210 protein-coding genes, 1 pseudogene and 2 riboswitches are annotated in these 186575 nt (G+C 67.9%); of the genes and pseudogenes, 128 read left to right on the forward strand and 83 right to left on the reverse strand.

Annotated features, from left to right (window positions below):
• The 29 genes from GVY41_RS13985 to rplQ form a co-directional block, all read left to right on the forward strand.
• Nucleotides 1-350: EF-Tu C-terminal domain-related protein (locus tag GVY41_RS13985; protein ID WP_487246634.1), on the forward strand; the 350-nt coding region annotated here is incomplete at its 5' end.
• A gap of 166 nt (nt 351-516) precedes the next feature.
• A complete protein-coding gene (gene rpsJ, locus GVY41_RS13990) occupies nt 517-825 on the forward strand; it encodes a 30S ribosomal protein S10 (RefSeq protein ID WP_066809219.1) in 309 nt (102 codons plus the stop codon).
• A gap of 13 nt (nt 826-838) precedes the next feature.
• Nucleotides 839-1726 carry a 50S ribosomal protein L3 gene (gene rplC / locus GVY41_RS13995; protein ID WP_161347771.1) on the forward strand — a complete coding sequence of 296 codons (888 nt, stop codon included), beginning with the start codon at nt 839-841 and terminating at the stop codon, nt 1724-1726.
• The gene (rplD, locus tag GVY41_RS14000; RefSeq protein WP_161347770.1) at nt 1723-2343 is read left to right on the forward strand and encodes a 50S ribosomal protein L4; all 621 of its coding nucleotides are present in this window, start codon (nt 1723-1725) and stop codon (nt 2341-2343) included. The genes rplC and rplD overlap by 4 nt, the downstream gene beginning before the upstream one ends.
• Complete coding sequence (locus tag GVY41_RS14005; protein WP_161347769.1) at nt 2340-2636, forward strand: 50S ribosomal protein L23; 297 nt, start codon at nt 2340-2342, stop codon at nt 2634-2636. The genes rplD and GVY41_RS14005 overlap by 4 nt, the downstream gene beginning before the upstream one ends.
• A 113-nt stretch (nt 2637-2749) precedes the next feature.
• The gene (gene rplB / locus GVY41_RS14010; RefSeq protein WP_161347768.1) at nt 2750-3586 is read left to right on the forward strand and encodes a 50S ribosomal protein L2; all 837 of its coding nucleotides are present in this window, start codon (nt 2750-2752) and stop codon (nt 3584-3586) included.
• Nucleotides 3587-3589: 3 nt separating this feature from the next.
• The gene (gene rpsS / locus GVY41_RS14015; protein ID WP_089386322.1) at nt 3590-3868 is read left to right on the forward strand and encodes a 30S ribosomal protein S19; all 279 of its coding nucleotides are present in this window, start codon (nt 3590-3592) and stop codon (nt 3866-3868) included.
• Nucleotides 3869-3873: 5 nt separating this feature from the next.
• On the forward strand, nt 3874-4254 hold the full coding sequence (gene rplV / locus GVY41_RS14020; RefSeq protein ID WP_161347767.1) for a 50S ribosomal protein L22: 381 nt from the start codon (nt 3874-3876) through the stop codon (nt 4252-4254).
• A complete protein-coding gene (gene rpsC / locus GVY41_RS14025) occupies nt 4254-4964 on the forward strand; it encodes a 30S ribosomal protein S3 (RefSeq protein WP_161347766.1) in 711 nt (236 codons plus the stop codon). Before rplV ends, rpsC begins: the two co-directional genes overlap by 1 nt.
• 13 nt (nt 4965-4977) lie before the next feature.
• Nucleotides 4978-5391, forward strand: a complete 414-nt coding sequence (gene rplP / locus GVY41_RS14030) for a 50S ribosomal protein L16 (protein ID WP_161347765.1) — start codon at nt 4978-4980, stop codon at nt 5389-5391.
• 110 nt (nt 5392-5501) lie between these two features.
• Nucleotides 5502-5705 carry a 50S ribosomal protein L29 gene (rpmC, locus tag GVY41_RS14035; protein ID WP_161347764.1) on the forward strand — a complete coding sequence of 68 codons (204 nt, stop codon included), beginning with the start codon at nt 5502-5504 and terminating at the stop codon, nt 5703-5705.
• 11 nt (nt 5706-5716) lie between these two features.
• Nucleotides 5717-5956 carry a 30S ribosomal protein S17 gene (gene rpsQ / locus GVY41_RS14040; RefSeq protein WP_161347763.1) on the forward strand — a complete coding sequence of 80 codons (240 nt, stop codon included), beginning with the start codon at nt 5717-5719 and terminating at the stop codon, nt 5954-5956.
• An 80-nt stretch (nt 5957-6036) separates the two neighbouring features.
• The gene (gene rplN / locus GVY41_RS14045) at nt 6037-6405 is read left to right on the forward strand and encodes a 50S ribosomal protein L14 (RefSeq protein ID WP_022705624.1); all 369 of its coding nucleotides are present in this window, start codon (nt 6037-6039) and stop codon (nt 6403-6405) included.
• A complete protein-coding gene (gene rplX, locus GVY41_RS14050) occupies nt 6405-6710 on the forward strand; it encodes a 50S ribosomal protein L24 (RefSeq protein WP_161347762.1) in 306 nt (101 codons plus the stop codon). The genes rplN and rplX overlap by 1 nt, the downstream gene beginning before the upstream one ends.
• Nucleotides 6710-7270, forward strand: a complete 561-nt coding sequence (gene rplE / locus GVY41_RS14055) for a 50S ribosomal protein L5 (protein ID WP_161347761.1) — start codon at nt 6710-6712, stop codon at nt 7268-7270. Before rplX ends, rplE begins: the two co-directional genes overlap by 1 nt.
• 20 nt (nt 7271-7290) lie before the next feature.
• On the forward strand, nt 7291-7596 hold the full coding sequence (rpsN, locus tag GVY41_RS14060; RefSeq protein WP_161347760.1) for a 30S ribosomal protein S14: 306 nt from the start codon (nt 7291-7293) through the stop codon (nt 7594-7596).
• Between the two features lie 12 nt (nt 7597-7608).
• On the forward strand, nt 7609-8007 hold the full coding sequence (gene rpsH / locus GVY41_RS14065) for a 30S ribosomal protein S8 (RefSeq protein WP_188816049.1): 399 nt from the start codon (nt 7609-7611) through the stop codon (nt 8005-8007).
• A gap of 10 nt (nt 8008-8017) precedes the next feature.
• The gene (rplF, locus tag GVY41_RS14070; protein WP_161347759.1) at nt 8018-8551 is read left to right on the forward strand and encodes a 50S ribosomal protein L6; all 534 of its coding nucleotides are present in this window, start codon (nt 8018-8020) and stop codon (nt 8549-8551) included.
• A 12-nt stretch (nt 8552-8563) separates the two neighbouring features.
• Nucleotides 8564-8923, forward strand: a complete 360-nt coding sequence (rplR, locus tag GVY41_RS14075; RefSeq protein ID WP_161347758.1) for a 50S ribosomal protein L18 — start codon at nt 8564-8566, stop codon at nt 8921-8923.
• Between the two features lie 9 nt (nt 8924-8932).
• Nucleotides 8933-9499, forward strand: coding sequence for a 30S ribosomal protein S5 (rpsE, locus tag GVY41_RS14080; RefSeq protein ID WP_161347757.1), 567 nt, complete (start codon nt 8933-8935; stop codon nt 9497-9499).
• A 12-nt stretch (nt 9500-9511) separates the two neighbouring features.
• The gene (gene rpmD, locus GVY41_RS14085) at nt 9512-9700 is read left to right on the forward strand and encodes a 50S ribosomal protein L30 (RefSeq protein ID WP_161347756.1); all 189 of its coding nucleotides are present in this window, start codon (nt 9512-9514) and stop codon (nt 9698-9700) included.
• A 132-nt stretch (nt 9701-9832) separates the two neighbouring features.
• The gene (locus GVY41_RS14090) at nt 9833-10021 is read left to right on the forward strand and encodes a hypothetical protein (protein ID WP_161347755.1); all 189 of its coding nucleotides are present in this window, start codon (nt 9833-9835) and stop codon (nt 10019-10021) included.
• A gap of 125 nt (nt 10022-10146) precedes the next feature.
• Nucleotides 10147-10626, forward strand: a complete 480-nt coding sequence (rplO, locus tag GVY41_RS14095; RefSeq protein ID WP_161347754.1) for a 50S ribosomal protein L15 — start codon at nt 10147-10149, stop codon at nt 10624-10626.
• Nucleotides 10627-10731: 105 nt separating this feature from the next.
• Nucleotides 10732-12093 carry a preprotein translocase subunit SecY gene (gene secY, locus GVY41_RS14100; protein ID WP_161347753.1) on the forward strand — a complete coding sequence of 454 codons (1362 nt, stop codon included), beginning with the start codon at nt 10732-10734 and terminating at the stop codon, nt 12091-12093.
• A 39-nt stretch (nt 12094-12132) separates the two neighbouring features.
• Nucleotides 12133-12801, forward strand: a complete 669-nt coding sequence (locus tag GVY41_RS14105) for an adenylate kinase (RefSeq protein WP_161347752.1) — start codon at nt 12133-12135, stop codon at nt 12799-12801.
• A gap of 216 nt (nt 12802-13017) precedes the next feature.
• Nucleotides 13018-13386, forward strand: a complete 369-nt coding sequence (gene rpsM / locus GVY41_RS14110; protein ID WP_161347751.1) for a 30S ribosomal protein S13 — start codon at nt 13018-13020, stop codon at nt 13384-13386.
• Between the two features lie 15 nt (nt 13387-13401).
• Nucleotides 13402-13791 (forward strand): 30S ribosomal protein S11, encoded by a 390-nt coding sequence (gene rpsK, locus GVY41_RS14115; protein ID WP_066809277.1) that lies wholly within the window; start codon nt 13402-13404, stop codon nt 13789-13791.
• Nucleotides 13792-13908: 117 nt separating this feature from the next.
• Nucleotides 13909-14925, forward strand: a complete 1017-nt coding sequence (locus GVY41_RS14120; protein WP_066818089.1) for a DNA-directed RNA polymerase subunit alpha — start codon at nt 13909-13911, stop codon at nt 14923-14925.
• Nucleotides 14926-15075: 150 nt separating this feature from the next.
• A complete protein-coding gene (gene rplQ / locus GVY41_RS14125; RefSeq protein WP_161347750.1) occupies nt 15076-15495 on the forward strand; it encodes a 50S ribosomal protein L17 in 420 nt (139 codons plus the stop codon).
• 102 nt (nt 15496-15597) lie between these two features.
• Here the strand turns inward: rplQ and GVY41_RS14130 are convergent, their stop codons facing one another.
• A complete protein-coding gene (locus GVY41_RS14130) occupies nt 15598-15780 on the reverse strand; it encodes a hypothetical protein (protein WP_161347749.1) in 183 nt (60 codons plus the stop codon).
• Between the two features lie 80 nt (nt 15781-15860).
• Here GVY41_RS14130 and GVY41_RS14135 point away from each other — a divergent pair, with 80 nt between their 5' ends.
• The 11 genes from GVY41_RS14135 (at nt 15861) to GVY41_RS14185 (ending at nt 26390) form a co-directional block, all read left to right on the forward strand.
• Nucleotides 15861-16472 (forward strand): autoinducer binding domain-containing protein, encoded by a 612-nt coding sequence (locus tag GVY41_RS14135; protein ID WP_161347748.1) that lies wholly within the window; start codon nt 15861-15863, stop codon nt 16470-16472.
• Between the two features lie 49 nt (nt 16473-16521).
• On the forward strand, nt 16522-17112 hold the full coding sequence (locus GVY41_RS14140) for an acyl-homoserine-lactone synthase (RefSeq protein WP_161347747.1): 591 nt from the start codon (nt 16522-16524) through the stop codon (nt 17110-17112).
• A gap of 125 nt (nt 17113-17237) precedes the next feature.
• Nucleotides 17238-18551: a replication-associated recombination protein A gene (locus GVY41_RS14145; protein WP_161347746.1), complete on the forward strand. Its 1314-nt coding sequence runs from the start codon at nt 17238-17240 to the stop codon at nt 18549-18551.
• 275 nt (nt 18552-18826) lie between these two features.
• Entirely contained in the window at nt 18827-19204 is a 378-nt protein-coding gene (gene crcB, locus GVY41_RS14150; RefSeq protein ID WP_161347745.1) for a fluoride efflux transporter CrcB, read from the forward strand.
• Entirely contained in the window at nt 19201-20262 is a 1062-nt protein-coding gene (locus tag GVY41_RS14155; RefSeq protein ID WP_161347744.1) for an RluA family pseudouridine synthase, read from the forward strand. The genes crcB and GVY41_RS14155 overlap by 4 nt, the downstream gene beginning before the upstream one ends.
• On the forward strand, nt 20259-20930 hold the full coding sequence (locus GVY41_RS14160; RefSeq protein WP_161347743.1) for an HAD-IA family hydrolase: 672 nt from the start codon (nt 20259-20261) through the stop codon (nt 20928-20930). The genes GVY41_RS14155 and GVY41_RS14160 overlap by 4 nt, the downstream gene beginning before the upstream one ends.
• Entirely contained in the window at nt 20930-21649 is a 720-nt protein-coding gene (locus GVY41_RS14165; RefSeq protein WP_161347742.1) for an ATP12 family chaperone protein, read from the forward strand. Before GVY41_RS14160 ends, GVY41_RS14165 begins: the two co-directional genes overlap by 1 nt.
• Before the next feature lie 210 nt (nt 21650-21859).
• A complete protein-coding gene (locus GVY41_RS14170; protein ID WP_161347741.1) occupies nt 21860-22882 on the forward strand; it encodes an amino acid ABC transporter substrate-binding protein in 1023 nt (340 codons plus the stop codon).
• Nucleotides 22883-23012: 130 nt separating this feature from the next.
• Nucleotides 23013-24266, forward strand: coding sequence for an amino acid ABC transporter permease (locus GVY41_RS14175; RefSeq protein ID WP_161347740.1), 1254 nt, complete (start codon nt 23013-23015; stop codon nt 24264-24266).
• A gap of 1 nt (nt 24267) precedes the next feature.
• Nucleotides 24268-25587 (forward strand): amino acid ABC transporter permease, encoded by a 1320-nt coding sequence (locus GVY41_RS14180; RefSeq protein ID WP_161347739.1) that lies wholly within the window; start codon nt 24268-24270, stop codon nt 25585-25587.
• 11 nt (nt 25588-25598) lie between these two features.
• Nucleotides 25599-26390, forward strand: coding sequence for an amino acid ABC transporter ATP-binding protein (locus GVY41_RS14185; protein ID WP_161347738.1), 792 nt, complete (start codon nt 25599-25601; stop codon nt 26388-26390).
• A gap of 122 nt (nt 26391-26512) precedes the next feature.
• Here the strand turns inward: GVY41_RS14185 and GVY41_RS14190 are convergent, their stop codons facing one another.
• The 3 genes from GVY41_RS14190 to argB are packed head-to-tail and all read right to left on the reverse strand — an operon-like array spanning nt 26513 to nt 28556.
• A complete protein-coding gene (locus GVY41_RS14190) occupies nt 26513-27022 on the reverse strand; it encodes a SixA phosphatase family protein (protein ID WP_161347737.1) in 510 nt (169 codons plus the stop codon).
• Nucleotides 27019-27681, reverse strand: coding sequence for a ferredoxin (locus tag GVY41_RS14195; protein ID WP_161347736.1), 663 nt, complete (start codon nt 27679-27681; stop codon nt 27019-27021). Before GVY41_RS14195 ends, GVY41_RS14190 begins: the two co-directional genes overlap by 4 nt.
• The gene (argB, locus tag GVY41_RS14200) at nt 27678-28556 is read right to left on the reverse strand and encodes an acetylglutamate kinase (protein ID WP_161347787.1); all 879 of its coding nucleotides are present in this window, start codon (nt 28554-28556) and stop codon (nt 27678-27680) included. The genes GVY41_RS14195 and argB overlap by 4 nt, the downstream gene beginning before the upstream one ends.
• 66 nt (nt 28557-28622) lie before the next feature.
• Between argB and GVY41_RS14205 the strand changes: the two genes are divergently transcribed.
• The 3 genes from GVY41_RS14205 (at nt 28623) to GVY41_RS14215 (ending at nt 30077) form a co-directional block, all read left to right on the forward strand.
• Nucleotides 28623-28886, forward strand: a complete 264-nt coding sequence (locus tag GVY41_RS14205; RefSeq protein WP_161347786.1) for a hypothetical protein — start codon at nt 28623-28625, stop codon at nt 28884-28886.
• 235 nt (nt 28887-29121) lie between these two features.
• Nucleotides 29122-29307 (forward strand): hypothetical protein, encoded by a 186-nt coding sequence (locus tag GVY41_RS14210; RefSeq protein WP_161347735.1) that lies wholly within the window; start codon nt 29122-29124, stop codon nt 29305-29307.
• A 278-nt stretch (nt 29308-29585) separates the two neighbouring features.
• The gene (locus GVY41_RS14215; RefSeq protein ID WP_161347734.1) at nt 29586-30077 is read left to right on the forward strand and encodes a cytochrome b; all 492 of its coding nucleotides are present in this window, start codon (nt 29586-29588) and stop codon (nt 30075-30077) included.
• Between the two features lie 3 nt (nt 30078-30080).
• On the opposite strand, the gene GVY41_RS14220 is transcribed toward GVY41_RS14215, so the two are convergent.
• Complete coding sequence (locus tag GVY41_RS14220; protein WP_161347733.1) at nt 30081-31817, reverse strand: ABC transporter ATP-binding protein; 1737 nt, start codon at nt 31815-31817, stop codon at nt 30081-30083.
• On the reverse strand, nt 31814-32653 hold the full coding sequence (locus GVY41_RS14225; RefSeq protein ID WP_161347732.1) for a fused DSP-PTPase phosphatase/NAD kinase-like protein: 840 nt from the start codon (nt 32651-32653) through the stop codon (nt 31814-31816). The genes GVY41_RS14220 and GVY41_RS14225 overlap by 4 nt, the downstream gene beginning before the upstream one ends.
• Before the next feature lie 355 nt (nt 32654-33008).
• Between GVY41_RS14225 and GVY41_RS14230 the strand changes: the two genes are divergently transcribed.
• Nucleotides 33009-34208: a pyridoxal-phosphate-dependent aminotransferase family protein gene (locus tag GVY41_RS14230; protein WP_161347731.1), complete on the forward strand. Its 1200-nt coding sequence runs from the start codon at nt 33009-33011 to the stop codon at nt 34206-34208.
• A gap of 4 nt (nt 34209-34212) precedes the next feature.
• On the opposite strand, the gene hrpB is transcribed toward GVY41_RS14230, so the two are convergent.
• Both hrpB and GVY41_RS14240 read right to left on the reverse strand, forming a co-directional pair.
• On the reverse strand, nt 34213-36675 hold the full coding sequence (gene hrpB, locus GVY41_RS14235) for an ATP-dependent helicase HrpB (RefSeq protein ID WP_161347785.1): 2463 nt from the start codon (nt 36673-36675) through the stop codon (nt 34213-34215).
• Between the two features lie 22 nt (nt 36676-36697).
• The gene (locus GVY41_RS14240; RefSeq protein ID WP_161347730.1) at nt 36698-37456 is read right to left on the reverse strand and encodes a DUF3108 domain-containing protein; all 759 of its coding nucleotides are present in this window, start codon (nt 37454-37456) and stop codon (nt 36698-36700) included.
• A gap of 162 nt (nt 37457-37618) precedes the next feature.
• Between GVY41_RS14240 and meaB the strand changes: the two genes are divergently transcribed.
• Nucleotides 37619-38614 carry a methylmalonyl Co-A mutase-associated GTPase MeaB gene (meaB, locus tag GVY41_RS14245; protein WP_161347729.1) on the forward strand — a complete coding sequence of 332 codons (996 nt, stop codon included), beginning with the start codon at nt 37619-37621 and terminating at the stop codon, nt 38612-38614.
• Here the strand turns inward: meaB and GVY41_RS14250 are convergent.
• Together GVY41_RS14250 and GVY41_RS14255 are read right to left on the reverse strand one after the other, a co-directional pair.
• Entirely contained in the window at nt 38605-38949 is a 345-nt protein-coding gene (locus GVY41_RS14250) for an antibiotic biosynthesis monooxygenase family protein (protein WP_161347728.1), read from the reverse strand. The two genes, meaB and GVY41_RS14250, sit on opposite strands and share 10 nt — an antisense overlap.
• A complete protein-coding gene (locus tag GVY41_RS14255) occupies nt 38946-39272 on the reverse strand; it encodes an NIPSNAP family protein (protein ID WP_161347727.1) in 327 nt (108 codons plus the stop codon). The genes GVY41_RS14250 and GVY41_RS14255 overlap by 4 nt, the downstream gene beginning before the upstream one ends.
• A 71-nt stretch (nt 39273-39343) precedes the next feature.
• Between GVY41_RS14255 and GVY41_RS14260 the strand changes: the two genes are divergently transcribed.
• From GVY41_RS14260 to GVY41_RS14275, 4 genes are all read left to right on the forward strand, one after another.
• Nucleotides 39344-40057: an ArsR/SmtB family transcription factor gene (locus GVY41_RS14260; RefSeq protein ID WP_161347726.1), complete on the forward strand. Its 714-nt coding sequence runs from the start codon at nt 39344-39346 to the stop codon at nt 40055-40057.
• Between the two features lie 136 nt (nt 40058-40193).
• On the forward strand, nt 40194-40487 hold the full coding sequence (gene rpmB / locus GVY41_RS14265; protein ID WP_161347725.1) for a 50S ribosomal protein L28: 294 nt from the start codon (nt 40194-40196) through the stop codon (nt 40485-40487).
• A gap of 114 nt (nt 40488-40601) precedes the next feature.
• A complete protein-coding gene (locus GVY41_RS14270; RefSeq protein ID WP_161347724.1) occupies nt 40602-40955 on the forward strand; it encodes a hypothetical protein in 354 nt (117 codons plus the stop codon).
• 43 nt (nt 40956-40998) lie between these two features.
• Nucleotides 40999-41508: a copper chaperone PCu(A)C gene (locus tag GVY41_RS14275; RefSeq protein ID WP_229726075.1), complete on the forward strand. Its 510-nt coding sequence runs from the start codon at nt 40999-41001 to the stop codon at nt 41506-41508.
• 118 nt (nt 41509-41626) lie between these two features.
• On the opposite strand, the gene GVY41_RS14280 is transcribed toward GVY41_RS14275, so the two are convergent.
• The 3 genes from GVY41_RS14280 to GVY41_RS14290 form a co-directional block, all read right to left on the reverse strand.
• The gene (locus GVY41_RS14280; protein WP_229726074.1) at nt 41627-42325 is read right to left on the reverse strand and encodes an NAD-dependent deacylase; all 699 of its coding nucleotides are present in this window, start codon (nt 42323-42325) and stop codon (nt 41627-41629) included.
• A 4-nt stretch (nt 42326-42329) separates the two neighbouring features.
• A complete protein-coding gene (locus GVY41_RS14285) occupies nt 42330-42632 on the reverse strand; it encodes a hypothetical protein (protein ID WP_161347722.1) in 303 nt (100 codons plus the stop codon).
• A 189-nt stretch (nt 42633-42821) separates the two neighbouring features.
• Nucleotides 42822-43019 carry a cation transporter gene (locus GVY41_RS14290; protein ID WP_161347721.1) on the reverse strand — a complete coding sequence of 66 codons (198 nt, stop codon included), beginning with the start codon at nt 43017-43019 and terminating at the stop codon, nt 42822-42824.
• 117 nt (nt 43020-43136) lie between these two features.
• Here GVY41_RS14290 and lepA point away from each other — a divergent pair, with 117 nt between their 5' ends.
• From lepA to GVY41_RS14325, 7 genes are all read left to right on the forward strand, one after another.
• Nucleotides 43137-44936: a translation elongation factor 4 gene (lepA, locus tag GVY41_RS14295; protein WP_161347720.1), complete on the forward strand. Its 1800-nt coding sequence runs from the start codon at nt 43137-43139 to the stop codon at nt 44934-44936.
• 253 nt (nt 44937-45189) lie between these two features.
• Entirely contained in the window at nt 45190-45450 is a 261-nt protein-coding gene (locus GVY41_RS14300) for a hypothetical protein (protein ID WP_161347719.1), read from the forward strand.
• Nucleotides 45451-45576: 126 nt separating this feature from the next.
• Nucleotides 45577-45762, forward strand: a riboswitch (cobalamin riboswitch).
• A gap of 90 nt (nt 45763-45852) precedes the next feature.
• Complete coding sequence (gene nrdH / locus GVY41_RS14305; RefSeq protein ID WP_161347718.1) at nt 45853-46074, forward strand: glutaredoxin-like protein NrdH; 222 nt, start codon at nt 45853-45855, stop codon at nt 46072-46074.
• Nucleotides 46075-46084: 10 nt separating this feature from the next.
• Nucleotides 46085-46501, forward strand: a complete 417-nt coding sequence (gene nrdI / locus GVY41_RS14310) for a class Ib ribonucleoside-diphosphate reductase assembly flavoprotein NrdI (protein WP_161347717.1) — start codon at nt 46085-46087, stop codon at nt 46499-46501.
• On the forward strand, nt 46483-48633 hold the full coding sequence (gene nrdE, locus GVY41_RS14315; RefSeq protein WP_161347716.1) for a class 1b ribonucleoside-diphosphate reductase subunit alpha: 2151 nt from the start codon (nt 46483-46485) through the stop codon (nt 48631-48633). The genes nrdI and nrdE overlap by 19 nt, the downstream gene beginning before the upstream one ends.
• Before the next feature lie 8 nt (nt 48634-48641).
• A complete protein-coding gene (gene nrdF, locus GVY41_RS14320) occupies nt 48642-49619 on the forward strand; it encodes a class 1b ribonucleoside-diphosphate reductase subunit beta (protein ID WP_161347715.1) in 978 nt (325 codons plus the stop codon).
• Between the two features lie 281 nt (nt 49620-49900).
• The gene (locus GVY41_RS14325) at nt 49901-50911 is read left to right on the forward strand and encodes a YeiH family protein (RefSeq protein ID WP_161347714.1); all 1011 of its coding nucleotides are present in this window, start codon (nt 49901-49903) and stop codon (nt 50909-50911) included.
• A 330-nt stretch (nt 50912-51241) separates the two neighbouring features.
• On the opposite strand, the gene GVY41_RS14330 is transcribed toward GVY41_RS14325, so the two are convergent.
• The 6 genes from GVY41_RS14330 to fliF form a co-directional block, all read right to left on the reverse strand.
• Entirely contained in the window at nt 51242-53665 is a 2424-nt protein-coding gene (locus GVY41_RS14330; protein WP_161347713.1) for a methyl-accepting chemotaxis protein, read from the reverse strand.
• 61 nt (nt 53666-53726) lie between these two features.
• Nucleotides 53727-54893, reverse strand: a complete 1167-nt coding sequence (locus tag GVY41_RS14335; protein ID WP_229726073.1) for an ABC transporter substrate-binding protein — start codon at nt 54891-54893, stop codon at nt 53727-53729.
• Between the two features lie 134 nt (nt 54894-55027).
• Nucleotides 55028-55774 (reverse strand): flagellar type III secretion system pore protein FliP, encoded by a 747-nt coding sequence (gene fliP / locus GVY41_RS14340; RefSeq protein WP_373283310.1) that lies wholly within the window; start codon nt 55772-55774, stop codon nt 55028-55030.
• Nucleotides 55775-55776: 2 nt separating this feature from the next.
• Nucleotides 55777-56055 (reverse strand): FliM/FliN family flagellar motor switch protein, encoded by a 279-nt coding sequence (locus GVY41_RS14345; RefSeq protein WP_161347712.1) that lies wholly within the window; start codon nt 56053-56055, stop codon nt 55777-55779.
• Complete coding sequence (locus tag GVY41_RS14350; protein ID WP_161347711.1) at nt 56048-56662, reverse strand: FliH/SctL family protein; 615 nt, start codon at nt 56660-56662, stop codon at nt 56048-56050. Before GVY41_RS14350 ends, GVY41_RS14345 begins: the two co-directional genes overlap by 8 nt.
• Nucleotides 56662-58284, reverse strand: a complete 1623-nt coding sequence (gene fliF, locus GVY41_RS14355; protein ID WP_161347710.1) for a flagellar basal-body MS-ring/collar protein FliF — start codon at nt 58282-58284, stop codon at nt 56662-56664. Before fliF ends, GVY41_RS14350 begins: the two co-directional genes overlap by 1 nt.
• 122 nt (nt 58285-58406) lie before the next feature.
• Here fliF and GVY41_RS14360 point away from each other — a divergent pair, with 122 nt between their 5' ends.
• The 10 genes from GVY41_RS14360 to GVY41_RS14405 all read left to right on the forward strand — a co-directional run bounded on the left by GVY41_RS14360 (nt 58407) and on the right by GVY41_RS14405 (nt 68463).
• Nucleotides 58407-58886, forward strand: coding sequence for a flagellar basal body-associated FliL family protein (locus GVY41_RS14360; protein WP_161347709.1), 480 nt, complete (start codon nt 58407-58409; stop codon nt 58884-58886).
• Nucleotides 58887-58897: 11 nt separating this feature from the next.
• Nucleotides 58898-59266 carry a DUF6468 domain-containing protein gene (locus tag GVY41_RS14365; protein ID WP_161347708.1) on the forward strand — a complete coding sequence of 123 codons (369 nt, stop codon included), beginning with the start codon at nt 58898-58900 and terminating at the stop codon, nt 59264-59266.
• On the forward strand, nt 59263-59847 hold the full coding sequence (locus GVY41_RS14370; protein WP_161347707.1) for a MotE family protein: 585 nt from the start codon (nt 59263-59265) through the stop codon (nt 59845-59847). The genes GVY41_RS14365 and GVY41_RS14370 overlap by 4 nt, the downstream gene beginning before the upstream one ends.
• Before the next feature lie 95 nt (nt 59848-59942).
• Nucleotides 59943-60812: a flagellar motor stator protein MotA gene (motA, locus tag GVY41_RS14375; protein ID WP_161347706.1), complete on the forward strand. Its 870-nt coding sequence runs from the start codon at nt 59943-59945 to the stop codon at nt 60810-60812.
• Nucleotides 60809-63250: a hypothetical protein gene (locus GVY41_RS14380; protein WP_161347705.1), complete on the forward strand. Its 2442-nt coding sequence runs from the start codon at nt 60809-60811 to the stop codon at nt 63248-63250. The genes motA and GVY41_RS14380 overlap by 4 nt, the downstream gene beginning before the upstream one ends.
• Nucleotides 63251-63394: 144 nt before the next feature.
• A complete protein-coding gene (locus GVY41_RS14385; protein WP_308421089.1) occupies nt 63395-64117 on the forward strand; it encodes a transglycosylase SLT domain-containing protein in 723 nt (240 codons plus the stop codon).
• Complete coding sequence (gene flhA, locus GVY41_RS14390) at nt 64117-66204, forward strand: flagellar biosynthesis protein FlhA (RefSeq protein WP_161347704.1); 2088 nt, start codon at nt 64117-64119, stop codon at nt 66202-66204. The genes GVY41_RS14385 and flhA overlap by 1 nt, the downstream gene beginning before the upstream one ends.
• The gene (locus GVY41_RS14395; protein ID WP_161347703.1) at nt 66201-66980 is read left to right on the forward strand and encodes a flagellar biosynthetic protein FliR; all 780 of its coding nucleotides are present in this window, start codon (nt 66201-66203) and stop codon (nt 66978-66980) included. Before flhA ends, GVY41_RS14395 begins: the two co-directional genes overlap by 4 nt.
• Nucleotides 66977-68080 carry an EscU/YscU/HrcU family type III secretion system export apparatus switch protein gene (locus GVY41_RS14400; RefSeq protein ID WP_161347702.1) on the forward strand — a complete coding sequence of 368 codons (1104 nt, stop codon included), beginning with the start codon at nt 66977-66979 and terminating at the stop codon, nt 68078-68080. Before GVY41_RS14395 ends, GVY41_RS14400 begins: the two co-directional genes overlap by 4 nt.
• Entirely contained in the window at nt 68077-68463 is a 387-nt protein-coding gene (locus GVY41_RS14405) for a hypothetical protein (protein WP_161347701.1), read from the forward strand. The genes GVY41_RS14400 and GVY41_RS14405 overlap by 4 nt, the downstream gene beginning before the upstream one ends.
• A 199-nt stretch (nt 68464-68662) precedes the next feature.
• On the opposite strand, the gene GVY41_RS14410 is transcribed toward GVY41_RS14405, so the two are convergent.
• The 9 genes from GVY41_RS14410 to GVY41_RS14450 are packed head-to-tail and all read right to left on the reverse strand — an operon-like array spanning nt 68663 to nt 73219.
• A complete protein-coding gene (locus tag GVY41_RS14410; RefSeq protein WP_161347700.1) occupies nt 68663-69157 on the reverse strand; it encodes a flagellar basal body-associated FliL family protein in 495 nt (164 codons plus the stop codon).
• A 3-nt stretch (nt 69158-69160) separates the two neighbouring features.
• Nucleotides 69161-69886, reverse strand: coding sequence for a flagellar basal body L-ring protein FlgH (gene flgH / locus GVY41_RS14415; RefSeq protein WP_161656911.1), 726 nt, complete (start codon nt 69884-69886; stop codon nt 69161-69163).
• A 15-nt stretch (nt 69887-69901) separates the two neighbouring features.
• Complete coding sequence (gene flgA / locus GVY41_RS14420) at nt 69902-70333, reverse strand: flagellar basal body P-ring formation chaperone FlgA (RefSeq protein WP_161347698.1); 432 nt, start codon at nt 70331-70333, stop codon at nt 69902-69904.
• Nucleotides 70333-71118, reverse strand: coding sequence for a flagellar basal-body rod protein FlgG (gene flgG, locus GVY41_RS14425; RefSeq protein WP_161347697.1), 786 nt, complete (start codon nt 71116-71118; stop codon nt 70333-70335). The genes flgA and flgG overlap by 1 nt, the downstream gene beginning before the upstream one ends.
• A 9-nt stretch (nt 71119-71127) precedes the next feature.
• Entirely contained in the window at nt 71128-71844 is a 717-nt protein-coding gene (locus GVY41_RS14430) for a flagellar hook-basal body complex protein (protein ID WP_161347696.1), read from the reverse strand.
• A gap of 3 nt (nt 71845-71847) precedes the next feature.
• Nucleotides 71848-72114, reverse strand: a complete 267-nt coding sequence (locus GVY41_RS14435; RefSeq protein ID WP_161347780.1) for a flagellar biosynthetic protein FliQ — start codon at nt 72112-72114, stop codon at nt 71848-71850.
• 2 nt (nt 72115-72116) lie between these two features.
• Entirely contained in the window at nt 72117-72413 is a 297-nt protein-coding gene (gene fliE / locus GVY41_RS14440; protein WP_161347695.1) for a flagellar hook-basal body complex protein FliE, read from the reverse strand.
• 18 nt (nt 72414-72431) lie between these two features.
• Nucleotides 72432-72824, reverse strand: a complete 393-nt coding sequence (flgC, locus tag GVY41_RS14445; RefSeq protein ID WP_161347694.1) for a flagellar basal body rod protein FlgC — start codon at nt 72822-72824, stop codon at nt 72432-72434.
• A gap of 11 nt (nt 72825-72835) precedes the next feature.
• Nucleotides 72836-73219, reverse strand: coding sequence for a FlgB family protein (locus GVY41_RS14450; protein ID WP_161347693.1), 384 nt, complete (start codon nt 73217-73219; stop codon nt 72836-72838).
• Nucleotides 73220-73300: 81 nt separating this feature from the next.
• Between GVY41_RS14450 and GVY41_RS14455 the strand changes: the two genes are divergently transcribed.
• A complete protein-coding gene (locus GVY41_RS14455; protein ID WP_161347692.1) occupies nt 73301-74674 on the forward strand; it encodes a FliI/YscN family ATPase in 1374 nt (457 codons plus the stop codon).
• 451 nt (nt 74675-75125) lie between these two features.
• Here the strand turns inward: GVY41_RS14455 and GVY41_RS14460 are convergent, their stop codons facing one another.
• The 6 genes from GVY41_RS14460 to GVY41_RS14485 all read right to left on the reverse strand — a co-directional run bounded on the left by GVY41_RS14460 (nt 75126) and on the right by GVY41_RS14485 (nt 78963).
• On the reverse strand, nt 75126-75944 hold the full coding sequence (locus tag GVY41_RS14460; protein ID WP_161347691.1) for a DUF1217 domain-containing protein: 819 nt from the start codon (nt 75942-75944) through the stop codon (nt 75126-75128).
• A complete protein-coding gene (gene flbT / locus GVY41_RS14465; protein WP_161347690.1) occupies nt 75941-76345 on the reverse strand; it encodes a flagellar biosynthesis repressor FlbT in 405 nt (134 codons plus the stop codon). Before flbT ends, GVY41_RS14460 begins: the two co-directional genes overlap by 4 nt.
• On the reverse strand, nt 76342-76719 hold the full coding sequence (gene flaF, locus GVY41_RS14470) for a flagellar biosynthesis regulator FlaF (protein WP_161347689.1): 378 nt from the start codon (nt 76717-76719) through the stop codon (nt 76342-76344). The genes flbT and flaF overlap by 4 nt, the downstream gene beginning before the upstream one ends.
• Before the next feature lie 86 nt (nt 76720-76805).
• Nucleotides 76806-78050: a flagellin N-terminal helical domain-containing protein gene (locus GVY41_RS14475; protein WP_161347688.1), complete on the reverse strand. Its 1245-nt coding sequence runs from the start codon at nt 78048-78050 to the stop codon at nt 76806-76808.
• A gap of 261 nt (nt 78051-78311) precedes the next feature.
• On the reverse strand, nt 78312-78683 hold the full coding sequence (locus GVY41_RS14480) for a hypothetical protein (protein WP_161347687.1): 372 nt from the start codon (nt 78681-78683) through the stop codon (nt 78312-78314).
• A complete protein-coding gene (locus GVY41_RS14485) occupies nt 78676-78963 on the reverse strand; it encodes a rod-binding protein (protein WP_161347686.1) in 288 nt (95 codons plus the stop codon). Before GVY41_RS14485 ends, GVY41_RS14480 begins: the two co-directional genes overlap by 8 nt.
• A 1900-nt stretch (nt 78964-80863) precedes the next feature.
• Here GVY41_RS14485 and fliK point away from each other — a divergent pair.
• From fliK to GVY41_RS14500, 3 genes are all read left to right on the forward strand, one after another.
• Complete coding sequence (gene fliK / locus GVY41_RS14490; RefSeq protein ID WP_161347685.1) at nt 80864-81367, forward strand: flagellar hook-length control protein FliK; 504 nt, start codon at nt 80864-80866, stop codon at nt 81365-81367.
• 15 nt (nt 81368-81382) lie between these two features.
• Nucleotides 81383-82045 carry a flagellar hook capping FlgD N-terminal domain-containing protein gene (locus tag GVY41_RS14495; protein WP_161347684.1) on the forward strand — a complete coding sequence of 221 codons (663 nt, stop codon included), beginning with the start codon at nt 81383-81385 and terminating at the stop codon, nt 82043-82045.
• An 83-nt stretch (nt 82046-82128) separates the two neighbouring features.
• Entirely contained in the window at nt 82129-82743 is a 615-nt protein-coding gene (locus GVY41_RS14500) for a LysE family translocator (RefSeq protein ID WP_161347683.1), read from the forward strand.
• A 25-nt stretch (nt 82744-82768) separates the two neighbouring features.
• On the opposite strand, the gene ubiB is transcribed toward GVY41_RS14500, so the two are convergent.
• Together ubiB and ubiE are read right to left on the reverse strand one after the other, a co-directional pair.
• Nucleotides 82769-84298: a 2-polyprenylphenol 6-hydroxylase gene (ubiB, locus tag GVY41_RS14505; protein WP_161347682.1), complete on the reverse strand. Its 1530-nt coding sequence runs from the start codon at nt 84296-84298 to the stop codon at nt 82769-82771.
• Nucleotides 84298-85050 (reverse strand): bifunctional demethylmenaquinone methyltransferase/2-methoxy-6-polyprenyl-1,4-benzoquinol methylase UbiE, encoded by a 753-nt coding sequence (gene ubiE, locus GVY41_RS14510; protein WP_161347681.1) that lies wholly within the window; start codon nt 85048-85050, stop codon nt 84298-84300. Before ubiE ends, ubiB begins: the two co-directional genes overlap by 1 nt.
• Nucleotides 85051-85179: 129 nt before the next feature.
• On the opposite strand from ubiE, the gene mutM reads away from it, so the two are divergent.
• From mutM to gyrB, 9 genes are all read left to right on the forward strand, one after another.
• Nucleotides 85180-86025: a bifunctional DNA-formamidopyrimidine glycosylase/DNA-(apurinic or apyrimidinic site) lyase gene (gene mutM, locus GVY41_RS14515; RefSeq protein WP_161347680.1), complete on the forward strand. Its 846-nt coding sequence runs from the start codon at nt 85180-85182 to the stop codon at nt 86023-86025.
• A 70-nt stretch (nt 86026-86095) separates the two neighbouring features.
• A complete protein-coding gene (locus tag GVY41_RS14520; protein ID WP_161347679.1) occupies nt 86096-86872 on the forward strand; it encodes an enoyl-CoA hydratase in 777 nt (258 codons plus the stop codon).
• Nucleotides 86873-86981: 109 nt separating this feature from the next.
• Nucleotides 86982-87251, forward strand: a complete 270-nt coding sequence (gene rpsT, locus GVY41_RS14525; RefSeq protein WP_161347678.1) for a 30S ribosomal protein S20 — start codon at nt 86982-86984, stop codon at nt 87249-87251.
• 515 nt (nt 87252-87766) lie between these two features.
• Nucleotides 87767-89152, forward strand: a complete 1386-nt coding sequence (dnaA, locus tag GVY41_RS14530) for a chromosomal replication initiator protein DnaA (RefSeq protein ID WP_161347677.1) — start codon at nt 87767-87769, stop codon at nt 89150-89152.
• A gap of 241 nt (nt 89153-89393) precedes the next feature.
• Nucleotides 89394-90512, forward strand: coding sequence for a DNA polymerase III subunit beta (gene dnaN / locus GVY41_RS14535; protein WP_161347676.1), 1119 nt, complete (start codon nt 89394-89396; stop codon nt 90510-90512).
• Nucleotides 90513-90584: 72 nt separating this feature from the next.
• On the forward strand, nt 90585-91700 hold the full coding sequence (gene recF, locus GVY41_RS14540; protein ID WP_161347675.1) for a DNA replication/repair protein RecF: 1116 nt from the start codon (nt 90585-90587) through the stop codon (nt 91698-91700).
• Nucleotides 91697-92131 carry a VOC family protein gene (locus tag GVY41_RS14545; RefSeq protein WP_161347674.1) on the forward strand — a complete coding sequence of 145 codons (435 nt, stop codon included), beginning with the start codon at nt 91697-91699 and terminating at the stop codon, nt 92129-92131. The genes recF and GVY41_RS14545 overlap by 4 nt, the downstream gene beginning before the upstream one ends.
• A gap of 76 nt (nt 92132-92207) precedes the next feature.
• The gene (locus tag GVY41_RS14550) at nt 92208-92828 is read left to right on the forward strand and encodes a LysE family translocator (RefSeq protein ID WP_161347673.1); all 621 of its coding nucleotides are present in this window, start codon (nt 92208-92210) and stop codon (nt 92826-92828) included.
• Nucleotides 92829-92908: 80 nt separating this feature from the next.
• Nucleotides 92909-95329, forward strand: a complete 2421-nt coding sequence (gene gyrB / locus GVY41_RS14555; protein WP_161347672.1) for a DNA topoisomerase (ATP-hydrolyzing) subunit B — start codon at nt 92909-92911, stop codon at nt 95327-95329.
• A gap of 31 nt (nt 95330-95360) precedes the next feature.
• Here the strand turns inward: gyrB and GVY41_RS14560 are convergent, their stop codons facing one another.
• The 7 genes from GVY41_RS14560 to GVY41_RS14585 form a co-directional block, all read right to left on the reverse strand.
• Nucleotides 95361-95801: a molybdenum cofactor biosynthesis protein MoaE gene (locus GVY41_RS14560; RefSeq protein ID WP_161347671.1), complete on the reverse strand. Its 441-nt coding sequence runs from the start codon at nt 95799-95801 to the stop codon at nt 95361-95363.
• Nucleotide 95802: 1 nt separating this feature from the next.
• Complete coding sequence (moaD, locus tag GVY41_RS14565) at nt 95803-96048, reverse strand: molybdopterin converting factor subunit 1 (RefSeq protein WP_161347779.1); 246 nt, start codon at nt 96046-96048, stop codon at nt 95803-95805.
• Nucleotides 96049-96050: 2 nt separating this feature from the next.
• Complete coding sequence (gene pgsA, locus GVY41_RS14570; RefSeq protein ID WP_161347670.1) at nt 96051-96674, reverse strand: CDP-diacylglycerol--glycerol-3-phosphate 3-phosphatidyltransferase; 624 nt, start codon at nt 96672-96674, stop codon at nt 96051-96053.
• Nucleotides 96675-96692: 18 nt separating this feature from the next.
• Entirely contained in the window at nt 96693-98636 is a 1944-nt protein-coding gene (uvrC, locus tag GVY41_RS14575) for an excinuclease ABC subunit UvrC (RefSeq protein ID WP_161347669.1), read from the reverse strand.
• A 367-nt stretch (nt 98637-99003) separates the two neighbouring features.
• Nucleotides 99004-99795, reverse strand: coding sequence for an SDR family oxidoreductase (locus GVY41_RS14580; protein WP_161347668.1), 792 nt, complete (start codon nt 99793-99795; stop codon nt 99004-99006).
• A 2-nt stretch (nt 99796-99797) separates the two neighbouring features.
• On the reverse strand, nt 99798-99950 hold the full coding sequence (locus GVY41_RS20120) for a hypothetical protein (RefSeq protein ID WP_163535498.1): 153 nt from the start codon (nt 99948-99950) through the stop codon (nt 99798-99800).
• A gap of 4 nt (nt 99951-99954) precedes the next feature.
• The gene (locus tag GVY41_RS14585; RefSeq protein WP_161347667.1) at nt 99955-100758 is read right to left on the reverse strand and encodes a S49 family peptidase; all 804 of its coding nucleotides are present in this window, start codon (nt 100756-100758) and stop codon (nt 99955-99957) included.
• An 85-nt stretch (nt 100759-100843) separates the two neighbouring features.
• On the opposite strand from GVY41_RS14585, the gene GVY41_RS14590 reads away from it, so the two are divergent.
• The 6 genes from GVY41_RS14590 (at nt 100844) to GVY41_RS14615 (ending at nt 107763) form a co-directional block, all read left to right on the forward strand.
• On the forward strand, nt 100844-101725 hold the full coding sequence (locus tag GVY41_RS14590; RefSeq protein WP_161347666.1) for a LysR family transcriptional regulator: 882 nt from the start codon (nt 100844-100846) through the stop codon (nt 101723-101725).
• Between the two features lie 91 nt (nt 101726-101816).
• Nucleotides 101817-102290 (forward strand): formate dehydrogenase subunit gamma, encoded by a 474-nt coding sequence (locus tag GVY41_RS14595; protein WP_229726076.1) that lies wholly within the window; start codon nt 101817-101819, stop codon nt 102288-102290.
• Complete coding sequence (locus tag GVY41_RS14600) at nt 102287-103816, forward strand: formate dehydrogenase beta subunit (protein ID WP_161347664.1); 1530 nt, start codon at nt 102287-102289, stop codon at nt 103814-103816. The genes GVY41_RS14595 and GVY41_RS14600 overlap by 4 nt, the downstream gene beginning before the upstream one ends.
• A complete protein-coding gene (gene fdhF / locus GVY41_RS14605) occupies nt 103813-106707 on the forward strand; it encodes a formate dehydrogenase subunit alpha (RefSeq protein WP_161347663.1) in 2895 nt (964 codons plus the stop codon). The genes GVY41_RS14600 and fdhF overlap by 4 nt, the downstream gene beginning before the upstream one ends.
• On the forward strand, nt 106704-107549 hold the full coding sequence (gene fdhD / locus GVY41_RS14610) for a formate dehydrogenase accessory sulfurtransferase FdhD (protein WP_161656912.1): 846 nt from the start codon (nt 106704-106706) through the stop codon (nt 107547-107549). The genes fdhF and fdhD overlap by 4 nt, the downstream gene beginning before the upstream one ends.
• Entirely contained in the window at nt 107539-107763 is a 225-nt protein-coding gene (locus GVY41_RS14615) for a formate dehydrogenase subunit delta (protein ID WP_161347662.1), read from the forward strand. The genes fdhD and GVY41_RS14615 overlap by 11 nt, the downstream gene beginning before the upstream one ends.
• Here the strand turns inward: GVY41_RS14615 and GVY41_RS14620 are convergent, their stop codons facing one another.
• The 3 genes from GVY41_RS14620 to GVY41_RS14630 are packed head-to-tail and all read right to left on the reverse strand — an operon-like array spanning nt 107764 to nt 112070.
• Nucleotides 107764-110121: an aldehyde dehydrogenase family protein gene (locus GVY41_RS14620; RefSeq protein ID WP_161347661.1), complete on the reverse strand. Its 2358-nt coding sequence runs from the start codon at nt 110119-110121 to the stop codon at nt 107764-107766.
• Between the two features lie 10 nt (nt 110122-110131).
• Nucleotides 110132-111082 carry a deoxyribose-phosphate aldolase gene (gene deoC, locus GVY41_RS14625; protein ID WP_161347660.1) on the reverse strand — a complete coding sequence of 317 codons (951 nt, stop codon included), beginning with the start codon at nt 111080-111082 and terminating at the stop codon, nt 110132-110134.
• Nucleotides 111075-112070 (reverse strand): sugar-binding transcriptional regulator, encoded by a 996-nt coding sequence (locus GVY41_RS14630; RefSeq protein ID WP_161347659.1) that lies wholly within the window; start codon nt 112068-112070, stop codon nt 111075-111077. Before GVY41_RS14630 ends, deoC begins: the two co-directional genes overlap by 8 nt.
• A 358-nt stretch (nt 112071-112428) precedes the next feature.
• Between GVY41_RS14630 and GVY41_RS14635 the strand changes: the two genes are divergently transcribed.
• The 6 genes from GVY41_RS14635 to GVY41_RS14660 all read left to right on the forward strand — a co-directional run bounded on the left by GVY41_RS14635 (nt 112429) and on the right by GVY41_RS14660 (nt 115956).
• Nucleotides 112429-113136: a MotA/TolQ/ExbB proton channel family protein gene (locus GVY41_RS14635; protein ID WP_161347658.1), complete on the forward strand. Its 708-nt coding sequence runs from the start codon at nt 112429-112431 to the stop codon at nt 113134-113136.
• A complete protein-coding gene (locus GVY41_RS14640) occupies nt 113136-113513 on the forward strand; it encodes an ExbD/TolR family protein (RefSeq protein WP_161347657.1) in 378 nt (125 codons plus the stop codon). Before GVY41_RS14635 ends, GVY41_RS14640 begins: the two co-directional genes overlap by 1 nt.
• Nucleotides 113514-113516: 3 nt before the next feature.
• Nucleotides 113517-113933, forward strand: a complete 417-nt coding sequence (locus tag GVY41_RS14645; RefSeq protein ID WP_161347656.1) for an ExbD/TolR family protein — start codon at nt 113517-113519, stop codon at nt 113931-113933.
• The gene (gene tolA, locus GVY41_RS14650; RefSeq protein WP_161347655.1) at nt 113930-114844 is read left to right on the forward strand and encodes a cell envelope integrity protein TolA; all 915 of its coding nucleotides are present in this window, start codon (nt 113930-113932) and stop codon (nt 114842-114844) included. The genes GVY41_RS14645 and tolA overlap by 4 nt, the downstream gene beginning before the upstream one ends.
• Nucleotides 114845-115014: 170 nt before the next feature.
• On the forward strand, nt 115015-115383 hold the full coding sequence (locus GVY41_RS14655; RefSeq protein WP_161347654.1) for a polyketide synthase: 369 nt from the start codon (nt 115015-115017) through the stop codon (nt 115381-115383).
• A gap of 84 nt (nt 115384-115467) precedes the next feature.
• The gene (locus GVY41_RS14660) at nt 115468-115956 is read left to right on the forward strand and encodes a copper chaperone PCu(A)C (protein ID WP_161347653.1); all 489 of its coding nucleotides are present in this window, start codon (nt 115468-115470) and stop codon (nt 115954-115956) included.
• Nucleotides 115957-115983: 27 nt separating this feature from the next.
• Here GVY41_RS14660 and GVY41_RS14665 read toward each other — a convergent pair whose 3' ends face one another.
• Entirely contained in the window at nt 115984-117012 is a 1029-nt protein-coding gene (locus tag GVY41_RS14665; RefSeq protein ID WP_161347652.1) for a histidine kinase dimerization/phosphoacceptor domain -containing protein, read from the reverse strand.
• Nucleotides 117013-117180: 168 nt separating this feature from the next.
• On the opposite strand from GVY41_RS14665, the gene GVY41_RS14670 reads away from it, so the two are divergent.
• Entirely contained in the window at nt 117181-118593 is a 1413-nt protein-coding gene (locus GVY41_RS14670; protein ID WP_161347651.1) for an amidohydrolase, read from the forward strand.
• Here the strand turns inward: GVY41_RS14670 and trhO are convergent.
• Nucleotides 118590-119495 carry an oxygen-dependent tRNA uridine(34) hydroxylase TrhO gene (gene trhO, locus GVY41_RS14675; protein ID WP_161347650.1) on the reverse strand — a complete coding sequence of 302 codons (906 nt, stop codon included), beginning with the start codon at nt 119493-119495 and terminating at the stop codon, nt 118590-118592. The genes GVY41_RS14670 and trhO overlap by 4 nt on opposite strands.
• Nucleotides 119496-119933: 438 nt before the next feature.
• Between trhO and pncA the strand changes: the two genes are divergently transcribed.
• Both pncA and pncB read left to right on the forward strand, forming a co-directional pair.
• A complete protein-coding gene (gene pncA, locus GVY41_RS14680) occupies nt 119934-120542 on the forward strand; it encodes a bifunctional nicotinamidase/pyrazinamidase (protein ID WP_161347649.1) in 609 nt (202 codons plus the stop codon).
• A 3-nt stretch (nt 120543-120545) separates the two neighbouring features.
• On the forward strand, nt 120546-121835 hold the full coding sequence (gene pncB, locus GVY41_RS14685) for a nicotinate phosphoribosyltransferase (protein ID WP_161347648.1): 1290 nt from the start codon (nt 120546-120548) through the stop codon (nt 121833-121835).
• Nucleotides 121836-121838: 3 nt separating this feature from the next.
• Here the strand turns inward: pncB and GVY41_RS14690 are convergent, their stop codons facing one another.
• The 5 genes from GVY41_RS14690 to arfB all read right to left on the reverse strand — a co-directional run bounded on the left by GVY41_RS14690 (nt 121839) and on the right by arfB (nt 126526).
• Nucleotides 121839-123290, reverse strand: coding sequence for an inorganic phosphate transporter (locus tag GVY41_RS14690; protein ID WP_161347647.1), 1452 nt, complete (start codon nt 123288-123290; stop codon nt 121839-121841).
• Between the two features lie 63 nt (nt 123291-123353).
• Complete coding sequence (locus GVY41_RS14695; protein ID WP_229726070.1) at nt 123354-123845, reverse strand: NUDIX hydrolase; 492 nt, start codon at nt 123843-123845, stop codon at nt 123354-123356.
• On the reverse strand, nt 123842-124819 hold the full coding sequence (locus GVY41_RS14700) for a phosphotransferase enzyme family protein (protein ID WP_161347646.1): 978 nt from the start codon (nt 124817-124819) through the stop codon (nt 123842-123844). The genes GVY41_RS14695 and GVY41_RS14700 overlap by 4 nt, the downstream gene beginning before the upstream one ends.
• Nucleotides 124816-126072, reverse strand: a complete 1257-nt coding sequence (locus GVY41_RS14705) for an aspartate aminotransferase family protein (RefSeq protein WP_229726069.1) — start codon at nt 126070-126072, stop codon at nt 124816-124818. The genes GVY41_RS14700 and GVY41_RS14705 overlap by 4 nt, the downstream gene beginning before the upstream one ends.
• Before the next feature lie 31 nt (nt 126073-126103).
• Nucleotides 126104-126526 carry an alternative ribosome rescue aminoacyl-tRNA hydrolase ArfB gene (gene arfB / locus GVY41_RS14710; RefSeq protein ID WP_161347644.1) on the reverse strand — a complete coding sequence of 141 codons (423 nt, stop codon included), beginning with the start codon at nt 126524-126526 and terminating at the stop codon, nt 126104-126106.
• A 129-nt stretch (nt 126527-126655) separates the two neighbouring features.
• On the opposite strand from arfB, the gene GVY41_RS14715 reads away from it, so the two are divergent.
• Nucleotides 126656-126901 carry a hypothetical protein gene (locus GVY41_RS14715; protein ID WP_161347643.1) on the forward strand — a complete coding sequence of 82 codons (246 nt, stop codon included), beginning with the start codon at nt 126656-126658 and terminating at the stop codon, nt 126899-126901.
• Nucleotides 126902-127043: 142 nt separating this feature from the next.
• Nucleotides 127044-127256, forward strand: a complete 213-nt coding sequence (locus tag GVY41_RS14720; protein ID WP_161347642.1) for a hypothetical protein — start codon at nt 127044-127046, stop codon at nt 127254-127256.
• Nucleotides 127257-127337: 81 nt separating this feature from the next.
• On the opposite strand, the gene GVY41_RS14725 is transcribed toward GVY41_RS14720, so the two are convergent.
• Entirely contained in the window at nt 127338-127475 is a 138-nt protein-coding gene (locus tag GVY41_RS14725) for an entericidin A/B family lipoprotein (RefSeq protein WP_161347641.1), read from the reverse strand.
• Nucleotides 127476-127626: 151 nt separating this feature from the next.
• Here GVY41_RS14725 and GVY41_RS14730 point away from each other — a divergent pair, with 151 nt between their 5' ends.
• Nucleotides 127627-127926, forward strand: a complete 300-nt coding sequence (locus GVY41_RS14730; RefSeq protein WP_161347640.1) for a hypothetical protein — start codon at nt 127627-127629, stop codon at nt 127924-127926.
• 266 nt (nt 127927-128192) lie between these two features.
• Here the strand turns inward: GVY41_RS14730 and GVY41_RS14735 are convergent, their stop codons facing one another.
• The 9 genes from GVY41_RS14735 to GVY41_RS14775 all read right to left on the reverse strand — a co-directional run bounded on the left by GVY41_RS14735 (nt 128193) and on the right by GVY41_RS14775 (nt 136875).
• Complete coding sequence (locus GVY41_RS14735; protein WP_161347639.1) at nt 128193-128897, reverse strand: outer membrane protein; 705 nt, start codon at nt 128895-128897, stop codon at nt 128193-128195.
• A 229-nt stretch (nt 128898-129126) separates the two neighbouring features.
• Nucleotides 129127-130032: an aminotransferase class IV gene (locus GVY41_RS14740; RefSeq protein WP_161347638.1), complete on the reverse strand. Its 906-nt coding sequence runs from the start codon at nt 130030-130032 to the stop codon at nt 129127-129129.
• Nucleotides 130029-131273 (reverse strand): mandelate racemase/muconate lactonizing enzyme family protein, encoded by a 1245-nt coding sequence (locus GVY41_RS14745; protein ID WP_161347637.1) that lies wholly within the window; start codon nt 131271-131273, stop codon nt 130029-130031. The genes GVY41_RS14740 and GVY41_RS14745 overlap by 4 nt, the downstream gene beginning before the upstream one ends.
• 108 nt (nt 131274-131381) lie before the next feature.
• Nucleotides 131382-132677 (reverse strand): TCR/Tet family MFS transporter, encoded by a 1296-nt coding sequence (locus GVY41_RS14750; protein WP_346266161.1) that lies wholly within the window; start codon nt 132675-132677, stop codon nt 131382-131384.
• Nucleotides 132678-132722: 45 nt separating this feature from the next.
• Nucleotides 132723-133460 (reverse strand): alpha/beta fold hydrolase, encoded by a 738-nt coding sequence (locus GVY41_RS14755; RefSeq protein ID WP_161347635.1) that lies wholly within the window; start codon nt 133458-133460, stop codon nt 132723-132725.
• Complete coding sequence (pcaD, locus tag GVY41_RS14760; RefSeq protein ID WP_161347634.1) at nt 133453-134241, reverse strand: 3-oxoadipate enol-lactonase; 789 nt, start codon at nt 134239-134241, stop codon at nt 133453-133455. Before pcaD ends, GVY41_RS14755 begins: the two co-directional genes overlap by 8 nt.
• A 116-nt stretch (nt 134242-134357) precedes the next feature.
• The gene (locus tag GVY41_RS14765; RefSeq protein WP_161347633.1) at nt 134358-135341 is read right to left on the reverse strand and encodes a threonine ammonia-lyase; all 984 of its coding nucleotides are present in this window, start codon (nt 135339-135341) and stop codon (nt 134358-134360) included.
• Entirely contained in the window at nt 135338-136195 is an 858-nt protein-coding gene (locus tag GVY41_RS14770) for an alpha/beta fold hydrolase (protein ID WP_161347632.1), read from the reverse strand. The genes GVY41_RS14765 and GVY41_RS14770 overlap by 4 nt, the downstream gene beginning before the upstream one ends.
• A complete protein-coding gene (locus GVY41_RS14775; RefSeq protein WP_161347631.1) occupies nt 136192-136875 on the reverse strand; it encodes a haloacid dehalogenase type II in 684 nt (227 codons plus the stop codon). The genes GVY41_RS14770 and GVY41_RS14775 overlap by 4 nt, the downstream gene beginning before the upstream one ends.
• 132 nt (nt 136876-137007) lie before the next feature.
• On the opposite strand from GVY41_RS14775, the gene GVY41_RS14780 reads away from it, so the two are divergent.
• Nucleotides 137008-137589, forward strand: a complete 582-nt coding sequence (locus GVY41_RS14780; RefSeq protein ID WP_161347630.1) for a hypothetical protein — start codon at nt 137008-137010, stop codon at nt 137587-137589.
• On the opposite strand, the gene GVY41_RS14785 is transcribed toward GVY41_RS14780, so the two are convergent.
• The 4 genes from GVY41_RS14785 to fabA form a co-directional block, all read right to left on the reverse strand.
• Nucleotides 137586-138599, reverse strand: coding sequence for a serine hydrolase domain-containing protein (locus GVY41_RS14785; protein WP_161347629.1), 1014 nt, complete (start codon nt 138597-138599; stop codon nt 137586-137588). The two genes, GVY41_RS14780 and GVY41_RS14785, sit on opposite strands and share 4 nt — an antisense overlap.
• Nucleotides 138600-138667: 68 nt before the next feature.
• Complete coding sequence (locus GVY41_RS14790; protein WP_161347628.1) at nt 138668-139456, reverse strand: enoyl-ACP reductase FabI; 789 nt, start codon at nt 139454-139456, stop codon at nt 138668-138670.
• Between the two features lie 6 nt (nt 139457-139462).
• Nucleotides 139463-140692 carry a beta-ketoacyl-ACP synthase I gene (fabB, locus tag GVY41_RS14795; RefSeq protein ID WP_161347627.1) on the reverse strand — a complete coding sequence of 410 codons (1230 nt, stop codon included), beginning with the start codon at nt 140690-140692 and terminating at the stop codon, nt 139463-139465.
• A 25-nt stretch (nt 140693-140717) separates the two neighbouring features.
• Complete coding sequence (gene fabA, locus GVY41_RS14800; protein ID WP_161347776.1) at nt 140718-141230, reverse strand: bifunctional 3-hydroxydecanoyl-ACP dehydratase/trans-2-decenoyl-ACP isomerase; 513 nt, start codon at nt 141228-141230, stop codon at nt 140718-140720.
• A 190-nt stretch (nt 141231-141420) separates the two neighbouring features.
• Between fabA and irrA the strand changes: the two genes are divergently transcribed.
• Nucleotides 141421-141837: an iron response transcriptional regulator IrrA gene (gene irrA / locus GVY41_RS14805; protein ID WP_161347626.1), complete on the forward strand. Its 417-nt coding sequence runs from the start codon at nt 141421-141423 to the stop codon at nt 141835-141837.
• A gap of 7 nt (nt 141838-141844) precedes the next feature.
• Here irrA and GVY41_RS14810 read toward each other — a convergent pair whose 3' ends face one another.
• Nucleotides 141845-142711, reverse strand: a complete 867-nt coding sequence (locus GVY41_RS14810; RefSeq protein WP_161347625.1) for a hypothetical protein — start codon at nt 142709-142711, stop codon at nt 141845-141847.
• Nucleotides 142712-142878: 167 nt separating this feature from the next.
• Here GVY41_RS14810 and miaB point away from each other — a divergent pair, with 167 nt between their 5' ends.
• The 10 genes from miaB (at nt 142879) to trmB (ending at nt 152815) form a co-directional block, all read left to right on the forward strand.
• Nucleotides 142879-144255: a tRNA (N6-isopentenyl adenosine(37)-C2)-methylthiotransferase MiaB gene (gene miaB, locus GVY41_RS14815; RefSeq protein ID WP_161347624.1), complete on the forward strand. Its 1377-nt coding sequence runs from the start codon at nt 142879-142881 to the stop codon at nt 144253-144255.
• A 204-nt stretch (nt 144256-144459) separates the two neighbouring features.
• Nucleotides 144460-144996, forward strand: coding sequence for an OmpA family protein (locus GVY41_RS14820; protein ID WP_161347623.1), 537 nt, complete (start codon nt 144460-144462; stop codon nt 144994-144996).
• Nucleotides 144997-145006: 10 nt separating this feature from the next.
• Nucleotides 145007-145309, forward strand: coding sequence for a hypothetical protein (locus GVY41_RS14825; protein ID WP_161347622.1), 303 nt, complete (start codon nt 145007-145009; stop codon nt 145307-145309).
• A 203-nt stretch (nt 145310-145512) separates the two neighbouring features.
• On the forward strand, nt 145513-146529 hold the full coding sequence (locus GVY41_RS14830; RefSeq protein WP_161347621.1) for a PhoH family protein: 1017 nt from the start codon (nt 145513-145515) through the stop codon (nt 146527-146529).
• Entirely contained in the window at nt 146513-147016 is a 504-nt protein-coding gene (ybeY, locus tag GVY41_RS14835) for an rRNA maturation RNase YbeY (protein WP_161347620.1), read from the forward strand. Before GVY41_RS14830 ends, ybeY begins: the two co-directional genes overlap by 17 nt.
• A gap of 61 nt (nt 147017-147077) precedes the next feature.
• Nucleotides 147078-147962: a hemolysin family protein gene (locus tag GVY41_RS14840; RefSeq protein WP_161347619.1), complete on the forward strand. Its 885-nt coding sequence runs from the start codon at nt 147078-147080 to the stop codon at nt 147960-147962.
• Between the two features lie 95 nt (nt 147963-148057).
• Nucleotides 148058-149512, forward strand: a complete 1455-nt coding sequence (gene lnt, locus GVY41_RS14845; RefSeq protein WP_161347775.1) for an apolipoprotein N-acyltransferase — start codon at nt 148058-148060, stop codon at nt 149510-149512.
• 41 nt (nt 149513-149553) lie between these two features.
• Nucleotides 149554-149602, forward strand: a riboswitch (SAM-SAH riboswitch).
• Between the two features lie 6 nt (nt 149603-149608).
• Complete coding sequence (gene metK, locus GVY41_RS14850; RefSeq protein ID WP_161347618.1) at nt 149609-150775, forward strand: methionine adenosyltransferase; 1167 nt, start codon at nt 149609-149611, stop codon at nt 150773-150775.
• A gap of 811 nt (nt 150776-151586) precedes the next feature.
• Nucleotides 151587-152033, forward strand: coding sequence for a DMT family transporter (locus GVY41_RS14855; protein WP_161347617.1), 447 nt, complete (start codon nt 151587-151589; stop codon nt 152031-152033).
• 44 nt (nt 152034-152077) lie between these two features.
• The gene (gene trmB / locus GVY41_RS14860; protein ID WP_161347616.1) at nt 152078-152815 is read left to right on the forward strand and encodes a tRNA (guanine(46)-N(7))-methyltransferase TrmB; all 738 of its coding nucleotides are present in this window, start codon (nt 152078-152080) and stop codon (nt 152813-152815) included.
• A gap of 94 nt (nt 152816-152909) precedes the next feature.
• On the opposite strand, the gene ychF is transcribed toward trmB, so the two are convergent.
• Complete coding sequence (gene ychF, locus GVY41_RS14865; protein WP_161347615.1) at nt 152910-154007, reverse strand: redox-regulated ATPase YchF; 1098 nt, start codon at nt 154005-154007, stop codon at nt 152910-152912.
• A 132-nt stretch (nt 154008-154139) separates the two neighbouring features.
• Here ychF and GVY41_RS14870 point away from each other — a divergent pair, with 132 nt between their 5' ends.
• Nucleotides 154140-154568: a VOC family protein gene (locus GVY41_RS14870; protein WP_161347614.1), complete on the forward strand. Its 429-nt coding sequence runs from the start codon at nt 154140-154142 to the stop codon at nt 154566-154568.
• Between the two features lie 77 nt (nt 154569-154645).
• On the forward strand, nt 154646-155437 hold the full coding sequence (trpA, locus tag GVY41_RS14875; RefSeq protein ID WP_161347613.1) for a tryptophan synthase subunit alpha: 792 nt from the start codon (nt 154646-154648) through the stop codon (nt 155435-155437).
• 2 nt (nt 155438-155439) lie between these two features.
• Here the strand turns inward: trpA and GVY41_RS14880 are convergent, their stop codons facing one another.
• Nucleotides 155440-156213 (reverse strand): ZIP family metal transporter, encoded by a 774-nt coding sequence (locus GVY41_RS14880; RefSeq protein WP_229726068.1) that lies wholly within the window; start codon nt 156211-156213, stop codon nt 155440-155442.
• 144 nt (nt 156214-156357) lie between these two features.
• Here GVY41_RS14880 and GVY41_RS14885 point away from each other — a divergent pair, with 144 nt between their 5' ends.
• On the forward strand, nt 156358-157521 hold the full coding sequence (locus GVY41_RS14885) for an alpha-hydroxy acid oxidase (protein ID WP_161347612.1): 1164 nt from the start codon (nt 156358-156360) through the stop codon (nt 157519-157521).
• 6 nt (nt 157522-157527) lie between these two features.
• On the opposite strand, the gene GVY41_RS14890 is transcribed toward GVY41_RS14885, so the two are convergent.
• On the reverse strand, nt 157528-158097 hold the full coding sequence (locus GVY41_RS14890) for a TetR/AcrR family transcriptional regulator (RefSeq protein WP_161347611.1): 570 nt from the start codon (nt 158095-158097) through the stop codon (nt 157528-157530).
• Between the two features lie 71 nt (nt 158098-158168).
• On the opposite strand from GVY41_RS14890, the gene GVY41_RS14895 reads away from it, so the two are divergent.
• Together GVY41_RS14895 and GVY41_RS14900 are read left to right on the forward strand one after the other, a co-directional pair.
• Nucleotides 158169-158570, forward strand: coding sequence for a RidA family protein (locus GVY41_RS14895; protein ID WP_161347610.1), 402 nt, complete (start codon nt 158169-158171; stop codon nt 158568-158570).
• A gap of 173 nt (nt 158571-158743) precedes the next feature.
• On the forward strand, nt 158744-159355 hold the full coding sequence (locus tag GVY41_RS14900; protein WP_161347609.1) for a 50S ribosomal protein L25/general stress protein Ctc: 612 nt from the start codon (nt 158744-158746) through the stop codon (nt 159353-159355).
• A 75-nt stretch (nt 159356-159430) separates the two neighbouring features.
• On the opposite strand, the gene hmuQ is transcribed toward GVY41_RS14900, so the two are convergent.
• Complete coding sequence (hmuQ, locus tag GVY41_RS14905; RefSeq protein ID WP_161347608.1) at nt 159431-159745, reverse strand: heme-degrading protein HmuQ; 315 nt, start codon at nt 159743-159745, stop codon at nt 159431-159433.
• Nucleotides 159746-159883: 138 nt separating this feature from the next.
• Between hmuQ and pth the strand changes: the two genes are divergently transcribed.
• The 4 genes from pth to GVY41_RS14925 all read left to right on the forward strand — a co-directional run bounded on the left by pth (nt 159884) and on the right by GVY41_RS14925 (nt 161999).
• Entirely contained in the window at nt 159884-160606 is a 723-nt protein-coding gene (gene pth, locus GVY41_RS14910) for an aminoacyl-tRNA hydrolase (protein WP_161347607.1), read from the forward strand.
• Nucleotides 160603-160962 (forward strand): DUF2332 family protein, encoded by a 360-nt coding sequence (locus tag GVY41_RS14915; RefSeq protein ID WP_161347606.1) that lies wholly within the window; start codon nt 160603-160605, stop codon nt 160960-160962. Before pth ends, GVY41_RS14915 begins: the two co-directional genes overlap by 4 nt.
• Nucleotides 160959-161330, forward strand: a complete 372-nt coding sequence (locus GVY41_RS14920) for a DUF2237 family protein (RefSeq protein ID WP_161347605.1) — start codon at nt 160959-160961, stop codon at nt 161328-161330. The genes GVY41_RS14915 and GVY41_RS14920 overlap by 4 nt, the downstream gene beginning before the upstream one ends.
• A gap of 321 nt (nt 161331-161651) precedes the next feature.
• The gene (locus tag GVY41_RS14925; RefSeq protein ID WP_161347604.1) at nt 161652-161999 is read left to right on the forward strand and encodes a hypothetical protein; all 348 of its coding nucleotides are present in this window, start codon (nt 161652-161654) and stop codon (nt 161997-161999) included.
• Between the two features lie 203 nt (nt 162000-162202).
• On the opposite strand, the gene GVY41_RS14930 is transcribed toward GVY41_RS14925, so the two are convergent.
• The 7 genes from GVY41_RS14930 to bcoG form a co-directional block, all read right to left on the reverse strand.
• Nucleotides 162203-163834 carry an ABC transporter ATP-binding protein gene (locus GVY41_RS14930; RefSeq protein WP_161347603.1) on the reverse strand — a complete coding sequence of 544 codons (1632 nt, stop codon included), beginning with the start codon at nt 163832-163834 and terminating at the stop codon, nt 162203-162205.
• A complete protein-coding gene (locus GVY41_RS14935) occupies nt 163831-164646 on the reverse strand; it encodes an ABC transporter permease (protein ID WP_161347602.1) in 816 nt (271 codons plus the stop codon). The genes GVY41_RS14930 and GVY41_RS14935 overlap by 4 nt, the downstream gene beginning before the upstream one ends.
• Nucleotides 164643-165605 (reverse strand): ABC transporter permease, encoded by a 963-nt coding sequence (locus GVY41_RS14940; RefSeq protein WP_229726067.1) that lies wholly within the window; start codon nt 165603-165605, stop codon nt 164643-164645. Before GVY41_RS14940 ends, GVY41_RS14935 begins: the two co-directional genes overlap by 4 nt.
• 10 nt (nt 165606-165615) lie before the next feature.
• On the reverse strand, nt 165616-167205 hold the full coding sequence (locus tag GVY41_RS14945; RefSeq protein ID WP_161347600.1) for an ABC transporter substrate-binding protein: 1590 nt from the start codon (nt 167203-167205) through the stop codon (nt 165616-165618).
• Between the two features lie 135 nt (nt 167206-167340).
• Nucleotides 167341-169350 carry a CocE/NonD family hydrolase gene (locus GVY41_RS14950; protein ID WP_161347599.1) on the reverse strand — a complete coding sequence of 670 codons (2010 nt, stop codon included), beginning with the start codon at nt 169348-169350 and terminating at the stop codon, nt 167341-167343.
• The gene (locus GVY41_RS14955) at nt 169347-170804 is read right to left on the reverse strand and encodes a carnitine 3-dehydrogenase (protein ID WP_161347598.1); all 1458 of its coding nucleotides are present in this window, start codon (nt 170802-170804) and stop codon (nt 169347-169349) included. The genes GVY41_RS14950 and GVY41_RS14955 overlap by 4 nt, the downstream gene beginning before the upstream one ends.
• Nucleotides 170801-171724, reverse strand: a complete 924-nt coding sequence (bcoG, locus tag GVY41_RS14960) for a 3-dehydrocarnitine:acetyl-CoA trimethylamine transferase BcoG (protein WP_161347597.1) — start codon at nt 171722-171724, stop codon at nt 170801-170803. Before bcoG ends, GVY41_RS14955 begins: the two co-directional genes overlap by 4 nt.
• A gap of 73 nt (nt 171725-171797) precedes the next feature.
• On the opposite strand from bcoG, the gene GVY41_RS14965 reads away from it, so the two are divergent.
• Nucleotides 171798-172802, forward strand: coding sequence for a GlxA family transcriptional regulator (locus GVY41_RS14965; RefSeq protein WP_161347595.1), 1005 nt, complete (start codon nt 171798-171800; stop codon nt 172800-172802).
• Here the strand turns inward: GVY41_RS14965 and GVY41_RS14970 are convergent.
• From GVY41_RS14970 to GVY41_RS14985, 4 genes are all read right to left on the reverse strand, one after another.
• Nucleotides 172742-173710 carry an alpha/beta hydrolase gene (locus tag GVY41_RS14970; RefSeq protein WP_211374369.1) on the reverse strand — a complete coding sequence of 323 codons (969 nt, stop codon included), beginning with the start codon at nt 173708-173710 and terminating at the stop codon, nt 172742-172744. The two genes, GVY41_RS14965 and GVY41_RS14970, sit on opposite strands and share 61 nt — an antisense overlap.
• A gap of 101 nt (nt 173711-173811) precedes the next feature.
• Nucleotides 173812-174252 carry a cupin domain-containing protein gene (locus GVY41_RS14975; RefSeq protein ID WP_161347593.1) on the reverse strand — a complete coding sequence of 147 codons (441 nt, stop codon included), beginning with the start codon at nt 174250-174252 and terminating at the stop codon, nt 173812-173814.
• A gap of 140 nt (nt 174253-174392) precedes the next feature.
• Entirely contained in the window at nt 174393-175715 is a 1323-nt protein-coding gene (locus GVY41_RS14980; RefSeq protein ID WP_161347591.1) for an aspartate aminotransferase family protein, read from the reverse strand.
• Nucleotides 175712-176713, reverse strand: a complete 1002-nt coding sequence (locus GVY41_RS14985) for a phosphotransferase enzyme family protein (RefSeq protein WP_161347589.1) — start codon at nt 176711-176713, stop codon at nt 175712-175714. Before GVY41_RS14985 ends, GVY41_RS14980 begins: the two co-directional genes overlap by 4 nt.
• A 149-nt stretch (nt 176714-176862) precedes the next feature.
• On the opposite strand from GVY41_RS14985, the gene fabG reads away from it, so the two are divergent.
• The 9 genes and pseudogenes from fabG to GVY41_RS15030 all read left to right on the forward strand — a co-directional run.
• Complete coding sequence (fabG, locus tag GVY41_RS14990; RefSeq protein WP_161347587.1) at nt 176863-177642, forward strand: 3-oxoacyl-ACP reductase FabG; 780 nt, start codon at nt 176863-176865, stop codon at nt 177640-177642.
• Nucleotides 177643-177674: 32 nt separating this feature from the next.
• Nucleotides 177675-178442 (forward strand): SDR family NAD(P)-dependent oxidoreductase, encoded by a 768-nt coding sequence (locus GVY41_RS14995; RefSeq protein WP_161347584.1) that lies wholly within the window; start codon nt 177675-177677, stop codon nt 178440-178442.
• 18 nt (nt 178443-178460) lie between these two features.
• Nucleotides 178461-179732, forward strand: a complete 1272-nt coding sequence (locus GVY41_RS15000; protein WP_161347582.1) for a D-arabinono-1,4-lactone oxidase — start codon at nt 178461-178463, stop codon at nt 179730-179732.
• Between the two features lie 411 nt (nt 179733-180143).
• Nucleotides 180144-181034 (forward strand): DMT family transporter, encoded by an 891-nt coding sequence (locus tag GVY41_RS15005; protein ID WP_229726066.1) that lies wholly within the window; start codon nt 180144-180146, stop codon nt 181032-181034.
• Nucleotides 181035-181196: 162 nt separating this feature from the next.
• Nucleotides 181197-182705: an ABC transporter substrate-binding protein gene (locus GVY41_RS15010; protein ID WP_161347578.1), complete on the forward strand. Its 1509-nt coding sequence runs from the start codon at nt 181197-181199 to the stop codon at nt 182703-182705.
• A 56-nt stretch (nt 182706-182761) separates the two neighbouring features.
• The gene (locus GVY41_RS15015) at nt 182762-183676 is read left to right on the forward strand and encodes an ABC transporter permease (protein ID WP_161347576.1); all 915 of its coding nucleotides are present in this window, start codon (nt 182762-182764) and stop codon (nt 183674-183676) included.
• A 9-nt stretch (nt 183677-183685) separates the two neighbouring features.
• Entirely contained in the window at nt 183686-184606 is a 921-nt protein-coding gene (locus tag GVY41_RS15020) for an ABC transporter permease (protein ID WP_202456109.1), read from the forward strand.
• Nucleotides 184599-186230 (forward strand): ABC transporter ATP-binding protein, encoded by a 1632-nt coding sequence (locus GVY41_RS15025; RefSeq protein WP_161347572.1) that lies wholly within the window; start codon nt 184599-184601, stop codon nt 186228-186230. Before GVY41_RS15020 ends, GVY41_RS15025 begins: the two co-directional genes overlap by 8 nt.
• Nucleotides 186227-186575: pseudogene (locus GVY41_RS15030) on the forward strand (Rossmann-fold NAD(P)-binding domain-containing protein); the annotation flags it as partial. The gene GVY41_RS15025 and the pseudogene GVY41_RS15030, both read left to right, overlap by 4 nt.

Below are 186575 nucleotides of genomic sequence, written 5' to 3' on the forward strand. Positions count from 1 at the left end.
TGCGCGGCATCGACCGTGAGGGCGTGGAACGTGGCCAGGTGCTGTGCAAGCCGAAATCGGTGAACCCGCACACCCACTTCGAAGCCGAAGCCTATATCCTGACCAAGGAAGAGGGCGGCCGCCACACGCCGTTCTTCGCCAACTACCGTCCGCAGTTCTACTTCCGCACGACCGACGTGACCGGGACCGTGAAGCTGCCGGAAGGCACCGAGATGGTGATGCCGGGCGACAACCTGAAGTTCGAGGTCGAGCTGATCGCCCCGATCGCCATGGAAGAGAAACTGCGCTTCGCCATCCGCGAAGGCGGCCGCACCGTCGGCGCCGGCGTCGTGTCGAAAATCCTGAAGTAAGGATTTCGGCAGGAATTTCGGGGGTCCGGCAGGTCCGGGCCCCCAATGCTCTTGTACTACGGATCTGCGCGGTGTAATGCCGCGCCTTCCGCTGACGACGGTTCGATGCAGGCCCGGCATGAGGCTCGGCCTGCCTCTCAACCAAGCCCCTCTGAGAGGCATACCCATGCAAGGTACCAACATCCGCATCCGGCTGAAGGCCTTCGACTTCCGCGTTCTGGACGCCAGCACGCAGGAAATCGTCAATACGGCCAAACGGACCGGCGCGCAGGTTCGCGGCCCGATTCCGCTGCCGAACAAGATCGAGAAATTCACGGTTCTCCGTGGTCCGCACATCGACAAGAAGTCGCGCGACCAGTGGGAAATCCGCACGCACAAGCGCCTGCTCGATATCGTCAACCCGACGCCGCAAACCGTGGACGCGCTGATGAAGCTCGACCTGGCTGCCGGCGTCGATGTCGAGATCAAGGTCTGAGGAGGATCCACGGATGTTGCGCTCTGGTATTATCGCCAAGAAGCTGGGCATGACCCGGCTTTTCCTCGAGGATGGCAAGCAGGTCCCGGTGACCGTGCTGCAACTCGACAATCTGCAAGTCGTGGCACAGCGCACGGCCGAGAAGGATGGCTACACCGCCGTTCAGCTGGGCGCGGGCACCGCCAAGGCAAAGCGGACCACCGCCGCCATGCGCGGCCATTTCGCCAAGGCGAACGTGGCCCCCAAGCGCAAGATCGCCGAGTTCCGCGTGTCGCCTGACGCGCTGATCGGTGTGGGCGAGGAAATCACTGCTGACCACTATTTCGCGGGTCAGTTCGTGGACGTCGCCGGCGTGTCGATCGGTAAGGGTTTTGCCGGTGCGATGAAGCGGCACAACTTCGGCGGTCTTCGCGCATCGCACGGCGTGTCGGTCAGCCACCGTTCGCACGGGTCCACGGGCCAGTGTCAGGATCCGGGCAAGGTGTTCAAGGGCAAGAAGATGGCCGGTCACCTCGGTGCCGTCCGTGTCACGACCCAGAACATCCAGGTTGTCCGCACCGACAGCGACCGTGGCCTGATCATGGTCAAGGGTTCGGTTCCCGGTTCGAAAGGTGGTTGGGTGACGGTCAAGGACGCGGTGAAGAAGCCGCTGCCGGAAAACGTGATCCTGCCGGCCGCGCTGCGCAGCCACGCCGAAGAAGCCAAGCGTCTGGCCGAAGAAGCCGCTGCCGCTGCCGCTGCCGAGGCTGAAGCCGCCGCCGCCGCCGCCGCCGAAGCCCAGGCTGCTGCCGAAGCTGCGGCCATGGCCGAAGCGGAAGCTTCGATCCAGGCTGACAAGGATGGCACTGCGGAGCAGGCTGACGAAGCCGCACCCGACGCGCCGGAAGGGGACAAGCAATGAAACTCGACGTGATCAAGCTCGACGCCGGCAAAGCTGGCCAGATCGACCTGTCCGACGACATCTTCGGTCTGGACCCGCGCGCGGACATCCTGCACCGCGTCGTGCGCTGGCAGCGCGCCAAGGCACAGCAGGGTACCCACTCGACCCTGGGCAAGTCCGACGTGTCCTACTCGACCAAGAAGATCTACCGCCAAAAGGGCACCGGCGGCGCACGCCACGGCTCCCGCAAGGCGCCGATCTTCCGGAAGGGTGGCGTCTACAAGGGTCCGACCCCGCGCAGCCATGCGCATGATCTGCCCAAGAAGTTCCGTGCCCTCGGGCTCAAGCACGCGCTGTCGGCCAAGGCCATCGCGGGTCATCTGATGATCCTCGATGACGCGGTGATGGCCGAGGCCAAGACGGGCATGCTTGCGAAGATGGCCAAGGAACTTGGCTGGAAGCGCGTGCTGATCATCGACGGCGCCGCCGTGGATGAGAACTTCGCCCGTGCCGCGCGCAACATCGAAGGCATCGATGTGCTGCCGTCGATGGGCGCCAACGTCTATGACATCCTCAAGCGTGACACCCTGGTGATCACGAAGGCGGGCGTCGAAGCACTGGAGGCTCGGCTGAAATGAGCACGAAACCCGAACATTACGACGTGATCGTCAAGCCGATCATCACCGAGAAAGCCACGATGGCCTCTGAGGCCAATGCCGTGGTGTTCCAGGTGCGGCGCGACGCGACCAAGCCGCTGATCAAGGAGGCCATCGAGGCCCTGTTCGGCGTCAAGGTGAAGGCGGTCAACACCACCATCACCAAGGGCAAGGTCAAGAAGTTCCGCGGCAAGCTTGGCCAGCGGAGCGACGTGAAGAAGGCCTATGTCACGCTCGAGGCTGGAAACACCATCGACGTGGCCACCGGCCTCTGATAGACAGCGCCGAATCTCGCGGCCCCGGTTTTCCGGGGCCGCGGATCATTTACGAAACCGGGTCAGGGCGTTTTCGGACGCCGGGGCCCAGAAGCTGACGGAAGACAGAAAGCATGGCACTCAAGTCGTACAAACCGACGACGCCTGGCCAGCGAGGGCTGGTTCTGATCGACCGTTCGGAGCTTTGGAAAGGTCGTCCGGTCAAGTCCCTTACGCAGGGTTTGACCAAGAATGGCGGCCGGAACAACACCGGACGGATCACCGCGTTCCGCATTGGCGGCGGCGCGAAGCGTCTTTATCGCATCGTCGATTTCCGTCGCCGGAAACACGACATCCCGGCGACCGTGGAACGGATCGAATATGACCCGAACCGCACCGCGTTCATCGCGCTGATCCGCTACAATGACGGCGAGCAGGCCTATATCCTCGCTCCGCAGCGTCTGGCCGTGGGTGACAGCGTCATCTCGGGCGCCAAGACCGACGTGAAGCCGGGCAACGCGATGCCGTTTTCCGGGATGCCGATCGGCACGATCGTCCACAATGTCGAGCTGAAGTCCGGCAAGGGTGGCCAGCTGGCCCGCGCCGCCGGCACCTATGCCCAGTTCGTCGGCCGTGACGGTGGCTATGCCCAGATCCGCCTGTCCTCGGGCGAGCTGCGGATGGTGCGCCAGGAATGCATGGCGACGGTGGGGGCTGTTTCCAACGCCGACCACTCGAACCAGAACCTCGGCAAGGCCGGCCGCACCCGCCACCTTGGAAAGCGTCCTGCGGTTCGCGGTGTTGCCATGAACCCGATCGACCACCCGCATGGTGGTGGTGAAGGCCGGACCTCGGGTGGTCGCCACCCGGTTACCCCCTGGGGTAAAGGGACCAAGGGCAACAAGACCCGCAAGAACAAGGCAACGGACAAGTATATCGTCCGTTCGCGCAACGCGAAGAAGGGGCGCTGATCCATGGCACGTTCTATCTGGAAGGGCCCCTTTGTCGACGCTTACGTCCTGAAGAAGGCCGAAAAGTCGCGCGACTCGGGCAAGTCGGAAGTGATCAAGATCTGGTCGCGCCGTTCGACGATCCTGCCGCAATTCGTCGGCCTCACCTTCGGCGTCTACAACGGGCAGAAGCACATCCCCGTTGCCGTCACCGAAGAGATGATCGGCCAGAAGTTCGGTGAATACTCGCCGACCCGTACCTATTACGGCCATGCCGCCGACAAGAAAGCCAAGAGGAAGTAATCGCCATGGGTAAGGAAAAGAATCCGCGCCGCGTGGCGGACAACGAAGCACAGGCGATCTCGCGCATGCTTCGCACCTCGCCGCAGAAACTGAACCTCGTCGCCTCGATGATCCGCGGCAAGAAGGTCGAGAAGGCGCTTGCCGATCTCACCTTCTCCAAGCGCCGCATCGCCGGTGACGTGAAGAAGTGCCTGCAGTCGGCCATCGCCAACGCCGAGAACAACCACAACCTCGACGTTGACACGCTTGTCGTCGCCGAGGCCTGGGTCGGCAAGAACCTGGTCATGAAGCGCGGTCGCCCGCGTGCCCGTGGCCGGTTCGGCAAGATCATGAAGCCGTTTTCCGAGCTGACCATCAAGGTCCGGCAGATCGAGGAGCAAGCATAATGGGTCAGAAGGTCAATCCGATCGGTATGCGCCTCCAGGTCAACCGCACCTGGGACAGCCGCTGGTTCGCGGAATCGAAGGACTACGGGAACCTGCTTCTCGAAGACCTGAAGATGCGCGACTTCATCCATGACTATGCCAAGCAGGCCGGTGTCTCGAAGGTCATCATCGAGCGTCCCCACAAGAAGTGCCGTGTGACCATTCACACTGCGCGTCCGGGCGTGATCATCGGCAAGAAAGGCGCGGACATTGAAACGCTGCGCAAGAAGCTGGCCGCGTTCACCAAGTCCGAGCTGCACCTGAACATCGTCGAGGTCCGCAAGCCGGAGCTTGACGCGCAGCTGGTGGCCGAATCGATCGCTCAGCAGCTGGAGCGCCGCGTGTCCTTCCGCCGTGCCATGAAGCGCGCCGTGCAGAACGCGATGCGCATCGGGGCCCTCGGGATCCGTGTCAACGTCGGTGGCCGTCTTGGCGGCGCCGAGATTGCCCGGACCGAATGGTACCGTGAAGGCCGCGTGCCGCTGCACACGCTTCGTGCCGACATCGACTACGCGCTGTCGGAAGCCACGACCCCCTATGGGATCATCGGCGTCAAGGTCTGGATCTTCAAAGGCGAGATCATGGAACACGACCCGCAGGCCCATGACCGCCGTCATGCGGAAGCGCAGGAAGGGGCAGCCCCCCGTCCTCCGCGCCGCAACGATCGCTGAGGAGTAACCAGCTATGATGCAACCGAAACGGACCAAGTTCCGCAAGCTGCACAAGGGCCGTATCCACGGCGAGGCGAAGGGCGGGTTCCTCCTGAACTTCGGCTCCTTCGCGCTGAAAGCCACGGAACCCGAGCGCGTCACGGCGCGGCAGATCGAAGCGGCTCGCCGCGCGATCACCCGCCACATGAAGCGTCAGGGCCGGGTCTGGATCCGGATCTTCCCGGACACCCCGGTCACCTCGAAGCCCACCGAAGTTCGGATGGGTAAGGGTAAAGGCTCCGTCGACTTCTGGGCCGCCAAGGTAAAACCGGGCCGGATCATGTTCGAGATTGACGGCGTGGCCGAATCTGTGGCAAGGGAAGCACTCCGCCTCGGCGCGAACAAGCTTCCGGTCATGACCCGGATCGTCGCCAAAGAGGACTGGTAACAAATTTAGCCTGGACCCCCGGTTCCGCCGGGGGTTCTGGTTTTTGTTGGAAAAGCGTCGGCCCGGGGCCACCTGGTAGTCCGGCGACTTCTGATGAGAGGATGAGGCGCATGAACGCCCAAGAACTGAAGACCAAGACGCCCGATCAGCTCCGCGAGGATCTGGTTGCGCTGAAGAAAGAAGCCTTCAACCTGCGTTTCCAGCAGGCCACCGGCCAGCTTGAGAATACCGCCCGCATGCGTGTCGTCCGTCGTGACGTCGCCCGTGTGAAGACGGTGCTGAACCACAAGGCCGCGGAAGCGGCGGCGAAGTAAGGAGCGCGCACATGCCCAAACGTATCTTGCAAGGCGTTGTGACGAGCGACAAGAACGAGCAGACCATCACGGTTCTGGTCGAGCGCCGCTTCAAGCATCCGCTGCTGAAAAAGACCGTTCGTTCGTCCAAGAAATACCGGGCGCATGACGAAGCCAACCAGTTCAAGACCGGGGATGCCGTTCGTATCATCGAATGCGCGCCGGTCTCGAAATCCAAACGCTGGACCGTGGTGACCGAAGCCTCTGCCTGAGGCTCGCCACGATCCAGTTCTGATCGAAACCCTGGGGCAGCCGCCATGCGGTGAAGTCCCCAAAGGTCGGGAGAAACCAAATGATCCAGATGCAGACCAACCTGGATGTTGCTGACAACTCCGGCGCTCGCCGAGTTCAGTGCATCAAGGTTCTGGGTGGTTCCCACCGCCGCTACGCCAGCGTCGGCGACATCATCGTGGTGTCGGTGAAGGAAGCCATCCCGCGCGGTCGCGTGAAGAAAGGTGACGTCCGCAAGGCCGTCGTCGTGCGCACCGCCAAAGAAGTCCGCCGTGAAGACGGCACCGCGATCCGTTTTGACCGCAACGCCGCCGTCATCCTGAACAACCAGGGTGAACCGGTCGGCACGCGTATCTTCGGGCCGGTGGTGCGCGAGCTGCGCGCCAAGAACTTCATGAAGATCATCTCGCTTGCGCCGGAGGTGCTGTAATGGCTGCCAAACTTCGCAAGGGTGACAAGGTCGTCGTTCTGACCGGCAAGGACAAGGGCAAGCAGGGCGAGATCGCCAGCGTGAACCCGAAGGCCAACAAAGCCGTCGTCGAAGGCGTCAACGTCGCCATCCGTCACGTCAAGCAATCGCAGACCGCCCAGGGCGGCCGCCAGCCGAAGGCCATGCCGATCGAGCTGTCGAACCTCGCGCTGCTCGATGCCAACGGCAAGGCAACCCGCGTCGGCTTCCGTATGGAAGAGGGCACGAAGGTGCGCTTCGCCAAGACAACCGGGGAGGCGATCTGATGCTCGACGCAACCACCTATACCCCCCGCCTGAAGGCGATGTACAAGGGCCCGATCCGCGACGCCTTGAAGGAGGAATTCTCCTACAAGAACGGCATGCAGATCCCGCGCCTTGACAAGATCGTCCTGAACATGGGCGTTGGTGAAGCCGTCAAGGACACCAAGAAGGTCAAGCAGGCCGCCGAAGAGCTGACGCTCATCGCCGGTCAGAAGGCTGTCATCACCAAGGCCAAGAAGTCGATCGCCGGCTTCCGCGTCCGTGAAGAGATGCCGCTTGGCTGCAAGGTGACCCTGCGCGGCGACCGGATGTATGAATTCCTGGACCGTCTGATCACCATCGCACTGCCCCGCGTCCGCGACTTCCGCGGCGTGAAAGGCACGGCGTTTGACGGCCGCGGCAACTATGCCATGGGCCTGAAGGAACAGATCGTCTTCCCGGAAATCGACTTTGACAAGGTCGACGAAGTTCTGGGCATGGACATCATCATCTGCACCACCGCGAAAACCGACGCGGAAGCGAAAGCGCTGTTGAAGCAATTCAACATGCCTTTCAACAGCTGATCGCGGGAGGAGAGAAACACATGGCTAAAGTTTCCATGGTCGAACGCGAAAAGAAGCGCGCCAAGCTGGTCAAGCAATATGCCGGCAAGCGCGTCGCGTTGAAAGCGATCATCGAAGATCAGTCCCGCCCGATGGAAGAGCGCTTCAAGGCGACTCTGAAACTGGCGCAACTGCCCCGCAATTCGTCGGCAACCCGGCTGCACAATCGGTGCCAGCTGACCGGCCGTCCGCATGCGTATTATCGCAAGCTCAAACTCTCGCGGATCATGCTTCGTGAACTGGCCTCGTTCGGCCAGATCCCGGGCATGGTCAAGTCGAGCTGGTAAGGAGGCCCGGACATGTCGATGAACGATCCTCTCGGCGATATGCTGACCCGCATCCGCAACGCGCAAATGCGCGGCAAGTCCACCGTCAAGACGCCGGCTTCCAAGCTGCGCGCCTGGGTGCTGGATGTGCTCAAGGATGAAGGCTACATTCGCGGCTATGAAAAGCAGACGGCAGCCACTGGCCTGCCCGAGCTGGAAATCAGCCTGAAATACTACGAAGGCACCCCGGTGATCCGCGAGCTGAAGCGTATCTCGAAGCCTGGCCGCCGTGTTTACATGTCGGTCAAGGATATCCCGAGCCCGCGTAACGGCCTTGGTGTCTCGATCGTCTCCACGCCGAAAGGCGTCATGTCGGACGCAAATGCACGCACTGCCAATGTTGGCGGCGAAGTGCTTTGCACCGTGTTCTGAGGAGGGCAAGATGTCTCGTATTGGCAAAAAACCGGTCGAGCTGCCCCAGGGGGTTACTGCCTCCATCTCGGGACAGACCGTCGAAGTGAAGGGGCCGAAAGGCACCCGCAGCTTCAAGGCGACCGACGACGTGACGCTGGCCCTCGACGAGGGCAAGCTGACGGTGACTCCGCGCGGCACGTCCAAACGTGCCCGCCAGCAATGGGGCATGTCCCGGTCGATGGTGTCGAACCTCGTGACCGGCGTCTCCACCGGGTTCCGCAAGGAACTGGAAATCCAGGGTGTCGGTTACCGCGCTGCGGCCAACGGCAAGATCCTGAAGTTGTCGCTCGGTTATTCGCATGAGGTGAATTTCGAGGTTCCGGACGGTGTGACCGTCTCGACGCCGAAGCAGACCGAAATTGTGGTGGAAGGGATCGACCAGCAACTGGTCGGCCAGGTCGCCGCGAACATCCGCGAGTGGCGCGCTCCCGAGCCCTACAAGGGCAAAGGGATCCGCTACAAGGGCGAATTCATCTTCCGCAAGGAAGGCAAGAAGAAGTAAGGGGCGCAAGAAATGGCGAACAACAAGAGAGAGCTGTTCCTCAAGCGCCGCCTGCGCGTCCGGAACAAACTTCGCAAGCTTGCGAATGGCCGTGCCCGCCTGTCGGTGCATCGGTCCAGCAAGAACATCAGCGTGCAGCTGATCGACGACGTCAAAGGTGTGACGCTTGCCGCAGCCTCGACCCTGGAAAAAGACCTGGGTCTGGTTGGCAAGAACAACATCGATGCGGCGGCCAAGATCGGCGCGGCAATTGCCGAGCGCGCGAAAAAGGCCGGGGTCGAGGAATGCTATTTCGATCGTGGTGGTTTCCTCTTTCACGGGAAGATCAAGGCTTTGGCCGACGCTGCCCGTGAAGGTGGCCTGAAGTTCTAGGAGACGGATATGGCAGAACGTGACAACCGCCGGGACAATCGCCGCGACGACCGTCGTGATGAGAACCCGGAATTCGCCGAACGTCTCGTGGCAATCAACCGCGTGTCGAAAACGGTAAAGGGCGGCAAGCGCTTTGGCTTCGCGGCGCTCGTGGTGGTCGGTGACCAGCGCGGACGCGTGGGCTTTGGCAAAGGCAAGGCCAAGGAAGTGCCGGAGGCAATCCGCAAGGCAACCGAACAGGCGAAACGCTCGCTGGTTCGCGTGCCGCTGCGCGACGGCCGCACCCTGCACCACGACATGGAAGGTCGCCACGGCGCCGGCAAGGTCGTGATGCGGACGGCAACCGCCGGTACCGGCATCATCGCGGGCGGCCCGATGCGGGCCGTGTTCGAGATGCTGGGCATTCAGGACGTGGTCGCCAAGTCGATGGGGTCGCAAAACCCCTACAACATGATCCGCGCCACCATTGATGGCCTGAAGCATGAAGCCAGCCCCCGTCAGGTCGCGCAGCGTCGCGGCAAGAAGGTGGCCGACATCCTGCGCAAGCCCGAGGCCGCGGAAGCGGTCGAAGCGTAAGGAGCGCAGATCATGGCAAAAACCATCGTCGTCAAACAGATCGGCTCGCCGATCCGTCGCCCGGCCAGCCAGCGTGCAACGCTGGTCGGTCTCGGCCTCAACAAGATGAACCGCACCCGCGAGCTGGAAGATACCCCTTCCGTCCGCGGCATGGTCAACGCGATCCCGCACCTGGTGCAGATCATCGAAGAACGCGGCTGAGGCTGCGGGGGTCTCCCTGCAACCCGTCCGGAATTGAAGCGCCCCGGTTTTCCGGGGCGTTTCGCGTTTGGAGCAAGCCTTGGCGGGGGGAAGCTGTTAACACTCGTTAACGCCAATCCCATGGAGGTCCAGATGACCCACTCGACGCGCGTCCTGCTTGCCGGCCTGTGGATCGCCGTTGGAGCCACTCCAGCCTTCGCCGTGCCGATGACGTCCCTCGGCGCGCCCACCGTCGAGCATGGCGGCGGCTGCCGCAAAAGCTCGCCCCCCGGCCAGTGCTGCCATATGCAGAACTCGACCGGCACGGTTCACTGCCACTAGGCTTGATTGCAGGGGCCACTGCGTCTATACGCGCCCGGTGCGGCTTGGCCGCACAGAATCAACAAGAAACGCCGTGTGCCCCCATCCGTCGCTGGCGGGGGTCTTCCGGCATAGGAGATAGCGACATGAAACTGAATGAACTCCGCGACAATCCCGGCGCAGCCAAGAAGCAAAAGCGCGTGGCGCGCGGCCCGGGTTCGGGCAAGGGCAAAACCGCTGGCCGCGGTATCAAGGGCCAGAAATCGCGTTCGGGCGTGGCGATCGGCGGCTATGAAGGCGGCCAGATGCCGCTGTACCGGCGTCTGCCGAAGCGCGGCTTCACCAAGCCGAATGCCAAGCATTACGCGGTCATCAACCTGGGCCTGATCCAGAAATTCGTCGAAGCCGGCCGTCTCGACGCCTCGGCCGAGATCACCGAGGACCTGCTGGTGTCCTCGGGCGTCGTGCGGCGCAAGCTGGACGGCATCCGCGTCCTGGCCAAGGGCGAGGCGACCACCGTGCTGAACCTGTCGGTCACCGGCGCCTCCAAGGCGGCCATCGACGCGGTCGAGAAGGCCGGCGGTTCGCTGAAAGTGTCGGCACCCGTGGCGGCAACGGCAGAATAAGGTGTTGTGGGCGGCCGGAGTGCCGCTTACATAGACCTGAAGTTTTTCCAGGCGCCGCCGACCGGAAGACCGGTTCGGCGGCGCTGTCCATGAAAGAGACCGGACATGGCATCTGCTGCAGAGCAAATGGCGGCGAACCTATCCTGGGGCGCGCTCGGGAAGGCGACCGATCTTCGCCAACGCATCTTGTTCACCATCGGCCTGCTGATCGTCTATCGCCTTGGCACCTATATTCCGGTGCCCGGGATCGACGGTCTGGCGCTGCGTCAGTTCATGGACGACGCAGCCGCGGGCCTTGGCGGGATCCTGACGATGTTCACCGGCGGCGCGCTTGGCCGCATGGGGATCTTCGCGCTGGGGATCATGCCGTATATCTCGGCCTCGATCATCGTTCAGCTGCTGACCTCGATGCTGCCCGCACTGGAGCAGCTGAAGAAGGAAGGCGAGCAGGGCCGCAAGAAGATCAACCAGTATACCCGCTACGCCACGGTCGGCCTTGCGCTGTTCCAGGCCTGGGGGCTGGCCGTCAGCCTCGAGGCGGGTGGGCTTGCACATGACCCGGGCATGTTCTTCCGCCTGTCGGTCGTGATCACCCTCGTCGGCGGCACCATGTTCCTGATGTGGCTGGGCGAGCAGATCACCGCCCGCGGCATCGGCAACGGCATCAGCCTCATCATCTTCGTCGGCATCGTCGCCGAGATCCCGGCCGCGATGGCGCAGTTCTTCAGCCAGGGCCGCGCCGGAACCATCTCTCCGATCGTCATCATCGGCGTGATCGTCATGGTCGTCGTCACCGTCGGCTTCGTGGTGTTCATGGAACGCGCGCTGCGCAAGATCCATATCCAGTATCCGCGGCGCCAGGTGGGGATGAAGGTCTATGATGGCGGCTCGAGCCATCTGCCGATCAAGGTGAACCCGGCGGGCGTGATCCCGGCGATCTTCGCCTCGTCGCTGCTGCTGCTGCCGACCACCGTTGCCACCTTCTCGGGCGGGCAGACCGGCCCGGTGATGTCCACGATCCTGGCCTATTTCGGGCCGGGGCAGCCGCTGTACCTGTTGTTCTTCACGGCGATGATCGTGTTCTTCGCCTATTTCTACACCGCCAACGTCGCCTTCAAGACCGAGGACGTGGCCGACAACCTGAAGAACCAGGGCGGCTTCGTGCCCGGCATCCGGCCCGGCAAGCGCACCGAGGAATATCTCGACTACGTGGTGAACCGCGTTCTGGTTCTGGGCTCGGGGTACCTCGCCCTTGTCTGCCTGATGCCGGAAATCCTGCGCTCGCAACTGGCGATCCCGTTCTACTTCGGCGGCACCTCGGTGCTGATCGTGGTCTCGGTGACGATGGACACGATCAACCAGGTGCAATCGCACCTGCTGGCCCACCAGTATGAAGGTCTGATCGAGAAATCGCAGCTGCGCGGCAAGAAGCGCCCCGCTGCGAAGAAGCCGCCTGCGCGGCGCTGACACGACAAGCACCACACGATACGGGCGGGGGGACAAGCCATGGTCAACATCATTCTTCTGGGGCCCCCGGGCGCCGGCAAGGGAACGCAGGCCCGCCGTCTGGTCGAAGAGCGCAGCATGGTGCAGCTGTCCACCGGTGACATGCTGCGCGAGGCCCGCACCAGCGGCACCGACATGGGCAAGCGCGTCGCCGAGGTCATGGACCGCGGCGAGCTGGTCACTGACGAGATCGTGATCGGCCTGATCGAAGAAAAGATCGCCGCCGATACCGCAGGGCAGGGCGGGGGGTTCATCTTCGATGGCTTCCCCCGGACGCTGCCGCAGGCCGACGCGCTTGGTGCAATGCTGACCCGCATGGGGCAGCGGCTGGATGCGGTCATCGAGATGCGGGTGGAGGACGAGGCACTTGTCAGCCGCGTGTCCGGCCGCTTCACCTGCGGCAATTGCGGCGAGGTCTATCACGACGAAACCCGCCCGACCAAGGTTGCCGGGGTCTGCGACGTCTGCGGATCGACCGACCTGCGGCGCCGCGCCGATGACAATGCCGAAAGCCTCAAGCAGCGGCTGATGGAATATTACAAGAAAACCTCACCGCTGATCGGCTATTACTATGCCACCGGCGATCTCTTCACTGTCGATGGGCTGGCCGAGATCGATGAGGTTGCCGGCAAGATCGCCGGCGTGCTGGCGCAATCTGCCCGCAGCTGACCCGGGGCCGGCATTGCCGATCCCGGGCGACCCGCCTTGACGGGGATGAAAAATACCTCTAGGTCACGGCGTCTCGTAAGAGAATCGTCTTGATCCGGCAGAATTTTATTCGTCCGAATCAGACAGACCAGATGCGGCCCGCAGGCACGATGCCTTCGGGCCTGCGTTGTGAAAAAAGGTTCCGGCGCTACGGAACCGCAACGAAAGGACAAACGCGTGGCACGTATTGCTGGCGTAAACATTCCCACCTCCAAGCGCGTCCCGATTGCGCTCACCTACATCACCGGTATCGGCAACAATGTTGCCGAGACGATCTGCGAAGCCGTCGGCATCGACCGCGCCCGCCGCGTGAACGAGCTGTCGGACGCAGAAGTGCTGGCGATCCGTGAGTATATCGACGCGAACGTCACCGTGGAAGGCGACCTGCGTCGCGCGACCACGATGAACATCAAGCGTCTCATGGACCTTGGCTGCTACCGCGGCCTGCGTCACCGCAAGAACCTGCCGGTTCGCGGCCAGCGCACCCACACCAATGCCCGCACCCGCAAAGGCCCCGCAAAGGCCATCGCCGGCAAGAAGAAGTAAGGGGAGGGTTCAGATATGGCTCGTGACAAGACCCGCATGAAGCGGAAAGAGCGCAAGAACATCGCCGCCGGCGTTGCGCATGTGAACTCGTCCTTCAACAACACCAAGATCCTGATCTCGGACGTGCAGGGCAACGCGATCGCGTGGTCCTCCGCCGGCACGATGGGCTTCAAGGGGTCGCGTAAATCGACCCCCTATGCCGCCCAGATGGCTGCCGAGGATGCCGGCCGCAAGGCGCAGGAACATGGCGTGAAGACGATCGAAGTGGAAGTCCAGGGCCCGGGTTCGGGCCGCGAGTCGGCGCTGCGTGCGCTGGCCGCCGTGGGCTTCAACATCACCTCGATCCGCGACGTGACCCCGATTGCCCACAATGGCTGCCGCCCGCCGAAACGCCGTCGGGTCTGACAACCAGTTGCAAGCCCGGGCCGCGCGAACCAGCGCGGCCCGGGTTGCTTTCGTTTTTATCCTCGGGCGTTCCGGGCAAGCGGACATGGGTCCGGAACAAGTATGGAGGCAGAACGCATGATCCACAAGAATTGGGCCGAGCTCATCAAGCCAGCACAGCTGGACGTGAAGGCTGGCAACGATCCGGCCCGCAAGGCCACCGTCATCGCCGAACCGCTGGAGCGGGGCTTCGGCCTGACGCTTGGCAACGCGCTGCGCCGGGTGCTGCTGTCCTCGCTGCAAGGCGCGGCGATCACCAGCGTGCAGATCGACAACGTGCTGCACGAGTTCTCCTCGGTCGCCGGCGTGCGTGAAGACGTCACCGACATCGTGCTGAACCTCAAGGGCGTCGCCCTGCGCATGGACGTCGAGGGGCCGAAGCGCCTGTCGATCTCGGCCAAGGGCCCGGGCATCGTCACCGCCGGCGACATCTCGGAATCGAATGGCATCGAGGTCCTGAACAAGGATCACGTCATCTGCCACCTCGACGACGGCGCCGACCTGTTCATGGAACTGACGGTCAACACCGGCAAGGGCTATGTCGCGGCCGACAAGAACCGTCCGGAAGATGCGCCCATCGGCCTGATCCCCATCGACGCCATCTATTCACCGGTCAAGAAGGTCAGCTACGAAGTGCAGCCCACCCGCGAGGGCCAGGTGCTGGACTATGACAAGCTGACCATCAAGCTGGAAACCGACGGCTCGCTGACCCCCGAAGATGCGGTGGCCTATGCCGCCCGCATCCTGCAGGACCAGCTGGCGGTGTTCGTCAACTTCGACGAGCCGGAATCGGCCACCCGCCATGACGTGGAAGACGGGCTGGAGTTCAACCCGCTGCTGCTGAAGAAGGTGGACGAGCTGGAGCTTTCGGTGCGTTCGGCCAACTGCCTGAAGAACGACAACATCGTCTATATCGGCGATCTGATCCAGAAGACCGAAGCCGAGATGCTGCGCACCCCGAACTTCGGCCGCAAGTCGCTGAACGAGATCAAGGAAGTCCTGTCCTCGATGGGTCTGCACCTTGGCATGGAAGTCGAAGACTGGCCGCCGGAGAACATCGAAGACCTGGCCAAGCGCTTCGAAGACCAGTTCTGATCTGGACAATTCCGGGGGCCGTCGCTAGATGGCCCCCACAAAAGACAAATGCCCGGAATACCGGGGAATGACTGGGCGATAAGCCCCAAGGTGAGCCGCCCGAACGCAGGGTGTGCCGGACAAAGCAAAACAGAAGATAGGAGACACATCATGCGTCACGCCAGTGGCTACCGCAAACTGAACCGCACCCACGAACACCGCAAGGCGATGTTCTCGAACATGTGCGGCTCGCTGATCGAGCACGAGCAGATCAAGACGACCCTGCCCAAGGCCAAGGAACTGCGCCCGATCATCGAGAAGATGATCACGCTTGCGAAGCGCGGCGACCTGCATGCCCGTCGCCAGGCCGCGTCCATGCTCAAGCAGGACAAGGACGTCATCAAGCTGTTCGACATTCTGGCTGCCCGCTACAAGGACCGCGCCGGTGGGTACACCCGCGTCCTCAAGGCGGGCTTCCGCTATGGCGACATGGCCCCGATGGCGATCATCGAATTCGTGGAACGCGACACCTCGGCCAAGGGCGCCGCTGACCGCGCCCGCGTCGAAGCCGAAGAAGCCGCCAACGCCTGAGCGTCTGAGCGCTGACCGAGTAGCAAAGACCCCGCCGGTTGGCGGGGTCTTTTGCTTTCGGGGGATATTGATGACGCTACGACATCCTCGCGCGGCGCTGCCTCAGTTCGGCTCGGCCCGCATCGGCCGCAGATCGCCCTCGACCCGCGTGGCAACACGCTCGATCATTTCGGCAAGCTGGGCGTCGGCAACGGGGGTTGCCCCCAGAAACTCCAGCAAATCGCCGCGGGCGGCGTCGGGGAGGCGCATCAGCCTCGTGAACAGGTTCGGGTCAATCATACGCACGGGTGATTCCATAACTTCTGGGCAACTTGTGCTCCACAATTTACGGTTGACGGGGTTCCGGGCAACTTGTCTAAAAAGACATGTCCATTCAGGCAAGAATCGAACGAGAACTCAAGTATTTGGGGACGGTAGTCCCCAACGGCTTTTCCATTGGCCTGCACATCCGGTTCACCTCACCGTTGATGATGTTCCAGACCTACGACCAGGCCTGGCTCGATCACTACACCGAAAACGGCTATGTTCTGCGCGACCCCTGTGTCGCCTGGGGATTCAGCACGACCGGCACCGTCCGTTGGAGTGATCTGGCCTTGCCGGATCCGTTCGGCCTGTTCAAGGAGGCGGCAGAATACGGGCTCCTCTATGGCATGACCTCGGCCCATGGGCCGATCCGGTCGCGCACCATTGCCAGCTTTGCACGCGGCGACCGCGAGTTCACGGATGAAGAGATCGAGATGATTCATGCTGTCGTCGGCGGGCTTCACGATCTTACCGAGCCGCCGGACGAGTTGACGAAGGCCCAGATAGAGGCCCTCAGATGTATTGCGGGGGGCGACCGTCATGCCGCGGCCGCTGCCAAGCTCGGGATTTCCGAGAGCGCCCTGAAGGCCCGGATCACATCGGCCCGCACACGGCTGATGGCGCGAACGACGGCCGAGGCGATCCAGCGCGCCAAGGACTATCGCCTGATCTGAGGATCTGCCCTCCGCAAGGTTTTTACTACCAACCCTGCAGGAGGCTACAATGCAGACCACGACCCTCTCGTTCGAGAACCTTCACAACCACGGCGAGCTGTTCGCCAACATGCTTCGCGCCCGGCGCGAGCTGTTCATCGTCCACAACAAGTGGGACCTGCCCGAGGCACTGGGCATGGAATATGACCAGTATGACACCCCGGCAAGCCGCTGGGTCGTCGTGCATGACGAACTTGGCCGGGTGCTGGCGGGCAACCGCCTGACCCCCACCACCACGCGCTGCGGCATCTACACCTACATGATCCGCGACGCGCAGCGCGGCCTTTTGGAAACCATCCCCGCCGACCTCCTCTACGAAGAGGCGCCGGTCTGCGAGACGATCTGGGAAAGCTCGCGCCTGTTCGTGTCGCACAGCGTCCCGGCGCCGCTGCGCCGCCGGGTCCATGCCAAGCTGGTGTCGGAACTGGGTTCTGCCGCGCGGAAGCTTGGGGCCACGCATTGCCTGACGCTGCTGAACGCGAACTGGCCGCGTTGGGCAGGCCGCGTCGGCGTCAGCATGACGGCGATGGGCCCGGTGATGAACATCGACAATATCGACAATCAGGTCGTGTCGATGGACTTCACGGCAACGCTGCACTAAGCGCCCGGCGCGCCCCTGCGGGGGCACGCCCATAGATCCGGTCCGGCTGCGCAGATCGCGCGCAGCCGGCCGCCCCGCCACCCCGACTGCTTCCCCTCGCGCCACCGCAGGCGTAGGGTGCGGGCATGGCCGATCTCTTCGACACCCCGGGCACAGCCCCCTCCGGCAAGCCCACCCCGCGGCCGCTGGCCGACCGTATCCGCCCGGCGACGATTGCCGAGGTGATCGGGCAGGCGCATGTGCTTGGCCCCGATGGCCCGTTGGGGTCGATGCTGGCGGCGGGGTCGCTGTCATCCCTGATCCTCTGGGGCCCGCCTGGCGTCGGCAAGACCACCATCGCCCGGCTGCTGGCCGACCGCACCGACCTGCATTTCATCCAGATCAGCGCCATCTTCACCGGCGTGCCCGACCTGAAGAAGGTGTTCGAGGCCGCCCGCCTGCGCCGCTCCCAAGGCCGCGGCACCCTGCTGTTCGTGGATGAGATCCACCGCTTCAACAAGGCGCAGCAGGACGGCTTCCTGCCCTACATGGAAGACGGCACGATCCTTCTGGTCGGCGCCACCACCGAGAATCCCAGCTTCGAGCTGAACGCCGCGCTTCTCAGCCGCGCGCAGGTGATCGTGCTGGAACGGCTGTCGCTGGCCGATCTGGAACGCCTTGCGCAGCGCGCCGAACAGGTGCTGGCCCGCCCGCTGCCGCTGACCGCCCATGCCCGCGAGGCGCTGCTGGAGATGGCAGACGGCGATGGCCGGGCGCTGCTGAACCTTGTCGAGCAGGTGATGGCGTGGAAGCTGCCCGCACCGCTGGACACTGAGGCGCTGGCGGCACGGCTGATGCGGCGCGCGGCGAAATACGACAAGTCGGGGGATGAGCATTACAACCTCATCTCCGCCCTGCACAAATCGGTGCGGGGGTCGGATCCCGATGCCGCGCTCTACTGGTTCGCCCGGATGCTGGAGGGGGGCGAGGATCCGCGCTTCCTTGCCCGCCGGCTGGTGCGGATGTCGGTCGAGGATATCGGCCTCGCCGATCCGCAATGCCAGACCGTCTGCCTGCACGCCTGGGAGACCTTCGAGCGCCTCGGCAGCCCCGAGGGCGAGCTGGCGCTGGCGCAGGCGGTGATCTATCTGGCGCTGGCGCCGAAATCGAACGCCGGCTACGTCGCCTACAAGGCGGCAAGGGCCGAGGCGCGGCGCACCGGGTCGGAGCCGCCGCCCAAGCATATCCTGAACGCACCGACCAAGCTGATGAAGGGGCAGGGCTATGGCGAGGGGTATGCCTATGACCATGACGCCGAGGATGGGTTCTCAGGGCAGAACTACTTTCCCGACACCATGCGCCGCCCGGTGCTGTACCAGCCGGTGGAGCGCGGGTTCGAGCGTGACCTGAAGAAGCGGCTGGAGTGGTTCACGAAGTTGCGGGAGAAGCGGGGGAGCTGACCTCCCTTTTGCCCGGAATCAAGGCGCCTTGGCGCCGCCGGGCAGCGCCCGTCCGCCCCCTCGGGCGGGCGCTCCTCACCCTCACCGCATAGAACCGCGGTGGGGAGATGCCGCACCATAAAGCGCCTAGAACCAACGTGGCTCGCCCACCCGGCGGACGGGCGCTGCCCTCTGACGGTGCCAGCGGAGGGCACATGACATTCCGTTCACGCCCGGCGCCCCCTCCCCGCCCTTGCCCGGTTGACTTTCCCACCGTTCCACATGACAGAGACGCCATGATCCAGACCCTTTTCCAGGTGGCGCTTGGCGGCGCCCTCGGTGCTTCGGCCCGCTATCTGACCAATGTCGGCGTCCTCCGGCTGGCCGGCCCCGGTTTCCCCTGGGCCACCCTCACCGTCAACGTCCTCGGCTCGTTCCTGATGGGCGTGCTGGTGATCGCGCTGGCCGAGGCCCTTGGCAACCGCTACGCGCCCTTCCTGATGACCGGCCTCCTTGGCGGCTTCACCACCTTCTCGGCCTTCTCGCTCGATGCCGTCACCCTCTGGGAAGGCGGGCGGCCCGAACTCGCCGCCGCCTATGTCGGCGGTTCGGTCCTTCTGTCCATCGCGGCGCTGGTCGCCGGTCTCTTCATCGCACGCGGGGTATTGGCATGAGCGGCGTCCAGACGATTGCCGTCGGCGCGGACGAAGGCGAGACCCGCCTCGACCGCTGGCTGAAGAAGAAATTCCCGCAGGTCACCCAGGGCGCCGTCGAGAAGATGTGCCGCACCGGCCAGCTTCGCGTCGATGGCGGCCGCGTCAAGGCCTCCACCCGGCTGGAGGCCGGCATGGAAGTGCGCATCCCGCCGCTGCCCGATGCCCCGGCCGAACCTGCGCCGCGCCCCCCGCGCCCGCGCGGCCCCGGGCTGATCGAGGCGGATGCCGAGATGATCCAGTCCTGCGTGCTGTGGAAGGACGAGCATATCATCGCCCTCAACAAGCCCGCCGGCCTGCCCAGCCAGGGCGGCTCCGGCCAGGGCGACCGTCATGTGGACGGGCTGACCGAGGCGCTGATGTTCGGCTACAAGGACCGGCCCAAGCTGGTCCACCGGCTCGACAAGGACACCTCGGGCGTGCTGCTGCTCGCCCGCACCGACCGCATCGCCCGGGCGCTGTCCGAGGCGTTCCGCCTGCGCTCCACCCGCAAGATCTATTGGGCCGTCGTCGCCGGCGTTCCCAGCCCGCGCAAGGGCACCATCCGCTTCGGCCTCGTCAAGGCCGGCGGGCGCGGCCATATGGGCGAGGGCGAGAAGATGATCGCCGTCCACCCCTCGAAGGTCGATCAGACAGAAGGCGCCAAGCGCGCCACCACCGACTTTGCCGTGCTCTCGGCGCTGGCGACCCGCGCCGCCTGGGTCGGGCTGGTGCCGATCACCGGGCGCACCCATCAGCTGCGCGCGCATATGGCCGAGATCGGCCACCCGATCATCGGCGATGGCAAATATGGCGGTTCGGGCCAGGAGAACCTTGGCGATGGCTGGGGCGCGCAGCTGGGCGGCGACATCAGCCGCAAGCTGCACCTGCATGCCCGCCAGATCAGCTTTGACCATCCGATCACCAAGAAGCGCATCACCATCGTGGCCCCGCTGCCGCCGCATATGGACAAGACCTGGAAGACCCTTGGCTGGCACGAAAACGATGTGCCCGCCGATCCCTTCGAGGATGAGGCATGATCCCCCGCCTCGTCATCTTTGACGTGGATGGCACGCTGGTCGACAGCCAGCGCCAGATCCACGCCTCAATGACCGAGGCGTTCCTGCTGCAGGGCCATGTCGCGCCGGAGCTGGCCGCCGTCCTGTCCATCGTCGGCCTGTCGCTGCCCGAGGCGGTGGCGCGCCTTGCCCCCGACCTACCCGAAGCCGAGCGCGGCGACATTGTCGCGGGCTACAAGGCCACCTTCAACGGGCTGCGCGCCGCGGGCATCGCCCCGCTCTATCCCGGCATTGCCGAGGCGCTGAAGGCGCTTGCCGCGCGCGACGATCTGCTGCTGGGGGTCGCCACCGGCAAGTCGCGCCGCGGCCTCGTGCATCTGCTGCAGGCCTACGGGATCGAGGATCTGTTCGTCACAAGGCAGGTCGCCGATGACCATCCCTCCAAGCCGCACCCTTCGATGCTGCTGGCCGCTTTGGCGGAAACCGGCATCGCGCCGCAGGATGCGGTGATGATCGGCGACACCACCTTCGACATGGACATGGCCCGCGCCGCCGGCATCGCCGCGCTTGGTGTCGCCTGGGGCTATCACCCGGCCCAAGCGCTGCTGGCCGCCGGGGCGGGGGACGTGATCGCCTCCTCGGCCGATCTGATGCCGGCGCTGGATGCGCTGTGGGACAGGGTGGCGTAATGGCGGACTGGGCCCCCAAGCGCTTCTGGACCGCCGCTGGCGTGACCGCCGTCCCCGGCGGCTTTGCGGTCCAGCTTGACGGCCGCCCGGTCAAGACCCCGGCCAAGGCACCGCTGGTGGTGCCGACGCCCGCGCTGGCCGCCGCCATCGCCGCCGAATGGGACGCGCAGGCCAAGCTGGTCGATCCGCGCACCATGCCCGTCACCCGTGCCGCGAATTCCGCCATCGACACCGTCACCCCCAACCGCAGCACCGTGCTGGGGATGATCGCGGCCTATGGCGGGTCTGACCTGCTGTGCTACCGGGCCGAATCTCCCCCGCCGCTGATCGCGCGCCAGGCCGCGGCCTGGGACCCGCTGCTGGACTGGGCGGCCCAGGCGCTGAATGCCCCGCTGCGCGTCACCGCGGGCATCGTCCATGTCGCGCAGCCGCCCGCAAGCCTCGCCCGGCTTGAGGCGCAGCTGGACAGCTTTTCCGATTTCGAACTCGTCGCCCTGCATGATCTGGTGGCCCTTTCCGGCTCTCTGGTGATCGGCCTCGCTGCTGCCGCAGACCTCGCCCCGGCCGATGATCTGTGGCGAACCTCGCGAATCGATGAGGAGTTTCAGGCAGAGCTGTGGGGCCAGGACGAAGAGGCCGCCGAGGTTGTGGCCTTGAAGCGAAATGATTTTCTGCAGGCCCGCGCCTTCCTCGATCTGGCCCGCGCGCCCGGTTCCTAGGCCGCCACCTTTCGCCCCCATCCTTGCAGGGCCTGCCCAATTCGCAGGCGGATGCCGCGTCCCTGTGCAGCAGCCCCGATGCGCCCTTGACGGGTTAATTCGATTTGCCCCACACTCCGCACATTGGGGACCACTCCCCAAACAAACGCACCCGGCTACAGGGCGCGCAATTTCCCCCCGAATGGGGTGGCAACTCAGGAAGAGGTAAGCATGAAGAATACCGTATTTCTCGGCACGCTGGCAGCGGCCGGTCTGGCCGCAGGCTTAGTTTCCGCAGCCACGCTGGACGACGTCAAGGCCCGCGGCGAGCTGAACTGCGGCGTGAACACCGGCCTCGTCGGCTTCGCGGCCCCGGATGCCAATGGCAACTGGTCGGGCTTCGACGTCGCGATCTGCAAGGCTGTTGCGGCTGCCGTTCTGGGCGACGCCAGCAAGGTCAAATACGTGCCGACCACCGGCCAGACCCGCTTTACCGCGCTGGCCTCGGGCGAAGTCGATATCCTGTCGCGCAACACGACCTGGACCTTCTCGCGCGATGCCGACCTGAAGTTCACCTTCATCGGCGTGAACTACTATGACGGCCAGGGCTTCATGGTGAACAAGGCTCTGGGTGTCAGCTCGGCCAAGGAACTTGATGGCGCCACCGTCTGCATCCAGACCGGCACCACGACCGAGCTCAACCTCGCCGACTTCTTCAAGACCAACAACATGACCTACACGCCGGTCACGATCGAGACCAACGCGGAAGGCGAACAGCAATTCCTCGCCGGCGCCTGCGATGCCTACACCACCGACGCGTCGGGCCTTGCGGCCACCCGCGCCGCCTTCGCCAACCCGGATGACTATGTGATCCTGCCGGAAATCGTCTCGAAAGAGCCGCTGGGTCCGCTGGTCCGTCACGGCGATGACCAATGGGCCGACATCACCCGCTGGGCGATGAACGCGCTGATCGCCGCCGAAGAATACGGCGTGACCTCGGCGAACATCGAAGAGCTGTCGAAAGGCACCGAGAACCCCGAGATCAACCGTCTGCTGGGTTCGGGCGAAGACAACCTCGGTGCGATGATCGGTCTGGAAAAAGACTGGGCCAAGAAGGCCATCATCGGCGCTGGCGGCAACTACGGCGAGATCTTCGCGGCCACCATCGGCGAATCCACCCCGATCGGCCTGGCCCGGGGCCTCAACGCACAATGGACCCAAGGCGGCCTGCTCTACTCGCCGCCGTTCCGTTGATCTGAAAGCTTCCGGGGGGCGCCATCTGGCGCCCCCCTTCCAACATCGGGGTGGAAACCGGACCGCTGGGGCGACAGCCCCGACAAAAAGGCCAAAGGCCGCGCGGGACCGGGATCAGGGGAATATACATATGGCAACCGTCTCGGATGCGCCGAAAGCTAGCTTTCGGCTCAGTATGCTCATCTACGATACGCGCTATCGGTCGATAACCATTCAGATCGTCGTGCTGATGCTGTTCATGGCCGGCGCAGCCTGGCTGGTGGACAACACCGTGCGCAACCTCGCGGCCCTGGGCAAGGATTTCAGCTTCGCCTTCCTGTGGAACCGCGCCGGCTACGACATCAACCAGATGCTCGTCGAATACTCCAATGACAGCACGCATGGCCGCGCCATGTTCATCGGGCTGCTGAACACCCTGCTTGTGGCGTTCATGTCCTGCGTGGCGGCCACCGTGCTGGGTGTCATCATCGGCGTGCTGCGGTTGTCGCCGAACTGGATCATCGGCCGGCTGACCACGGTCTATGTCGAGATGTTCCGGAACATCCCGATCCTGCTGTGGATCCTGGTCGCCTACGCGATCTTCACCGAGGTGTTGCCCGCCCCGAACGCCTTCCGCGGCGACAACCCCACCGCCTCGATGATCCTGTTCGACAGCGTCGCGCTGACCAACCGCTACACCGCCATTCCCGACCCGCTGTTCTACCGCTCGCTCGGCAATATCGATGTCGGGCTGTTCCTGATCAGCCTCGACCTTCTGGCGATCATCGCGGTCATCACCGGCAGCGTGCTGGTGAACCGCAAGCTGCTCGCCCACGCCACCGCCGTGCAGAACGCCACGGGCGTGCGGCCGGTGACCTGGTGGAAGAGCATCCTCATCCTGATCGTGCCGCTTGTCGTGCTGCTGGTCGCGCTTGGCTTCCACGCCGAACGCCCGGTTCTGCGCGGCTTCAACTTCACCGGCGGGCTCGACGTGTCAAACTCGCTGATGGCGCTGTGGCTGGGGCTGACGCTCTACACCGCGGCCTTCATCGCGGAAATCGTTCGCGCCGGCATCAGTGCCGTGTCGCATGGCCAGACCGAGGCAGCCTTCGCGCTTGGCCTGCGCCCGAACCGCACCATGAGCCTCGTGATCCTGCCGCAGGCGCTGCGGGTGATCGTGCCGCCGCTGATCTCGCAATATCTCAACATCACCAAGAACTCCTCGCTCGCCATTGCGGTCGGCTACATGGACCTGCGCGGCACGCTGGGGGGCATCACCCTTAACCAGACCGGGCGCGAGTTGGAAGCCGTTCTGCTGATGATGCTCATCTATCTCGCGATCAGCCTGCTGATCTCGGCGGCGATGAACGTCTACAACAACTCCGTCAAGCTGAAGGAGCGTTGAGATGAGCGACACCCATTCCGAAACCGTCGCCTATGTCCGCGAGACGATGCTGCCGCAAGGGGCGCCCCCTGCCTCCGAGGTCGGCGTCATCAAATGGCTGCGCGAGAACCTGTTCTCGGGCGTGCTCAACACCATCCTGACGGTTCTCGGCATCGCCGCGGTGGTCTGGCTGGTGCAGGCTGCGCTGCCCTGGTTCCTGCATGGCGTCTGGAACGCCAACTCCCTCACCGAATGCCGGCAGATCATCGCCGAAACCTGGGGCGAGGGCGCGCATGGCGCCTGCTGGGCCGTGATCCGCGAACGCTGGAACCAGTTCCTGTTCGGCTTCTACCCGTCGGACCTCTACTGGCGCCCGGTGCTGGCGCTGGCGCTGTTCTTCGCTGCCGTGGCCCCGGTCCTGTTCACCGAGATGCCGCGCAAGCTTCTCTGGGGCAGCGCGTTCTATCCCGCCATTGCCTATATCCTGCTCTGGGGCGGCTCGCTCTGGGTGCCGATCTCGGTCATGGCCGGTTTCGGCGTTGGCTGGCTCGGCCTTGTCGCGGCGCGGCGGACCGGCCTGCCGCTGCTGGGGCCGGTCGCGGTGCTGCTGCTGCCGCTGCTGTGGTGGCTGTTCCTTGCGGGCCCTGCCGCCGAGATGCTGGACCGGGCGATCCCGCTCTGGGTCGAAGAGGTCCGGTCGGACAAGTTCGGCGGCTTCGTCCTGTCGCTCACCATCGGCATCGCGGCCATCGTGCTGTCCTTGCCGCTGGGGATCGTGCTGGCGCTTGGCCGGCGGTCCGACATGCTGCTGGTCAAGGCGCTGTCGGTCGGCTTCATCGAGTTCATCCGCGGCGTGCCGCTGATCACCCTGCTGTTCACTGCCTCGCTTCTGCTGAACTACTTCCTGCCGCCGGGCACCAACTTCGACATCATCCTGCGCGTCATCATCATGGTCACCCTCTTCGCCGCGGCCTATATCGCCGAGGTGATCCGCGGGGGCCTTGCCGCCCTGCCGCGCGGGCAGTACGAGGCTGCCGACAGCCTGGGCCTCGACTACTGGAAGGCCATGCAGCTGATCGTGCTGCCGCAGGCGCTGAAAATCTCGATCCCGGGCATCGTGTCCACCTTCATCGGCCTGTTCAAGGACACCACGCTGGTGATCTTCGTCGGCCTTCTGGACCCGCTGAAAGGCATCACCGACGCCGTCCGCGCCGCCATCGAGTGGAAGGGCGTCTACTGGGAGCCGTTCATCTTTGTCGGCGCCATCTTCTTCATCTTCAACTTCGGCATGTCGCGCTACTCGATGTATCTCGAGCGCAAACTGCAACGCGACCATCGCTAAGGAGCCGCCCCATGTCGGACACTCAAATCGCGCGTGAAATTGACCGCAGCCATATGCAGGTTTCGGACGAGATCGCCATCCAGATCACCAGCATGAACAAATGGTTCGGCAGCTTCCACGTGCTGCGGGACATCAACCTGACCGTGATGCGCGGCGAGCGTATCGTGGTCTGCGGCCCCTCGGGCTCGGGCAAATCCACGCTGATCCGCTGCATCAACCGGCTGGAGGAACACCAGTCGGGGCGGATCATCGTCGATGGCACCGAACTGACCAGCGACCTCAAGAACATCGACAAGGTGCGCTCCGAGGTTGGGATGGTGTTCCAGCACTTCAACCTGTTCCCGCACCTGACCATCCTCGAGAACCTCACCCTCGCGCCGATCTGGGTCCGCAAGGTCCCGAAGAAGGAAGCCGAGGAAACGGCGATGTATTTCCTGGAAAAGGTGAAGATCCCGGAACAGGCGCTGAAATATCCGGGGCAACTGTCGGGCGGCCAGCAACAGCGCGTCGCCATCGCCCGCAGCCTGTGCATGAAGCCGCGGATCATGCTGTTCGACGAGCCGACCTCGGCGCTCGACCCCGAGATGATCAAGGAAGTGCTCGACACCATGATCGGCCTTGCCGAAGAAGGCATGACGATGATCTGCGTGACCCATGAGATGGGCTTCGCCCAGGCAGTGGCGAACCGGGTGATCTTCATGGACCAGGGCCAGATCGTGGAGCAGAACGAGCCCTACGAGTTCTTCAACAACCCCAAGAGCGAGCGCACCAAGCTGTTCCTCAGCCAGATCCTCGGGCACTGATCGGGGGAAGCGGGGGGGCCAGCCCCCCGGACCGAGCCAAAGCCGGGGGGCCAGCCCCCCGGACCCCCCGGGATATTTTACCAGCAAGAAGGGGCGGGCCGGCAGGCGCGCCCCTTTTCCGTTCAGTCGCGCCCGGAGGGGACGAAGAAGTCCAGCGCCGAGCCGCGGTGCGGTTCGATCTCGGCCCAGCTGTCGATCTCGAAATCCACCACCAGCGTGGCGGCGGTCGGGTAGCGGGCGAAATCGGCATGGTGCGGCGGCTCGGCCGGCAGCAGCGCGGCAAAACCGGCGATGCCGGGATTGTGGCCCAGCATCATCACCACCTGTCCGCTGGCCGCCTTCAGCGCCGCCAGCATGGTCCCCGGCTCTGCATGATACAGCGCCTTGACCATCTCCGGCTCTGGCGCGCCCTCCAGCCCCAGCGCGTCAAAGGTCTCGCGCGTGCGGGCCGCGGTCGAGCACAGCACCTGATCCGGCAGGTAGTCGCGGGAAGAGAGCCATTGGCCCAGTTCCGCCGAGGCGCGCTTGCCGCGCGGGTTCAGCGGGCGGTCATGGTCCGGCATCTCGGCATCGTCCCAGGAGGACTTGGCATGGCGGATCAGGATCAGGCGGCGGTGTCCAGCAGGTGTCATCGGTGAAAAAGCCTCATGTGATAGGCCGATTGGACCTGCAGCCTTGCATGAGCGGCACTCACGGGGCAAGCCCGGCGCACCGCGCAGCCGCAATCGAGGCAATCTGCCCCATGCGGCCCCGACAGGAAGGCATGGCAGGCGGGCACGTCATAGCCCGCGCCGGTCAGATTATCTGGCAGCGCCCCGGCAGGGCAGGCGCCAAGGCAGGGGCGGGCGCAGTGCGCGCAGGGGGCCTTGGCCGGGGGGGCAGACAGCGCCAGCCGCTCGCGCAGCGCCAGCGCGCCGCGGTAGGAGGCGAAGAGCCCCATCTCCTCATGCACCAGAAATTGCACGGGCGAGGCCCAGGCCCGTCCCGACCGCAGCGCCCAGGACTGGAACGGCCGCCAGGGCGGCCCACCGAAGGGGAAATAGGCCTTGCCGCCAAGGGCGCAGGCGATCTTGCCGATCACCCGCCGCGACCAGCGGTCGATGGGGTCGGCCCGCCCGTCCCGCCATTCCGGCTGTGCCGTCAGATGCGCCCAGAAGCCCGGCTCGGCGGGGGACAGCAGCAGCAAGGTGCCGGTTCCCTCGGGCAGCCCATCCCCGGGCCCGGGGTGAAACGCCCCCGACACCGCCAGCGCATGGCCCGCCGCCTGCGCCTCTATCGAGGCAAGGGTCACTTCACCCGCGGCTTCACCCGCGGCTCGGTCGAGCGGATCAGGCTGCCCGCGCCATGTTCGGTGAACAGCTCCAGCAGACAGGCATTGGGCACCCGGCCATCGAGGATGACCACCGCCCGCACGCCTTCCTCCAGCGCCTTCAGCGCGGTTTCGGCCTTGGGAATCATGCCGCCCGCGATCACGCCGCTCTCGATCATCTCTTCCACCTCGCCCGGCGTCATCGCCGTGACGATCTCGCCCGCGGCATTCTTCACCCCCGAGACATCGGTCAGCAGCAGCAGCCGGTCGGCCTGCAGCGCGCCGGCAATCGCCCCCGCCGCGGTATCGCCATTGACGTTGAAGGTCTCGTTCGGGCCCATCCCCGTCGCCACCGGCGCCACCACCGGGATGATGCCGGCGGCAAACAGATCGCGCAGCACCTGCACGTTCATCTCCACCGGCTTGCCGACGAAGCCCAGGTCCGGGTCATCGGCGACGCAGACCATCATGTCATCGTCCTTGCCCGACAGGCCCACCGCGCGGCCGCCCTCATCCATGATCGCCTGCACGATGCGCTTGTTCACAAGGCCGGTCAGCACCATCTCGACCACCTCGACCGTGGCCTTGTCGGTCACCCGCTTGCCGCGCAGGAACTTCGATTCGATCCCCAGCTTGCCCAGCAGGTCATTGATCATCGGCCCGCCGCCATGCACCACGACCGGGTTCACCCCCACCTGCCGCATCAGCACCACGTCGCGGGCGAAATCGGCCATCGCCTCCTCGTCGCCCATCGCATTGCCGCCGAACTTCACGACGACAATCGAACCCGCATAGCGCTGCAGATAGGGAAGCGCCTCGGACAGGGTCCGGGCGGTGGCGATCCAGTCACGGTTCATGGTCTGCTTTCTCATCTGGCAAGGCTCCGGGGATTGCTGGCGAAGTGTTAGACGCATCGCGCCCTCCTGCCAAGGCCGGGGTGCCGCGGGCGGCTGGGGCGTGCCTATGGCCTGCCGCGGCTGCAGGCGCAGGCGATGCGGATTTCCGTTGTGGTGGCGGGGTTTGCGCCGTCCGAGGCAGGCCGGCTGCGGCGGAGCCTCGCCACCTTGAAGCGCATGGGCACCCTCGGCGGCTTCCGCGACCGCTTTGTCGGCTGCGTGCCGGAGGGCGGTTGGGACGCTGATTTCGCCGCCGAAAGCCATGCCACCGGCTTTGCCTGGCCAATCTGAATTTCGGCCCGGTTGAAATGCCACCGTTCGGTGTTTTCACCTTTGCGCTGCTGGCGACGCTGGGGCGGCCGGTGATCATCGACAGTCCGGCACCGGCGCGCGCGGACGAGGACGCTGTTCCCAGCCGGGATTTTCAGTGAGGCCACGGGCAGCGGCGTGATCCAGATCAAGGCAAAGGCTGCGCCGCGCCCCTACCAATCATCACGGAAACGCGAGACATTGCGGGAGCAAACCCATGGTCCGTCTCTTTCTTATCATCTACACGCTGGCCGCGACCACGCTGTCCGGCACGGCCATCGTTGCCGCGCTGACCGTGGGCCGGGTCGATGCCATCTCGATCATCGTGGCCGCGGTCGCGGGTGCCGTCGTGGCGCTGCCGGTGTCGTGGTTCGTGGCCAAGCAGCTGCTTCAGGACGCCTGAGCAAGCCGTCCGCGGCGATATGGAATGCATGTGGAACCCGTATGGATTCCATATGCATAGCGAATGCCTCAGGTATTGCCGGGCCAAGCCGGGCCCGGCTGCCCCGTGCCGCGCGGGGGCTGGTCCGCCAGAAGTCCCTGTCCAGAAGTCCCTGTGCCGCGACATTCTGTCCGCGACGGAGCGGGCGGCGGCCCGCGATCAACGCTTGGGACGCGCAGCCCCCGAGCTTGGCCCGGGCCCGGAGGGGGCACGGCCGGCACCCCAGGATGGAGAGAGCCATGACGGACCCGACAGGATATTCGAAACCCCAGATCCGCCTGCACTGGATCGTTGCACTGCTGATCGTCCCGCAATTCGTGCTGCATGACGGAATCTCGGCCGCCTGGCGCGCGCTGCGGCAGGGGCAGGAGTTTGCCTTCGACCCGCTTGTGCCGCTGCATGTCGCCGGTGGGTTGCTGATCGCGGCGCTGGCGGTGTGGCGGATCGCGCTGCGCAGCCGCCGTCCCGCACCGCCCTTGCCCGAGGGCGAGCATCCCGCCCTGAAATTTGCCGCCAAGGTGACGCATGGCGGGCTCTATGCGCTGCTGCTGGGGTTGCCGCTGTCGGGGGCGGCAGCGTGGTTCGGCGGCGTGGAGGCCGCCGGAGACGCGCATGAGGTGATGAAGACGCTGCTGCTGGTGCTGGTGGCGCTGCATGTGGCCGGGGCGCTGTTCCACCAGTTCGTGCTGAAGGACGGGCTGATGCTGCGGATGAAGCGGCCGGCGCCCTGACCGTTACGCGCCGAACTGCAACCGGCTGAGGCTGGCATAGACGCCGTTCTGCGCCACCAGCTCGTCATGCCGGCCCTGTTCCACGACATGGCCGGCCTGCATCACCACGATCTTGTCGGCATTGCGCACCGTTGCCAGACGGTGCGCGATGACCAGCGTGGTGCGGCCCTGGGCGAGCCGTTCCAGCGCATCCTGCACCATGCGTTCCGATTTGGCATCGAGCGCGCTTGTCGCCTCGTCCAGCAGCAGGATCGGCGCATCGCGCAGCAGGGCGCGGGCGATGGCGACGCGCTGGCGCTGGCCGCCCGACAGGGCCGAGCCGCGGGGACCGGCGGGCGTATCGAGCCCGGCGGGAAGCCCGGCCACGAATTCGGTCAGATGGGCGGAGTCGAGCGCGGCGGCCAGCTGCGCCTCGGTCACGTCTTTGCGGCCCAGCAGGATGTTGTCGCGGATGGTCTCATCGAACAGGGCAGTGTCCTGCGCCACGACGGAATAGAGCCCGCGCAATTGGGCCAGATCAAGATCGCGCAGGTCCTGCCCCGCCACGGTGACGCGGCCGGTATCGGGGTCGATCATCCGGGTCAGCAGCTTGAAGAGCGTGGTCTTGCCCGCGCCCGAGGGGCCGACGATGGCGGTGGTCTGCCCGGGCTCGGCGGTGAAGCCAAGGTTGGCCAGCACCGGCGAGGTGCCATAGCCGAAGCTGACGCTTTCGAATTCCAGCCGCATCGCCCCGCGCTCGGTCGGCGTGGGCAGGGGTTTGGCGGGTGAGGTGACGCGGGGGGCGATCTGCAGCAGCTGCACCACCCGGTCGAGCGAGGCGCGCGTGCTTTGCCAGGCGCCCGAGATGGCGCCGAGGCGGCGCAGCGGGTCGAAGACCGCGGCCATGGCGATGAAGAAGGTCATGAACTCGCCCACGGTCTTTTCGCCGCCGATGATCTCATAGCCGCCATAGGTGAGCACGCCCGCCAGCCCGATCGCCGCCACAAGGTCGATCAGCGCCGGGATCGCGGCAGATCCGGTTTCGGCCCGCACCTGCTGCTTGATGTAGCGCCGCTGGGCTGCCGTGTAGCGGTCCGCTTCGCGCGCCTCGATGCCGTTGATCTGGATGGTGGCGACGCCGTGATAGATCTCGTCGAGCCGGGTGGCGTTGTCGGCCGCGGCGGCGCGGGCCTTGCGGCTGGTGCGGCGCACCAGCTTTTGCAGCGCGATGATCGGCAGCAGCAGCAAAGGCACCCCGGCCACGGCCACCAGCGTCCACATCGGGTCGATCCACAGCACCACCGCCAGCACCGAGATCAGCGCCGACAGGTCGCGCCCCAGCGCCGCGATGACCTGGCTGGCAAGGTTGCGGATGGCGCCGCTGTCGCCGCGGGTGCGCTCGATCAGGCTGCCGGGCGGGTGGATGGTGTAGAAGGACTGGTCGAGCGTCAGCAGGTGCCGCAGCACATCGCCCTGCATCGCCTGCACCATGCGCTCGCCCAGCCGGGCCATGATGACCTTGTGCGCGAAGCCGGTCAGCGCCCGCAGCACGAAGACGCCTCCGACCGCCAGCGCGACCCAGACCACCGCCTCGGACGAGCCGCCGACGAAGACCTGGTCGAACATCGGCTTCACCAGGAAGGACAGCGCCCCCACGGTCGCGCCCTCGACCGACATCAGCAGCATGGCCAGCGCGAACCACCAGCGCCACGGGCGCAGGTAATCGCGCCAGAGCCAGCGGATCAGTTGCAGGCTGGTCATGGACGGTCCTCGGGCCTGTCCTCGGCCTCGGGGTCCGCCTCGACCTTCACGTCGGGGCCGGCAAGGTCGGGGCGGGTGTTGGCCGGGGCATCGGGGGCGCTGGCCAGCACCGCCTCGGCCGCCGCGGCCACGCCGGGGGCAGGGATGCCCTTGCGCGCGGCGAGCCAGGCCTTGAAGGAGCGGGTGACGGCCTTGGGGTCATATTCCGTGCGCACCCAGTCCATCAGGCTGATGCCGGTCTGTTTGTGCGCCGCGTCATAGACGCGGAAGAAATGGTCCAGCACCCCGGTGGGCGTGGTCTTGAGGTGCAGGAACCGCCAGTCGAGCTGCCGGGCCGCCTCGGCCACCGGGCGGTTCTCGATCATCATCAGGTAGAGCGCCGAGGCGAAACCGGCGCGGTCGGAGCCGGATTTGCAGTGCAGCAGGAAGGGCTTGCCCAAGGTGCGGAACAGCCGCTCCAGCTCGATCAGCGTTTCGGCGCTGGGCAGGCGCTTGGCATAGAGGCGGATGCTGACGAGGGTGATGCCCTCGCGGGTTGCCGCCTCGCGTTCCAAGAGGTTGAAGCTGAGCGGGTTGTCGCCGCGCAGGCTCAGCACAGTGTGGATGCCGCGGGCCTTGAGGCGCTTCATCCGCGCAGGCGAGGGCTGGTTGGAGCGGTAGACGCCGTCGGCGACCTTGGCGGCATTGGTCCACAGCACGCGCAGGAAGGCATGGTCGAACAGCTGGAAATGCAAGAGGTGCCGGCGGCGGCCCTCTGGCGCGTCAAGGCCGGGGCCGGCCGGATCGCTCAGCCGGGCCTCGAGGCGCTTGTGCAGGGTCTTCAGCCGCCTGAACATCAGGTCTCCGGATCGGGCAGGTGGGCCGGCAGGCCCGGTCCTTTGGTCCGCGCGGGTCTAGCCCGAAAGCCGCGGCGAGGCAAGCGAGGGGGGCGAGGCTTGCTGATGGGCGCGCCCCCCGGCAGGGCGGCCACCGTTGTGAATACCGACAGAGGGCAGCGCCTGTCCGCCGGGTGGGCGCTGCCCGGCGGCGGCAAGGCGCCTTGTTCCGGGCAAGAAGGTGTGGCTCTCAAGGTCCCCACTGGGTTTGAAAGTTACCCCGCACAATGCCCCGATTGCACACCACCCCCCGATTGACGCCGCCCGCACGCCGCCCTACCCATGGCGGGTCTTCCATTCCCCGGAGCCTGTTCCCATGAGCCTCGCGCAGGGTCGCCCCTATCTTGCCATTCCCGGCCCTTCCACGATGCCTGACCGGGTGCTGAACGCCATGCACCGCGCCGCGCCCAATATCTACGAGGGCGCGCTGGTCGAGATGACGCGGGGCATCTACCCCGACCTGAGGCGTGTCGCGGATACCGCGGCCCATGTGGCGATCTACATCGCCAATGGCCATGGCGCCTGGGAGGCGGCGAATGCCAACATGTTCTCGCGCGGGGACAAGGCGCTGGTCGCCGCCACCGGGCGTTTCGGCATCGGCTGGGCCGACTCCGCGCGCCGCGTGGGCGTCGATGTCGAGGTGATCGACTTCGGCCGCGCCTCGCCCGCCGATCCGGCCCGCATCGCCGAGGCGCTGGCGGCGGACACTGGCCATGCCATCCGCGCGGTGCTGGTCACCCATGTCGATACCGCCACCAGCGTGTGCAATGACATTCCGGCGATCCGCGCCGCGATGGACAGCGTGGGCCATCCGGCGCTGCTGGCGGTGGATTGCATCGCCTCCTTGGGTTGCGACGAGTTCCACATGGATGCCTGGGGCGTCGATGTGATGGTCGCGGCCAGCCAGAAGGGGCTGATGGTGCCGCCCGGCCTTGGCTTCGTGTGGTTCTCGGACAAGGCGCTGGCGGCGTCGGAGCGCTCGGATCTGGTGACCCCCTATTGGGACTGGAAACCGCGCGCGGTGGGCGCCGAATACTACCAGTTCTTCTGCGGCACCGCGCCGACGCATCACCTGTTCGGGCTGCGGGAATCGCTGACGATGATCCTTGACGAGGAAGGCCTGCCCCATGTCTGGGCCCGGCACGAGGTGCTGGCCCGCGCGGTCTGGGCGGCGTTCGACGCCTGGGGCAAGGGCGGCGACATCGCGCTGAACATCGCCGACCCGGCGCGGCGCGGCCATTCTGTCACCGCGGCCCGCATCGGCGGCGGCGGGGCCGGGCGCTTGCGCAAATGGTTGGAGACGGAGGCGGGCGTCACCCTTGGGATCGGCCTAGGCATGGCGCTGCCCACCGACCCGGCCTATCAGGATTACCTGCGGGTGGCGCATATGGGCCATGTCAACGCCCACATGACCCTTGGCGTGCTGGCCACGATGGAGGCCGGGATGCGCGCACTTGGCATCCCGCATGGCCCCGGCGGGGTCGAGGCGGCGGCGGCGGTGGTCGCGGGCGCCTGACGCCCTAAGTGCCGCGCGGCTTGGCGCGCAGGGTGGGTTCGGCCACGGTCGGATCCTCGGGCCAGGGGTGGCGCGGGTGGCGGCCGCGCATGTCCTTGCGGACCTCGGCATAGGTATTGGCCCAGAAGCCCGGCAGGTCCATTGTCACCTGCACCGGCTTGGCGCCCGGGGACAGCAGGGTGATGCGCAGCGGGCGGCGTTTGGGCCCGACGACGGGATGCACGGTGACGCCGAACATTTCCTGTAGGCGGATCTCGATCCCCGGCGCGTCCCCGGCATAGTCGATGGGCACCCGGCGGCCGAGCGGGGTTTCGAAATGTTCGGGCGCGAGGCGGTCCACCAGTTGCTGGCCGTCCCAGCCGAGCAGGGTCTTGAGGGCTTCGGTCAGGTCGAGGTTTCGCAACTCACCCTCGCTGCGCTTGCCGCTGAGGTAGGGCAGCAGCCAGTCCTCGGCGTTATCCAGCAGGGCGGCGTCGGTCATCTCGGGCAGGTCCGCGCCCTCCTCGCGCAGCAGGTCGATGCGCGCGCGAAGGCGGGCGGCGCGGGGATGCCAAGGCAGGCCGATCTGGCGGAGCCCGTCCAGGGCAGCGCGGGCGAGGGCCTCGGGCGGCGCATCCGGCCAGGGGCGGTCGTCCAGCACCAGCGGGCCGAGGCGTTCCTGCCGCCGGGCCAGCACCCGGCCCTCGCGCCGGGACCATTCGCAATGGTCGTGCCAGGCGATCTGGTCCGCGAAGAGGCGGCGCAGAGCGGGTTCGCGGATCTCCACCGCCTGCCGCACCCCGGCCTCGCGCGCATCACCGTCCATATCCGTCGCCACGATCAGCCGCGATTGCGCCAGCGGGTCGGTCTCCTTCAGCACCGCGCCCTTGCCGCCCGACAGCAGGTAGCGCGGCGCCTCGCCCTTGCGGCGCAGGCCAATGCGGTCGGGATAGGCGAGCGCGGCCATCTCGGCGGGGGTGAAGCTGCCGTCGTTCGCAGGCGCCATCCGCGCCAGCCGCTTCGCCTCGGCCCGGATCCGCTCCACCGTGCCGCGGTTCACCGGCCAGACGTGATCGGCCTCGAAGGCCTTGGGATCGCGCAGCGCCGCCAGCCGCAGGGTCAGGTCCACCGGCGCGCCCTTCAGCGGGTCGCGCTCGGCCAGAAGGGCGGCAAGCGTCGCGGCCGAGGGCCCGGCGACGGCCAGCATATGCGCCAGCCGGGGATGGGTTGGCAGCGCCGCCAGGGTGCGGCCATGCAGGGTGATGCGCCAGCCCTGCGCGGTGTGCTCCAGCGCCCCGAGACCCGCCAGCAGCGCCTGCGCCTCGGCCAGCGCCGGGCCGGGGGGCGGGGTCAGGAAGGCCAGTGCCTCGGGCGCGGCGCCCCACAGCGCCAGTTCCAGTGCGAGGCCGGCAAGGTCCGCCGTCTCGATCTCGGGCGGGGGGAAGGCGGCGAGGCTGCCTTCCTCGCCGCGCGACCACATGCGGTAGCAGACGCCCGGCGCAACCCGCCCCGCGCGGCCGCGGCGCTGTTCGGCCTCGGCCCGCGTCACCCGTTCGGTCACCAGCCGCGACATGCCGCTGCCGGGATCGAACCGCGCCCGCCGTGCCCGGCCGCCATCGACCACCACCCGCACATCCTCGATGGTCAGCGAGGTTTCGGCGATGGCGGTGGCCAGCACGACCTTGCGGCCCGAGGCGGCGGGCGCAATCGCCGCGCGCTGCGCCGCGAACTCCATCGCGCCGAAGAGGGGATGCACGGTGCAGGCGGCGGGCAGGCGGCCGCGCAGCAGCCCCTCCACCCGCCGGATCTCGCCCTCGCCGGGCAGGAACACCAGCATGCCGCCCTCGGTCTCGGCTGCCGCCTCGGCCACCAGCGCCGCCACGGCGGGCTCGAAGCGCATCGTGCGGTCGAGCGGGCGCGGCAGCCAGCGGGTTTCGACCGGGAAGGCCCGCCCGTCGGAGCGGACCATCGGCGCGCCGTCCAGCAGCGCGGCCACGGGGCCTGCATCCAGCGTCGCCGACATCACCACCAGCAGCAGATCCTCGCGCAGCGCGCCCCGGACCTCCCACGCCAGCGCCAGCCCCAGATCGGCATTCAGGCTGCGCTCGTGAAATTCGTCGAAGATCAGCGCGCCGATGCCCGGCAGATCGGCATCGGACTGGATCATCCGGGTCAGGATGCCTTCGGTGACCACCTCGATGCGGGTCGCCTTGGACACCTTCGCCTCGCCGCGGATGCGGTAGCCGACGGTCTGGCCCACCGGCTCGCCGAGCGTCGCCGCCATCCGTTCGGCGGCGGCGCGGGCGGCAAGCCGGCGCGGCTCCAGCATCACGATCCGGCCCGCGGTCAGCCCCGCCTCCAGCATCGCCAGCGGCACGCGGGTGGTCTTGCCGGCGCCGGGCGGGGCCACAAGAACGCAGCGGCCCTCCGTCTGGAGGGCCGCGATCAGCGCGGGAAGCGCTTCGTCTATCGGCAGCCGGTCAATCACAAGCCTTTCGATCATTGGGGCCTTATCGCCGTTTCAGCACGCCTTTGCCATAGAGCGTATCCATCTGGACCTCGCCCACCCGCAGCACGCCGTTCTGTGCGGGGTTGTAGATCAGCCGGAAGGGAAAGCGGGTCTTCTCGGCCATGTCCTTGGCCGAGAATCCCTCGAGCCGCCGGTATTCGCCGGCGCAGGTGATGCGGCCCCCCTGCATCTCCGGGTTCGAAAGCTGCACCTGGCTGCGGCGCTTGCCGTCGAAGAGGGTGAGGGACAGCTGGCAGGCCTCGGCCTCGGGCACGTCGCGCAGGGTGGCATAGGCGGCGGTCATCGGATCGACGGTGCCGCCTTGCGTGGCCGGGTCGATATCCTGATCCTCAGGCTTGCGCGGGGGATTGTAGACCTTCAGCTGCGGCACGCCGGCGTTGTAATCCATCACCGATTCCGACTGCCGGCTGCCGGTGTCGGCCTTCTCCTGATAGGTGCGGGGGGTATAGCGGGCGCCGCTGACATTGCCCGACACCTTGGCGTCATAGCTGATCTTCTTGATCGCGGCGAGGATGCCGCTGCTTTGCAGCTTGCCCGAGGCGGCATAGGTCGACCCGTTGATCGCGCCCGAGACAGAGAGCGTTCCCGCCTTGAGCCCGCGCAGATGCAGATCGAAGATGGCGCTGTCGGTCTGGTTGGCGGCTGCGGGCAGCGGCCCAAGCGGCAAGGCCGCCAGCGCCAGCGCGAAGGCGGCGAGAGCGGGCCGCGAGGGCAGAAAGCGGTGGAGCAAAGGGGCCATGAGGATTCTCGCTGTTGCGGGGCCGATACTCTGGACATATCCCGGGCTGGGGCGGCAAGACACCCCGAGGCCCGTCAACTTAAGTGACAAGTCCGCTAGCAGCCTCGTGGTTGCATGAGGGCATGACATTTGCATGATGGGCGGCAACAGAAGGGGCGCCGGATGACAGGTCTTGACGTGGCAGAGCTGGCGCGCGGCGTGAGGGGCGGCGAGCGCCGGGCTCTGGCGCGGGCGATCACGCTGGTGGAGAGCCGCCGCGCCGACCACCGGGCCGAGGCGGGCGATCTGCTGGATGCGCTGGCCGGGACCGGGCGGCAGGCGCTGCGCATCGGGCTGTCGGGCACGCCGGGGGTGGGGAAATCCACCTTCATCGAGGCCTTCGGGATGATGCTGACGGGGCAGGGGCTGCGCGTGGCGGTGCTGGCGGTCGATCCGTCTTCGGCCCGCTCGGGCGGGTCGATCCTTGGTGACAAGACCCGGATGGACCGGCTTGCCCGCGACCCGCGCGCCTTCATCCGGCCCTCGCCCAGCCAGGCGCAGCTGGGGGGCGTCGCGCGGCGCTCGCGCGAGGCGGTGACGCTGTGCGAGGCGGCGGGCTACGACGTGGTGCTGATCGAGACGGTGGGGGTGGGCCAGTCGGAAACGCTGGTCGCCGGGATGGCGGACCTCTTCGTGCTGCTGCTGGCCCCGGGCGGCGGGGACGAGCTGCAGGGCGTCAAGCGTGGCATCATGGAGATTGCCGACCTGATCCTGGTGAACAAGGCCGATGGCGACCTGAAACCCGCCGCCCTGCGCACCGTGGCCGATTATGCCGGGGCGCTGCGGTTGCTGCGCAAGCGGGTGCAGGACCCGGACGGCTTTCCCAAGGCGCTGCCGGTGTCCGCACTGGAGGAGGCGGGGCTGGCCGCGGCATGGTCCGAGATGAAGGCGCTGGCCGACTGGCGCCGCGCCAATGGCCATTTCGCCCGGGTGCGCGCCGAGCAGGCCCGCGCCTGGTTTGAGGATGAGGTGCGCCAGGGCCTGCTGGCGCGCCTGGAGCGGGACGCGGGCCTGCGCGCCCGGATGGCCGCCCTCGGTGACGCGGTCGAGGCGGGCCGCGCCGCGCCCTCCCGCGCCGCGGCCGAGGTGCTGGCGGCGTTGGAGGCGGCTCAGGGGTGAGCGGCGCGCGAGTCGGGCGGGGCCTGCTCGCGCTCCGCCAGCCCATAGTCGCGCAGAACCTCGGCCACCCGCAGCCGGTAGCCGGCGAAGAGCCCGGCGCGCCCTGCCGCCTGCGCAAGTCGGTGTGCGGGGCGGTTTCGCCACGCGGCCACCGCTGCCGCATCGGTGAAGAACGACAGCGACAGCAGCTTGCCGGGGGCGCTGAGGCTCTCGAACCGCTCGACCGAAACGAACCCGGGCAGCGCCTCCAGCTCTGCCCGCAACGCTGCGGCATGGTGCAGGTAGGCCTCGCGTTGCCCCGGGGCCGGCTCCAGCTCGAAGATCACCGCGATCATGGCGCGGGGTCCGCGTGCGGGGCAGAGACGAGGCGGAGGAAGGTGCGGTCCTCGCGCAGCAGGAATCTCTCGCGCTGGGCGAAGGCGTAGTTCTGCTTCCCCAACGGATCGGCGGCAAGCCGGGTGCGGTAGGCCTCGTAGGCGGCAAGGCTGGGGATGGTATAGATGCCATAGGCCAAGGTGCTGGAACCCTCGGCCGGGGCGAAATAGCCGATCAGCCCGGCCCCGCAGCGCGGGATGGCCTGGCCCCAGGCGCGGGCATAGGCGGCAAACTCGGCCTGTTTGGTCGGGTCGATATGATAGCTGATCACGCAGGTGAGCATGGGGAAGTCCTTTTGTTGCGGCTTCAGACTAGCTGCTTGCGCAGCCGCCATGCTTCGCCCATGATCGAACCATGACCGAAGGCCCCGACATTTCCCGCACCGCCGCGCTGATCGGCGATCCCGCCCGCGCCGGGATGCTGGCAGCGCTGATGCGCGGGCAGGCGTTGACCGTTTCCGAACTGGCGGCAGAGGCCGGGATCGGCCTGCCCACTGCCAGCGCGCATCTGGCACGGCTGGAGGGCGGCGGGCTGATTGCCCCGCGCAGACAGGGGCGGCACAAGTATTTCGCGCTTGCCTCGGATGAGGTTGCGGCGCTGCTTGAGGCACTGATGCGCTTCTCGGCGGGCTCTGCCCCCGCGCGCCTGCCGGGGCCGCGCGATCCGGCGCTGCGGCAGGCCCGGGTCTGCTACAACCATCTGGCCGGAGAGCGCGGGGTGCAGATGTATGACAGCCTTGTGGCGCGCGGCTTCCTTCTGGCCGCCGGTGAGGGGCTGCGCCTGACGGAGGAGGGCGTGGGCTTTGTCACCGGTTTCGGCATCGACCTTGCGGCGCTGCAGGCCGCGCGCCCGCCGCTGTGCCGCGAGTGCCTTGACTGGAGCGCGCGGCGCAGCCATCTGGGGGGCAGGCTCGGCCGCGCCTTCCTGCTGGCGATCGAGGCGAAGGACTGGGCGCGGCGCAGCCCCGGCAGCCGGGTGATCGCCTTCACCCCCGAAGGCGCCCGCCGCTTTGCGCTGGCCTTTCCGGCAGCACGGGCGGATGACCTTTCCCGCATCGCGGGCGGATGAATCGCTTGACGCCCGCCATCTTTGCCCGTAGTTGGCGCGAACGGAATTCGGGGCACCCGCGTGAGGCGCCCCTTTATGGTATGATGCGGGCCGCTCTGCCCTTGTGGCAACGACCCGGGAAACGAAGGATGAAACGATGTCGCGCGTTTGCGAACTGACCGGGAAAGGCCCGATGACGGGCAACAACGTGAGCCACGCGAACAACAGAACGCGTCGCCGCTTCCTGCCCAACCTCAACGAACTCACGCTGATCTCGGACGTGCTGGGCCAGTCGTTCCGGCTGCGCATTTCGGCGGCCGGGCTGCGGTCTGTCGATCACCGTGGCGGGCTGGATGCGTTCCTGGCCAAGGCCAAGGACGAGGACCTGTCCACCAAGGCCCTGAAGATCAAGAAAGACATCGCGAAGGCCCAGGCCTCGGCCGCGGCCTGATCCTGGCGATCGTCTGATGTTACGCGGCCCTGCCTTTCGGCGGGGCCGTTTGCATTTGCGGCTGCTGCATTATGCCGCTTTCCCGGCCGCCGCGCCGCCCGCTAGGATGCGAGCATGATCAGGCGTCCCGCCCACACCGTCCTTATGCTGCTGCTGGCGCTGCTGCTGGGGCTGACGAGCCAGTCGCTCGCCACCGCCCGCGGCCAGACGCGGGCCGGCGAGGCGGTGGTGATCTGTTCGGGCGACGGCTTCGTCACCATCGAACTGGATGCGCAGGGCAACCCGGTCGGCCCCGCGCATCTGTGCCCCGACATGGTGCTGGCCTTCTTCGCGGCGATGGACCTGCCGCCGGTGGTGCTGCCGCAGCGCGAGGGCCGGACCGAGCGGGCGGCGCTGCCGCCGGGCCAGGCCGCCGCCTCGCAAAGCGCCCCTGCCGCCAACGCCCGCGCGCCTCCGGCCACGGTCTGACGCTTCACCGCTTTCAGACCCATGCTTTTCAAGGAGTCACGCCATGCGCGTTCCCATGTTCAAATCCGCTGCGGCGGTTGCTGCCCTTCTGTCCTCGCTGATGCTGCCGGGCCTTGCCCTGGCCGAGGGCGCGATCACCGTGATCGACCCCTATGCGCGGTCGTCCACCATGATGTCGGCCTCTGGCGCGGCCTTCATGGTGATCGAGAACCACTCCACCGCCGATGACCGGCTGGTTTCGGCCAGCGCCGATATCGCTGAGCGGGTGGAGCTGCACACCCACATCGCCGATACCAATGGCGTGATGCAGATGATCGAGGTGCCGGAGGGCTTCGTGATCCCGGCGGGCGGCAGCCATGCCCTGCAGCGGGGGGCCGATCATGTGATGTTCCTCGGCCTGACCCGGCCGTTGGCGCAGGGCGACATCATCCCGGTGACGCTGACCTTCGAGACGGCGGGGGAGGTGGTGGTCGAGGTGCCGGTGGATCTGGAGCGCAAGCCGATGCATGGCCAGATGCAGGGCAAGATGCAGATGGGCGCGCCCAGTAACTGAGGCTGCGCCAAGGGCCGGCGCCGGGGGGCTGTCTGCCCCGCCCCAATAGTAAAGGCGGGGGGCCTTCTGCCCCCCGCGCCCCCCGAGGATATTTGGAAAAGGCAAAGGGGAAGGGGCGTTACGCCAGCAGGCTATCGACCCAGGCGGGGACGAGTCTGGTGGCGGGGCCCTGGCGGGCCTCGTCGAATTCGGCCGTGAGGGCGGAGGGGTCGAGGTTCAGCTCCAGCGTCTGCGCGCCAGCGCGGGCGGCGTCCTGGGCGAAGGCGGCGGCGGGATAGACCTGGCCCGAGGTGCCGATGGAGACGAAGAGGTCGGCCTCGCGCAGCGCGCCCCAGATCCGGTCCATGTGATAGGGGATCTCGCCGAACCAGACGATATCTGGGCGGGTCGCGGCTGCATGGCAGGCGGGGCAGGGGTCTTCTTGGGCCATGACCGCGGGGGCGGGCCAGCGGTGGCCGCAGTCTGCGCAGAGCGCGCCGGCGAGGCTGCCATGCATGTGCAGGACGCTTGAGGCGCCGCCGCGCTCATGCAGGTCATCGACATTCTGGGTGACGATGAGCAGATCGTGGCGCCCCGCCGCCTGCAGCCGGGCCAGCGCCTTGTGGGCGGCGTTGGGCGCGGCGCTGGCAGCCGCGGCGCGGCGGGCGTTGTAGAAGCGGTGAACGAGGGCGGGATCGCGGGCGAAGCCTTCGGGGGTCGCCACGTCCTCGATCCGGTGCTGCTCCCAGAGCCCGTCCGCGGCGCGGAAGGTGGCAATGCCGCTTTCGGCAGAGATGCCGGCGCCGGTCAGCACCACGATCTTTTGCGGCGCGCTCACAGGGTCAGCCGCAATAGGCCTCGGCATTTGCGCCGAAGTCGCGGTAGCGCAGCCAGAACGCCTCATCCCGCGGGCGGGAGGACTGGCGCACTTCCTGGGCCTGATGCGGGTCGCGGAAGAACTTGGCGGCGGCGCGCTGATCGGCGCGCGACAGGGTCTGGTCGGCGACGCGCTGGATGCAGCCGCAAAGCTGTTGCGTCGCCTGCGCCCGGCCCGAGGCGAGGCAGGCGGAAGAGATCGGCCCCGCGGCAGCGGGCCCGGCAACAAGCGCGGCCAGCGCAGCCGCAAGCAGGGTGGTTCTGGTCATGTCACTGCCCTTCAATCCCGGCGCCGCTGCCGGTTTGCCCGGCCTGATCGGGTCTGCGGCGCCCTTTGTCATTGGCGCAACTATGCCGATTCGCAGCGGATTTTTCAATCTCTGGCGAGGGGTTGCGCCGAATTGACCGCCCGGCGCAGCGGGTGGTGGCGCGGCACGCGAGGACCCCCGGATATGGGGTCACCCAGCCGGCGCCGCCGCATATCCCGCCGCCGCCAGTGCCGCGATCACCGCCTCTGGCGCCGCGCTGGTCACAATCTCGGCCCGCCGCGTGGCCAGATCGACCGTTACGCGGGCCCCGGCGTCCACCCCGGCCACCGCCGCCTCGACCGCGGCGCGGCAATGGCCGCAGCTCATTTCGGGTATGTTCAGGATCATTGTCGCCCCCTTTGTGCCCTGCTTGCCCCTGCATCCCGCGGCCCGGGCCAAACGTCAACCGCGCAAGGGCGCGCAGCCCCGCTTGACCGCCGCGGCAAACCCGCTCATATGGCCCGCATGACCGAGCTTTCCCAGATCCGCAACTTCTCGATCGTGGCGCATATCGACCACGGCAAATCCACCCTCGCCGACCGGCTGATCCAGCTGACGGGGACGGTCGCCGCGCGCGACATGAAGGCGCAGATGCTCGACAGCATGGATATCGAGCGCGAGCGCGGCATCACCATCAAGGCCAACACCGTGCGGATCGAGTATCCGGCCAAGGACGGCAAGACCTATATCCTGAACCTGATCGACACCCCCGGCCATGTCGACTTCGCCTATGAAGTCAGCCGCTCGATGCGCGCCGTCGAGGGCTCGCTGCTGGTGGTGGACGCTTCGCAGGGGGTTGAGGCGCAGACGCTGGCCAACGTCTATCAGGCCATCGATGCCGGGCATGAGATCGTGCCGGTGCTGAACAAGATCGACCTGCCCGCCGCTGAGCCCGAGCGGGTGAAGGAGCAGATCGAGGATGTGATCGGCATCGACGCCAGCCAGGCGATCCCGATTTCCGCCAAATCCGGCCTTGGCATCCCCGATGTGCTGGAGGCGATCGTGACCCGCCTGCCGGCGCCCAAGGGCGACCGCGATGCACCGCTGAAGGCGATGCTGGTCGACAGCTGGTATGACAGCTACCTTGGCGTCGTCGTCATGATCCGGGTCATGGACGGGATGATCCGCAAGGGCGACCGCATCAAGATGATGCAGACCGGCGCCGTTTACGGGGTGGACAAGCTGGCGGTGCTGAAGCCGCAGATGGTGGACATCGCCGAGCTTGGGCCGGGCGAGATCGGCATCTGGACCGGGTCGATCAAGCAGGTGCGCGACACGCGGGTGGGTGACACCATCACTCATGAACGCCGCCAATGCCTCGAGGCGCTGCCGGGCTTCAAGCCTGCGCAGCCGGTGGTGTTCTGTGGCCTCTTCCCGGTCGATGCCAATGATTTCGAGCCGCTGCGCGAGGCGATCGAGAAGCTGTCGCTGAACGATGCCTCGTTCAGCTCGGAAATGGAAACCTCGGCCGCGCTTGGCTTCGGCTTCCGCTGCGGCTTCCTTGGGCTGCTGCATCTCGAGGTGATCCGCGACCGGCTGGAGCGGGAATATGACCTTGACCTCATCACCACCGCGCCCTCGGTCGTGTTCAAGCTGCATATGAAGGATGGCGAGGTGAAGGATCTTCACAACCCCGCCGACATGCCCGACCTGACTTTTGTCGACCATATCAAGGAGCCGCGGATCAAGGCCACGATCATGGTGCCGGACGAGTATCTGGGCGATGTGCTCAAGCTTTGCCAGGATCGCCGCGGCATCCAGCTGGACCTGACCTATGCCGGCAGCCGGGCGATGGCGGTCTATGACCTGCCGCTTGCCGAGGTGGTGTTCGACTTCTACGACCGGCTGAAGTCGGTCACCAAGGGCTATGCCAGCTTCGACTACCAGATCAGCGAATACCGCGAGGATTTCCTGGTGAAGATGTCGATCCTGGTCAATGACGAGCCGGTGGATGCGCTGTCGATGATGGTGCACCGCGACCGGGCCGAGATGCGCGGCCGGGCGATGGTGGAAAAGCTGAAAGACCTGATCCCGCGGCACATGTTCAAGATCCCGATCCAGGCAGCCATCGGCGGGCGGGTGATCGCGCGCGAGACGCTGTCGGCGATGCGCAAGGACGTGACCGCCAAATGCTATGGCGGCGACGCCACCCGCAAGCGCAAGCTGCTGGACAAGCAAAAGGCCGGCAAGAAGAAGATGCGCCAGTTCGGCAAGGTGGAGATTCCGCAAGAGGCCTTCATCTCGGCCCTGAAGATGGACGACTGAGGCAGGCTGCCCAGGTGCATTCGGGCTTTGCTCTTGTGCCGGGGCCTGCGAATGCTTACTTCTTGTGTATGGGATTGTGCCTGCACCTGATTGCGACCTGTCCCTTCCCCGATGGCAACGGCCGGCTTTTCGCCGACAAAGGCGACCCGCCTTGGCCCGTGCCCGCCTCTGATCCTGCTTTTGCCCATGCGTGCTTTGCGGCGCGAACCGGGCGCCTCAGGGATCCGGGGCCCTCGTTCTGAAAGGACGACAGATGACCATGGATGATCTGATCCGCGTTGAAAAAGTCTTCACTCCCGCCGCTCGTCCGCGGTTCAATGCCGATGCCGTGACCCTTGCCGTGCGTGCGCTGACCGATGACGCCACTGCGGCGCGCGAGGCGAAGACCGCCAAGCTGCGCACCGCCCGCCTGCAATACGAGGCGGCCGAGAAGGCCCAGAAGGCGGCAGAGCCGAAGAAGCCGGCCAAGAAGCCCGCCACCAAGCGCGCAGCCCCGGCGAAGCCCGCCATCTGAAGCCCGCCGTCTGAAGCTTGCAGGCTGCGGCGCCGGACGGTGGCCGCGGCTTTTGCTCGGGACAAATATTGTCCCCTTCGTCATGTTTCTGAAACGTTCCCTCTGGACACTCGCGGCTCAGCCGATACTATATGTTGTGTTCAAGGTGCTGATCCCCGCTAGGGGTAAGGCATGGGAAGCCGGTGCAAGCCCGGCACTGCCCCCGCAGCTGTAAGCGGCGAGCCAAGGCCAACAACGCCACTGGGAAACCGGGAAGGCAGGCCAAGGCCGCGACCCGCGAGTCAGAAGACCGACCCTGAACCGATATCAGCCACGGGCGGAGGGCCCGGTAGGGATGGTCCGTCGCGCGTGCCGCGGCGCCGTTTCCGCCTGTCTCCGTGCCGTCCGAACCGGAGCAGAACCATGACCGTCACCGTCTATTCCAAACCTTCCTGCGTGCAATGCGTGGCCACCTATCGCGCGCTCGACCAGCGCGGGATCGATTACAGCGTCATCGACCTTTCCGAAGACGCCGAGGCGCTGGACCGCGTCACCGCGCTTGGCTACCGGCAGGTGCCGGTGGTGGTGGCGGGCGGCGATCATTGGGCCGGCTTCCGCCCCGACAAGATCGGCGCGCTCTGCTGAGAGCGGGGGCATGGCGGGGCTCGTGTTCTTCTCCTCGGCCTCGGGCAATACCGCGCGCTTCGTCGAGCGGATTGGCCTGCCGGCGCAGCGGATCGGCATTCGTGCCGCAGAGCCACTGCCGGTGCCGACACAGCCCTACCTGCTGATCACCCCCACCTATGCCGATAACGATGGCGGCGGCGCTGTGCCCAAGCAGGTGATCCGCTTCCTGAACGATGCTGGCGCCCGCGTCCTGCTGCGCGGCGTCATCGCCGGCGGCAACCGCAACTTTGGCCGCTTCTACGCCCATGCCGGCGACGTCATCGCCAAGAAATGCGCCGTGCCGCTGTTCTACCGCTTTGAACTTGCGGGAACCGAGACCGATGTGGCCCGCGTCCGCGACGGGATCGCCGCCTACTGGAGAGACCAATGCTCGACCGTTCCGTGACCCCCGAACCCGAAACCGCCGGCGCGCTGGATCCCCATGCGCTGAACGCGATGCTGAACCTTTATGACGAGAACGGCCAGATCCGGTTCGAGGCCGACCGCATGGCGGCGCGGGCCTATTTCCTGAACCACGTCAACCAGAATACCGTGTTCTTCCATAGCCTTGAAGAGAAGCTCGGCTACCTGCGCCGCGAAGGCTATTACGAGCCCGAGATGCTGGACCGCTACAACCCGGCCTTCCTGCGCCAGATCTTCGATGCTGCCTATGCCCGCAAGTTCCGCTTCCAGACCTTCCTTGGCGCCTTCAAGTATTACACGAGCTACACCCTGAAAACCTTTGACGGGAAACGATATCTCGAACGCTACGAGGACCGCGTGGTCATGGTCGCGCTGACCCTTGCCCAAGGCGACGAGGCGCTGGCGCTGCAGCTGATGGACGAGATGATTTCCGGCCGCTTCCAGCCCGCGACGCCGACCTTCCTCAACGCCGGCAAGAAGCAGCGGGGTGAGCTGATCTCGTGCTTCCTGCTGCGCATCGAAGACAACATGGAAAGCATCGGCCGCGGCATCAATTCCGCGCTGCAGCTGTCCAAGCGCGGCGGCGGCGTGGCGCTGATGTTGACCAACATCCGCGAGTCCGGCGCGCCGATCAAGGGCATCGCCAACCAGTCCTCGGGGGTCATCCCGGTGATGAAACTGCTGGAGGACAGCTTCAGCTATGCCAACCAGCTGGGCGCGCGGCAGGGGGCGGGGGCGGTCTATCTGAACGCGCATCACCCCGACATCCTGCGCTTCCTCGACACCAAGCGCGAGAATGCGGATGAGAAGATCCGCATCAAGACGCTCAGCCTGGGCGTGGTGATCCCCGACATCACCTTCGATCTGGCCAAGCGGAACGAGGATATGTACCTGTTCTCGCCCCATGACGTGCAGAAGGTCTATGGCACGGCGTTCTCGGAGATTTCCGTCACCGAGAAATATGCCGAAATGGTCGATGACCCGCGCATCCGCAAGACCAAGATCAAGGCGCGCGAGTTCTTCCAGATCCTTGCCGAGATCCAGTTCGAAAGCGGCTACCCCTATATCATGTTCGAGGACACGGTGAACCGCGCCAACCCGGTGGCGGGGCGGATCAGCATGTCGAACCTGTGTTCGGAAATCCTGCAGGTGAACGAGGCCAGCAGCTACCATGACGATCTGTCCTACGACCATCTGGGCACTGACATTTCCTGCAACCTCGGCTCGCTGAACATCGCCGCGGCGATGGATGGCGGCGATCTGGGCGGCACGGTGGAAACGGCGGTGCGGGCGCTGACGGCGGTGTCGGACATGTCGGCAATCAATTCGGTGCCCTCGATCCGGCGCGGCAATGATGAAAGCCACGCCATCGGCCTTGGCCAGATGAACCTGCACGGCTATCTGGCGCGAGAGCGCATCCATTATGGCAGCGCCGAGGGCATCGACTTCACCAATATCTACTTCTGCACGGTGCTGTTCCATTGCCTGCGCGCCTCGAACGCCTTGGCGCGCGAGCGTGGCCACAGCTTCCGGGGCTTCGAGAATTCGCGCTACGCCGATGGCAGTTTCTTTGACGGCTATGTCAATGCAGACTGGCAGCCCGAAACCCCGCGCGTGACGGAGCTGTTCGCGAACGCCGGCATCCCGGTGCCGACGCGCGAGGAGTGGACCGCGCTGAAGGCGGCGGTGATGGAGCATGGCCTTTACAACCGCAACCTGCAGGCGGTGCCGCCGACCGGGTCGATCAGCTACATCAACAACTCCACCTCCTCGATCCACCCGATCACCTCGAAGATCGAGATCCGCAAAGAGGGCAAGATCGGCCGTGTCTATTACCCGGCGCCGTTCATGACCAACGACAACCTCGAATTCTACCGCGACGCCTATGAGATCGGGCCGGATGCCATCATCGACACCTATGCCGCCGCCACCCGCCATGTCGATCAGGGCCTGTCGCTGACGCTGTTCTTCCGCGACACCGCGACCACGCGCGACATCAACCGCGCGCAGATCAAGGCCTGGAAAGCCGGGATCAAGACGATCTACTACATCCGCCTGCGCCAGATGGCCCTTGAGGGGACCGAGGTGCAGGGCTGCGTTTCCTGTTCCCTGTGAGGCTGACAATGAAAGACATGATGCCAAAGCGCGCCGCCGTGCGCGCGGTAAACTGGAACCGGCTGGAGGACGACAAGGATCTGGAGGTCTGGAACCGGCTGACCGGCAACTTCTGGCTGCCCGAAAAGGTGCCGCTGTCCAATGATGTGCAAAGCTGGGCGACGCTGACCCCCGCCGAACGGCAGCTGACGATCCGGGTGTTCACCGGCCTGACGCTGCTCGACACCGTGCAGAACGCCGTGGGCGCGCCGACGCTGATGGCCGATGCCGCCACCCCGCATGAAGAGGCGGTGCTGTCCAACGTCGCCTTCATGGAGGCGGTCCATGCGCGCAGCTATTCGTCGATCTTCTCGACGCTGTGCTCGACGGCCGAGGTGGACGATGCCTTCCGCTGGTCCGAGGAAAACCCGCATCTGCAGCGCAAGGCGACGCTGATCCTCGATGAATACGCCGCCGGCGCCGACCCGCTGCACCGCAAGGTCGCCAGCGTGTTCCTGGAGAGCTTCCTGTTCTATTCAGGCTTCTACCTGCCGATGTTCTGGTCCAGTCGCGGCAAGCTGACCAACACTGCCGACCTGATCCGCCTGATCATTCGGGATGAGGCCGTGCATGGCTATTACATCGGCTACAAGTATCAGCGCGCCCTGGAGCGGCTGCCCGAGGCCAGGCGGCAGGAGGCCAAGGACTTCGCCTTCTCGCTGATGTTCGACCTTTACGACATCGAGCAGCATTATACCGCCGAGCTCTATGACAGCGTCGGGCTGACCGAGGATGTGAAGAAGTTCCTGCATTACAACGCCAACAAGGCGCTGATGAACCTTGGCTACGAGCCGCTGTTCCCCGCGCAGGTCTGTGACGTGAACCCGGCGATCCTGGCGGCGCTGTCGCCCAATGCCGATGAGAACCACGACTTCTTTTCAGGCTCCGGCTCCAGCTATGTCATCGGCAAGGCGGTGGCGACCGAGGATGCGGACTGGGACTTCTGAGGCCCGGTTTCTGAGCCTCAGGCGGCGGCGTGTCGGCCACTGGGGCCGATCTGGCGCTGACGGATGGCCAGGGCGGCGGTCCTGCCATGGCTCCCTTTGCCGGGCGGGTCCGGTCACTCCGCGGCCTTGATCCGCTGGGGTCTTGCCCGACTTTTCGGGTTTGCCTTCGCGCCCCTGCTGCGCGACTGTCCGGCCTGCACGATCGAGGGCGCCGCCATGCATCATCCTTTCCGCACGCGCGGCCCGGTCCCGACCCTCCCAGGCATCGAGGCGCGGCACCCATGAGCCCCCCCGATCCCCTGCCGACGCGCCCCTTTGCCCGCGCCTGGTTTGGCGAGGTGAAGGGCGGGCTGCTGCTCGCGGTCACCATCGCTTTCGCGGCAAGCTTCCTGTCCGAGCATTACGGCGCCCCGGCCATGCTGTTCGCACTGCTGCTGGGGATGGCCTTCAACTTCATGGCCGCGGATCCGCGCGCCACGCCGGGCATCGCGCTCAGCTCGCAGACCGTACTGCGGCTGGGTGTCGGCCTGCTGGGCCTGCGGCTGACCTTCGGCGATATCGCCGATCTGGGGTTGGTCGCGGTGCTGGGCGCGGCCGGGCTGCTGTTGCTGACGCTGGGGGCGGGGGTCCTGATCGCGCGGATGTTCGGCCGCTCGCTGGCCTTCGGCCTGCTGACCGGCGGGTCGGTGGCTATCTGCGGCGCCTCGGCCGCGCTGGCGATTGCTGCGGTGCTGCCGCGGCGCCACCTGTCCGAACAGGATGTGCTGTTCACCGTTGTCGGGGTCACGGCGCTGTCCACCGTCGCGATGGTGCTCTACCCCGTGCTGTTTGCCGCGCTGGGCCTCAGCGAGGTGCAAAGCGGCTGGCTGATCGGCGCCACGGTGCATGACGTGGCGCAGGTGGTCGGCGCCGGCTACTCGATCGGCGAGGAGGCGGGCAATATCGCCACCTTCACCAAACTGCTGCGGGTAGCGATGCTGCCGGTGGTGCTGATGGTCGTCAGCCTAGCCTTCCGCAACGAGGCGCGGGGCGGCGCCGGGTTGCCCTGGTTTGTGCTGCTGTTCGTTGGATTGATGCTTGTGCGCAACCTGCTGCCGATCCCGCTGCTGATCCTCGAGGCGGTGAACGAGGCCTCGCGCTTCTTGCTGCTGACCGCGATTGCGGCGCTGGGGGTCAAGACCTCGCTGAAAGAGATGTTCGCCGCCGGGATGCAGGGCTTTGCGGTGATCGGGCTGGAAACACTGCTGCTGCTGGGGATGGCGTTGGGCTTGGTCGGGTTGGTCTGGGGCTGAGCATTCCGCGGCAGGCGGGGCGGGGCGAAAACCACGGTGGGGCGGAGCCCACCCCCTTTTCCACCGGATCGGGATAGATGAAATCCACGCTCGGCAGACTTCTCTATGGCCCAATACACTTGGCCCACCCTCGGCTTGTCCGCTCGACGATACTGGCCAAGGCAACGATACCGGGCAGGCCAACGACACCGGCCAAGTCAACGGCCCTGGGCGGTTCAGGTGTCTCTCAGCGGTCGCGAGAATCGCTCTCGCCTGCGGCGCCAAGAGATTGCCCGCCTTCCGCGCGATCCTCCATTCCGAGCCGCTGAAGCGAAGCGAAGCCCGCAACCATCACGCGGCGAGGACGTCCCCGCCCTGATCACCCGCGGATCGACTGCGCGGCCCCGTCTCGACGGTGAAGCGGTGGATGATCTGGGTCAGTGCCTCGGCCTCGCCGGTCAGGTCGCGGCTGGCGGCTGTGGTCTCTTCCACCATCCCGGCATTTTGCTGGGTGCTCTGGTCCAGACGGCTGACAGCGATGTTGATTTCGGAGATTCCGGTCGATTGCTCGCGGGTCGAGGCGGCAATCGCCGAGACGTTCTCCGAGATGCTGGTGATCGACCCGACGATCAGGTGCAGGGAGGCGCCCACCTGGTTCACCAGATCGACGCCGCGGCCGACATGGCGGCTGCTGTCGGCGATCAGCGCGCTGATCTCGCGCGCGGCTTCTGAAGACCGCTGCGAGAGGGCGCGCACTTCCGAGGCGACCACCGCAAAACCGCGACCAGCCTCACCGGCGCGGGCGGCCTCGACGCCGGCATTGAGTGCCAGAAGGTTGGTCTGGAAGGCGATGTCGTCGATCACGTCGATGATGCCCGAGATCCGGCTGGAGGATTGCTTGATCTCATCCATCGCGGCAATCGCATCCTTGACCACCACATTGCTGCGCTCGGCGCTCTGACGGGCTTGCATGACGGTCTGGTCCGCCTGCCCTGCGCCCTGTGCGGCCGATCCGACGGCAGCCGTCAGTTCGGTCAGCGCGGCCGCCGATTGCTCCAGCGTCGCGGCGCTCTGTTCGGTGCGGCGCGACAGGTCCTCGGCCGCCGCCGCGATGCTGCCCGACCCGGCGTGGATCGACAGGGCAGAGTCGCGGATGTCGCCGATGGCGGTGGCGAGCGAGGCGACCGCGGCGTTGAAGTCGATGCGCAGCTGGTCATAGCTGTCCTCGAAGCGCTGGTCGATCGCCACGCGCAGGTCGCCATCGGCCAGGCGGCGCAGCCCGTCCGCCAGCGCGGTGACGACGCGGTCCTGGGCGGCGGCGCTGATCTGGCGCTCTCGCTCCACCGCGTCACGCATGGCGTCGCGCTGTGTCGCTTGCGCGGCTTCCCGGGCCCGGTCCAGCCGTTCCTGCTCTGCCGTGCGCTCACGCTCCTGGATCTCGCGCCGCCGCTCCGCCTCGGCGGCCTGGCGCTGCTCGGCGTCGCGCTCGGCATGGGCCAGGGCCTCCTCGGCCTGTAACCGGCGCTGTTCGATGATGCCGTCGCGGAACACGCCCAGGGCGCGGAGCATTTGGCCGATTTCGCCGCCGTGCCGCCGCATCCCGTCCAGCGCGGTCAGATCGCCGGTGGACAGGCGCGTGGTCGCCCGGCTGACGGCGAGCAGCGGCTTCACGATCACCCAGGTGACCAGCGCGCCGGCAAGGGCAACGATCAGCAGACTGGCAAGGGCCAGCCCCTGCATCCAGATCGTCGCCTCGGTGGCATCGGCCTCGATCTCGCGGCTGTCGAGGGCGATCTGCTGCAGCCTTGCCGTCGAGTCCGTGTCGGCGAAGGCCTCGATTTCGGCGACACGCAGGGTGGCGTCTTCGGCCAGTTGATGCGCGGCGTGCCGGGCCGCCAGGATCTCGCGACGCTGGTTCACGATGCCGGTCACCGGATCGACGAAGCCGGCGAGGGCCTCCAATGCGGCCAGTTCGGGCAGGCTTGCTGACATGTCGCCGGAGCGGGACAGCCGGTCGATCGTGGCTGCGGCGCTTTCCAGCCGGTCCTGCACGATGGCGAGCTCTGCATCGTCCTCTGCCAGCCCCGCCTCGAGCGCGCTGGCATAGAACCCTTTCACGGCGAGGTTCAGGTCGTCGGAGGCGCGGATCCAGAAGATCGCATTCTGCACGTCAGAGGTTTCCGGCAGCCTGGCAGCGGGCCGGACCCCGCCAGGCGTCGCGGGCTGGGCCCGGTCGGCGGCCTCGATTTCGGCGGCGATGGCCGCGTCGAAGAAAGCGTTGTCGGCCTGTTCGGTGAGGGTGATCCCCACCGCGTAGAAAAGTGCCTCCACTTCGGCCTGGGCACGGTTGATGGCCGCTTCGCTGCCAAACTCCCGCAGGCGCGCGGCGCGCAGGTTCTTCAGGGCCGAGCGCATCGCGCCCGCGTCGTCCTTGAGCGCGGCGGCCGCTTCGGCTGGCAGGCGCTGCATCAGCCCTGCCAGCGTGTCGGCGCTGGCATCGGCGGCCTGCGCCGCCCGATCGAGCGTGCCGGTATCGGGGGCCAGCAGCATGTCCACCAGCGCGTCATGCAGCGCAGAGGCGTTGGCGTTCAGCTCGGTCCCGACCCGCAAGGCAGGGATCTGTTCCTCGGCCAGGAAGGTCATGTCCTGCGACACCGAACTGAAGACCACGAAGCCCACACCGACGGCAGTCGCGACGAGCCCCGTAAGGGCCAGCACGATCCCCGCGATCTTGGTGGCAATGCTGCCGAGAATTTTGCCCATTATGCTGTGCATCTGTCGTGTCCTGTCGAACTAGGGGGGGCGCGGGAAGGTCTGGGTCTCTCGGGAAGCGGTTTCAGCCGCCGGTCATCGCCACGATGTTCCCGTCGGGGTCGATCTCGGTCAGGAACACTCGGTCGAGGCCCTGGTTGTCGGTCGGGGAAAAGGTCAGCGTGAGGCCGTCGAGATCCACCTCGCGCAGGCTACGCAGCGCCTCAAGGTAGCGCTCGCGGCTCAGGGCCGGGCCCGCGGCTTCCAGCGCGACAATGGCAAGTCGGCCGGTCAGGTAGCCCTCGAAATTGACGAAACCGGGCTGCAGCGCCGGATCATGGGCCGCCAGCGCGGCGCGAAAGACCGCCGCCGTCGGGGCGGCGGAGTCCTGGGGGAACGGCATGATCTGCGTCACGATCAGCCCCGCCCCTGCAGAGCCGAGTTCGGCCGCAATATCATCGGCACCGAAGGAGATGCTGATGAACACCGGATTGAACTCGAGGCTGTGCGAGGTCAGGATGAATTCGCTGAGCGGCAGCGACAGCCCGACCAGTGCGACCGCCTGCGGCTTTGCCCTGCGGATGTCGATCAGCGCCGCTTTCACGGCGAGGGTGCCGCGCATGTAGGTGCCTTCGGCCACCGGCTCCATGCCACGGCGCTGCAGCGCCGCGACCAGCCCGCTTTGCCCGGCGCGGCCGAAACTGTCATCCTGATAGAGGATCGCGATCCGATCCAGCCCGCGGTCATCCACCAGCAGCCTCGCCCATTCCTCGGCCTCCGCGGCATAGCTGGCCCGGAGGTTGAAGACATTGCCAAGCTCGGGGTCGCGCAGGAAGGTCGCGCCGGTGAAGGGGCCGATCACCGGCAGCCCCGCCGCCGTGGTCAGGGGCTGCATCGCGGCCATCGTCGGGGTGCCGGTCGCGCCGATCAGGGCGATCTGGGCATCTTGGTGCAGCACGTCGCGCAGCACCGGCACCGAGAGGGAGGGGTCGTAGCCGTCATCCAGCGTGTCGAGGCGCAGCATCCGGCCATGCACCCCGCCCGCGCGATTGGCCTCGGCGAAGGCCGCCTCGATCCCCTGTCGCATTCCGGTTCCGAGGCTGGCGGCCGAGCCGGTCATCGCCGCGATCTGAACGAAGCGGACCTCGTCTGCGGTGACGCCCTGTTCGGCCAGGGCCGGTGCGGGGCCCAGAAGCCCCAGCAGAATCGCCCCGATCCGGAGCATGTGCAGCGGTGCTTCGCAGATTGGCATCAGCAGACTCCCTCTTCGATGTTTCGGCACGCTAGCCCGCAAGGCTTTAACAAACCGTGAGAAACCGTTGGCGATGCGGCGGCAAGCAAGCTTTTGTGCATATTGCGTGAGGTGTTCAGAGGCAGGTGCGGCCATCAGAAATAGCTGCGGACCAGCGCGCCCGAGATCAGCGCCCAGCCATCCGCGACCACGAAAAACGCCAGCTTGAAGGGCATCGAGACAATGGCGGGGGGGACCATCATCATCCCCATCGACATCAGCACCGCCGAGACCACGAGATCGATGATCAGGAAGGGCAGGTAGATCAGGAATCCGATCTCGAAGGCGCGCTGGATCTCGGACAGCAGGAAGGACGGGACCAGCAGTGAAAGCGGCGCGGCCGCCGGTTCTGTGCCGGTGCCGGCGGGGGGGCGCAGGGCGGCAAGGGCGGCGAAGGTCTCGCCGTCGATGCGGTTGCCCATGAAGCCGCGGAAGGGCGCGATGGCGCGGGTGAAGGCCTGATCCAGCGGCAGGGAGCCGTCTATCGCCGGCTGGACACCGGCCGCCCAGGCCTCGGTGAAGACCGGCTCCATGATGAACCATGTCAGGAACATCGCCAGGCTGACGATCAGCATGTTGGGCGGGGATTGCTGCAGGCCGATGGCCTGGCGCAGGATCGACAGCACCGTCACCAGGAACGGGAAACAGGTGATCATGATCGCCAGCCCGGGCGCGAGGCTGAGCACGGTGATCAGCGCCAGAAGCTGGATCGACCGGCCGGTGAGGGTGCCCTCCTCGCCAAGCGACAGGGTCAGCTCCTGCGCGCCGGCCGCGGTGACGCCGAGCAGAAGCGCCGCGACCGAGCCTGCCAGAAGCACCGCATAGGCAAAGCGCTGGCCCACGGTCAAAGCCCGTTCTGCAGGTCGGCGACCTCGGTCAGGCGCACGGCCAGCTGGCCGGCCTGATCGCCGTCAAGCTCGGTCAGCTCGCCGCGGGCGATCAGCTTGTCGCCGACATAGAGCTCCACCGGATCCTCCACCCGGCGGTCGAGCGGCAGCACCGCATCGCGCTTCAGCCGCAGCAGGTCGCGCAGCAGCGGCCGCGCCTTGCCGACAGAGATGGTGATCTCGATCGGGATCTGGGTGAAGGGGCTGGCGCCGGGGCCGGGGGTGGGGTCATCCATCGGCTGTCTCCTCTGCAGGGGGTTGGAAGAAGGCGGCGATCGCGGCCTCGATGGCCGTCACGACGCCATCAAGATCGACCTGCCGCTCGGTCCGGCCAAGGCGCAGATAGACCTGCCCCTCGCCAAGGGATGGCTCCTCGGTGATCCGGAAGGGCGGCGCCGCGCCGCGGGTCAGCATCGCCTCGACCGTCCCCCGGCTGGCGGGGTGCAGCACCACCTCGACCGGGGCTTCGGACAGGGCCTCGGCCATCGGGCGCAGGGCGTCGAGCACCACGGCGCCGAGGCTTTGCCGCGCGATGGCGGGCAGCACCTTGCCGGTCATGTCGGTCAGCAGCGGCTCCAGCGCGCCCAACAGATGCGCCCGCGCTTCGTGATAGGTGAAGGACAGCGCCTGGAGGTTTCGCCCCAGATCGCCGCGCAGCTTGGTGATCTCGGCATCCTGGGCGGCGACGGCATCGTCCCAGCCGGCGGCATAGCCCTGATCGAAGGCCGCGAGCCCGGCTTCGGTCTGCGCCTCCACCTCGGCGGCAAGCTGGTCCGGGGCGGGCACGGGGGCGGCTGGCTTGCTGGCGAAATCGAACTCCTCGAGCTGCAGGCGGCGGGACATCAGACCTTCTCCTCATCGGGCTCTTCCATCCAGCTGCGCAGGATCTCGGCGGTCTCCTCCTGCCGCTCGGCGATGAGGCGACGCAGGCGGGCGACGGGATCATCGGCCTTGTCGGCGCTGGCCGTTGCCATCGGGAAGGCCGTGCCAAGCGCCGGCAGCCCGCCCGCATCGCCAAAGCCGGACATCATGGCCAGGTCGGGGGAGAACTCGCCTTCGTCGATCTCGCCGGTCAGCGCAGGCGGGCTGGCGGGTGCGGGCAGCGCGGCGGGTTGCCGGGCGCGCGTGCTGGTCAGGATCGGGCGCAGCACGAAGAGGCCAAGCACCAGTGCCACCATCGCCAGCACCAGAAGCTGCGCCAGCTGCATCACGTCGAGCGGCGGCAGGGTGAACAGGCCTCCGGTGGCCTCGGTCCCTGCCTCGGCGGGCGCCTCGAAGGGCAGCGAGCGCAAGGTGAGGGTGTCCCCCCGCTCCTCGTCGAGGCCGACGGCCGAGGACACAAGTTCGCGCAGAAGCGCGATTTCCTCCTCGGGGCGGGGCTGCCAGGTCGTGGCGCCCGCGGCATCCGTGACCTGAACCCCGTCCACCAGCACCGCCACGCTCAGCCGCCGGATCGCGCCGGGGCTGCGCAGCACTTCGCGGGTGGTTTCCGACACCTCGAAATTCGTGCGCTCGCGGGTCTCGCTCTCCGAGCTTTGCGAATCGCCGCCCGAAGCCGCGTCTCCGTCCGGCAGGTTGGAGGCGACGGTGACCGCGCCGGCCTTGCTGTCCTTGGCGGTATTGCTACGCTCTTCGGTCTCGGTCGAGATCGCCACCCGGCCCTGCGGGTCAAAGCGCCGTTCGGTGATCGCCTCGCTCTCGGTGACGGTTTCCACCGAAACCTCGACCACGGCGCGGCCATAGCCGACGCGGGCCTCCAGCAATCTCTCGACATTTCGCTTGATCGCGGCGGCGCGGTCCTCGCCGTTCTGGGCGGGCGTGCCGTCATCCCCGGCGATGACGGTGCCGCTGTCGGCGTCGATCACCGAGACATCCTCGGGCGTCATCCCGGTCACGGCCGAGGCGACGAGGAATTTCAGCGCCTTGGCATGGGCCGGGGCCAGCGCCCCGGTTCCGGTGGTGACGGCTATAGAGGCACTGGGCCGGCGGTCCTGGCGGAAGGGCTGGCCGGTCGGCACTGCCAGATGCACGCGCGCGGTGCGGATCTGCGGGGAGGCGACGATGGTGCGGGCCAGCTCGCCTTCCTTCGCGCGCCAATAGGCGGCGTCGAACATCTGCGCCGTGGTGCCGAACCCCGACAGAGAATCAAGGAGTTCGTAGCCCGCTCCGCCCGTGGCGGGCAGCCCTTCACCCGCCAGCGCCATGCGCAGCGAATCACGCTCCGTCGCCGGGACATAGATCGCGTCGCCCCGCACCTCATAGGGCACCGAGCGGGCATCGAGCGCCACGATCACCTCGGCGGCGCCGCGCCCCTCAAGCCCCGCATAGAGCAGCGCCATCGAGGGTCGCCCCCCTGCCAGCCCCGACAGCATCAGCACGGCGGCGAACGTCGCAATCGTCGCCCCCGCAACCACCACGCGCCGAGAGGTTTCAAGGGACTGCCACAGGGCAACCAGCTGCTGCAAGACTCACCTCCATGGCCGGACTTCTGCCCAATCGTCGCGGCTGATCTTGCGTTGGTGCGACTTAACAATCGGTTAGTGACCTTCAGGCTAGATGGGCGGCATCGGATGAACCGGGGACCGCCATGTCAGAGCCGCTGGCCGAAGACCAACCACCTGCCCGCAAGTCGAAGCTGCCGCTGCTGATCGGGCTGGTGCTCGCGCTGCTGCTGGGGGGCGGCGGGTTCTATGCCGTCTATGCCGGCCTGCTGTTCGGCGCCCCCGCGACGGCGGATGCGGAGGAGCCGGAGCTGGAGCCCCTGCCCGACATCGCCTTCGTGCCGATTGCCCCGATGGTGATCTCGCTGGGGCAGGGCGGCAGCGCCCGGCATCTGCGCTTCACCGCGCAGGTCGAGGTCACCACGACGCATGAGGATGAGGTCACCCTGCTGATGCCGCGGATCCTCGACGTGTTGAACGGCTATCTGCGGGCGGTCGATGTACGCGATCTCGAAGACCCGACGGCGTTGATCCGGCTGCGGGCGCAGATGCTGCGCCGGGTGCAGATCGTCGCGGGCGAGGGGCGGGTGCGCGACTTCCTCGTCACCGAATTCGTGCTGAACTGAAGGGGGAGGGGATGGAGCTGATCGCGGATATCCTGCTGGGCGCTGGCGCATTGGGGGCTGCGGCATATTGCCTCGTGCTCTCGCGCCGGCTTGCGGCCTTCACCCGGCTGGAAAGCGGCATGGGCGGCGCCATTGCGGTGTTGTCGGCGCAGGTCGATGACATGACCCGCGCGCTGGACCGGGCGCGGGGGGCCGCGACGTCCTCTGCCGAAGCTCTGGAGGGCCGGACGCGCCGCGCGGAACAGGTGGCGGAACGGCTGGAGCTTCTGCTCGCCTCGATGCACGACCTGCCAGAGCCGGGGATGGACGAGCGCGGCGCACGCCGGCTGCGGGTGGTGCGGCGGCGCGTGCGGCATGACAGCCTCGAGGCGGCGGAATGACCCGCAAGGCCGCCCCGCGCCGGCCCCGGCACCGGCAAGGACGCGGCGCGCTGGTGGTGATTGTCGCGCTCTTCGCCGGATCGGGGCTGATACGGCTGGGCGAGGGCGCCATTGCCATTGCGCGCACCGCCGATGCCGAGGTGATCATCGACCCCGAGACCTGCGCGCCGCCCGACGATGTCGCGGCCCTGCTGGAGGCGCTGGGTGAGCGCGCTGCGCGCCTCGCTGCCCGCGAAGCGGAACTGGACGACCGCGCGCAGGCGATTTCTGTCGCCTCTGCGCAGATCGACCAGAAGATCGCCGATCTGGTTGCCGCCGAGGACCGACTCGCCGCGACCCTGACCCTGGCGGATGAGGCGGCGGAGGATGATGTTGCGCGGCTGACCGCGATGTATGAGGCGATGAAGCCCAAGGACGCGGCGCCGCTGTTCGAGGAGATGGCGCCCGACTTTGCCGCCGGCTTCCTTGGCCGGATGCGCCCGGACGCCGCCGGTGCGCTGCTGGCCGCGCTGGAGCCGAAGACCGCCTACACGATCAGCGTGCTTCTGGCCGGCCGCAATGCCGCAGCCCCGGGGCAGTAGCCGCATGAGGCTTCGTTAACCCCTCTGTGCCACGGTCGGCCCAACTCGCGGGCCCAACCTTCGGGCCCGACTCTCCGCCAGGAAAGACAAGCCGCATGATCGGAATCGCCGGCATCGCCATCATCTTCATCATGGTCTTCGGCGGCTATATCGCGGCCGGCGGCAAGATGGGCATCATCCTCCACTCGCTGCCCTATGAAATGGCGATGATCCTTGGCGCGGCCATTGGCGCCTTCGCGCTGTCCAACGACATGGCGGGCGTCAAGCAGACAGCCCGCGATGTCGGCAAGGTGTTCAAGGGCCCGAAATGGAAGCCGCAGGATTACCGCGACCTGTTGTGCCTGCTGTTCGAGCTGATCCGGCTCGCCCGGCAAAACCCGGTGGCGATTGAAGAACATATCGAGGCGCCGGCCAATTCGCCGATCTTCAGCAAATATCCCAAGATTCTCACCGACCACGAGGCCATCGACCTGATCTGCGACACGATGCGCTCTGCCTCGATGAACTACGACGACCCGCATCAGGTGGAGGAGGTCCTCGACAAGCGGATGGAGGCGAACCTGCACCATGCGCTGCATTCCAGCCACGCCTTGCAGACGGTGGCAGACGGCTTGCCGGCGCTTGGCATCGTCGCCGCCGTGCTGGGGGTGATCAAGACCATGGCCTCCATCGACCAGCCGCCCGAGGTGCTGGGCAAGATGATCGGCGGCGCGCTTGTCGGCACGTTTCTGGGGGTGTTCCTCGCCTATGGCTTCGTCGGCCCCTTCGCGGGGAAGGTGAAGACGGTCGTCGAGGAGGACGCGCATTTCTACAACCTGATCCGCGAGGTGCTGGTGGCGAACCTGCACCAGCACGCCACCAATATCTGCATCGAGGTTGGGCGGCAGAACACGCCCCATCACATCCGTCCAAGCTTTTCCGAACTGGAAGAGGCGCTGAAGGCGGTAAAGCAGGAGGCGGCATGAGGGGTGCCGCGCTGGCCTGGCTGATCGCGCTGCTAGGGCTGTCTGGGGGGCCAGCGGCGGCCGAGACGTTCCGCCTGCGCTCGGGCGAGCACGCCAATTTCTCGCGTCTGGTGCTGGACGATCTGCCCGAAGGTGGCTCCTGGACGCTTGGCCGCGCGGGTTCGGAGTACGAGCTGCGGCTTGCGCTTGAGGGGGCAGGGTTCGACACCGGGCAGGTGTATCGGCTGATCCCGAAAACCCGGCTGTTGTCCCTCGAGGATGCGGGGCAGTCCACCCTGCGCCTGCGCGTGGCAGAGAATCACCATGCCATCGCCTTCGAGACCGAGACGCGCTCGCTGGTGATCGACATCCGCGCCGGGCCGCCGCCCGCAGGGTCGCGCTTCGAGGACCCCGTCGAACCGCAATCGGCGCCCGTGCTGGCCTCTGCCCCTGCAGGGACCAGCTATCGCCCGGCCGCCCGGCCGCCGCCGCGGCTCGAGCTGTTCTGGGGCGGTGGCCTTGCGACGGACGGGTCCGACGCGTCCCCGCCTCCGGCCGTGTCGCCCCTTGCTCCCAGCCTGCCGGATCCGCGGGTGGTGCAGGCCGAGGCGGATCTGATGATGCAGCTTGGGCGCGCGGCGGCGCAGGGGCTGGTCGAGATCGACGTGCCGGACCCAAGGGCGCTGGTCGTGCCCTCGGCCGATGCAGCGCCAGTCGAGGAGGACGGCGCTGCGCAGAGCGCGGCCGAAGGCCCGGAGCCGTCCGGGCAGGCAGCGCCCGCTGCCGCGAAGATGGCCGAGGCGGCCCCTGCCGCGCCGTCCGATCCGGCCGGCCATCTTGCCGTCCACTCCGAAACCAGCATCGACCGAGCGATGGCGGACCAGTCCGAGAAGCCCGGCGTAACCTCTGAAGGCGAGACCTGCCTGCCCGCCACGGCCGTCGATATCGCCGCCTGGGGCGATGACCGCGCCTTTTCCGAACAGCTCGCCGATGCGCAGACAAGCCTGCTGGGCGAGTTCGACCAGCCCGATCCGGCGGCGGTGGAGCGGACGGTCAAGCTTTACCTCTACCACGGTTTCGGGGCCGAGGCGCGGGCGACTGCGGCGGCCTTCGGGCTGAAGGGCGACAGCGCGGCGCTGCTGCTGACGCTTGCAGAGATACTTGATGACGGACACGCGGACCGACCCGGTCCGCTTGCAGGCATGGCGGATTGCGACACGGCCGCCGCGCTCTGGGCGGTGATGGCCGAGCCTCGGATCACGCCCGGCGCCACGGTTGATCATGGCGCGGTGCTGCGCGCTTTTTCAGCGCTGCCGCTGCATCTGCGCCGGGCGCTGGGGCCCGGTCTGGTGGAACGCTTCATCGAGGCCGGCGCGCCCGATACCGCCCGCGCGATCCGTGACGCCATCTTGCGGGCGGCGGGCGATCACGGGCCCGGGCTGCAGATGATCGACGCCCGGCTCGATCTTGCCCGGGGTGACAGCGCCGGGGCCGAGGCCGCGCTTGGGGCGGTGATCGAGGATGATGGCCCGCTTGGCCCAGAGGCGCTGATCCTGCTGATCGACACCCATCTGGCCGAGGGCAGGCCGGTACCGCCGCCGCTGACCGCGGCCGCCGCCGCGCTGGCCTTCGAGCATCGGGACTCGCCGCTTGGCAAGCCGCTGGCGCGGGCGCAGGTGCTCGGGCTGGCGTCGACCGGCGCCTTCGCCGCGGCAAGCGAGGAACTGGCGCGGACCGGGCCGCGATGGGCCGCGGAGGAGCGGCGGGTCGTGGCGCGCGAACTTGCCCGGATGCTCACCGACTGGCCCGACGACGCGGTTTTCCTCGCTCGGTACTTCGCGGACCGGGACCTCTTCGACCGCGCCGATCCGCCCGTCGATCTGCGGCTGGATGTGGCAGGGCGCTTGCTGGACGCTGGCTTTGCCGCCGAGGCAAGCCTGGCCCTCGGCCCAGCCCGCATGGTTGCGGAGGGACGGATGATCGCCGCCCGCGCTGCGCTGATTGAGCGTGACACCGGTCAGGCGCTCGCGCTGCTGGCAGGCATGGTAGGCGCCGGACCCGCGGCCTTGCGCGCCGAGGCCCTTGGTCTCGCGGGCGATCACGCCGCTGCCGCCGAGGCCTATCGCCGAGCCGGCTTGCCGGAGCGGGCAGTGGCCGAGCAGTGGCGCGCCGGCGACTTGGAGGCGGTCCGCGGCAGCGGTACCGAGCCGCAGCGCGCGGTGCTGGCGCTGGATCCGCCGCAGGACACGACCGGGACCGAGGCGTCCCCGGCCCCCGACGATCCGGTGAGCCTTGCCGGCGCTCAGGCCTTGCTCGAGGCAAGCCGCGCCGCGCGGGACGCCTGGTCCGCGCTGCTGGCAGCCCCCGGGCCGGTCACGACTGTGCCGGGCGCCTTGCCCGGGCCTGGAGACGCGGCGCCGGGAATTCAGCTGCCGGAGCTTTCAAGCTCCGGCAGCTGATCTTGAGGTCGGCGGTTACCGTTTCTCAACTCCTGGCGCCTAGCGTGAGGGCAGCAGCAAGAATTGCAGCGGGGCCCTGTGCAAATACATCTCCTCCATCGGGCGATCCGGTTTGTCGCGGCCCTGTGCGCCCTCGGGTGCCCGGTGCCTGCTTTGGCCAGCCCGGCTGATCTTTCTCTCGTCTGCGAGCAGGCCGCCGAGCAGGCCGCGCAGCAGATGGGTGTGCCGGTCTCGGTGCTGAAGGCGATCTCGCTGACCGAGACCGGGCGCAAGCGCGGCGGCGAGATGCGGCCCTGGCCCTGGACGGTCAACATGGAAGGGGCCGGCCATTGGTTCGAGACCGAGGACGAGGCGCGCAGCTTCGTCTATGGCCATTTCAAGCGGGGCGCCCGCAGCTTCGATGTCGGCTGTTTCCAGATCAACTACAAATGGCATGGCGAGAATTTCTCCTCGATCGACCAGATGTTCGACCCGTTGGCGAATGCGCGCTATGCGGCGACGTTCCTGCGAACCCTCCACGCCGAGAAGGGCGACTGGACCGCAGCGGCCGGGGCCTATCATTCCCGTACGCCAGAGTTTGCGGACAAATATGCCGCCCGCTTCGACAGGTTCCGCGCAGGCCTGCGGCATCAGGATCTGGGCGGCGTGCCCGAGATTCCCGATATCGTGCTGGCCGCGGCAGAGCCGTTCCGGCCGGTGGTGCCGAGGGTGAACCGCTTCCCGTTGCTGCAGGCCGGCAGCGGGGCGGGGCTTGGCTCGCTCGTTCCCATCGGCAATGGCGCGGGTGCAAGTCTGTTTGCCGCCACGCAGCCGCCGCTGACGGACGCGGCGCCCGAACCTGACGCCCCCCCCGACGAGGGCGGGTGATGCCGCAACTCACGCTCAAGACCGTCTTCCAGCCGACCGTCCTGCTGGCGCTGGCGATGATGGCCGTCATCGTGATGATGATCCTGCCGATGCCGGCCTGGGTGCTGGATACCGGCCTTGCCATCTCCTTCGCGCTGGCAATCCTGATCTTCACCGTGACGCTGTTCATCGAACGCCCGCTGGATTTCTCGGCCTTCCCGACGATCCTGCTCGCCTCGCTGATGCTGCGGTTGTCGCTGAACATCTCGTCAACCAAGCTGATCGTCGGGCAGGGCCACACCGGCACCGCCGCCGCGGGCCATGTGATTGAAGGTTTTGCCAATTTCATCATGGGCGGGTCGGTGCTGATCGGTCTGGTGGTGTTTTGCGTGATCCTGATCGTCAACTTCATCGTCATCACCAAGGGCGCGGGGCGAATGGCCGAGGTCAGCGCCCGCTTCGCCCTCGATGCGATGCCCGGCAAGCAGCTGGCCATCGACGCCGACATGAACGCCGGCGCCATCGACCATGCCGAGGCGCGGGCGCGTCGCGAAAGGGAACAGGCCGAGACCACCTTCTTCGGCTCGCTCGATGGGGCCTCGAAATTCGTCAAGGGCGATGCGGTGGCGGGGCTGCTGATCACGCTCTTGAACCTGGTGATGGGGCTGGTGATCGGGGTCAGCCTGCACGGGATGCCGATCGGGCAGGCGCTGGAAACCTATGCGATCCTGACGGTGGGCGACGGGCTGGTCAGCCAGATCCCGGCGGTCATCATTTCCATCGCCGCCGCGATCTTGCTGTCGCGGGGCGGCTCCAAGGGCGCGGCGGATATCGATTTCTTCCGCCAGCTTGGACGCTATCCGGCCGCGCTGACCACGGTGGCGGTGCTGATGGCGCTGTTCGGGCTGGTGCCGGGGCTGCCCTTCGTGCCGTTCATGGCGGGCGGGCTGATCCTGGGGGCCACCGCCTATTGGGTGCAAAGGGGCACCGTCCGCCGCGCGGCAGAGGCCCTGCGCGCAGAGGCCCCGGCCACGCCGACACTGGCGCAGCGCTCGCTTGGCGATCTGCTCGACCTCGACGACATCCATGTAGAATTCGCGCCGAACCTTGTGGGCATGGTGCTGGATCCGGCGACCGGGCTCGATGCGCGGATCGGCAATATGCGCAACCATGTGGCTGCGCTTTACGGGTTGATCCTGCCCGAGATCCGGCTGACCGACGATGGCGGGCTCGATCCCGGCTGCTACCGGATCCGCATTCAGGGCGCCGAGCAGGCCCGCGACCGGCTGCTGCCCGGCCAAGTCTTGGCGCTGCTGGCCGACAACCGCGATCTTCTGCCGCCGGGCGAAGAGGTGCGCGAGCCGGTCTATGGCGCGCCGGCGCGCTGGCTGCCGCCGGCGCTGCAAGAGGACGCGGTACTGGCTGGCTCGACCGTCGTCGGGCCGACGGAGGTGCTGGCGACGCACCTCCTCGAGGTCATCAAGCGCAACTTCCCGCGGCTGATGACGCTGAAGGCCCTGCGCCGGCTGCTCGATGAGATGACCCGCCTGTCGGACCCGGCGCGGGCGGACTCGAACCGTCGGCTGATCGAGGAGCTGGTGCCCGAGAAGGTGCCGGTGGACCTGCTGCTGGCGGTGCTGCGGCTGCTGCTGGAGGAGCGGGTGTCGATCCGCAACCTGCCGCTGATCCTGGAATCCATCGCCGAGGCGCGGGGCAGCAGCGGGCCCGAGGCGGTGTGCGAACATGTCCGCCGCCGCCTCGGCTTCCAGCTGGTGGCCGAATTGCGCCGCGCCGATGGCACCCTGCCGTTGCTGCAACTTGCCCCGGAATGGGAGGAGACCTTCACCACCTATCAGATCGAGGGCGAGCGCGGGCAAAGTGACGTCGCGCTGCCCCCCGACAAGTTCAACCGGTTGGCGATGAACGTGGCCGAGAAGATCGCCCGCGCCGGCGAGAGCGGGACCTATCCCGCGCTGGTCACCTCGGCGCGGCGGCGGCGGTTCCTGAAGACGGTGCTGGGGGCCAAGGGAGTCGCGGCGCCGGTGCTGAGCTTCGACGAGATCGGGCTCGACGCACGGCCGGCGCTCGTGGGCATGGTGCCGGCATGACCGGGTTGCTGCAGCCGGTCCTCGATCTGGCGGCGGACGGCCTGTTCGCGGCCTTCATCGTGTTCCTGCGCGTCGGGGCGGCGATGGCGGCACTGCCGGCCTTTGGCGAGCAGACGCTGCCGCAAAGGGTGCGGCTGGCGATGGCGCTGGCCTTCACCGCCGTGGTTTTCCCGGCCGTTGCGGGCGAGGTGCAGCCGGTGGTCGCAGCCGGCCGCCTGATCGCGCCCTATCTGCTGACGGAAACTTTGGCCGGGCTGGCCTTCGGCCTCGTGCTGCGGCTGTTCGTGCTGGTGCTGCAGATGGCGGGGGCGATTGCGGCACAGGCGACATCGCTCTCGCAGCTTTTCGCGGGCTCGGGGGTGGAGCCGCAGGCGGCGATGGGCCATTTGCTGACGGTGGGCGGGCTCGCGTTGGCGGTGATGGCGGGGCTGCATGTGCGGCTGGCCGAGGCGCTGATCCTGTCCTATCAGGCGCTGCCGGCGGGGGCCTTTCCGGCCGCGGCGGACATCCTCGGCTGGGGCCTTGGCAACGTGGCGCGGGCCTTCGCGCTGGCCTTCTCGCTGGCGGCGCCCTTCGTGATCGCCTCGCTGATCTACAACGTCGCGCTTGGGGTCATCAACCGGGCGATGCCGCAGCTGATGGTCGCCTTCGTCGGCGCCCCGGCGCTGACCGCGGGCGGGCTGGTTCTGCTGGCGCTGGGGCTGCCCTCGGCGCTTGCGCTGTGGCAGGAGCAATTCCAGGCCTTCCTCGCCGCCCCCTTCGACGTGCCGCGATGAGCGAGGCGCCGGACGATGGCGAAAAGGACCACGAACCAACGCAGAAGCGGCTGGACGATGCCCGCCGCCGCGGCGACATCCTGCGTGCGCCGGAACTGAACGTGGCCGCCGGTTATGGCGGCATCCTTCTCGCGGCAGTGACGCTTGGCAGCATGACGGTGACGGCGCTTGGCGACACCGGAATGGTGCTGCTGGGGCAGGCAGACCGGCTGGCGCCGCTGCTGCTTGCGGGGGAGGCAGGCCCGGTTGGCGGGTTGATCGCCAGCGCTGGCCTTGCCGCGCTGCCCTGGCTCGCGGCGCCGATGCTGGCGGTTCTGGTGCTGCTGCTGGCGCTGCGCGGCATCGTCTTCGCCCCGGACAAGCTGATGCCCGATCTCAAGCGCATTTCGCCCATCGGCAATGCCGCACAGAAGTTCGGACGCGCCGGCTTGTTCGAATTCGGCAAGAGCTTTGTCAAACTCGCGCTGGTTTCTGTGCTGCTCGGCCTGTTTTTGGCAAGCCGGATGCCGGCGATCCTAGGATCGCAGAACCTGCCGGCTGCGATGTCGGGGGCGCTGCTGGCAGATCTGCTGGTGGATTTCCTGGTGCTGGTGCTGGGGATCGCGCTGGTGATGGGGCTCGCCGATATCCTCTGGCAACAGGCCGAACGGCTGCGGCGGCTGCGGATGACCCGGCAGGAGGTGATCGAGGAGTACAAGTCCAGTGAGGGTGATCCGCATATGAAGGGCCGGCGCCGCCAGCGTGGCCGCGAGATTGCGATGAACCGGATGCTCGCCGATGTCGCCCGCGCGGATGTGGTGATCGTCAACCCCACGCATTTCGCCGTGGCGCTGAAATGGGAGCGCGGAAGCGGCCGGGCGCCGGTCTGCGTGGGCAAGGGCGTGGACGAGATCGCAGCGCGGATCCGGGCGGCTGCGGCCGAGGCCGGCGTGCCACTGCATTCCGATCCGCCGACCGCCCGCGCGCTTTTTGCGACGGTCGAGATCGGGCGCGAGATCCGCCCCGACCAGTACAAGGCCGTCGCCGCGGCGATCCGCTTCGCCGAGGCGATGCGTCGCCGCGCCCGGGACCGCTGGGGCGGCGACAGGAGCGGCGGATGAGCCGCGCCCGGGATATTTCGGCCCTTGCCCGGCTGGCGGCGCTGGAGCGAGACCGCCGGCTGCAGGTGCTGCGCGATGCCGGCGCCGCCCGCGCGGACACGCTGGCGGCGCTTGCCGAACTCAATGCCGCGCAGGCCGAGGCGCAGGAGGCCGCGCGACGTGATGGCTCGCCGGTGCTGCAAGGTTGCACCGAACACTTCCAGGACTGGATCCGTGCCCGCAAGGCCGCGCTCAACCCCAAGCTTGCCCGCGAAACCGCGATCTGGCTCGAGGCGCGCGCCGCCGCTGCAACCGCTCAGGGTCGGCGCGATGTGCTGGACCGGCTGGCCGCCGACCAACGTGCAGAGCGCCTGAGGCAACGGACCGCCCGACGACAGGAGTGAGCGTGTCAGCGCAAGACAGCTGTGGCCTGCGCGACAGCCCGATGGGAAGCTGCCCCTCCGGCGGCCGAGGCTTCGCAGGAAGGGCAGATGGCTGTCGGCGTGGGAGCGGCCTTCGTGCCAGCGCCCATGGCATGCGCCGATCGCATGCGGCAGTCCGCCTGCGCCAGGGGCACGGGGCCGCCCCCGGACATGCAGCCCCTCAGCTGTCCTGCCGCACGATATCGACGATCAGCACATCGCTGACCATCGGCCCGAGCACTTTCTGCGCGACCTCCAACAGAGCATGGCGCAGCACGGTCATGTTGTTCGCTTCGGTAAATGCGCCGCGGAAGCCGCCGGCATTGGCGTGGTCGAACAGCACCTGCAAGAAGCCGTCGCGCAGTTTGGGCTCGCGCTGATAGACCTGCTCGCCGGTGGCCAGCTTCACCTCGAGACTGATCGACAGGATCACCAGTGCGGAGACACGGCCACCCTCGACCACCGGCACCACGAACTGGTTGTTCATCTTCACATAGTCATGGGTCACCTCCTCTTCGCCGGCCGGGGCGTCGTGCTCCGCCGTTGCTGGCGGCGCGCAGACCTCTTCGGCGCCGGAGGTTTCGCCCTCGGGTTCGGGTTTCAGGGCGATCCCGGCACCCAGCCCGGCACCGAGGCCGACAAGCGCCAGCAAGATAGGCAACAACTTGCGCAGCATCGGCTACATCGGCAGCAGGATATCGGCGACCTGCTGTCCATAGCGGGGTTGCTGCACATCTGTGATCTGGCCGCGTCCGCCATAGGAAATCCGCGCCCCGGCGATCTTGTCATAGGTCACCTCGTTCTGGCGCGAAATATCCTCGGCCCGCACGAAGCCGGCGACCAGCAGCTCGCGGATCTCGTTGTTCACCCGCACCTCCTGGCTGCCCTGCACCCGCAGCACGCCGTTCGGCATCCGCTCGGTGATAGTCGCCGCAACCCGCAACGTCAGCTTTTCCTGGCGGCTGACCGAACCGTCGCCCTGATAGCTGGAACTGCTGCCGCCCGAGACGGCATCGGCGAGGGTCGCGCCTTCGGGCAGTTCGGGGTCGAGCCGCTGCGGAATGCCGAAGAGGCTGGGAATACCCATCTCTTCCGAGGCGCTGCGGCTGCGGTCCGTGGAATTGGTGATCTGCGCCTGATCGTCGATCTCGATCACCACGGTCAGGATATCGCCGCGCTGCATGGCGCGCCGGTCGCCCAGGAGCGACTCGCGGTTGCCGGACCAGAGCGACGCGCCATCGGCCGGCATCGGGCGGTCGGTCCTTTCGGGGAAGCTGCTCCCCGACATCGCATAATACTCGCCGCTGCCCTCCAGCGGGGTGAAATCCGGCGCGCGGCCGACATTTTCCAGCCGGGCGCAGGCGGGCAGCGCGGCAAGCAGCAGCAGGGCAGGGGTCAGGCGCATCTTGGTCCTCATCTGTCAGGAGCCCACATGCACGGTGCCATCGGCGGCGACGCGGCCGGTGATGGTGGTGCGCGAGGCGATGTTCATGGCGCGCAGGCTGTCGCCGGCACCGCCGCGGCCGAGGGCGCGGCCTTCGGCAAGGATGGTCAGCGCGCCGCGGCGATAGACCAGCGTCACGGTCTGGTTGCGCTCGACCAGCGCGGGCGGGCCTATATCGCCGGCCAGGATCGGCCGGCCCGCGTAGATCGCTACACGCGCCTCCTGGCCCAGCACAACGGCGGGGTCGGCGAAGGCCTCGGGCATCGTGCCTTCGGCCCGCGCGAGGTCCGCGGGGCCTATCAGCGCCTGCGCGCGGATCGTGCGGGCGGCAACCAGCATCTCGGCCCGCGCTCCGGTGGCCAGCATCAGCAGCGCCACGATCAGCAGCCAGATTTCGCGCCCGAACATCAGCGCACCTGCGCGGTTGCGCCGAGCATCTGGTCGGCGGCGGTGATGACCTTGGCGTTCAGCTCATAGCCGCGCTGCGCCTCGATCAGCTCGGTGATCTCGCGCACGGCATCGACGGAACTGTCCTCGAGATAGCCCTGTCGCAGGGTGCCGAGCCCGTCTTCGCCCGGGGCTGACACCAGCGCGGGGCCGGAGGCAGCGGTTTCGAGGAACAGGTTGGAGCCGATCGCCTCCAGCCCCTTCTCATTCGTGAACCCGGCGAGGGTGATCTGGCCCAAAAGCTCCGGCTCGATCCGGTCGGTGAAATAGGCATAGACCTCGCCCGAGGCATTGATCGAGAGGCTGCGGGCATCGGCGGGAATGGTGATGCCCGGCACCACCTCATACCCGTCGGAGGTGACGATCAGCCCGTCGGCCGAGCGTTTCAGCCCGCCATCGCGGGTATAGCCCGAGGCGCCGGAGGGCAGCGTCACCTCGAGATAGCCGGCGCCCTCGATGGCGACATCCAGATCGCCATTGGTCTGCGACAGCGAACCCTGCGCGATGTTGACCGACACCGCCGCCGCCCGCACCCCAAGGCCAAGCTGTACGCCGGTGGGCAGCACTGTGCCGTCGGTGGCGTTGATCGTGCCGGGGCGGGCCGCCTGCTGGTAATGCAGGTCTACAAATTCGGCGCGGCGGGCGTTGTAGCCGGTGGTGGACATGTTGGCGAGGTTGTTCGAGATCACCTCGACCCGCATCTGCTGGGCGCTCATGCCCGTGGCGGCGATCTGAAGGGCGCGCATGAGGGGCTCCTAGCGGCTGAGGGCCGAGATGACGCCGCGGATGCGTTCGTCCTCTCGGTCAAGGAAGGTCTGGCCAAGCTCATAGGCGCGCTGCACCTCGATCATCCGGGCGATTTCGGTCACCGCGTTGACGTTGGAATTTTCGACATAGCCCTGCAGGATCACGGCGCCCTCCAGCGGCTCCACCCCCGCCTCGGCGTCGAACCTTGTGCCGCCGCGGTGCCGAAGGCCGTTCGGGTCGGCCGGCACGAACAGGCCGATCTGCGCGACCGGCGCGCCGTCCGTGGACAGCGTGCCATCGGCGGCCAGCGCGACCGAGCCGGCGCCGGGCGGCACGAAGACCGGCGCCGCCCCGGCATCGAGCAGGCGGTGGCCGTCGGGGGTGACCAGCTCGCCCTCGGCCGAGGGGGTGAAGCTGCCAGCGCGGGTCAGCTGGTTGCCCTCAGGCGTCTCGATCAGGAAGAACCCCTCGCCCTCGATGGCGAAATCGAAGCTGCCGCCGGTCCTGGTCAGCGGGCCCTGCGTCAGGTCCACGATCCGGGCGCTGGCATGGGCCATCGACAGCGAGGGCTCATCGCCCCCAAGCGCCGCCACATGCTCGGCGAAGATCACCCCCTCCTTGCGGAAGCCGGTGGTGGAGAGGTTGGCGATATTGTTCGCCACCGCCTGCATCTCGGCCAGCAGGCCAGACTGGCGGTTCAGTGTGGTGTAGCCGGCATTGTCCATCGCTCAGCCCCCCGCGATCAAAGGGATGATGCGCGTGGCGAAAAACGACACCAGCGCCTCGGACATGAAGGACATCGACACCCAGAACACCGCCAGCATCAGCCCGACCTTGGGTACGAAGGTCAGCGTCATCTCCTGGATCGAGGTCAGCGCCTGGAAGAGGCCGACCGCGATCCCCGCGACCAGCGCCACCCCCAGCAGCGGGGCCGAGATCAGCACCGCGATCCACAGCCCCTGGCGCAGCGTGTCGAAGAAGACGGCGTCATCCATCGTCATACCGGCATCCTCAGGATTTCCTGATAGGCCTCGACCACCTTGTCGCGCAGCGTCACCGCGGTCTCCACCGCAAGCTCCGTCGCGGCCAGCGCCTGAACCAGCGCGTGGGGATCGGCGCCGCCCATCATCGCGGATTTCGCGGTGTCCTCGCCAGCCTTCAGCGTTGCGGCAAAGTCCTTGGCATAGCCCGCAAACCCACCCTCTGCCGCAGATCCCGCCGGCCCCGGCTGTGGAGCCGTGGCCGGACGGGACTGCGCATAGGCCTGCGCGGCGAAAGAGGTTCTCACGTCCATTCTGGATCCCTCCTTGCCCTATCGGCGCAGGAGATCGAGCAGGCTTGCCGACATTTGCCGGGCCTGATCGAACATCCTGAGATTCGCCTCGTAGCTGCGCTGCGCTTCGCGCGCGTCAGCAATTTCGACCACCAGATCGACATTCGAGCCGTCGTGGTAGCCGTTCTCATCGGCCAGCGGGTGGCCGGGGTCGTAGATCTGCGCCAGCTCCGACCGGTCAAGATCGACCGGCCCCAGCGTCACCAGCCCGGTGCGGCGCCCGCCCTCGACCTGCTCCTCGAAAGGGGCGGTCTTGCGGTGGTAGCCGGGGGTGTCGGTATTGGCGATATTCTCGGAGACATGGCGCAGGCGCATCGCCTGAGCCTGCATTCCGCTGGCTGACAGCGCGAGGGCGTTGGTGAAATCGCTCATCCTGTGCCCCCTCAGCCGCGGCCGAGCGAAGTGCGCAGCACCCCGAGCGAGGTCTTGTAAAGCGTCAAGGCCAGGTCATGCTGCCGCTTCACCTCGACCGACTTCACCATCTCGGTTTCCAGCGAGACAGAGTTGCCATTGGGGGAGCGGGTGCCGGGACCCTCGCGCGGGATCAGCCCTGCGGCAGGGCTGCCCTCTGTGCCCAGATGCCCGAGCCTGGTCTGGCGCAGGGCCATACCCTCGGCCGCATAGGTTTCGGCAAAGGGCGCAAGATCGCGGGCGGCATAGCCCGGCGTATCGGCATTGGCGACGTTCTGCGCCACCGCATTCTGGCGCTGTGCCGCATGCGACGCCATCGCCTGCGCCATGCGCATGATCTCGGGCTGTTGGAACATCGGGGCTTCTCCTCCGAGCTTTCAATCAAGCCTTAACTCCGATTCGTTTAGAAAACCTTTCATGAACAAAGCGAGGACGGGATGGCATTTGCAGAACTTGAACGGCTTTGCGCAGAGATCGCCGCGGTGGCGCAGGTGCGCCCGGTGGGGCGGGTGGCGGCGGCCTTGCGCGGTACCGTGCTGGTGCGCGGCCTCGGCCCCCATGCCGCACAGGGCGACGGGGTGCGCATCCTCTGCGCCAGCGGCCGGATGCTGGCTGGCGAGGTGCTGGCCCTCGCGCCAGAGGCAGTGACGGTACTGACCGATGGCGCGCCGGATGGCGTCGCGCTCGAGGACCCGGTGGAGCTGACCGGGCAGGGACGCATTGCGCCCTGCGCAGCGTGGATCGGCCGCATCGTCAATCCTTCCGGCCTGCCGCTGGACGGGCGGTCGCTGCGTCGCGGCCCGGTGGAGCGCCCGCTGCACGCCGCCCCGCCGCCGGCCGCGCAGCGCGGCCGGCTGGGGCCGCGGCTGCCGACGGGGGTTGCGGTCTTCGACACGCTGCTGCCGCTGGTGCGTGGCCAGCGGATCGGGCTTTTTGCCGGCTCCGGCGTGGGAAAATCCTCGCTCCTGGGCAAGTTCGCGCGCGGGGTCGCGGCCGATGTGGTGGTGATCGCGCTGGTCGGCGAGCGCGGGCGCGAATTGCGCGAATTCGTCGAAACCGTGCTCGGCCCAGAGGGGATGGCGCGGTCGGTGATCGTCGCCGCCACCTCGGACCAGTCGCCGCTTGTCCGCCGCCGCTGCGCCTGGGCCGCGATGGCGGTGGCCGAGCATTTCCGCGACGAGGGCCGCCATGTGCTGCTGCTCGCCGACAGCGTCACCCGCTTCGCCGAGGCGCACCGTGAGGTCGCGCTGGCCGCCGGCGAGCCCGCGACCCTTCGCGGTTTCCCCCCCTCGACCTCGCATCAGATCATGTCGCTGGCCGAGCGGGCGGGGCCGGGGCGCGAGGGCTCTGGCGACATCACCGCCGTCTTCTCGGTGCTGGTTGCCGGGTCCGACATGGAGGAGCCGGTGGCCGATATCCTGCGCGGCGTGCTCGACGGCCATGTCGTGCTGGACCGCGCCATTGCCGAGCGGGGACGTTTCCCGGCCATCGATCTGCTGCGCTCGGTCTCGCGCTCGCTGCCCGCGGCGGCGAGCGATGAGGAGAACCGGCTGATCGCCGAGGCGCGGCGGCTGCTCGGCGCCTATGACCGCGCCGAGATGATGATCCAGGCGGGGCTTTACGCCACCGGCAGCGATGCGCTGATCGACGCGGCCATCCGGGTCTGGCCGGCGCTGGACGGGTTTCTGGCGGCGGATGGCGAGGGCGGCGTCGACGCCAGCTTTGCGCGGCTGCAGGAGTGCCTCGCGGGCGCGGCCGTGCCGGAGGCGCGCCATCCGGGCCGCGCCGGGCCGGTTGCGTCGCGCTTGTAGCGGCTGTGGATCGGCGGGGATGCCCGGGCGCGAAGCCGCGTGGTCCGGCACCAGAGGCGTGTCGGCCTGCACGGTGGCCGGGGTGACGGCGCCTTGTGCGTCACTGCCGCGAAGACCGCCATGTCTCGCCCGCCCGAAGTGAAGCGCCAGAGTTCCCGTGGTTGCGCCTGAAGGGGCACATGGCCACCGGAGCATGGTGCAAGTCAGGCTTGCTCCAGCCCTTGAAAGCAGATGCTTCCCTGCGGGCCGAGGTGCGAGATTGCGAGGTGCTAGGTGCTAGGTGCGAGATTGCGAGATTGCGAGGTGCGAGATTGCGAGGTGCGGGCCTGCGAGAGGCGAATGGCGCAATGCCGACCCACGATGCCCCGATCTTGAAGGGCCGGCCCGTCCCCCGCACGCAAGGCTTCGGCGTCCAGCCTTTGCAGCCGTCCGGCGACCCGCAATTCTACCCCTATGCCAACCGCGACAGCAGGCTCCCGGACTGCGCATTTTGCAGCAGGCTCAGGGCGACGGCCCCGCCGCTGAGGCTGGCGACCTCGCGCGCCTGCGCGCGGAGCAAGAACAGCTTGATGAGGTCATCCACCCGCTCCGGCTCGGCGAATTGCGCCACCTTGTCACTGCCCAGATAGCGCTCCGCCAGGTCCTTCATCGTGCCAAGCTGCTGGTCGAGGTCGACGCCGGCAAAGCTGGCCGGCAGGCCAAAGGCGGTCTGGAACAGGCTGCGCAGGGGGGCCGATCCAAGGATGGTGAACCACTTCGTATCCTCGGAACTCTGCCTGCCCGCCAGATCCGCCAGCTCGCGCCGGGCGTTCAGCGCAAGGCGCATGTCGCCATTGACGCCGCCCACCGCCTCTTCGAACTGGCGGTCCTGGAAGGCGGCTATGATGCCATCGGCGAAGGTCGAGACCTGGGTTCCGGGTGTCGCAAGGTCGAAGGCGAAGGCGCTGGCCAGTTGATAATAGCTCTTGTCGGACAGACGGTTGGCCAGGTCCGTGGTGTCGAGCGTGCCATCGGACAGCACCTTGTGGATGAAGAACCGGCTGTCGATGTCATCCTGAAGCCCGAAGGCACCGAGCGCCACCCGAAGCAGGCGGCGGTCCGACACGAGGTCCTCGGCCGTCTTCACGCTGCCGATCTTCTCGCGGAAATAGTCAGTGTCGCGCTGCACGCTGGCCTGCCCGGTGAAGGCCTGTTTCTGCGCCTCCATCGTGCGGGTCAGGAAGGACCAGCCGGCGAAACCGCCGAAGGGCACGACCGGCGCAAAGCTCATGTCCGCGAGGCGGCGAAGAGCCGCTCCTCGCGGGGCAGCAGGCAGCGTAGCGCCTTCAGGGCCTGGTAATGCTGGTCCTCCAGCACCGCCGTCGTCGCCATCGTCAGATGGGCGCGGCTGTCATGGTCGGTCAACACCTGGCTCAGCTGCTCGATGCCGCGCAGAAGCTGCATCCGCGCCTCGCCGGCATCGGCGTCCCCGGACAGCACCAGCTGCGCGATGTAGCACACGCGCCGCACCGGCGTTGTCACCTCCTCAGGATGGACCGCGTCGCGCAGCCGCAGGATATGGGCGTTCGGCGTCATGATCGCGAGCCGCGATCGGCGGTCCCCATTCTCGATCACCGCGCCGTTGATCAGCACCCGCTCCTTGGGGGCGAGCTTCAATACCAGCCCGGTCATGACTCGCCGCCGTTCTGGCGCAGGCCCTTCATGATCGAGGTGTTGATGTCGATCAGAACCTCGGACGTTGCGGTGCCGGCCAGCACCTTGGAGGAGTGCAGGTTGGTGAATTCGGCAAGATAGAAGATCTGGGCGCGCAGCGGCGCGGGCAACTGGTTGCCGGGATCGGCAACATCGGCTGCGAGCAGCGTCCACAGCCGGCGATTGTCATAGATGGCGCGGGCCAGCGAGGCGAAGCCGGCATCGCCAAGGGCCTGCGCGGCCTTCAGGCGATGGGTGACGCGGGCGAAGACCTCGTATTCGGTGCCGCGCAGGGTGCGCGTCGGCTGGTCGGGGGCAGAATAGGCCGTTTTGGCCAGATTGGCGGCGTTCACGGGAAACCCTTCCTGTGGCTGTTGACGTCAGATCGCGGCCCGGCCGCGGGGAAAGGGGGCACCTGTTCCGGCGCCCCCGGCCGTCATCAGCGGAACAGGGCCAGGATGTTCTGCGGCTGCTGGTTGGCGATCGACAGCGCCTGGATGCCCAGCTGCTGCTGGGTCTGCAGCGCCTGCAGGCGGGCCGAGGCCTCTTCCATGTCGGCATCGACCAGCGAGCCGATCCCGGTCTTCATCGCATCGGTCAGGTCCGAAATGAAGTTCGCCTGAGTGGTGATGCGTGACTCGGCCGAACCGAAGGCAGAGGCGGCGTCCACAGCGGTCTGGATCAGGGTCTCGATGTTGCCAAGCGCGACCGCGGCGTTTGCCGAGGTGGTCACGTTGATCGTGGCAAGCTCGCCAAGGCCGCCGGAATTCGCGTTCTTGAACTGGGCGGTGATGGTCAGATCCTGATCCATCTCGTCGTCGGTGCCCGCGTCATCCCCGTCAGCCACGAGGAAGGTCAACGTGCCCGGGCTATCCGAGTCGTAGTCCACCTGCAGGTCGGTGATACCCAGGGCATCAATGGCGTTCTTCAAGCCGACGGCCACCATGTCGTCGGGCGTGGTCGAGGCGACGTCCTGCGCTGTCACGGTGTAGCTCACCTCGCGGTTGCCGACACGCACAGAGATCGAGTCGCCCGCCGCGAAGGCGTCGGTGCCCGAGTTAATCACCAGGGCCTTGCCGGTGGTATCGTCCTTGTCGAGGAAGAACGAAGCCGCATCGGCATCCGTCGACACGCCCACCGAGCCCGCGAGAACACCCTTCGATGTATAGCCTCCGGTGCCGAGGTCTTGCCGCGCGACGTCAATCTGCGCTGCCGAGACGCCCCCGCTGGAATCGCGGTCCAGCGACGACAGGATCTGCACATCCGCGGTCGAGGAGCCATCGACGAGGTTGAGGCCATTGAATTGCGCCGCACCCACCACCGATTCGATCTGGTCCACCAATGCGTCGATGTCGGTCTGCAGCTTGGCGCGGTCCACGTTGCTTTCCTGCGCTGCGACGATCTTGCCCTTCATGTCGGTCAGCAGGTCGGTGATCCGCTCCGAGGCCTTGCGTGCCACAGCCACGGTGGACTCGCCCAAGGCAAGGCTGTCCGAAATCCCGGAAAACCCCTTCACGTCCGATTCCATCACCTTGGAAATCGCCCAGACGGCGGCGTTGTCCTTGGCACTCGCCACCGACTTGCCGGTGGAGATTTCGGCCTGGGTCTTGGCCAGCGCGGAGTTGATGCCTTTCAGCGTCTGCAGCGCGACCATCGCGCTGGTATTCGTCAGAATGCTCGACATTTGCTCATCCTATGGGTTCGGCGCTTTGCGCCGGCTGTTTCACATGCCGCCCTTTCGGGCAGCGATTATGGCATTCTGACCTGTGCGGGCGGGAAGCCCCGTCGCCGCGTCACCCCCTTCAAGGATGCAAGGGCGACCATCGCCGCCAATCTCTAAGAGTTCGCTAAGTGCTCTATGCGAAGCGCCGGGATTTTTCGACAAATCCGCGACTTGCGTCCCAAGGCACTGGTTCGGGCGGGCGCGGGCCCGGAATTGCCGGGATCAGGCGCGCCGCTCGAGGTTGACCTGCGGGGCGCCGATGGTCTGCGGGCGACCTGCGGCATCATAGCTTTGCAGACTGCGCCCGGCGCGGCGCAGCCCGTCAAGCCGGCGCAGGGCGGCGCGCATGCCCTTCAGCGTGGCGCCCAGCTGGCGCTGGTTGGCCGCCGCCTGCCGCCGCAGCCCGGCCAGCGCCTCTGCCGCACCCGGCTGCGCGGCCCGGGGCCCCTGCGCGCGTGCTTCTGCCGCGGCGACCAGAGGCGCCTTTGCCTGCGCCAAAAGCACCAGCGCCTGCAGGTCTCCGGCGCGAATTGCCTGCGCTTCCTGGCCCAAAATCCGGGCCAGAGGCTGCCAGATCTGCGTTTCGTCAGACATCGTCATTCTCCTTCAGCGCTTCATAGAGGCTCTCGGCCAGCCCGATGCCGCCGTTCTGCACCATCGCGTCCGCCTGTTCGCGCCGCAGGAACGAGGCGAACTGCTCCTCGCCCGCGCCGCCGCCAAAGCTCTCGCGCGCTGTGCCAAGCCCGGCTGCGGCCAGCATTTCCGCAAGGAAGGCCGTCTCCAGATCCTGCGCCGCCCTCCACAGCGCGGCATCGCGCGGCGGTGGGCCAGAGGCGGGGGGGGCCAGTGGGGAGGGGGAGGGCGCAGAGATCATCGGCAATCCTTCGGGTCCGGCCGGCCTGTCGAATTGGCCGGATTTTCCGCAGCATGGGGGGAAGGGCGTAAATATCCGGTAATCTTGTGCTGCGAAGGTGAAGTCCTTGGCGGCAGAAGTCGTGGTGCGGATGACATTGGCATTTCCGGGTGAGGCGGCCCTTTCCGCCCTGATAAAGTCCCCGGCGGCATCCGCGGCGTCAAAGCCGGGCGCGGACGAGTCGGGGTCCACCCCCTTCGATCCCGATCTTCCGGCCGATCCCGGGCCGGGGGTCGGGCCCGAGCCGCTGTCTCTCGATCAATCTTCCTCTCCGGTCCTCGTCACGTTCCGTCAGCTTGCAGCCGCGACGTTGCCGTCCACGCTTCAGCCCCCAGTGGCACCCAGGGATGCCGGCACAGACGTTCCGGCCCTTGATGAGGTCGCCTCGCCAACCCGGCGCGGCCTACCGGCAGAGCCGGATCCGACCGTCCCCCGCCACGCACCTGCCTCCGGTGCATCCGATCTGGCAGCGGCGGCGCTTGCGGCACCGCAGATTCCCAGCCCGCCCTCCCTGCCTTCCGCGCCGTATCCTCGGGCGGCTCACGTGCCATCCCCGGCGCTGCAACCCGCAGCCCCGACGGCAGAAGCCGCCGCAGCTCCGCCCCCGCAGGCCCCCCCATCCGGGGCCCTGTTGCCTGGCGCCCGGGGGGCCGCTGCGTCGCCCGCGATACCTTCGGCCCTGCCTCTGCCGTCGGGAGAGGCTTCAATGGCCCAGACTGAAGCCCAGTCAGGCCCGCTCCGCCACGCCAGTCAGGCGGCGGCGTCCCCCGGTATTCCCTCTCCCGCGCCGGCACAGGCCCCCTCTGCGGCCGGTGCCGCCCCCAGGCCCCAGACCGCCGACGGGCCCCCGACCGTCGGCGCCGCCCCCGGCCCGACCAGCCTTCCCACATCCCCAATCGACAGCGAGGAAGGGGGCGCGGAGAACCGTGGCCCCGCCCCTGTCCCTTCGATGGCTGCGCGTTCCCCAGTCGCAGCTGACCCGGCCGGCGGCACAGCCACCGCCCCATCCGTCGCCGCGGGCCCGGGGCCTGCCCCCCCCCTCACAGCCTCGCCCCCGCGGCAGCCCGCCTCGGCTGCGCCCGGCTCCGCGGCGCGAGATCCCTCGCTGATGCTCTGGCAGGGCAGGGTCGCGCCCTTCGCCCGCGAAGGGCAGGATGGGGCGGCATCCGCTGCCGCTGCAGACCGTCCGGCAGATGTGGCCGTCGGGCCGGCACTGACCCCGCCGGCCCTGGTGTCACCGAACCCGCCGGGTCCCGCGGCACTGTCCGGGCCAGGTGCGGCGGCGCGTCCCGACGCTGCAAGCCCGTCCCCGCTGCCGGCGACCATCGACGCGCCCACAGCGCCTGCGTCCCCTCCTTCAGCCGCGCTCCTCACCGCCGGGCCCGCCACCGCCGCTCTAGCCGCCTTCGACCGCCCTGTGGCGCGGTTCGTCACCGCCCCCGACGCGCGGCGCGGCAGCGTTGACGCCAGTGCCCCTGCCTCCGCCTCCGCTTCCATTTCCGCCCCTGCCTCCGCCGCGGCGCTGCTGGCGCACCTCTCTACCGCGCAACCCGCTCCTGTCCAGCCACGAGGGGGCTCGCTGCCCCCCGCGCAGCAGGCTGCCGACCCGCCGCTCTCGCAGCCGGCGCAGATCCGGCCTCCCGCCCATCCTTCGCTGCCCGGTCCGGTCTGGACAGCGTCCCCCCCGCCGCTTGCGACCACCGAACCCCTCCTTACAAAGGCCGAGCCGGTCCTCGGTCCCGCGCCGTCGGAGCGCCTTCAAGACCTTTCCCCGCCCGGCGCCGCGCCGTCCCCCACCGCAGCGCTCCCCACCGCAGCGCTTCCCGAAGCGCCGCCGCAAACTGCCCCTGTGCTCCCGCCCATGCTCGCCGAGCAGACCCCGCTCTCCGGCGCGGCAGTGGTACTTCCCGGCGCGCCCGGGGCAGACATCCCCCTGCCGCGCGGCAACGATCCCCCGGCCAGCCTCTTCCCGCAGATCCCCGCCCTCGGCCCGCAACTGGCCGCCGCCGTGACGCGCTTTCCCGACCGCCCGGTCGAACTGACCCTCTCGCCGGAAGAGCTGGGGCGGGTGCGGTTGACCCTTTCCACGTCCGAGGCGGGCCTTGTGCTGTCCGTCACCGCCGAGCGGCCCGAGACGCTCGACCTCATGCGCCGCAACATCGACCAGCTGGCCCGCGATTTCCGCGAACTCGGCTTCACCGACCTGTCGTTCAGCTTCACCCAGCAGGACCGGCGCCCGCAGACCGATCCGCAGGCCATCCTGCCCCCGGGTCCGGCGCCCTCTGGCCCGGCAGCCGCCGCGGCGCCCGTCCCTCCCGCCCCTCACCGCCCTGCCGCAAACGGCGGGCTCGATCTGCGCATCTGACCTGCAAGGACACTGATGACCATCACCGCAACCGCCGCCCCCCAGACCGCTGCCCCCACCGCCGCCGCTGCCAGCAGCAGCGCGGCGATCAAGGGGGATTACGAAACCTTCCTGCTGATGCTGACCACGCAGATGCAGAACCAGGATCCGCTGAACCCGATGGAATCCTCGGACCTCGCGGTGCAGCTCGCTACCTTCTCGGGGGTGGAGCAGCAGGTGCAGACCAATGACCTCTTGCAGGGCCTGATCGGGCAGGTGGGGCTGATGAACATGTCCGACCTCGCCGGCTGGGTCGGGATGGAGGCGCGGGCCGAGGCGCCCGCCTGGTTCGACGGTGCGCCGCTGCCGCTGACCCTCGCGCCGCGGGCCGGGGCAGATGCGGCGGTGCTGTCGGTCTATGATGCAGCCGGCAGGCTGGTCGCCGAAGAGCCGGTGCCGCTGAATGCGGGGGAAATCGACTGGGTGGGCACCGACGCGGCGGGCGCCCCGCTTCCCGAGGGCGCCTACAGCTTCCGCCTGATCAGCTCCACGGGTGGCGAGACGATGGGCATCGACCCGGTGGAAACCTACGGCAAGATCGTCGAGGCCCGCAGCGAGGCGGGAGCCGTCATGCTGGTGCTGGAGGGCGGGGTGGAGGTGGCGGCAGATGCGGTGACCGCGCTGCGGACGCCAGAGTGAGGGGGGCGCTTAAGCCTTGGTGTTCAGGACGTGTTCCGCGATACTGACGCGGTGCCGTTCCACATTGGGCAAGGAAATGCAGCGTGACGCTTGAACAGATCCTGATCTTCCTGCCTGCCGCATTCCTGCTTGGCGCCTCGCCCGGCGCGAATAATCTTCTGGCCCTCACCTCGGCCACGAAAGCGGGGTGGCGCCTGGCTGCCAAGGGCGTGATCGGGCGTCTCGCCGCCTGGGCTGTTCTGGTCGTGCTGGTCTCTCTGGGCCTCGATGCGCTGCTGCGAACCTCCGAGCTGGCCTTCGTGGCGCTCAAGTGGCTGGGCGTCGCCTATCTGCTGTATCTTGCGCGGCAGTTCTGGACTGCCGACGTCGCGGCAGAGATCGAGGTTCCGGATGCCTCGACCCTGATGAGACGCGAGTTCCTGACCCTCATGGGCAATCCGAAGGCCTATCTGCTTCTGACGGCCTTCCTGCCGCAGTTCCTGAATGACGCCGGTTCCGTGACATTGCAGCTGTTCGCGCTTGGGGGGCTCTATCTCGTCGCCGAGGGACTTGCCGCGCTGCTTTGGGTCAGCGCTGGCGCCGCGCTTGGGGGCGGTGCGCTGACCCCGCTCCGCCGCCGGATCGTCAACCGCACCTCCGCCGGGCTCCTGGGCGGCGCGGCCATTTTGCTTGCGCGATCCGAGAGGGCGACCGCCTGAACCGGCCGGCGGGGGACTTACCCCCTCACAGCATCTCCGCCACCGCCACGCCCGCCAGCGCAATCGCCGCCCCCAGGGCCATCAGCCCCGCAGCCCGGCGGCGCGAGGGGACCGTCACCACCACCACCGGCTCGGTCTGGCGGATCAGTGCCGCCTCGGCCAGCGCCGGCAGCCTTGGCCCGAACCGCCCCAGCACCCGCGCGGTACGCGCGAGGTCGCGCAGCATCGCCCGGGGCCCCAGGTTCTCGCGGATATAGGTCTCCACCACCGGTCGCGCGCCCTGCCACATGTTGAGATGCGGGTCGAGCGAGCGGGCGACGCCCTCCACCACCACCATCGTGCGCTGCAGCAAGATCAACTCGGTCCGCGTCTCCATCCCGAAGCGTTCCGTCACCTCGAAGAGATAAGCCAGCAGCCGCGCCATCGAGATCTGGCTGGCATCCATGCCAAAGATCGGCTCGCCCACTGCCCGCAGCGCGCGGGCGAAGGCGTCCACATCGCGGTCGCGCGGCACATAGCCCGCCTCGAAATGGACCTCGGCCACGCGCCGGTAATCCTTGGCGATGAAGCCCATCAGGATTTCCGCATACACCCGGCGGGTATATTCGTCGATCTGGCCCATGATCCCGAAATCATAGGCGATGATGTCGCCATTCGCCGCGACCTTCAGGTTGCCCTGATGCATGTCGGCGTGGAAATAGCCGTCGCGCAGCGCATGGCTCAGGAACAGCTCCAGCACCCGCCGCGCCAGGGCCGGCGCGTCATGCCCGGCCGCAAGGATCGCCGGCACATCGCCCATCGGCGTGCCCTCGGCCCAGTCCATCACCATCACCCGGCGCCCCGACAGGTGCCAGACGGGGGTCGGCACCCGGAAGCCGGCATCATCCTTGGTGTTGGCGGCAAATTCCGAGGCGGCCGCCGCCTCCAGCCGCAGGTCCAGCTCTCCCAGAACCACGCCCTCGAAGTGCCGGATCACCTCCGACGGGCGCAGGCGGCGCGAGGCGGGCGAGGCCAGCTCGATGATCGCGGCGGCAAGGTGGAAGGCATCGACATCGCGGCGGAAGGCCCGCTCGATCCCGGGCCGCAGCACCTTCACCGCCACGTCCTGCCCGGTCGCGGCCAGCGTCGCGCGGTGGACCTGCGCGATGGAGGCAGCGGCCACGGGTTCGGAAAACGCGCTGAACACCTGATCGACCGGCAGGCCGATATCGCTCTCGAAGCTCGCCTTGGCGGTGGCGATGTCGAAGGGCGGCAGGCGGTCCTGCAGCATTCGCAGCTGCAGCGCCAGTTCAGGCCCCACCACATCGGGCCGCGTCGACAGCACCTGCCCGAACTTGATATAGGCCGGCCCCAGCGCGGTGATCGCCCGCGTCACTGGCGGCAGCGCCGGATCGCCCCGGTAGCCCAGCCATTTGAACGGCCATCCCAGCACCCGCGCCAGCAGGCGCAGCCGCGGCGGCACCTCCATCGCCTCCAGCGCGACCTTCATCGCGCCGGTCCGCTCAAAGGTCGCGCCGGTGCGGATCAGCCGCCAGATGTTGTGCGGACCCCGCATCAGATCTTCCAGCCCGAATGCAGCGCCGCGATGCCCATCGTCAGGTTGCGGTACTTCACCTGCCCGAAGCCCGCCTGCCGGATCATTTCGGCGAAGGTCTCCTGATCGGGGAACTTGCGGATCGATTCCACCAGGTACTGATAGCTGTCACGGTCGCCCGCGATGACCTGTCCCATCACCGGGATCACGTTGAAGGAATAGCGGTCATAGGCCCATTGCAGGCCGGGGTTCGGCAGCTGGCTAAACTCCAGCACCATCAGCCGCCCGCCGGGGCGCAGCACCCGGAACGCCTCGGTCAGCGCGTCCTGCACCCGCGTCACGTTGCGGATGCCAAAGCTGATCGTGTAGACGTCAAAGCTGCTGTCGGCGAAGGGCAGGGCCATCGCATCGCCCACCACCCAGTCCAGCTGCCCGGCCAGGCTCTCGGCCTCGGCCCGCTTCTGGCCCTCGATCAGCATGCTCTCGGTCATGTCGCAGACGGTTGCGCTCGCCCCAGGCGCGCGGCGCAAAAAGCGGAAGGCCACGTCGCCGGTGCCGCCCGCCACGTCCAGCAGCTTCTGCCCCGGCCGCGGTGCCAGCCAGTCCATCATCGCATCCTTCCAGACGCGGTGGATGCCGACGCTCATCACGTCATTCATGATGTCGTATTTCGAGGCGACGCGGCTGAACACGCCATGCACCATCCCGGCTTTCTCGCCCTCGCTCACGGTCTGAAAGCCGAAATGCGTCGTCGTTTGCGTGTCGTCGGTCATCTGCGCCCTGCCCGAAATTGCCTCAGGGGGGATATACTCCGATCCGGGCCGAGGCCAACCATCATTGTGCCGCAGGCCCCGCCGCCCTAGACCTTGCAGGCGCAACCCTGCCAACCGAAAGCCCCTGCCGTGCCTGAGCTTCCCGAAGTCGAAACCGTCCGCCGCGGGCTCTTGCCGGCGATGGAGGGGCGCGCGATCCTCGCCGCCGCCGTGAACCGCCCCGACCTGCGCTGGCCGCTGCCCGAGCGGATGGCCGACCGGCTGACTGGCGCGCAGGTTCTGGCGCTGCGGCGGCGGTCGAAGTACATCCTTGCCGACCTCTCCACCGGCGAGACCCTGCTGATCCACCTTGGCATGTCGGGCCGGATGCTTGTCTCGGGCGTGATGCTGGGCGAGTTCCACCACGACCACCCCGCGCCCGAAAAGCACGACCATGTGGTGCTGAGCATGGAGGGCGGCGCCCGCGTCACCTTCAACGACGCCCGCCGCTTCGGCGCGATGGACCTTTATCCTACGGGCGACACCCACTGGCTGCTGAAGGGCCTCGGCCCCGAACCCTTCGGCAATGACTTCAACGAAACCTACCTCGCCGCCCGCCTCCACGGCCGCGCCGCCCCGATCAAGGCGCTGCTCCTCGATCAGCGTGTCGTCGCCGGCCTTGGCAACATCTACGTCTGCGAAGTGCTCTTCCGCGCCGGTATCGACCCGCGCCGCGCGGCTGGCAGCCTGACCGCGCCGCAGGCCGCCGCGCTGGTGCCCCTGATCCGTGACGTGCTGGCCGAGGCGATCGAGGCGGGCGGCTCATCCTTGCGCGACTATCGCCAGACCGGGGGCGAGCTTGGCTATTTCCAGCACGCCTTCCGCGTCTATGGGCGCGAGGGCGAACCCTGCGTCACCCCCGGTTGCGCCGGCATCGTGGCCCGCATCGTCCAATCCGGCCGCTCCACCTTCTGGTGTCCGTCCTGCCAGCATTAGGGCAAACCTGCTTGCCAACAGCTTCGGTCCTGCTAGGAGTCGGGCCGGACCGAAGGAAAGGTGCTGCCCGATGGCCTACCAGACGCTGATCGTCGAAATCGAAGACTCCGTCGCCCTGATCCGCCTCAACAGGCCCGATGCGCTCAACGCCCTCAACTCGCAGATGCTGGGCGAGCTGGCCGAGGCGCTGAAGGCGCTCGACGGCAATGACAAGGTGCGCTGCATCGTGCTGACCGGGTCGGAAAAGGCCTTCGCGGCCGGTGCCGACATCAAGGAGATGTCCGAAAAGACCTTCGTGGACATGTTCGGCGCCGATTACTTCGCCCCCGAGGGCGAGGCCATCGCCCGCGTCCGCAAGCCGATCATCGCTGCCGTGTCGGGATATGCCCTTGGCGGCGGCTGCGAGCTTGCGATGATGTGCGACTTCATCATCTGCTCGGAAACCGCCAAGTTCGGCCAGCCGGAAATCAACCTTGGCGTCGTCGCCGGCATCGGCGGCACCCAGCGGCTGACCCGCTTCGTCGGCAAGTCCAAGTCGATGGACATGCACCTGACCGGCCGCTTCATGGATGCGGCCGAGGCCGAACGCTCCGGCCTCGTCAGCCGGGTGGTTGCGCCCGGCAAGCTGGTGCCCGAGGCGCTGGCCATCGCCAAGAAGATCGCCGAGAAATCCGCGCTGACCGTGATGGCGGTCAAGGAGGCGGTGAATCGCAGCTATGAAACCACCCTGCGCGAAGGGGTGCTGTTCGAACGCCGGCTGTTCCACGCGCTCTTTGCCACCGAAGACCAGAAGGAAGGCATGGGCGCCTTCCTCGAAAAGCGCCAGCCGCAGTTCCGCGACCGCTGAAAACCTGCCGGGAAGGGCGCGAATATGCCCGGGCCCGGTTGACTTGTCCCCGAGTCGCGACTAGAAGCGCGGCTTCAGATTTACCCGAACTCGAACGGAAAACCGACACATGGCCAATACGCCCCAGTCCAAGAAGCGCGCACGCCAGAACGAGCGCCGGCAAGACGTGAACAAGGCGCGCCGCTCGCGCATTCGCACCTACCTGCGCAAGGTCGAAGAGGCTCTGGCCTCGGGCGATCAGGGCGCTGCCGCCACCGCTCTGAAAAGCGCGCAGCCGGAACTGGCCCGCGGCATCACCAAGGGCGTTCTGCACAAGAACACCGTGGCGCGGAAAATGTCGCGCCTGTCGGCCCGCGTGAAAGCCCTCGCCGCCGCCTGAAGCGGCCGCAGCGCTCTGACCGAGAGGCCCTGAAAGGGCGCAGCAGAAATGCTGCGTCCTTTTATCTTTTCCCTTTGTTTTCAACGAGGTTGTGGCTGTTTTGCCCGCCCCCCGGGATTCGGTCCGAGTCAAGCGTGAAGTTCGGTTGCACAGACTTCCACCGGCTTGCTACCTTTGGGATGCGATTCACATCGTCTTGGGGGGACATGGTGTAATCCATCACAAATCGCGGCCCTGCCAGGCCGCGAGATCAGGGCACCCCGCTGCCGGGGCGGCCGGATGGATCATCATGTCAGGCCAGCGGCAAGGGGTTTGCCGTTTGTCCTGCGACCAACGCGTCAGACGTGTCCGGAGGGGGGTCTCCGGCTCAGGTTTGCGCGTGGCTTGTCCAGTCAGCCCGGCACTGCCGGGCAAGTCCGCGCCGCTTTGGCACGGGCGCCCCTCGGCGGTTTCGAATCGCTGACGTCGCGGCAACCGGGCCGCGGATCGGTGATGGAACGGACGGGCACATAATAATGACGAACGATACCTGGGGGCGCGTGCGGGATGAACTCTTCAAGGCGGTTGGCAAGAACAACTACGTAACCTGGATCGAGCCGCTGAAGCTCGCGGATCTCTCGGGCGGCATCGCCCGGATCGAGGTTCCCAACAGCTTCATGGGCGACTGGGTCTCGCGCAATTTCGGCGACCAGATCCGCAGCCTGCTGAACAAGTCGGGCGAGGAGGTGGACCGCCTCGAATTCCACGTCTCGGCCACCCGCCCGGTTCAGGCGGCGCGGCTTGCCGATCCGGCGGCAATGGCGAGCCCGAAGAAACCCGCCCGCACGGCCATGAACGGCCGCGGGTCCGAGGATGCCGACCTGCCCGGCGCCCCGCTCGACGGCCGCTTCACCTTTGACAGTTTCGTCGTCGGCAAGCCGAACGAGCTGGCCCATGCCGCCGCGCGCCGCGTGGCCGAGGGCGGCGCCGTGACCTTCAACCCGCTGTTCCTCTATGGCGGCGTCGGGCTCGGCAAGACCCACCTCATGCACGCCATCGCGCATGAGCTGCAGCTGCGCCAGCCCGAGGCGCGGGTGCTGTATCTCTCGGCCGAGCAGTTCATGTACCGCTTCGTGCAGGCCCTGCGCGAAAAGCAGATCATGGATTTCAAGGAGCTGTTCCGGTCCGTCGACGTGCTGATGGTCGATGACGTGCAGTTCATCGCCGGCAAGGACAGTACGCAAGAAGAGTTCTTCCACACCTTCAATGCGCTGGTCGATCAGCACAAACAGATCGTGATTTCCGCCGACCGCGCCCCCGGCGAGATCAAGGATCTGGAAGAGCGGATCAAGTCGCGCCTGCAATGCGGGCTGGTCGTCGACCTGCACCCGACCGATTATGAACTGCGCCTCGGTATTCTGCAGACCAAGGCCGAAGGCTACCGCCAGCAATATGCCGGCCTGCAACTGGCGCCGGGCGTGCTGGAATTTCTCGCGCACCGCATCACCACCAATGTCCGTGTGCTGGAAGGCGCGCTGACCCGCCTCTTTGCCTTCGCCAGCCTTGTCGGGCGCGAGATCACGCTGGATCTGGCGCAGGATTGCCTGGCCGACATCCTCCGCCACAGCGACCGCCGGGTGACGATCGAGGAAATCCAGCGCAAGGTGGCGGAGCATTACAACATCCGCCTCAGCGACATGATCGGGCCCAAGCGGGTGCGCACCATCGCCCGCCCGCGGCAGATCGCGATGCATCTGTGCAAGCACATGACCACCCGCAGCCTGCCCGAGATCGGCCGCCGCTTCGGCGGGCGCGATCACACCACGATCATGCACGGCATCCGCAAGATCGACGAACTGCGCGCCGGGGACAGCCAGCTGGCCGAGGATCTGGAACTGCTGCGCCGGCTGATCTCGGCCTGACGCTTCCCGGCGGCCCCCTTAGGCCGCCTCATGCACCGCGATTGGCGGCCCCGCCGGGGCCGCTTGTGCCCGGCTAGGCGGCCGAAATGTCACACCATCGGCCCCGCCGCGCCGCACTGCCGCAACACCCGCGCCGGGCGGCCCTTGACGGCCCTGCCGTTCCAGCCGACAGTCGCGCAAAATACTTGAGCCTCGGGGGATTTCCGCTAGTCTTCCCCTCCCGGCGACATGGGGGATTAGGATGAAATTCAGCATCGAGCGTGCCGCGCTCCTCAAGGCGGTCGGTCAGGCCCAGTCGGTGGTGGAGCGTCGCAACACCATCCCGATCCTCGCCAATGTGCTGATCGAGGCAGAGGGCGACCGCGTCAGCTTCCGCGCCACCGATCTGGATATCGAGGTTGTCGACAAGGCCCCCGCCCATGTCGACCGCGCCGGGGCCACCACGGTCTCCGCGGTGACCCTGCATGAGATTGTGCGCAAGCTGCCCGATGGCGCGCTGATCACGCTGGCCGATGACGGCGCGACGGGCCGCCTGACTGTCACCGCGGGCCGGTCAACCTTCAACCTTGCGACGCTGCCGAAGGAAGATTTCCCGGTGATGGCCTCGTCGGAATATGCGGCGAATTTCTCGGCCCCCGCGCCGGTGCTGCGCCGGCTGTTCGACAAGTCGAAATTCGCCATTTCCACCGAGGAAACCCGCTACTACCTCAACGGCGTCTACCTGCATGTGTCCACGGGCGAGGACGGCCCGGTGCTGCGCTGCGTCGCCACCGACGGCCACCGCCTCGCGCGCATCGACGCTGCCCTGCCGCCGGGCGCGGAAGGAATGCCGGGCGTGATCGTGCCGCGCAAGACCGTGGGGGAGATGCGCAAGCTGCTGGATGACGACGAGGCGCAGATCGCCGTGTCGGTCAGCGAGACCAAGATCCGCTTCGCCACCCCCGCCATCACCCTCACCTCGAAGGTGATCGACGGCACCTTCCCCGATTACACCCGCGTCATCCCCACCGGCAACACCCGCCGGCTGGAAGTGGATGCCAGCGAGTTCGCCAAGGCGGTGGACCGCGTGGCGACCGTCTCGTCCGAACGCAGCCGCGCCGTGAAGCTGAGCCTCGACGAGGACCGGCTGGTCCTGTCCGTCAACGCCCCCGACAGCGGCGCCGCCGAGGAAGAGCTGGCGGTGGCTTACGGCGACGAGCGGCTGGAGATCGGCTTCAACGCCAAGTACCTTCTGGAAATCGCCAGCCAGGTGGACCGCGAGAATGCGGTGTTCCTGTTCAACTCCAGCGGCGATCCGACGCTGATGCGCGAGGGCAATGACACCTCGGCGGTCTATGTCGTGATGCCGATGCGCGTGTAACACCCGCGCGCAGCGGGGGTTTCACACCCCCGCACCCCCGTGGGATATTTGGAAAAGGCAAAGGGGGCAGGGGTGGCCGGGCTTTACCTGACCGACCTGACTTTGTCGCATTTCCGCTCGCATCGCCGGGCGGCTTTGGTGCTGGACGGGCGGCCCGTCGCGCTCTGGGGGCCGAACGGTGCCGGCAAGACCAATGTGCTGGAGGCGGTGTCGCTGCTGTCGCCCGGGCGCGGCCTCAGGCGGGCGGGGGCGGAGGAGCTGGCGCGGCGACCCGAGGCGATCGGCTGGAAGGTTTCGGCAGTGCTGCGGGCCGGGGCGGCGATCCACGAACTGGAAACCACCGCCGAAGCCGCGCACCCGCGCGCCGTGCGCATCGACGGCAAGGCGGCGCCGCAGGCGGCCTTGGCGCGGATCTGCCGCATCGTCTGGCTGGTGCCGAGCATGGACCGGCTGTGGATCGAGGCGGCCGAGGGGCGGCGGCGGTTCCTCGACCGGCTGACGCTGAGTTTCTCGCCGCATCATGCCGAAGCGGTGCTGGCCTATGAAAAGGCGATGCGCGAGCGCAACCGGCTGCTGAAGGACATGGCGCGCGATACCGGCTGGTATGCGGCGCTGGAGGCACAGATGGCCGAGCAGGGCGCGCTGATCCAATCGGCCCGCGCCGCCGCACTGGCGCGGATCGCCACCGCGCAGGCCGCCAGCGATACCGCCTTCCCGGTGGCCGATCTGGCCCTCACGGGGCCCGAGGATGCGGGCGACCCGCAGGGCGCCGAAGCGCTGGCCGAGGCCTTTGCCCGCGGCCGCAGCCGTGACATGGCGGCCGGGCGCACGCTAATCGGCCCGCACCGCGCCGATCTGGCCGCGACCTATGCCGCCAAGGACGTGCCCGCGGCGCAATGCTCCACCGGCGAGCAGAAGGCGCTGCTGATCTCGCTGATCCTCGCCAATGCAAGGGCGTTGGCCGAAGATGTCGGCGCGCCGCCGATCCTGCTGCTGGACGAGGTGGCGGCGCATCTTGACGCCGCCCGCCGCGCCGCGCTCTATGACGAAATCTGCGCGCTTGGGGCGCAGGCCTTTCTGACCGGCACCGGGTTCGAGCTGTTTGATACGCTCGGCCCCCGCGCGCAGGGCTTCGAGGTGACGGAAACCGGCGGCCTGTCCGCCTTGAGCGAAAGGCCGCTGCCATGACCCCGCAACGCGTGACGCTGATCACCCTCGGCGTCGCCGATCTGGACCGCGCCGCCGCCTTCTACGCCGCGCTTGGCTGGCAGCCGGCCGAGGTGGCCGAGGGCGCGCGCTTTTACCAGATGCAAGGCGCGGCGCTGGCGCTGTTCGGCCTCGCGGACCTCGCCGCCGATCAGGGCCGCCCCGCCGCCGCGCTTGGCACCGGGGCCATGACGCTGGCGCAGAACTTCGAGACCGAGGCGCAGGTCGATGCTGCCTATGCCGAGGCGCTGGCCGCGGGGGCGACGCCGCTGAAGGCGCCCGAGGCGGTGTTCTGGGGCGGCTATTCGGGCTACTACGCCGACCCCGACGGGCATGTCTGGGAGGTGGCGATGAATCCGTTCTGGCCGCTGGCCGCCGATGGCTCGCTGACCTTGCCGAAGCCGGGGGAGTAGGGGCGATGCAGGCAATCGTATGCATGGTTTCTGCATGGCTTCCTTATCCTTTCCACATCGCCTCGCGGGCCGCTGAATGACCCTCAGCGGTGACGGCCTGCTGCTCTACGCGGGCGCGCTGGCAATCCTCTGGGTGACCCCGGGCCCCGTCTTCGTGGCGCTCTCTGCCCGCGCCCTGAGCGGTGGTTTCCGCTCTGCCTGGCCGCTGGCGGTGGGGGTGACCCTCGGCGATATCCTTTGGCCCTTGGTCGCGATCTTCGGCCTCTCCTGGATCGCCGATCAGCAGGCCGCGCTGATGGACGCCCTTCGCTGGGTGGCCGCCGCGATCTTCATCCTGATGGGGGCCGGCCTCATCGCCCATGCCGCCCGGCCGCTGACCACGGACGGGCGCATGACCCGCCCGGGCCTCTGGGCCGGCTTCTCGGCGGGGGTGGCGGCGATCCTGGGTAACCCCAAGGCGATCCTGTTCTACATGGGCGTGCTGCCCGGGTTCTTCGACCTCACCCGCGTCGGCACCGCCGATATCGCCGTGATCCTGGCTCTTTCCGCGGCGATCCCGCTGGCCGGGAACCTCGCCATCGCCGCCGCCATCTCGCGCGCGCGGCAGCTGCTGTCGAGCCCCGGCGCGCTGGTGCTGACCAACAAGATTGCCGGCGCGCTGCTGATCGTGGTCGGCCTCGCCATTGCCCTGCTCTGACCGCTAAATCTTGTGTCATCCGCGTGACATTCCCGCCCGTTGCCCGTATAAATCGGCAACCAAGAAGCAGGACGCTCAGAATGACCGACGACATCCGCGTGCCAGAAGAATATGGCGCCGATTCCATCAAGGTTCTCAAGGGCTTGGACGCTGTTCGCAAACGTCCCGGCATGTATATCGGGGATACCGATGACGGGTCCGGCCTGCACCATATGGTCTATGAAGTCGTGGACAACGGCATCGACGAGGCGTTGGCCGGCCATGCCGACCATGTGCATGTGAAAATCCATGCCGATTCCAGCGTTTCCGTGCGGGACAACGGCCGCGGCATCCCGGTGGACATCCATACCGAAGAGGGCGTTTCGGCGGCCGAGGTCATCATGACCCAGCTGCATGCGGGCGGCAAATTCGACCAGAACAGCTACAAGGTCTCGGGCGGGTTGCACGGCGTCGGCGTGTCGGTGGTGAACGCGCTGAGCGACTGGCTGGAGCTGCGGGTCTGGCGCAACGGCAAGGAGCATTTCGCAAGGTTCGAGCGCGGCGACACCGTCGAGCACCTGCGCGTCGTCGGCGATGCCGAGCCGGGCGAGAAGGGCACCGAGGTTCGGTTCCTGGCCTCGACCACCACCTTCTCGAACCTCGACTACGTGTTCAAGACGCTGGAGAACCGCTTGCGCGAGCTGGCTTTTCTCAATTCCGGCGTGCGCATCATCATCGAGGATGAACGCCCCGCCGAACCGCTGCGGACCGAGTTCATGTATGAGGGCGGGGTGCGGGAATATGTCCGCTATCTCGACCGTTCCAAGACCCCGGCGATGGCCGATCCGATCCATATCATCGGCGAGCGGGCGGGGATCACCGTCGAAGTGGCGATGTGGTGGAATGACAGCTACCATGAGACGGTGCTGCCCTTCACCAACAACATCCCGCAGCGCGATGGCGGCACCCATATGGCCGGTTTCCGCGGCGCACTGACCCGCACCATCAACGCCTATGCGCAAAGCTCGGGCATCGCCAAGCGCGAGAAGGTGGATTTCACCGGCGACGACGCGCGCGAGGGGCTGACCTGCGTTTTGTCCGTCAAGGTGCCCGACCCGAAATTCTCCAGCCAGACCAAGGACAAGCTGGTTTCGTCCGAGGTGCGCCCCGCGGTCGAGAACTTTGTGGGCGAGAAGCTGAGCGAATGGTTCGAAGAGAACCCCTCGCAAGCCAAGATCATCGTCGGCAAGATCATCGAGGCGGCGCTGGCCCGCGAAGCCGCCCGCAAGGCGCGCGAGCTGACCCGGCGCAAGACCGCCATGGATGTCGCCAGCCTGCCCGGCAAGCTGGCCGATTGCCAGGAGAAGGACCCGGCACTGAGCGAGCTGTTCCTGGTCGAAGGGGACTCCGCCGGCGGCTCTGCCAAGCAGGGGCGCGAGCGCAAGAACCAGGCTGTGCTGCCCTTGCGCGGCAAGATCCTGAACGTGGAGCGGGCGCGGTTCGACCGGATGCTCGGCTCCGACCAGATCGGCACGCTGATCACCGCGCTTGGCACCGGCATCGGGCGCGACGAGTTCAATCTGGCCAAGTTGCGCTATCACAAGATCATCATCATGACCGATGCTGACGTCGATGGCGCCCATATCCGCACCCTGCTGCTGACCTTCTTCTTCCGGCAGATGCCCTCGCTGATCGAGGCGGGGCACCTCTATATCGCGCAGCCGCCGCTGTACAAAGTGGCGCGGGGCAAGTCCGAGGTCTACCTCAAGGACCAGCCGGCCTTCGACGAATTCCTGATCCAGCAAGGGGTTGACGGTGCAATGCTGCGCCTCGGCACCGGCGAGGAGATCACCGGGCAGGACCTTGGCCGCGTGGTCGAGGAAGCGCGGGTGGTCCGCCGGATCCTTCAGGCCTTCCCGACGCATTACCCGCAGCGGATCATCGAGCAGGCGGCGATTGCCGGCGCGCTGATGCCGGGGCTGGTCGATGCCGATGCGCAGGGCATGGCCGATGCGGTGTCAAAGCGGCTGGATATCGTGGCGCTGGAATATGAACGCGGCTGGCAGGGCCGCCCGACGCAGGACCACGGGTTGCGCTTCACCCGCAGCCTGCGCGGCGTTGAAGAGGTCCGCACGCTGGACGGCCCCGTCCTGCGGTCTGGCGAGGCTCGGCGGCTGTCGGCCCATACCCAGACGCTGCAAGAGGTCTACACCCAGCCGGCCAAGCTGGTCCGCAAGGACCGCGAGCAGCTGATCCACGGCCCTCTCGAACTCTTGGCCGCGATCCTGGCCGAGGGCGAAAAGGGCCTCAGCCTGCAGCGCTACAAGGGTCTTGGCGAGATGAACCCCGAACAGCTGTGGGAAACCACGCTGGACCCGTCGGCGCGCACGCTGCTGCAGGTGAAGGTGGATGATCTGGCCGAGGCCGATGACATCTTCACCAAGCTGATGGGCGATGTCGTCGAACCGCGGCGCGAGTTCATCCAGCAAAACGCGCTGAACGTGGAAAACCTGGACTTCTGATCAGGCGGGGCAGGGGGCACGGCCCTCTGCCCTACCAGCGGGACAGTGCGTCCTCGTCGCTGTCCTTCGCGGCAACCCATGCCGCGCCATCCGCACCGAATTCCTTCTTCCAGAACGGTGCGCGGGATTTGAGATAGTCCATCAGGAAATCCGCCGCCGCAAAGGCCTCGGCCCGGTGCCGCGCGGCGGTGGCGACCATCATGATCGCCTCGCCGGGAAGCAGAGAGCCGTGGCGATGGATTACCAGCGCGTCCAGCAGGTGCCAGCGGTCGGTCGCCTCGGCGGCGATGCTCGCAAGCGCGCGTTCGGTCATGCCCGGATAATGCTCGATCTCCATCCGCGAAAGGCTGCCGCTGTCATCTCGCACCACGCCGAGGAAGGTGACGACCGCGCCGGCACTGGTCGCGCCCGCCGCAAAAGCCGCGGCCTCGGCGCCAAAGTCGAAGGGCTCGGCCTGCACCCGTACCGGCATCTCAGCCCCCGGTCATCGGCGGGAAGAACGCCACTTCCCGCACGCCGTCCAGCGGCGCGGAAAACTCCGCCAGTTCCTGATCCAGCGCCACCCGCAGCGCGGTGATATCGGCAAAGGCAGCGGCATAACGCTCCTCGCGCGCCACAAGTTCGGCGACCAGACCCGCCACGGTCGCGGCCTCGGTCTCCACCTGCTCCTTGGGCAGGCCGATCCGCTCACGCACCCAGGCGAAATAGAGCACGTCCAGCCTCATTTCGGCGGGTCCTTGAGATAGGGCAGCGCCTTGCGGAAATAGTCCCAGCCGGTGACCAGCGTCAGTGCCGCCGCGACCCAGATCAGCACCAGCCCCCCCACCGTGGCCCATCCCGCCGCACCCTCGGCCCAACGGATCGCGCCGCCCGCTTCGGGGCCGCGGCCATGGGCGACATAGGTCAGTCCGGTGCCGAGGAACATCACGCCGATGGCCACCATCTGCGCCGTGGTCTTCCACTTGGCCAGCTTCGTCACCTGCAGCTTGCCCGACTCCGCGCCCAGGAACTCGCGCAGCCCGGCCACGAACACCTCACGGAACAGGATCACGGTGGCAGGCAGGATCAGCCAGGGGTTCATCCCCGAATAGCCGGTGATGACCACCAGCGCGATGATGACCATCGCCTTGTCGGCGATCGGGTCCAGCATGGCGCCAAAGCGGGTCTGCTGGTTCCACAGCCGCGCGAGGTAGCCATCCGCCCAGTCGGTGATGGACGCGCCCAGGAACAGCGCCAGCGCCGCCCAGTCGGCCCAGGGGCGGGTGAAATACAGGAACATGATCGGCACGCCGGGGGCGGCCAGCAGGCGCAGGACCGTCAGGGTATTGGGAATATTCCATCTCATGTGCCTAGTCCTACCCGTTCAGCCCTTGGCATGGAAGAAGTCATGGATGGCCTGGGCCATCGCCTCGGAAATTCCCGGCGCGGCCTTGAGGTCGGACAGGCCAGCGCGGGCGACTGCCTTGGCACTGCCGAAATGTTGCAAAAGTGCTCTTTTTCTTGTGGCGCCCACGCCCGGAATCTCGTCCAGCGGGGTCGCGCCCACGGCCTTCGACCGCTTGGCCCTATGCGCGCCGATGGCCCACCGGTGCGCCTCATCCCGCAGGCGCTGCACGAAATACAGCACCGGGTCATTGTGCTGCAGCGCGAAGGGGCGCTGGCCGGTGCGGTGGAATTCCTCCTTGCCGGCATCGCGGTCGACGCCTTTCGCCACGCCGATCATGGGGATATCCTCCACCCCCATCTCGCGCAGGATCTGCGCGACGGCCGAGACCTGCCCCGCGCCGCCGTCGATCAGCAGGAGGTCGGGCCAGGCTTCCGACTCGCGGCCCGGGTCTTCCTTGATCAGCCGGGTGAAGCGCCGGGTCAGCACCTCTTTCATCATCCCGAAGTCATCCCCCGGCGTCAGGTCTTCGCCGCGGATGTTGAATTTTCGATACTGGCTCTTCAGGAAGCCCTCAGCCCCCGCCACGATCATCCCGCCCACAGCATCGGTGCCCTGGTTGTGCGAGTTGTCATAGACCTCGATGCGCTTGGGCGGCCCCTCCAGCCCGAACGCCTCCGCCAGCCCGTCCAGCAGGCGGGTCTGGGTCGCGCTCTCGCTCATCCGCCGGGCGAGGCTTTCGCGGGCATTGCGGGCGGCGTTCTCCACCAGTTCAGCCTTCTCGCCGCGCCGGGGCACGCCAAGTGTCACCTTTCGCCCCGCCCGGTCCGACAGCAGCTGCGTCATCAGGTCGGGATCGTCGATACCATGCGACAGCAGGATCAGCCGCGGTGGTTCCTTGTCATCATAGAACTGCGCAAGGAAGGCCTGCAGCACCTCTGGCTCCTCGGCGCCCGAGGGCGTGCGCGGGTAGAAATCGCGGTTGCCCCAGTTCTGGTGGCCGCGGATGAAGAACACCTGCACGCAGGCCTGCCCACCTTCCATATGCAGCGCCACCACATCCGCCTCGGCGACGCCGCGCGGGTTCACGCCCTGAGCCTGCTGCACATTGGTCAGCGCGCGGATCCGGTCGCGCAGCGCGCCCGCACGTTCGAACTCCATCGCCTCCGACGCCTCGGCCATCGCCTTGGCCAGCGTCGCCTGCACATTGGTGGACCGGCCCTGCAAGAAGCGCTCGGCGTCATTCACCAGCCCGGCGTAGTACTCCTCGGTCACATAGCCGACGCAGGGCGCCGCGCAGCGCTTGATCTGATACAGCAGGCAGGGCCGGGTGCGGCTTTCAAACATCGCGTCCGAGCAGTTGCGCAGCAGGAACACCTTCTGCAGCTGGTTCAGCGTCCGGTTCACCGCGCCCGCGCTGGCGAAGGGGCCGTAATAGGCGCCCGCCTCGCTGCGCTTGCCGCGGTGCTTCTTGATCTGGGCAAAGCGGTGGGTCTTGCTGACCAGAATGTTCGGAAAGGACTTGTCGTCGCGCAAAAGCACGTTGTAGCGCGGCTTCAGCTGCTTGATGAGGTTCTGTTCCAGCAGCAGCGCCTCGGTCTCGGTGCGCGTGGTCAGGAACATCATCTGCGCGGTCTCGCGGATCATCCGCGCGATACGCCCCGAATGGCCCGAGGGGCGGGCATAGTTCGACACCCGCGCCTTCAGGTTGCGCGCCTTGCCGACGTACAGCACCTGTGCCTGCGCATCGAGCATCCGGTAGACGCCGGGCGAGTTGTCGAGCGAGCGCAGCTGCGCCGCGATCAGGGCATGGCCGGTCAGGGCCGGCCTGGCATCACCGCCCTGCGCGGGGGCCGGAGCCTCCGCGGGAAGGGGCTGTTCTGCCCCCGGATCGGTCCTGTCATTCGGGTCTGGCTGGTCCATGTCCTGCGCGCTCTGATTCCCCCCTTGGCTGCCTCTATCCGAGACCGGGAGCAAGGAAAAACATCTCCACCGTTTCTGTGGATAACTCTGGGGAACAGTTTTCCCGGGCTGCGAATTTCCGTTGTTTTTGGCCGCTCTGAAGGCTTTGCTCGTTTTTTAGGCGAATTTTTAAGCCATTGATTGTGCTAAACATTATTTTCAGTGACGGCCAAAGGCCTGATAATGTTAAAGGATTCATAACGGATTTGTGACCGCGGCCGGCGAGGTGCACAACTTCCCGGTGCAGGGTAACGAAGATTAACAGAAGCGGCCGATCCGGCCCCTTTGCAGAGGCGCCCGGACTGCTCAATATCTTGCGGTTTGCCGGTCATTCCACCCCCAGAACGTCGGGTGTCTGCCAGCCCAGATGCTGCCCGCCATCGGTGCAGATCAGCTGCCCCGTCACCGAAGCCGCGTCCAACAGATAGCCAAGCGCCGCAGTCACGTCCTCGGGCCCCGCACCCCGCCGCAGGATGGTCGCGGCGCGCTGGCGCGAGAAATGATCCTCGCTTTGCCGGGCGCCCTGCATCGTCGGTCCCGGCCCGATCGCGTTGACGCGGATATCGGGCGCCAGCGCCTGCGCGGCGGTGCGGGTCAGCGCCCACAGCCCGGCCTTGGCCAGCGAATAGGTCATGAATTCCGGCGTGGGCTTCAGCACGCGCTGGTCGCACATGTTCACCACCAGCGCCTGCGCCAGCGGCTCGCCATCCCGCGTCCCGGCTTTGGGCGCCTGCGCGGCAAAGGCCTGGATCAGCACGAAGGGCGCCCGCAGGTTCGACCCGATATGCCGGTCCCAGCTGGCGCGGGTGGCGCTGCGGATCGTGTCATACTCGAAGATCGAGGCGTTGTTGACCAGCACCGTCAGCGGCCCGCCAAGCGCCTGCGCCGCGGCGGGCACCAGACCCGCCGTGGCCTCTTCATCCAGCAGATCGGCCGCCAGCGTCACCGCCTGCACACCAAGCGCGCGGGCCTCGGCGGCCGTCGCCTCTGCCTCGTCGGCCGAGCCGCGATAATGGATCGCCACGTCATGCCCGCGCGCCGCGAGATACATCACCATCGCCCGCCCCAGCCGGCGCGCGCCGCCGGTGACCAGCGCTTTGCCCTGCCAGCGTTCCGTCATGGTTATCTCCGCCCCTTGCCGCAGCCGCAGGGCCCCGGCCCGATACGCGCGCGTCCGCAGGCCGGGCAGCGGCGCACGCCGCGCTTGATGCGGAAGGCGCCGAACATGGCCAACACGACCATGACGATCAGGAACAGCGTGACGATCTTGACCATCATGTCATAGCCCGAACCGGGCCCAATGGCTCCGATCCTCAACCGCCGTCATCGCTTGCGAGGCCGCTTCGACCCCGATCCGGCGCAGGAAAGAGCGCTTCTGCTCATGCAGGACCATCTGCACCTTGTCGCCGTAAAGCTCTTTCATCTTCGGCACGACATGGCCGATGCCATCGGCCAAGCCCACCGCCACCGCCTGCCGGCCCACGAACACCTCGCCGGTGAAAAGGTCCGCCCCTTCCGCCAGCCGCGCGCCGCGCCGCGCCTTCACCTGCGCGATGAAGGCCTGATGGATCGGCTCCTGCAGCGCCATCAGCCGGGCCACGTCTTCGGCCTTTTCCGGGCGGAAGGGGTCGAGGAAGCTCTTCGACCCGCCCGCCGTATGCACCCGGCGCTCGATCCCGTGGCGAGCAATGAACTCCGGGAAGCCAAAGCCCGCAGAGATCACCCCGATGGAGCCCAGGATCGAGCTGTCATCGGCCCAGATGTCATCGGCAGCGCAGGCCAGCCAGTACCCGCCGGAGGCCGCCACGTCCTCGACAAAGGCATGGACCGGCAGCTTGCATTCATCGGCCAGCCGACGGACCCGCGCCGCGATCAGCGAGGATTGCACCGGCGAGCCGCCGGGCGAGTTGACGATCAGCGCCACTGCCAGCGGCTTGCCACGGCGGAAGGCGCGCTCGATCAGCTGGGCGGTGCCGGCGTCGGACAGGCCGCTGCCGACACGGCCGGCGCCGCCGATCACGCCCGCCAGCCTGATCACCGACACGCGCGGCGGTTTGGTCACGAAGGGGATACCGAGTTTCATGCCTCCGATCTAGTCCGAGGGGGGCCTGCAAACAAGGCTGCGAATTCCCTCGCCGCTTGCTGCGCGGATCGCATAGGCTGGCGACATGATCGACAAGCTGGAAATGTTCATCGCGCTGGCCAAGGAACGCCACTTCGGCCGCGCCGCCGAGGCGGTGGGCGTGACGCAGCCCACGCTCTCCTCGGCGATCCGGCAGCTGGAGGAGACCCTTGGCGTGCAACTTGTCTTCCGCGGCTCGCGCTTTCAGGGCCTGACGCCCGAGGGCGAGCGGGTGCTGGACCGGGCGCAGCGGCTGGTGGCCGATGCCCGCGCGCTGCGCCAAGAAATGCGGGCGGTGCGGCATGGGCTGGTGGGCACGCTGCGGCTGGGGGTGATCCCGACCGCGCTGCCGCGGGTGGCGGAACTGACGGTGCCGTTCCTGGCCCGTAACCCCGATATGCGGGTGACGATCCTGTCGCGCACCTCGTCCTCCATTCTGGCGGGCATCGGCAGCCTCGATCTGGATGCGGGCATTACCTATCTGGACAACGAACCCCTTGGCCGGGTCACGCAGGTGCCGCTGTTCCGCGAAAGCTATCGCCTGCTGGTCGCGGCGGGGGCGCCGCTGGCCGCCCGCGCCAGCGTCAGCTGGGCCGAGGTGGCGGCGGAACCCTTGTGCCTGCTGACGGGCGACATGCAGAACCGGCGGATCGTGAATGAGCTGCTGACGGCCGCCGGTGTGGTGGCCGCGCCGCAGGTGGAAAGCAACTCCACCATCGCCCTTGCGGCCCATGTGGCGACAGGGCGGTGGGCCTCGGTGGTGCCAGAGGCGCTGGCGGCGATGTTCTCGCGCGGCGCCGATCTGGCCTCGGTGCCGATCTCCGCGCCGGCCGTCAGCCATTCGGTCGGCCTCGTCGCGCCGCTGCGCGAGCCCTATCCGCCGATGCTGGCCGCCCTGCTGGACGAGGCGCAGCGGCTGGCGTCTTGATAGGCCCTGCCTATCGTCCGACGGGTCATCAATATTGTTTTTCGTATCAATGACTGCTTTGAAAAGGCAGGACGCAACCGGGACGGAGGCCATCTTGGCACCACAGGCAGCACAGCACAGCCGCATCGCAGACCTCATCGCGGAGCATTCCGCGCTGGAGGGGCCGATGCTGCCGATCCTGCACGCGGTTCAGGCCGAATACGGTCATGTGCCGGCCGAGGCGCTGCCGCAGATCGCCGAGGCGCTGAACATCAGCCGGGCCGAGGCGCAGGGGGTGATGTCCTTTTACCACGACTTCCGCGACCACCCTGCCGGACGCCATGTGCTGAAGATCTGCCGGGCAGAGGCCTGCCAGGCGATGGGCTCCGAGGCTTTGGCCGCCGCCGCCAAGGCCCGGCTGGGTGTGGACTGGCACGGCACCACCCCGAACGGCGCGCTGACGCTGGAGCCGGTGTTCTGCCTTGGCCTCTGCGCCTGCGCCCCCGCCGCTATGCTGGACGGGCAGGTGATCGGCCGCGTCGATGCCGCGCGGCTGGATGAAATTGCGACGGAGGCGGGCGCATGAGGATCTATGTCCCCCGCGATGCCGCCGCCAAGGCCGTGGGCGCCGAGGCCGTCGCCGCCGCCGTCAGCGCCGAGGCCGCCACCCGCGGCCTGCCGGTGGAGCTGGTGCGCAACGGCAGCCGCGGCATGGTTTGGCTGGAACCGCTGCTGGAGGTGGAAACGCCCGAGGGTCGCATCGCCTTTGGCCCGGTGACCCCCGCCGATGTGCCCGCCCTCTTCGACGCGGGTTTCGGCGCGCATCCCAAGGCGCTTGGCCTGACCGCCGAGATCCCGTTCCTGAAGAAGCAGACCCGCCTGACCTTCGCCCGCGTGGGCGTGATCGACCCGCTGAGCCTGCCCGAATACGAAGCCCATGGCGGCCTCGCAGGGCTGCGCAAGGCGCTGACCCTGTCGCCCGAGGCCATTGTGGAGGAAGTCACCGCCAGCGGCCTGCGCGGCCGCGGCGGTGCGGGCTTTCCCACCGGCATCAAGTGGAAGACCGTGCTCGGGGCCGAGGCGGCGCAGAAATACGTCGTCTGCAATGCCGATGAGGGCGACAGCGGCACCTTCGCCGACCGGATGCTGATGGAGGGCGACCCCTTCACGCTGATCGAGGGCATGGCGATTGCCGCGCTCGCGGTGGGGGCGACGCGCGGCTTCATCTACTCCCGCTCGGAATACCCCGATGCCAACGCGGTCATGGGGCAGGCGATCACCATCGCCCGCGCTGCGGGGATGCTTGGCCCCGATGTGCTGGGGTCCGGCCGCGCGTTCGAGCTGGAGCTGCGCATCGGCGCCGGGGCCTATGTCTGCGGCGAGGAAACCGCCCTCTTGAACAGCCTCGAAGGCAAGCGCGGCGTGGTGCGGGCCAAACCGCCGATCCCGGCGCTGCAGGGCCTCTTCGGGCAGCCCACCGTGGTCAACAACGTGCTGTCGCTGGCCGCGGTGCCGGCGATCCTGGCCGAGGGCGGCGCGGCCTATGCGGCGCATGGCATCGGCCGCTCGCGCGGGACGATCCCGCTGCAGATCGCCGGCAATGTGCGCTTTGGCGGGCTGTTCGAGACCGGCTTTGGCATCACCCTGGGCGAGATCGTGAACGACATCGCCGGCGGCACCGCCTCGGGCCGGCCCGTGAAGGCGGTGCAGGTCGGCGGCCCGCTGGGGGCCTATCACCCGCAAGCGGATTTCGCTCTGCCGTTTTCCTACGAGGATTTCGCCGGCTCCGGCGGCCTTGTCGGCCATGCCGGGCTGGTGGTGCATGACGACAGCGTCGACATGCTGCGGATGGCCCGCTTCGCGCTGGAGTTCTGCGCCATCGAGAGCTGCGGCAAATGCACCCCCTGCCGGATCGGCGCGGTGCGCGGGGTCGAGGTGGTGGACCGTATCGCCGCGGGTGATGCCGCCGCGATCCCGCTGCTGACCGACCTGTGCCAGACCATGAAGCTGGGATCGCTTTGCGCGCTTGGCGGGTTCACCCCCTATCCGGTGCTGTCCGCGCTGACCCATTTCCCGGATGACTTTGCGACCCTCAAGGAGGCCGCCGAATGAAGGACTTCATCCTGCCGACCCGCGATTTCTCCACCCGCGACCTCGGCACCCCCGCTGCCAAGTCCAACGCGCTTGTCACCCTGACGGTGGACGGTTTCGCCGTGACGGTTCCCGAAGGCACCAGCGTCATGCGCGCCGCCGCCGAGGCCGGGATCCCGGTCCCGAAGCTCTGCGCCACTGACAGCGTCGAGGCGTTCGGATCGTGCCGCCTGTGCGTGGTCGAGATCGAGGGCCGGAATGGCACCCCCGCCAGCTGCACCACCCCCGTCGCGCCGGGCATGGTCGTGCATACCCAGACCGAGACGGTGAAGAAACTGCGCAAGGGGGTGATGGAGCTTTATATCTCCGACCATCCGCTCGATTGCCTGACCTGCGCCGCCAATGGCGATTGCGAGTTGCAGGACATGGCCGGCGCCGTCGGCCTGCGCGATGTGCGCTATGAGGCGAAGGACACCCATTTCCGCGCCAAGGACAGCAGCGGCGTGGCCAATCCGCAATGGCTGCCCAAGGATGACAGCAACCCCTATTTCAGCTACGACCCCGCCAAATGCATCGTCTGCTCGCGCTGCGTGCGCGCCTGCGAAGAGGTGCAGGGCACCTTCGCGCTCACCATCTCGGGCCGCGGCTTCGACAGCCGGGTTTCGGCGGGCGGTGCGGATGACAGCTTCCTGACCTCGGATTGCGTGTCCTGCGGCGCCTGTGTGCAGGCCTGCCCGACCGCGACCCTGACCGAGAAATCGGTCATCGACATCGGCACGCCCGACCGCAGCATCATCACCACCTGCGCCTATTGCGGCGTGGGCTGCAGCTTCGAGGCGCAGATGCGCGGGGATGAGCTGGTGCGGATGGTGCCGTGGAAGCATGGCAAGGCCAACCGCGGCCACAGCTGCGTCAAGGGCCGCTTCGCCTATGGCTATGCCGCGCACAAGGACCGCATCCTGAAGCCGATGATCCGGGACAGCATCAACGACCCATGGCAGGAAGTCAGCTGGGACGAGGCGCTTGGCTTCGCCGCCCGCCGCTTCCGCGACATTCAGGCCAAACATGGCCGCGACAGCATCGGCGGCATCACCTCCAGCCGCTGCACCAATGAAGAAACCTATCTGGTGCAAAAGCTGATCCGCAGCGTGTTCGGCACCAACAATGTCGATACCTGCGCCCGGGTCTGCCATTCGCCCACCGGCTATGGCCTCGGCCAGACCTTCGGCACCAGCGCCGGCACGCAGGACTTCGACAGCGTCGAGCAGACCGATGTGGTGATCGTCATCGGTGCCAACCCGACTGACGGCCACCCGGTCTTTGCCAGCCGCCTGAAGAAGCGGCTGCGGCAGGGGGCGCAGCTGATCGTGATCGACCCGCGCCGCATCGATCTGGTGAAATCCCCCCATATCCGCGCCGCGCATCACCTGCCGCTGAAGCCCGGCACCAATGTGGCCGTGGTCTCTGCGCTGGCGCATGTGATCGTGACCGAGGGGCTGTTCGACGAGGGCTTCATCCGCAGCCGCTGCGACTGGGACGAGTTTCAGGACTATGCCGCCTTCATCAGCGAGCCGCGCCACGCGCCCGAGGCGACGGCGCTGCTGACCGGCGTGCCCGCCGCCGAACTCCGTGCCGCGGCCCGCCTGTTCGCCAAGGGCGGCAATGGCGCGATCTACTACGGCCTCGGCGTCACCGAGCATAGCCAGGGATCGACCACCGTCATGGCCATCGCCAACCTTGCGATGCTGACCGGCAATATCGGTCGGCCCGGCGTGGGGGTGAACCCGCTGCGCGGCCAGAACAACGTGCAGGGCGCCTGTGACATGGGATCTTTCCCGCATGAGCTGCCCGGCTATCGCCACGTCGCCGGGGCCGAGGTGCGCGAGGTGTTCGAACAGCTCTGGGGCACCCCGATCAGCCCCGAACCCGGCCTGCGCATCCCCAACATGCTCGACGCGGCCGTCGATGGCAGCTTCCGCGGGATCTACATCCAGGGCGAGGATATCTTGCAATCCGACCCCGACACCCACCATGTTTCCGCAGGCCTCGCGGCGATGGAATGTGTGGTGGTCCATGACTTGTTCCTGAACGAGACGGCCAACTACGCTCATGTGTTCCTCCCCGGCTCCACCTTCCTCGAGAAGGACGGCACCTTCACCAACGCCGAACGCCGCATCAACCGGGTGCGCAAGGTGATGGCCCCGCGCAACGGGCTTGCCGACTGGGAAGTGACGATGGCGCTGGCCAATGCCATGGGCGCGGGCTGGACCTATACCCACCCCGCGCAGATCATGGACGAGGTGGCGATCACCACCCCCAGCTTTGCCGGCGTCAGCTATGAACGGCTGGAAGTGCTTGGATCGGTGCAATGGCCCTGCAACGAGGCGCATCCGGAAGGCACGCCGGTCATGCATGTGGACGGGTTCGTGCGCGGCAAGGGGCGGTTCATCGTCACCGAATATGTGGCGACGGATGAGCGCACCGGCCCGCGCTTCCCGCTGCTGCTGACCACCGGGCGCATCCTGTCGCAATACAATGTCGGCGCGCAGACCCGCCGCACCGCCAACGTGGTCTGGCACGATCAGGACGTGCTGGAGATCCACCCCCATGACGCCGAAAGCCGCGGTGTGAAGGAGGGTGACTGGGTCCGCCTAGCCTCGCGCGCTGGGGAAACCACGTTGCGCGCCAGCCTGACGGATCGCGTGTCGCCCGGTGTGGTCTATACCACCTTCCACCACCCCGGCACGCAGGCCAACGTCATCACCACCGACCATTCCGACTGGGCGACCAACTGCCCGGAGTACAAGGTGACGGCGGTTCAGGTTGCGCCCTCGAACGGCCCCTCCGACTGGCAGGCGGACTATGCCGCGCTGACCGAGCGCGCCCGGCGCATCCTTCCGGCGGCGGAATGATGGACGGGAAGGAGCCTCGGGCCCGCGCCTATCGCGGCGGGCGGTGGCAGCCGGCCGAGAGGCCACTGGCCGAAGAGGTGCCGGTGGCGATCACCGTCAACGGCACCACGCAGGCGGTGATGATGGCCACCCCGGCCGACCTTGCCGACTTCGCCCGCGGCTTCGCACTGACCGAGGGGCTGGCGCAGTCGCTGGCCGAGATCGAGGAGGTCGAGGTGCTGGCCGAACCGCAGGGCATCGAGGCGCGGCTCTGGCTGACCGAAGCCGCTGCGGGCCGCATCGAGGCGCGGCGGCGCCGCAGCGTCGGACCCGTCGGCTGCGGGCTTTGCGGCATCGAGAGCCTGGCCGAGGCGCTGCGCCCCTTGCCGCGCCTGACCGGCGGGCTGATGCTGACGCCCGACGATGTGGCAGCGGCGATGGCGGCGCTTGCCGCTGCGCAAAGCCTGCATGAGCTGACCCGCGCCGTGCATGGTGCCGGCTTCTGGCGCCCCGGTCTGCCGCTGATCGCGCGCGAGGATGTCGGCCGCCACAATGCGCTGGACAAACTGGCAGGCGCGCTGGCGCTGGCGGGCATCGACCCGGCCAGCGGGGCGCTGGTGCTGACCAGCCGGCTGTCGGTGGACATGGTGCAGAAGGCGGCGATGATCGGCGCGCCGCTGGTGATCGCCGCCTCGGCCCCGACGACGCTGGCGGCGGATCAGGCCACCGCCGCCGGCATCACCCTGATCGCCCGCGCCCGGGGCGGCGAGTTCGAGGTGCATTCCCATCCCGGCCGCGTTGCGGCCGAACTTGTAGATACGGGCCGCTTGGCCCAACCCGTTGAGGACAGCGATGCAGCCTGACCGACTGATCCGCATGGCGAACCAGATCGCCACCTTCTTCGCCACCCAGCCCGGCGACGCGGGCGCAGAGGGCGTCGCGGCCCATCTCAATGCCTACTGGGACCCGCGGATGCGCCGGGCATTCCTCGGGCATGTGGCGGCGGGCGGAGCGGGCCTCGACCCGCTGGTGCTGGCCGCGGCGCCGCTGGTGCGCCGCCCGGCCGAAGCGGCCTGACTACTCGCCGTAGGGCACCCAGATCGTCTTGACCTGCGTCGCGCGCTGCAGGAAGCCGCGGCCCTGACCCTGTGGCCCGGTCCAGTCGCGGTTCGCCAGCGCCCAGACCGGCTTGAGGTTGCCGGTGCTCTCGGCCTCCACGCTTCGCCGCCCCTCGGCCGCGCCCACATACCACAGCGCCGCCACCTCATCATGCCGGGCCAGCACCGCCGCCAGCTCGTCCTTCGGGCCGGTCACGATGTTCACCACCCCGTCCGGCACGTCGGAGCAATCCAGAACCTGGCTCAGGTCGGTGGCCGAGAGCGGGCGCGAGGCCGCAGGCACCGCCACCACGCGGTTGCCCATCGCAATCGCCGGCAGCACCAGACTGACGAACCCCAGCAGCGGCGCGGCATCGGGGCAGATGATGCCCATGATCCCGAACGGCTCCGGCATCTGCAACGTCACATGCGCGGTCTTCGTCGCCGTCACCGCGCCATCAAACTTGTCGGCCTGCGCGGCGTAGTAGAAGGCGCGGCGGATCGACATGTCCACTTCCAGCGCGGCGGCATCGGCGGAGTGCCCGCCCTCCACCAGCCGCGCCGCGAATTCGCCAGCGCGGGCCGACAGGTTCTCGCCCAGATAATACAGCACCTGCGCCCGGTTATGAGCCGTGGCCCGGCCCCAGCCGCCCGCCTTCGCCGCCGCCTCCACCGCATTGCGGATGTCCTTGCGGCTGCCGAGCCCGGCCAGCCCCAGCACCCGGCCTTCATGCGTCACCGCATAAGATTGCCCGCTGTCGGGCCGCGCCTGCTTGCCGCCAAAATACATCTTGGCGGTCCGGTCGATGCCGCCGCCTTGGCCCACAGCTTCCGCCACAGGCGAGGTGTCGAACCGCGCCTCGGCCTCCAAGGCCTCCTCCACCTCCGGCGAGCGCAGATAGTCGCGCAGCCCCGCACGCCCGCCCTCGCGGCCAAAGCCGCTTTCGCGCATCCCGCCGAACGCCGCCCCCGCGTCGAAGATATTGGCGGAGTTCACCCAGACCACCCCCGCCTTGACCTTCGCCGCCAGATCCATCGCCAGCCCCACATTCTCCGTCCAGACCGAGGCCGCCAGCCCGTAGCGGGTGGCATTCGCCAGCTCCACCGCCTCGTCCGGCGTGCGAAAGCTGGTCAGCGTGGCCACCGGCCCGAAGATCTCGGCATCCGCCACCGGATTTGCGGGGGGCACGCCGGTCAGGAAACCCGGCGCGTAGAAGCAGCCCTCGCCGGGCAGCGCGCAGTCGGCCTGCACCAGCCGCGCCCCCGCCGCCGTGCCCGCCGCAACCATCTCCTGCACCCGGGCCAGTTGCACCGGATGCACCAGCGCCCCCACATCCACCGACTTGTCCAGCGGGTCGCCGACGCGCAGCTTGGCCAGCCGGGCGGTCAGGCGGCGGGTGAAGGCCTCCTCCACCGCCTCGGCCACCAGAATCCGGCTGCCGGCACAGCAGACCTGCCCTTGGTTGAACCAGATCGAATCCACCACGCCCTCGACCGCCGCATCCAGATCGGCATCGGCGCAGACGATGAAGGGCGACTTGCCGCCAAGCTCCAGCGTCAGCGACTTGCCCGTTCCCGCCGTCGCCTTGCGGATCGCGCGGCCCACCTCGGTGGAGCCGGTGAAGGCGATCTTGTCCACCTCCGAGGCGACCAGCGCCGCCCCGGTCTCGCCATCGCCGGTGACGATGTTCACCACGCCCGGGGGCAGTCCGATCTCGGCGCAGATCTCGGCAAAGGCGAGCGCCGTCAGCGGAGTATACTCGGCAGGCTTCAGCACCACGGTATTGCCCGCCGCCAGCGCGGGCGCGATCTTCCAGGCCAGCATCAGCAGCGGGAAGTTCCAGGGGATGATCTGGCCGCAGACGCCATGGGCCTCCGCCCCCGGGAATTCCTCGGCCAGCAGTTCCGCCCATCCGGCATGGTGGTAGAAGTGCCGCGCGACCAGCGGAATGTCGATGTCGCGCGCCTCGCGGATCGGCTTGCCGTTGTCCAGCGTCTCCAGCACCGCCAGGAACCGCTCGCGCTTCTGTACATGGCGGGCAATTGCGTAGAGCCACTTCGCCCGCTCATGCCCCGCCAGCGCCGCCCATCCCGGCTGCGCCTTGCGCGCGGCGGCCACGGCGGCGGCGATGTCGGCCTCGGTGCCCTGCGTCACCTGCGCCAGTTCCTCGCCCGTGGCGGGATTCGCGGTGGCAAAGGTCTCGCCCGGCGCGGCGAAACTGCCACCGATGAAATGCCCGAACGCCCCCCGCGCGGCCAGCCACTTCTGCACCTCCGCCGCCGACTCCGGCGCGGGCCCATACTCCATGCTCATCAGGATTTCCTTCACACTCGGCATCTTGTCCCCCTCAGGCCAGCGCGTGGCGGTGCGAGGCGGCATAGCGCCCGGTGACATGGTGATCGAGCTGCCGCTCGATATCGGCGAGCATCGACGAGGCGCCAAGCCGGAACAGGTCCGGCTGCAGCCAGTCGTTGCCCATCTCTTCCTTCATCAGGACCTGCCAGGCGATGGCGTCCTTGGCGGTGCGCATCCCCCCCGCGGGCTTAAAGCCGACCCGGGCGCCGGTCCGCGCGCCGTAATCGCGCAGCGCCCGCACCATCACCAGGCTGACCGGCAGCGTGGCGTTCACCGGCTCCTTGCCCGTCGAGGTCTTGATGAAATCCGCCCCGGCCTGCATCGCCACCATGCTGGCCTTGTAGACATTGCGCAGGGTCTTCAGCTCGCCGGTCGCCAGGATCGCCTTCATGTGGGCATCGCCGCAGGCCTCGCGCATCGCCGCCGTTTCATCGTAAAGCGCCTGCCAGTCGCCCGACAGCACATGCGCGCGGCTGATCACGATGTCGATTTCCGCCGCGCCCTGATCCACCGCATAGCGGATCTCGGCCAGCCGCAGCGGCAGCGGCATCAGCCCCGCCGGAAAGCCGGTGGCGACCGAGGCGACGGGGATGCCCGACCCCTCCAGCGCCTTCACCGCCGGGGCCACCATCGTCGGATAGACGCAGACGGCGCCGGTGGTCAGCGCCTCCAGCCCCAGCCCCTGCAAGATATGTGGGGCCAGCGGTTGGCGCGCCTTGGCGCAGAGCCGCTGGACACGGGCCGGGGTGTCATCCCCCGCCAGCGTGGTCAGGTCGATGCAGCGGATGGCATTGACCAGCCAGGCCGCCTGCCACTCCTTCTTGACCGTGCGCCGCGCCGTCAGGCTGGCCGCCCGCCGCTCGGCGGCGGGGGTATTCACCGCCACGGTGTCGAACCAGTCCGGTGCCAGCGGGGTGCCGGGATTGCGGCCAGTGTCAGTCATCGCAACTCTCCAGCGCGAAAAGGGCCGTCACCTCATCGGTGATCAGCACGTTGACATAGTTCGCACGAAGCGCCGCCAGCGCGACGGCATGTTTCGCGGCGCCCGCAACCACGCCGATGCTGCGCTCGCGCCCGGGCAGCGCGCCGAGGCCGAGCCCCAGCGTGCGGTCATCCAGCGCGGGATCGGCGATCCGCCCGCCCGCGTCGATGAAGCGCCCCATCAGGTCCCCCACCGCACCCAGTGTCTGCAACGCGGCCATCTCGTCCGCGCCCAGATAGCCCGAGGTCACATGCACCGAATCCGCCCCCGCCGCCCCCAGCGAGAACACCAGCACCGGCGCGCTTTCCGCCAGCCGCAGCACATCGGCCACCACCCGGTCCTGCTCCAGCACCGCGCGGCTGGTGGCGCTGCCAAGGATCGCGGGCGCGGGCAGCATCGTCGCGGTGCCGGGGGCGGCGCGGGCAAAGGCCTCGGCCACCGCATGGGTGCCGGGCATCCCCAGCCGCAGCGACACCGCGCCATTCACCTGCACCACATGCACGCCCGGCGCCCATCCCTGCGGCAGATGCCGCGCCACCGCCGCCATCGTCCGGCCCCAGCTGATGCCGATCAGGCCGGGCTTCGGCTGCAGAGCCGCCAGATACTCCGCCGCCGCCCGCGCCACGGCGTCGGCTCCCTGCGCCTCGGTCTCGGCCGATTGCACCACGATCGCGTCGCGCAGGCCAAAGGCCGATTGCAGCCGCGCCTCGAGGTCCGGCAGGCGTTGCCGCCGCGGGCTGATCTCGATGCGCACGATGCCAAGGCTGCGCGCCTCGGTCAGCAGCCGGCTGACCTGCCAGCGGGTCAGGCCGAGATCGGCGGCAATCTCGGTCTGGCTGCGGTCCAGCCGGAAGAACAGCTTCGCCGCCTGCACCATCAGCGCCTCGCGCTGTGCATCGGTGGGCAGGCGGGGGCCCCGGTCCTCAGCAGATGTGATGGCGTGTCCCATATGTGAGATTAGGCGCGGGCGGGAGGTGACGTCAAGCCTTGGACCTCGCACCGTCCCAGGGCGGCGCCCGTCCGCCGGGTGGGCGAGCAACGGTGGTTCTAGGCACTTTGTGGTTCAATACCTCTCCACCGAATTTCTAGGCGCGACCGGAGCAAAAGCGCCCGCCCGAGGGGGCGGAAGGCTCTGCCCGGCGGCGCTAAAGCGCCTTGTTCCGGGCAAGAAGCGGTGCACTGTCAGATGTCGGCTTCGACTCGATTCAGCCGACGACGATCCAGACCCCAGCCTCCCGCTAATTCTTGACAAAAAAACTTGGAACCTTTACCCGGGCCGAAATACCCCTGATCCGAAAGGCCGCGCCATGGATGAAACGGCACTCATCGAGACGCCGACCAACGCCCTCCAGCGCATGATCGCCTTCATCGACATGGGCGGCGCCGCGATGTGGGTGATCGCCATCCTGTCGATGCTGACCGTGGCGCTGATCCTGTGGAAGGTGCTGCGGCTGCTGGCCTATGGCGCCTGGTCGGGTGGGCGCCGGTCCGAGCGGGCCATCGCGCTGTGGTCCGAGGGCCGCATCGACGCCGCGCAGGCCGAGATTGCTGGCCGCCGCTCGCTGCGCGCCCGCCTCGTGCGTGCCGCCATGCAGGCAGCCTCGGACCCGACGCTGGACGAACCCGCGGCCAAGGCCGAGACTGCCCGCGTCGCCCGCCACCTGCTGCTGCAGGCGCGCAGCGGGCTTCGGGCGCTGGAGCTGGCCTCGACCATCGGCCCGCTGCTTGGCCTTCTGGGTACCGTGACCGGCATGATCGCCGCCTTCCAGGCGCTGCAAGAGGCCGGCGCCCGCGCCGACCCGGCCACGCTGGCGGGCGGTATCTGGGAGGCGCTGCTGACCACCGCCGCCGGCATGGCCGTGGCGATCCCCGCGCAGATCGCGCTGACATGGTTCGAGAGCGTCGTCGACCGCCTGCGCCATGACATGGAAGACGCCGCGACCCGCATCTTCCAGCGCGCGCCGCGTGCCGCCGGCCCGCGCCGCGCCGTCATCCTCGACAAGGCAGCCGAGTAATGTTCGAATTCGGCGCAGACCGTCCGCGCCGGCGGCCGAACCTCACGCCGATGATCGACGTGGTGTTCCTGCTGCTGGTGTTCTTCATGCTCGCCTCGCGCTTTGGCACCGACATGACCCTGCCGCTGACCGTGGCGGGGCAGGGGACCGGCTATTCCGGCCCGCCGCGGCTGGTGGATGTCTCGCCCGAAAGCGTCGCGCTGAACGGCGCCCCCATCGCCCCCGAGGCCCTGGCCGAGGCGCTGGCCGCGCTGACCGAAGACCCCGCCGACGCCATCGTGCTGCGCGCCCGGGACGAGGCGACGCTGCAGCAGGTGATCGCGGTGATGGACGTGCTGAAGGCCGCCGGTTTCACCCGTCTGGTGCTGGTGGAGTAGCCGATGGATTTCTCCGACCCGCCGCGCAAGGCCCCGGCAGAAAACCTGCTGCCGATGATCAATGTGGTGTTCCTGCTGCTGATCTTCTTCCTGATCTCGGCGCAGCTGACCCCGCCCGAGCCCTTCCCGGTGACCCCGCCAGAGGCCGAGGCGGAGGCCGAGGCGGAGGGCGATTTCACCCTGCATCTCGATGCAGCGGGCGAGGTCGGCTACCGCGATTCCATCGGGCAGGACATGGCCCTCGCGGCACTGACGGCCGCGCGGGGCGAGTATTGCGCGGCGAGCGATTGCGAGGCCGCCCCTCCCGCGCTGCTGCTGCGCGCCGATGGCGCGGTGCCCGCCGCGCGGCTTGCGGCTCTGATGCCGGCGCTCGGCCAGCTGGGCTTTGCCCGCGTCGATCTGGTCACGGCCCTGCCATGAGCAAGCTTCACGCCCTGTTCGCCCTGGCCCTGGCCATTGCCCTGCACCTCGCCGCCTTCGCCTGGCGCCCGACCGAGGCCGGCGCCACCGCCTCCGGTGCGGGTGGCGATGCGATGGTCTCGCTCGAAGCCTCCAGCGGGTCCATCGCCGAGATAGTCGAGGAATGGGAGCGCCCGCCCGAGCCGGTGGCAGAGCCGGTGCCGCAACCGGCGCCCGAGATGGCGCAGCCCGAGCCGCCGCCGCAACTGACCCCGCCCGATGTCCCCGAGACGCCCGTGCAGGCGCCCACGCCGTTGATGGCGCTGCCGCAGGCGCCCGAGATGCCCAGCTTGGACATCGCGGAGCTGCCGCCACCGCCACCGCCTGAGCCGGAACCCGAGCCCGCACCGGAACCGGAACCGCTGCCCGACACGCGCCCCCAGCCGCGGCCCGAACCGCAGCCGGAGCCACAGCCGCAGCCTGACCCCGAACCGGCACCGCGGGCAGAGCCCCAGCCCAGGCGCCAGCCCGGCCCGCCGCCTGCGGACAGCGTCGCCGCACAGCGTGCCGCGGGCAGCGGCGGCGGGGTCAATGCCGGGGCCTCCAGCAGCCAAAACGGTGCCGCCGCCGCCGCCCGCGCCGAGGATCTGCGGGCCAGCTGGCGCGCGGCGGTGCAGGCGCGGGTGGCCCGCAGCGTCAGCTATCCGCGCGAGGCCGGCCGCGCCGAATTCACCGTCATGCTTACCTTCTCGGTGGGGCTGAACGGGCGTGTCTCCGGCGTGGCGCTGACACGCTCCTCCGGCAATGCCGCGCTGGATGCCGCCGCGCTGCGCATGGCACGCTCGGTGCGCCGCCTCCCCGCGGCCCCGGCCGGGCTCAGCGACGGGACCTATCCCTTCGGGGTGGAGCTAATTTTCGAGCCGCCCTCCTGAGACTCTGCGCCGTGGCAGGCCTGGGCTCCGCTGCCACGTTGCGCCCCTCTTCCCCTTCGTTCTGGTCCAAATATCCCGGGGGTCCGGGGGCAGAGCCCCCGGCGTCGGCCGCCTGGCGCAAGTCCCCGCAGGCCTTTGCGCCCGTCCTTCGCCCATGCTATGCCGCACCCATGCGCGCGCATCCGTTTCCCCGCCTGTCCGGGCTTGTCCTGACCCTGCTGCTGCTGGTCGCCTCGGCCACGGGCGGGTTGGCGCATCGCGCGCCACTGACGCCCGACGATGTCGCGCTGCAGGCCCATGCGCAGGTCTGGGGGCTGGCGGACCCCGCGCTCTGCGCCGATGCCGGGGACAGCGAACTTGCCGGGCCGACGCGCTGCGATGCCTGCCGTCTGGTCGGTGCCGCGCTGGTGCCCGATCTTGCACGGCCGCTGCTGCTGTGCGGCCGGGTGCTGCCGCTGGCCTGGGCTCTGCCGGAACCGCTGCGCACGGCCTTTGCCGCCCGCCCGGCGCATCCGGCCCGCGCTCCGCCGAGGGGCTGACCCCGCCGCAGCCCCGGTCTGCCCCTAGGGCGGACCTGTCCGCCGGTCCATCGGACCGGCCCCGAACACTTTCAGGATACCCACATGAAACGCGCGCTTTCCCTTCTCGCCGCCGCCCTGCTGGCCGGCACCCCCCTCGCAACGGCCGCATTCGCCCATGGCGTGACCGCCGGCGATCTGGAGATCATCCACCCCGCCATTCCGGCCCCCAGCCCCGCCGCCAAATCCGCCGCCGGCTACCTCGCGATCAGCAATGGCGGCGCCGAGCCTGACCGGCTGCTCGCCGTAGAGGGCGAGTTCGCCGACAAGATCATGCTGCACACCACCGAGTTTTCCGCCGATGGCGTCGCCCGGATGATGCATCTCGAGGCGATCGAGATCCCGGCGGGCGACACCGTGGTGCTGGAACCCGGCGCGATGCATGTGATGCTGATGGGCCTGACCGGTCCCTTGGCCGAGGGCGACCTCCTTCCCGCCACGCTGGTGTTCGAGCGGGCAGGGCGGGTGGAGGTGGAGTTCTCCGTCGACCCGGCCGATGCCGAGGACGATCACGCCGACCATTCCGGCCACTGAGCCGGTCGGCCTGACCGGCGCGCCCGGTCAGGCCCGTCCCGCAACCTCCAGCGGGAACAGCAGTCGCGACACGGTGCCCCCGGCGGCATCCGCGGCCATCGTCAGCTCGGCCCCGATCTGCTGGGCGAACTGGCGAGCGATCTGCAGGCCAAGGCTGTCCGTCGCCTCGATGGCAAAGCCTTCGGGCAGCCCGACGCCGTCATCCCGCACCTCGAGCAGCGCCTGCTCTCCGACAACCGCCAGCCGCACCTCGACGCACCCGCTGCGCTCGCCCGGAAACCCGTGCTCGACCGCATTGGACAGGAACTCGGTGGCGATCAACCCCAAAGGGATCGACTGATCCGGCCCGATCACCACCGGGCAGGTCTCGACCCGGTGCGCGATCCGCCCCTCGGCCCCGGTCGATTGCAGCACGTCATGGGTCATGTCGTGCAAGAACCGCGCGAAGTCGATCTGCTGCGCGCCCGGGTCATGCAGCATGCGCTGCATCCGCGCCACCAGTGCGATCCGCCCCACCGCATCGTCCAGCGCCCGCTTCGCCGCCGGGTCGCTGACCCTGCGCCGCTGCAGCTTCAGCAGCGAGGCGACCGCGGCAAGATTGTTCGACACCCGGTGCTGCAGCTCGTGGAACATCAGCTTTCGCGCCTCGGCCAGCTCGGCGCTGCGCAGCCGTTCCGCCTGCAGCCCCGCCATCGCCCTTTTCATCAGGTGCAGGATCAGGATTTCGGTGCTGGTGATGAAGGCGTAGAAGGCCAGCGCCACGCCCGAGGCCCCGCCGAGGGCAAACGAGTAGACCGGGGCGATGAAGTAGAACCAGGCCAGGAGCCCGCAGATCACCGCCGCCGCGACCCCGGGCCACAGGCCGGCGAAGAAGGTGGTCAGGATCACCGCGGGAAAGAAGGTCAGGTAGGGAAATCCCGGCGGCAACGCAGGGTCGAGCCCGTAGCGCAGCACAAAGGCGACAAGGCAGGCCATGGTGGCAAAAGCCCATCGCCAGACTGCGCTTCGCGGTCTCAAGGACCAGTCACTGATGGCTTGCAGCATGATACCCGACATGTCCCTGAACGATGGTTTCTAGGCTGGGCGCCGGGGCAGTGTCCACAGCGATTGCGGCCCGGAACGCTCCGGGAAAATCGCATTCTCGCTGACGTCGCGGCAGGGCGCTGGAATCTCGGCGCCCGGCGGGTCAGGATGCGGCGGGGCGATGCAGCGCGAGGGGTCATCATGCAAAACAGCGACAGGGTCTGGGATCTGGTCGAGGCGCACCGGGCCGAGTATGTGGCGCTGGCCGACCGGGTCTTCGACACGCCCGAGGTGGCCTATGACGAATATGCCTCGGCCGAGGCGCATCTGCAGGCGCTGCAAGGGACGGGCGCCCGCATCACCCAGGGCCTCGCCGGCATCCCCACCGCGCTGATGGGTGAATGGGGGCAGGGCGGGCCGGTCATCGCCATCCTGGGCGAGTATGACGCGCTTCCCGCGCTCGGGCAGGAGCCGGGGGTGGCAGAGCCGCGCCCGCTGGGGAATGCCGGGCATGGCTGCGGGCACAACCTGCTGGGGTCGGCGGCACTGCTGGCGGCGGTGGCGCTGCGCGACTGGCTGGCAGAAACCGGCACGCCGGGGCGCGTGCGTTACTACGGCTGCCCGGCGGAAGAGGGCGGGGCGGCGAAAACCTTCATGGTCCGCGCCGCCCTCTTTGCCGATGTCGATGCCGCGATCAGCTGGCATCCCGCCGACATGACCGGCGTGTTCGAGGCGGTGTCGCTCGCCAATACCCGCATCGACTTCACCTTCACCGGCCGCGCCGCCCATGCCGCCGCCTCGCCCGAGCTTGGCCGCTCGGCGCTGGACGCGGTGGAGCTGATGAACGTCGCCGTCAACTACCTGCGCGAGCATATGCCGGATGATGCCCGCGTGCATTACGCCTATCTGGACGCGGGCGGCGAGGCGCCGAACGTAGTGCAGGCGAAGGCCACCGTGCGTCAACTGATCCGCACCCGCCGCCTGCGCGACCTGCGCGCGCTGGAGGGCCGCGTGCGCAAGATCGCCGAGGGCGCCGCGCTGATGACGGAAACGCAGGTGACGGCCAAGGTGGTCTCGGCAGTGTCGGACCTTCTGGGCAATTCCGTGCTGGACCGGCTGATGGAGGGAGAGATGCAGCGCCTCGGGGCGCCCGATTTCGACGCCGCCGACAGGCCCTTTGCCGAGGCAATCCGCGCCACGCTGACGCCCGAGCATATCGCCGACACCTTCCGCCGCGCCGGGCGCCCGGTGGACCCGGACCTTGCGTTGTGCGATTTCGTCGTGCCGCTGGGGGCCGCGCCGGTGGCGGCGCAAGGCTCCACCGATGTCGGCGATGTCAGCTGGGCGGTGCCGACCGTGCAGGCCTGGGTCGCCACCTGCGCCATCGGCACGCCCTTCCACAGCTGGCAGCTGACGGCGCAGGGCAAATCGCCCGCCGCGCATAAGGGCATGGTCCATGCCGCCAAGATCATGGCCGCTACCGCGCGCGCGCTGTTCACCGGGCCCGAGGTTCTCGCCGCCGCCAAGGCCGAGCACGCAAGGCACCTGGCGGCCGAGCCCTATATCTGCCCGATGCCGGAGGAGGTGCTGCCCCCGATCCGCCCGCGCCGCTAGCCCTCGGGATAACTCTCGGGGCCCCGCTCCCGCGCCAGCCGCATCTGCCGCTCGCGCTCGCGGAACCGGGCGCGGTCTGCATCGGTATGCTCGCCCGCGCAGCGGTGGCAGGCCACGCCCTGCTCATATTCCGGGCGCAGCTTGTCCTCGGCCGCCAGCGGGCGGCGGCAGGCGTGGCAGAGGTCATACTCCCCCGGCACCAGCCCGTGCCCGACGCTGACCCGCCGGTCAAAGACGAAGCACTCGCCCTGCCACAGGCTCTCGGCCTCGGGCACCTCCTCGAGGTATTTCAGGATCCCGCCCTTCAGGTGGAACACCTCGGCCACGCCCTGCGCCAAGAGGTAGTTGGTGGATTTCTCGCAGCGGATGCCGCCTGTGCAGAACATCGCTACCCGCTTGTTGTGGAAGCGGTGCGCATTCGCCTCCCACCAGGCAGGAAACTCGCGGAAGCTGTGGGTGCCGGGATCGACCGCGCCGGCAAAGCTGCCGATCTCGACCTCATAGTCGTTGCGGGTGTCGATCAACGCCACGTCCGGCGCCTCGATCAGCGCGTTCCAGTCGGCGGGATCCACGTAGCGCCCGGTTGCCGCCAGCGGGTCCACATCGGGCTGGCCCATCGTCACGATCTCGCGCTTCAGCCGCACCTTCAGCCGGTCGAAGGGCATGGTCTCGGCCGGGCTCTCCTTCCACTCGAGGCCCTCACAGCCGGGCAGGGCGCGCAGATGCGCCAGCACGGTGTCGATGCCGGCCCGGGTGCCGGCGATGGTGCCGTTGATCCCCTCGGGCGCCAGCAGCAGCGTGCCCCTGACCCCCGCCGCCTCGCCACAGGCCAGCAGCGGCCCGCGCAGGCGCGCCGGGTCGGGCAGGCGGGTGAACTGGTAGAGCGCGGCAACGGTGAGCATGGCGCGCTGATATGCGATCGGCGTGGGAGGGTGCAAGGGTGGGGGTAGGGGGGCGGCTTGAACCGATCAGCGGCAGGAGCGGCTTTTGCCGTACCGCCTGCATCGCTGCCTTGGCGAAGGCCATCGCCTTCGCCACGCTATGCCCTCGCCCCTTCACCGGACGGGCCTCAAAGGCCCGGCCAGCGCCCGCCCCGCCCTTGGCGGGCGCTTCTCGCCCACCAGGTCGGGCGCTGTCCTCCCCCGGTCTCTCGCGGCCAGCGGCGCCGGGAGCATCTGTCCCGCACGGGCGGGGGCGAGGCAGTGCCTCGCCTGTTCCCGCCCGAACAGACCGACGCGAAGCCCGATAAGGGGACGCAACGCCAATCCTCCCCCACACCCCCCCGCCATTGACGCCGCCCAACCCCACCCCTACCAAGGACAAAATGGCCGGAGAACGAGATGCCCGCATCCGACACAGCCCTGATCGTCATCGACGTCCAGACCGATTTCTGCCCCGGCGGCGCATTGGCGGTGGCCGAAGGCGACGCCATCATCCCCATCCTCAACGCCATGATGCCGGACTTCGCCGCCGTCATCCTCACCCAGGACTGGCACCCGGCAAGCCACTCCAGCTTCGCCGCCAACCACCCCGGCGCCGCTCCCTTTTCCCTGACCGACATGCCCTACGGCCCCCAGGTCCTCTGGCCCACCCATTGCGTGCAAGGCACCCAGGGCGCCGCGTTCCACCCCGCGCTACACACCGGCCGCGCCGACATGATCCTCCGCAAGGGCTTCCGCCCCCAGATCGACAGCTATTCCGCCTTCTTCGAGAATGACCGGACCACCCCCACCGGCCTCGAAGGCTACCTGCGGGAGCGAGGCGCCAGCCGCCTCGTCCTCGCCGGCCTCGCCACCGATTTCTGCGTCGCCTATTCCGCGCTCGATGCCGCCCGGCTCGGCTTTGCTGTCACCGTCCGGCTGGATGCCTGCCGCGCCATCGACCTGGCCGGCTCGCTCGCCGCCGCCCTCACCCAGATGCGCGCCGCCGGCGTCGTGCTGGAGGGCTGACCGATGGACATCGCCGCCCGCGTCTATGCCCATAAGTGGAAGATCGACCCCATCGTCCGGTCGCTGATCGACACCGACTTCTACAAGCTGCTGATGTGCCAGTCGATCTTCCGCAACAGCCCCGACGCCAATGTCACCTTCAGCCTGATCAACCGCACCCAATCCATCCGCCTCGCCGATCTGGTGGACGAGGGCGAGTTGCGCGAACAGCTGGACCATATCCGCGGCCTGTCGCTGACCCGCGGCGAGTCCACCTACCTGCGCGGCAACACCTTCTACGGCAAGCGCCAGATGTTCCGCCCCGACTTCATGGAGTGGTTCGAGGCGCTGCGCCTGCCGCCCTACCACCTTGAAAAGCGCGACGGCCAGTATGAGCTGACCTTCGAGGGCAAATGGCCCGAGGTGATGCTCTGGGAAATCCCGGCGCTGGCGGTGCTGATGGAGCTGCGCTCGCGCGCGGTGATGAAAAGCATGGGCAAGTTCGAGCTGCAGGTGCTCTACGCCCGCGCCATGACCAAGCTGTGGAGCAAGGTCGAACGCCTGCGCGAGATCGAGGGCCTGAAGCTGGCCGATTTCGGCACCCGCCGCCGCCACGGCTTCCTGTGGCAGGACTGGTGCGTGCAGGCGATGATGGAGGGGCTGGGGCCCAAGTTCATCGGCACCTCCAACTGCCTGATCGCCATGCGCCGCGATATCGAGGCGATTGGCACCAATGCCCACGAACTGCCCATGGTGCAGGCGGCACTGGCCGACACCGACGAGGACCTGCTGCAGGCGCCCTACCGGGTTCTGGCCGACTGGCATGAAGAGCATGAGGGCAACCTGCGCATCATCCTGCCTGACACCTATGGCACCGAGGGCTTCTTGCGCCGCGCGCCGGACTGGCTGGCGGGCTGGACGGGCATCCGCATCGACTCGGGCGACCCGGCTGGCGGCGCGGAAAGCGCCATCGCCTGGTGGAAAGCGCGCGGGGAAGACCCCACGCGCAAGCTGGTGATCTTCTCCGACGGGCTCGATGTCGAGAAGATGGAAGAGCTGCAGGCGCGGTTCGCCTGCCGCGTCCGCGTCAGCTTTGGCTGGGGCACTCTGATGACCAACGATTTCCGCGGCCTCGTGCCCGGCGATGCGCTGGCGCCGTTCAGCCTGGTGTGCAAGGCGGTCAGCGTCAACGGCCGGCCCACGGTCAAGCTGTCGGACAACCCCAACAAGGCGATGGGCCCGGCGGAGGAGGTCGCGCGCTACAAGCGGGTGTTCGGCGTGGGCGATCAGGCGGCGATGGACGTGGTGGTTTAGGGCCTACCCGGCCAATCCGCGCAGCAGCAGGAACACCATCGCCGCCAGCGCGCCGGCGGCGGGCACCGTCACCACCCAGGCCGCCACCACCGTCACCACATGCGACCGGCGCACCAGCTTGCGCCGCCGCCGCTCTTCGGGCGGAATCGCCCCTGCCGTGGCCGGGCTGCGGCCTTGCCGCGCATTGTCCCATTCGCGGTAGAACCCCACCCCGAACACCGCGCCCACGGCGGTATGGGTGGTGCTGACCGGCAGCCCCAGCCACGAGGCCACGATCACCGTCACCGCCGCCGCCAGCGCCACGCAATAGGCGCGCACCTCGTTCAGTCGGGTGATTTCAGAACCGACAAGCCGGATCAGTTTGGGCCCGAACAGGATCAGTCCGACCGAGATGCCGAGGGCGCCGATGCCCATCACCCAGACCGGGATCTGCACCGCGGCGGCCACATCGCCGGAACTCGCGGTCTTCACGATGGCTGCCAAGGGGCCCACCACATTCGCCACGTCATTGGCGCCGTGCGCGAAGGACAGCAGCGCCGCCGACAGGATCAGCGGCAGCGCGAACAGCCTGCGCAGCGACCGGCGGCGGTTCTCCAGCCCCGCGGCCTGCCGGCGCACCAGTGGCCCGGCCCCCGCCCAGCCAGCCAGCCCCGCACCCATGCCAAAGGCCAGCGCGGCGCGCGGATTGACCACCCAGACATGGCTCAGCGCCTGCATTGCCAGATAGGTGCCGAACGTTCCCGCCATCACCCCGATCAGCGCCGGCACCCACCGCCGCGCGGCGGCCAGGACATCCTCGGCATCCATGATCCGCGCCTTGATGAAGGCGAGGATCAGCGCCGCAAGCAGCCCGGCCAGCAGCGGCGAGATCATCCAGCTGGCCGCAATCGCCCCCAGCTGCGGCCAGTTCACCGCCGCAACGCCTGCCGCCGCAACCCCGGCGCCGGCCACGCCCCCCACCACCGAATGCGTTGTGGACACCGGCGCCCCCAGCAGCGTCGCCAGGTTGATCCAGACCGCCGCCGCGACCAGCGCCGCCATCATCAGCCAGACGAACACCTGCGGATCGGCCACCGCGCCCGGTGCCACGATCCCGCCCGAGATCGTCGCCACCACCTCGCCGCCCGCCAGCACGGCGCCCAGGGTCTCGAACACCGCGGCGATGGCCAGCGCCCATCCCATGCTCAGCGCCTTGGCTCCCACCGCCGGGCCCATGTTGTTGGCCACGTCATTGGCGCCGATGTTCAGCGCCATATAGGCGCCCACCGCCGCCGCCGCGACGATGACCAGCCCCGAGGGCGCCGCCCCGGTCACCACCGCCGCCACCAGAGTCGCCAGCACGATGAACACCAGCGCCAGCCCCGGCGCCACCAGTGGGCGCGAGACGAACAGCGCGCCTTCCTCCAGCGCGCCGATGCGGTCCAGATCCTTGTCGAGGGCTTTCCAGCGGGTCATGGGCGTGGCAGGGGGCTGAGGGGCAGGGTCAATCGGTCATCCGTCGCAATGAAGTTACGGCGGTTACGTCGGCCCGCCCGTGTTCACAACCTCCAATCGCGCGGGAAGGTCCGCCAGCAGCGCCGCAAGCTCGGGCTCCTTCACCATCGCTGCCGCCACTGCCGGCGTCACCCAGGCCAGCTTGCGGCGGCCTTCCTCGGGGTAGCCCTTCTCCATCCGCCGCACCTGCACCGGGTAGACCGCCACCTTCACCCGCCGCGCCAGCCCGGCGCGGCTACGCTTGGCGTAGCCGTAATGCCCCACCGGGTCATGGGCCACCGCGCCGTTCACCCCCGCCTCTTCCCAGGCCTCGCGCAGTGCCGCCCCGCCCAGACTGCGCCCGCGCATCGGCCAGCCCTTGGGCAGCACCCATCGCCCGGTGTCGAGGCTGGTGATCAGCAGCAGCTCCTGCACGCCGCCCCGCTCGCGCAGGCACAGGGCCGCGACCTGCAGCCGCGGCGGGCGCCGGCCCATGAGCGCGGTCAGCGCGCCCAGAAGGGCGAAGCCCCACTTCACAGCCCCAGCTCCCAGGGCGCGGTGCCGTCCAGCACATGCCGCGCCATCCGCAGCGCCCGCCCGGCATAGAAGCGTTGGCGCGGGTCGTCCGGCCCCGCGCGGCTGGCGATCCACCCGGCCGAGGCGCAGCAGCGCAGCATCACGAACAGCGCCAGCCGCCCCGGAGCCAGCGTCCGCGTCTCGCGGTAGCCCGCCACCAGCGTCGCCGCCAGATCCGGCAGCGCCGGCTCCTCGAGGCTCTGCACCAGCGCGGTGGCAAGGTCGTAATGCCGGAAGCCAAAGCCGGAATCGTCGAAGTCGATCAGCGCCAGCTGGCCGTCATGGCACAGCACATTCTCGCGCAGCACATCGGCATGGATCAGCCCGAAGTCACAGCCTTCGGCGCGGACCTCCGCCAGCATCTGCCGCGCCACGTCACGCGCCTCCAGCATCAGCGCCCGTTCCCCGGGCGCAAAGGCCGGGCTCTCCCAGAACCGCCCCCACAGCGCCGCCTCGCCCAGAAATCCGTCCTCGTCCCAGCTTGGCCGCGCAAACCCCGGCGGCAGCATCATCGCATCCGTCCCGTCATGCAGACGCGCGATCAAGGCGCCGAGGTCGTGCATCCGCGCTGCCTGATCCGCCGCACTGCCCGGCAGCGGCGCCTCGGCGGAGCCAAGCGGCTCACCCTCCAGCCAGCCCACACAGGACACACAGCGCCCGTCCAGCGCCTCGACCAGCGCGCCCGACAGGGCAGGCAGCGGCGCGGGCACCCGCAGCCCCGCCGCCGCCAGCCCCTGCATCCAGCACAGCTCGCTCTCGATCCCGGCCACGGTCTGATAGCCGGGCCGGTGCAGGCGCAGCGCCGCGCGCGGCCCCTGCGCCAGCCGCACCTCGAACACGATATTCTCGCGGTTCTTCACCAGCCGCGGCGCCCCGCCGCCGCCCCACAGCGCCAGCGCCCGGCCTGCCAGTTCCAGCGCCTCGGCATCGGTCATACGTGGACGTCCATCTCGGCCAGCACCTCGGCCAAAGTGCCGATGGCGAGGTCCGCGTTCTCGCGGCTGAACGGCATCGGCGGGCGCAGCTTCAGGATATGCTGCTGGCGCCCGACGCGCCCCAGCAACACGCCCCGCTGCCGCATCCGCTCCACCACCTGCCCGCAGAACTCCGGCGCGGCCCGGCCGCCTTGCGCGAACTCCACCGCGAAGAACAGGCCAAGGCCCCGCACATCATGGATCAGCGGGTGCCGAAGGCCCTTCATCAGCCTCAGGGTGTAGGCGCCCACATCATGGGCGTTCTGCACCAGTCCCTCCTCCTCGATCACCTCCAGCACCGCCAAAGCCGCCGCGCAGCTGACCGGATTGCCGCCGAAGGTGTTGAAATAGCCGAACGCAGTGCGGAACGCCGCCATCACGTCAGGCCGCGTCACCACCGCGGCGACCGGATGGCCATTGCCTATCGGCTTGCCCATCGTCACCACATCGGGCGCGAAACCCAGCCACTCATGCCCCCAGAAATGGCTGCCGGTGCGGCCAAAGCCCGGCTGCACCTCGTCGCACAGGATCAGCCCGCCCGCGCGGCGCACCACCTCGACCGTGGGCGCCAGAAAGCCCGGTCCCACGTCCGGCATCCCCTCGTTCGCAAAGACCGGGCACAGCATCAGCCCGGCAAAGCCGTGGCCCGCCGCCTGCAGTTCCTCGATGGCGCGCGAGACATTGGCGGCAAAGGCCACCGGCTGCGCCTGCACGCTGCCCCCCAGCGGCAAGAGGCCATCCGGTGCGGGCACCCGCCGCACATGGCTGGGGTAGCCGCCAATCGGCGGGCGACGGGTGGACAGGTGGCTGACCGCCGCGGTGTTGCCGTGATAGGTGTTGTCGGTGGCAATAACCCCGGTATGCCCCGTCACCGCCTGCGCCATGCGCAGGGCGATGTCATTGGCCTCGGACCCGGTGCAGACCATGATGATCTGTTGCAGGTCATGGCCGAGCCTGGCCACCAGCCGCTCGCCATATTCCAGAATGCCCTCGTGCAGATAGCGGGTGTGGGTGTTCAGCAGTCCCGCCTGCCGGGCAATCGCCTCCACCACCTTGGGGTGGCAATGGCCCACATGCGGAACGTTGTTGTAGCAATCGAGGTAGCGCCGCCCGGCCGCATCCCACAGCCACACCCCCTCGCCGCGCACCACATGCACGGGGTCGTCATAGAAGGTCGGCACGTTCGGCCCCAGCAGGCGCGCGCGGCGTGCCATGAGATCAGTTCCGGGCGCATCAGGCGCCCTGCTATTCGGTGTCATCGATCTTTCCCCTCAGCGACTTGACCTCGCCGCGCACGGCCTTGGCGGCCAGCCGCCGTCGCTTGCTGCCCAAGGTGGGCTTGGTCGCGATCCGCCGCTTGGGCGCCACCAGCGCCTCGCGGACCAGGTCAACCAGCCGCTCGCGCGCCAGTTCCCGGTTGCGCGCCTGACTGCGCGTCTCCTCGGCGCGGATCACGATGGCGCCGTCGGTGGTCCAGCGCCGCCCCGCCAGCCGCTTCAGCCTGGTCTTCACCGGGCCGGGCAGATGCGGGCTGCGTTCCGCCTCGAACCGCAGCTCCACCGCCGTCTCCACCTTGTTCACATTCTGCCCGCCCGGTCCTTGCGAGCGGGTGAAGGACTCGGACAGCTCCCAGTCGGCCAGGGCAATGGTGTCGGTGATGCGCAGCATGGCCGCAAGCTAACGGGTTTTGCGCGGAAGGGAAGGCGGGATGCGGCCGGGACGGGGGCAGGGAGGAGGGCGGAACAATCAGCCGCATTTGCGGTTTCCCCTTGCAGCCCTTCCCCCGGAGTAGCTGCCATGCCCCAGACCCTGCCCCCCCGTTACAGGCCCCGCCGCCCCGCAACCGAGGGGCCATGCCCCCTGCGCATCCTGCTCTGTCCGCTGGTGATGCTCTGCGCCGGCGGGGCCTATGCTGCCGCCGCGATGTCGCTGGGACATTACGGCCCAGTCCCCTTCGCGCTGGCCGCCATCGTGGCCGGCGTCGCGCTGGACCTCGTGCCAGGTATAGCTGCACGGATGAACCCGGCACCGGCGCGCCGCTGAATCGTCTGTATGGCATCTGCATGGAAACCATACAGTTTCCATATGCGCACGGCCGCCCCGCGGAACCCTGCGGCCGGCCCGCGCGTTTCTCCTCATCGCGCGAACGCCTTCCCGCAACCTCTTATCTTGCAAGGAGAATGCCATGCTTCCCCCTCTGCGAACCTTCCTCGTCAGCCTCTGGGTCGCCTGCGTCGGCGGCGCCGTGGTCGTCGCCGGCCTCAGCCTCGGCTGGGTCGGCTGGAGCCCCTTTGTTCTGGGTGCCGCGCTCGGCGTGATCATTGGCGTCCCGGCCGGGCTCTGGAACGCGCGCTACATCAAGCGCAAGGACCCCGACTGGCCACCGCGCCGCGCCTGACGCGTGACAGAGAAAAACGGGCGGTCCTTGCGGACCGCCCGTTTTACGTTGAATGCCAAGGGGTTGTGTGGAGCCCGAAGCTTACATCTGCGCCTGGGTCTGCCGCGCTTCCGACGAGATGGCTTCGCCGGTATTCTCGAGGTCCTGGCCGGCGCCCTGGATGGTTTCGCAGGCGGCAAGGCTGGCAAGCGCCAGGAAGGCAAAAGCAAAGCGGGTCATTCCGGTCTCCTGTATAACTTCATCTGCCGCCCAACGCGGCTGGGTGACAGCGGGTTCCGCCCGATGCTGCATTTGCAAAAAAGATGAGGGCGGGCGCTTGCGGCGACCTGCGTTAAACTCTCCTTAACCTCGTTCCGGCATCCTCGGCCCCATGCGCCTGATTGCCCTCCTTTGCCTCGGTCTCGCCGCCTGCGCCTCTCCCGCGCCGCAGTTCTTTGGCGCGGACCGGCATGACATCACCCTGTCGGGCATTGATTTCGTGGTGTTCCACAAGGAGGACCGGGCCGAGGTGATCCGGCTGGGCTACCTGTCGCGGTCCGCGCGCGCGCCGGTGCCGGCGTTGATGGTCGAGGCTGCGGAGCGAACGACCGGGTGCCGTGTGGTTCCCGGCAGTGCGGTCACGGGCCTGCCGGGCGATACGGGCGAGGTGCGGCTGGAACTGGACTGCTAGGCGGTGCCCATGGCCGGCGGAGCCGGGGGGCTGTCTGCCCCCCGCGGCCTTCGACCTCCCCCCGAGGATATTTTTCCAGCAAGAAGGGCAAGGGGCGGGAGCTTTGTTGGGGCCTTTCGTGGACCCTAGAGTTGCGCGGGCAATGGCGCGGTCTGTGCTGAACGGCGCCGCGGCAGGCTGACCGGGGAAATTACTTTAAGGAATTGTTTTAAAATAAAAAAGGCGGCCCGCGCGGGGCCGCCTCTCAATTCCTGGCAGGCTTCGGATCAGAAGCGGTAGTTCAGGCCGGCCCGCACGGCGTGGATTTCGTGGTCCACATCGGCGCTTTCCACACCACCGCCAGCCTGGAAGCGGCCTTCGAGGTTGGTGTAGAGGTATTCGCCCTTGGCCGACCAGTTGTCGCTGATCGCATATTCGGCGCCGACACCGGCGGAGTAGCCGGTCATGGTGTTGCCGTCGCTGATCGTGTCCGCGCCGGTGTCGAACGAGTAGTCGGCATCCGCAGCGGCAAAGCCCGCGGTGGCATAGGGCATCCAGCGGCCCATGTCATAGCCGACGCGGCCGCGCAGGGTGGCCATCGAGTTGATCTCGACATCGTATTCCTCGGCCGTCAGGTCGAAGGTGCCCTTGTCGCTCAGGTCGGTCTTGGCGATGTCGGCCTCGACACCATAGACCCAGTTGCCCGACTGGAAGTTGTAGCCGCCAGTGAGGCCGGCAAGGCCGCCCTTCGGCTTGGGCTGGTCATCGGGCGAGACGCCGAGATCGTCGGTGATGTCGACATCATCCTCGGCATAGCCGAGCACCACACCGGCATAGCCGCCGGCCCAGTTCGACGGCGCGGCGACCGGGGCCGGGACGACGACGGGCGCGGGCTCGTAGACCGGCTCGGTCAGGCCGCCGGCCAAGGCGGGAAGCGCCAGGGTGGTGCCCATGGCGGCAAGGAGGGGGAGGGAATACTTGGAAAGGGTCATGACTGTCTCCGGTTCGTTTTTTCTGCGCCGGGGCCGCAATGCTCGAGCAGTCGCCGACGTCGGGGCACTAACGTCGGGTCGGGGGTGGGGTTCCAGTGCTTTCGGCCCGCGTGAGGGGGCTGCGGGGGGCCATGCGCGGCATCTTGCAGCCTGCGCTCACGCTCGCCGACAGGAGTGAAACAAACCGGGCGGTTCACTTTTAGTTGCCTTGACGGGTTTGCGCCCCGACTCAGTCCGCCGCGTAGTCCACGGGCGTCGCGTGCCAGCCTTGGGCGCGTTTCGCCCAGAACAGGTCCTTGAGCGCGGTGGAAACCGGCCCCGGCGCATCATTGCCCATCCTTCGCCCGTCGATCCGGGCCGCGGGCATGATGCCGCCCGCCGTGGTGCACCCGAAGATTTCGTCGGCGGCACGGAATTCGTCCGCCGGGATGTCGCGCACCTCCAGAGGCAGGCCAAGCTCCTCGCACAGCTCCATCACCGAGGCGCGGGTGATGCCGTCCAGCGCGCCGGTGGCGGGGGTGGCGACGACCCCTCCGGTGACGCTGAAGACGTTGAAGCCCGGGCCTTCGGTCACGTTGCCGGCACCATCCAGCAGCACGGCGAAATCGGCGCCGGCGTCCAGCGCCTCGAACTGGCCCTCGGTCAGGTCGCCCCAGTGGAAATTCTTCACCCGCGGATCGAAGCTTTCGGGGGGGATTCGCCGCACGCGTGGGATCATCAGATGCATCCCGCGGTCGATCATCTCGGGGCTGGCGACCCAGACCCAGGGCACGGCGTAGCACATGATGTAGCTGGGCGCGTAGGCGGGGTGGCGCGGCGCGCCGGGGGGCGGGCTGGCGCGCAGGCAATCCATCGCCACATAGGCATCGCGCAGGCCCGACAGCGCCACCACCCGGTGCAGGATGGCGCGGATATCGTCATCGCTTTCGGGCGGCACCATGCGCAGGCGGGTCATCGAGGCGCGGAAGCGGGCGAGGTGATCCTCCAGCCGGAAGAAGGCGCCGCCCCGCACGCCGACCACGTCATAGGTCACATCCGACCGGCGATAGCCCCAATGGGTGACCGGGATCTTCGCCTCGGCCAGCGGCAGGAACGCGCCATTCAGGTAGGCGGCGCCTTGGGACATGTCGGTCATGTAGGCTCTCCCGTCCGGGGCGCGCCGCCCTCGAAATGGTTGGGGCGGCGATAGTCGCAAGGGGCCTCCTGCATCTCGAGGTGCAGGCGGGAGCCGTCATAGGGATGGGCGCGGGCGAGGGCCTCGTCGAACTCGATGCCGAGACCGGGGCCGGTGGGGGCGGTGACGTAGCCGTCCTCCCACTGCAGGCGATTGCCGGTCAGCGCCATGTGGAAGGCGCCGCCGGTCTCGATGGTCTCGACCATCAAGAGGTTGGGGATCGAGGCGCCCAGATGCAGGTTGGCGGCCCATTCGACCGGCCCGGCATAGAGATGCGGGGCGAGCTGCGCCGTGAAAACCTCGGCGATGGCGGCGATCTTCTTGCCCTCCCAGATGCCGCCCGCGCGGCCGAGCGCGGGTTGCAGGATGCGGGCGGCCCCGGCGCGCAGCACGGCGGCGAATTCGGCCTTGGTGGTCAGTCGCTCGCCAGTGGCGATGGGAATCCGCACGGCCCGCGCGACCTCGGCAAGGTCCAAGGTGGCGTCGGGCGGGATCGGTTCTTCGTACCAGAGCGGCCTGTAGGCCTCGATCGCCTGGCCCATGCGGATCGCACCCGCCACGCTGAACTGGCCGTGGGTGCCGAACAGGAGGTCGGCGCGGTCGCCGACCGCCTGGCGGATCCTGGCGCAGAACTCGGCAGAGCGGGTGATGTCGGAGAAGGCCGGCTCATGCCCACCGCGGATGGTGTAGGGGCCTGCGGGATCGAACTTCACCGCGGTGAAGCCCTGCGCGACCGCCCGGGCCGCGGCCTCGGCGGTGGCATCGGCATCGACCCAGAACGTCGACGGGTCATCCTCGGGGCCGGGGTAGAGGTAGGTGTAGCTGCGCAGCCGCGGGTTCACGCAGCCGCCCAGAAGCGCCCAGACCGGCCGGTTCCGCGCCTTGCCCAGAATGTCCCAACAAGCGATCTCCAGCCCCGAGAAGGCGCCGATCACCGTGGGGTCGGGCCGCTGGGTGAAGCCCGAGGAATAGGCGCGGCGGAACATCATCTCGACGTCTTCGGGGGACGATCCCTGCATGTGCCGCGTGAACACATCCTCGATCACCGCGACCATCGCCCTCGGCCCGACGGTGGAGGCGTAGCACTCGCCATAGCCGGTGATCCCGTCATCGGTGGTGATCTTCGGGAAGATCCAGTAGCGCCCGCCCCAGCCGGGGGCGGGGGGGGCAACGACGAAGATCTCGAGGTCCTTGAGCTTCATGGGCAGGCTCCTTGTGGCGGACGGCCGGGGGCTTTGCGCCCCCGGACCCCCGCAGGATATTTTCCCCAGCAAGAAGGGGAAGGGCGCGCTTTGAGGGGATGCTAGGCGTCAGGCGGCGGCGGGGTCTCGCGGGCGGGCGACAAGCAGGACGACACAAACGACCATCAGGACGGCGGAGAGCAGGAAGGGCGCGCCGGGGGCGTAGATGGCGGCACCGGGCCGCGTGAAGATGCCGAAGGTGGCGGTCATGATCAGCGGCGAGGTGATCATCGCCACCGCGCCGATGCTGGCCAGCACGCCTTGCAGCTCGCCCTGCTGGTCGGCGGGGGCGGCGCGCGACATCGTCGCCTGCAGCGCCGGCATGACGATGCCGCCAAGCGCGGCCACCGGCGTGAAGATCAGGGCCAGCACGCCCGAGGTGACGAAGCCGTAGAACAGGAAGGTCGCAAGCTCTGCCACCATGCCCCAGAGCACGGCGCCGCGGTCCCCGAGAAGGCGGATGGCGGGGCCCACCAGCAGCGCCTGCACCAGCGCGATGCAGAGGCCGAAGGCAGCGAGCGACAGGCCGATCATCCAGCTGTCCCAGCCGAAGCGGGCCTTGCCGAAGAAGGACCAGATCACCGGATAGACATGGAAGCCCACCGAATAGACGAACAGCACCAGCAGCATCCGCTGCAAGCCCGGCAGCCGGCCGATGGCGCGGAACGAGGCGAGGGGGTTGGCCCGCGCCCAGGAGAAGGGCCGGCGGATCGCGTCGGTCACCGTTTCGGGCAGCACGAACCAGCCGAGGCAGAGGTTCGCCGCCGCCATTGCCGCCGCGGCATAGAAGGGCGCGCGGGTGTCGATGCCGGCCAGCAGCCCGCCGATCAGCGGGCCGGCGACGAAGCCCACCCCGAAGGCGGCGCCGATCAGGCCGAAGTTCTTCGCCCTCTCCTCGGGCGCCGAGATGTCGGCGATATAGGCGCCCGCGGCGGCATGAGTCGCCGCCGTGATCCCGGCAATGACCCGTCCCAGCAGCAGCAGCCAGACGGTATGGGCGACCGACATCAGCAGGTAATCCGCTGTCATCACCGCCAGCGCCGACAGCAGCACCGGTCGGCGGCCATAGCGGTCCGACAGGTTGCCGACGATGGGGCCGAAGACGAACTGCATCGCCGCATAGGCGGTGGCCAGCACCCCGCCCCAAAGCGCGGCATTGGCGACGGTGCTGCCCGTCACCTCTTCCAGAAGGTCCGGCATCACCGGAAAAATCAGCCCGACGCCGATGGAATCGATGGCGACGGTCAGCAGGATGAAGGTCAGGGCGAGACGCGATTTCGTGGCAGGCATGGCAGGCTCCGGGGGGGCTCGGCGCCTTGGGGCGGGCCACGCGCGAGGTAGAGCCGGTTTGCGGCGCAAGGTCAAAGGGGATGCGGCAGGATGCCGGGGCGGGGCGGCAGATCGCCGGTGTCACAGGATCGCCAGGTCGGCCAGCAGCCGCGCCAGCCGGTCCGGCGCGCTGATCTGCGGGAAATGGCCGGTGGGCAGGGACAGCACCGGGGCGCAGGGGCTGGCGGCGATCATGTCACGCTGCAGGGCGGGGGTGATGGTGCGGTCCTCCTCGCACAGGATGTAGGCGCGGGGGAGGCGGCCGAAATTGCCGGGGCTCAGCTGAATGCGGTCGGTTTGGGGGCGGTTCGGCTGTGGGCCGATGGAAGCGGCGAGGCCCGCCTGCGCGGCGGGGTCTGCGTCCTGCGCCAGCAGCGGCAGGGCGGTGGCGGCGTCCAGCAGCGTGGTGCCGGGCAGCGGGCCGGGGCGGACGGCGGGGCGGATGGTCGGCGGCTGGCGCTTCATCAGGTCCAGGAGGCCCTCACCGTCTTGCGGCAGGAAGGCGCAGACATAGACCAGCCGCGCGACATGGTCGGGGGCAAGCTCGGCGGCGGCAGAGATTGCCATGCCGCCCATCGAATGGCCGACGAGCAGGGCGGGGGGGCCGGCGCGCAGTATCGTTGCCAGCCGCGAGGCGTAGTCGGCCAGCGTGATGGTGGAGGGATCGGCGGGATCGTCGCCATGCCCCGGCAGGTCGGGGGCGATGACGTCATGCCCGAGGGCGGCGAGGCGCGCGGGCACGTCGCCCCAGGTGCTGGCACGGCTCCAGGCACCGTGGACGAGGATGATGCGGATGGGCTCAGATGCGGTTTCAGGCATGGGCGATCTCCTCCAGGAACCGGGCGAGCAGTGCCGCCCATTCCGCCGGCTTGTCGACGGGAGGCACATGGCCCGCGCCGCGGATCAGCGCGAAGCGAGCGCCGCGGATCAGGCCGGCGGTCTCGCGTACAAGGTCCGGCGGGGTCGAGCCGTCCTCGGTGCCGGCGATCACCAGCGTCGGCAGGGTCAGGCCTGATGTGGGGGTGATGAAATCGGTGCCGGCGATGGCGGCGCAGGCCCCGGCATAGCCCTCCACCGGCGTGGCCCGCAATCGGTCCTGCCACAGCTGTGCCTCGGGGCTGGCGCGGAAGCGGGGCGGGAACCAGCGGGCGATCTGCGCCTCGGCCAGCGCGTCCAGCCCGCCAGCCTGCACCGCCGCAATGCGGTCCTGCCAGATCGCCTGTGTGGCGATCTTCACCGCCGTGTTCGACAGCACCAGCCCGCGCACCAGATCCAGCCGCTTGACCGCCAGCCCCTGCGCCACCAGCCCACCGATCGACAGGCCCACGAAGACCGCATCCCTGGCGCCGATACTGTCCATCAGCCGTTCCGCATCGCGGATCAGCGCGCCCATGGCATAGGGGGCGGGCGGCACGCTGCTGTGCCCATGGCCGCGCAGGTCATAGCGGATCAGCCGCAGCGCGGGCGGCAGCAGCGGGATCACCGCATCCCAGAGCCGCAGGTCGGTGCCGAGCGCATGGGCAAACACCACCGGCGCGCCGGCCGGGTCGCCATCTTCGCGCCAGTTGATCTGCACGTCGCCCAGATCGCAGATCGGCATATGTGGCCCCCGGCTTTCCCCGCGCATCGCGGCGGATGTTGCAAATGTGGAATCTGACCGCGCTTCCTCAGCCCTCTGTCATCGCGCGATGCCGGAAATTCTATACTCCGCCGCGCTCAATCTCCGGTGCCGAACCGCGCGAGCGCCTCGCAGAACATCGCACCGTCCACGTTGCCGCCCGAAGCGATGCAGATCACCGCGTCGCCCTCGATCTCCTCCCTGCGGAACAGCGCCGCGGCAAGCGCCACCGCCCCGCCCGGTTCCAGCACGATCTTCAGCCGCGCGAAGGCCACCGCCATCGCCCGCATCGCCTCGTCATCGCTGACGACGAGCCCCGGGCCGCAGAGCCGTTGCAAGATCGGGAAGGTCAGCGTGCCGGGCTCGGGCGTGACGATGGCATCGCAGATCGACCCCGAAAGCGAGGCGTTGCGCTGGATGCTGCCCGCCGCCAGCGACCGGGCGGTATCGTCAAAGCCGGCAGGCTCCGCCGGCCGGGCCCGCAGCCCCGGCGCCCGCGCCTCCAGCGCCAGTGCGACCCCGGCGGTCAGGCCGCCGCCGCCGCAGCAGGTCAGCACATCCGCCTGTGTCACCCCCGCCTCAAGCGCCTGCTCGGCGATCTCCAGCCCGCAGGTGCCCTGGCCGGCGATCACTTCGACCTCGTCATAGGGGCGGATCAGCGTCAGCCCGCGCTCCGCCGCCAGCGCCGCGCCGATGGCGTCGCGATCCTCGGTCGCGCGGTCATAGAGCACCACCTCGGCCCCCAGCGTGCGGGTGTTGTCGATCTTGAGCCGCGGCGCGTCGGCCGGCATCACGATCACCGCGGGCGCCTCGAAGGCCCGTGCCGCCGCCGCCACGCCCTGCGCATGGTTGCCCGAGGAATAGGCGATCACGCCGCGCGCCCGCGCCTCGGGCGGCAGCGCCGACAGCGCCGACCAGCCGCCGCGGGCCTTGAACGACCCGGTGTGCTGCAGGCATTCCGCCTTCACCAGCACCCGCCGCCCCGCCAGCGCGTCGACGAAGGGCGAGGAGAGCAGCGGCGTGCGGCGGATATGCCCCGCCATCCGCGCGGCGGCGGCCTCGATGCGGGTGATGTCGGTCATGCGGAGAATCCTTGGGGCAGGGTGTCGAGGAAGGCGTTGATCAGGGCCAGCGCCTCGGGTTCGTCGAGGAAGGGCACATGGCCACGATCCGCGATCTCGGCGGCCATCATCACCGGATGGCGGCGGCGCATCTCGGCCAGCGTCTCGGCGGACAGGATGTCGGAGTTGGCGCCGCGGATCACCGCCAGCGGGAATTGCTTCAGCGCCTCGAAGAACACCCACATGTCCTGCAGCGCCCCGGTCGCGGCCTGCGCCAGCAGCGCCTTGTGCAGGGCCGGGTCGTAGCGCAGGGCAAGCCCCCCCTCCGGCCGTTCCTCGAACCAATGCGCCACATGCCGGCGCCAGACCTCTCGCGGCACGCCCGGAAACTCGGCCGCCGCGTGCACAGCCATCGCCTCGGCCAGCGCGTCCAGATCCGCATAGGGCGGCACCTTGCCGACATAATCCATGATCCGCGCCAGCCCGGCATCGCCGACCACCGGCCCGATATCGTTGAGGATCACCCCCGTCAGCCGCTGCGGAAACCCCGCCGCCAGCGCCATGGCGATCAGACCCCCGCGCGAGGTGCCAAGGATCGCCACCCGGGCCAGCCCCAGCAGGTCCAGCAACTCCACCACGTCATGCGCCTCGCGCAGCAGGTTGTAGTTGTTGAAGTCGGGGTCGTGGTCCGAGCGGCCGCGGCCGCGGTAATCCATGCGGATCAGGCGGCAGCGCCCGGCAAGCGGCGCCAGCAGCGTGTTGAAATCGTCCATGTTGCGCGTCAGGCCGGGCAAGCACAGCAAGGGGAGGCCGGTGCCACGGTCGTCATAGGCAAGGCGCAGCCCGTCCGAGGTGGTGAAATGGGCAAGGGTCATGGCGTCTCAAGCAGGGCGGGCAGGCCGGTCAGGTCCGGCAGCATGTGGGTCGGGCGGTGTGGCAGCCGGTCTTGCGGCAGTCCTGCCCGGTTTACCCAGAGAGTGGTGAAGCCGAAGCTACCAGCGCCGGCCACGTCCCAGCCATTTGACGAGATGAACAGCACCTCGGCGGGGGTGCAGCCGAAGCGGGCCGTGGCCAGCGCATAGACGCGGGGATCGGGCTTGAAGATCCCCACCGCCTCGACCGACAGGCAATCGTCCAGCAGCTCGCCGATCCCGGCATGGTTGACCGCCCCGGCCAGCATCGCTGGCGAGCCGTTCGACAGGATCGCGGTCGCAAACCCGCGGGCCTTCAGCGCGGCCAGCATCTCTGGCACCTCGGGATAGGCGTCGAGCTGGTCATAGAGCGCCATCAACCGGCCGTGCAGACCCGCGGGCAGAGCTGATGCCTCCAGCGCCCAGTCCAGCGCCTCGGCGGTGACGGTGCGGAAATCGGCGTGCAGGCCCATCAGGCTGCGCAGCCAGGTATATTCCAGCTGCTTGCGGCGCCAGTCTTCGGCAAGGCGCGGCCAGTGCTGCGCCAGGGCTTCGCCCCCCGGTTCCTGCGCGGCGCGGCGGGCGGCGGCGGCCACGTCGAACAGCGTGCCATAGGCATCGAAAACGCAGAGCTTGATCGGCATGGGGTCCTCCGGCCGGCAGACTGGCACAGGGCCGCAGCGGGGGGAAGGGGGCGGTGCGGCGGCATCGGCGCTTGGCCCGGGCCCCGGCGCGTGCTTACCTTCCCGCGCAGCCAAACCCTTGGGAGCGATCCGATGACCACCGAGCTTGATCAGTTGCGCAGCCGCATCGCCGAGCTGCGGCAGGGGCTGGAGGCGGGCATCGACGAGCGCCGGGAGATCTGGCGTTACCGGCTGGAACGCGGCCGCGCGGTCTTCGAGGCTGGCGCGCGCCAGCGGCACCGGGAACTGCGCGAGGGGCTGGCGGGTTACGTCGCCCGGGCGCGGCTGTCGGTCGTGATCACAGCGCCGTTCATCTATGCGCTGATCGTGCCTTTCGCGCTGCTGGACCTGTTCGTGTCCGTCTATCAGGCGGTGTGCTTTCCGGTCTATGGCATCCAGAAGGTGCGCCGCGCCGATCACATCATCATCGACCGGCACATGCTGGCCTATCTCAACGGGCTGCAGAAGCTCAACTGCGTCTATTGCGGCTATGCCAACGGGCTGATTTCCTATGTGCGCGAGATTGCCGGGCGCACCGAGGCGCATTGGTGCCCGATCAAGCACGCCCGCCATGCCAGCGACCCGCACCCGTATTACGATGGCTTTTGCGATTTCGGCGATGCCGAGGGCTTCCGCGCCCGGGTGGACAGCCGCGACCGGCGGAAGGACGGCTAGGCCATCGCCTCGGGCAGGATCACTTCGGTCAACAGCCGTTTCAGCGCGCCGGCATGGCCCTCGGACCGGGCGGGTTGCGATTCATCCGAGGTGACGGCGACGGTCAGCGCGTGGTCCGGCAGCACATAGATCATCTGCCCGCCATAGCCGCGCGCATAGGCGACGCGGGTGCCGGCCGCAGTGAACAGGAACCAGCCATAGCCGTAATCATCGCCGGAAAACGCCGAGCGGGTGCGCGGGGTCCATGAGGCTGTCACCCACTCCCCCGGCACCAGCCGCCCCTCTGGCCCCGCGCCGCCGGTGCGATACGCCTCGCCGAAGGCCAGCATCGCCCGCGGCGACAGCGCCATGTTGTTGCCGCCCATGTAGCGGCCCTGCGGATCGCGGGTCCAGGCGTCGATGCGCACCCCCAAGGGCTCGCCGATATGCCGCCGCGCGAGCGTCAACAGGCTGTCGCCCGTCACCTCGGACAGCAGCGCGCCAAGGATGTGATAGCTGCCGGTGGAGTAGAGCATCCCGTTTCCCGGCCGCCCGACCATCGGCCGCGCCAGCGCATCGGCGACCCAGTCGCGGCTGCTGACCCAGGCGCCGTAATTGCCGCCCGAGGTGCGTTCCAGCCCGGCCTGCATGGTCAGGAGGTCCGCCACCGTCAACTCTGCGACCCGCGGATCGGCGCCGTTGGGGATCAGCCCCGGGGCAAGCTCTCCCAGCCCTGCGTCCGGCCCGGGGATCGCGCCGGTGCCGATCACGGAGCCGGTCAGCGAGGCGACCAGCGTCTTCGACACGGATTTCACGTTCACCGCCCGGTCCGGCGAGGGGCCGCGGATCGCCTCGGCCAGCACGGTTTGCCCGCCTTGGGCGATGCACAGGCTGTGAAGCTGCTCCAGTCCCCGCGCGGCGGCAAGGCTGCGGGCGAAGCGCGGGGCGGGCTGCGCGTGCAGGGCCGGGGCCGCCAGCAGCGCGGCGGCGGAGAGCGCGAAGGCGCGGCGGGTGAGGGGCTGTGTGCTCATGCAGCAATCTTAAGCCGTCCGGCGCGCCCCGCCAGCCCGCTGACGGAAAGGTGAAGCCCGGTCAGGCCTTACAGGTGCTCGGGCTGCGGCATCCCCAGCACATGATAGCCGCTGTCCACCAGAATGATCTCGCCCGTCGTGCAGGCGCCATAGTCCGAGGCCAGATACACCGCCGTGCCGCCGATCGCCTCCAGCGTGGCATTGCTGCGCAGGGGGGAATTCGCCTCGGTATGGCGGAAGGTCTTGCGCGCGCCACCGATGGCCGCGCCGGCCAGCGTCTTCATCGGGCCGGGGCTGATCGCGTTGACGCGGATCTTGTCGGGGCCGAGGTCGTTGGCGAGGTAGCGCACCGAGGATTCCAGCGCCGCCTTGGCCACGCCCATCACGTTGTAGAACGGCGTCACCCGGTTCGATCCCTGATAGGTCAGGGTGATCAGGCTGCCGCCATTGGGCATGATCGCCGCCGCCCGCCGCGCCACGTCGATGAACGAGAAGCACGAGATGGTCAGCGAAGTCTTGAAGTTCTCGCGGCTGGTGTTGATGAACCGGCCCGTCAGCTCGTTCTTGTCGGAAAACGCGATGGCATGGACCACAAAGTCGATGCTGCCCCATTCTGCGGCGAGCATGGCGAAGGCAGCATCGAGGCTGTCATCGTTCATCACATCGGCGTCGATCAGCAACTTGGACCCCAGCGAGGCCGCCAGCGGCTCCACCCGTTTGCCGAAGGCTTCGCCCTGATAGGTGAAGGCCAGCTCTGCCCCCTCGGCGGCGAGCGCCTGCGCGATGCCCCAGGCGATGGAGCGTTCGTTCGCGACGCCCATCACCAGCCCGCGCTTGCCCGTCATCAGATCGGCCATGTCAGATCACCCCAAGTATTTCGACAGCAGCATCGAGCCATTGGTGCCGCCAAAGCCGAAGCTGTTGGTCATCACCGTATCAAGGCCTGCGTCGTCGACGCGGGCGGTGGCGATCTCGGCCGGGTCGATGGCCGGGTCGAGCGTCTCGACGTTGATCGAGGGCGCGATGAAATCGTTCTGCAGCATCAAGAGGCAATAGATCGCCTCCTGCGCGCCGGTCGCGCCCTGGCTGTGGCCGGTCATCGACTTGGTCGAACTGATCGGGGGGGTGGCGCCACGGCCGAACACCCGGCGCACCGCCTCGACCTCGCCGACATCGCCGACCGGGGTCGAGGTGCCATGGGCGTTGATGTAGCCGACCTTGCGGTCCGGGCTCAGCGATTGCAGCGCCAGCCGCATCGCCCGCTCGCCGCCCTCGCCCGAGGGGGCGACCATGTCATGCCCGTCCGAGGTGGCGGCATAGCCGGTGACCTCGGCATAGATCTTCGCGCCGCGGGCCTTGGCGTGCTCGAGTTCCTCCAGCACCAGGATCCCGCCGCCGCCGGCGATCACGAACCCGTCGCGGGCCGCATCGAAGGCACGCGAGGCTTCCGAAGGCCGGTCGTTGTATTTCGACGACATGGCCCCCATTGCGTCGAACAGGCAGGACAGGGTCCAGTCCAGCTCTTCCGCGCCGCCGGCAAACATGATGTCCTGCTTGCCCATCATGATCTGCTCGCTGGCATTGCCGATGCAATGCAGCGAGGTCGAACAGGCCGAGGTGATCGAATAGTTGATGCCCTTGATCTTGAACGCGGTCGAGAGGTTCGCCGAGATGGTCGAGGACATGCATTTGGGCACCGCGAACGGCCCGATCCGCTTCGGCGCGCCCTGCGTCAGCACAGTCTGATGCGCGACCAGCATCGCCGAGGTCGAGGGCCCGCCCGATCCGGCGACAAGGCCGGTGCGCGGGTTCGACACCTCGGCCTCGGTCAGGCCGGCATCGGCGATGGCCTGAGTCATGGCGATATGGGCATAGGCTGCGCCCGGTCCCATGAAGCGCAGGGTGCGCTTGTCCACATGCTCGGCCACGTCAAGGTTGACCGCCCCCGCAACCTGGCTGCGAAAGCCGCGCTCTGCCATATCGGCATTGGCGGTGATGCCGGAGCGGCCGGCCTTCAGCGAGGCCAGAACCTCTTCCGCATTGTTGCCGATGGATGAAACGATACCGAGGCCTGTGACGACGACGCGGCGCATGGCGGCTCTCCTTAGCTTGGGGGGATCAGGCTGCCGGGGCAGCCAGACCGACCTTCATGTCCTTGACGAGGTAGATGATCTCACCATCGGCTTCCACACGGCCATCGGCGACGCCCATCTTCAGCCGCCGGTCGATGACGCGGGTGAAATCGACGCGGTAGGTGATCATCGTGCGGGCCGGGGTGACCATGCCGCTCAGCTTCACCTCGCCGACGCCAAGAGCAAAGCCCTGACCCTGCCAGCCGCGCCAGCCGAGGTTGAAGCCGGTCAGCTGCCACAGGCCATCGAGGCCGAGGCAGCCGGGCATCACCGGGTTGCCGGGAAAGTGGCAGGCGAAGAACCACAGGTCGGGGCGAATGTCGAATTCGGCGACGACATGGCCCTTGCCATGCGCGCCGCCATCGGCGGAAATGTCGGTGATCCGGTCCATCATCAGCATCGGCGGTTCAGGCAACTGCGCGTTGCCGGGGCCGAAAAGCTCTCCCCGGGCACATTTCAGCAGCGCTTCCTTGTCGAAACTCGTCGGATAATCCGCCATTCCGGCCTGTCCCCCCGTGCAGAACACTCTTGTCATACCGGCTTTCCTCTACCATCCGCATCGGAGCGGGCGCAATAGCCCCGCGGGGCGGGCAAGCGGCCTTGTCTTGCGCCGTTTCGCAAAAGGATTTGAAATCCGGGGCACTTCGCCCCTATATGAAGGGCTAGCACAGGAAAGAGCGCGCACGCAGATGAAGGCCAAAGCCGACGCAACCGGAACCACATGGCTGTCACGGGCAGGACTGCGCCCGACGCGGCAACGCGTGGCGCTGGCCTCCTTGCTGGTGGGCGATGGCGAGGATCGGCATGTCACCGCCGAAAGCCTCTATGCCGCAGCGCGCGCCGCGGGCGAGGGCGTGTCGCTGGCGACGGTCTACAACACCCTGCGGGCCTTTTGCGAAGCTGGGCTGATGCAAGAGATCACCGTCGATGGCGCGCGGTCGTATTTCGACACGCGGATGGACGATCACCCGCATTTCTTCTGGGAAGACAATTCGGAACTGACCGATGCCCCGGCAGACCAGCTGGAGATCACCCGCCTGCCGGCCGCGCCTGCGGGCGCCGAGATTGCCCGCGTCGATGTGGTGATCCGCCTGCGCCGGACCTGATCGGCCGCTAGAACCACTGCCCCGGTTCCATCAGCCCCAGCTCCATCAACTGCTGCGAATGCCAGTCGAAGCGCACCGAGTTGTGCCACCTGAAGCTGTCGATGTCATAGGTTGACCCGGGATTGGTTTTCAGCGCCTTGGCGGTGCGGAAGGACATGATCGTGGCGGTCAGGTTGTTGTGCCATGGGCAGGCATAGGTGTTGCATTCCTGCAGGTTGAAGGTGTGATCTGCCCGCAGCCGCAGGCCCGGCTGGGCGCGGAACAGCGCGATGCGGTCGATGCGGCGGCGGTCCTTGGGGATATGCTCCTCGAACCGCCAGCGGATGCCGCCATAGAAATCCAGCTGCCTTTCGCGGATATGGCCGGCCTCGTCCTTGCGGGCGAGGGCGTAGTATCCGGTGCGGTCCATCTGCGCGCCCGCCAGATCCACCGCATCGGGATGCGACCACAGATCGCCCGCGTAAAGGTCGACGACATAGCACAGCATAGCATCGCGCCGTTCCTCGGCATGAAAGGCGATCAGCTCGCGCACGCTGCGGGTCTCGCAGAACGGGTGGAACAGGTATTCGGCGTTGTAGCCGTAATAGAGCCACGTGGTCGGCGGACAGGCCTCGATGACCGGGTTCACCGCCCGCATCAGCGCGCCCTCGGCCTTCACCTGAAACGTGATCCGGTGAACCTGCGCATTCAGGTCCGCCGGCAGCGCCAGTTCGGGCGGCGCGAACAGCAGCACGGCGCGGAAGCCGGCCTTCAGGTGATGGCGCAGGGTGCTGTCCACCTCGACCAGATCCTCGGCAAGGATCAGCGCCACCGGCCCCTTGGCCAGCGCGCCGCGGCCCCGCACGAGGAAGTCGTCGAGAGAGGTATAATCCATGGCGCAGGTCCAATCGTTGCCGCGCCTGCAAACTCGGGCAGGCCAGCGCGCAATGCAAGCCCTGCCGCACCGCGCCGGGGCGGGCATTGCGGCAGGGGCGGCATTTCGATACATAACGCCGGTCCGGCGCGCATCTGCGCGCGTCCGGGCGCGGGAAAGGGCACGGCATGGATGGCGATGCGAAAGTCGGCGATGCAAAGGCCGGGGTGAAGAAGCTCTTCATCAAGACCTATGGCTGCCAGATGAACGTCTATGACAGCGAGCGCATGGCCGAGGCGATGGGCGCCGATGGCTATGTGCTGACGGAAACCGCCGACGATGCCGACATGGTGCTGCTGAACACCTGCCACATCCGCGAGAAGGCCTCCGAGAAGCTCTATTCCGACCTTGGCCGCCTGCGGCCGCTGAAGGTGGCGAACCCCGCCCTCAAGATTGGCGTCGCCGGCTGCGTCGCGCAGGCCGAGGGCGCCGAGATCCTGCGGCGGATGCCGCTGGTCGATCTGGTCGTCGGCCCGCAAAGCTATCACCGGCTGCCGGCGATGGCCCGCGCCGCCGATGCGGGGGCCAAGTCGGTCGATACCGAGTTCCCGGCCGAGGACAAGTTCGACCATCTGCCCGCGCGGATGCAGGGCGCGACCCGCGGCCCGACCGCCTTCCTGACGGTGCAGGAGGGCTGCGACAAGTTCTGCGCCTTCTGCGTGGTGCCCTATACCCGCGGATCGGAAGTCAGCCGCCCCGCGGCGCGCATCCTGACCGAGGCGCGGGGGCTGGTCGAGAAGGGCGTGCGCGAGATCACCCTGCTGGGCCAGAACGTCAACGCCTATCACGGCGACGGGCCGGCGGATGTGGGGGGCGGCACCTGGGGCCTGGCGCAACTGGTGCGGGCGCTGGCGCGGATCGACGGGCTGGAGCGGATCCGCTACACCACCTCGCATCCCAATGACATGGAAGATGACCTGATCGCCGCCCATGGCGAAGAGGCCAAGCTGATGCCCTATCTGCACCTTCCTGTGCAGTCCGGCAGCGACCGCATCCTGAAGGCGATGGCCCGCAAGCATACCGCCGAGCAGTATCTGAGGCTGGTGGAGCGTATCCGCGCCGCCCGGCCCGACATGCTGCTGTCGGGCGATTTCATCGTCGGCTTCCCCGGCGAGACCGAGGCCGATTTCCAGGCGACGATGGATCTGGTGGCGGCGGTGGATTACGGCATGGCCTATTCCTTCCGCTACTCCGCCCGCCCCGGCACTCCCGCCGCCGAAAAGCCCCCCGTCCCGGCGGCCGAGGCCGACGAGCGGCTGCAACGGCTGCAGGCGCTGCTGACGCAGCAGCAACGCGCCGCGCAGCAGGGGATGGTCGGGCGTGAGGTGCAGGTGCTGTTCGAAAAGCCCGGGCGCGAGCCGGGGCAGATGGTCGGCAAGTCCGACTATCTGCATGCGGTGCATGTGACCGGCGGCGACGCCCGCCGCGGCGCCATCGCCAAGGTGAGAATCACCGACAGCGGCCCGAACTCGCTTGGCGGCGCCGTGACCAGCGCAATGTGGTAGGGCCGGGGCGTTTTTCCACCTATCCGTGCGCCAGTTTCACCTCTGATGGGGTAATGTTTCCGCTCGGGGCACAATCTGTGGGGAAAGCACCTTCACAAGCGTTAAGGACATGCTACGCTCTCGGGGATTTGAACAGTCTCCTCGGGGCGCGTGTGCCGCGCCGCAGCAGGTGAACAAGGCGGAGGCGAAACAGTGGTAAGAGGGATGCTGAGAGCGGCGGCGATCGCGGTGATCGGGCTTGCGATGGCGACGGGGCCGTTGGTGGCGCAAGAAGTGGTCATCGGCGAGCGCTTCGCACCCACGATCTGGGTCGATCCGGATGGCTGCGAACACTGGGTGATGGATGACGGCTGGGAAGGCTACATGGACGCCCGCATCGACAAGCGGGGCCTGCCGGTCTGCAACCGCGGCGAGGCGTGCGGCGTGATGCCCGCGGACCAGCTCTTCGCCACTGGCAGCGCCACGATCTCTGCCGGCGGCCGCCAGCAGCTCGAATCGTTTTTCTCCACGACGCGGGCGACTGGCTACGTGATCGCCGGCCATACCGACAGCCGCGGCAGCGATGCCTACAACATGAACCTGTCGCAGCGCCGCGCCCAGTCGGTTGCCGTGGTGGCAAACAGCGTCGGCGCGCGGGTGGTGGACATCTCCTGGTACGGCGAGCGTCAGCCCAAGGCGTCGAACGCCACCGCGGCCGGGATGCAGCAGAACCGCCGCGTCGAAATCTTCTGCATCCGCTGAGGAGCGTGACATGACCATCCTGAAACTCATCACCATCCTCGCGGCCGCCGGCACCCTCGCCGCCTGCGATGCGCCCAAGCAGAACAAGACCGTGGACAGAGGCATTGATTCCAAGCACCTGAGCCAGCTGAAGGCCGGGATCTGGGTCGATCCCGAGGGCTGCGACCACTGGATCATCGACGACGGGGCCGAAGGCTACATGAGCTCGCGCCGCTATCCCGATGGCCGCCCGGTCTGCACCGGCAAGGCCGGCACCGACGGTTATGTAACCGGGCCCTACAAGGCGGGCTCGAACGTTCCCGATCCGGTCTGAGGAGGAGCGCCGCGCCGCGCGGGCGCCGCACAATTCATCACGATATAGCGGCCGCAGGAACCAACCTGCGGCCGATCTAGTTGTCAGGCTGCGAATCTTGATCTGGGCGCTTGCCATATGGGCCCGCGCTTGGCACCATCATCCTACGAGCCGTCACCAAAGCCGACCCACCAAAGCCAACCCTCTGCCGAAGGGAGACGTTATTGGGCATCAGCGCGCTGACCCCCCCGCCCCGTCCTGAAGACGTTCATGAAACGCTTCTGGAATTCCCCGACAACCGCCTCCTGCGCGATCTGTGCGGGCAGTTCGACCGGAACCTCGCCCAGATCGAACACAAGGTGGGGGTCCACATCCTCCGGCGCGGCAATCAGCTCGCAGTGGTCGGCACCCCGGCGCTCCGCGATCAGGCGGCGGCGCTGCTGCACCAGCTTTATGCGCGGCTTGAAACCGGCCGCCCGGTCGAGGCTGGCGATATCGACGCGATGATCCGCATGGGCGATTTCGGCGGCGCACCGCAGGCAGACCCCGAGGATCAGCTGGAAATGTTCAGCGGCCGCATGGAAATCCGCACCCGCAAGAAATCGGTGGAACCGCGGACCGAGGCGCAAAAGGCCTATGTGAACAACCTGTTCCGTCACGAACTGGCCTTCGGGATCGGCCCTGCCGGCACCGGCAAGACCTACCTTGCCGTGGCGGTCGGCGTGACGATGCTGATCGGCGGCCATGTCGACAAGATCATCCTCAGCCGCCCGGCGGTGGAGGCGGGCGAGCGGCTCGGCTTCCTGCCCGGCGACATGAAGGAGAAGGTCGATCCCTACATGCAGCCGCTTTATGACGCGCTGAACGACTTCCTGCCGCCCAAGCAGATGGAAAAGCTGATGCTGGAGAAGCGGATCGAGATCGCTCCGCTGGCCTTCATGCGCGGGCGCACCCTGTCCAACGCCTTCGTGGTGCTGGACGAGGCGCAGAACGCCACGACCATGCAGATGAAGATGTTCCTGACCCGTCTGGGCGAGGGCAGCCGCATGGTGGTGACGGGCGACCGCAGCCAGATCGACCTTCCGCGCGGCGTGCCCTCGGGCCTCAAGGATGCCGAGCGGATCATCGCCGGGGTGAAGGGCGTCAGCTTCAACTACTTCACCGCCAAGGACGTGGTGCGCCATCCCCTTGTTGCCCGCATCATCGAGGCATATGACCGCGACGATGGAATCTCTGGTTGACACGATAGAAGAAGACGGGCGGTGGGAGTCCTTCGGGCTCGCACCGCTCGCCGAACGGGCGGCCGCGGCGACGCTGTCGCATCTGGGGCTGGCGCCGGGCGAATTCGAGATCAGCCTTCTGGGCTGTGACGATGCCCGCATCGCCGTGCTCAACGCCGATTTCCGCGGGAAGCCAGCGGCCACCAACGTGCTGTCCTGGCCCTCGGAAGAACGGGGGGCAGAAGCGGAGGGCGCCGCGCCAGACCTGCCAGAGGGCGATGCCGACATGCCCGAGGAACTGGGCGACATCGCCATCGCCTGGGAGACCTGCGAGCGCGAGGCCGCCGAGGCCGGCAAGCCGATGACGGAACATGTGACGCACCTGATCGTTCACGCAGTTCTGCATCTTCTGGGCTATGATCACGAACGCGACGGCGATGCATCGCTCATGGAAGGCACCGAAATTGCGATCCTGGCAGAGCTTGGACTTGCAAATCCCTACGACTGACAGCAAGTGACGCTTGGGCAGCGCTGCGGCGCGGGTAGTCCCGGCAAGATGGAAAGGAACGATGGGCGAAAGTTCAGACGGGTCTACGGTAGCGCAAGACGCGCCGGACCAGGGGGACAGTCCCGAGAGCAATGGTTCTCGCGGCTTTTTCGGACGAATCCTGAACGCCTTCAACGGCGCGGATCAGGAGAATGAGGGCGAAGACGGCGCCCCGGGCGAGGGACAGACCACGCATCACGCGGGTCTTGGCGCCTTGCGGCGCTTGCGTGTCGGCGACATCGCCATACCGAAACCCGAAATCGTGGCCGTGCCAGTGACCATATCCAAGGAGGATCTGGTCGCGGTGTTCCGCGAGCACGGGTTCTCGCGGATGCCGGTGTTCAAGGGCACACTCGATTCGCCGCTGGGGCTGGTCCACCTCAAGGACCTTGCGCTGCAATACGGGTTCGACGCGCAGGCCCCCCGCTTTGGCCTGCGCAAGATGCTGCGCCCGCTGCTGTTTGCCCCGCCCTCGATGCCCATCGGCGTTCTGCTGCAGAAGATGCAGACCGAGCGCATCCACATGGCGCTGGTGATCGACGAATATGGCGGTGTCGACGGGCTGGTGACGATCGAGGACCTGATCGAGCAGGTCATCGGCGACATCGACGACGAGCATGACGAGCAGGAAGGCGGCTTCTGGACGCAAGAGAAGCCCGGCCAATGGCTGGTGCAGGCGCGTGCCCCGCTGGAAGAGTTCGAACTGGCCGTCGGCCGCCGCCTTGCCGACGAGGAAGAGGGCGAGGAGGTCGACACGATGGGCGGCCTCGTCTTCATGCTGCTGGGCCGGGTGCCGGCGCGCGGCGAGGTGGTGAAGGCCGATAGCGGGGTCGAGTTCGAGGTCGTCGATGCCGACCCGCGCCGGATCAAGCGGCTGCGGGTGCGGCTGCCGGGCGCCGGGATCTGATCTTGGAAGGGGCGGGTCTGCGGGCAGGGGGCGGCAGGCCCGGTCTCTGGTCGCGGCTTCGCCCCTCCTGGCGGGACCGCGGCGCGCTCGCGCTTCTGGGCGCGCTGATCGCCGCGGGGCAGGCTCCCCTTGGCGCGTGGTGGCTGGCGCTGCCGGTGCTGGCGCTGCTGATCCGATGGCTGGCGCGCGAGCCGCATCCCCGGCGCGCCGCCGTGATGGCCCTCTTCGCCGGGGCCGGCCACTTCGCCGCCGCCCTGTTCTGGATCGTGGAGCCGTTCCTGGTGGACGTGGCCCGCCACGGCTGGATGGCCCCCTTCGCGCTGATCCTCATTTCCTTCGGCATGGCGCTGTTCTGGGCGGGCGCCGCGGCCTTCGCGGCATGGGCAGGGCAGACCCCCGCCCGGCGGGCACTGGCCCTCGCCGTCGCGCTGGCGGCGGCGGATGCGCTGCGCAGCTACGTGCTGACCGGCTTTCCCTGGGCGCTGCTCGGCCATGTCTGGATTGGCCGCCCGGTGGCACAGGCGGCGGCCTATATCGGCCCGCTTGGCCTCGGCCTGCTGACCACGCTGGCGGCGGCGCTGGCGGCGCTGGCCCCCCGCCGCGGCTCTGCTGCCGCGCTGGCGCTGCTGGCGGCGGTCTGGGCAGGCGGAGTCTGGCGTCTGGCGCAGCCGGACCCGGCGCCGGTGATGATCGAAGGCCGCCCGTTCCAGATCCGGCTGGCGCAGCCCAACGCCGCGCAGGACCTCAAATGGCAGCCGGGCATGCAGGAGATGTTCTTCGAACGGATGCTCGCCCAGACCGCCGCCGCCCCGGCCCCCGGCATGCCTTCCCCCGACCTGATCCTCTGGCCCGAAACCGCGGTGCCCTGGCTGCTGAACGACCCGGGCATTGTGCTGGAGATGATCTCGCAGGCCGCGGGCGGCACTCCCGTCGCGCTTGGCATCCAGCGCAGCGAGGGGCTGCGCTACTACAACAGCCTCGCCGTGATCGGCCCCGGCGGCACGGTGGGCGAGGTCTATGACAAGCATCACCTTGTCCCCTTCGGCGAATACATGCCCGCGGGCGACCTCCTTGGCAGCCTCGGCATCACCGCCTTTGCCGCGCGGCAGGGCAACGGCTATTCCGCGGGCCCTGGCCCCGCACTGCTGGACCTTGGCCCGCTCGGCCGCGTGCTGCCGCTGATCTGCTACGAGGCGGTGTTCCCGCAAGACCTGAACGCCGCCCCCGGCCGCGCCGACTGGATCTTGCAGGCCACCAACGATGCCTGGTTCGGCGCGCTCTCCGGCCCCTACCAGCACCTTGCGCAAGCCCGGCTGCGCGCCCTCGAGCAGGGCCTGCCGCTTGTGCGCGTCGCCAATACCGGCGTCTCGGCGGTGATCGACGCGAAGGGCCGGGTGCTTGCCTCGCTGCCGCTGAACACCGACGGGTTTCTGGACGCCCCGCTGCCCGCGGCATATCCGCCCACGCCCTATGCCCGCAGCGGCGATTGGCCAATGCTGGTGCTGCTGTCGCTGCTGTTGCTGGGACTGGTTACAACTCGCCGCAGATAGGCGATTGACGCAAAGGGGGCAGGGGGTTACGCACGTCCATTCAACCGTCACAACGGCTTCCTGGCGTGACGGGAATTCACCAATGGAGCGCTTCCCATGTCCCGGCAGAACTATATCTTCACCTCCGAGAGCGTCTCGGAGGGGCACCCCGACAAGGTGTGCGACCGTATCTCGGATGCGGTGCTCGACGCCTTCCTCGCCGAGGAGCCGAATGCCCGCGTCGCCTGCGAGACCTTCGCCACCACCAATCAGGTTGTCGTCGGCGGTGAGGTCGGGCTGTCCGACAAGACAAAGCTTGCCGAGTACATGGAGCGGGTCGATTCCATCGTGCGTGGCTGTGTGCGCGACATCGGCTATGAGCAGGACGAGTTCCATTGGGCGACGCTCAAGGTCTCGAACCTGCTGCACCCGCAATCGGCCCATATCAGCCAGGGCGTGGACCGCGATGGCGCCGGCGATCAGGGCATCATGTTCGGCTATGCGACCGATGAGACGCCCGAGCTGATGCCTGCCCCGATCCAGTATTCCCATGCGATCCTGCGCCGGCTGGCCGAGGCGCGCAAATCGGGCGCCGAGCCCACGCTGCGCCCCGATGCCAAATCGCAGCTGTCGCTGCGCTATGAAAACGGCAAGCCGGTCGAGGTGACGCAGCTGGTGCTGTCCACCCAGCACGCGCATGAAAGCCAGACCTCGGACGATATCCGCGCGCTGGTGGAGCCGTACATCCGCGAGGTGATCCCGGCCGGCTGGCTGACCGAACGCACCGAATGGCACGTCAACCCGACCGGCACTTTCGTGATCGGCGGTCCCGATGGCGATGCCGGCCTCACCGGGCGCAAGATCATCGTCGACACCTATGGTGGGGCCGCCCCGCATGGCGGGGGCGCCTTCTCGGGCAAGGATCCGACCAAGGTCGACCGCTCGGCCGCCTATGCCGCGCGCTACCTTGCCAAGAACGTGGTAGCGTCAGGCCTTGCCACCCGCTGCGTGATCCAGGTCGCCTATGCCATCGGCGTGGCGCGGCCGCTGGCGATCTATGCCGACACCTATGGCACCGGCCAGGTGCCCGAGGCCGAGATCGAGCGTGCCGTGGCCGAGGTCATGGACCTGACGCCCCGCGGCATCCGCGAACATCTGCAACTGAACCGCCCGATCTACCAGCGCACCGCCGCCTATGGCCATTTCGGCCGCGATCCCGATGCCGATGGTGGCTTCAGCTGGGAAAAGCTGGATCTGGTCGAGGCGCTGAAGAAGGCGGTCTAGGCGCGGCTTCTGTGACAAGGAAGAGGGGGGGCGGTCCGCAGGGACCGCCTCTTTTTGTTGTGGTGGGGTGCGCTTTGGGCCGAGGTGAGCGTCACTGAGGGCGCTTGGTCATCATGCCGCGGATGAAGTCAAGCGCGCGATACAGATCATTCCCGCCGCTCCTCTTGATGACGCGCCGCAGAATGGTCGTCTGGAAGCACACGTTCCTGGTTGGAGCGTAAGCGCAGCGTTGGTCACAATTCCGCCAAAGTAAACGACGAATGGTTGTCGAATAAATCAAGGAGTTACAATGCTTAAGAGAGCTTTTCTAACATCTTCGATCTTGCTGGCCGGGATAACGCCCGGCCTATCACTGGCTGATGATCCCTTCATGCCGTACATGGACCCGGAAGGCCCCGCGCCTCGGGAGATCCGATGCCAGATCGCGGAACACGGCACCGTCTATCATGTCGGAGCCTGTTACTTTCAGGCAAGCCCTGGCGGCTCGTTCACTGTGGTCACGGGAAACGCAAAGTATGCGGCCATGGTTACCCTGATCGACGGAGACTACGCTCAGGGCATGTGGACCGGAGAGGCTTACGCATCCCATATGCACGGCCAAACGCATGATCTTCGACGCTCCGAGGGAGACCCGGCTTGTTGGGAGAATGACGAGTTTTCGATCTGCGCATGGTAAACTCAGGCTCCGCGCAGTCTGACCACCTTGTTCGGCTCACCCGCTACCCGCCGGCAAATCGTCCTGCCACCCTCCTTGCCCCCGCCCTCATCCCTCGCCATTCTCGCCCGGCAACGCCCGCCGATGGAGGCCCCGATGCCCGATACCCTGCGCTATGCGATGATCATGCTTGCCGCCGGCATCGGTATCCCGATCCTTGCGGCCCTGAACGCGCAACTCGGGGCGCGCATCGGCTCGCCCCCCGTTGCCGCCGTGGTGCTGTTCTGCGTGGCACTCTGCGGGGCGGTTCTGGTGATGCTGCTGACCCACGGCCCCTCGGCCATTGCGCGCCTGCCGGACCAGCCCAGGCACCTGTTTCTCGCGGGGCTGCTGGTCGCCTTCTACGTGCTCTCCATCACCTTTGTCGCACCCCATTTCGGAGTCGGCAACGCTGTGTTCTTCGTGCTGCTGGGCCAGATGATCTCGGCCGCCGTCATCGACCAGTTCGGCCTGTTCGGCGCGGCCTTGCGCCCAATCACCCTGATGCGCGGGGCGGGGATCGGCGTCATGGGGATCGGCCTGTTCCTGATCCAGCGCGGCTGACGGGGGCTTGACCCCGCGGCTTGCGGGCGGCATGACCCCGGCCCATGATTGACCAGACCGAACCCGACCAGACCCCTCCCGATGATCCCGAAGGCGCAGACGCGCCTGAATGGCGCAACTTCTATGGCCGCAGGGCCGGCAAGACCATGCGCCCGTCGCAGAAGTCCTACCTGTCCGAGGATCTCGAAACCCTGCGCCCCTTCGGCGTGACGGTCGACGAGAACCCGGACCGCACGCCGTTGGACCTGTCCGCGATCTTCGGCGACGCCCGCCCGGTCTGGCTGGAAATCGGCTTCGGCGGCGGCGAGCATATGGTCCACATGGCCGCGACCTGGCCGGATGTGGGCATCATCGGCTGCGAGCCTTTCATCAACGGCGTGGCGATGCTTTTGGGCAAGATCCGCGCCGCGGGTGTCAGCAACCTCGCCGTGCATCCGGGCGATGTGCGCGAGCTGTTCGATGTGCTGCCCGAAGGCTCCATCGCGAAGGCGTTCCTGAACTACCCCGACCCCTGGCCCAAGCGCCGCCACCACCGCCGCCGCTTCGTCACCCAGGATCACCTGCTGCCGCTGCACCGCGCGCTGGCGCCGGGGGCAGAGTTCCGCGTGGCGACCGACATCCCCGACTATATGCGCCAGGCGCTGCAAGAGGTGCCAAAGGCCGGGTTCGTACTTGAAGAACACTCCGGAACCGCCTGGAAGGACTGGATTTCCACGCGCTACGAGAAAAAGGCCCTGCGCGAGGGCCGCCTCCCCGACTACGCGACCTTCCGGCGGGTCTGAACCCCCGCGGCTTCTTGCTGGCCAAAATATCCCGGGGGAGTCGCGGCCCCGCCGCGACGGGGGCAGCGCCCCCTTCCTTGCTCAGAAAATGGCTTCAGCCGTTGAACAGGAAGTGCAGGACGTCGCCGTCCTTCACCTCATAGGTCTTGCCTTCGACCCGGAACTTGCCGGCCTCGCGCGCGCCGGCTTCGCCATTGCCGGCGATGTAATCGTCATAGGCGATGGTTTCCGACCGGATGAAGCCGCGCTCGAAATCGCCGTGGATCACGCCGGCCGCCTGCGGGGCGAGGGTGCCCTTGGGGATGGTCCAGGCGCGGGCCTCTTTCGGGCCGACGGTGAAGTAGGTCTGCAGCTCCAGAAGCTCGTATCCGGCGCGGATCAGCCGGTCGAGCCCGGCTTCCTCCAGCCCCATCTCGGTCAGGAACATCTCCGCCTCTTCGGCGTCGAGCTGGCTGATCTCTTCCTCGATCTTGGCCGAGATCACCACCGAGCCCGCGCCCTGTTCGGCGGCCATCTTTGCCACCCGTTCGGACTGGCTGTTGCCGCTCGCGGCCGAGGATTCCTCGACATTGCAGACATAGAGCACGGGCTTGGAGGTCAGCAGCTGCAACATCTCCCAGGCCCGGCGATCCTCGGGCGCGACCTTCACGGTGCGGGCGGGGCGGCCCGCCTCCAGCGCGACCGCGGCGGCGCGCAGCAGCCGGTCCTGATCGACCGCCTCCTTGTCGCCGCCCTTGATCTTGCGCGCAAGGTTCGCCAGCCGCCGCTCGACGCTTTCCAGATCGGCAATCATCAGCTCGGTCTCGATGGTCTCGGCATCGGCGACCGGATCGACGCGGCCCTCGACATGGGTCACGTCGCCATCCTCGAAGCAGCGCAGCACATGGGCGATGGCATCGGTTTCGCGGATATTGGCCAGGAACTGGTTGCCGAGGCCTTCGCCCTTGCTGGCGCCCTTCACCAGGCCGGCGATGTCCACGAAGGTCATCCGCGTCGGGATGATCTGCTTGGACCCGGCGATGGCGGCCAGCTTTTCCAGCCGCGCATCGGGCACCGCGACCTCACCGACATTCGGTTCGATCGTGCAGAACGGGAAGTTGGCGGCTTGCGCGGCGGCGGTCCGCGTCAGCGCATTGAAGAGCGTGGATTTGCCGACATTCGGCATTCCGACGATACCCATCTTGAAGCCCATGCCGATCCCCTGTTCCAGCGGTTTCGCGCCGCTTCTAGGCAGAGGGCCGCGCAGACGCAAGGGAGGCCCTATGTTCCTGCGCTGCAGCATGGCACATTGGGCCTCGGCGGGGGCAATCATGGAGAGCATCCAATGGGATTCGAGCCCTACCTACATTTTCAGGGGACCTGTGCCGAGGCGATGGCCTTCTATGCCGAGCTGTTCGGGGCAAATGACCTGTTCATCCAGCGCTACCGCGAGATGCCGGGCGTTCCGCCGGAGTTTGCCGCCTCCGATCTGGTGATGCATTCGGCACTGGTTGCGGGCGGCATGGTGCTGATGGCCTCCGACTTTCCGCCGGGGGTGGAGGGCGAGGCACAAAAGGCGGTGTCGATCAGCCGGTCCGCCCCCGACCTCGCCACCGCGCATCGGCTGTTCGATGCGCTGGCGGAGGGCGGGGCGGTGATCATGCCGGTCCAGCCGACCTTCTGGTCCACCGGCTATGGCATGGTGCGCGACCGCTTCGGCACCCATTGGATGATCTCGGGCCCCGCGGTCGAGGTGGAAGGGCCGCGGCTGTAGCCGCCCGCCCCCTTGAGGCATTGATTTCCACCGCGGATTTCTGCACACCGGGCGCGACCTGCAAAGAAGGACGCCCGATGACCCGGATCGACCAGAAGTTCGCCCAACTGCGCGCCGAGGGCCGCAAGGGCTTTGTCGCCTATGTCATGGCGGGCGATCCCGACTATGCGACCTCGCTGGAGATCGTGAAGGGGCTTCCGGGCGCCGGGGTGGATATCATCGAGCTGGGGATGCCCTTCACCGACCCGATGGCCGATGGCCCGACGATCCAACTGGCGGGCCAACGCGCGCTGGAAGGCGGGCAGACCCTGCAAAAGACGCTGGATATGGTGACGGAGTTCCGCAAGGGCGACGACACCACCCCCATCGTGATGATGGGCTATTACAACCCGATCTACAGCCGCGGGGTGGACCGCTTCCTGGCCGATGCCGTCGCGGCCGGGATCGACGGGCTGATCGTGGTGGACCTGCCGCCCGAGGAAGACAGCGAGCTTTGCATCCCCGCGCAGGCGGCGGGGCTGAACTTCATCCGGCTGGCAACGCCGACCACCGACGACGCGCGCCTGCCGAAGGTGCTGCAAAACACCTCGGGTTTTGTCTATTACGTGTCGATCACCGGCATCACCGGCGCCGCCGCCCCGCAGGCCGTGGACGTGGCCCCCGATGTGGCGCGGATCAAGGCCGCGACCGACCTGCCGGTGATGGTGGGCTTCGGCATCTCGACCCCCGAGGCGGCAGAGGCGATCTGCAGCGTCGCCGACGGCTGCATCGTCGGCTCGGCCATCGTCAAGCTGATCGGCGAGGGCAAGTCACCGGCCGAGGTTCTGGCGGTCGTGGCAGGGCTGGCGGCGGGTGCGCACCGGGCCTGAGGCTACCCCAGCGTCACATCCAGGAACATCATCAGCACGAGCCCGATGATCAGACCCGCCGTCGCCGCGTTCTGGTGGCCGTGGCGGTGCGTTTCCGGGATGATCTCGTGGCTGATGACATAGAGCATCGCCCCCGCCGCGAAGGTCAGGCCCCAGGGCAGCAGCGGCGCGGCCATCGAGACGGCAGCAACGCCGACCAGCCCGCCCAGGGGCTCCACCAGCCCGGTCAGCAGCGCGATCCCGACAGCCCGGCCACGGCCATATCCCAGCCCGCGCAGCGCCACCGCAACCGCCAGCCCCTCGGGCGCGTTCTGCAAGCCGATGCCGATGGCCAGCGACAGCCCCAGGGCCACATCGCCGGCTCCAAAGCCGATGCCGACCGCCATGCCCTCGGGCACGTTGTGGATGGTGATAGCGATGATGAACAGCCAGATCCGGGCCATCGCGCCCGGGTCCGCCCCCTCGCGCCCCTCGACGAAATGCTCATGCGGGAGCGATTCGTTCAGCAGCGCGATGGCCGCGGCACCGAGCACGATGCCGGCCACCGCGATCAGGGCCGCAATGACCTCGCTGCCGGTGCGGATCGTCGCTGCCTCGATCCCCGGCAGGATCAGCGAGAAGAACGACGCCGACAGCATTACCCCCGCCGCGAATCCCAGCAGCACGTCGTTCCAGTAGCGGGTGATGTTGCGCCCGAACAGAACCGGAAGGGCGCCGACCCCGGTCATCAGCCCGGCGGCAAGGCTGCCCAGAAACCCCATCAGCAGGATCGACATACGGCGAGCTTCCTTGATTGCGGCGGGGCGCACAGTTTCCGCTGGCGCGGCGGAACGCAAGGGCAAGCAGTGCGGCGTCACGGCGATTGCATGGATGCCCGGCAATTGGTAATAGCATCTTACCAATTTGGAGGAGAGGCCCCCTTGCCCGTCATCACCAGCATCGAGGATCTGAAGCGCATCCACCGCCGCCGCACCCCGCGGATGTTCTACGATTACGCGGAATCGGGCAGCTACACCGAACAGACCTTCCGCGACAACACCACCGACTTCGCGCAGATCCGGTTGCGGCAGAAGGTGGCGGTGGACATGACCAACCGGTCGGTCGCGGGCACGATGATCGGCCAGAAGGTCACGATGCCGGTGGCGCTGGCGCCGGTCGGGCTGACCGGGATGCAATGCGCGGATGGCGAGATCAAGGCGGCGCGGGCGGCCGAGGCGTTCGGGGTGCCGTTCACCCTGTCCACCATGTCGATCTGTTCCATCGAGGATGTGGCCGCGCACACGACCAAGCCGTTCTGGTTCCAGCTCTACGCGATGCGCGACCAGGACTTCCTGCGCCGGGTGATCGACCGGGCCAAGGCGGCGAACTGTTCCGCGCTGGTGGTGACGCTGGACCTGCAGATCTTGGGCCAGCGGCACAAGGACCTGAAGAACGGCCTGTCGGCGCCGCCGAAGCTGACCCCCTCCACCTTGCTGAACCTTGCGACCAAATGGGGCTGGGGGCTGGAGATGCTGCGCACGAAGCGCCGGTCCTTCGGCAATATCGTCGGCCATGCCACGGGGGTGGGCGATACCTCCTCGCTGATGAGCTGGACGGCGGAACAGTTCGACCCGCAGCTCGACTGGGGCAAGATCGCCGCGATCCGCGACATGTGGGGCGGCAAGCTTATCCTGAAGGGGATTCTCGATGCCGATGACGCGCGGCTGGCGGCGGAGTTCGGGGCTGATGCCATCGTGGTGTCGAACCATGGCGGGCGGCAGCTGGATGGGGCGCTGTCCTCGATCCGGATGCTGCCGCAGATCGTGGAGGCGGTGGACGGGCGCTGCGAGGTCTGGCTCGACAGCGGCATCCGCTCCGGGCAGGACGTGCTGAAGGCGCTGGCCCTTGGCGCGAGCGGCACCATGATCGGCCGGGCTTGGGTCTATGGCCTCGGCGCGATGGGGCAGGCGGGCGTCACCAAGGCGCTGGAGGTGATCCGCAAGGAGCTGGACATCTCGATGGCGCTCTGCGGTGAGCGTGACGTGGCCCGCCTGCGGCGCGAGAATCTGCTGGTGCCGAAGGGGTTCTTCGACGCCTACGACTGACGGCGTTCAGTCCAGCAGCGCGCTGCAGGCGGCACGCACCTGCGCGGCAGTCGGCGGCGCGCCGTGGCCGGTGGCATAGGGCAGCATCAACCCGTCCAGCAGCGCCGCGCAGGCCATCGCCCGCGCCGGGTCTGCGCCTTGGCCCGCCAGCAGGTCCACGAAGAACAGCATCGGCCGCATGGCCGCCTGCGCCAGCCGTTCGCTCGCGCCGCTGAGCGCCGGGTCGCGCGAGGCGGCGAGCATGATTTCCAGCCGGGCGATCAGCAGGTCGCGATCCTCGCGGGCGCAGACGACCAGTTCATCGGCCACGAAGGCAAAGGCCGGGTCGCGCCCTTGCTCGGTCAGGATGGTGGTGAACGCCGCTTTCAGCACCTCCGACTCCGCCTGCAACCGCTCAGCCAACCGGTCGATCAGCGCCTGCAACAGGTCGGCCTTGCGCCGGAAATAGTAGGAGGTGGAGCCCGGCGGCAGGTCCGCGGCGGCGTCCGTCCCGCGATGGGTCAGCGCGCCAAGCCCCTCGCGCGCGACGAGCGACAGGGCGGCATCCAGAATTATCTCGCGGCGGGTGGTTCCCAAGACGGCTCCTAGCCTCTACATCCGTATAGCGCTCTACAGGTGTAGAGGATCTCAAACAAGGATGCGCCACCATGACCCCGAAGATCCAGAAACTGAACCCCCCAACTCTGCCCGATGCGGCCCCGCTCGGCTATTCGCAGGTTGCCATCGCAGCGCCCGGCCGGATGGTGTTCATCTCTGGCCAGGTCGCCGCCTCTGTCGATGGCTCCCCCGTTCCGCCGGGCCTCGCCGATCAGGTGACGATCGTCCTGCGCAACTTCGCAAGCGCGCTGGAGGCCGCAGGGGCCACGCCGGACAACGTCGTGTCCCTTCGGATCTACGTCGTCGATCTTGACCCGGAAGGGGTTGGTGCCCTCATGGCGCCTCTCGCGGCAATGTTCGGCGGGCAGGCACCGGCTCTGACGGGGATCGGCGTGAACGCTTTGGCCTCGCCGGAGTTCAAGATCGAGATCGAGGCCGTGGCGGTGATCTGACCCGCACCGGCCCTGCGGCCAAGTCCGTCATGGGGCCGGGAGCGGACAATTCCAACCCACACAGGCTCCCGGGGCGGAAATCTCTTTCCTTCACGGCCGGTCCCGTCTATAGGGGCCACCTTGCGGGCATGCACCCTTGGAGGATGTCCGCCTTTTAACCTATGGAGAGACCAATGGCACGTGAGATCCCGGATCTTGTGGCCGAGGTACGGACGGGGACAGGCAAGGGGGCCGCTCGTCAAGCTCGTCGTGAGGGCTACGTACCCGGTGTTGTTTATGGCGACGGCAAAGAGCCGCTGTCCCTGAACATCAAGTACTACACGCTTCTGAAGAAGCTCAAGGCAGGCCGCTTCCTGTCGACGCTGTTCAACCTCAAGGTCGAGGGCGAGGACGATGTCCGCGTCATCTGCCGCGGGGTCCAGCGCGATGTCGTGCGCGACCTTCCGACCCATGTGGACCTGATGCGCCTGCACCGCAATTCGCGCATCAACCTGTTCATCCACGTGAACTTCGAAAACCACGAGGCCGCACCGGGTCTCAAGCGCGGCGGCACCCTGACTGTCGTGCGTTCGGAAGTCGAACTGGAAGTGACCGCGGGCGATATCCCCGATCACATCACGGTCGACCTGACCGGCAAGCAGATCGGCGACGTCATCCACATCGAAGACATCGCTCTGCCGGCTGGCGCGACGCCGACCATCAAGCGGAACTTCGTCGTGGCCAACGTGACGGCTCCGTCGGGCCTGATCTCGGCCGATGCCGCCGAGGCTGCCGAAGCCGAGTGATCGGTCCGGCCCGCAGGTTGCGGATGGCAAGATACGGACGGGGGCCCCTTGGGGCCCCCGTTCGCGTTCGGGCCTTCAGGCGGTGATGCTCTGCACCGTCTCGAACAGTTCCAGCTCGGGCGGGCCCGCATAGATCTCGCGATTGCCACCGGCCCCCGAATGGGCGGCACGGAACGCCTCGGATCTGGTCCATGCCTCGAAGGCCGCAGCACTCTCCCAGGCGGTGTGCGAGGCGTAGAGGCGATAGCCGTCCTTTTCCGGCCCCTTCATCAGGTGGAAGGCGAGGAAGCCCGGCACCGTCGGCAGGTGGCTGTCACGGCTTTTCCAGATGGTTTCGAAGGTTTCCTCATGTCCGGGCTTGATGCGGAAACGGTTCATGGTCAGATACATGGCCAAGGGCCCCTTGCTGATGTGGTGAGGATGGCGGGCGGTCCGGGCCAAGGCGCGGACGGGTTGGCGATGGCCCGAAGCACAGGGCAAAGCGCGGCGGCCGTCAAGCCCCGCGCCGCAGCAGAAGGCGGGCAGGGGATGCGGCTTTTCGTCGGGCTCGGGAATCCGGGCGGCAAATACGCCCGGAACCGGCACAATATCGGCTTCATGGCGGTGGACCGCATCGCCGAGGATCACGGCTTTGCCCCGTGGCGGTCGCGCTTCCAGGGGCAGGCGGCCGAGGGAATGCTGGGCGGCGAAAAGGTCGTGCTGCTGAAACCCTCCACCTTCATGAACCTCTCGGGCCAGTCGGTCGGCGAGGCGATGCGCTTCTACAAGCTGACCCCCGCGGACGTGACCGTGCTGCATGACGAGCTGGACCTCGCCCCCGGCAAGAGCCGCTGCAAGACCGGCGGCGGCCATGCCGGGCATAACGGGCTGCGCTCCATTCACGCGCATATCGGCGAGGCCTATCACCGGGTGCGGCTGGGGATCGGCCATCCGGGGCACAAGGACCGGGTGGCGGGCTATGTGCTGGCCGATTTCGCCAAGGCCGATCAGGACTGGCTGGACGACCTGCTGCGCGGCATTTCCGATGGCGCGCCGATGCTGGCTGCGGAGGATGCCGCACGCTTCCTGAACGCGGTGGCGCTGCGCACTGCGCCACCGCGGTCGGGGACGGGGGAGGGGGCGAAGCCGGGGAAGGCCGCGCTGGCGCCGGCGCCCGGGGCTGCCAAGCCCGCACCCGCACCGGAGCCAACGCCCGAGCCAGAGCCGCAGGCCCGCAACGTCCTGCAGCGCCTCGCGGACCGTTTCCGGTGAGCTGGTGCGCGGCCTTCGCTGCGCAGGCGCGCGCTTGCGCCGGGTTGGGGTCGCCCTTCACCGTGCGGTTGCTGCAGGGCTTTGCCGATCATGGAATGCCCGAGGGCGCGGTGGCGCGGCGGATCACGGACTGGCCCGGCAACATCTGCAGCGCGGCGCTGCTGGCCGAGGCGGACGCCCGCGCCACGCCACAACCGCCGCTGGCGCGCTTTGGCATGGAGGCGGATGGCGCCGCCCCCGGTGCGGGGCTGACCCTGACGCTCTGGCCCGGCGGCACGCCGCAGCCGATGGACCGCTTCGACTTCCACGGCTGCTGGATCGACTGGCAGCCCCCCGCGCAAGGAGAGAGCCGATGACACCCGCCCCTTCGATCAACGTGCTTGGCGGCGCGCTGGAGCCTTGCTCCATGGCGCCGATGACCGGCTTCTTCCGCGACGGCCATTGCAACACCTGCGCCGAGGATGCCGGCAGCCACACCGTCTGCGTGACGATGACGGCAGAGTTTCTGGCCTGGTCGAAATATGTCGGCAACGACCTGTCGACCCCGCGCCCCGAGTACCGCTTTGCCGGGCTGAAGCCGGGCGATGGCTGGTGCCTGTGTGCCGGGCGCTTCTTGCAGGCGCATGACGAGGGCTGCGCGCCGCAGGTGCGGCTGGCGTCGACCCATGCCCGCGCGCTGGCCGTGGTGCCGCTGGCGGTGCTGCAAGAGCACGCGGCGGGTTAGGGCGCGCTTGGCGGCTGGGGGCGGTGAATCGCTCGTCCAGCCCATCCATCGACAGGTGCCGGAGCGCGGGACGTGGATCATCGCGCGCCTGTCGACGAGAGGGTGCGGAGGCGAGCCGCTTGGCGGTAGCCAGGATTGCTTCCAGTCGTCTCGGGGCCAAGATCCGCTCGTGCCGCAGCAGGCCTGGAGCAAGATCTCCCGGCAGGAGCTGGATTTCACCTATGGCGGTGACGGGCTCTGCGATCCCGAGGTGTTCAGCGCGGCCGAAGCCGGCCTGCCGCTGAACGGGCTCTGGACCCTGACGGTTATACGGGGCATGAGTTGTCGGGCTGCCCCGGGCAGGTCGGCGCGGCGATCGCGGGCGAGGTGATGGCCGGTCAGAGCTCCAGCCGCCAGATCACCTGGCCGCGCCCGTTCAGTCCCGCTCCGCTGATGGCCGACACGCCGATGGCGCTGGACTGGGTCAATCGCGGCGGCGGGCGCTGGTCCACGCGCGTGATCGATGAACGCAGCGAGATGGGAGCCTATGGGCGCGTGACGATGCAGGCCCGGATCCTCGGCCCGCGCGAGATCGCCACCACCTCAATATTCTCGACCAATGCGCTGGCGGTGATCGGCGGTGGAACCTGCGTTTCGACCACCCATGCCACTATGAGGCATGGGGGCTGACCTGGCCCGCCACACCTACCCCAACCGCGGAATTTCGCGCCCCTCACTTCCGCCGCGGCAGCTGATTCGAAGGCGGCCCGAAGGGCTCACCAGTGAGAGGCGCGCCGCCTCGCACTCGGGCGGGCATGTCGACCGCGACGGACAGAAGCGAAGCGCGGTGCCCCGCGTGGGCGGCGGAGTTGGCCCCGCGTCAGCGTCAGTCGTCAGTTGCCGCCCGCCGCCATCTTGCGATGCGCGATCACCTCTTCCAGCCAGCCCTGCCGCATCTCGGGGGCGGAGGACAGTAGCAGGTCGGTGTAATCGTCGAAGGGCGGCGCCAGCACCTCGGCCTTTGGCCCGCTGCGCACGACCTTGCCGCGGTACATCACCGCGATCTGGTCGGCGATGGCGCGCACGGTGGCAAGGTCGTGGGTGATGAACAGATAGGCCACCCCTTCCTCGCGCTGCAGGTCCAGCAGCAGCTTGAGGATCCCGTCCGCCACCAGCGGGTCGAGCGCCGAGGTCACCTCGTCACACAGGATCAGCCGCGGTTTGGCGGCCAGCGCCCGGGCGATGCAGACGCGCTGCTTCTGCCCGCCCGACAGCTCTGCCGGATAGCGGTCGGCGAACCCGGCGCCCAGTTCGATTTCCTCGAGCAGCTCGAGGATGCGCTTGCGCTTCTCCGCGCCGCGCAGGCCGAAGTAGAATTGCAGCGGCCGCCCGATGATGGTGCCGACCGTCTGGCGCGGGTTCATCGCCGTATCGGCCATCTGGTAGATCATCTGCAGCTCGCGCAGGTCATCCGGGCTGCGACCGGCAAGTTTCGGAGGCAGGGCGCGGCCATCGAAGAAGATCTCGCCCTGCGAGGGGGGGAGGAGGCCGGTGATGGCGCGCGCCAGCGTGGACTTGCCCGACCCGCTTTCGCCCACCACCGCCAGCGTCTGCCCCGGCGCCAGATCCAGCGTGATGCCCTTCAGCACATCGACCGGCACGCCGGGATAGCGGGCAGTGACCCCGCGGATCGACAGCAGTGCGGTTGTCCCCGGCGGTTTTGCCGGGTGGTCCTTTTGCCGGACCGACACCAGATCGCTGGTATAGGCCTCGCGCGGGGAATGGATGATCTGCGAGGTCTCGCCGCATTCGACCATGCGGCCGTTGCGCAGCACCATGATCTCATCGGCCACCTGCGCCACCACGGCAAGGTCGTGTGTGATGTAGAGCGCGGCCACCCCGGTGTCGCGGATCGCCTCCTTGATCGCGGCCAGCACGTCGATCTGGGTGGTCACGTCCAGCGCGGTGGTCGGCTCGTCGAACACCACAAGCTCCGGCCCCGGGCAGAGCGCCATGGCCGTCATCACCCGCTGCAGCTGCCCGCCCGACACCTGATGCGGATAGCGGCGGCCGATGGTCTCGGGATTGGGCAGGCCAAGCTTGCGGAACAGGGCGACGGCGCGCGCCTCTGCCTCGGCCAGCGGCACGCCCGCGGCCAGCGTGGTCTCGATCACCTGATGCATCAGCCGCCTGGAGGGGTTGAAGGCGGCGGCGGCCGATTGCGCCACATAGGTCACGCGCTTGCCGCGCAGGGCCCGCAGCCCGGCGGGGCCGGATTGCAGGATGTCGATCCCGTTCAGCAGGACCTCGCCCCCGGTGATCTGCGCGCCGCCCCGGCCATAGGCCATCGCCGCAAGGCCGATGGTGGACTTGCCGGCGCCGGACTCGCCGATCAGCCCCATCACCCGGCCCTTGGCCAGGGTCAGCGACAGCCCGTGAACCAGCGTCACCTCGCGCGGCGGCTCGCCTGGCGGATAGCTGGTCGCGCCGATCTTCAGATTGCGGATTTCCAGCAGGTCGGTCATCCCCGTCCCCCCTTCAGGCTCGAAGTGCGGTTGAGGATCCAGTCCGCCACCAGGTTGACCGAGATGGCGAGGGTGGCAATGGCGACAGCCGGCAACAGCGCCGCGGGGATGCCATAGACGATGCCGTCCTTGTTTTCCTTCACGATCCCGCCCCAATCCGCCAGGGGCGGCTGCACCCCGAGGCCAAGGAAGGAGAGGGTAGAGATGAACAGCACCATGAAGATGAAGCGCAGCCCCGCTTCTGCCACCAGCGGCGACAGGGCGTTGGGCAGGATCTCGCGGGTGATGATCCACAGGTTGCCCTCGCCCCGCAGCCGCGCGGCTTCGACATAATCCATCACCTCGATGTCGATCGCCACGGCCCGCGACAGGCGGAAGACCCGGGTGGATTCGATCAGCCCCATCACCATGATCAGGATCGGCAGCGTCGTCGGCATCACCGACAGGATCACCAGCGCGAAGATCAGCGCCGGGATCGACATCATCAGGTCCACCAGCCGCGACAGCGCCTGATCGACCCAGCCCCCGGCCACGGCGGCCAGAAAGCCCAGGACCACGCCGGTGAGGAAGGCGATCAGCGTGGCGCAGACGGCGACGAAGATCGTCACCCGCCCGCCCCAGATCATCCGCGACAGCAGATCGCGGCCGATGGAATCGGTGCCCAGCCAATGGGTGGGCGACATCGGCTCCCACACATCGCCCACCACCTCGGCCATGCCATAGGGCGACAGCCAGGGCGCCAGAATTGCGGCCAGGAAGAACGCGGCAGTGAACAGCAGGCCCAGAAGGGCCGAGATCGGGATACGGGTCATTTGGGATGCCTCAGCCGCGGATTGGCCAGAAGCGCGACGATATCCGCGATCATGTTCATGCCGATATAGACGGCGGCGAAGACAAGCCCGCAGGCCTGCACCACCGGCACATCGCGCTTGGAGACGTGATCGACCAGATACTGCCCCATCCCGGGATAGACAAAGACCACCTCGACCACGACGACACCGACCACCAGATAGGCCAGGTTCAGCATCACCACGTTGACGATCGGCGCGATGGCATTGGGCAGGGCGTGGCGCGAGATGATGGTGAAGCGGCGCAGGCCCTTCAGCTCTGCCGTTTCGATATAGGCCGACTGCATCACGTTGAGGATTGCGGCGCGCGTCATCCGCATCATGTGGCCCAGAACCACCAGCACCATCACCAGCGCGGGCAGCGCGATGGCCTGCAGCTGTTCGCCAAGGCTCATGCCGTCATAGATGGTGGAGACCGAGGGGAAGACCTGGAACTGCACCGCCAGCAGGAACATCGCGATGTAGCCCAGCATGAACTCGGGCACCGAAACCGTGGCCAGCGTCACGCCCGAGATCACCTTGTCGGGCCAGCGGCCCTGATAGCGCACCGAGACAAGGCCGAGGATCAGCGCCAGCGGCACCGCGATGATCGCGGCGGTGCCGGCAAGGAACAGGGTATTGCCAAGCCGGTGCGACATCGACGTGGCGATGTCCTGCCCGTTGCTGAGCGCGTTTCCAAGATCGCCCTGCAGCGCCCCGGCGAGCCACGAGAAATACCGGGTCAGCGCGGGCTGATCCAGCCCCAGTTCGGCCCGCAGGTTGGCCAGCGCCTGCGGCGTGGCCGACTGGCCAAGGATCGACTGGGCGACATCGCCCGGCAGGATCTGCGTTCCGGCAAAGATCAGCGCCGAGGCCGCCAGCAGCAGGACGAGGCCCAACGCGATGCGTTGGGCCACCAGTCCAAGAAGGGATCCCGCGTTCACGCGCGCACCTTCAGGCGAACCAGCATTTATGCGGGGCATACCCGTTCATCAGATCCTGCGTCGGATCGTCGATCCAGCCCTGCAGGTCGTTGCTGTTGGCCGAGATGAAGTTGTTGAACATCGGCAGGATCAGCCCGCCTTCATCGCGCACCAGATAGGCCATCTGCGAGTACATCTCGCGCCGCTTCGCCTCGTCCAGCTCGCCCTTGGCGTCGTTCAGCAGCGCGTCGAACTCGGGGTTGTTGAAACGGGTGTCGTTCCAATCGGCGCTGGACAGATAGGCGGTGGAATACATCTGGTCCTGCACCGGGCGCCCGCCCCAGTAGGAAGCCGAGAACGGCTTCACGTTCCACACGTCCGACCAGTAGCCATCGCCCGGCTCGCGCCGGATTTCCAGCGGGATGCCCGCCGCCTGCGCCGATTGCTGGAACAGCGCGGCCGCGTCCATCGCGCCGGCAAAGGCCACGTCCGAACAGCTCATCACGATGGGGGAGCCGTCATGACCGGACTTCTTGTAGTAATGCGCCGCCTCTTCGGGGTCGAACACCCGCTGCGGGATGGTGTCGTCGAAGAACGGATAGGCGGCGTTGATCGGGAAATCGTTGCCGACGGTGCCATAGCCCATAAGCACCTTGTCGACCATGTCCTGCCGGTCGACCGACAGCTTCAGCGCCATACGCAGGTCGTTGTTGTCGAAGGGCGCGGTGTTGCAGTGCATGATGAACACGTAATGCCCGCGGCCTGCCACGTCGGTCACGGTGACGGTCGGCGCGCGCGCCATCAGGCCGGCGATCTTGGGATCCACGCGGTTGATCAGATGCACCTGGCCCGATTGCAGCGCCGAGGTGCGGGCGGTGTTGTCGTTGATGACCAGGATCTCGACACTGTCGAAATGGCCCAGGCTGTCGTCCCAGTAGCCATCGTACTTCTCGAACACCGCGCGGACGCCCGGTTCGAAGTTCACCACCTTGTAGGCGCCGGTTCCGACACCCGCGGCCGGGGCGTCCACCCCGCCCTTGGGCTGGATCAGCAGGTGATAATCGGCCAGCAGATAGGGCAGGTCGGCATTTGCCGCCTCCAGCGTCACAACAACGTTGTCGCCATCCACCGCCATGTCGGCAATGCCGGTCATGATGCCAAGCGCGCCCGACTGCGACGCCTCATCCGAGTGGCGGCGCAGGGTGGCCAGCACGTCATCGGGAGTCATCGGGCTGCCGTCATGGAAGGTCACGCCCTTGCGGATGCGGAAGGTCCAGACCTTGGCATCGGGCGAGCTGTCCACCGCCTCTGCCAGGCGCATCTGCAGGCCCGTGCCGCTGGGATCGCTCTCGACCAGCGGCTCGCCGAACATGCGCAGCAGCTGGAAGGTGACCTGATTGGCGGCAAGCGCCGGATCAAGGCTGTCGGTGGACCCGCCGCCCTGCATCCCGATCTTCAGCGTGCCCCCTTTCTGCGGGGTCTGCGCGCGCAAGCTGGTCGCCATCAGGGTGTTGGCCGCCGCTGCCGTCAGGCCAAGCGCCGCCGCACGCCCGAAGAAATGGCGCCGGTTCATGGAGCCCTTCAGGGTGCGCGACAGATAATAGCTGAGTTCATCGTTCATGGATCGTCTCCCTTTTGGATCGGCCTTGCTGGCCTGGCGTTTCCTGATTGATTCATCAGTCAGATATAATTTGCGCCATTCCGGCGTCGCTGGCTTGTGTTTTCACGCGCCCGGCGGGAAATTTCGCCACATGCGCTAAAGGTGGTCGCGTGGAACGGTTTCGCTTACGTCGCGGGCATAGATGAGGCGGTCATTCTCCCAGGCTTCGACCCGGCCGCTGAGGTGGAAGTCGGTGGCATCCGCGAAAAGCTCGGTCCGCGCCTCGGTGCGCAGGCGCAGCCCGTTCCGCTCGATCACCTGCGTCCAGTCGGTCAGGGCGCGGGCCGACAGCGGATCATCGGGGCAGATCTCCCACCGCTCGCGCAGCACAGATCCGCTGATCAGCCCGTGCGTAGTGTCGCGCGCCTCGCCGAAATCATCCTCGATGACCAGCGAGATGCGACCGCTTTGCTGGTCGATCTCGCTGCGACGGATATGGGCCTCGGGGCGGATCACCTCCAGCTGCAGGGGTGCCGCGGCTTCGGCCTCGGGGAGGGTGATCTCGTCGCCGTCGCCGGACGGGCGCACCGGCAGATCCAGCGCGCCGCCCGTCAGGGTCAGCGTGACGGGCCGCGGCGAGGGCCAGATCATCGGGAAATAGGTCGAGGACACCGCCACCCGCAGCCGATGCCCCTCGGGCAGGCGATAGGCGATGTGGTCAAGCGGCACCTCCACCTCTGTCTCCTCACCGGGGATCATCGGCTCCGGCTCTGCATGCGAGGTGCGGTGGCACAGGTTCAGCACGCCCCAGGTGATCCGGGTCGAGGCGCCGTCGGGATGTACATGGTTCAGCCGCACCGCCACATGCGCGACCGGCCGGTCGCTTTTCAGACGCAGCCGCAGCGTGGGTGCGCCGAGGATGTCGGTCTGCCCCAGCGGCGCAGAGTCGAAGCAGGCCGACAACGCATCATCGCGGCGCTGGTCCCCCGGCATCTCAGGGCCCAGGAAGATCGCGCAGAACTCGCCGCTGTCCATGCCGCAATGCTCGGGGCTGGCAAGGGGGACCTCGAAGGGCGCGCCGCTGCCAAGGGTGCCGTGCCCTTGCGGGCTGTGGCCAAGCACGAATTGCGCAGGTTGGGCATCGGGGCGCGGCCAGACTGGTTCCGCCACCCAATGCCCGGGGCGGTGGCTGTACCATGTCGCAGGGCGGCCCCCGTCCAGCATGTAGACGGCATAGGCCGGGCCTTCATCGACGCCGGTGTCCAGGCCCTTCAGGTGACGGTCCCACCAGCGCAGCGCCTCTTGCAGGAAGCCGATCCGTGGCTCGGGCGAGGCGAAATGCGGGTATTTGTGGATCCACGGCCCGATGATCCCGCGCACCGGCGCGCTGATGTTCTCGACCAGCTGCGGCACCGCGTTCTTGTAGCTGTCGCCCCAGCCGCCCACCGCCATCACTGCGGCGCGGATCGCGCTGTAATCCTCGCAGATCGATCCGTGGCGCCAATAGGCATCGCGGCGCTGATGGCGGAACCAGGTTGCCGCCAGAAACGGCTCATTCTCCAGCCGCGACAGCCAGAGCTCGCGCCAGTCATCGGGGCGCTGGTCGGGGTCCGGCGGGCGCGAGGAGAAGGACCACATCGTGCCGGCCCAGCCAAGGTTCTCGCCCAGCATGCAGCCACCTTTGTAGTGGATGTCATCGGCATAGCGATCGACGGTGGAGCACAGGGTGATGATCGCCTTCAGCGCCGGCGGTGCCAGCGCCGCCATCTGCAGCGCGTTGAACCCGCCCCAGGAGATACCCATCATCCCCACCGCGCCCGAGCACCAGGGCTGGCGCGCGATCCAGTCGATCACCTCGACACCGTCCGCCAGTTCCTGCGCGGTGTATTCATCCGCCATCAGCCCGTCGCTGTCGCCATTGCCGCGCATGTCAACGCGCAGGCAGGCATGGCCGTGCCCGGCCAGATAGGGGTGGGTCAGCTGGTCGCGCGGGGCCGTGCCGTCGCGGCGGCGATAGGGCAGGTATTCAAGAATCGCCGGCACCGGACTGTCCGCCGCGCCGTCCGGCAGCCAAAGCCGCGCGGCAAGGCGGGTGCCGTCGGGCAGGGTGATCCAGACAAGCGGCGTCTCGGTCACCTCATGGGGGAAGTCGGTGACTGTCTTCATGCGGCGGCCTGCTTTCGCTGGCCGACATGGCGCCCGGCGGCCTCTGGCCGCGGCAGGCCCGCATCGCGCGCGGCCCGTTCGGCGACCGCGGCCAGCACCTCCGGTGCGGCGGGACAGGGCTTGCCGCTGGCCATGTCGACATGCAGCAGCATCTGCTCGAGGGTGGCAACCTCAGTGCCATCCCGCGCCACGGTCATCCAAAGATGCAGGCGCTTGGCGTCATGGGACAGGATCTGCACGCGCACCGACAGCCTGTCGCCAAGCCGCGCTTCGGCAAGGTGCCGCAGATGCGTCTCGGCGGTGTAGTAGCTGTGTCCGGCCTTCACATAATCGAGTCCGGCGCCGATGCGGGCAAGGAAATCATCCACTGCCTGCGACCCGGCGAAAAGATAGCGGCTTTCCGTCATGTGGCCGTTGTAGTCGATCCAGGAGGGGAGGACCACCATCTGCGTGTCGTCAGCGACATCTTTTGTCGCTTTCAGCTGCTCTTGCTGCGCGGCAAGCAAGCGGTCATGGTCGTTCAGCACCCGCCCCGCGCCCCAGTCGCGGTCTTTCAGTGAGCGCAGAAACGCCACAAGATTGTCGTCGCGGATGCGCTCCAGATCGCGGATCGAATGGTGCCCCGATTGCGCATCAGACTGGCTGGCGATGCGTTCGACCAGTTCCGCGGTGAAGGGCGGGGTGTCGGTCAGCTTGCTCCAGGGCCATGCCAGCGCCGGGCCGAACTGGGCCATGAAGTGCCGCATCCCGGCCTCGCCCCCCGCGATCCGGTAGGTCTCGAACAGGCCCATCTGCGCCCATCTGAGGCCAAAGCCCATGCGGATGACCTCGTCGATCTCCTCCGTCGTCGCCACCTCGTCATGCACCAGCCACAGCGCCTCGCGCCACAGCGCCTCCAGCAGGCGGTCGCCGATATGGGCGTCGATCTCCTTGCGGACATGCAGCGGGAACATCCCGATCCCGCGCAGGATGTCCTGCACCTGAGTGATCTCGGCTTCGGTCGAGGCGGGCGAGGCGACGATCTCGACCAGCGGCAGCAGGTAGACCGGGTTGAACGGGTGGGCCACGAAGATGCGGCCCGGCCGCGCGGCGCCGGCCTGCAGCTCGCTCGGCTTGAAGCCCGAGGTGGAGGAGCCGATGGGCGCATCACACGCCGCTTGCACCTGCGCCAGCACCCGGTGCTTCAGCGCCAGCTGTTCTGAGACGCTTTCCTGCACATAGTCAGCGCCGGTGACAGCCTCGGCAATCGAGCCCGCGAAGACCAGCCGCCCCTCGGGCGGCAGCCCGGTATCGGACAGCTGCGGCAGCGCAGAGCGCGCATTCGCCAGCACTTCGCCGATCTTGCGCGCGGCCTGCGGGTCGGGGTCGAACACCGCCACATCCCAGCCGTTCAGCAAGAACCGCGCGGCCCATCCGCCGCCGATGACGCCACCGCCGATGATCGCCGCCTTCATGCTGCGGCCCCCCGCAGTGCGCGCTTGGTCAGCCCCAGCCGGCTGCGCACAGCCTCGGGCCCGATGACGCGCGAGCCCATGCCCTCGATCACCGTCACCGCCCGCTCGACAAGCTGCGCGTTGGTGGCCAGCTGCCCCTTGCCGAGCCAGAGGTTATCCTCCAGCCCCACGCGCACGTTGCCCCCGGCCAGCACCGCCGCCGCCACATAATCCATCTGGTTGCGTCCCAGCGAGAAGGCGGACCAATTCCAGCCCGCCGGGATCGCATTGACCATCGCCAGGAAGGTGTTCAGGTCATTGGGTGCGCCCCACGGCACCCCCATGCACAGCTGCACCAGCGCCGGGCCGGCAAGGGTGCCTTCCTCGACCAGCTGCCTGGCGAACCACAGATGGCCGGTGTCGAAGGCCTCGATCTCGGGGCAGACGCCAAGCTTGGTCATCATGCCGCCCATCGCCCGCAGCATCCCGGGGGTGTTGGTCATCACGTAATCGGCTTCGGCAAAGTTCATCGTGCCGCAATCGAGCGTGCAGATTTCCGGCAGGCATTCGGCGACATGCGCCACGCGCGCGGTGGCGCCGATCATGTCGGTGCCCGCCGGGTTCAGCGGCAGCGGCGCCTCGATCCCGCCAAAGATCATGTCGCCGCCCATCCCCGCCGTCAGGTTCAGCACCACGTCGGTGTCGCTGTCGCGGATGCGCTCGGTCACCTCGCGATACAGCGCGGGGTCACGGGCCGGCTTGCCGGTTTCGGGGTCGCGCACATGGCAATGGACGATCGCCGCTCCGGCGCGCGCAGCATCGATGGCCGCCGCAGCGATCTGGGCCGGGGAGCGCGGGACATGGGGGCTGCGGTCCTGCGTGGCTCCGGATCCGGTGACGGCACAGGTGATGAACACCTCACGATTGGGGGCAAGCGGCATGAACGACTCCGTGGGTTAGACCCCGAAGGATAGGCGGCTTGCGTGGCGTCACTTGGCGAAATACGCTGCTGGCATGACGAAAAGCGCAGACCCTTTTGCCTTTTTTCCAATGGCGGGTGGCCAGCCGCTGGAAATCGCCATCTTCGTGCTGCCCCACGCCTCGCTGCTGACGCTGGGATCGGTGATCGACCCGCTGCGCGTGGCGAACCGGCATCTGTGCCGCGAGGCATTCCGCTGGCGCATCCTGTCGGCCAGCGGCGGCGCGGTGCCGCTGACCTGCGGGCTGGGGTTGCCGGTGGATGCCTCCTTGCAGGGCGCGGTCGGGACACGGCCCGATGCGCTGTTCGTGGTGGCCGGATATGGCGCGCGGGAAATGGCGGCGGGGCCGGTGCTGCGCGACCTGCGCGGCGTGGCGCGGGGGGCGGGGCTCTGCGTGGCCATCGACAGCGGCGCCTGGCTGCTGGCCGCCGCGGGCCTTCTGGGTGGCGCGAGGGTCACGACCCATTGGGAGGATCTGGAGGATTTCGCCGCCGCCTATCCCCAGCTCGACCTGGTGCCCGACCGCTATGTGCTGGACGGGCGCATCGCCTCGGCCGGGGGCGCGGGGCCGGCGCAGGACCTGATGCTGGACCTGATCGCGGCGCGGCATGGCCCTTCGCTGGCGATGCAGGTGGCGGGCACTTTCATCACCAGCCGCCGCGCCGGCAGCGAGAGCCAGCTTGCCGCCATCGCCGCCGGGGTGGCTACCGGCGGCGACCCCCGCGTGGCGGCCGCCATCGCGCGGATGGAGGGCAGCCTCGACGCGCCAGAGCCGGTTGCGGCCACCGCCCGCGCCGTGGGCCTGTCGCTGCGCCGCCTGCAAGCGCTGTTCGCGGCCGAGGTGGGGATGACACCCAAGGAATACACGCTGGAGCTTCGCCTGCAGGCGGCGCGGCGCATGATTGCCGACAGCCGGGCGCCATTGGCGGAGATCGCCGTGCGCACCGGATTTTCGGCGCAATCCGCGCTCAGCCGGGCTTACCGCGCGCGGTTCGGCAGCCCGCCCTCGGCGCTGCGCCGCCGGTCATCCGTCAGGTAGCGCAGGGCGGCCAGCAGCGCGGCGAAGCCCGCCGCTGCGCCCTCGCTGGAATGGCGGGCGCGCAGCCAGCCATGCACCATCTGCGGCTCCAGCCGATACCAGCATTCCACCCCGGCGCGGGTCAACACCGCCGCATAGGCGGCTGCATCGTCGCAGAGCGGATCGAAGCGCGCGGCGGTGACGTAGGTCGGCGGCAGCCCCGCAAGCTGCGCCCCGCGCAGCGGATGGGCGATGGGGTCATCCTCGGGCGCCTGCAACAGCTGCCGGTAATAGGCCACATCCGCCGTGCTGAGGCCCGGAGCCTCGGCCATCTCGACATACGACCCGCGCGTCAGCTCGCCGCCAAGCGCGGGATAGATCAGCGCCTGCCCGCAGAGCCGCCCCGGCAGGGCAGGCGCGTCCCGCTCGCGCAGTGCAATCCCCGCCGCCAACGTGGCGCCGGCACTGTCGCCGACGGCCACCACATCCTCGCCCGCCCCCAGAAGCGCGCGCAGCACCGCGAAGGCATCGTCGCTTGCCGCCGGCCACAGATGCTCAGGCGCCAGACGGTAATCGACCGACACCAGCCGCGCGCCGATGGCCTCGGCAATCTCGGCACAGATGGCGTGGTGGCTGGCGCGGGAGCCCAGCATGAAGCCGCCGCCATGCAGATAGAGGATCCGCGCAGCCGTATGCTGAACCGATGGGGCATAATGCCGGACCGGGATGCCGGCCAGATCCGCATCCTCCCAGACCAGTCCCGCCGGCATCGGTCTGTCGAAGGCAGCGCAGAAGCTGTCGTACCACTCGCGCTGGCGGGCGACGGGCGCGTCCGCGGCGTCCGCCGGGAACAGAGCGGCAGAGCGGTCCAGGAATTCGAGGATCCCCTCCTCGGTCGGCAGGAGGGTGGCGGTGGTGCGCATATCCATCATGTCTTCCAGCATCGACGAGTTCTCGGCGATTCACAATCGCATCGGAGTCCGCGAAGGGCGCGGCAGGCCCGCAGCAGGACGGGCCGGCTCTCTCCCTGCTACGGGTGCGGCAGCAGCACCGAGTTCTTCATGCTGTCGCTGCCCATATAGACCGCGAGGATCCGCACCGGGCCGGACCCGGTATTGGTGCCATTGTGCGGCCAGTCCACCGCTTCGACCAGCGTATCCCCGGTGGAGTAGACGCGCAGGCCCTTGGTTCCATAATCGACGGTCAATTCGCCCTCGAGCACCTGCGCGAAGAACGGCACTTCATGCAGGTGCCAGCCGGTCGACACGCCCTGTTCCAGATGGACGATGGCCGCGGTGACGACGGCTGCCCCCGGCGGATAGGCAATCGGCTGGCCGACCGCGTCTGTCGAGGTTTGCATGACGGGTTCGACCGTGGCCCCCATGCGCAGCGGCTGTTCGGCCCAGGCCGCGCCATGACCCAGCAGTGCCACGCTGGCCACCAGCCCTAGTGTTGCATATCTCGTCTTCATCCGTGCCTCCCTGTCGCCCCTGCCCGCAGCCACGCTACAGGGTTCCGGCGGCGTGACACGAAGGAAACGCGCTTTTTCGCCGGCCAGATGCCGAAATGCCGTCAATCGGGGGAATTGCGCCGGCCGGCGCTCTGGTCGGGCTATGCCTGCTGCGCGACCTCGCCCATCGCGTCGTCCAGCGCGGTGACGAACAGGTCGGCCTCGTCCCGCGTCAGGCACAGCGGCGGGCGCAGCTTGAGCGTCGCGCCATGCAGCCCCGCCGCCCCGATCAGTACGCCGCGGCTGCGCATCGCGTCGATCACCCGCAGCGTCAGGCCGGGGTCGGGGGCGCCCTCGCGGCCGATGTCGACACCGATGAACAGGCCCGCGCCGCGCACTGCCGTGATGTGCGGGCGGGTGGCGGCCAGCGCCCGGATCCCGGACAGCAGGTGAGTGCCGGTGACGCTGGCGTTGTGCTGCAGGCCCTCGTCCTCGATCACCCGCAGCACCGCCGCGCCGGCCGCCGCCGCGACCGGGTTGCCGCCGAAGGTGTTGAAATAGCCGGTATCGGCGCAGAAGGCGGCCAGATGGTCGGGCCGGGTCGCCATCGCCGCCATCGGAAAGCCGTTGCCCATCGGCTTGCCCATGGTCACGATATCGGGCGCCGCGCCGTGGCGGGCAAAGCCCCAGAAGGCGGCGCCGGTGCGCCCGAACCCGGGCTGCACCTCGTCGGCGATGAACAGGCCGCCGCGGGCCCGCACCAGATCGGCCGCGCGGGCCAGAAACCCCGGCGGCCCGTCATGAATGCCGTCGCTGGAAAAGATCGCGTCGCAGAGGAAGGCCGCCATGCCGAAGCCCCGCGCCTCCAGTTCGGCCATCGCCGCCGCCAGCGCCGCCAGAAAGCCAGCTTCGGTATCGGTCGCCGCACCCGGCGGCGCAATCGCCACCACATGCGCTGGCAGCCCCCCGCGTTTCAGCGCCGAGGGCGACACCCCCGTCACCAGGTCGGTATTTCCGTGATAGGCGTTCGTCGTGACCACAAATCCCTGTCGCCCCGTGACCGCGCGGGCAATGCGCAGGGCCAAGTCGTTGGCCTCGCTGCCCGAACAGGTCATTACCACATTGGACAGATCGGCGGGCAGCCGGGCCTTCAGCGCATCGAGGTAGTCATCGACCACGGCCACCACATAGCGCGTGTTGGTGTTCAGCCGCGCGATCTGGTCAGCTACGGCGCGCACCACCGCGGGGTGGCTGTGCCCGACCGAGGGGACGTTGTTGTAGAAGTCGAGATAGCGCCGCCCGGCCACGTCCGTCATCCAGCAGCCGCTGGCCGACACCATCTCGATCGGGTCGCGGTAGAACAGGACCGAGGCAGCCCCGAGGTTGCCCAGCCTGCGGCGTACCGCCGGCGCGGCGCCCGCGGCGGCGCTGGCGTCGAAGGCATTCATGTCGAGGATCTGGCGGATGGCGGGGGTCTCGGTCATGGGCGGGGCTCTGCCAGATAGCGCTCTGCCAGCTCGGCTGTACCTTCGGTATAGGCGCCAAGCCCGGCCTCCTGCGCGGTTTCGGTTTCTGAGTGGCTGCCGATCCATGCGGTCAGCAGCAGCCGCCGGAACAGGATCAGCGCCGGCAGCATTGCCTCATGCTCTGCCCCGAAGGCCGCGACCTCTCGGTATCCCGCCAGCCAGGCGGCCTGCAGGGCCGGGATCATCGGCGAAGTTTCCAGAAAGCTGATGGCGGCGGCGAAATCGTAGGCGAACCATGACAGGCCGCAATCGTCGAAATCGATCACCGCCAGCTGGTCCCCCGTGGTCAGCAGGTTGGCAAGCCGCAGATCGGCGTGAACGAGGCCGAAACGGTCGGCGCCATTGCCATAGGCGGCCAGCTCGCGCTGCAGACGCTCCGCCAGCGCCTCCAGCACCGCGACGCTGTCCGCGGTCAGGCCCGGCGCGGCGCGCCAGTCTCCCCAGAGCGGCGCGGGGCCAAAGGCGCTGTCGAAATCCCAGGTCTTGCGGGTGAAGCCTGCGGGCGGCTGCCATCCGCGGGCATGGCCATGCAGCCGGGCGCTGACCGCGCCAAGCTGGCGGAACCCCGCCGTCAGGTCCCCCGCCGGGTCGGGCTCCGATCCGGGCATGAACTCGAAGGCCACCACATGGCGCAGATCGCCGCCCTCCTCGAACCGGGCGATCATCTCGCCGGAACGCAGCGGCAGCGGGGCGGGTGCAGTGACCGCCCCCGCCTGCCGCAGCGCCGCGATCCATGCCAGCTCCGACGCGATCTCGGCCTCGGTATGATAGCCGGGGCGATGGACGCGCAGGATCATTGGGGCGCCCCGGGCCGGATCGTCGGCGCGGAAGGTCGCATTCTCGGACAGGGTCAGCAGCCGCACCTGCGTTTGCGGCGACAGGCCCCAGTGCGGGGCAAGCGACTGCGCCCCGGCCCGAAGCCGTTCCACCAGATCGCCGTGATAGAGACCGCCCATCCCCGTCCTTCCTTTGTCCACCACCGCAGCCTAGAAACCGATTGCTGCAGTTGCAACACGGGCCTTGCGCGATGGCCGCGCCCGCGTGATCCTGTCACGAAGGGGCCCGCGTATGAGGCGCCATCATGACCGGCAACAGGGAGACTGGAATGCTGACATCCATCAGCGGGCGCAGCGTGGTCGTGACCGGCGGGTCCAAGGGCATCGGTCTTGGCATCGCGCGGATCTTTGCGGCGCAGGGCGCCAAGGTGATGATCGCCGCACGGGGCGAGGCTGCGGCCAGCGCCGCCGTTGACGCGATCCGCGCCGCCGGGGGCACCGCCGCCTTCCACCTGTGCGACGTGTCGGACTGGCAGCAGGTGCAGGGCCTCGTCGCCTCTGCGACCGCAGCCCATGGCGGCGTCGATATCCTGTGCGCCAATGCCGGGATCTTCCCGCAGGTCAAGATCGTCGACATGATGCCCGAGGATTGGGATGGCGTGATGTCCAGCAACCTCAAGAGCACGTTCCTCTGCGTTAAGGCCTGCATTCCGGCCTTCGAGGCAGCGGGCAAGGGCCGCGTCATCGTCACCTCCTCGATCACCGGGCCGGTGACGGGCTATCCGGGTTGGGCGCATTACGGCGCCTCGAAGGCCGGGCAACTGGGCTTTCTGAAGACCGCGGCGATGGAACTGGCGCGCTACAACACCACCATCAACGCGGTGATGCCCGGCAATGTGATGACCGAAGGCCTGCAGGGGCTTGGCGAGGACTATCTGGCAACCATGGCCGCCTCGATCCCGCTGGGGCGCCTTGGTGCCGTGGAAGATATCGGCAATGCCGCGCTGTTCTTCGCCTCGGACGAGGCGGGCTACATCACCGGCCAGCAGATCGTTGTCGATGGGGGGCAGATCCTGCCCGAAAGCCTGGAAGCGCTCGCGGGGATCTGAGGCATGCATAGGAGCAGACGCAGGAGGGACAGTTGACCAGACGCCTAGACGGAAAGACCGCCCTGATCACCGGCGGGGCCGGGGGCTGCGGGCGCGCCGCCTCTGAACTGTTCGCCCGCGAAGGCGCGCGCGTCGGCATCGTCGACCTGCCCCGCAGCGAGGGCTCGGCCTTGGCAGAACGGCTCCGGGCCGAGGGGCATGAGGCGGTCTTCGCGCCCGCAGATGTGTCCGACGCGGCGCAGGTCACGCGGGCCGTCGCGCAGGTGGAGGCGGCCTTTGGCCCGATCACGGTGCTGATGAACCATGCCGGGATCCTTGCCGCGCTGCCCTTCCTCGAGACCTCCGAAGAGGAATGGGACCGCATCATGGCGGTGAACGTCAAAAGCATGTTCCTTGTCACCAGGGCGGTGCTGCCGGGCATGATCGCGGCCGGGGGCGGCTCCATCGTCTGCACCTCGTCGATCTCGGGCGTCGTCGGCACGCCGATGGAGGTGCTCTACTGCACCTCGAAGGGCGCCTGCCACATGTTCGCGCGGGCCATCGCGGTGGAATTCCGGGACCGGGGCATCCGGTCGAACGCGATCTGCCCCGGCTTCATCGCCACCGCGCATGGGCTGCGGGAAATCGAGCTGCTGCAAAAGCACGGCGTCGACGTGTCCGAGGCCGCCATCGCCACCGCGCAGGGGCGCCTGTGCCGCCCCGAGGAAGTTGCCTCGGCGGCGCTGTTCCTCGCGAGCGACGAGGCCAGCTTCGTCAACGGCGCGCATCTGTTTGCCGACAATGCCTATACGGCCATGTGATTTTAAGGGGGCTCCGCCATGACGACTTCGTCGCACAACATGCAGGTCAACGACTTCGGCATCGAGCATGCGCATTGGCGCAACTGGGTGGGTAACCAGTCTTGCGTGCGCGCGGCCCGCGGCGCCCCGCAAAGCGAGGACGAGCTCTGCGCCATGATCGCGGCGGCGACGGGAAGGGGGCTGAACGTGCGCGTCGCGGGATCGGGCCACAGCTTCACGCCGGTGGCGCTGACCAGCGGCCTGCACCTGACGCTGTCGGGGATGAAGGGCGTGAAGCACGTTGACCGCGAAAAGCGCCGGGTGACGGCGGCCGCGGGGACCACGATCAACGAGCTGGTGAAGGTGCTGAAGGCCGAGGGGCTGTCGATGCTGAACCAGGGCGATATCGACAGCCAGGCCATCGCCGGCGCCTTCATCACCGGCACCCACGGGACCGGCGCCGCGCTGCCGGTTCTGGCCGATTGCATCGTCGGGATGAAGCTGGTGCAGCCGGACGGGTCGATCCTTGTGGTGGACGAGACGACGCCCGATCTGCTGCTGGCCGGGCGCGTCTCGCTTGGCACCCTTGGCGCCATTTCCGAAATGACGCTGCAGGTGACGGACAGCTACCGCCTGAAGGAACGCATCTGGCGCGAGGACTTCGAATCCGCGATGGAGATGCATGACGAGCTGGCCGAAAAGCACCGGCATTTCAGCTTCTTCTGGTGCCCGTATGAGGAAAGCCGCCACTGCTATTGCCTGCCCGACACCTCTGCCACCTCGAAGACCGGGCGCACCAGCGACGTGTGCGAGATGAAGGTGATGGATATCACCGAGGAGGCGCCCTTCGAGGGAGAGTTCGACAAGGTCGCCTACAGCTCTGATGTCTATCCCATCGAATACATCCCGAACTTCCACGAGCTGGAATATGCCGTGCCGCGCCAGCACGGCAAGGATGCGGTGCGGGCGGTCCGCAAGATCATGCTCGATGAGTTCCCCGAGGCGATCTTCCCGATCGAATACCGCTTCACCGCCGGGGATGAGGCGTGGATGAGTCCCTTCCACCGGCAAGACAGCGTGACCGTCTCGGTCTCGGGCGAGCCGGGCAAGGATTATTGGGACTACCTGCGCGCGGTGGACAAGATCCTGCGCGGCTATGGCGCGCGCCCGCATTGGGGCAAGCTGCATTTCCTGACCGGCGAGGATGTGGAGGCGGTCTATCCGCGGGCGCAGGACTTCCGAGCGCTGCGCCGCAAGCTCGATCCGCAGGGCTTCTATCTGAATGACCACCTGAGCCAGCTGTTTCGCTGACCTGCCGGGCGGCAAGACCTGCAACCGGGTTCTGCGCGCCCGGATCGAGGCGCAGGACCGACTGAAACCAGTCCCGCCATGGCTGCCCTCGTTCACGCGGGTGCCCCGCCGCAAAGCTCGCCCCTGTCAAGCGGCGCGCCGTGCCGGGCGATTGCTTCCGCGACAGCGGACGCGGGCAAGTTACCGGCCTGTTCGACACCGCAAGAACCGCCGCCCGGTCATGTCTCTCTGAATCGAACGGAGGAAGGAGCGCGGTTGGCTTGGCCAGGTTGCCGAGTTTCGCGCTCCGGTCCCCGGGGGCACCAATCAGACGGGAGTGCTGGGGGAGAACTGCGCTTTCGCAGCTGCATAAGTTGGTATATTAGAATGTCAGATTGGCGCGCTCTGCGTCGCTGTCGAGGAGCGATGCCCGTGCCAGCTCAGACAAACAGGCGCGCCGCGCTGATCGCGGCGGCGCTGATGGGGGTCGCGGCCGTGCTGAACGGGGCCGATGCGGTGATCGTGCGGCTGCTGGCGGGCGAGGTGCATCCGCTGATCATCGGCGGCGCCCGCGCCGCTTTTGGGCTTGCGGTGGTGCTACCCTGGATCCTGACGCGGGTGGACCTTGCAGCCTCGCCCTATCGCTGGCTGCATGTGCTGCGGGCCGGGCTGAAGCTGGCCTCGCTGGTGGCGTTCTTCGTGGCCTTTGCCCATGCGCCACTGTCGGATGTGGTGGCGATCAACTTCACCATGCCGATCTTCCTGACGCTGGGGGCCTGGGCCGTGCTGGGAGAGCGGATGACCCTGCCCAAGCTGCTGGCAGTGGTCGCGGGCTTTGCCGGAATGCTGATCGTGATCCGGCCGGGGGAGGGCGGGGTGAACCCGGCGCTGGCCTTTGCGCTGGCGGGGGCGGTGCTGACGGCGGTGATCCAGCTGATGCTGCGGCGCATGGCGCTGCGCGACACCACCGACCGGCTGGTGGCATGGAACCTCTTGACCATGGCGCCGCTTGGCCTGCTGGCGGCGCTGTTCGTGTGGCAGACGCCGACGCCGGCGCAATTCGGGCTGCTGGCGCTGCAAGGCGCGCTTGGGGCGCTGAACATGACGCTGCTGACGCGGGCCTTTGCGCTGGCCGAGGCCTCGTTCCTGGCGCCGCTCGATTTCCTGCGGCTGCCGGTGGTTGCGGGGATGGCCTTCGTGTTCTTCGGTGAGGTTGCGGGCGCCTCTACCTGGATCGGGGCGGCGGTCATCTTCGGGGCCACGCTGATCGCCGCCGGGGGCGCGCGTTATGGCCGCCGCCGGATGCCCCCGGATGGGCCGTGACGGCTGGCCGTGGCGGTTTTGCAAATAAGCGGTTCACAAAAATCTCAGATGCACTAATATTTCAATAGGGCCCAGGGAGACGATTCGTCTTTCCGGTCTGCGGGCGCGCCCGGGCGAGAGGGCAGGCCGACAATCACCGGAAGTTTGGGGAGGAGACATTCCATGACACATAAACTGACATGCACCACGGGCTTGCTGCTGGGGGCGCTGTTCGGAACAGCGGCCTTCGCACAGGACCACAACGCCGTGACCATCGTGCTGAGCGAAGAGCTGGAGCTGATCGACCCCTGCATGGCGTCGCAGTCCAATATCGGACGGGTGCTGCTGCAGAACATCTCTGAAACGCTGACCGTGTTCGAACCGAGCACGGCCGAGCTGCTGCCCAAGCTGGCCGAAAGCTGGGAAGAGACCGAGGCCGGCACCTGGCGCTTCAAGCTGCGCAGCGGTGTCAGCTTCTCGGATGGCACGCCGTTCGGCGCCAGCGATGTGGTGCATTCCCTGGAACGCTCGATCAGCGACCAGATCAGCTGCGAGATCGGCGGCAAGTATTTCGGCGGCTTCGAGATCGAGGCCGTCGCGGTGGATGACACCACCGTCGACATCACCTCGGACCCGGCCCAGCCGATCCTGCCGCTGCTGATGTCCTCGCTGACCATCGTGCCGGAAGAGACGCCGCTGGAATATGTGCAGACCCCGGTCGGCACCGGCCCCTACGAGATGACAGAGCGCAACATGGGCACCGATATCGTGCTGGAACGGCGCGAGGATTATTGGGGCGAGATGCCGGCGGTTACCAAGGCGACCTACATCTTCCGCAGCGACAGCGCGGTCCGCGCCGCGATGATCGAGGTGGGCGAGGCAGACATCGCCCCGGTGATCAGCGAGCTGGATGCGACCAATCCCGAAACCGACTTCGCCTACCCGAACTCGGAAACCACCTACATGCGGCTCGACCACGCGACCGCGCCGACGGATGACCGCCGGGTGCGCGAGGCGCTGAACCTTGCCGTCGACCGCGAGGCCTTCATCGGCACGCTGATGGCGCAAGAGGCGATCCTGGCCACGGCGGTGGTTCCGCCCTCGACCGCGGGCTACAATGCGGACCTTCAGCCCTATGCCTTCGATCCGGACCGCGCCCGCGAGCTGCTGGCCGAAGCCGAGGCCGACGGGGTGCCGGTGGACGCGGAGATCCGCATCATCGGCCGCATCGGCCTGTTCCCGAACGATGCCGAGGTGCTGGAGGCGCTGATGGCGATGTTCCAGGACGTGGGCTTCAACGTGACGCTCGAGATGTTGGAAGTGGGCGAGTACAACACCTACTACAACCGCCCCTTCGCCGAAGAGCGCGGCCCGCAGATGGTCAGCGCGCAGCATGACAATGCCAAGGGCGACCCGGTGTTTTCCATGTACTTCAAGTACGGCACCGAGGGGCAGCAGTCCGGCCTCGTCTACCCCGAGCTGGACGAGATGATCGCCAAAGCCACCGCGGCCACCGGCGAGGAACGTGCAGCGCTGTGGTCCGAGGTGATGACCAGCATCCATGAGGAGCATATCGGCGACGTGCTGCTGTTCCATATGGTCGGCTTCAGCCGGGTGAACCCGCGCCTGGACTTCAAGCCGACCATCGCCACCAACTCCGAGCTGCAGCTGTCGCAGATCGGCTTCAAGTAAGACACGGAACGGGGCGGCATGTTTGCCGCCCCGTTGCCATTCTGGGAGGAGCGGGCGTGAAAAAATTCATCGGCAAACGGGCCGTGGCCAGCGCCATCTCGCTGGTCGGGCTGGTGATCATGGTCTTCTTCCTGTCCCGGCTGACGGGGGATCCGACCGACCTTTACCTGCCCGTCGACGCCTCGCTTCAGGCGCGCGAGCAGTTCCGCGAGATCAACGGGCTGAACGATCCGCTGATGGTGCAGTTCGGCCGCTATGTCGCCGACCTTGCGGTGCTGGATTTCGGGAATTCGATCCGCCGCTCCCGTCCCGCCATCGACGTGGTGCTGGAGGGCTTTGCCTGGACGCTGTGGCTGGCCTGCGTGACCATGCTGCTGGTGACCTTCGCCGCCATCGTTATCGGCTCGCTGGCCGCCTTCCGTGTGGGCGGCATCTTCGACCGCATCGCCACCTTCTTCTCGCTGGTCGGCGCCTCGGCCCCCGATTTCTGGATCGCCATCGTCGCCATCGTGGTGTTCGCCGTGAACCTGCGCTGGCTGCCGACATCCGGCACCGGGACCATCTGGCACTGGGTGCTGCCGGTGTCGGTGCTGTTCATCCGGCCCTTCGGGCTGATCCTGCAGGTGGTGCGTGGCTCGATGATCGGGGTGCTGTCCTCGGCCTATGTGAAGACCGCCCGCGCCAAGGGCGTGCGCAACCGCCCCATCATCTTCGTGCACGGGCTGCGCAACGGGATGTTGCCGGTGATCACCGTGATCGGCGATCAGGCGGCCGGCATCCTCAACGGCGCGGTGATCGTCGAGACGATCTTCGGCTTTCCCGGCATCGGCAAGCTGATGATCGACTCTATCCTGCAACGCGACTTCAACGTGGTGCTGGCGGCGATCATGGTCTCGGCGCTGGCGATCTTCCTCATGAACCTGCTGATCGACCTGGCCTATGCGCTGCTCGATCCGCGCATCCGGTATTGAGCCATGACCATGACCCAGATTGCCCCCGATACCGGCGCCCGGCCCAGGAGTGGCCTTGCCACCGTCATCAGCCTGCTGTGGCGTGACAAGTTCGCCTTCTGTGCCGCGCTGTTCCTGCTGCTCGTGGTGATCTGTGCCCTGCTCGGCCCGCTGCTGCTGGAGGGGGCCGCGACCAAGCAGAACCTGCGCGGGCGCAATGCGCCGCCCTTCGACATGGAACGCGACTGGGAGTTCTTCTTTGGCGCCGATGCGCTTGGCCGGCCCCTGCTGGTGCGGATCATCGTGGCGGCGCAGAACACCATGATGATCGCGGCGGGGGCGGTGTTCTTCTCGGCCCTGATCGGGTCCAGCCTTGGCCTCGCGGCGGGGTGGTCGCGCGGCCGCATGAGCCAGATCATCCCGCGGCTGGGGGACGTGATCATGTCGTTCCCCTCGCTGCTGCTGGCGGTGATCGTGCTCTACATGCTTGACCCGTCGGTGTTCAACATCATCATCGTGCTGGCGATCACCCGCATCCCCGTCTACCTGCGCACCGCCCGCGCCGAGGTGCTGGAGGTGCGCGAGAGGATGTTCGTGCAGGCCGCCAAGGTCATGGGCGCGTCGGACTTGCGCATCGTCTTCCGCCATATCCTGCCGGTGGTGCTGCCGACGCTGCTGACCATCGCCACGCTGGATTTCGCCTTCGTGATGCTGGCCGAAAGCTCGCTGTCCTTCCTCGGCATCGGCATCCAGCCGCCCGAGATTACCTGGGGGCTGATGGTCGCGCAGGGGCGGCCCTACCTTACGAATGCCTGGTGGCTGTCGTTCTGGCCGGGTCTGGCGATCATCCTGACCACGCTGTCGCTGAACCTGCTGTCGAACTGGATGCGGATCGCGCTCGATCCGGTGCAGCGCTGGCGGCTGGAAATGGGGGGGCGCAAGAATGACTGAGCATCTGCTGGAGGTTTGCGATCTGTCGGTGGAGTTTCATACCGCGGGCGGCACCGTGAAGGCGGTGCAGGATGTCAGCTGGCACCTCGACCGTGGCGAGACGCTGGCGATCCTGGGGGAAAGCGGGTCGGGCAAGTCCGTCTCGGCCTCGGCGATCATGAACCTGATCGACATGCCGCCGGGCAGGATCACCAGCGGCCGTATCCTGCTGAACGGCGCCGACATGCTGAAGATGACCGCCGAGGAACGCCGGCGCATCAACGGCGCGCGGATCGCGATGATCTTCCAGGACCCGCTGGCGCACCTGAACCCGGTTTATACCGTCGGCTGGCAGATCGCCGAGATGATGACCACCCATGGCACCCCCGCCGCCGAGGCGCGGGAGCGGGCGCTGGCGCTGCTGAAGCGTGTGGGCATTCCGGAGCCCGCCGAGGCGATGGCGAAATACCCGCACCAGTTTTCCGGCGGGCAGCGGCAGCGGCTGATGATCGCGATGGCGCTTGCCTTCAAGCCCGACATCCTGATCGCCGATGAACCCACAACCGCGCTCGACGTGACCGTGCAGGCGCAGGTCCTGGCGCTGCTGGAAGAGCTGCAGGCCGAAACCGGGATGGGGCTGCTGCTGATCACGCATGATCTGGGCGTGGTGGCAGAGATTGCCGACCGCGTGGTGGTGATGAACAGCGGCCGCATCGTGGAAACCGGCAACGCCGCCGAGGTCTACAGCAACCCGCAGCACCCCTATACGAAAAAGCTGATCGGCGCCGCGCCCGGCAAGGGCGCGATGCCGGCCGAACGCGACCGGGGCGGCGAGCCGCTGCTGCGGGTGGAGCGGCTGTCCAAGCATTACGGCGCCTTCCATGCGCTGAAGGGCGTCAGCTTTACCATCATGCCGGGCGAGACGGTGGCGGTCGTCGGCGAAAGCGGCTCGGGCAAGTCGACGCTGGCGCGGGCGCTGCTGCGGCTGGAGGAGCCTTCGGGCGGGCAGGCCTTCTACAAGGGCCGTGATCTGGTGACGATGCCGCCCAAGGACCTGTTCGGGCTGCGGCGCGAGATCCAGATGGTGTTCCAGGACCCGACCCAGTCGCTGAACCCGCGGATGTCGGTCTATCAGCTGATCTCCGAGGCCTGGGCGATCCACCCCGAGATCCTGCCGCGGGCGCGCTGGCGCGCGCGGGTGGCGGAACTGCTGACCAAGGTCGGCCTCGATCCGGGGATGGCACAGCGCTATCCGCACCAGTTTTCGGGCGGGCAGCGCCAGCGTATCGCCATCGCCCGCGCGCTGGCGTTGGAGCCGCGGCTGATCGTCTGTGACGAGGCGGTGTCGGCCCTCGACGTGTCGATCCAGGCGCAGGTGATCGCACTGCTGGAGGGGCTGCGCCGCGAGTTCGGCCTGTCCTACCTGTTCATCGCCCATGACCTGCCGGTGGTGCGCGATTTCGCGGACCGTGTGATCGTGATGAAAGAGGGCGAGATCGTCGAAGAGGGCACTGTGCGCCAGATCTTCAACGCGCCCCATGAGCCCTATACCCGCGCGCTGCTGGCCGCGAGCCTGGACCCCGATCCCGAGGTGCAGGCCCGTCGCCGCGAGGCCCGCCTTGCCGAAGGATTGCTGACCGCATGAAACCCGATCTGCTTGTCGCCTACCCGACCCGCCCGCGCCAGATGGCGCTGCTGGCCGAGGCTTATACAATTCACCGGCTCGACCTTGCCGAGGACAAGGTCGCGATGCTGGTCGAGGTCGGCCCGCGCTGTACGGCGATGCTGTGCAATGGCCATGTGACCATCGACGAGGCGTTTCTGGCGCAGGTGCCGAACCTCAGGATCGCGGCCTCCTCCTCCGTCGGCTACGACACGATCGACGTCCCCGCGCTGACGCGTGCCGGGGTTCGGCTGACGAACACGCCTGATGTGCTGACCGATGACGTGGCCGATACGGCGCTGATGTTGCTGCTGGCGGCGCGGCGGC

The sequence above is a fragment of the Frigidibacter albus genome (assembly GCF_009908165.1).
GTDB classification, from domain to species: Bacteria; Pseudomonadota; Alphaproteobacteria; order Rhodobacterales; family Rhodobacteraceae; genus Frigidibacter; species Frigidibacter albus.

What these genes read in the sequence shown, in the direction of transcription:
- deoC (WP_161347660.1), bottom strand. Translation starts at nt 111,082, where the DNA reads ATGACTGACACTGGCCGCAATCCCGGCACCCCGCTGGCACCGGACTGG.
- rplE (WP_161347761.1), top strand. Translation starts at nt 6,710, where the DNA reads ATGCTCGACGCAACCACCTATACCCCCCGCCTGAAGGCGATGTACAAG.
- GVY41_RS14775 (WP_161347631.1), bottom strand. Translation starts at nt 136,875, where the DNA reads ATGCCGATCAAGCTCTGCGTTTTCGATGCCTATGGCACGCTGTTCGAC.
- rpsH (WP_188816049.1), top strand. Translation starts at nt 7,609, where the DNA reads ATGTCGATGAACGATCCTCTCGGCGATATGCTGACCCGCATCCGCAAC.
- GVY41_RS14210 (WP_161347735.1), top strand. Translation starts at nt 29,122, where the DNA reads ATGGTCCGTCTCTTTCTTATCATCTACACGCTGGCCGCGACCACGCTG.
- GVY41_RS14240 (WP_161347730.1), bottom strand. Translation starts at nt 37,456, where the DNA reads ATGGCCCCTTTGCTCCACCGCTTTCTGCCCTCGCGGCCCGCTCTCGCC.
- rplX (WP_161347762.1), top strand. Translation starts at nt 6,405, where the DNA reads ATGGCTGCCAAACTTCGCAAGGGTGACAAGGTCGTCGTTCTGACCGGC.
- metK (WP_161347618.1), top strand. Translation starts at nt 149,609, where the DNA reads ATGTCCCGGCAGAACTATATCTTCACCTCCGAGAGCGTCTCGGAGGGG.
- GVY41_RS14725 (WP_161347641.1), bottom strand. Translation starts at nt 127,475, where the DNA reads ATGACCCGCTTTGCTTTTGCCTTCCTGGCGCTTGCCAGCCTTGCCGCC.
- GVY41_RS14480 (WP_161347687.1), bottom strand. Translation starts at nt 78,683, where the DNA reads ATGTCTGACGAAACGCAGATCTGGCAGCCTCTGGCCCGGATTTTGGGC.
- GVY41_RS14985 (WP_161347589.1), bottom strand. Translation starts at nt 176,713, where the DNA reads ATGGGCGGTCTCTATCACGGCGATCTGGTGGAACGGCTTCGGGCCGGG.
- GVY41_RS14135 (WP_161347748.1), top strand. Translation starts at nt 15,861, where the DNA reads ATGTCCATTCAGGCAAGAATCGAACGAGAACTCAAGTATTTGGGGACG.
- GVY41_RS14405 (WP_161347701.1), top strand. Translation starts at nt 68,077, where the DNA reads ATGAGCCGCGCCCGGGATATTTCGGCCCTTGCCCGGCTGGCGGCGCTG.
- GVY41_RS14160 (WP_161347743.1), top strand. Translation starts at nt 20,259, where the DNA reads ATGATCCCCCGCCTCGTCATCTTTGACGTGGATGGCACGCTGGTCGAC.
- GVY41_RS14170 (WP_161347741.1), top strand. Translation starts at nt 21,860, where the DNA reads ATGAAGAATACCGTATTTCTCGGCACGCTGGCAGCGGCCGGTCTGGCC.
- flgA (WP_161347698.1), bottom strand. Translation starts at nt 70,333, where the DNA reads ATGTTCGGGCGCGAAATCTGGCTGCTGATCGTGGCGCTGCTGATGCTG.
- GVY41_RS14300 (WP_161347719.1), top strand. Translation starts at nt 45,190, where the DNA reads ATGACCATGGATGATCTGATCCGCGTTGAAAAAGTCTTCACTCCCGCC.
- fdhF (WP_161347663.1), top strand. Translation starts at nt 103,813, where the DNA reads ATGAAGGACTTCATCCTGCCGACCCGCGATTTCTCCACCCGCGACCTC.
- GVY41_RS14410 (WP_161347700.1), bottom strand. Translation starts at nt 69,157, where the DNA reads ATGCTGCGCAAGTTGTTGCCTATCTTGCTGGCGCTTGTCGGCCTCGGT.
- GVY41_RS14140 (WP_161347747.1), top strand. Translation starts at nt 16,522, where the DNA reads ATGCAGACCACGACCCTCTCGTTCGAGAACCTTCACAACCACGGCGAG.
- GVY41_RS14870 (WP_161347614.1), top strand. Translation starts at nt 154,140, where the DNA reads ATGGGATTCGAGCCCTACCTACATTTTCAGGGGACCTGTGCCGAGGCG.
- GVY41_RS20120 (WP_163535498.1), bottom strand. Translation starts at nt 99,950, where the DNA reads ATGGTCAAGATCGTCACGCTGTTCCTGATCGTCATGGTCGTGTTGGCC.
- dnaA (WP_161347677.1), top strand. Translation starts at nt 87,767, where the DNA reads ATGACGAACGATACCTGGGGGCGCGTGCGGGATGAACTCTTCAAGGCG.
- GVY41_RS14215 (WP_161347734.1), top strand. Translation starts at nt 29,586, where the DNA reads ATGACGGACCCGACAGGATATTCGAAACCCCAGATCCGCCTGCACTGG.
- rplC (WP_161347771.1), top strand. Translation starts at nt 839, where the DNA reads ATGTTGCGCTCTGGTATTATCGCCAAGAAGCTGGGCATGACCCGGCTT.
- miaB (WP_161347624.1), top strand. Translation starts at nt 142,879, where the DNA reads ATGGATGGCGATGCGAAAGTCGGCGATGCAAAGGCCGGGGTGAAGAAG.
- GVY41_RS14810 (WP_161347625.1), bottom strand. Translation starts at nt 142,711, where the DNA reads ATGGATTATACCTCTCTCGACGACTTCCTCGTGCGGGGCCGCGGCGCG.
- arfB (WP_161347644.1), bottom strand. Translation starts at nt 126,526, where the DNA reads ATGCTGCGCATCACCGACACCATTGCCCTGGCCGACTGGGAGCTGTCC.
- GVY41_RS14945 (WP_161347600.1), bottom strand. Translation starts at nt 167,205, where the DNA reads ATGAACGATGAACTCAGCTATTATCTGTCGCGCACCCTGAAGGGCTCC.
- ybeY (WP_161347620.1), top strand. Translation starts at nt 146,513, where the DNA reads ATGGAATCTCTGGTTGACACGATAGAAGAAGACGGGCGGTGGGAGTCC.
- GVY41_RS14980 (WP_161347591.1), bottom strand. Translation starts at nt 175,715, where the DNA reads ATGACCGAGACCCCCGCCATCCGCCAGATCCTCGACATGAATGCCTTC.
- GVY41_RS14785 (WP_161347629.1), bottom strand. Translation starts at nt 138,599, where the DNA reads ATGAGCACACAGCCCCTCACCCGCCGCGCCTTCGCGCTCTCCGCCGCC.
- GVY41_RS14395 (WP_161347703.1), top strand. Translation starts at nt 66,201, where the DNA reads ATGACCGGGTTGCTGCAGCCGGTCCTCGATCTGGCGGCGGACGGCCTG.
- trpA (WP_161347613.1), top strand. Translation starts at nt 154,646, where the DNA reads ATGACCCGGATCGACCAGAAGTTCGCCCAACTGCGCGCCGAGGGCCGC.
- GVY41_RS14260 (WP_161347726.1), top strand. Translation starts at nt 39,344, where the DNA reads ATGACCGAAGGCCCCGACATTTCCCGCACCGCCGCGCTGATCGGCGAT.
- GVY41_RS14290 (WP_161347721.1), bottom strand. Translation starts at nt 43,019, where the DNA reads ATGATCCTGAACATACCCGAAATGAGCTGCGGCCATTGCCGCGCCGCG.
- GVY41_RS14105 (WP_161347752.1), top strand. Translation starts at nt 12,133, where the DNA reads ATGGTCAACATCATTCTTCTGGGGCCCCCGGGCGCCGGCAAGGGAACG.
- GVY41_RS14645 (WP_161347656.1), top strand. Translation starts at nt 113,517, where the DNA reads ATGGATTTCTCCGACCCGCCGCGCAAGGCCCCGGCAGAAAACCTGCTG.
- flgG (WP_161347697.1), bottom strand. Translation starts at nt 71,118, where the DNA reads ATGCGCGCCCTTCAGATCGCCGCCACGGGCATGAGCGCCCAGCAGATG.
- GVY41_RS14435 (WP_161347780.1), bottom strand. Translation starts at nt 72,114, where the DNA reads ATGGATGACGCCGTCTTCTTCGACACGCTGCGCCAGGGGCTGTGGATC.
- fdhD (WP_161656912.1), top strand. Translation starts at nt 106,704, where the DNA reads ATGATGGACGGGAAGGAGCCTCGGGCCCGCGCCTATCGCGGCGGGCGG.
- GVY41_RS14360 (WP_161347709.1), top strand. Translation starts at nt 58,407, where the DNA reads ATGTCAGAGCCGCTGGCCGAAGACCAACCACCTGCCCGCAAGTCGAAG.
- uvrC (WP_161347669.1), bottom strand. Translation starts at nt 98,636, where the DNA reads ATGGACCAGCCAGACCCGAATGACAGGACCGATCCGGGGGCAGAACAG.
- GVY41_RS14550 (WP_161347673.1), top strand. Translation starts at nt 92,208, where the DNA reads ATGACCCTCAGCGGTGACGGCCTGCTGCTCTACGCGGGCGCGCTGGCA.
- GVY41_RS14730 (WP_161347640.1), top strand. Translation starts at nt 127,627, where the DNA reads ATGCGCCTGATTGCCCTCCTTTGCCTCGGTCTCGCCGCCTGCGCCTCT.
- GVY41_RS14460 (WP_161347691.1), bottom strand. Translation starts at nt 75,944, where the DNA reads ATGAGCTTTGCGCCGGTCGTGCCCTTCGGCGGTTTCGCCGGCTGGTCC.
- GVY41_RS14690 (WP_161347647.1), bottom strand. Translation starts at nt 123,290, where the DNA reads ATGACCCGCTGGAAAGCCCTCGACAAGGATCTGGACCGCATCGGCGCG.
- GVY41_RS14825 (WP_161347622.1), top strand. Translation starts at nt 145,007, where the DNA reads ATGACCATCCTGAAACTCATCACCATCCTCGCGGCCGCCGGCACCCTC.
- GVY41_RS14580 (WP_161347668.1), bottom strand. Translation starts at nt 99,795, where the DNA reads ATGACGGAACGCTGGCAGGGCAAAGCGCTGGTCACCGGCGGCGCGCGC.
- rplP (WP_161347765.1), top strand. Translation starts at nt 4,978, where the DNA reads ATGATGCAACCGAAACGGACCAAGTTCCGCAAGCTGCACAAGGGCCGT.
- crcB (WP_161347745.1), top strand. Translation starts at nt 18,827, where the DNA reads ATGATCCAGACCCTTTTCCAGGTGGCGCTTGGCGGCGCCCTCGGTGCT.
- GVY41_RS14920 (WP_161347605.1), top strand. Translation starts at nt 160,959, where the DNA reads ATGACACCCGCCCCTTCGATCAACGTGCTTGGCGGCGCGCTGGAGCCT.
- GVY41_RS14705 (WP_229726069.1), bottom strand. Translation starts at nt 126,072, where the DNA reads ATGGCACGCCGCGCGCGCCTGCTGGGGCCGAACGTGCCGACCTTCTAT.
- meaB (WP_161347729.1), top strand. Translation starts at nt 37,619, where the DNA reads ATGACAGGTCTTGACGTGGCAGAGCTGGCGCGCGGCGTGAGGGGCGGC.
- GVY41_RS14700 (WP_161347646.1), bottom strand. Translation starts at nt 124,819, where the DNA reads ATGACCGATGCCGAGGCGCTGGAACTGGCAGGCCGGGCGCTGGCGCTG.
- rpsE (WP_161347757.1), top strand. Translation starts at nt 8,933, where the DNA reads ATGGCAGAACGTGACAACCGCCGGGACAATCGCCGCGACGACCGTCGT.
- fabA (WP_161347776.1), bottom strand. Translation starts at nt 141,230, where the DNA reads ATGGCGGATTATCCGACGAGTTTCGACAAGGAAGCGCTGCTGAAATGT.
- GVY41_RS14185 (WP_161347738.1), top strand. Translation starts at nt 25,599, where the DNA reads ATGTCGGACACTCAAATCGCGCGTGAAATTGACCGCAGCCATATGCAG.
- rpsS (WP_089386322.1), top strand. Translation starts at nt 3,590, where the DNA reads ATGGCACGTTCTATCTGGAAGGGCCCCTTTGTCGACGCTTACGTCCTG.
- GVY41_RS14145 (WP_161347746.1), top strand. Translation starts at nt 17,238, where the DNA reads ATGGCCGATCTCTTCGACACCCCGGGCACAGCCCCCTCCGGCAAGCCC.
- GVY41_RS14485 (WP_161347686.1), bottom strand. Translation starts at nt 78,963, where the DNA reads ATGATCTCTGCGCCCTCCCCCTCCCCACTGGCCCCCCCCGCCTCTGGC.
- GVY41_RS14175 (WP_161347740.1), top strand. Translation starts at nt 23,013, where the DNA reads ATGGCAACCGTCTCGGATGCGCCGAAAGCTAGCTTTCGGCTCAGTATG.
- GVY41_RS14935 (WP_161347602.1), bottom strand. Translation starts at nt 164,646, where the DNA reads ATGACCCGTATCCCGATCTCGGCCCTTCTGGGCCTGCTGTTCACTGCC.
- GVY41_RS14325 (WP_161347714.1), top strand. Translation starts at nt 49,901, where the DNA reads ATGAGCCCCCCCGATCCCCTGCCGACGCGCCCCTTTGCCCGCGCCTGG.
- GVY41_RS14655 (WP_161347654.1), top strand. Translation starts at nt 115,015, where the DNA reads ATGCGCGCGCATCCGTTTCCCCGCCTGTCCGGGCTTGTCCTGACCCTG.
- pcaD (WP_161347634.1), bottom strand. Translation starts at nt 134,241, where the DNA reads ATGCCGATCTGCGATCTGGGCGACGTGCAGATCAACTGGCGCGAAGAT.
- GVY41_RS14090 (WP_161347755.1), top strand. Translation starts at nt 9,833, where the DNA reads ATGACCCACTCGACGCGCGTCCTGCTTGCCGGCCTGTGGATCGCCGTT.
- rpsT (WP_161347678.1), top strand. Translation starts at nt 86,982, where the DNA reads ATGGCCAATACGCCCCAGTCCAAGAAGCGCGCACGCCAGAACGAGCGC.
- GVY41_RS14165 (WP_161347742.1), top strand. Translation starts at nt 20,930, where the DNA reads ATGGCGGACTGGGCCCCCAAGCGCTTCTGGACCGCCGCTGGCGTGACC.
- GVY41_RS14400 (WP_161347702.1), top strand. Translation starts at nt 66,977, where the DNA reads ATGAGCGAGGCGCCGGACGATGGCGAAAAGGACCACGAACCAACGCAG.
- pgsA (WP_161347670.1), bottom strand. Translation starts at nt 96,674, where the DNA reads ATGAGATGGAATATTCCCAATACCCTGACGGTCCTGCGCCTGCTGGCC.
- GVY41_RS14790 (WP_161347628.1), bottom strand. Translation starts at nt 139,456, where the DNA reads ATGGCCGATCTGATGACGGGCAAGCGCGGGCTGGTGATGGGCGTCGCG.
- GVY41_RS14005 (WP_161347769.1), top strand. Translation starts at nt 2,340, where the DNA reads ATGAGCACGAAACCCGAACATTACGACGTGATCGTCAAGCCGATCATC.
- argB (WP_161347787.1), bottom strand. Translation starts at nt 28,556, where the DNA reads ATGAACCGTGACTGGATCGCCACCGCCCGGACCCTGTCCGAGGCGCTT.
- GVY41_RS14765 (WP_161347633.1), bottom strand. Translation starts at nt 135,341, where the DNA reads ATGACCGACATCACCCGCATCGAGGCCGCCGCCGCGCGGATGGCGGGG.
- rplN (WP_022705624.1), top strand. Translation starts at nt 6,037, where the DNA reads ATGATCCAGATGCAGACCAACCTGGATGTTGCTGACAACTCCGGCGCT.
- GVY41_RS14665 (WP_161347652.1), bottom strand. Translation starts at nt 117,012, where the DNA reads ATGTCGGGTATCATGCTGCAAGCCATCAGTGACTGGTCCTTGAGACCG.
- GVY41_RS14635 (WP_161347658.1), top strand. Translation starts at nt 112,429, where the DNA reads ATGGATGAAACGGCACTCATCGAGACGCCGACCAACGCCCTCCAGCGC.
- GVY41_RS14880 (WP_229726068.1), bottom strand. Translation starts at nt 156,213, where the DNA reads ATGTCGATCCTGCTGATGGGGTTTCTGGGCAGCCTTGCCGCCGGGCTG.
- ychF (WP_161347615.1), bottom strand. Translation starts at nt 154,007, where the DNA reads ATGGGCTTCAAGATGGGTATCGTCGGAATGCCGAATGTCGGCAAATCC.
- GVY41_RS14840 (WP_161347619.1), top strand. Translation starts at nt 147,078, where the DNA reads ATGGGCGAAAGTTCAGACGGGTCTACGGTAGCGCAAGACGCGCCGGAC.
- GVY41_RS14895 (WP_161347610.1), top strand. Translation starts at nt 158,169, where the DNA reads ATGACCCCGAAGATCCAGAAACTGAACCCCCCAACTCTGCCCGATGCG.
- rpsC (WP_161347766.1), top strand. Translation starts at nt 4,254, where the DNA reads ATGGGTCAGAAGGTCAATCCGATCGGTATGCGCCTCCAGGTCAACCGC.
- lepA (WP_161347720.1), top strand. Translation starts at nt 43,137, where the DNA reads ATGACCGAGCTTTCCCAGATCCGCAACTTCTCGATCGTGGCGCATATC.
- GVY41_RS14975 (WP_161347593.1), bottom strand. Translation starts at nt 174,252, where the DNA reads ATGAAGACGAGATATGCAACACTAGGGCTGGTGGCCAGCGTGGCACTG.
- GVY41_RS14615 (WP_161347662.1), top strand. Translation starts at nt 107,539, where the DNA reads ATGCAGCCTGACCGACTGATCCGCATGGCGAACCAGATCGCCACCTTC.
- GVY41_RS14225 (WP_161347732.1), bottom strand. Translation starts at nt 32,653, where the DNA reads ATGTTCAGGCGGCTGAAGACCCTGCACAAGCGCCTCGAGGCCCGGCTG.
- flgC (WP_161347694.1), bottom strand. Translation starts at nt 72,824, where the DNA reads ATGAGCGATTTCACCAACGCCCTCGCGCTGTCAGCCAGCGGAATGCAG.
- trmB (WP_161347616.1), top strand. Translation starts at nt 152,078, where the DNA reads ATGATTGACCAGACCGAACCCGACCAGACCCCTCCCGATGATCCCGAA.
- GVY41_RS14370 (WP_161347707.1), top strand. Translation starts at nt 59,263, where the DNA reads ATGACCCGCAAGGCCGCCCCGCGCCGGCCCCGGCACCGGCAAGGACGC.
- GVY41_RS14180 (WP_161347739.1), top strand. Translation starts at nt 24,268, where the DNA reads ATGAGCGACACCCATTCCGAAACCGTCGCCTATGTCCGCGAGACGATG.
- fabB (WP_161347627.1), bottom strand. Translation starts at nt 140,692, where the DNA reads ATGCGCCGCGTCGTCGTCACAGGCCTCGGTATCGTTTCATCCATCGGC.
- GVY41_RS15020 (WP_202456109.1), top strand. Translation starts at nt 183,686, where the DNA reads ATGACCCAGATTGCCCCCGATACCGGCGCCCGGCCCAGGAGTGGCCTT.
- GVY41_RS14720 (WP_161347642.1), top strand. Translation starts at nt 127,044, where the DNA reads ATGCTTCCCCCTCTGCGAACCTTCCTCGTCAGCCTCTGGGTCGCCTGC.
- GVY41_RS14740 (WP_161347638.1), bottom strand. Translation starts at nt 130,032, where the DNA reads ATGACCGACATGTCCCAAGGCGCCGCCTACCTGAATGGCGCGTTCCTG.
- GVY41_RS14600 (WP_161347664.1), top strand. Translation starts at nt 102,287, where the DNA reads ATGAGGATCTATGTCCCCCGCGATGCCGCCGCCAAGGCCGTGGGCGCC.
- rplO (WP_161347754.1), top strand. Translation starts at nt 10,147, where the DNA reads ATGAAACTGAATGAACTCCGCGACAATCCCGGCGCAGCCAAGAAGCAA.
- GVY41_RS14770 (WP_161347632.1), bottom strand. Translation starts at nt 136,195, where the DNA reads ATGACCCTTGCCCATTTCACCACCTCGGACGGGCTGCGCCTTGCCTAT.
- trhO (WP_161347650.1), bottom strand. Translation starts at nt 119,495, where the DNA reads ATGCTCACCGTTGCCGCGCTCTACCAGTTCACCCGCCTGCCCGACCCG.
- rpsK (WP_066809277.1), top strand. Translation starts at nt 13,402, where the DNA reads ATGGCTCGTGACAAGACCCGCATGAAGCGGAAAGAGCGCAAGAACATC.
- GVY41_RS14780 (WP_161347630.1), top strand. Translation starts at nt 137,008, where the DNA reads ATGACCACCGAGCTTGATCAGTTGCGCAGCCGCATCGCCGAGCTGCGG.
- rpsQ (WP_161347763.1), top strand. Translation starts at nt 5,717, where the DNA reads ATGCCCAAACGTATCTTGCAAGGCGTTGTGACGAGCGACAAGAACGAG.
- GVY41_RS14970 (WP_211374369.1), bottom strand. Translation starts at nt 173,710, where the DNA reads ATGGATATGCGCACCACCGCCACCCTCCTGCCGACCGAGGAGGGGATC.
- hmuQ (WP_161347608.1), bottom strand. Translation starts at nt 159,745, where the DNA reads ATGTATCTGACCATGAACCGTTTCCGCATCAAGCCCGGACATGAGGAA.
- GVY41_RS14735 (WP_161347639.1), bottom strand. Translation starts at nt 128,897, where the DNA reads ATGACCCTTTCCAAGTATTCCCTCCCCCTCCTTGCCGCCATGGGCACC.
- GVY41_RS14560 (WP_161347671.1), bottom strand. Translation starts at nt 95,801, where the DNA reads ATGCCGGTACGGGTGCAGGCCGAGCCCTTCGACTTTGGCGCCGAGGCC.
- irrA (WP_161347626.1), top strand. Translation starts at nt 141,421, where the DNA reads ATGAAGGCCAAAGCCGACGCAACCGGAACCACATGGCTGTCACGGGCA.
- ubiB (WP_161347682.1), bottom strand. Translation starts at nt 84,298, where the DNA reads ATGCGGGGTCCGCACAACATCTGGCGGCTGATCCGCACCGGCGCGACC.
- rpmD (WP_161347756.1), top strand. Translation starts at nt 9,512, where the DNA reads ATGGCAAAAACCATCGTCGTCAAACAGATCGGCTCGCCGATCCGTCGC.
- rplV (WP_161347767.1), top strand. Translation starts at nt 3,874, where the DNA reads ATGGGTAAGGAAAAGAATCCGCGCCGCGTGGCGGACAACGAAGCACAG.
- GVY41_RS14660 (WP_161347653.1), top strand. Translation starts at nt 115,468, where the DNA reads ATGAAACGCGCGCTTTCCCTTCTCGCCGCCGCCCTGCTGGCCGGCACC.
- GVY41_RS14220 (WP_161347733.1), bottom strand. Translation starts at nt 31,817, where the DNA reads ATGACCAGCCTGCAACTGATCCGCTGGCTCTGGCGCGATTACCTGCGC.
- GVY41_RS15000 (WP_161347582.1), top strand. Translation starts at nt 178,461, where the DNA reads ATGACGACTTCGTCGCACAACATGCAGGTCAACGACTTCGGCATCGAG.
- pncB (WP_161347648.1), top strand. Translation starts at nt 120,546, where the DNA reads ATGGACATCGCCGCCCGCGTCTATGCCCATAAGTGGAAGATCGACCCC.
- GVY41_RS14495 (WP_161347684.1), top strand. Translation starts at nt 81,383, where the DNA reads ATGACCATCACCGCAACCGCCGCCCCCCAGACCGCTGCCCCCACCGCC.
- ubiE (WP_161347681.1), bottom strand. Translation starts at nt 85,050, where the DNA reads ATGACCGACGACACGCAAACGACGACGCATTTCGGCTTTCAGACCGTG.
- rpsN (WP_161347760.1), top strand. Translation starts at nt 7,291, where the DNA reads ATGGCTAAAGTTTCCATGGTCGAACGCGAAAAGAAGCGCGCCAAGCTG.
- GVY41_RS14950 (WP_161347599.1), bottom strand. Translation starts at nt 169,350, where the DNA reads ATGAAGACAGTCACCGACTTCCCCCATGAGGTGACCGAGACGCCGCTT.
- rplD (WP_161347770.1), top strand. Translation starts at nt 1,723, where the DNA reads ATGAAACTCGACGTGATCAAGCTCGACGCCGGCAAAGCTGGCCAGATC.
- flhA (WP_161347704.1), top strand. Translation starts at nt 64,117, where the DNA reads ATGCCGCAACTCACGCTCAAGACCGTCTTCCAGCCGACCGTCCTGCTG.
- GVY41_RS14255 (WP_161347727.1), bottom strand. Translation starts at nt 39,272, where the DNA reads ATGCTCACCTGCGTGATCAGCTATCATATCGACCCGACCAAACAGGCC.
- GVY41_RS14965 (WP_161347595.1), top strand. Translation starts at nt 171,798, where the DNA reads ATGACGAAAAGCGCAGACCCTTTTGCCTTTTTTCCAATGGCGGGTGGC.
- tolA (WP_161347655.1), top strand. Translation starts at nt 113,930, where the DNA reads ATGAGCAAGCTTCACGCCCTGTTCGCCCTGGCCCTGGCCATTGCCCTG.
- GVY41_RS15010 (WP_161347578.1), top strand. Translation starts at nt 181,197, where the DNA reads ATGACACATAAACTGACATGCACCACGGGCTTGCTGCTGGGGGCGCTG.
- flgH (WP_161656911.1), bottom strand. Translation starts at nt 69,886, where the DNA reads ATGCGCCTGACCCCTGCCCTGCTGCTGCTTGCCGCGCTGCCCGCCTGC.
- GVY41_RS14120 (WP_066818089.1), top strand. Translation starts at nt 13,909, where the DNA reads ATGATCCACAAGAATTGGGCCGAGCTCATCAAGCCAGCACAGCTGGAC.
- GVY41_RS14270 (WP_161347724.1), top strand. Translation starts at nt 40,602, where the DNA reads ATGATCAGGCGTCCCGCCCACACCGTCCTTATGCTGCTGCTGGCGCTG.
- GVY41_RS14250 (WP_161347728.1), bottom strand. Translation starts at nt 38,949, where the DNA reads ATGATCGCGGTGATCTTCGAGCTGGAGCCGGCCCCGGGGCAACGCGAG.
- GVY41_RS14190 (WP_161347737.1), bottom strand. Translation starts at nt 27,022, where the DNA reads ATGACACCTGCTGGACACCGCCGCCTGATCCTGATCCGCCATGCCAAG.
- GVY41_RS15025 (WP_161347572.1), top strand. Translation starts at nt 184,599, where the DNA reads ATGACTGAGCATCTGCTGGAGGTTTGCGATCTGTCGGTGGAGTTTCAT.
- rpmB (WP_161347725.1), top strand. Translation starts at nt 40,194, where the DNA reads ATGTCGCGCGTTTGCGAACTGACCGGGAAAGGCCCGATGACGGGCAAC.
- rplR (WP_161347758.1), top strand. Translation starts at nt 8,564, where the DNA reads ATGGCGAACAACAAGAGAGAGCTGTTCCTCAAGCGCCGCCTGCGCGTC.
- fliE (WP_161347695.1), bottom strand. Translation starts at nt 72,413, where the DNA reads ATGGACGTGAGAACCTCTTTCGCCGCGCAGGCCTATGCGCAGTCCCGT.
- GVY41_RS14640 (WP_161347657.1), top strand. Translation starts at nt 113,136, where the DNA reads ATGTTCGAATTCGGCGCAGACCGTCCGCGCCGGCGGCCGAACCTCACG.
- pth (WP_161347607.1), top strand. Translation starts at nt 159,884, where the DNA reads ATGCGGCTTTTCGTCGGGCTCGGGAATCCGGGCGGCAAATACGCCCGG.
- rpmC (WP_161347764.1), top strand. Translation starts at nt 5,502, where the DNA reads ATGAACGCCCAAGAACTGAAGACCAAGACGCCCGATCAGCTCCGCGAG.
- nrdE (WP_161347716.1), top strand. Translation starts at nt 46,483, where the DNA reads ATGCTCGACCGTTCCGTGACCCCCGAACCCGAAACCGCCGGCGCGCTG.
- GVY41_RS14455 (WP_161347692.1), top strand. Translation starts at nt 73,301, where the DNA reads ATGGCATTTGCAGAACTTGAACGGCTTTGCGCAGAGATCGCCGCGGTG.
- GVY41_RS14585 (WP_161347667.1), bottom strand. Translation starts at nt 100,758, where the DNA reads ATGAAACTCGGTATCCCCTTCGTGACCAAACCGCCGCGCGTGTCGGTG.
- rplQ (WP_161347750.1), top strand. Translation starts at nt 15,076, where the DNA reads ATGCGTCACGCCAGTGGCTACCGCAAACTGAACCGCACCCACGAACAC.
- GVY41_RS14670 (WP_161347651.1), top strand. Translation starts at nt 117,181, where the DNA reads ATGCAAAACAGCGACAGGGTCTGGGATCTGGTCGAGGCGCACCGGGCC.
- GVY41_RS14520 (WP_161347679.1), top strand. Translation starts at nt 86,096, where the DNA reads ATGGCCTACCAGACGCTGATCGTCGAAATCGAAGACTCCGTCGCCCTG.
- GVY41_RS14350 (WP_161347711.1), bottom strand. Translation starts at nt 56,662, where the DNA reads ATGTCCCGCCGCCTGCAGCTCGAGGAGTTCGATTTCGCCAGCAAGCCA.
- GVY41_RS14345 (WP_161347712.1), bottom strand. Translation starts at nt 56,055, where the DNA reads ATGGATGACCCCACCCCCGGCCCCGGCGCCAGCCCCTTCACCCAGATC.
- GVY41_RS14930 (WP_161347603.1), bottom strand. Translation starts at nt 163,834, where the DNA reads ATGACCGACCTGCTGGAAATCCGCAATCTGAAGATCGGCGCGACCAGC.
- motA (WP_161347706.1), top strand. Translation starts at nt 59,943, where the DNA reads ATGATCGGAATCGCCGGCATCGCCATCATCTTCATCATGGTCTTCGGC.
- GVY41_RS14545 (WP_161347674.1), top strand. Translation starts at nt 91,697, where the DNA reads ATGACCCCGCAACGCGTGACGCTGATCACCCTCGGCGTCGCCGATCTG.
- flbT (WP_161347690.1), bottom strand. Translation starts at nt 76,345, where the DNA reads ATGACCGGGCTGGTATTGAAGCTCGCCCCCAAGGAGCGGGTGCTGATC.
- rplF (WP_161347759.1), top strand. Translation starts at nt 8,018, where the DNA reads ATGTCTCGTATTGGCAAAAAACCGGTCGAGCTGCCCCAGGGGGTTACT.
- GVY41_RS14365 (WP_161347708.1), top strand. Translation starts at nt 58,898, where the DNA reads ATGGAGCTGATCGCGGATATCCTGCTGGGCGCTGGCGCATTGGGGGCT.
- secY (WP_161347753.1), top strand. Translation starts at nt 10,732, where the DNA reads ATGGCATCTGCTGCAGAGCAAATGGCGGCGAACCTATCCTGGGGCGCG.
- GVY41_RS14450 (WP_161347693.1), bottom strand. Translation starts at nt 73,219, where the DNA reads ATGTTCCAACAGCCCGAGATCATGCGCATGGCGCAGGCGATGGCGTCG.
- GVY41_RS14590 (WP_161347666.1), top strand. Translation starts at nt 100,844, where the DNA reads ATGATCGACAAGCTGGAAATGTTCATCGCGCTGGCCAAGGAACGCCAC.
- rplB (WP_161347768.1), top strand. Translation starts at nt 2,750, where the DNA reads ATGGCACTCAAGTCGTACAAACCGACGACGCCTGGCCAGCGAGGGCTG.
- GVY41_RS14430 (WP_161347696.1), bottom strand. Translation starts at nt 71,844, where the DNA reads ATGGACAATGCCGGCTACACCACACTGAACCGCCAGTCTGGCCTGCTG.
- rpsJ (WP_066809219.1), top strand. Translation starts at nt 517, where the DNA reads ATGCAAGGTACCAACATCCGCATCCGGCTGAAGGCCTTCGACTTCCGC.
- gyrB (WP_161347672.1), top strand. Translation starts at nt 92,909, where the DNA reads ATGACCGACGACATCCGCGTGCCAGAAGAATATGGCGCCGATTCCATC.
- GVY41_RS14755 (WP_161347635.1), bottom strand. Translation starts at nt 133,460, where the DNA reads ATGCCTGAAACCGCATCTGAGCCCATCCGCATCATCCTCGTCCACGGT.
- GVY41_RS14380 (WP_161347705.1), top strand. Translation starts at nt 60,809, where the DNA reads ATGAGGGGTGCCGCGCTGGCCTGGCTGATCGCGCTGCTAGGGCTGTCT.
- bcoG (WP_161347597.1), bottom strand. Translation starts at nt 171,724, where the DNA reads ATGCCGCTTGCCCCCAATCGTGAGGTGTTCATCACCTGTGCCGTCACC.
- nrdI (WP_161347717.1), top strand. Translation starts at nt 46,085, where the DNA reads ATGGCGGGGCTCGTGTTCTTCTCCTCGGCCTCGGGCAATACCGCGCGC.
- GVY41_RS14820 (WP_161347623.1), top strand. Translation starts at nt 144,460, where the DNA reads ATGCTGAGAGCGGCGGCGATCGCGGTGATCGGGCTTGCGATGGCGACG.
- GVY41_RS14275 (WP_229726075.1), top strand. Translation starts at nt 40,999, where the DNA reads ATGCGCGTTCCCATGTTCAAATCCGCTGCGGCGGTTGCTGCCCTTCTG.
- GVY41_RS14745 (WP_161347637.1), bottom strand. Translation starts at nt 131,273, where the DNA reads ATGAAGCTCAAGGACCTCGAGATCTTCGTCGTTGCCCCCCCCGCCCCC.
- GVY41_RS14155 (WP_161347744.1), top strand. Translation starts at nt 19,201, where the DNA reads ATGAGCGGCGTCCAGACGATTGCCGTCGGCGCGGACGAAGGCGAGACC.
- fliK (WP_161347685.1), top strand. Translation starts at nt 80,864, where the DNA reads ATGCTCGCCGAGCAGACCCCGCTCTCCGGCGCGGCAGTGGTACTTCCC.
- GVY41_RS14900 (WP_161347609.1), top strand. Translation starts at nt 158,744, where the DNA reads ATGGCACGTGAGATCCCGGATCTTGTGGCCGAGGTACGGACGGGGACA.
- fabG (WP_161347587.1), top strand. Translation starts at nt 176,863, where the DNA reads ATGCTGACATCCATCAGCGGGCGCAGCGTGGTCGTGACCGGCGGGTCC.
- pncA (WP_161347649.1), top strand. Translation starts at nt 119,934, where the DNA reads ATGCCCGCATCCGACACAGCCCTGATCGTCATCGACGTCCAGACCGAT.
- dnaN (WP_161347676.1), top strand. Translation starts at nt 89,394, where the DNA reads ATGAAATTCAGCATCGAGCGTGCCGCGCTCCTCAAGGCGGTCGGTCAG.
- GVY41_RS14855 (WP_161347617.1), top strand. Translation starts at nt 151,587, where the DNA reads ATGCCCGATACCCTGCGCTATGCGATGATCATGCTTGCCGCCGGCATC.
- GVY41_RS14330 (WP_161347713.1), bottom strand. Translation starts at nt 53,665, where the DNA reads ATGCACAGCATAATGGGCAAAATTCTCGGCAGCATTGCCACCAAGATC.
- nrdH (WP_161347718.1), top strand. Translation starts at nt 45,853, where the DNA reads ATGACCGTCACCGTCTATTCCAAACCTTCCTGCGTGCAATGCGTGGCC.
- GVY41_RS14620 (WP_161347661.1), bottom strand. Translation starts at nt 110,121, where the DNA reads ATGCCGAGTGTGAAGGAAATCCTGATGAGCATGGAGTATGGGCCCGCG.
- GVY41_RS14955 (WP_161347598.1), bottom strand. Translation starts at nt 170,804, where the DNA reads ATGAAGGCGGCGATCATCGGCGGTGGCGTCATCGGCGGCGGATGGGCC.
- GVY41_RS14230 (WP_161347731.1), top strand. Translation starts at nt 33,009, where the DNA reads ATGAGCCTCGCGCAGGGTCGCCCCTATCTTGCCATTCCCGGCCCTTCC.
- GVY41_RS14715 (WP_161347643.1), top strand. Translation starts at nt 126,656, where the DNA reads ATGCCCCAGACCCTGCCCCCCCGTTACAGGCCCCGCCGCCCCGCAACC.
- GVY41_RS14285 (WP_161347722.1), bottom strand. Translation starts at nt 42,632, where the DNA reads ATGACCAGAACCACCCTGCTTGCGGCTGCGCTGGCCGCGCTTGTTGCC.
- GVY41_RS14335 (WP_229726073.1), bottom strand. Translation starts at nt 54,893, where the DNA reads ATGCCAATCTGCGAAGCACCGCTGCACATGCTCCGGATCGGGGCGATT.
- GVY41_RS14475 (WP_161347688.1), bottom strand. Translation starts at nt 78,050, where the DNA reads ATGTCGAGCATTCTGACGAATACCAGCGCGATGGTCGCGCTGCAGACG.
- GVY41_RS14630 (WP_161347659.1), bottom strand. Translation starts at nt 112,070, where the DNA reads ATGGGACACGCCATCACATCTGCTGAGGACCGGGGCCCCCGCCTGCCC.
- nrdF (WP_161347715.1), top strand. Translation starts at nt 48,642, where the DNA reads ATGAAAGACATGATGCCAAAGCGCGCCGCCGTGCGCGCGGTAAACTGG.